This window comes from Sphingomonas sp. BK069 (assembly GCF_014193405.1).
In the GTDB taxonomy this organism is placed as follows: Bacteria; Pseudomonadota; Alphaproteobacteria; order Sphingomonadales; family Sphingomonadaceae; genus Sphingomonas.
Genome location: NZ_JACHZH010000001.1, coordinates 893,435 through 1,118,342, shown reverse-complemented (window position 1 = coordinate 1,118,342; position 224,908 = coordinate 893,435). Strand labels below are relative to the sequence as shown.

The 224,908-nt window shown below is 70.7% G+C and carries 204 protein-coding genes, 2 tRNA genes, 1 pseudogene, 2 riboswitches and 1 other annotated feature (2 of these 210 cut by a window edge); of the genes and pseudogenes, 104 read left to right on the top strand and 103 right to left on the bottom strand.

What is annotated here, in order from left to right:
• Positions 1–176 carry the 3' end of a DNA repair protein RecO gene (recO, locus tag FHY02_RS05540; protein ID WP_183920845.1) on the top strand. 556 nt of this gene lie to the left of the window's left edge, so the window shows 176 of its 732 coding nt (coding positions 557–732); the start codon falls outside the window, past its left edge; its stop codon occupies positions 174–176.
• Between the two features lie 28 nt (positions 177–204).
• Positions 205–1,257 carry a 3-isopropylmalate dehydrogenase gene (leuB, locus tag FHY02_RS05535; RefSeq protein ID WP_260172639.1) on the top strand — a complete coding sequence of 351 codons (1,053 nt, stop codon included), beginning with the start codon at positions 205–207 and terminating at the stop codon, positions 1,255–1,257.
• A gap of 86 nt (positions 1,258–1,343) precedes the next feature.
• On the opposite strand, the gene FHY02_RS05530 is transcribed toward leuB, so the two are convergent.
• On the bottom strand, positions 1,344–2,471 hold the full coding sequence (locus tag FHY02_RS05530) for an aspartyl/asparaginyl beta-hydroxylase domain-containing protein (protein WP_183920844.1): 1,128 nt from the start codon (positions 2,469–2,471) through the stop codon (positions 1,344–1,346).
• A gap of 237 nt (positions 2,472–2,708) precedes the next feature.
• On the opposite strand from FHY02_RS05530, the gene stbB reads away from it, so the two are divergent.
• Both stbB and FHY02_RS05520 read left to right on the top strand, forming a co-directional pair.
• Positions 2,709–3,482 (top strand): StbB family protein, encoded by a 774-nt coding sequence (stbB, locus tag FHY02_RS05525; protein ID WP_221198472.1) that lies wholly within the window; start codon positions 2,709–2,711, stop codon positions 3,480–3,482.
• Between the two features lie 14 nt (positions 3,483–3,496).
• A complete protein-coding gene (locus FHY02_RS05520) occupies positions 3,497–6,241 on the top strand; it encodes a [protein-PII] uridylyltransferase (protein WP_183920843.1) in 2,745 nt (914 codons plus the stop codon).
• 265 nt (positions 6,242–6,506) lie between these two features.
• Here the strand turns inward: FHY02_RS05520 and nhaA are convergent, their stop codons facing one another.
• The gene (gene nhaA, locus FHY02_RS05515) at positions 6,507–7,913 is read right to left on the bottom strand and encodes a Na+/H+ antiporter NhaA (protein WP_183920842.1); all 1,407 of its coding nucleotides are present in this window, start codon (positions 7,911–7,913) and stop codon (positions 6,507–6,509) included.
• A gap of 267 nt (positions 7,914–8,180) precedes the next feature.
• The gene (locus FHY02_RS05510) at positions 8,181–9,557 is read right to left on the bottom strand and encodes a short-chain fatty acyl-CoA regulator family protein (RefSeq protein ID WP_183920841.1); all 1,377 of its coding nucleotides are present in this window, start codon (positions 9,555–9,557) and stop codon (positions 8,181–8,183) included.
• Positions 9,558–9,664: 107 nt separating this feature from the next.
• Between FHY02_RS05510 and FHY02_RS05505 the strand changes: the two genes are divergently transcribed.
• The 13 genes from FHY02_RS05505 (at position 9,665) to FHY02_RS05445 (ending at position 24,067) form a co-directional block, all read left to right on the top strand.
• Positions 9,665–11,191 carry an acyl-CoA carboxylase subunit beta gene (locus tag FHY02_RS05505; RefSeq protein WP_183920840.1) on the top strand — a complete coding sequence of 509 codons (1,527 nt, stop codon included), beginning with the start codon at positions 9,665–9,667 and terminating at the stop codon, positions 11,189–11,191.
• A 43-nt stretch (positions 11,192–11,234) separates the two neighbouring features.
• Positions 11,235–11,522, top strand: coding sequence for a hypothetical protein (locus FHY02_RS05500; RefSeq protein ID WP_183920839.1), 288 nt, complete (start codon positions 11,235–11,237; stop codon positions 11,520–11,522).
• Positions 11,519–11,731 (top strand): hypothetical protein, encoded by a 213-nt coding sequence (locus FHY02_RS05495; RefSeq protein WP_183920838.1) that lies wholly within the window; start codon positions 11,519–11,521, stop codon positions 11,729–11,731. Before FHY02_RS05500 ends, FHY02_RS05495 begins: the two co-directional genes overlap by 4 nt.
• 8 nt (positions 11,732–11,739) lie before the next feature.
• Positions 11,740–12,165 (top strand): methylmalonyl-CoA epimerase, encoded by a 426-nt coding sequence (gene mce / locus FHY02_RS05490; protein ID WP_183921454.1) that lies wholly within the window; start codon positions 11,740–11,742, stop codon positions 12,163–12,165.
• On the top strand, positions 12,158–12,943 hold the full coding sequence (locus FHY02_RS05485; RefSeq protein WP_183920837.1) for an enoyl-CoA hydratase-related protein: 786 nt from the start codon (positions 12,158–12,160) through the stop codon (positions 12,941–12,943). Before mce ends, FHY02_RS05485 begins: the two co-directional genes overlap by 8 nt.
• A gap of 1 nt (position 12,944) precedes the next feature.
• The gene (gene scpA / locus FHY02_RS05480; protein WP_221190039.1) at positions 12,945–15,152 is read left to right on the top strand and encodes a methylmalonyl-CoA mutase; all 2,208 of its coding nucleotides are present in this window, start codon (positions 12,945–12,947) and stop codon (positions 15,150–15,152) included.
• A gap of 155 nt (positions 15,153–15,307) precedes the next feature.
• Positions 15,308–15,670: a lysozyme inhibitor LprI family protein gene (locus tag FHY02_RS05475; protein ID WP_183920836.1), complete on the top strand. Its 363-nt coding sequence runs from the start codon at positions 15,308–15,310 to the stop codon at positions 15,668–15,670.
• Positions 15,667–16,665 carry a biotin synthase BioB gene (bioB, locus tag FHY02_RS05470; RefSeq protein WP_183920835.1) on the top strand — a complete coding sequence of 333 codons (999 nt, stop codon included), beginning with the start codon at positions 15,667–15,669 and terminating at the stop codon, positions 16,663–16,665. The genes FHY02_RS05475 and bioB overlap by 4 nt, the downstream gene beginning before the upstream one ends.
• Before the next feature lie 97 nt (positions 16,666–16,762).
• On the top strand, positions 16,763–18,913 hold the full coding sequence (locus FHY02_RS05465; RefSeq protein WP_183920834.1) for an acetyl/propionyl/methylcrotonyl-CoA carboxylase subunit alpha: 2,151 nt from the start codon (positions 16,763–16,765) through the stop codon (positions 18,911–18,913).
• Positions 18,914–19,223: 310 nt separating this feature from the next.
• Positions 19,224–20,741, top strand: coding sequence for an efflux transporter outer membrane subunit (locus FHY02_RS05460; RefSeq protein WP_183920833.1), 1,518 nt, complete (start codon positions 19,224–19,226; stop codon positions 20,739–20,741).
• Positions 20,741–22,135 (top strand): efflux RND transporter periplasmic adaptor subunit, encoded by a 1,395-nt coding sequence (locus FHY02_RS05455; protein WP_183920832.1) that lies wholly within the window; start codon positions 20,741–20,743, stop codon positions 22,133–22,135. Before FHY02_RS05460 ends, FHY02_RS05455 begins: the two co-directional genes overlap by 1 nt.
• Positions 22,125–22,859, top strand: coding sequence for an ABC transporter ATP-binding protein (locus tag FHY02_RS05450; protein ID WP_183920831.1), 735 nt, complete (start codon positions 22,125–22,127; stop codon positions 22,857–22,859). The genes FHY02_RS05455 and FHY02_RS05450 overlap by 11 nt, the downstream gene beginning before the upstream one ends.
• A complete protein-coding gene (locus FHY02_RS05445; protein WP_183920830.1) occupies positions 22,859–24,067 on the top strand; it encodes an ABC transporter permease in 1,209 nt (402 codons plus the stop codon). Before FHY02_RS05450 ends, FHY02_RS05445 begins: the two co-directional genes overlap by 1 nt.
• 215 nt (positions 24,068–24,282) lie before the next feature.
• Here FHY02_RS05445 and FHY02_RS05440 read toward each other — a convergent pair whose 3' ends face one another.
• The 6 genes from FHY02_RS05440 to FHY02_RS05415 form a co-directional block, all read right to left on the bottom strand.
• On the bottom strand, positions 24,283–24,969 hold the full coding sequence (locus tag FHY02_RS05440; protein WP_183920829.1) for a nucleotidyltransferase family protein: 687 nt from the start codon (positions 24,967–24,969) through the stop codon (positions 24,283–24,285).
• Positions 24,956–25,879 carry an XdhC family protein gene (locus FHY02_RS05435; RefSeq protein WP_183920828.1) on the bottom strand — a complete coding sequence of 308 codons (924 nt, stop codon included), beginning with the start codon at positions 25,877–25,879 and terminating at the stop codon, positions 24,956–24,958. Before FHY02_RS05435 ends, FHY02_RS05440 begins: the two co-directional genes overlap by 14 nt.
• A 203-nt stretch (positions 25,880–26,082) precedes the next feature.
• Positions 26,083–28,287 carry a xanthine dehydrogenase family protein molybdopterin-binding subunit gene (locus FHY02_RS05430; RefSeq protein WP_183920827.1) on the bottom strand — a complete coding sequence of 735 codons (2,205 nt, stop codon included), beginning with the start codon at positions 28,285–28,287 and terminating at the stop codon, positions 26,083–26,085.
• A gap of 165 nt (positions 28,288–28,452) precedes the next feature.
• Positions 28,453–30,696, bottom strand: coding sequence for a xanthine dehydrogenase family protein molybdopterin-binding subunit (locus FHY02_RS05425; RefSeq protein WP_183920826.1), 2,244 nt, complete (start codon positions 30,694–30,696; stop codon positions 28,453–28,455).
• Positions 30,693–31,658 carry a xanthine dehydrogenase family protein subunit M gene (locus FHY02_RS05420; RefSeq protein WP_183920825.1) on the bottom strand — a complete coding sequence of 322 codons (966 nt, stop codon included), beginning with the start codon at positions 31,656–31,658 and terminating at the stop codon, positions 30,693–30,695. Before FHY02_RS05420 ends, FHY02_RS05425 begins: the two co-directional genes overlap by 4 nt.
• Entirely contained in the window at positions 31,655–32,164 is a 510-nt protein-coding gene (locus tag FHY02_RS05415; protein ID WP_183920824.1) for a 2Fe-2S iron-sulfur cluster-binding protein, read from the bottom strand. Before FHY02_RS05415 ends, FHY02_RS05420 begins: the two co-directional genes overlap by 4 nt.
• A 67-nt stretch (positions 32,165–32,231) precedes the next feature.
• On the opposite strand from FHY02_RS05415, the gene FHY02_RS05410 reads away from it, so the two are divergent.
• Together FHY02_RS05410 and FHY02_RS05405 are read left to right on the top strand one after the other, a co-directional pair.
• On the top strand, positions 32,232–33,275 hold the full coding sequence (locus FHY02_RS05410; RefSeq protein WP_183921452.1) for a glycerophosphodiester phosphodiesterase: 1,044 nt from the start codon (positions 32,232–32,234) through the stop codon (positions 33,273–33,275).
• Positions 33,275–33,553 carry a hypothetical protein gene (locus FHY02_RS05405; RefSeq protein WP_183920823.1) on the top strand — a complete coding sequence of 93 codons (279 nt, stop codon included), beginning with the start codon at positions 33,275–33,277 and terminating at the stop codon, positions 33,551–33,553. The genes FHY02_RS05410 and FHY02_RS05405 overlap by 1 nt, the downstream gene beginning before the upstream one ends.
• Positions 33,554–33,779: 226 nt before the next feature.
• On the opposite strand, the gene FHY02_RS05400 is transcribed toward FHY02_RS05405, so the two are convergent.
• A complete protein-coding gene (locus FHY02_RS05400) occupies positions 33,780–34,430 on the bottom strand; it encodes a Crp/Fnr family transcriptional regulator (protein ID WP_183920822.1) in 651 nt (216 codons plus the stop codon).
• Positions 34,431–34,683: 253 nt separating this feature from the next.
• On the opposite strand from FHY02_RS05400, the gene FHY02_RS05395 reads away from it, so the two are divergent.
• Both FHY02_RS05395 and FHY02_RS05390 read left to right on the top strand, forming a co-directional pair.
• Positions 34,684–38,112, top strand: coding sequence for an amidohydrolase family protein (locus tag FHY02_RS05395; protein ID WP_183920821.1), 3,429 nt, complete (start codon positions 34,684–34,686; stop codon positions 38,110–38,112).
• A 223-nt stretch (positions 38,113–38,335) separates the two neighbouring features.
• On the top strand, positions 38,336–39,499 hold the full coding sequence (locus FHY02_RS05390) for an NAD(P)/FAD-dependent oxidoreductase (RefSeq protein WP_183920820.1): 1,164 nt from the start codon (positions 38,336–38,338) through the stop codon (positions 39,497–39,499).
• Between the two features lie 254 nt (positions 39,500–39,753).
• On the opposite strand, the gene hemA is transcribed toward FHY02_RS05390, so the two are convergent.
• Positions 39,754–40,998 carry a 5-aminolevulinate synthase gene (gene hemA, locus FHY02_RS05385; protein WP_183920819.1) on the bottom strand — a complete coding sequence of 415 codons (1,245 nt, stop codon included), beginning with the start codon at positions 40,996–40,998 and terminating at the stop codon, positions 39,754–39,756.
• A 458-nt stretch (positions 40,999–41,456) separates the two neighbouring features.
• Complete coding sequence (gene murI / locus FHY02_RS05380; RefSeq protein ID WP_183920818.1) at positions 41,457–42,239, bottom strand: glutamate racemase; 783 nt, start codon at positions 42,237–42,239, stop codon at positions 41,457–41,459.
• A 146-nt stretch (positions 42,240–42,385) separates the two neighbouring features.
• Here murI and plsY point away from each other — a divergent pair, with 146 nt between their 5' ends.
• Both plsY and dprA read left to right on the top strand, forming a co-directional pair.
• Positions 42,386–42,982 (top strand): glycerol-3-phosphate 1-O-acyltransferase PlsY, encoded by a 597-nt coding sequence (gene plsY, locus FHY02_RS05375; RefSeq protein ID WP_183921451.1) that lies wholly within the window; start codon positions 42,386–42,388, stop codon positions 42,980–42,982.
• Positions 42,983–42,996: 14 nt separating this feature from the next.
• The gene (dprA, locus tag FHY02_RS05370) at positions 42,997–44,088 is read left to right on the top strand and encodes a DNA-processing protein DprA (RefSeq protein ID WP_183920817.1); all 1,092 of its coding nucleotides are present in this window, start codon (positions 42,997–42,999) and stop codon (positions 44,086–44,088) included.
• Positions 44,089–44,303: 215 nt separating this feature from the next.
• On the opposite strand, the gene FHY02_RS05365 is transcribed toward dprA, so the two are convergent.
• On the bottom strand, positions 44,304–45,548 hold the full coding sequence (locus tag FHY02_RS05365) for a polyhydroxyalkanoate depolymerase (RefSeq protein WP_183920816.1): 1,245 nt from the start codon (positions 45,546–45,548) through the stop codon (positions 44,304–44,306).
• A gap of 155 nt (positions 45,549–45,703) precedes the next feature.
• Here FHY02_RS05365 and FHY02_RS05360 point away from each other — a divergent pair, with 155 nt between their 5' ends.
• The gene (locus tag FHY02_RS05360; protein WP_183920815.1) at positions 45,704–47,497 is read left to right on the top strand and encodes an ABC transporter transmembrane domain-containing protein; all 1,794 of its coding nucleotides are present in this window, start codon (positions 45,704–45,706) and stop codon (positions 47,495–47,497) included.
• Between the two features lie 483 nt (positions 47,498–47,980).
• Here the strand turns inward: FHY02_RS05360 and FHY02_RS05355 are convergent, their stop codons facing one another.
• On the bottom strand, positions 47,981–48,433 hold the full coding sequence (locus FHY02_RS05355; RefSeq protein ID WP_183920814.1) for a universal stress protein: 453 nt from the start codon (positions 48,431–48,433) through the stop codon (positions 47,981–47,983).
• A gap of 151 nt (positions 48,434–48,584) precedes the next feature.
• On the opposite strand from FHY02_RS05355, the gene FHY02_RS05350 reads away from it, so the two are divergent.
• From FHY02_RS05350 to FHY02_RS05315, 8 genes are all read left to right on the top strand, one after another.
• Positions 48,585–49,940 (top strand): pyruvate dehydrogenase complex dihydrolipoamide acetyltransferase, encoded by a 1,356-nt coding sequence (locus FHY02_RS05350; RefSeq protein ID WP_183920813.1) that lies wholly within the window; start codon positions 48,585–48,587, stop codon positions 49,938–49,940.
• A gap of 13 nt (positions 49,941–49,953) precedes the next feature.
• Positions 49,954–50,184, top strand: coding sequence for a hypothetical protein (locus tag FHY02_RS05345; RefSeq protein ID WP_183920812.1), 231 nt, complete (start codon positions 49,954–49,956; stop codon positions 50,182–50,184).
• 47 nt (positions 50,185–50,231) lie between these two features.
• On the top strand, positions 50,232–50,570 hold the full coding sequence (locus tag FHY02_RS05340) for an acyl-CoA thioesterase (RefSeq protein WP_132910401.1): 339 nt from the start codon (positions 50,232–50,234) through the stop codon (positions 50,568–50,570).
• A gap of 78 nt (positions 50,571–50,648) precedes the next feature.
• Positions 50,649–52,043, top strand: coding sequence for a dihydrolipoyl dehydrogenase (gene lpdA, locus FHY02_RS05335; RefSeq protein ID WP_183920811.1), 1,395 nt, complete (start codon positions 50,649–50,651; stop codon positions 52,041–52,043).
• A gap of 44 nt (positions 52,044–52,087) precedes the next feature.
• The gene (locus tag FHY02_RS05330; protein WP_183920810.1) at positions 52,088–53,530 is read left to right on the top strand and encodes a hypothetical protein; all 1,443 of its coding nucleotides are present in this window, start codon (positions 52,088–52,090) and stop codon (positions 53,528–53,530) included.
• A 298-nt stretch (positions 53,531–53,828) separates the two neighbouring features.
• Complete coding sequence (locus FHY02_RS05325; protein WP_183920809.1) at positions 53,829–54,947, top strand: AI-2E family transporter; 1,119 nt, start codon at positions 53,829–53,831, stop codon at positions 54,945–54,947.
• A 97-nt stretch (positions 54,948–55,044) separates the two neighbouring features.
• Positions 55,045–55,740 carry a response regulator transcription factor CtrA gene (gene ctrA / locus FHY02_RS05320; RefSeq protein WP_183920808.1) on the top strand — a complete coding sequence of 232 codons (696 nt, stop codon included), beginning with the start codon at positions 55,045–55,047 and terminating at the stop codon, positions 55,738–55,740.
• A gap of 292 nt (positions 55,741–56,032) precedes the next feature.
• A complete protein-coding gene (locus tag FHY02_RS05315) occupies positions 56,033–58,390 on the top strand; it encodes a TonB-dependent receptor (protein WP_260172627.1) in 2,358 nt (785 codons plus the stop codon).
• Positions 58,391–58,714: 324 nt separating this feature from the next.
• Here the strand turns inward: FHY02_RS05315 and FHY02_RS05310 are convergent, their stop codons facing one another.
• Positions 58,715–59,926 (bottom strand): cyclopropane-fatty-acyl-phospholipid synthase family protein, encoded by a 1,212-nt coding sequence (locus FHY02_RS05310; protein ID WP_183920807.1) that lies wholly within the window; start codon positions 59,924–59,926, stop codon positions 58,715–58,717.
• Between the two features lie 10 nt (positions 59,927–59,936).
• Positions 59,937–61,277, bottom strand: coding sequence for a deoxyribodipyrimidine photo-lyase (locus FHY02_RS05305; RefSeq protein ID WP_183920806.1), 1,341 nt, complete (start codon positions 61,275–61,277; stop codon positions 59,937–59,939).
• A 269-nt stretch (positions 61,278–61,546) separates the two neighbouring features.
• Between FHY02_RS05305 and hisI the strand changes: the two genes are divergently transcribed.
• The 4 genes from hisI to FHY02_RS05285 are packed head-to-tail and all read left to right on the top strand — an operon-like array spanning position 61,547 to position 64,715.
• Positions 61,547–61,927, top strand: a complete 381-nt coding sequence (hisI, locus tag FHY02_RS05300) for a phosphoribosyl-AMP cyclohydrolase (RefSeq protein ID WP_183920805.1) — start codon at positions 61,547–61,549, stop codon at positions 61,925–61,927.
• Positions 61,924–62,427, top strand: coding sequence for a hypothetical protein (locus tag FHY02_RS05295; RefSeq protein ID WP_183920804.1), 504 nt, complete (start codon positions 61,924–61,926; stop codon positions 62,425–62,427). The genes hisI and FHY02_RS05295 overlap by 4 nt, the downstream gene beginning before the upstream one ends.
• A gap of 49 nt (positions 62,428–62,476) precedes the next feature.
• Positions 62,477–62,908, top strand: coding sequence for a MerR family DNA-binding transcriptional regulator (locus FHY02_RS05290; RefSeq protein ID WP_183920803.1), 432 nt, complete (start codon positions 62,477–62,479; stop codon positions 62,906–62,908).
• A 4-nt stretch (positions 62,909–62,912) separates the two neighbouring features.
• The gene (locus FHY02_RS05285) at positions 62,913–64,715 is read left to right on the top strand and encodes an acyl-CoA dehydrogenase C-terminal domain-containing protein (protein ID WP_183920802.1); all 1,803 of its coding nucleotides are present in this window, start codon (positions 62,913–62,915) and stop codon (positions 64,713–64,715) included.
• Between the two features lie 239 nt (positions 64,716–64,954).
• Here FHY02_RS05285 and FHY02_RS05280 read toward each other — a convergent pair whose 3' ends face one another.
• The 3 genes from FHY02_RS05280 to FHY02_RS05270 all read right to left on the bottom strand — a co-directional run bounded on the left by FHY02_RS05280 (position 64,955) and on the right by FHY02_RS05270 (position 68,596).
• Positions 64,955–66,250 (bottom strand): cell wall hydrolase, encoded by a 1,296-nt coding sequence (locus tag FHY02_RS05280; protein WP_183920801.1) that lies wholly within the window; start codon positions 66,248–66,250, stop codon positions 64,955–64,957.
• A gap of 61 nt (positions 66,251–66,311) precedes the next feature.
• Entirely contained in the window at positions 66,312–67,232 is a 921-nt protein-coding gene (gene cysK / locus FHY02_RS05275) for a cysteine synthase A (protein ID WP_183920800.1), read from the bottom strand.
• Positions 67,229–68,596: an MFS transporter gene (locus tag FHY02_RS05270; RefSeq protein WP_183920799.1), complete on the bottom strand. Its 1,368-nt coding sequence runs from the start codon at positions 68,594–68,596 to the stop codon at positions 67,229–67,231. The genes cysK and FHY02_RS05270 overlap by 4 nt, the downstream gene beginning before the upstream one ends.
• Before the next feature lie 174 nt (positions 68,597–68,770).
• Between FHY02_RS05270 and pdhA the strand changes: the two genes are divergently transcribed.
• Complete coding sequence (gene pdhA / locus FHY02_RS05265; RefSeq protein WP_260158750.1) at positions 68,771–69,781, top strand: pyruvate dehydrogenase (acetyl-transferring) E1 component subunit alpha; 1,011 nt, start codon at positions 68,771–68,773, stop codon at positions 69,779–69,781.
• Between the two features lies 1 nt (position 69,782).
• Entirely contained in the window at positions 69,783–71,222 is a 1,440-nt protein-coding gene (locus FHY02_RS05260; RefSeq protein WP_183920797.1) for a pyruvate dehydrogenase complex E1 component subunit beta, read from the top strand.
• Between the two features lie 99 nt (positions 71,223–71,321).
• Here the strand turns inward: FHY02_RS05260 and FHY02_RS05255 are convergent, their stop codons facing one another.
• The 3 genes from FHY02_RS05255 to FHY02_RS05245 are packed head-to-tail and all read right to left on the bottom strand — an operon-like array spanning position 71,322 to position 74,415.
• Positions 71,322–71,975 carry a pilus assembly protein gene (locus tag FHY02_RS05255; protein WP_311721326.1) on the bottom strand — a complete coding sequence of 218 codons (654 nt, stop codon included), beginning with the start codon at positions 71,973–71,975 and terminating at the stop codon, positions 71,322–71,324.
• A complete protein-coding gene (locus tag FHY02_RS05250; RefSeq protein ID WP_183920796.1) occupies positions 71,972–72,550 on the bottom strand; it encodes a TadE/TadG family type IV pilus assembly protein in 579 nt (192 codons plus the stop codon). The genes FHY02_RS05255 and FHY02_RS05250 overlap by 4 nt, the downstream gene beginning before the upstream one ends.
• Positions 72,547–74,415, bottom strand: a complete 1,869-nt coding sequence (locus FHY02_RS05245; RefSeq protein ID WP_183920795.1) for a pilus assembly protein TadG-related protein — start codon at positions 74,413–74,415, stop codon at positions 72,547–72,549. The genes FHY02_RS05250 and FHY02_RS05245 overlap by 4 nt, the downstream gene beginning before the upstream one ends.
• A 52-nt stretch (positions 74,416–74,467) precedes the next feature.
• Between FHY02_RS05245 and FHY02_RS05240 the strand changes: the two genes are divergently transcribed.
• Together FHY02_RS05240 and FHY02_RS05235 are read left to right on the top strand one after the other, a co-directional pair.
• Positions 74,468–75,148, top strand: coding sequence for a squalene/phytoene synthase family protein (locus FHY02_RS05240; protein WP_311731776.1), 681 nt, complete (start codon positions 74,468–74,470; stop codon positions 75,146–75,148).
• Positions 75,149–75,215: 67 nt separating this feature from the next.
• Positions 75,216–75,677 (top strand): EF-hand domain-containing protein, encoded by a 462-nt coding sequence (locus tag FHY02_RS05235; RefSeq protein WP_183920794.1) that lies wholly within the window; start codon positions 75,216–75,218, stop codon positions 75,675–75,677.
• Positions 75,678–75,724: 47 nt separating this feature from the next.
• Here the strand turns inward: FHY02_RS05235 and trmFO are convergent, their stop codons facing one another.
• Entirely contained in the window at positions 75,725–77,035 is a 1,311-nt protein-coding gene (gene trmFO, locus FHY02_RS05230) for a methylenetetrahydrofolate--tRNA-(uracil(54)-C(5))-methyltransferase (FADH(2)-oxidizing) TrmFO (protein ID WP_183920793.1), read from the bottom strand.
• A 59-nt stretch (positions 77,036–77,094) separates the two neighbouring features.
• Here trmFO and FHY02_RS05225 point away from each other — a divergent pair, with 59 nt between their 5' ends.
• Positions 77,095–77,526, top strand: a complete 432-nt coding sequence (locus FHY02_RS05225; RefSeq protein WP_183920792.1) for a DUF488 family protein — start codon at positions 77,095–77,097, stop codon at positions 77,524–77,526.
• Positions 77,527–77,869: 343 nt separating this feature from the next.
• Here FHY02_RS05225 and FHY02_RS05220 read toward each other — a convergent pair whose 3' ends face one another.
• From FHY02_RS05220 to yaaA, 4 genes are all read right to left on the bottom strand, one after another.
• The gene (locus FHY02_RS05220; RefSeq protein WP_183920791.1) at positions 77,870–78,226 is read right to left on the bottom strand and encodes a DUF952 domain-containing protein; all 357 of its coding nucleotides are present in this window, start codon (positions 78,224–78,226) and stop codon (positions 77,870–77,872) included.
• A complete protein-coding gene (gyrA, locus tag FHY02_RS05215) occupies positions 78,226–81,039 on the bottom strand; it encodes a DNA gyrase subunit A (protein WP_183920790.1) in 2,814 nt (937 codons plus the stop codon). The genes FHY02_RS05220 and gyrA overlap by 1 nt, the downstream gene beginning before the upstream one ends.
• Positions 81,040–81,321: 282 nt before the next feature.
• A complete protein-coding gene (locus tag FHY02_RS05210) occupies positions 81,322–81,981 on the bottom strand; it encodes an SDR family oxidoreductase (protein WP_183920789.1) in 660 nt (219 codons plus the stop codon).
• Positions 81,978–82,724 carry a peroxide stress protein YaaA gene (yaaA, locus tag FHY02_RS05205; protein WP_183920788.1) on the bottom strand — a complete coding sequence of 249 codons (747 nt, stop codon included), beginning with the start codon at positions 82,722–82,724 and terminating at the stop codon, positions 81,978–81,980. Before yaaA ends, FHY02_RS05210 begins: the two co-directional genes overlap by 4 nt.
• Positions 82,725–82,900: 176 nt before the next feature.
• Here yaaA and FHY02_RS05200 point away from each other — a divergent pair, with 176 nt between their 5' ends.
• Complete coding sequence (locus FHY02_RS05200; RefSeq protein WP_183920787.1) at positions 82,901–84,175, top strand: hypothetical protein; 1,275 nt, start codon at positions 82,901–82,903, stop codon at positions 84,173–84,175.
• Between the two features lie 196 nt (positions 84,176–84,371).
• Here FHY02_RS05200 and FHY02_RS05195 read toward each other — a convergent pair whose 3' ends face one another.
• Positions 84,372–84,833, bottom strand: a complete 462-nt coding sequence (locus FHY02_RS05195) for an Lrp/AsnC family transcriptional regulator (RefSeq protein ID WP_183920786.1) — start codon at positions 84,831–84,833, stop codon at positions 84,372–84,374.
• A 171-nt stretch (positions 84,834–85,004) separates the two neighbouring features.
• Between FHY02_RS05195 and FHY02_RS05190 the strand changes: the two genes are divergently transcribed.
• From FHY02_RS05190 to cyoD, 7 genes are all read left to right on the top strand, one after another.
• Entirely contained in the window at positions 85,005–86,690 is a 1,686-nt protein-coding gene (locus tag FHY02_RS05190; RefSeq protein ID WP_183920785.1) for a HAMP domain-containing histidine kinase, read from the top strand.
• A gap of 53 nt (positions 86,691–86,743) precedes the next feature.
• Positions 86,744–86,819 (top strand) — tRNA-Ile (locus FHY02_RS05185).
• Positions 86,820–86,886: 67 nt separating this feature from the next.
• Entirely contained in the window at positions 86,887–87,102 is a 216-nt protein-coding gene (locus tag FHY02_RS05180) for a DUF5818 domain-containing protein (RefSeq protein WP_260158751.1), read from the top strand.
• Positions 87,099–87,980: a ubiquinol oxidase subunit II gene (gene cyoA, locus FHY02_RS05175; protein WP_183920784.1), complete on the top strand. Its 882-nt coding sequence runs from the start codon at positions 87,099–87,101 to the stop codon at positions 87,978–87,980. The genes FHY02_RS05180 and cyoA overlap by 4 nt, the downstream gene beginning before the upstream one ends.
• 53 nt (positions 87,981–88,033) lie before the next feature.
• Complete coding sequence (locus FHY02_RS05170; protein ID WP_409322344.1) at positions 88,034–89,932, top strand: cbb3-type cytochrome c oxidase subunit I; 1,899 nt, start codon at positions 88,034–88,036, stop codon at positions 89,930–89,932.
• Complete coding sequence (locus FHY02_RS05165) at positions 89,929–90,576, top strand: cytochrome (ubi)quinol oxidase subunit III (protein WP_183920783.1); 648 nt, start codon at positions 89,929–89,931, stop codon at positions 90,574–90,576. Before FHY02_RS05170 ends, FHY02_RS05165 begins: the two co-directional genes overlap by 4 nt.
• A complete protein-coding gene (gene cyoD, locus FHY02_RS05160; RefSeq protein ID WP_183920782.1) occupies positions 90,573–90,947 on the top strand; it encodes a cytochrome o ubiquinol oxidase subunit IV in 375 nt (124 codons plus the stop codon). The genes FHY02_RS05165 and cyoD overlap by 4 nt, the downstream gene beginning before the upstream one ends.
• Before the next feature lie 157 nt (positions 90,948–91,104).
• On the opposite strand, the gene FHY02_RS05155 is transcribed toward cyoD, so the two are convergent.
• From FHY02_RS05155 to FHY02_RS05145, 3 genes are read right to left on the bottom strand one after another with little or no spacing between them, the layout of a single operon-like run.
• Positions 91,105–91,566 carry a cytidine deaminase gene (locus FHY02_RS05155; protein WP_183920781.1) on the bottom strand — a complete coding sequence of 154 codons (462 nt, stop codon included), beginning with the start codon at positions 91,564–91,566 and terminating at the stop codon, positions 91,105–91,107.
• Positions 91,563–92,216: a glycoside hydrolase family 25 protein gene (locus tag FHY02_RS05150; RefSeq protein WP_183920780.1), complete on the bottom strand. Its 654-nt coding sequence runs from the start codon at positions 92,214–92,216 to the stop codon at positions 91,563–91,565. The genes FHY02_RS05155 and FHY02_RS05150 overlap by 4 nt, the downstream gene beginning before the upstream one ends.
• A 32-nt stretch (positions 92,217–92,248) precedes the next feature.
• Complete coding sequence (locus tag FHY02_RS05145; protein WP_183920779.1) at positions 92,249–92,731, bottom strand: UPF0262 family protein; 483 nt, start codon at positions 92,729–92,731, stop codon at positions 92,249–92,251.
• Positions 92,732–92,837: 106 nt separating this feature from the next.
• Between FHY02_RS05145 and FHY02_RS05140 the strand changes: the two genes are divergently transcribed.
• The gene (locus tag FHY02_RS05140; RefSeq protein ID WP_183920778.1) at positions 92,838–94,325 is read left to right on the top strand and encodes a replicative DNA helicase; all 1,488 of its coding nucleotides are present in this window, start codon (positions 92,838–92,840) and stop codon (positions 94,323–94,325) included.
• Between the two features lie 198 nt (positions 94,326–94,523).
• On the opposite strand, the gene cobU is transcribed toward FHY02_RS05140, so the two are convergent.
• Entirely contained in the window at positions 94,524–95,039 is a 516-nt protein-coding gene (cobU, locus tag FHY02_RS05135) for a bifunctional adenosylcobinamide kinase/adenosylcobinamide-phosphate guanylyltransferase (protein WP_183920777.1), read from the bottom strand.
• 53 nt (positions 95,040–95,092) lie between these two features.
• Between cobU and FHY02_RS05130 the strand changes: the two genes are divergently transcribed.
• From FHY02_RS05130 to FHY02_RS05120, 4 genes and pseudogenes are all read left to right on the top strand, one after another.
• Complete coding sequence (locus tag FHY02_RS05130) at positions 95,093–96,115, top strand: threonine-phosphate decarboxylase (protein ID WP_183920776.1); 1,023 nt, start codon at positions 95,093–95,095, stop codon at positions 96,113–96,115.
• A pseudogene (locus tag FHY02_RS22860) lies at positions 96,108–96,242 on the top strand (cobalamin biosynthesis protein CobD); the annotation flags it as partial. The gene FHY02_RS05130 and the pseudogene FHY02_RS22860, both read left to right, overlap by 8 nt.
• Before the next feature lie 168 nt (positions 96,243–96,410).
• On the top strand, positions 96,411–97,394 hold the full coding sequence (locus FHY02_RS05125) for a CobD/CbiB family cobalamin biosynthesis protein (protein ID WP_183920775.1): 984 nt from the start codon (positions 96,411–96,413) through the stop codon (positions 97,392–97,394).
• Positions 97,382–98,845: a cobyric acid synthase gene (locus tag FHY02_RS05120; protein ID WP_183920774.1), complete on the top strand. Its 1,464-nt coding sequence runs from the start codon at positions 97,382–97,384 to the stop codon at positions 98,843–98,845. The genes FHY02_RS05125 and FHY02_RS05120 overlap by 13 nt, the downstream gene beginning before the upstream one ends.
• Before the next feature lie 25 nt (positions 98,846–98,870).
• Here FHY02_RS05120 and FHY02_RS05115 read toward each other — a convergent pair whose 3' ends face one another.
• The 7 genes from FHY02_RS05115 to FHY02_RS05085 are packed head-to-tail and all read right to left on the bottom strand — an operon-like array spanning position 98,871 to position 103,116.
• Positions 98,871–99,578 carry an adenosylcobinamide-GDP ribazoletransferase gene (locus FHY02_RS05115; protein ID WP_183921445.1) on the bottom strand — a complete coding sequence of 236 codons (708 nt, stop codon included), beginning with the start codon at positions 99,576–99,578 and terminating at the stop codon, positions 98,871–98,873.
• Positions 99,578–100,144, bottom strand: a complete 567-nt coding sequence (locus FHY02_RS05110; protein WP_311721329.1) for a histidine phosphatase family protein — start codon at positions 100,142–100,144, stop codon at positions 99,578–99,580. Before FHY02_RS05110 ends, FHY02_RS05115 begins: the two co-directional genes overlap by 1 nt.
• Positions 100,141–101,154 carry a nicotinate-nucleotide--dimethylbenzimidazole phosphoribosyltransferase gene (gene cobT, locus FHY02_RS05105; RefSeq protein ID WP_183920773.1) on the bottom strand — a complete coding sequence of 338 codons (1,014 nt, stop codon included), beginning with the start codon at positions 101,152–101,154 and terminating at the stop codon, positions 100,141–100,143. The genes FHY02_RS05110 and cobT (FHY02_RS05105) overlap by 4 nt, the downstream gene beginning before the upstream one ends.
• A complete protein-coding gene (locus FHY02_RS05100) occupies positions 101,151–101,564 on the bottom strand; it encodes a DUF1636 domain-containing protein (protein ID WP_183920772.1) in 414 nt (137 codons plus the stop codon). The genes cobT (FHY02_RS05105) and FHY02_RS05100 overlap by 4 nt, the downstream gene beginning before the upstream one ends.
• The gene (cobO, locus tag FHY02_RS05095) at positions 101,564–102,166 is read right to left on the bottom strand and encodes a cob(I)yrinic acid a,c-diamide adenosyltransferase (protein ID WP_183920771.1); all 603 of its coding nucleotides are present in this window, start codon (positions 102,164–102,166) and stop codon (positions 101,564–101,566) included. The genes FHY02_RS05100 and cobO overlap by 1 nt, the downstream gene beginning before the upstream one ends.
• The gene (locus FHY02_RS05090; protein WP_260158753.1) at positions 102,163–102,873 is read right to left on the bottom strand and encodes a CbtA family protein; all 711 of its coding nucleotides are present in this window, start codon (positions 102,871–102,873) and stop codon (positions 102,163–102,165) included. Before FHY02_RS05090 ends, cobO begins: the two co-directional genes overlap by 4 nt.
• 15 nt (positions 102,874–102,888) lie before the next feature.
• Entirely contained in the window at positions 102,889–103,116 is a 228-nt protein-coding gene (locus tag FHY02_RS05085; RefSeq protein WP_183920770.1) for a CbtB-domain containing protein, read from the bottom strand.
• Positions 103,117–103,174: 58 nt separating this feature from the next.
• A riboswitch (cobalamin riboswitch) is annotated at positions 103,175–103,246 on the bottom strand.
• A 67-nt stretch (positions 103,247–103,313) separates the two neighbouring features.
• Here FHY02_RS05085 and FHY02_RS05080 point away from each other — a divergent pair.
• Entirely contained in the window at positions 103,314–103,889 is a 576-nt protein-coding gene (locus FHY02_RS05080; RefSeq protein ID WP_183920769.1) for a histidine phosphatase family protein, read from the top strand.
• Here FHY02_RS05080 and cobF read toward each other — a convergent pair.
• The 5 genes from cobF to cbiE are packed head-to-tail and all read right to left on the bottom strand — an operon-like array spanning position 103,831 to position 108,227.
• On the bottom strand, positions 103,831–104,607 hold the full coding sequence (cobF, locus tag FHY02_RS05075; RefSeq protein ID WP_183920768.1) for a precorrin-6A synthase (deacetylating): 777 nt from the start codon (positions 104,605–104,607) through the stop codon (positions 103,831–103,833). The genes FHY02_RS05080 and cobF overlap by 59 nt on opposite strands.
• A complete protein-coding gene (locus FHY02_RS05070; RefSeq protein WP_183920767.1) occupies positions 104,604–105,893 on the bottom strand; it encodes a cobyrinate a,c-diamide synthase in 1,290 nt (429 codons plus the stop codon). The genes cobF and FHY02_RS05070 overlap by 4 nt, the downstream gene beginning before the upstream one ends.
• An 11-nt stretch (positions 105,894–105,904) precedes the next feature.
• Positions 105,905–106,672, bottom strand: a complete 768-nt coding sequence (cobM, locus tag FHY02_RS05065) for a precorrin-4 C(11)-methyltransferase (RefSeq protein ID WP_183920766.1) — start codon at positions 106,670–106,672, stop codon at positions 105,905–105,907.
• Entirely contained in the window at positions 106,669–107,043 is a 375-nt protein-coding gene (locus tag FHY02_RS05060; RefSeq protein ID WP_311721330.1) for a cobalamin biosynthesis protein, read from the bottom strand. Before FHY02_RS05060 ends, cobM begins: the two co-directional genes overlap by 4 nt.
• Positions 107,025–108,227 (bottom strand): precorrin-6y C5,15-methyltransferase (decarboxylating) subunit CbiE, encoded by a 1,203-nt coding sequence (gene cbiE, locus FHY02_RS05055; RefSeq protein WP_183920765.1) that lies wholly within the window; start codon positions 108,225–108,227, stop codon positions 107,025–107,027. The genes FHY02_RS05060 and cbiE overlap by 19 nt, the downstream gene beginning before the upstream one ends.
• On the opposite strand from cbiE, the gene FHY02_RS05050 reads away from it, so the two are divergent.
• Positions 108,226–108,975 (top strand): cobalt-precorrin-6A reductase, encoded by a 750-nt coding sequence (locus FHY02_RS05050; protein ID WP_183920764.1) that lies wholly within the window; start codon positions 108,226–108,228, stop codon positions 108,973–108,975. The genes cbiE and FHY02_RS05050 overlap by 2 nt on opposite strands.
• Here the strand turns inward: FHY02_RS05050 and cobJ are convergent.
• The 24 genes from cobJ to FHY02_RS04935 all read right to left on the bottom strand — a co-directional run bounded on the left by cobJ (position 108,951) and on the right by FHY02_RS04935 (position 132,840).
• Positions 108,951–109,703 (bottom strand): precorrin-3B C(17)-methyltransferase, encoded by a 753-nt coding sequence (cobJ, locus tag FHY02_RS05045; protein ID WP_183920763.1) that lies wholly within the window; start codon positions 109,701–109,703, stop codon positions 108,951–108,953. The two genes, FHY02_RS05050 and cobJ, sit on opposite strands and share 25 nt — an antisense overlap.
• A complete protein-coding gene (cobI, locus tag FHY02_RS05040) occupies positions 109,700–110,425 on the bottom strand; it encodes a precorrin-2 C(20)-methyltransferase (RefSeq protein ID WP_183920762.1) in 726 nt (241 codons plus the stop codon). The genes cobJ and cobI overlap by 4 nt, the downstream gene beginning before the upstream one ends.
• Complete coding sequence (locus tag FHY02_RS05035) at positions 110,422–111,051, bottom strand: precorrin-8X methylmutase (RefSeq protein WP_183920761.1); 630 nt, start codon at positions 111,049–111,051, stop codon at positions 110,422–110,424. Before FHY02_RS05035 ends, cobI begins: the two co-directional genes overlap by 4 nt.
• Entirely contained in the window at positions 111,052–112,338 is a 1,287-nt protein-coding gene (locus tag FHY02_RS22855; RefSeq protein WP_260172616.1) for a cobalamin biosynthesis protein CobG, read from the bottom strand. It abuts the gene before it with no gap.
• Entirely contained in the window at positions 112,335–115,766 is a 3,432-nt protein-coding gene (gene cobN, locus FHY02_RS05025) for a cobaltochelatase subunit CobN (protein WP_183920760.1), read from the bottom strand. Before cobN ends, FHY02_RS22855 begins: the two co-directional genes overlap by 4 nt.
• Positions 115,767–115,773: 7 nt before the next feature.
• Positions 115,774–116,811, bottom strand: coding sequence for a cobalamin biosynthesis protein CobW (gene cobW, locus FHY02_RS05020; protein WP_183920759.1), 1,038 nt, complete (start codon positions 116,809–116,811; stop codon positions 115,774–115,776).
• Between the two features lie 172 nt (positions 116,812–116,983).
• Positions 116,984–117,218, bottom strand: a riboswitch (cobalamin riboswitch).
• Positions 117,219–117,278: 60 nt separating this feature from the next.
• A complete protein-coding gene (locus FHY02_RS05015; protein WP_183920758.1) occupies positions 117,279–117,728 on the bottom strand; it encodes a DUF4126 family protein in 450 nt (149 codons plus the stop codon).
• A 262-nt stretch (positions 117,729–117,990) separates the two neighbouring features.
• A complete protein-coding gene (locus FHY02_RS05010; protein WP_183920757.1) occupies positions 117,991–118,284 on the bottom strand; it encodes a GCN5-related N-acetyltransferase in 294 nt (97 codons plus the stop codon).
• Between the two features lie 10 nt (positions 118,285–118,294).
• A complete protein-coding gene (locus tag FHY02_RS05005) occupies positions 118,295–118,501 on the bottom strand; it encodes a molybdopterin-binding protein (protein ID WP_183920756.1) in 207 nt (68 codons plus the stop codon).
• Between the two features lie 11 nt (positions 118,502–118,512).
• A complete protein-coding gene (gene lpdA, locus FHY02_RS05000; RefSeq protein ID WP_183920755.1) occupies positions 118,513–119,913 on the bottom strand; it encodes a dihydrolipoyl dehydrogenase in 1,401 nt (466 codons plus the stop codon).
• A 95-nt stretch (positions 119,914–120,008) separates the two neighbouring features.
• Positions 120,009–120,296 (bottom strand): GIY-YIG nuclease family protein, encoded by a 288-nt coding sequence (locus FHY02_RS04995; RefSeq protein ID WP_311731774.1) that lies wholly within the window; start codon positions 120,294–120,296, stop codon positions 120,009–120,011.
• Positions 120,297–120,397: 101 nt separating this feature from the next.
• A complete protein-coding gene (odhB, locus tag FHY02_RS04990) occupies positions 120,398–121,639 on the bottom strand; it encodes a 2-oxoglutarate dehydrogenase complex dihydrolipoyllysine-residue succinyltransferase (protein ID WP_183920754.1) in 1,242 nt (413 codons plus the stop codon).
• Positions 121,640–121,716: 77 nt separating this feature from the next.
• Positions 121,717–124,689, bottom strand: coding sequence for a 2-oxoglutarate dehydrogenase E1 component (locus FHY02_RS04985; protein ID WP_183920753.1), 2,973 nt, complete (start codon positions 124,687–124,689; stop codon positions 121,717–121,719).
• A 124-nt stretch (positions 124,690–124,813) separates the two neighbouring features.
• Positions 124,814–125,704, bottom strand: a complete 891-nt coding sequence (sucD, locus tag FHY02_RS04980; RefSeq protein ID WP_132907666.1) for a succinate--CoA ligase subunit alpha — start codon at positions 125,702–125,704, stop codon at positions 124,814–124,816.
• Positions 125,705–125,770: 66 nt separating this feature from the next.
• Positions 125,771–126,067 carry a GIY-YIG nuclease family protein gene (locus FHY02_RS04975; RefSeq protein WP_183920752.1) on the bottom strand — a complete coding sequence of 99 codons (297 nt, stop codon included), beginning with the start codon at positions 126,065–126,067 and terminating at the stop codon, positions 125,771–125,773.
• Between the two features lie 53 nt (positions 126,068–126,120).
• Positions 126,121–127,086 (bottom strand): malate dehydrogenase, encoded by a 966-nt coding sequence (mdh, locus tag FHY02_RS04970; protein WP_183920751.1) that lies wholly within the window; start codon positions 127,084–127,086, stop codon positions 126,121–126,123.
• Between the two features lie 125 nt (positions 127,087–127,211).
• On the bottom strand, positions 127,212–128,306 hold the full coding sequence (zapE, locus tag FHY02_RS04965; protein ID WP_183920750.1) for a cell division protein ZapE: 1,095 nt from the start codon (positions 128,304–128,306) through the stop codon (positions 127,212–127,214).
• A gap of 273 nt (positions 128,307–128,579) precedes the next feature.
• Positions 128,580–129,362, bottom strand: coding sequence for a succinate dehydrogenase iron-sulfur subunit (locus FHY02_RS04960; protein WP_132907670.1), 783 nt, complete (start codon positions 129,360–129,362; stop codon positions 128,580–128,582).
• 131 nt (positions 129,363–129,493) lie between these two features.
• Positions 129,494–129,964, bottom strand: coding sequence for a VOC family protein (locus tag FHY02_RS04955; RefSeq protein WP_183920749.1), 471 nt, complete (start codon positions 129,962–129,964; stop codon positions 129,494–129,496).
• Positions 129,964–130,740: a VOC family protein gene (locus FHY02_RS04950; RefSeq protein WP_183920748.1), complete on the bottom strand. Its 777-nt coding sequence runs from the start codon at positions 130,738–130,740 to the stop codon at positions 129,964–129,966. The genes FHY02_RS04955 and FHY02_RS04950 overlap by 1 nt, the downstream gene beginning before the upstream one ends.
• An 11-nt stretch (positions 130,741–130,751) precedes the next feature.
• On the bottom strand, positions 130,752–131,471 hold the full coding sequence (locus FHY02_RS04945; RefSeq protein WP_183920747.1) for a DUF1428 domain-containing protein: 720 nt from the start codon (positions 131,469–131,471) through the stop codon (positions 130,752–130,754).
• On the bottom strand, positions 131,468–132,160 hold the full coding sequence (locus FHY02_RS04940; RefSeq protein WP_183920746.1) for a glutathione S-transferase family protein: 693 nt from the start codon (positions 132,158–132,160) through the stop codon (positions 131,468–131,470). Before FHY02_RS04940 ends, FHY02_RS04945 begins: the two co-directional genes overlap by 4 nt.
• 142 nt (positions 132,161–132,302) lie before the next feature.
• Positions 132,303–132,431, bottom strand: a complete 129-nt coding sequence (locus FHY02_RS22850; protein ID WP_260172612.1) for a hypothetical protein — start codon at positions 132,429–132,431, stop codon at positions 132,303–132,305.
• Complete coding sequence (locus FHY02_RS04935) at positions 132,409–132,840, bottom strand: VOC family protein (protein ID WP_183920745.1); 432 nt, start codon at positions 132,838–132,840, stop codon at positions 132,409–132,411. The genes FHY02_RS22850 and FHY02_RS04935 overlap by 23 nt, the downstream gene beginning before the upstream one ends.
• A gap of 92 nt (positions 132,841–132,932) precedes the next feature.
• Between FHY02_RS04935 and FHY02_RS04930 the strand changes: the two genes are divergently transcribed.
• The 6 genes from FHY02_RS04930 to FHY02_RS04905 are packed head-to-tail and all read left to right on the top strand — an operon-like array spanning position 132,933 to position 137,358.
• Positions 132,933–133,598, top strand: a complete 666-nt coding sequence (locus FHY02_RS04930) for a winged helix-turn-helix transcriptional regulator (protein WP_260172611.1) — start codon at positions 132,933–132,935, stop codon at positions 133,596–133,598.
• Between the two features lie 58 nt (positions 133,599–133,656).
• Positions 133,657–134,661, top strand: a complete 1,005-nt coding sequence (gene cobS, locus FHY02_RS04925) for a cobaltochelatase subunit CobS (protein WP_183920743.1) — start codon at positions 133,657–133,659, stop codon at positions 134,659–134,661.
• A gap of 18 nt (positions 134,662–134,679) precedes the next feature.
• Positions 134,680–134,910, top strand: a complete 231-nt coding sequence (locus FHY02_RS04920) for a DUF433 domain-containing protein (RefSeq protein WP_183920742.1) — start codon at positions 134,680–134,682, stop codon at positions 134,908–134,910.
• Positions 134,907–135,275: a DUF5615 family PIN-like protein gene (locus FHY02_RS04915; RefSeq protein ID WP_183920741.1), complete on the top strand. Its 369-nt coding sequence runs from the start codon at positions 134,907–134,909 to the stop codon at positions 135,273–135,275. Before FHY02_RS04920 ends, FHY02_RS04915 begins: the two co-directional genes overlap by 4 nt.
• Positions 135,275–137,101, top strand: a complete 1,827-nt coding sequence (gene cobT / locus FHY02_RS04910; RefSeq protein WP_183920740.1) for a cobaltochelatase subunit CobT — start codon at positions 135,275–135,277, stop codon at positions 137,099–137,101. The genes FHY02_RS04915 and cobT (FHY02_RS04910) overlap by 1 nt, the downstream gene beginning before the upstream one ends.
• Entirely contained in the window at positions 137,098–137,358 is a 261-nt protein-coding gene (locus tag FHY02_RS04905; protein WP_183920739.1) for a ribbon-helix-helix domain-containing protein, read from the top strand. Before cobT (FHY02_RS04910) ends, FHY02_RS04905 begins: the two co-directional genes overlap by 4 nt.
• Positions 137,359–137,379: 21 nt before the next feature.
• On the opposite strand, the gene FHY02_RS04900 is transcribed toward FHY02_RS04905, so the two are convergent.
• Positions 137,380–137,808 carry a GNAT family acetyltransferase gene (locus FHY02_RS04900; protein ID WP_260172610.1) on the bottom strand — a complete coding sequence of 143 codons (429 nt, stop codon included), beginning with the start codon at positions 137,806–137,808 and terminating at the stop codon, positions 137,380–137,382.
• Between the two features lie 221 nt (positions 137,809–138,029).
• Positions 138,030–138,085: a sequence feature (sul1 is cis-regulatory element that is thought to sense ions involved in sulfur or methionine metabolism; They are found in Alphaproteobacteria), on the top strand.
• A 60-nt stretch (positions 138,086–138,145) separates the two neighbouring features.
• Between FHY02_RS04900 and FHY02_RS04895 the strand changes: the two genes are divergently transcribed.
• Positions 138,146–139,636 carry a SulP family inorganic anion transporter gene (locus FHY02_RS04895; protein WP_183920738.1) on the top strand — a complete coding sequence of 497 codons (1,491 nt, stop codon included), beginning with the start codon at positions 138,146–138,148 and terminating at the stop codon, positions 139,634–139,636.
• A gap of 166 nt (positions 139,637–139,802) precedes the next feature.
• Here the strand turns inward: FHY02_RS04895 and FHY02_RS04890 are convergent, their stop codons facing one another.
• Positions 139,803–144,431 (bottom strand): NAD-glutamate dehydrogenase domain-containing protein, encoded by a 4,629-nt coding sequence (locus FHY02_RS04890; RefSeq protein ID WP_183920737.1) that lies wholly within the window; start codon positions 144,429–144,431, stop codon positions 139,803–139,805.
• A 250-nt stretch (positions 144,432–144,681) separates the two neighbouring features.
• Positions 144,682–145,926, bottom strand: a complete 1,245-nt coding sequence (locus FHY02_RS04885) for a hypothetical protein (RefSeq protein ID WP_183920736.1) — start codon at positions 145,924–145,926, stop codon at positions 144,682–144,684.
• Positions 145,927–146,080: 154 nt separating this feature from the next.
• Here FHY02_RS04885 and FHY02_RS04880 point away from each other — a divergent pair.
• Positions 146,081–146,156, top strand: a tRNA-Thr gene (locus tag FHY02_RS04880).
• A 94-nt stretch (positions 146,157–146,250) separates the two neighbouring features.
• On the opposite strand, the gene FHY02_RS04875 is transcribed toward FHY02_RS04880, so the two are convergent.
• The gene (locus FHY02_RS04875) at positions 146,251–146,586 is read right to left on the bottom strand and encodes a hypothetical protein (RefSeq protein ID WP_183920735.1); all 336 of its coding nucleotides are present in this window, start codon (positions 146,584–146,586) and stop codon (positions 146,251–146,253) included.
• A 69-nt stretch (positions 146,587–146,655) separates the two neighbouring features.
• On the bottom strand, positions 146,656–147,471 hold the full coding sequence (locus FHY02_RS04870; protein ID WP_183920734.1) for an RNA methyltransferase: 816 nt from the start codon (positions 147,469–147,471) through the stop codon (positions 146,656–146,658).
• Positions 147,472–147,539: 68 nt separating this feature from the next.
• Here FHY02_RS04870 and FHY02_RS04865 point away from each other — a divergent pair, with 68 nt between their 5' ends.
• Positions 147,540–147,797, top strand: a complete 258-nt coding sequence (locus FHY02_RS04865) for a hypothetical protein (protein WP_183920733.1) — start codon at positions 147,540–147,542, stop codon at positions 147,795–147,797.
• Positions 147,798–148,051: 254 nt separating this feature from the next.
• Here FHY02_RS04865 and FHY02_RS04860 read toward each other — a convergent pair whose 3' ends face one another.
• The 7 genes from FHY02_RS04860 to FHY02_RS04830 all read right to left on the bottom strand — a co-directional run bounded on the left by FHY02_RS04860 (position 148,052) and on the right by FHY02_RS04830 (position 154,749).
• The gene (locus tag FHY02_RS04860) at positions 148,052–148,330 is read right to left on the bottom strand and encodes a UvrB/UvrC motif-containing protein (RefSeq protein WP_183920732.1); all 279 of its coding nucleotides are present in this window, start codon (positions 148,328–148,330) and stop codon (positions 148,052–148,054) included.
• Positions 148,331–148,337: 7 nt separating this feature from the next.
• Positions 148,338–149,990 (bottom strand): Na+/H+ antiporter, encoded by a 1,653-nt coding sequence (locus FHY02_RS04855; RefSeq protein WP_183920731.1) that lies wholly within the window; start codon positions 149,988–149,990, stop codon positions 148,338–148,340.
• 265 nt (positions 149,991–150,255) lie between these two features.
• Positions 150,256–150,810 carry a dCTP deaminase gene (gene dcd / locus FHY02_RS04850; RefSeq protein WP_183920730.1) on the bottom strand — a complete coding sequence of 185 codons (555 nt, stop codon included), beginning with the start codon at positions 150,808–150,810 and terminating at the stop codon, positions 150,256–150,258.
• Positions 150,811–151,017: 207 nt separating this feature from the next.
• Positions 151,018–152,331, bottom strand: coding sequence for a HAMP domain-containing sensor histidine kinase (locus FHY02_RS04845; protein ID WP_183921438.1), 1,314 nt, complete (start codon positions 152,329–152,331; stop codon positions 151,018–151,020).
• Between the two features lie 76 nt (positions 152,332–152,407).
• On the bottom strand, positions 152,408–153,127 hold the full coding sequence (locus tag FHY02_RS04840) for a response regulator (protein WP_183921437.1): 720 nt from the start codon (positions 153,125–153,127) through the stop codon (positions 152,408–152,410).
• A 48-nt stretch (positions 153,128–153,175) separates the two neighbouring features.
• Positions 153,176–153,835, bottom strand: coding sequence for a hypothetical protein (locus FHY02_RS04835; RefSeq protein WP_183920729.1), 660 nt, complete (start codon positions 153,833–153,835; stop codon positions 153,176–153,178).
• Positions 153,836–153,948: 113 nt separating this feature from the next.
• The gene (locus FHY02_RS04830) at positions 153,949–154,749 is read right to left on the bottom strand and encodes a thioesterase family protein (RefSeq protein WP_183920728.1); all 801 of its coding nucleotides are present in this window, start codon (positions 154,747–154,749) and stop codon (positions 153,949–153,951) included.
• Between the two features lie 130 nt (positions 154,750–154,879).
• Between FHY02_RS04830 and FHY02_RS04825 the strand changes: the two genes are divergently transcribed.
• Positions 154,880–155,389 (top strand): cysteine hydrolase family protein, encoded by a 510-nt coding sequence (locus FHY02_RS04825; protein WP_183920727.1) that lies wholly within the window; start codon positions 154,880–154,882, stop codon positions 155,387–155,389.
• Between the two features lie 220 nt (positions 155,390–155,609).
• Here FHY02_RS04825 and FHY02_RS04820 read toward each other — a convergent pair whose 3' ends face one another.
• Positions 155,610–156,299: a glutathione binding-like protein gene (locus FHY02_RS04820; protein ID WP_183920726.1), complete on the bottom strand. Its 690-nt coding sequence runs from the start codon at positions 156,297–156,299 to the stop codon at positions 155,610–155,612.
• On the bottom strand, positions 156,296–157,516 hold the full coding sequence (locus FHY02_RS04815; RefSeq protein ID WP_183920725.1) for an MFS transporter: 1,221 nt from the start codon (positions 157,514–157,516) through the stop codon (positions 156,296–156,298). Before FHY02_RS04815 ends, FHY02_RS04820 begins: the two co-directional genes overlap by 4 nt.
• A gap of 200 nt (positions 157,517–157,716) precedes the next feature.
• On the opposite strand from FHY02_RS04815, the gene FHY02_RS04810 reads away from it, so the two are divergent.
• A complete protein-coding gene (locus tag FHY02_RS04810) occupies positions 157,717–158,508 on the top strand; it encodes a helix-turn-helix domain-containing protein (protein ID WP_183920724.1) in 792 nt (263 codons plus the stop codon).
• A gap of 208 nt (positions 158,509–158,716) precedes the next feature.
• Here the strand turns inward: FHY02_RS04810 and FHY02_RS04805 are convergent, their stop codons facing one another.
• Positions 158,717–159,952, bottom strand: coding sequence for a TetR/AcrR family transcriptional regulator (locus FHY02_RS04805; RefSeq protein WP_183920723.1), 1,236 nt, complete (start codon positions 159,950–159,952; stop codon positions 158,717–158,719).
• Between the two features lie 143 nt (positions 159,953–160,095).
• Here FHY02_RS04805 and FHY02_RS04800 point away from each other — a divergent pair, with 143 nt between their 5' ends.
• From FHY02_RS04800 to FHY02_RS04740, 13 genes are all read left to right on the top strand, one after another.
• Positions 160,096–161,382, top strand: coding sequence for an acyl-CoA dehydrogenase family protein (locus tag FHY02_RS04800; protein WP_183920722.1), 1,287 nt, complete (start codon positions 160,096–160,098; stop codon positions 161,380–161,382).
• A 376-nt stretch (positions 161,383–161,758) separates the two neighbouring features.
• On the top strand, positions 161,759–162,844 hold the full coding sequence (locus tag FHY02_RS04795; protein WP_183920721.1) for a Zn-dependent alcohol dehydrogenase: 1,086 nt from the start codon (positions 161,759–161,761) through the stop codon (positions 162,842–162,844).
• Entirely contained in the window at positions 162,841–163,899 is a 1,059-nt protein-coding gene (locus tag FHY02_RS04790; protein WP_183920720.1) for a phosphotransferase family protein, read from the top strand. The genes FHY02_RS04795 and FHY02_RS04790 overlap by 4 nt, the downstream gene beginning before the upstream one ends.
• A gap of 17 nt (positions 163,900–163,916) precedes the next feature.
• A complete protein-coding gene (locus FHY02_RS04785; RefSeq protein ID WP_183920719.1) occupies positions 163,917–164,714 on the top strand; it encodes an SDR family NAD(P)-dependent oxidoreductase in 798 nt (265 codons plus the stop codon).
• Between the two features lie 692 nt (positions 164,715–165,406).
• Complete coding sequence (locus tag FHY02_RS04780; RefSeq protein ID WP_183920718.1) at positions 165,407–165,796, top strand: VOC family protein; 390 nt, start codon at positions 165,407–165,409, stop codon at positions 165,794–165,796.
• Complete coding sequence (locus FHY02_RS04775) at positions 165,793–166,314, top strand: DUF1697 domain-containing protein (RefSeq protein WP_183920717.1); 522 nt, start codon at positions 165,793–165,795, stop codon at positions 166,312–166,314. Before FHY02_RS04780 ends, FHY02_RS04775 begins: the two co-directional genes overlap by 4 nt.
• Positions 166,315–166,450: 136 nt before the next feature.
• Positions 166,451–168,004 carry a glutamine-hydrolyzing GMP synthase gene (gene guaA / locus FHY02_RS04770; RefSeq protein ID WP_183920716.1) on the top strand — a complete coding sequence of 518 codons (1,554 nt, stop codon included), beginning with the start codon at positions 166,451–166,453 and terminating at the stop codon, positions 168,002–168,004.
• A 269-nt stretch (positions 168,005–168,273) separates the two neighbouring features.
• Complete coding sequence (gene bla, locus FHY02_RS04765) at positions 168,274–169,098, top strand: subclass B3 metallo-beta-lactamase (protein WP_260158760.1); 825 nt, start codon at positions 168,274–168,276, stop codon at positions 169,096–169,098.
• Positions 169,099–169,195: 97 nt separating this feature from the next.
• On the top strand, positions 169,196–169,939 hold the full coding sequence (locus FHY02_RS04760; RefSeq protein WP_183920714.1) for a DUF1080 domain-containing protein: 744 nt from the start codon (positions 169,196–169,198) through the stop codon (positions 169,937–169,939).
• The gene (locus tag FHY02_RS23410; protein WP_409322222.1) at positions 169,881–170,258 is read left to right on the top strand and encodes a DUF6894 family protein; all 378 of its coding nucleotides are present in this window, start codon (positions 169,881–169,883) and stop codon (positions 170,256–170,258) included. Before FHY02_RS04760 ends, FHY02_RS23410 begins: the two co-directional genes overlap by 59 nt.
• Positions 170,259–170,455: 197 nt before the next feature.
• Positions 170,456–172,336 (top strand): TadE/TadG family type IV pilus assembly protein, encoded by a 1,881-nt coding sequence (locus FHY02_RS04750; RefSeq protein ID WP_260158761.1) that lies wholly within the window; start codon positions 170,456–170,458, stop codon positions 172,334–172,336.
• A complete protein-coding gene (locus FHY02_RS04745; protein ID WP_311731773.1) occupies positions 172,333–172,917 on the top strand; it encodes a TadE/TadG family type IV pilus assembly protein in 585 nt (194 codons plus the stop codon). Before FHY02_RS04750 ends, FHY02_RS04745 begins: the two co-directional genes overlap by 4 nt.
• Entirely contained in the window at positions 172,908–173,609 is a 702-nt protein-coding gene (locus tag FHY02_RS04740; RefSeq protein ID WP_183920710.1) for a TadE/TadG family type IV pilus assembly protein, read from the top strand. Before FHY02_RS04745 ends, FHY02_RS04740 begins: the two co-directional genes overlap by 10 nt.
• Here FHY02_RS04740 and FHY02_RS04735 read toward each other — a convergent pair.
• From FHY02_RS04735 to FHY02_RS04725, 3 genes are all read right to left on the bottom strand, one after another.
• Positions 173,594–174,307 (bottom strand): RibD family protein, encoded by a 714-nt coding sequence (locus FHY02_RS04735; RefSeq protein ID WP_183920709.1) that lies wholly within the window; start codon positions 174,305–174,307, stop codon positions 173,594–173,596. The two genes, FHY02_RS04740 and FHY02_RS04735, sit on opposite strands and share 16 nt — an antisense overlap.
• Entirely contained in the window at positions 174,304–174,705 is a 402-nt protein-coding gene (locus tag FHY02_RS04730) for a cupin domain-containing protein (RefSeq protein ID WP_183920708.1), read from the bottom strand. The genes FHY02_RS04735 and FHY02_RS04730 overlap by 4 nt, the downstream gene beginning before the upstream one ends.
• A gap of 102 nt (positions 174,706–174,807) precedes the next feature.
• Complete coding sequence (locus FHY02_RS04725; RefSeq protein ID WP_183920707.1) at positions 174,808–176,358, bottom strand: amidase; 1,551 nt, start codon at positions 176,356–176,358, stop codon at positions 174,808–174,810.
• A gap of 155 nt (positions 176,359–176,513) precedes the next feature.
• Between FHY02_RS04725 and FHY02_RS04720 the strand changes: the two genes are divergently transcribed.
• Both FHY02_RS04720 and FHY02_RS04715 read left to right on the top strand, forming a co-directional pair.
• Positions 176,514–177,044, top strand: a complete 531-nt coding sequence (locus tag FHY02_RS04720) for an adenine phosphoribosyltransferase (RefSeq protein ID WP_183920706.1) — start codon at positions 176,514–176,516, stop codon at positions 177,042–177,044.
• Positions 177,045–177,133: 89 nt separating this feature from the next.
• Complete coding sequence (locus FHY02_RS04715; RefSeq protein ID WP_183920705.1) at positions 177,134–177,742, top strand: hypothetical protein; 609 nt, start codon at positions 177,134–177,136, stop codon at positions 177,740–177,742.
• Between the two features lie 4 nt (positions 177,743–177,746).
• Here FHY02_RS04715 and FHY02_RS04710 read toward each other — a convergent pair whose 3' ends face one another.
• On the bottom strand, positions 177,747–178,379 hold the full coding sequence (locus FHY02_RS04710) for a DedA family protein (protein ID WP_183920704.1): 633 nt from the start codon (positions 178,377–178,379) through the stop codon (positions 177,747–177,749).
• A 79-nt stretch (positions 178,380–178,458) separates the two neighbouring features.
• On the opposite strand from FHY02_RS04710, the gene FHY02_RS04705 reads away from it, so the two are divergent.
• On the top strand, positions 178,459–179,253 hold the full coding sequence (locus tag FHY02_RS04705) for an aldo/keto reductase (protein WP_183920703.1): 795 nt from the start codon (positions 178,459–178,461) through the stop codon (positions 179,251–179,253).
• Between the two features lie 90 nt (positions 179,254–179,343).
• On the opposite strand, the gene FHY02_RS04700 is transcribed toward FHY02_RS04705, so the two are convergent.
• On the bottom strand, positions 179,344–180,597 hold the full coding sequence (locus tag FHY02_RS04700) for a glycosyltransferase family 39 protein (RefSeq protein WP_260172609.1): 1,254 nt from the start codon (positions 180,595–180,597) through the stop codon (positions 179,344–179,346).
• Positions 180,598–180,773: 176 nt separating this feature from the next.
• Here FHY02_RS04700 and FHY02_RS04695 point away from each other — a divergent pair, with 176 nt between their 5' ends.
• Genes FHY02_RS04695 through FHY02_RS04680 form a run of 4 tightly spaced genes read left to right on the top strand, consistent with a single transcriptional unit; the run spans position 180,774 to position 183,710 of the window.
• The gene (locus FHY02_RS04695; RefSeq protein ID WP_183920702.1) at positions 180,774–181,979 is read left to right on the top strand and encodes a PLP-dependent aspartate aminotransferase family protein; all 1,206 of its coding nucleotides are present in this window, start codon (positions 180,774–180,776) and stop codon (positions 181,977–181,979) included.
• Positions 181,980–181,990: 11 nt separating this feature from the next.
• Positions 181,991–182,389 (top strand): Co2+/Mg2+ efflux protein ApaG, encoded by a 399-nt coding sequence (gene apaG, locus FHY02_RS04690; protein ID WP_183921435.1) that lies wholly within the window; start codon positions 181,991–181,993, stop codon positions 182,387–182,389.
• Positions 182,386–183,177 (top strand): LysR family transcriptional regulator, encoded by a 792-nt coding sequence (locus FHY02_RS04685; protein ID WP_183920701.1) that lies wholly within the window; start codon positions 182,386–182,388, stop codon positions 183,175–183,177. Before apaG ends, FHY02_RS04685 begins: the two co-directional genes overlap by 4 nt.
• Positions 183,174–183,710 (top strand): GNAT family N-acetyltransferase, encoded by a 537-nt coding sequence (locus FHY02_RS04680; protein WP_183920700.1) that lies wholly within the window; start codon positions 183,174–183,176, stop codon positions 183,708–183,710. The genes FHY02_RS04685 and FHY02_RS04680 overlap by 4 nt, the downstream gene beginning before the upstream one ends.
• A 127-nt stretch (positions 183,711–183,837) precedes the next feature.
• Here the strand turns inward: FHY02_RS04680 and FHY02_RS04675 are convergent, their stop codons facing one another.
• The 3 genes from FHY02_RS04675 to FHY02_RS04665 all read right to left on the bottom strand — a co-directional run bounded on the left by FHY02_RS04675 (position 183,838) and on the right by FHY02_RS04665 (position 186,664).
• Positions 183,838–184,458, bottom strand: a complete 621-nt coding sequence (locus FHY02_RS04675) for a hypothetical protein (RefSeq protein WP_183920699.1) — start codon at positions 184,456–184,458, stop codon at positions 183,838–183,840.
• 75 nt (positions 184,459–184,533) lie between these two features.
• Positions 184,534–185,964: an AMP nucleosidase gene (locus tag FHY02_RS04670; protein WP_183920698.1), complete on the bottom strand. Its 1,431-nt coding sequence runs from the start codon at positions 185,962–185,964 to the stop codon at positions 184,534–184,536.
• A 220-nt stretch (positions 185,965–186,184) separates the two neighbouring features.
• Positions 186,185–186,664, bottom strand: coding sequence for a peroxiredoxin (locus FHY02_RS04665; RefSeq protein ID WP_183920697.1), 480 nt, complete (start codon positions 186,662–186,664; stop codon positions 186,185–186,187).
• 95 nt (positions 186,665–186,759) lie between these two features.
• Here FHY02_RS04665 and FHY02_RS04660 point away from each other — a divergent pair, with 95 nt between their 5' ends.
• From FHY02_RS04660 to FHY02_RS04610, 11 genes are all read left to right on the top strand, one after another.
• Positions 186,760–187,320 (top strand): YqgE/AlgH family protein, encoded by a 561-nt coding sequence (locus FHY02_RS04660; RefSeq protein WP_183920696.1) that lies wholly within the window; start codon positions 186,760–186,762, stop codon positions 187,318–187,320.
• Between the two features lie 72 nt (positions 187,321–187,392).
• Positions 187,393–188,877 carry an adenosylhomocysteinase gene (gene ahcY / locus FHY02_RS04655; RefSeq protein WP_221198470.1) on the top strand — a complete coding sequence of 495 codons (1,485 nt, stop codon included), beginning with the start codon at positions 187,393–187,395 and terminating at the stop codon, positions 188,875–188,877.
• A 171-nt stretch (positions 188,878–189,048) separates the two neighbouring features.
• The gene (locus FHY02_RS04650; RefSeq protein WP_183920694.1) at positions 189,049–192,051 is read left to right on the top strand and encodes a TonB-dependent siderophore receptor; all 3,003 of its coding nucleotides are present in this window, start codon (positions 189,049–189,051) and stop codon (positions 192,049–192,051) included.
• Between the two features lie 115 nt (positions 192,052–192,166).
• On the top strand, positions 192,167–194,503 hold the full coding sequence (locus tag FHY02_RS04645) for a PAS domain-containing sensor histidine kinase (protein WP_183920693.1): 2,337 nt from the start codon (positions 192,167–192,169) through the stop codon (positions 194,501–194,503).
• Complete coding sequence (gene tsaE, locus FHY02_RS04640; protein ID WP_183920692.1) at positions 194,500–194,964, top strand: tRNA (adenosine(37)-N6)-threonylcarbamoyltransferase complex ATPase subunit type 1 TsaE; 465 nt, start codon at positions 194,500–194,502, stop codon at positions 194,962–194,964. Before FHY02_RS04645 ends, tsaE begins: the two co-directional genes overlap by 4 nt.
• Entirely contained in the window at positions 194,961–195,938 is a 978-nt protein-coding gene (locus FHY02_RS04635; protein WP_183921434.1) for an aminoglycoside phosphotransferase family protein, read from the top strand. The genes tsaE and FHY02_RS04635 overlap by 4 nt, the downstream gene beginning before the upstream one ends.
• Before the next feature lie 53 nt (positions 195,939–195,991).
• Positions 195,992–196,690 (top strand): nucleotidyltransferase family protein, encoded by a 699-nt coding sequence (locus FHY02_RS04630; RefSeq protein WP_183921433.1) that lies wholly within the window; start codon positions 195,992–195,994, stop codon positions 196,688–196,690.
• On the top strand, positions 196,683–199,679 hold the full coding sequence (gene addB / locus FHY02_RS04625; RefSeq protein WP_183920691.1) for a double-strand break repair protein AddB: 2,997 nt from the start codon (positions 196,683–196,685) through the stop codon (positions 199,677–199,679). The genes FHY02_RS04630 and addB overlap by 8 nt, the downstream gene beginning before the upstream one ends.
• Positions 199,672–203,127 carry a double-strand break repair helicase AddA gene (addA, locus tag FHY02_RS04620; RefSeq protein ID WP_183920690.1) on the top strand — a complete coding sequence of 1,152 codons (3,456 nt, stop codon included), beginning with the start codon at positions 199,672–199,674 and terminating at the stop codon, positions 203,125–203,127. Before addB ends, addA begins: the two co-directional genes overlap by 8 nt.
• Before the next feature lie 48 nt (positions 203,128–203,175).
• Positions 203,176–203,499, top strand: coding sequence for a thioredoxin TrxA (trxA, locus tag FHY02_RS04615; protein WP_132910589.1), 324 nt, complete (start codon positions 203,176–203,178; stop codon positions 203,497–203,499).
• Between the two features lie 93 nt (positions 203,500–203,592).
• Positions 203,593–203,877: a virulence factor gene (locus tag FHY02_RS04610; protein ID WP_183920689.1), complete on the top strand. Its 285-nt coding sequence runs from the start codon at positions 203,593–203,595 to the stop codon at positions 203,875–203,877.
• 130 nt (positions 203,878–204,007) lie between these two features.
• Here FHY02_RS04610 and nagE read toward each other — a convergent pair whose 3' ends face one another.
• The 6 genes from nagE to FHY02_RS04580 form a co-directional block, all read right to left on the bottom strand.
• Positions 204,008–205,708, bottom strand: a complete 1,701-nt coding sequence (nagE, locus tag FHY02_RS04605; RefSeq protein WP_183920688.1) for an N-acetylglucosamine-specific PTS transporter subunit IIBC — start codon at positions 205,706–205,708, stop codon at positions 204,008–204,010.
• On the bottom strand, positions 205,705–208,185 hold the full coding sequence (ptsP, locus tag FHY02_RS04600; protein WP_183920687.1) for a phosphoenolpyruvate--protein phosphotransferase: 2,481 nt from the start codon (positions 208,183–208,185) through the stop codon (positions 205,705–205,707). The genes nagE and ptsP overlap by 4 nt, the downstream gene beginning before the upstream one ends.
• 29 nt (positions 208,186–208,214) lie before the next feature.
• On the bottom strand, positions 208,215–209,384 hold the full coding sequence (gene nagA / locus FHY02_RS04595; RefSeq protein ID WP_183920686.1) for an N-acetylglucosamine-6-phosphate deacetylase: 1,170 nt from the start codon (positions 209,382–209,384) through the stop codon (positions 208,215–208,217).
• Positions 209,381–210,439, bottom strand: a complete 1,059-nt coding sequence (locus FHY02_RS04590) for an SIS domain-containing protein (RefSeq protein WP_183920685.1) — start codon at positions 210,437–210,439, stop codon at positions 209,381–209,383. The genes nagA and FHY02_RS04590 overlap by 4 nt, the downstream gene beginning before the upstream one ends.
• Positions 210,440–210,507: 68 nt before the next feature.
• Positions 210,508–211,242, bottom strand: a complete 735-nt coding sequence (locus FHY02_RS04585) for a copper homeostasis protein CutC (protein ID WP_183920684.1) — start codon at positions 211,240–211,242, stop codon at positions 210,508–210,510.
• Complete coding sequence (locus tag FHY02_RS04580; protein WP_183920683.1) at positions 211,239–212,261, bottom strand: N(4)-(beta-N-acetylglucosaminyl)-L-asparaginase; 1,023 nt, start codon at positions 212,259–212,261, stop codon at positions 211,239–211,241. Before FHY02_RS04580 ends, FHY02_RS04585 begins: the two co-directional genes overlap by 4 nt.
• A gap of 184 nt (positions 212,262–212,445) precedes the next feature.
• On the opposite strand from FHY02_RS04580, the gene FHY02_RS04575 reads away from it, so the two are divergent.
• Positions 212,446–215,487 carry a TonB-dependent receptor domain-containing protein gene (locus FHY02_RS04575; protein ID WP_183920682.1) on the top strand — a complete coding sequence of 1,014 codons (3,042 nt, stop codon included), beginning with the start codon at positions 212,446–212,448 and terminating at the stop codon, positions 215,485–215,487.
• Positions 215,488–215,566: 79 nt separating this feature from the next.
• Here FHY02_RS04575 and FHY02_RS04570 read toward each other — a convergent pair whose 3' ends face one another.
• The 6 genes from FHY02_RS04570 to FHY02_RS04545 all read right to left on the bottom strand — a co-directional run bounded on the left by FHY02_RS04570 (position 215,567) and on the right by FHY02_RS04545 (position 220,976).
• Complete coding sequence (locus FHY02_RS04570) at positions 215,567–215,965, bottom strand: DUF6165 family protein (protein ID WP_183920681.1); 399 nt, start codon at positions 215,963–215,965, stop codon at positions 215,567–215,569.
• On the bottom strand, positions 215,922–216,851 hold the full coding sequence (locus FHY02_RS04565) for a glycosyltransferase family 9 protein (protein ID WP_260172607.1): 930 nt from the start codon (positions 216,849–216,851) through the stop codon (positions 215,922–215,924). The genes FHY02_RS04570 and FHY02_RS04565 overlap by 44 nt, the downstream gene beginning before the upstream one ends.
• A gap of 123 nt (positions 216,852–216,974) precedes the next feature.
• Positions 216,975–218,192 carry an amidohydrolase family protein gene (locus FHY02_RS04560; RefSeq protein WP_183920680.1) on the bottom strand — a complete coding sequence of 406 codons (1,218 nt, stop codon included), beginning with the start codon at positions 218,190–218,192 and terminating at the stop codon, positions 216,975–216,977.
• Entirely contained in the window at positions 218,189–219,178 is a 990-nt protein-coding gene (locus FHY02_RS04555) for an aspartate carbamoyltransferase catalytic subunit (protein WP_183920679.1), read from the bottom strand. The genes FHY02_RS04560 and FHY02_RS04555 overlap by 4 nt, the downstream gene beginning before the upstream one ends.
• A 12-nt stretch (positions 219,179–219,190) precedes the next feature.
• A complete protein-coding gene (gene ruvX, locus FHY02_RS04550) occupies positions 219,191–219,721 on the bottom strand; it encodes a Holliday junction resolvase RuvX (RefSeq protein WP_183920678.1) in 531 nt (176 codons plus the stop codon).
• A 154-nt stretch (positions 219,722–219,875) separates the two neighbouring features.
• Complete coding sequence (locus FHY02_RS04545; RefSeq protein ID WP_183920677.1) at positions 219,876–220,976, bottom strand: DUF3089 domain-containing protein; 1,101 nt, start codon at positions 220,974–220,976, stop codon at positions 219,876–219,878.
• Positions 220,977–221,115: 139 nt separating this feature from the next.
• On the opposite strand from FHY02_RS04545, the gene gatC reads away from it, so the two are divergent.
• The 5 genes from gatC to gatB form a co-directional block, all read left to right on the top strand.
• A complete protein-coding gene (gene gatC, locus FHY02_RS04540; protein WP_183920676.1) occupies positions 221,116–221,403 on the top strand; it encodes an Asp-tRNA(Asn)/Glu-tRNA(Gln) amidotransferase subunit GatC in 288 nt (95 codons plus the stop codon).
• Between the two features lie 70 nt (positions 221,404–221,473).
• Entirely contained in the window at positions 221,474–222,958 is a 1,485-nt protein-coding gene (gene gatA, locus FHY02_RS04535) for an Asp-tRNA(Asn)/Glu-tRNA(Gln) amidotransferase subunit GatA (RefSeq protein ID WP_183920675.1), read from the top strand.
• A 33-nt stretch (positions 222,959–222,991) separates the two neighbouring features.
• On the top strand, positions 222,992–223,291 hold the full coding sequence (locus FHY02_RS04530; RefSeq protein WP_183920674.1) for an AbrB/MazE/SpoVT family DNA-binding domain-containing protein: 300 nt from the start codon (positions 222,992–222,994) through the stop codon (positions 223,289–223,291).
• Positions 223,288–223,704, top strand: coding sequence for a type II toxin-antitoxin system VapC family toxin (locus FHY02_RS04525; protein ID WP_183920673.1), 417 nt, complete (start codon positions 223,288–223,290; stop codon positions 223,702–223,704). Before FHY02_RS04530 ends, FHY02_RS04525 begins: the two co-directional genes overlap by 4 nt.
• Positions 223,697–224,908, top strand: partial view of an Asp-tRNA(Asn)/Glu-tRNA(Gln) amidotransferase subunit GatB gene (gene gatB, locus FHY02_RS04520; RefSeq protein ID WP_183920672.1) — the 5' portion only. The gene runs 252 nt beyond the window's last position; only the first 1,212 of its 1,464 coding nucleotides appear in the window; the start codon lies at positions 223,697–223,699; its stop codon lies off the right edge, out of view. The genes FHY02_RS04525 and gatB overlap by 8 nt, the downstream gene beginning before the upstream one ends.

Here is a 224,908-nt window from a genome sequence, read left to right as displayed (position 1 = left end):
TGCTCGTGCTGCCACCGTTCCTGCTCTCGGGCGGCGTCGCGAGCTGGGATGAGGTGCTCGCCGCGCTGGCGCTCACCGGGCATTTCCTCGCGCGCGACGTGCTGGTCGACCGCCGCCGTGACCTGCTCGCCGCGCGCGAGCGGCTGGTGGCGCGGCTCGCGCGGGCGGTTGCGTGAGCGCGCGCGCCGCGCCATGCGGTGCGGCATGACCGACTCCACCCTGATCGCGATCCTGCCCGGCGACGGCATCGGCCCCGAAGTGACTCGCGAGGCGCGCCGCGTGCTCGAGGCGCTCGACCTCGGACTGCGGTTCGAGGAGGCGCCCGTCGGCGGCGCGGCCTATCGCGCCAGCGGCCACCCGCTGCCGCCCGAGACGCTCGCGCTGGCCGATCGCGCCGCGGCGGTGCTGTTCGGCGCGGTGGGCGACCCGGCGTTCGACTCGCTCGAGCGTGCGCTGCGCCCCGAGCAGGCGATCCTCGGCATTCGCAAGCATCTCGGCACCTTCGCTAACCTGCGCCCGGCGCGGATCTTCCCGGGCCTGGCGGACGCCTCGACGCTCAAACCCGAGGTGGCGCGCGCGATCGACCTGGTGATCGTGCGCGAGCTCAACGGCGATGTCTATTTCGGCGCCAAGGGGCGCGGCACCACGTCGGCGGGCAAGCGCGAGGGGCATGACCTGATGCGCTACGACGAGGACGAGGTGCGCCGCATCGCGCGCGTCGGCTTCGAGACCGCGGCAAAGCGGCGCGGCAAGCTCTGCTCGGTCGACAAGGCCAATGTGCTCGAGACCTCGCAGCTGTGGCGCGACGTGGTGATCGAGGTGGCGGCGGACTACCCCCAGGTCGAGCTGACCCATATGTACGTTGACAATGCCGCGATGCAGCTGGTGCGCAACCCGGGCGCGTTCGACACGATCGTGACAGGCAATCTGTTCGGCGACATCCTCTCCGACCAGGCGAGCATGTGCGTCGGCTCGATTGGCATGTTGCCCTCGGCCGCGCTCGATGGCGCGGGCAAGGGGCTGTACGAACCGATCCATGGCTCGGCACCCGACATCGCGGGGCAGGGCAAGGCCAACCCGTGCGCCGCGATCCTGTCGGCGGCGATGCTGCTGCGCCACTCGCTCGGGCAGGACGCGGCGGCGGATCGTGTCGAGGCGGCGGTCGCCGCGGCGCTGACGCGCGGGCTGCGCACGCCGGACATGGGCGGTGACGCGAGCACGACCGCGATGGGTGAGGCGGTACTGGCGGGATTGTGAGCGCGAAACCGCGCCTCCGTCCTCGGATGTGAGGGGCAGCGCGCCCGCAGCGTGCGCCCGCGAGAAGCAGCGGGCCAAGAACTCCTTTACTGCCCGCCCTCGTACAGGCCGACCGCGCCGAACAGCGTCGTCAGCCCGGCGCGCTCGGCCGCGGTCAGCTCGGGGCGCCAGATCTCGAACAGCAGCACCACGCGAGGCTCGTCGCTGTCGTTCCACGCCTCGTGCTCGATCGAGTCGTCGAAGATCATCAGCTCGCCGGCGCGCACCGCGCGCTCGTCGTTGCCGACGCGCAGGCGGCAGCGCTCGGGCACGATCAGCGGCAGGTGGACGATCAGCCGCGTGTTGAGCATCCCGTTGTGCGCCGGAATGTGGGTGTGCGGTCGCAGCAGCGAGAAGAGCGCCATCGGTGAGCGCCCCGCGATGTGCGGCAGCGGTGCGGCGGCCAGCGCGGCGAGCGTCGCCGGGCAGCGCGGCGCGTTCGTGGCATGCGGCACGCCGTTCTCGAGCAGGTGGAAGGCGCTCCAGCGCGGATCGTCGAGCAGCGCATGGCCGCGGCTGGCGCGGGTCGGGTCGGCCTGCACATAGGGTGCGGAGCCGCTGCCGCTCGCGATCAACTCCTCCAGCTCGGCGCGGATCGCCGGCGCGGCCTCGACGAGCGCGGGCGCCCAGTCGAATTCCACCGCGTCGAAGAACTGGCGGTGCGGCAGGCCGGGGAAGAAGAAGCTGGTCGGCTGCTGGAGGTAGAGCTGCTTCTCGCCCGTCACCAGGGCCACCGCCTCGGTGAAGCGTGGGCCCGCGTCCGCGCCCGCCACCTCGGCGCGCAGATGGTCGGCGAAGCGTCGTGACGCCGCCGCGAGCCGATCCTGCGCGGCGCGGAGCAGCGGCTGCGCGCGCTCGGCCTCGGGCGCCCCCGACAAGGCCAGGGCGTAGAAGGAGCACGCGGCGCGATCGTCCTCGGCATAATCGCCGCGCAGCACCAGTGCCTGGCGGTGGCGCGGCTCGGCGGCGAGCACGCGATCCAGCGCCTCGGCCACCGCGCCTCGCTCGGCCCCCGTGCCGGCGCGCGCCTGGGCAAGCAGCAGCCACAGCTGCGGCGTCGCCACCCCGGCAGCGGCGACGCGCTCGAACGCGTCGCGCGCCGCGACCGCGTCGCCGCGCTGCAACGCCTCATATCCCGCCTGCGCCGATCGCGCGTGCTCGCTCTGTGCCGCCATTCGCTCAGCGTAGATTGATAATTGTCACGATTGAAGGAGGTTGTCCGCACCGAGTGGCGCTCGGGTGGCGGAACGCTTCACGACAGCGCGCACAATCCGCGCCGACACGCCCCGCAAGCGGCGTCGGACGCTCTACAAATGGGAAGGCGAAGGCGGGAGGGACGCATCACACTGAGGTCCGCGCGCGATCGGCGGCGATCTCGGATCGCGGCCGCCGTCAGATCGGGGGGATTGCGGGTGAGAGTGGCGGTCATCAATTACACGGGCACGGTCGGCAAGACGACGGTGGCCGCTCACCTGCTCGCGCCGCGGATGGGCGATGCGACGATCTTCGCGATCGAGAGCGTCAACCAGACCACGTCCGACCTGGGCCTCGAGTCCGAGGCGATGAAGGGCGAGAAGTTCGGCGTGCTTTTTCGCAAGCTGTTGATGCTCGACTCCGCCATCATCGACGTCGGCGCCACCAACGTCGAGGACTTTCTCGACCGCATGATCAAATATGAGGGCGCGCAGGAGGAGATCGACTTCTTCGTGGTCCCGGTCGTCTCCGGTGGCAAGGAGCAGAAGGAGACGATCCAGCTGGTCGACGCGCTCGCGGGCGCCGGCGTCTCGCGCGACCGCGTACGGATCCTGTTCAACCGCGTCGACAATGACGTGCGCGACGAATTCGCGCCCATCCTGATCTACGCCAAGCAGCGGCAGACCTGCATCGCCAACCCGGCCGCGGCGCTGTACGAGACCGAATTGTTCGACCTGCTCGCGGCGAAGCGACTGTCGATCGGCGCGCTGATGGCGGACGAGACGGACTATCGCGAGCCTGCGTACGATCGACAAGGGCGATGCCAAGGCGATCGCGCACTTCTCCGACATGCACGCGCTCAAGCTGCTCGCCAGGGCAGCGGCACCGCAGTTCGATCGCGCGTTCGCGGCGCTGTTCGCCTGAACGTTCGCCGTCCTCGCGCGAGCGGCGGTATGGCACGGCAGAAGGGGGCGACGCGGCGGCTCGTTTGACCTATCTGGCGCGCATGACCGGGCGCTTCGACCATCTTCCCCACCGCCGCGCGATCGTCAGCCGTCGCGCGCTCGCCGAGGCCGCGGCGGCGTTGCCGGGCGACGATCCCGCGATGCTGCGCCGCGGGCTGAGCCAGCTGCTGCGCGAGGCGCTCGACGCCGGCCGCGCGGAGATCGCCCGCCGGCTCGCCGCGACGCCCTCGCGCGGGCTCGAGGCCGCCAACGCTCAGGCCTATCTGGTCGACCAGCTGCTGGTCGTGCTCGCCGAGGTGACGACGCAGCGCCTCTACCCCATCCACAACCCGACCGCTGGCGAGCGGCTGCTGCTGATCGCGGTCGGCGGCTACGGTCGCGGCGAGATGGCGCCCTTCTCGGACGTCGACATCGGCTTCCTCACGCCCGGCAAGCAGACCCCGTGGGCCGAGCAGGTGATCGAGTCGATGCTCTACACCTTGTGGGACTTGGGGCTGAAGATCGGCCATTCCAGCCGCTCGCTGGACGAGATGGTCCGCCAGGCGAGGGCCGATGTCACGGTACGCACCGCGTTGCTGGAGGGGCGCTATGTCTGGGGCGACGAGGCGCTCTACGCCGACGCGGCGAAGCGCTTCCACGACGACGTGCGGCACGGCACCGAGCGCCAGTTCATCGCCGACAAGCTGGCCGAGCGCAACGCACGCCACGTCCGCATGGGCGACACGCGCTACGTGGTCGAGCCCAACGTGAAGGAAGGGAAGGGCGGCCTGCGCGACCTGCACGCGCTCTTCTGGATCGGCAAATATGTCTATGACGTGCAGCGCGCCGCCGAGCTGGTCGACAATGGCCTGTTCACCCGCGCCGAATATCGCGCCTTCCACCGCGCCGACAATTTCCTCTGGGCGGTACGCTGCCACCTCCACCTGATCGCCGGACGCGCCGAGGACCGGCTGACCTTCGACTATCAGCGCGAGATCGCGGAGCGGATGCGCTACGCGGCGCGGCCGGGAAAGCCGGCGGTCGAGCGCTTCATGCAATTCTACTTCCTCCAGGCCAAGGCGGTGGGCTCGCTCACCGGGCTGTTCCTGGCGCATCTCGAGGAGCGGTTCGCGCCGAAGCGGCGCTACGGCCTGCCTCGGCTGCGCCGCGCGCCGCGCAAGCTCCACGGCTTCACCGTCGACCGCGGCCGAATCGCGCTGCCCGACGACGACTTCCTCCGCGCCGATCCGGTGCGGCTGGTCGAGCTGTTCGCGCTCGCTGCGCGCGAGGTTAAGGAGATCCACCCGCTCGCGATGCGCGCCGCCACGCGTGACGCCAAGCTGGCCGCGACGGTGCGGCGCGACCCGCGCGCCAACGCCGCGTTTCTGGAGCTGCTCGCCGGCGACGCGGACCCGGAGCTGGCGCTGCGCTGGATGAACGAGGCCGGCGTGCTCGGCCAATTTGTCCCCGATTTCGCGCGTGTGGTCGCGCAGATGCAGTTCGACATGTACCACCATTACACCGTCGACGAGCACACCATCCGCGCCCTCGGCCTGCTCAGCCGGCTGGAGCACGGTCAGCTCGCCGAGGAGCATCCGCTGCCCAGCGCCGTGATCGAGCAGATCGTGTCGCGCCGCGTCCTCTACGTCGCGGTGTTCCTCCACGACATCGCCAAGGGGCGCGGCGGCGACCACTCGATCCTCGGCGCCGAGGTGGCGGAGCGGCTCGGCCCGCGCTTCGGGCTCACCCCGGCGGAGACCGAGACAGTGGCGTGGCTGGTGCGCCACCATCTGCTGATGAGCGCCACCGCCTTTCGCCGCGACCTCACCGACTTCAAGACCATCCTCGATTTCGCCGAGGTGGTGCAGAGCCCCGAGCGGCTGCGGCTGCTGCTGGTGCTCACCGTGGTCGACATCAAGGCGGTCGGGCCGGGGACGTGGAACGGCTGGAAAGGCCAGCTGCTCGGCGACCTGTACGACCGTGCGGAGGAGGTGCTGCGGCTCGGCCACAAGCAGAAGGGACGCGGCGAGCGGCTGCTCGCCAAGCAGGATGGGCTGCGCGCGGCGATGAACTGGAGCGAGGCCGAGCTCGCCGCCTACGCCCACCGCCTGCCCGAGGCCTATTGGATCGCCGAGCCTGGCGACGTGCTCGCGCACAATGCCGCGTTCGTCGCGCGCGCGGGTGACGCGCTGCTGTCGATCGACGCGCAGGTCTATCCCGAGCGCGGGGCGACGCTGGTCACGGTCTATGCCGCCGATCATCCGGGCCTGTTCAGCCGCATCGCCGGCGCGATCCACGTCGCGGGCGGCAACATCATCGACGCGCGCATCCACACCACCCGCGACGGCATGGCGCTCGACAATTTCCTCGTGCAGGACCCGCTCGGCCGGCCGTTCGACGAGGCCGGGCAGCTCGAGCGGCTCAAGACCGCCATCGAGGACGCGCTGGCAGGGCGCGGCAAGCTGACCGACCGGCTGCGCGCCAAGCCGCTGCCGCGCGCGCGCGCCGACGCCTTCCGCATCGAGCCCAACGTGCTGGTCGACAACAAGGCCTCGAACCGGTTTACCGTGGTGGAGGTGGCGGCGCGCGACCGGCCGGCGCTGCTCAACCAGCTGGCGCACGCGCTGTTCCTGTCGAAGGTGACGATCCACTCGGCGCATGTCGCCACCTTTGGCGAGCGCGCCGTCGACGTCTTCTACCTGACCGACCTCACCGGCGACAAGCTCGCGCCCGGCGCACGGCAGCGGGCGCTGGAAAAGCGGCTGCTCGCCGCGGCGGCGGGCGTGCCGTATGACGAGGCGGCGTAGACGCTCAGTCGCGCTCGTCCTCCTCGTTGGCCGCGCCGTCCGCGCCTGCGTCCTGACCTTCTCCCGCGCCGGCGCGGCTCTGACCCGTGCCGCGCTCGGCAAGATCCTCGGTGGTGGTGCCGTCGTTCTACTGATCGATGTCGGTAGCGGGGTCGGCGCCCTCGCCGGCGTTGGCGCCTTCGTCGGACCTAAGTGAGGCTCCTGCTGCTCGCTGTCCTAACCGGCCGCGCGTACGAACGGGCGCGCAAGGACACGCCGCCCTGGATTAGCCTCCGGCTTCCACTTCGTCCGCCTGCGCGACGGACGCCGCGTGCCACAGCACGCCGTAACCGAACAGGCCCGACACCAGCGACGCCGCCAGCACCGCGAGCGCGGCCATCTCGGTCAGCTCGGCCTCGGCGAAGGCGAGTTCGGCGATGAACAGCGAGATGGTGAAACCGATCCCCGCCACCGCGCCGATCCCCAGCACCATCCGCCACGTCACGCCGTCGGGCAATCGCGCCTGGCCTAGTCGGGTCGCCAGCCAGGTCGCCGCGAAAAAACCCACCGGCTTGCCAAGCGCCAGCCCGACGACAATACCGAGTGCCAGCGGCGATTGCAGCGTGTCGCCGACCAGCACCGCCGAGAAATGGATGCGCACGTTCGACAGCGCGAACAGCGGCAGCACGATGTACGAGACCCAAGGCGTGAGGATGCGCACCAGCCGCTCCGCCGCCTCGTCGGTCGCCGCCGCCATCTCGTGGAGATAGCCGAGCCGCTGCTGCGCCTTCTCCCGATATTGCTCGGCTTCTTCATCGTCGCGCGCGCGCTCGGCCGCCGCCTGCGCGGCCTTGAGTTGGTCGACCGGCTTCTGCACGCGCTCGACGAAGCGCTTCTCCGACAGGCGCGAACTGGTCGGGAGCAGCAGCCCGATCGCGACGCCGGCGATCGTCGGATGGACGCCCGAGCCGAGCACGCCGATCCATACCACCAGACCGCAGGCGATGTAGAGGATCGGCGCGACCCAGCGCAGCCGCAGCAGCACCATCATCGCGGCATAGCCGATCGCGGCGAGCAGCAGGAACCACGGCTGCAAGGTCTCGGTATAGGCCACCGCGATGACGAGCAGCCCGAAGACGTCGTCGATCGCGGCGAACGCGAGCAGCACCGCGCGGACCGCGGGCGGCAGGCGGGTGGTGAACATCGCGACGATCGCGAGGCTGAAGGCGGTGTCCATCGCCGCCACCACGCCCCAGCCGTGCTGGGTCGGCGTGCCGTAGTTGAAGGCGAGATAGAGGCCGACCGGCACCACCAGCCCGCCGATCGCGCCCGCGACCGGGAACACCGCGGTCTGCCACGAACTCAGCGCGCCCTTGACGAACTCGCGCTTCACCTCGGTGCCGATGATCAGGAAGAACAGCGGCATCAGCGCGTCGTTCACCCATTCTGCGACCGAGCGCTCGATCGCCCAGCTGCCGTAGCTGATCCGCAGCGGCCGGTCCCATAGCCGCGCATAGTCGGCGCTCCACGGCGAGTTGATCGCCACCAGCGCGATCAGCGAGGCGAGCAGCAGCGGCCCGCCTGAGACCTGCCCGATCGCGAAGAAGGGCTCGATCTTGCGTAGGATCCTGGCGGCGGACGAGTGGTGCGCGCGCGCCGCGACCTGGCCGGACAGGCGCGGGCTGAGCGCCATGGATGCGTTCTCCCGCGGGTGAGTAGTGGAAAGGATACGGGCGAACGGGGCGAGGCGTTCCCTGCGGTGGCTACCGACTGACCCGGATCAATAAATGAGTGCTGGCTTCTCCGCCCTGACCATCATCCCGGACTGGGTCCGGGATCCACCGCGCCGCTTACGCGAACAGCGTTACTCGCGCGGGTTGGTGTATCTTGGAACAAGTCCAAGGCGACGCCAAAAGATAGCCGCTCGACCTGGCAATTCCCTTCTTGCCAATCGCACCGCTCACATCACCCGATACGGCACCGCCCGCCGCTCCGCGGGATCGATCGCGATGGCGCGATCGGTCGGCGGGAAGGCGCGCTGGTCGCAGTCGACACGCGGGCACAGGCGACAGCTGATGCCGATCGGGGTCGCCGCGCCGCGCCGGTCGACCGCGTCGGCGTAGACGAAGTCGGCGGCGTGGCGCGCCTCGCACCCGAGCAGCACCGCGTAGCGCCGCGGGCTGCGCGCGAACTGGCCCGAAGGCTTGACCAGCCCCTTCGCGAGCGAGACGTAGCGCGCGCCGTCGGGCGTCTCGGCGAGCTGGACCAGGATGCGGTCGGGGATCGCGGCGGCTTCGTGAACATGCCACAGCGGGCAGGCACCCCCGAAGCGCGCGAACTGAAGCGGCGTCGCCGAGTGGCGCTTGGTGATGTTGCCCGCCATGTCGACGCGGCAGAAATAGAATGGGATGCCCTCCTCACTGGGGCGCTGCAGCGTCGAGAGGCGATGGCAGGTCTGCTCGAAGCTGGTGGCGAAGCGACGCGCGAGCCGGTCGATGTCGTGGCGCACGCGGCGCGCCTCGGCGCGAAAGGCGCGGTACGGCATGAGGAGCGCGCCCGCGGCGTAATTGGCCAGTCCGGTGGCGAGCAGCCGCCGCGCCTCCTCCTGCGCCAGCGGCGCGGCGGCGACGATCGCGTCGATCGGCGCGGCGAAGACGAGCGCGGCGAGCCGGTGCGCGATCAGGAAACGCCGGCTCTCGGCCGGGAGCGCCGCGGCGAGTGTCAGTCGTGCGCCGTCGTAGCGCGCGAGTGCGGCGTCGTCGTGCTGGTCGGTCGCGATCGCGATCCCCTGCGAGCGTAGTGCCGCCTCGACCCACTCGACGTCGCCCGCGCCGCCCTGCTCGCCGGCGAGCGCCTCCGCGGCGCGGTCGAGCGGGTCGATGTAATTGCCCGCCTCGTGAAACCAGTCGCGCACTGCCTCCCACGGCAGCCGCGCACCCGCGCCGGCGGTCATCGCTTCCTCGGCGAGCGCGGCACGCGCGTCCGCGGCGCGCTTGGCGGCGTGGAGCGCGATCAGCCGGTCGGCGAGATCGGGATTCTGCTCGGCGAGGCGCGCCACCTCGTCGGGGGACATCGGTGTCACGGCGGGATCGGCCAGCGCCTGCGCCAGCGCGGCCAGACGGCGCGCCGGCACCTCGCCCTCGATCTGCGCCAACGCGGCCGGGAAGTGGCGCGCGAGCGCGGCGAGCACCGCGCCGGTGAGCGGACGCTCGTCGCTCTCGATCTGCGACAAATAGCTCACCGACAGCGTTAGCCGCTGCGCCATGGCGCGTTGGGTGAGCCCGGCGGCGCGGCGCAGGTCGCGCAACGCGGCGCCGGCATAGAGCCGTTGCCTCATCGCATCGGCGTAGTTCGCAAGGCCTTGCTTCGCAAGTTCGCAACTTCGCATTTGCGCGCGCGCGCCGCGACGGGCAGGACGACGCCCGCACGTCACGGGAGAGTTGCATGTCCTCGACCATCGCCGAGCTGGAACGCCGTCGCGCCGCCGCCCGTGCTGGGGGCGGCGAGAAGCGCGTCGCCGCGCAGCATGCCAAAGGCAAGCTGACCGCGCGCGAGCGGCTCGACGTGCTGCTCGACGAGGGCAGTTTCGAAGAGGTCGACATGTTCGTCGAGCACAATTGCGTCGATTTCGGCATGGCGGAGCAGGTGATCCCGGGCGACGGCGTGGTCACCGGATCGGGCACGATCAACGGCCGGCTGGTGTTCGTGTTCAGTCAGGACTTCACCGTGTTCGGCGGCTCGCTGTCTGAACGCCACGCGCAGAAGATCTGCAAGATCATGGACATGGCGATGAAGGTCGGGGCGCCGGTGATCGGCCTCAACGACAGCGGCGGCGCGCGCATCCAGGAAGGTGTCGCCAGCCTCGGCGGCTATGCCGAGGTGTTCCAGCGCAATGTGCTCGCCTCGGGCGTGGTGCCGCAGCTCAGCCTGATCATGGGGCCGTGCGCGGGCGGCGCGGTCTATTCACCGGCGATGACCGACTTCATCTTCATGGTGAAGGATTCAAGCTACATGTTCGTCACCGGTCCCGACGTGGTGAAGACCGTGACCAACGAGGTGGTCACGCAGGAGGCGCTGGGCGGCGCGGTGACGCACACCACCAAGACGAGCGTGGCCGACGTCGCATTCGAGGACGATATCGAGACGCTGCTCGCCGCGCGCGATTTCATCGACTTCCTGCCTGCGTCAAACCGCGAGGCAGCGCCCGAGCGACCCACCGCCGACGCCTGGGACCGGATCGAGCCGAGCCTCGACACGCTCGTCCCCGCCAACGCCAACCAGCCGTACGACATGCACGAGTTGATCCGGAAGGTCGTGGACGAGGGCGACTTCTTCGAGATCCAGCCGGCGCACGGCGGCAACATCCTGTGCGGCTTCGGGCGGATCGAGGGGCGCACGGTCGGCATCGTCGCCAACCAGCCGATCGTGCTGGCGGGCGTGCTCGACATCAACGCCAGCCGCAAGGCGGCGCGGTTCGTGCGCTTCTGCGACGCTTTCGAGATCCCGATCGTGACCTTCGTCGACGTGCCCGGCTTCCTGCCGGGGACGGCGCAGGAGCATAACGGCATCATCAAGCACGGCGCCAAGCTGCTCTTCGCCTATGCCGAGGCGACCGTGCCCAAGATCACGGTGATCACGCGCAAGGCTTATGGCGGCGCGTACGACGTGATGGCGTCGAAGCACCTGCGCGGTGACCTCAACTACGCCTGGCCGACCGCCGAGATCGCGGTGATGGGGGCGAAAGGCGCGGTGGAGATCATCTTCCGCGGTCGCACGCCCGAGGAGATCGCCGAGCGCACCGCCGAGTATGAGGCGCGCTTCGCCAATCCCTTCGTTGCGGCGAGCAAGGGTTTCATCGACGAGGTGATCCAGCCGCACTCGACGCGTCGCCGCATCGCGCTGGGCCTGCGCAAGCTGCGCGCCAAGTCACTGGAGAACCCCTGGAAGAAGCACGACAACATTCCTTTGTGATGCTGCTTCATGCACATTATAAGGACATGTGAAGGAGTGCGCGATGCAGACTGAGCGTGTAACGTTCCTGACCACTCCCGATCACAAGGCTGCGTTGGACGCGTTCGCGCGCGAGAACGGCATGTCGGTCGGCCGTGTCGTGCGCGAGGCTACGAGCCGTTACATCGTGGACCCGACGACGTCGTCGGACGACGAGCGCGTCGTGGACCTGCTCGTGCCGCTGGTGAACGATGCCGTCGTGGACATGCGTGAGACGATCGCGGCGATGCGCGGCGATATCGAGCGTGCTTGTGCGGTCGTCGATGCGGTACTGGCAGGGGAGCCCAAGTGAGCGCCGTCGATAAAGCGCTGAGCGCGCTCAAGACCGTGATGACCGTCAAGGATCAGCTCGATCTATTGGCGAGAGACATAACGGGACTCCACGCGCGGGTCGCTGCGCTCGCGGAAGCACACGGGGGATTGCGCGATCGGGTCAGCCGGTTGGAAGGCGTAATCCAAGGAGCCGCGATGATGAACGATCGCCCCAGGCTCGAGGAATGACGAGGCCTTTGCGCCTCGGCCGCCTCAACCACGTCGGCATCGCGACCCCCTCGATCGAGCGCTCGGTCGAGACCTACCGCACGCTGCTCGGCGCCGCGGCGGTCGGCGAACCGTTCGACCTGCCCGCGCAGGGCGTGCGCGTCTGCTTCGTCGATGCGCCCAACACGCAGGTCGAGCTGATCCAGCCGTATGACGAGTCGTCACCGATCGCCGGCTTCCTGCGCAGGAACCCGGCCGGCGGACAGCATCACGTCTGCTTCGAGGTGCCCGACATCTACGCCGCGCTGGCGCATCTCACCGCGCAGGGCGCGACCGTCCTGGGCGAGCCGCGGATCGGTGCGCACGGCACGCCGATCGTGTTCGTCCACCCCCGCGACATGGGGGGCGTGCTGGTCGAACTGATGGAGGCGCCCGGTGGAGACTCGCATGACTGAGCCGTCGTTGATCCTGACTGAGCGGCTCGGCGACGTGCTGGTACTGACGCTCAACCGGCCGGACCGGCTCAACGCCGCGCCACCCGCCATGTTCGAGGCGATCACCGTCGCGTTGCGCGACCTCGGCGACGCGCGCGCGGTCCTCCTCAAGGGGGCGGGCCGCGCCTTCTGCTCGGGCGCCGACGTCGGCGCGGGCGCGCTGACCAGCGACGATCCCGGTGCTGCGACGCACGCTGCGCTGACCGACTCGTACAATCCCGCGATCCTCGCGGTCGCCGCGGCGCGCGTGCCGGTGGTGAGCGCGGTACGCGGACCGGCGGCGGGGATCGGCTGTAGCCTCGCGCTCGCCGCCGACCTCTGCGTCGCCAGCGATACCGCTTATTTCCTTCAGGCCTTCGTCAATATCGGCCTCGTCCCGGACGGCGGCGCGAGCTGGCTGCTGCCGCGGTTGATCGGGCGCGCGCGCGCGGCGGAGATGATGCTGCTGGGCGAGCGGGTGCTCGCCGCCAAGGCGCTCGACTGGGGCATGATCCACAAGCTGGTCGCGGATGTCGACCTCGACGCCGCCGCCTTCGCGCTGGCCGAGCGGCTCGCCGCCGGGCCGACGGTGGCGCTCGGCACGATCCGGCGCGGGCTGCACGCCGCGCTGGAGAGCGACCTCGCCACCGCGCTGGCGCGCGAGGCCGACGACCAGCGGGCGATGCGCGGCACCGCTGACGCGGCGGAGGGCGGCACGGCCTTCCTCCAGAAGCGCGCGCCGGCGTTCAAAGGCGCCTGACATGACCGAGATCGAGACCAACATCGGCGAGGATGCCGGCAGCACCCGTGAGCCCGTCGCTGCGCCCGAGCCGACGCCGCAGCCGAGCCATGCCGACTGGCAGGCCGCCGCCGCCAAGGAGGTGAAGGGCCGGGACCTGACTTGGCACACGCCGGAAGGGATCGACGTCAAGCCGCTCTACACCGCGGATGATGTCGCCGGCTGGGAGCCGGGCCTGCCCGGCTTCGCGCCGTTCACGCGGGGCGTGCGCGCGTCGATGTACGCGGGTCGGCCATGGACGATCCGCCAGTACGCCGGCTTCTCCACCGCGGAGGAATCGAACGCGTTCTATCGGCGCAACCTCGCCGCGGGGCAGAAGGGTCTCTCGGTCGCCTTCGATCTCGCCACGCACCGCGGCTATGACAGCGACCACCCGCGCGTGACGGGCGATGTCGGCAAGGCCGGCGTCGCGATCGACAGCGTCGAGGACATGAAGATCCTGTTCGACGGTATTCCGCTCGACCAGATGTCGGTCAGCATGACGATGAACGGCGCGGTGATCCCGATCCTCGCCTTCTTCATCGTCGCAGGCGAGGAGCAGGGCGTCGAGCGCAAGCTGCTCGACGGGACCATCCAGAACGACATCCTCAAGGAGTTCATGGTCCGCAACACCTATATCTACCCGCCCGAGCCGAGCATGCGGATCATCTCGGACATCTTCGCCTATACGTCGCGCGAAATGCCCAAGTTCAACAGCATTTCGATCAGCGGCTATCACATGCAGGAGGCGGGGGCCACGCAGCTCCACGAGCTCGCCTTCACGATCGCCGACGGCATCGACTATGTGAAATACGGCGTCGCGAGCGGGCTCGACATCGACAAGTTCGCGGGGCGGCTGTCGTTCTTCTTCGCGATTGGCATGAACTTCTTCATGGAGGTGGCCAAGCTGCGCGCCGCGCGGGTGTTGTGGCATCGCGCGATGACGCAACTCGGCGCCAAGGACGAGCGCTCCAAGATGCTGCGCACCCATTGCCAGACCAGCGGCGTGTCGCTCACCGAGCAGGACCCGTACAACAACGTCATGCGCACGACGATCGAGGCGATGGCGGCGATGCTGGGCGGCACCCAGTCGCTCCACACCAACGCGCTCGACGAGGCGATCGCGCTGCCGACCGACTTCTCCGCGCGGATCGCGCGCAACACGCAGATCGTGCTGCAGGAAGAGACGGGAATGACCAAGGTCGTCGATCCGCTCGGCGGCAGCTATTACGTCGAGAGCCTGACCAAGAGCCTGGTCGACGGCGCCTGGGCGATCATCGAGCGGGTCGAGCGCGAGGGCGGCATGGCCAAGGCGGTCGCCGCCGGCTGGCCCAAGGCGATGATCGAGGAGGCCGCCGCTGCGCGCGCGGCGCGGGTCGACCGCGGCGAGGACGTGATCGTCGGCGTCAACAAATACCGGCTGGCGGGCGAGGCGCCGATCGACATCCTCGACGTCGACAATGTCGCGGTGCGCGAGGCGCAGGTGCGGCGCATCGCCGCGGTCAAGGCGGTGCGCGACGAGGCGGCGTGCCAGCGCGCGCTCGACGCGCTACGCGAGGGCGCGCGCGGCACCGAGAACCTCCTCGCCCTCGCGGTCGACGCCGCCCGCGCGCGTGCCACGTTGGGCGAGATCTCCGCCGCGATGGAGGACGTGTTCGGCCGCTTCGGCACCCACCCGAAGCCGGTCAAGGGCGTGTACGGCGGCGCCTATACCGATGACGAGCGCTGGGCGCGGCTGGTGCGCGGCGTCGAGGCGACCGAGCGCCGCCTCGGTCGTCGCCCGCGCATGCTGGTCGCCAAGATGGGGCAGGACGGCCATGATCGCGGCGCCAATCTGGTCAGCAGCATGTTCGGCGATCTCGGCTTCGAGGTCGTGCCCGGCCCGCTGTTCCAGACACCGAAAGAGGCCAGCGCGCTCGCGCTGGAGCAGGACGTCGACGTCGTCGGCGCCTCCAGCCTCGCCGCCGGGCACAAGACGCTGATCCCGGAGCTGATCGGCCACCTTCGCGAGGCCGGACGCGCCGACATCAAGGTGATCGCGGGCGGCGTCATCCCCGCGCAGGACTATGACGTGTTGCGTGAAGCCGGCGTGCAGGCGATCTTCGGTCCCGGCACGAACCTGATCCAGGCGGCGGAGGAGGTGCTACGCCTGCTCGGCCACAATATGCCGCCAGACGAGGAGGCCGCATGATGTTCCTCTGCCGGCGTGAAAATGCGCCACGCTGCCTCACTCCCACTCGTCATCACCGACGTGTTCCAGAACCCACCGGCCCGCGCGCCCACCGGCCGTCGCGTCGGCAAGACCGTGGAACCCCGGACATGTCCGGGGTGAAGGGAAGGGCTGTCATGCTCGCCTTCCTCGCGCTCGTCGCCACCCCCGCCGCGGCGCAGACGCAGGCGCAGATGAACCAGCAGGCGGCCGCCGTGTACAAACAGGCCGACGCGCAGATGACGCAGGCGTGGCGCGTGCTCTACGCCGACATGAAAAAGCGCGACGCCGCCGATGGCTCGCGCGGCGGTGGCTTCGGCTATGCCGCGTCGGCGCTCGCCAGCCAGCGCGCCTGGCTCCAGTTTCGCGACAAGCAATGCGTGCTAGAGAGCGGCGAATTCGCCGGCGGCTCGCTCCAGCCGATGGCGCAGGCGCAATGTCTGGCGAAGGTGACCCGCGCGCGGACGCAGCAGTTGAAGGGAATACGGTGGACGAAATGACGGGCGCGGTACGCAACGACTGGACGCGCGACGAGATCGCGTCGCTGTTCGACCTGCCGTTCGACGAGCTGATGTGGCGGGCGCAGACCGTCCACCGTGCGCATCACGCGCCGGGGCAGGTGCAGCTTTCCACGCTGCTGTCGATCAAGACCGGCGGCTGCCCGGAGGATTGCGGCTATTGCTCGCAGTCGGTCAGCGCGGAGAGCGGCGTGAAGGCGACCAAGCTGATGGACGTGCGCGCGGTGCTGCAGGCGGCGGCGCAGGCGAAGGACAATGGCTCGACCCGCTTCTGCATGGGCGCGGCGTGGCGCAATCCCAAGGACCGCGACATGGACGCGATCGTCGCGATGGTCGAGGGTGTTCGCGGCATGGGCATGGAGACGTGCATGACGCTCGGCATGCTTGAGCCGCACCAGGCCGATCGGCTCGCGGCGGCGGGGCTCGACTATTACAACCACAATATCGACACCTCGCCCGAGCGCTACGGCGAGGTGATCACGACGCGGACCTTCCAGGAGCGGCTCGACACGCTCGACGCGGTGCGCTCGGCGGGGATCAACGTCTGCTGCGGCGGCATCGTCGGCATGGGCGAGACGCGCGACGATCGCGTCGGCTTCGTTCACGCGCTGGCGACGCTGCCGGAGCATCCCGGCAGCGTGCCGGTCAACGCGCTGGTGCCGGTGAAGGGCACGGTGCTCGGCGATATGCTGGCGGACACGCCGCTCGCCAGGATCGACGAGATCGAGTTCGTCCGCACCGTTGCGGTGGCGCGGATCACGATGCCGGCGAGCATGGTGCGCCTGTCGGCCGGACGCGAGAGCATGTCCGACTCGACCCAGGCGCTGTGCTTCATGGCAGGCGCCAACTCGATCTTCACCGGCGACAAGCTTCTGACCGCGGGTAACGCGGGCGACGACAAGGACGCCGCCCTGTTCGCCAAGCTCGGCGTGACGCCGATGCCGGCCGAGTGTCGATTGGCCGAAGCGGCGGAGTGAGACACCGGGCGCGCGACGATGGTCGCCGCGCCTGTCATTGTACGCGCCCGCGGCGTCGGTCCTCGGCCAGCGCCGCGAGAGAAGCGAGGAGAGGTCGTTGTTCAACAAGATCCTGGTCGCGAACCGCGGCGAGATCGCGTGTCGCGTGTTCCGCACCGCGAAGCGAATGGGGATGAAGACCGTCGCCGTCTATTCCGACGCGGACGCGCGCGCGCCGCACGTGCTGATGGCGGACGAGGCGGTGCGGCTCGGACCCGCACCGGCCAGCGAGAGCTATCTCCAGGCCGAGCTGATCCTGCTCGCCGCGCGCGAGACCGGCGCGGACTGCATCCATCCCGGCTATGGCTTCCTCTCCGAGCGCGAGAGCTTCGCGCGCGCCTGTGCCGAGGCGGGGATCACCTTCGTGGGTCCGCCGCCGCACGCGATCGCGGCGATGGGCGACAAGATCGAGTCGAAGAAACTCGCCAAGCAGGCGGGCGTCAACGTCGTCCCCGGCTATCTCGGCGAGATCGCGGACACCGAGGAGGCGGTGCGGATCGCGGGCGAGATCGGCTATCCCGTGATGATGAAGGCCTCGGCCGGCGGCGGCGGCAAGGGCATGCGGCTAGCCTGGAGCGAGCAGGACGTACGCGAGGGCTTCGAGGCCACCAAGCGCGAGGGCCTCGCGTCCTTCGGCGACGACCGCGTCTTCATTGAGAAGTTCATCGAGAGTCCGCGCCACATCGAGATCCAGGTGCTCGGCGACCAGCACGGCAACATCGTCTACCTCAACGAGCGCGAATGTTCGGTGCAGCGCCGTCACCAGAAGGTGGTCGAGGAGGCGCCGTCACCGTTCGTCACACCCAAGATGCGCGCCGCGATGGGCGAGCAGGCGGTCGCGCTGGCGCGGGCGGTCGGCTATCACTCGGCCGGGACGGTGGAGCTGATCGTCTCCGGCGCCGACACGACCGGCGAGAGCTTCTACTTCCTCGAGATGAACACCCGGCTCCAGGTGGAGCATCCGGTGACCGAGGAGATCACCGGGCTCGATCTGGTCGAGCAGATGATCCGCGTCGCGGCCGGCGAGCCGCTGGCGTTCGGGCAGAGCGACGTCGGGATCAACGGCTGGTCGATCGAGAACCGTGTCTACGCCGAGGACCCGTACCGCGGCTTCCTGCCGAGCATCGGGCGGCTGGTGCGCTACAATCCGCCGGCGGCGAGCGAGGCCGCGACGGCGTCGTCCCCCGCCTCTCCTTCGTCATCCCCGCGCAGGCGGGGATCCATACGCGCCGACACCGATGGAGTCGCCGACGCTGCGTTTCTGGATCCCCGCCTGCGCGGTGATGACAGAGAGGGTGCAGGGCAAGCCCAACCACAAACCGACCAAGCCATCGTCCGCGTCGACGACGGCGTCGCCGAGGGTGGCGAGGTCAGCATGTTCTACGATCCGATGATCGCCAAGCTGATCACCTGGGCGCCGACGCGCGACGCGGCGATCGACGCGCAGGTCGCCGCACTGGACGCGTTCGAGATCGAGGGGCCGGGTACCAACATCGACTTCCTCTCGGCGCTGATGCAGCACCCGCGCTTCCGCGAGGGCCGGCTGACCACCGGCTTCATAGCGGAGGAATATCCCGACGGCTTCCACGGCGCCCCGGCCTCCGCCGAGCTGCTGCGCGATCTCGCCGCGATCGCCGCCTTCGCCGCGACCGCGCAGGCGGATCGCTCGCGGCGGATCGAGGGCCAGCTCGGCCACCGCCTCCAGCCACCGGCCGACTGGGTGGTGCGGATCGGCGGTGTCGATCATGCCGTCCATGTCTCGCCCGACGCGATCAGCGTCGACGGCGCGCCGCTCGAGATCGGCATCGAATATACGCCCGGCGATCGCCTGATCGAGGCGGAGCTGGCGGGCGAGGCGCGCTTGTCTGTCCGGATCGCGCCGACGCGCACCGGCTTCCGGCTGACGACACGCGGTGCCAGCCATGTCGCGCGCGTGCTGGCCGGCCGTTTCGCGCCCTATGCGCGGCATCTCCTCGAGAAGGTGCCCCCCGATCTGTCCAAGTTCCTGATCGCGCCGATGCCCGGCCTTCTCGTCCGGCTCGACGTCGCGGCGGGCGACAAGGTCGAGGCGGGCCAGCCGCTGGCGGTGGTCGAGGCGATGAAGATGGAGAACATCCTACGCGCCGAGAAGAGCGCCGTGGTGAAGACGGTGAACGCAGCGGCGGGCGACAGCCTTGCGGTGGACCAGGTCATCCTCGAGCTGGAGTGAGGGGACGCGGGCAGCGGTCAGCGCGCCACCTTCGCGCAAGGTGCCGCCGCCTCGTCCCACCCCGTCATCCTGAACTCGTTTCTGAATTCACGTCGCCGCACAGTAAAGGGTTGCGGCGCTCGCGGGCCCATGGATCCTGAAACGAGTTCAGGATGGCGGCCTTTTCGACCGCCGTGCCTCATCACGGCGAGATTGGTCACTGTCACCATGCCGCCTGCCGTTACGGCTCCCCGCCAACACCGACCCGCCACGACATCTTGCGACATATTAACGCTGGACGCGCCGAGCGGGCGTGTTCATGCATCGCAGCATGAGGCGTGCGACCCTTGCGACGACCCTGCTCGCGCTGGCGGGCTGCACCGTCGGCCCCGATTATCAGCCGCGGTCGGCGTCCGAGCTCGGCGTGCCGGTCGCCTATTCCGTTCCTGCGCCGCCGACGCGCGAGGACCTCACGCGCTGGTGGCGGCGGTTCGATGACCCCGTCCTCGGCGAGCTGGTCGACCAGGCCGCGACCGCCAACCTCGACGTCGCGCAGGCGATCGCGCGGCTGCGTCAGGCGCGCGAGTCGCTGGTGCAGAGCCGCGCCGACCTGCTGCCCTCGCTCAGCGGCAATACCGGCTACAGCCGCTCCGAGACGCTGCGCGGCGGCGGCCAGACGATCACACTTCCCGACGGCACCGTGCAGAATGTCGGCGGCGGCGGCGCGGACAATTACTCGGTCGGGCTGAGCGCCTCCTATCAGCTCGGCCTGTTCGGCGAGGTGCGCCGCACCGTCGAGGCGAGCCGCGCGCAATATCAGGCATCGGGCTTCGACTATGCGACCACCCTGCTCTCGGTGCAGCAGGAAGTCGCACGCAATTACGTGCTCGCGCGGCTTTATCAGGCGCAGCTCGCCAACGCCCGCGCCAGCCTCGCGCTGCAGGACGACAATCTCGAGATCGCGGGCTTCCGCGTCCAGGCCGGCCTCGTCTCGTCGCTTGACCAGGAGCAGGCGCGCCAGCAGCGCGCGCAGACCGCGGCGACGATCCCGTCGCTTGAGCAGCAGTACAACGCCGCGGTGTCGCGCATCGGCGTGCTCACCGCACAGGCGCCGGGCGCGCTCAAGCCGCGGCTGGCGGCGGCGCGGCCGATCCCGGTCGGCGCGGCGCCGTCGGGCATCGGCATCCCCGCCGACGTGCTGCGCCAGCGCCCCGACGTGCGCGCGGCCGAGCGCACGCTCGCCGCGGCCACCGCGCAGATCGGCGTCGCCAAGGCCGCGCTGTACCCCAATCTTGCGATCACCGGGAACATCAACACCCGCGCGGCGGCCGTCGGCAGCCTGCTCGACACCGTCACCGGGGGGCTGTTCGCGGGCATCACCCAGGCGATCTTCAACGGCGGTCGCCTCAACAGCCAGGTGCGCGGGCAGGAGGCCGCGGCCGATGCCGCGCTCGCGGCCTATAAGTCGACCGTTCTGACCGCGCTGGAGGACGTCGAGAATGCCGCGGTGGCGCTCGACACCGCGCGGCGGCGCGAGGAGCAGCTGACCATCGCCTACGAGGCAGCGAACAACGCCGCGATCCTGTCGCGCAGCCAGTATCGCACCGGCCTGACCGACTTTACCACCCTCAGCCAGCAGGAGGCGACGCTGCTCAGCACGCGCAACAGCGCGGCTCAGGCGCAGGCCGACGCGGCGACCGCGCTGGTGCAGCTGTTCGGCGCGCTCGGCGGCGGGTGGGACTCGGCCGTGGTGCCCGAGGCGCCGCCGCGCGCCGCCGCGGCGCCGACGCTCGCTCAACCCGCCCCGACGCCCGCCCCCACCACCACGCCCAGCGACGGACAGCCCTGATGCCCGAGACACAGCTCGACGACTTCCTGGGCGTCCAGCCGCAGCCGGCGTGGCGGCGCTGGGCCAAGTGGGTACTGGTGCTCGCCGGCCTCGTCGTGGTGCTGCTGCTGCTGTCGCGCTGCGTCTTCGGCGGCACCGAGCCGGTGCGCTACGCCACCGCGACCGCCAAGCGGGGTGACCTCACCGTCACCGTCTCCGCCACGGGCAAGCTCGCGCCGACCAACCAGGTGACGGTCGGCTCGCAGCTCTCCGGCCTCGTCACCAGGGTCGTGGTCGATGTCAACGACCGCGTCAGCGCGGGCCAGCCGCTCGCGCTGATCGATCCCGAGCAGATCGACGATCAGATCCGCGCCGGCCAGGCGCAGCTCGCCGCCAACGAGGCGCAGGTGGCGCAGGCACGCGCCACGGTGGCGGAGTCGCAGGCGCAGCTCGCCCGACTCAACGAGGTCTTCAAGCTATCCAAAGGCCGCGTGCCGTCGCGCACCGAGTTGCAGACCGGCCAGGCCGACGCGCAGCGCGCCACCGCGGCGCTGCGCGTCGCCGAGGCCAACGTCGCGGCCGCGCGCGCGACCCTGTCGCAGTCGCAGACGCAGCGCGCGCGCGCGATCATCCGCTCGCCCGTCAACGGCGTGGTGCTGGCGCGCCAGGTCGATCCCGGCCAGACCGTCGCCGCCTCGTTCAACACGCCGACGCTGTTCGTGATCGCGGAGGACCTCTCCAAGATGAAGCTGGAGGTGGCCATCGACGAAGCCGATGTCGGCGAGGTGCAGGTCGGGCAGAAGGCCAATTTCACGGTCGATGCCTTCCCCGGCCGCAGCTTTCCGGCGACGATCACGCGCGTCGACCTCGGCTCGAACCTGACGGTGAGCAGCGCCACGGCTTCGTCCTCCTCGTCGACCAGCTCGACGTCGAGCACGAGCGGGCAAGTGGTGTCGTATGCCGCGGATCTGACGGTGGCGAACCCGACGCTCCAGCTGCGCCCGGGCATGACCGCCACCGCCGACATCGTCACCGCCGACAAGCGCAACGTGCTGCTCGTCCCCAACGCCGCCTTCCGCTTCAAGCCCAGCGCGCAGGGCGGCGGGCGCGGCGGCATCACCGGCACGATCCTGATGGGGCCGCCGCGCCGCGCACGCGGCGAGCGCAGCGCGACCGTGGGCCGCGGCGCGTCGCAGACCGTCTACGTCAAGGGTGACGACGGCACGCCGCAGCCGATCCAGGTCACCACCGGCGACACCGACGGCACGCAGACCGAGGTGCTGTCAGGTGGTCTGAAGCCGGGCATGGAGGTGATCACCGGTCAGCTCGCCGCGGGCACCGACCAGGCCGGCGCCGCCAGCGCGAGCGGCCGCGGGCGCCGCAGCGGGGGAGGGGGCGCGGCGGGTGGCCAGTGACTCGCCCCTGATCAGCCTGCGCGGCGTCACCAAGGTCTATGGCGAGGGTGCGACGCAGTTCCAGGCGCTCAAGGGCGTCGACCTCGACATCGCCGCGGGCGATTTCGTCGCGGTGATGGGCCCGTCGGGCTCGGGCAAGTCGACGACGATGAACATCCTCGGCTGCCTCGACGTGCCGAGCGGGGGCACCTTCCTGTTCCAGGGGCATCACGTCGAGACGCTCGACCGCGATCAGCGCGCGCTGCTGCGGCGCCGGCATCTCGGCTTCGTGTTCCAGGGCTTCAACCTGCTCAGCCGAACGACCGCGCTGGAGAATGTCGAGCTGCCCTTGCTCTACCGCGGCGACGAGAAGCGCGCGCGGCGCCAGGCGGCGATGGCGGCGCTGGAGAAGGTCGGGCTCGACCAATGGTGGGACCATACCCCGGCCGAGCTCTCCGGCGGCCAGCAGCAGCGGGTGGCGATCGCGCGCGCGATCGTGACCGCGCCCGACGTGCTGCTCGCCGACGAGCCGACCGGGAACCTCGACTCGGAGCGCTCGATCGAGATCATGGAGCTGCTCACCGGGCTCAACCGCGACAGCAACATCACCGTGCTGATGGTGACGCACGAGCCCGACATGGCCGCCTTCGCGCGCACCGTAATCCACTTCAAGGACGGCCTGGTTGAGCGGATCGAGGCGCAGCACCGCCCCGGCGAGATGCCCGCAGCGATGGAGGCGCGCTGATGCTGGGCACCACCTTCCTGCTCGCGCTGCGCTCGATCCGGCGTCATATCTTGCGCTCGTTCCTGACGATCCTCGGCATCGTCATCGGCGTCGGCGCGGTCGTCACCATGGTCACGCTCGGCAAGGCGACCACCGCCGCGGTGCAGTCGCAGATCGCGGCGCTCGGCACCAACATCCTCCAGATCCGGCCCGGCCAGGGCTTCGGCCGCGGCGGCGGGGGGCCGCGCCCGCCCGACTTCAAGCCCGAGGACGTCACCGCGATCGCGGGGCAGATCGCGGGCGTCACCGCGGTGGCGCCGCAGGCGCAGGCGAGCGCCACCGCGATCTACGAGGGCGCCAACTGGTCGACCACGATCAACGGCACCACCGCCGCCTATTTCCAGGTCCAGCCCTGGCCGCTGGTGAGCGGCCGGCAGTGGACGCCGCAGGAGGAGCAGGCGGGCAAGGCAGTCTGCATCATCGGCAACACCGTGCGCCAGAACCTCTTCCGCGGCGGCGAGGCGGTGGGCGAGCGCTTTCGGCTCGGCGACGTCAGCTGCGACGTGATCGGCGTGCTGTCGACCAAGGGGCAGGCCGGGTTCGGCGGCGATCAGGACGACATCGTCATCATGCCGATCAAGACGGTGCAGCGCCGCTTCACCGGCAACCGCGACGTGCGGCTGATGCTCGTCGGGGTCGACCAGGCCTATGCCACCAGCACCGTCCAGGCGTCGATCACCCAGCTGCTGCGCGAGCGCCGCACCATCACCGACGGGCGCGAGGATGATTTCAACATCTTCGACACCAAGCAGATCAGCGACACGCTGACCGGCACCACCACCGCGCTGACCCGGATCGTCGCCGCGGTGGCGGCGATCAGCCTCGTCGTCGGCGGGATCGGCATCATGAACATCATGCTGGTGTCGGTGACCGAGCGCACGCGCGAGATCGGCATCCGGCTCGCGATCGGCGCGGTGGCGCGCGAGGTGCTGTTGCAGTTCCTGGTCGAGGCGGTGGCGCTGTCGTGCCTCGGCGGGCTGATCGGGCTGGTGCTGGCGCAGGCGGTGATCGCCGGGCTGACGCCGCTGCTCCAGGTGCCGTGGACGTTCGATCCGCGGATCAACCTGGTGGCGTTCGCGATCTCGGCGGTGATCGGCGTGGTGTTCGGCTATTTCCCGGCGCGGCGCGCGGCGGCGCTCAACCCGATCGACGCGCTGCGGCACGAATAGGGCGGGCGGCACGAGTAAGGGCGGAGCATCATCTCCCGCGAACCACCTCGTTTTCGCGGGACCTTCGCAAAACCTTCTCGTCATCCCGGACTTGTTCCGGGATCCACCGTCCCGCGAATGCATGGCGCGTAGCTTTTGCGGTGAAGTAAATTCCGCAACAAGTCCGGCATGACGAAGGAGTTCGCAGAGTCTGCCTCAAGGGGAGGGGTAACCCGTCACTCCCTTAGTTCCGCCTTCAGCTCGGCGCGCAAGGCCGCCAGCGCTTCCGCGTCACCGCCGCGCAGAAGGTGCGAGTCCGGCCGCGACAGTGCCTCGGGCGCGTGGACCAGCTCGCGCAGCGCCTCGAGCTCCTCCGGCGTGTCGACGTCGATCAGCTCGGCACCGTTGGTGACGACATGGCGACCCGACTGGATCAGGTCGCGCGCGCCCTGGTCGCCGCTGATCGCGAGCAGCTCGTCGAAGCGCGCGCGGCCGAACAGCGCGGGCGGTTTGGGCGAGCGGCCGTCGCTCGACGCGACCACTGCCTGCTCGTCCATCTCGCTGGCGTCGAATAGCCGGTAGATGTGCGCGGCGGTGACACGCGGCATGTCGGCGAGCGCGATCAGCACGGCCTTGGCGTCATGTGCCCGCGCGCAATCTACCCCGATCCGCACCGAGGACGCCATGTCGCGCTCCGGATCGTCGTTGTGCGTGACGAAGAAGCCGAACTGCGCGAAGTCGATCTTGCACCCGTCCACCACCGCGACGCGCTGGCGGAACGGCATGTCCTCCAGCGCCACCGCGACGTGCAGCCCGAGCGGGCGCGCGAGGAACGGCTGGTCGAGCTTGCTGCCGATGTCGCCGAACCGCTCGGAGCGGCCGGCGGCGAGGAGCACGAGGACGGTATCCTCAACGGCGATCATTGAAGGCTCCCACCATCGCCGCCGCGATCGACAGCGCGATCTCGGACGGGCCGATCGCGCCGATGTCGATCCCGACGGGACCGTCGATCCGGTCGAGTTGATCGGCATCAACGCCCGAGGCGCCGAGCCGCTCCCGCCGCGCCGCGTGGCTGCGTCGGCTGCCGAGCGCGCCGACATAACCGGTCTCGGCGGCAAGCGCGGCGATCAGCGCGGGATCGTCGATCTTGGTGTCGTGGCTGAGCGTCACCACCGCGGTGGACGGGCCAGGCTTCCACGCTTCCACTGCCTCGTCGGGCCAGCGATCGTCGAGCGTGACGCCGGGGAAGCGCTCCGCGGTGAGGAACCGCCCGCGCGGATCGATCACCACCGTCTCGATGCCGAGCGCCTGGGTCAGCGCGGCGAGGCTCTGCGCGATCTGCACCGCGCCGACGATCAGCAGCCGCCGCGGCGGATCGTAGCGGTTGGCGAAGATCTCGCCCGTCTCTAGCGGGCGCAGGTCGGAGTGGCCGGTGGCGAGATCGGTGGTGACGGTGAGCGAGCGACCGTCGGTGCGCGCCTCCGCGATGCGCTCGAACAATTCAGGGTCGAAGCCCTCCGCCGACACCGGCTGCACCATGACGCTGATCTCGCCGCCGCAGGGTAGCCCGACCTCCCAGGCGCTGTCATCGGCAACGCCATAGCGCTTGAGCTGGAACGGCGCGCCCGCGATCACCTGCGCCGCGGTGTCGAGGATGTCTCCCTCGACGCAGCCGCCCGAGACCGAACCCTCGAACCGCCCGTCGGCGTGGACCAGCATGTGGCTGCCGCGCGGCCGCGGCGCCGAGCCCCAGGTCGATACCACCGTGGCGAGTGCCAGGGGTGAACCCTTCCAGTTCTGCGCGGCGGCGAGGACGGTGTCGTTGTCGGCCATGGGTGATCATTCCTGTTGTTCAGCAGCGGTGGAGCCATGCTTCGAGATGAGGCTTCGACGAGCTCAGCCTCTCCTCAGCACGACCAGCTGCGCGCCATCGTTCGTGTTGAGGACGCACTGAGCTCGTCGAAGCGCGGTCTCGAAGCACCTCCGCTCAAGCAGCGATGCTTCTTCGCGCCGCCCACACGCCATACATCTTTTGCTCACACCGGCGGCAGTGCGGCGAGCAGCGTGTCGAGCGTCGCGGGGACGTCGCGCACGCGCACGCCGGTGGCGTTGTGGATCGCGTTGATCACCGCCGCGCCCGCGCCCGAGATGCCGAGCTCGCCGACCGCCTTGGCGCCGGTCTGGTTGGCGGCGTCGTCGATCTCCTCGACGAAATGGCACTCGATCCGCGGCACGTCCGCGCTCACCGCGACGTGATACTCGCCGAAGTCGGGGTTCACGAAGCGACCCGAGCGCGGGTCAACCACCGCAGCCTCGCCGAGCGCGTAGCTGATCCCCCATATCATGCCGCCGACCAGCTGGTTGGTCGCGGTGGCGCGGTTGAGCACGCGGCCAACGTCGAACACGCCCACCATCCGCCGCACGCGCACCTCGCCGGTGACCGCATCGACCGCCACCTCGGCGAAATGCGCGCCGTGGCTCGCCTGGCTGGTGCGCTGGGCCTGCTGCCCCGGCGTGCTGCGCCCGCGCGCGACGATCGGCGCATCGCGCACGAGATCGGCGAGCGGCACGGTGCGCGCGCCGGCACTCACCATGCCATCGCGCAGCACCAGCTCCTCGGGCGCGGCGTTCATCCGGCGCGCCAGCTCGGCGAGCACCTCCTCACACGCCAGCGCCGCGGCGGAGGTGGCGCTGCCCGCGCCGAATGAGCCGCCCGAGCCCGCGGTGGGTGGCAAATCGGTGTCGCCGAGCCGCACCGTCACCGCGGCGGGGGCGAGGCCGAGGATCTCGCCGACGGTCTGCGCCAGGATCGTATAGGTGCCGGTACCGATGTCGGTCATGTCGCACGACACGGTCGCGGCGCCGCCCGCGCCGAGCCGTACTTCCGCCTCGGCCGACACGGTGAAATTGCCGCGCAGCGCGGTCGCCATGCCGATGCCGATCAGCCACTCGCCGTCGCGCGTGGTGCCGGGGTCGGGCACGCGTTCAGGCCAGCCGAAGCGCCGCGCGCCCTCGGCGTAGCAGTCGAGCAGCCGGCGGGTGGAGAAGGGGCGCGACGTCGTCGGATCATAGGCCGGCTCGTTGCGGCGGCGCAGTTCGATCGGATCGAGCCCGAGCTCCTCGGCGAGCTCGTCCATCGCGCACTCGGTGGCGAACGTGCCGATCGCCTCGCCGGGCGCGCGTACCGCGCCGGTCGGCGGCAGGTTCACGCGGACGAGATCGGTCGTCATCCGCCGCGCCGCGCCGGCGTAGAGCGGGATCGTCCCGAACGGCACCGGCTCGACGAAGCCCGCATCGTCGTTCTGCTGCGCCACGCTCTCGTGCGCGATCGCGCTGATATGCCCTTCGCGATCGCAGGCGATGCGGACGCGCTGCGTCGTCGGGCTGCGATGATGCACCAGATAGGCGGTGTCGCGCCGCGGCAGCACCACCTTGACCGGGCGGCGCAACCGCTCGGCGGCGATGGCGGCGAGGATCACCTCGGGGCCGACGCCGGTCTTGCCGCCGAAGCCGCCGCCCACATAGGGCGCGAGCACGCGCACCTTGTCGGGCGCCATGCCGAGCGCGGTGGCGATGGTATTCCGCGCGGCGCCGACGATCTGGTTGCTTGAGCGGACGGTGAGCACGTCGCCCTCCCACCAGATCGTCGAGGCGTGCGGCTCAAGCGCGGCGGGGAAGTGGGCAGGCGTGGTGTAGGTGCGGTCGAACACGACGTCTGCGTCGCGCAGCGCGGCGTCGAGGTCGCCGGTGTCGACCGGGGCGAGGAAGGCAGACTTGGGCCGGCGCTCGATCGGCAGGTCGGCGGCGTCGTAGCGCCCCGACGATACTTCGGCCTCGACGCGGACCAGCGCCGCCGCCTCACGCGCGATCGCCTGCGTCGCGGCGATGACCACCGCGACCGGCTGACCGTAGTGGAAGACGCGGTCGGTGCCCTGGTGCGGCATCGCACGCGAGTTGGCGCCACCCGCTGGCAGGCGTGGGTCATCGTCGATCACCGCGAGCACGCCGGGCAGCGCGCGAGCCGCCGCGGCGTCGATGCCGGCGACACGGCCGGCGCCGACGGGCGCGCCGACGACCGCGGCATACACGACACCCTCCGGGGCGCGCTCATAGGCGTAGGTGGCCGCGCCGGTGACCTTGAGCGGCCCCTCGATGCGGGGCACGGCAGCGCCGAGCACACCCTGCACCGCGCGCGTCAGCCCGCCCGGCCGCTCCGCCGTGTCGATCGCCTGTTCGATCATCCCGCCTGTCCGAATTGTCCCGCTTCATCCTTAGTATCGGATCCACCGCCGCGGAAGCGTGCTCCGGCGGACGCCGGAGCCCAGGGTCGCGGGCGCCGTGCTCGTCGCTCTGGGCTCCTGCGTTCGCAGGAGCACGCCCGCACCTCGGACATGGTGGGTCTGATCCTAGTCCGGCAGGCCGGGCAGCAGCTTGTCGAGCGTGATCGGATAATCGCGCACGCGCACGCCGGTGGCGTTGTAGATCGCGTTGGCGATCGCCGCGCCCGCGCCCGAGATGCCGAGCTCGCCGATGCCCTTGGCGTGGATCGGGTTGGCGTGGTGGTCGCGCCCGTCGAGGAACTCGACCTCCAGCTGCGGGATGTCGGCGTTGACCGGCACGTGATACTCGGCGAGGTCGCGGTTCACCACCTTGCCGTTGCGGCGGTCGTGGACCAGCTCCTCGCTGAGCGCCGCGCCGATCCCGAAGGTCATGCCGCCGAGGCACTGCGAGCGCGCGGTCTTGCGATTGAGGATGCGGCCTGCCTCGAACACGCCGAGCATCCGCACGACGCGCACCTCGCCGGTCACCGCGTTCACCTTCACCTCGGCGAAGTGCGCGCCGTAGCTCGCCTGGCGGACCGCTTTCTCCTGGTGCCCGGGCTGGATCGTGCCGACGACCTTCATGCCGTCGCCGACCAGCTCGGTGATCTCCACCGCGCGGTTCTCGGCGATGGCGCGGCCGTCCTTCAGCGTCAGCTCGTCGGCGTCGACGCCCATCGCCTTGGCGAGCTTCTCGCGCAGCGCCTCGCAGGCGACATAGACCGACGAGCCCGACGAGCCCGCGCCCCAGGAGCCGCCCGAGCCCGCCGCGGGCGGTGCCTCGCCGTCGCCGAGATGGACGATCACGCGGTCGAGCGGCAGGCCGAGCGTCTCGGCGGCGATCTGCGCCAGGATCGTGTAGGTGCCGGTGCCGATGTCGGTCATGTCGGTCGACACGATCGCGCGGCCGTCCGCGGTCAGCTCGACCGAGGCGGACGACTTCTGCAGCATGTTCGAGCGCACCGCGGCGGCCACGCCCATGCCGTGGAGCCACTCGCCGCGGCGGTCGTCCGCGGTCTTCTTGCGCGCCGACCAGCCGAACGCCTCGGCACCGCGGTCGAGGCACGGTACCAGCTGGCGGCTGGAGAAGGGCACCTTCTTCTCGGGATCCTGCTCGGGCTCATTCCGCCGGCGCAGCTCAATCGGGTCGATCCCGATCACCTCGGCCAGCTCGTCCATTGCCGCTTCCAGCGCGAGCATGCCGACCGCCTCGCCGGGCGCGCGCATCGAGCCGGAGAGCAGCCAGTTGAGCCGCACCAATTTGTGGTCGGTCAGCCGGTTCTCCGCGGCATAAGCGAAGTGCGTGCCGATTGCGGCGGGCTCGAAATAATCCTCGCCGGGGAGGTTGCTCGCCAGCGTCTCGTGCGCGATCGCGGCGAGCTTGCCGTCATGGTCAGCGGCGAGGCGGATGCGCTGCTCGGTGTTCGAGCGACGCACAGTCGCGTCAAACACCTGCTGGCGCGCCATCGCCACCTTCACGGGCCGGTCGAGCCGCTTGGCCGCGATCGCGGCGGCGACGCTCTCCGGCGCGATGCCGAGCTTGGAGCCGAAGCCGCCGCCGACGTAGCGCGAGATGATCCGCACCTGATCGTTCTTCACGCCGAGCGCCTGGGCGAGCTGCATCTGGTCAGACGCGACCATCTGGTACGAGCCGTGCAGCATCAGCTTGCCGTCCTTCCACTCGGCGATCGAGGCGTGCGGCTCCATCGCGGCGGAGTTCTGGCTCGGCGTGGTGTAGGTCTGGTCGACGGTGTAGGCGGCGGACGCCATCGCCGCGTCGACGTCGCCCTGGCTCGACTTCGCCGGGATCTGGTCGGCGGGGGGCCGATCGGCCTCATCGCGATGCTCCTCGAAGACGAAGGCACCTTCCGCCGGCTCGTAGTCGACCTTGACCCGCGCCGCGGCGTCGCGCGCCGCCTCGAACGTCTCGGCGACGACGATCGCGACGATCTCGCCGTGATAGTCGACCTTCTCCACCCCCTGAGTCGGCGCCTTCTTCTCGCCGCCCTGCTGCGGGTTGCGGATGAAGCTGGGATAATCGGTGATGACGTCAATCACCCCCGGCAGCGCCTTGGCCTCGGCCGCGACGACGTCGGTGATCGTGCCCGAGCCGAAGGGCGCGCGCACCAGCACGCCGTAGCTGAGCCGCTCGGCTGGGTACTCCGCCGCATAGGTGGCGCGGCCGGATACCTTGAGCGGCCCCTCGATGCGGTCGATCGGCTGGCCGATCACGCCCTGCGCGCCGCGGTCGAGCAGGCTGTCGGGGAGGGGCTTGTCCATGCGGAGCGAGCGATGCTCGTCGCGGCCCAGGACGGTGTCGAGCAGGGTCATTGCGTGAGATCCCGGAGCGTGGCGATGAGGACGCGCCGCGCGAGCGGCAGCTTGAAGTCGTTGCTACCGAAGCCTTTGGCGCCGTCGAGCAGCGCGTCGGCGGCGGCCTCGAAGGCGGCGGTACCGGGCGCCTGACCGACCAGCGCGGCCTCGACCGCGGGGTTGCGCCACGGCATGTGTGCGAGGCCACCGAAAGCGAGCGCGGCGGACGCGATCCGGCCGTCCTCGACCGCGATCACCGCGGCGACCGAGACGAGCGCGAAGGCGTAGGAGGCGCGGTCGCGCACCTTGCGGTAGGTCTGCCCGCCCTGCGGCGGGGCGGGCAGCTCGACATGGGTGATCAGCTCGCCCGGCTCGAGCACGTTCTCGATATGCGGCGTGTCACCGGGCAGGCGATAGAAGTCGGCGATCGGGATGCGGCGCTTGTCGCCGTCGCCGCGCTGGGTGACGATCACCGCGTCAAGCGCGCGCATCGCCACCGGCATGTCGCCGGGGTGGGTGGCGATACACTGGTCGCTGGTGCCGAGGATGGCGTGGATGCGGTTGAAGCCGCCGATCGCCTCGCAGCCGCTACCGGGCTCGCGCTTGTTGCAGCCGGCGGCGGTGTCGTAGAAATAATAGCAGCGCGTGCGCTGGAGCAGGTTGCCGCCAGTGGTCGCCTTGTTGCGTAGCTGGCCGCTCGCGCCCGCCAGCAGCGCGCGGCTGAGCACCTCGTACTTCTCGATCACGCGCGGGTCGGCGGCGAGGTCGCTGTTGGGTACGAGCGCGCCAATGGTGAGCCCGCCGTCCTCGCGCTCCTCGATCTGGTCGAGGTCGAGGCGGCTGATGTCGACCAGCTTCTCGGGAGTCTCGACCTGGAGCTTCATCAGGTCGAGCAAATTGGTGCCGCCCGCGATGAAGCGGCCGCCCGCCTGCACCGCCTCGGCGACGCTGCCCGCGCGGGCATAGTCGAACGTCTTCATGCCGTCACCTCGCGCTGCTCGGCGGCGACCTCGCGAATCGCCTCGACGATGTTGGGATAGGCGGCGCAGCGGCAGATATTGCCGCTCATCCGCTCGCTGATCTCGCTCTCGTCGAAGGTGACGTCACTCAGGTCGGCCGAGGCGTGGCTGGGCCAGCCCTTCTTCACCTCGTCGAGCATGCCGACAGCGGAGCAGATCTGTCCCGGCGTGCAATAGCCGCACTGATAGCCGTCGTGCTTCACGAAGGCGGCCTGGAGCGGGTGGAGGTTCTCGACCGTGCCGAGACCCTCGATCGTCATGATCTCGTCATCCTGGTGCATCACGGCGAGCGTGAGGCAGGCGTTGATGCGGCGACCGTTCACCAACATGGTGCAGGCGCCGCACTGACCGTGGTCGCAGCCTTTCTTGCTGCCGGTGAGCCCGAGATGCTCACGGCACAGGTCGAGCAGCGAGGTGCGGACATCGACCTCGGCCTCGTAGGATTTTCCATTGATGGTGAAGTGCATGGACCGGCCCCTGACTAACATGTGCGAAACGTCGCGGCCGCTTCGGGGGTCCGTGCGAACGACTCTCATGGGGCTGGTGCTATTGCTGGCGCCTCATGCGGCGCTGGCGCAGAAGGCGGGCATGGTTCCTCCCGCCGCCCGCCCGCTCATCATCGCGCACCGCGGCGCCAGCGGCGAGCGCCCCGAGCACACCATCGCGAGCTACACACGCGCGATCGAGCAGGGCGCCGACGTGATCGAGCCCGACCTGGTGCCCACCAAGGACGACGTGCTGGTCGCCCGCCACGAGAATGAGATCTCGGAGACCACCGACGTCGCGCAGCATCCCGAGTTCGCCGACCGCCGCACCACCAAGACGATCGACGGTCAGTCGCTGACGGGCTGGTTCGTCGAAGATTTCACCTTGGCCGAGCTCAAGACGCTGCGCGCGAGGGAGCGGCTGCCGCAGCTGCGCCCCGCCAACACGGCGTGGGACGGGAAGGAAGCTATCCCGACCCTCGCAGAGGTGATCGCGCTGGCGCAGCAGCATCATGTCGGCATCTACCCCGAGACCAAGCACCCGACCTATTTCCGTTCGATCGGCCACCCGACCGACGCGCTGCTGGTCGCGCAGCTGCGCGCCGCCGGCTGGGACTCGCGCGCGGCACCGGTGTTCATCCAGTCGTTCGAGGTGGACAATCTCAAGCGGCTGGCGACCATGACCAAGATCCGGCTGATCCAGCTCGTCGCCGCGAAGGGCGCTCCCGCCGACGGCGCCGCGCCGAGCTACGCGGCGATGGTGACGCCCGAGGGGCTGCGCGCGGTGGCGCGCTACGCCTACGGCCTCGGGCCGGAGAAGGCGATGCTGTGGTCGGGCGCGACCGCGACGCCGCTGGTGCACGACTCGCACGCGGCGGGGCTCAGGGTGCATCCCTGGACCTATCGCGCCGAGAACGTCTTCCTCGACCCGCGCTTCCGCCGCGGCGACCAGCCCGCCGCGCACGGCGACCAGCCCGCCGCGCACGGCGACCTCCTCGGCGAGATCCGCGCCGCGCTGGGGCAGGGGATCGACGGGTTTTTCACCGATTTTCCTGCTATCGGGGCAGAGGCACGGGGGTGGGAGTCGAAGTGATGCGTGGGTTTGTGGTGATGATGGCGGCGGTGCCGTTGCTGGCGACCGGCGGGTGCGTGCGGACGGCGTGGAACGTCGCGACGCTGCCGGTAAAGGCGGTCGGCAAGGGCGCCGACGTGATGACGACCAGCCCCAAGGAGCGCGACGAGAAATACGTCCGACAGCAGCGCAAGCAGGCCGAGCGCGACGAGAAGGAGCGGCGCGAGCGCGAGAAGGCGTGCCGCAAGCACCCGGACCGGTGTGAGGCGGCGCCCGGGTATGCGGGGGCGGTGCGCTGAGCTGTTTGGCCGGCGCAAGATGACGCATCCGCACCGCTGACAGCGGCTCACGACCGCATCGACCGGGCACCCGCCCCACGGCCGAGATGAATATCGCGGTGGAACGGCGCTGCCGCCTGAACCTCGATGCCTCTGCTATACCGCTCCCGTTGCGCACCTCGCCAGCCTAGAGCGAGGTTGAATCTACCCGGGACTCATCGGCGACTCAGTGAGCAGAGATGACCCGTCACGCCTCCGCTCGTGCGCCCACCAGCCAGCTCACGTCCTGCGCTGGCACGCGCTCCTGCCGGCCCGAGACCGACTTCAGCTGCGCGCGGTCGAGCAGCGTCACGCGCTGGCGGTGGCGCGCGACCAGGCCGGTTTCGACCAACTGGCGGAAGATGCGGTTGACGTGCACCGCGGTGAGCCCGAGGTGGTCGCCGATCTGCTCCTGCGTCACCGGCAGCTCGAACTCGCTCACCTCCCCGCCGCCGAGCGCGCCGAGCCGCTCGGCGAGGTCGAGCAGCAGCGCCGCCACGCGCGCCAGCGCCGGGATTCGACCGACCGCGGCGAGCCGGTCCATCAGCGCCACCCGCTCGCGCTGGATGCTCAGCAGCATCGCCGCGGCGAAATGCGGCGAGCGCTGGAACAGGTCGCCGAAGGCGGCGAGCGGCACGCGGCTGACGCTCGCGGGGGTCAGCGCGGTCAGCGTGTCGGCGGTGCGCTCCAGGCACATGCTGGGCGTGCCGAGCAGGTCGCCGGGCAGATGGAATTTGGTGATCTGGCGGTCCCCCCCCGGCAGCAGCACCGAGGAGGCGACCCAGCCGTCGAGCAGCAGGTAGATATAACGCGGCGACTCCCCCTCGCGGCGCAGTATCGCGTGGCGGGCCAGACGCATCGGTGGCTCGCCCATGGCCTGTATCCGCTCGAGATCGCCGCTCGGCAACACGATCGACTCATTGAACCGGTGAAGGGGCAGGCTGTGAAGCACGTATTTTTCCCGCGTAGACCAATCGTTACGCTAGCCGGTTCTTGTCGGCCAAGACTCTGACGCACTTTAAAAAGTCAGTGAAATTTCGCGGACGGCCGCGCGGCTTCCCCGCTGCCGTCCCACGCTCTAACGTCCCGGCCGAAAGGGGAATCTCCGCACAATGTCCCAGCGCGCTCTCACCGCCGTCGCCCTCTGCCTCGCCGCCGCCCAGCTCTCGGCCCCGCTCGCGGCGCAGGTGAGCCCGCCGCCCAACGATCCACCGGTGGCGCAGGCCCAGGCGCCCGAGGACCAGGCGACCGCGCCGCTGCCCGACCAGGCCGGTCCGCTGCCGCTGCCCCAGCCTCGGTCGCAGCCGACCGCCGGCGCCCCCGCCACCGACAAGGGCAAGCCCGCCAAATGGGACGTCAACGCGCCGCGGGGCCTGCGCACGCGCGAGGTGCGCATCGCCACCGACGAGGGCAGCTGGATGAACCTCGACGTCTCGCCCGACGGACAGACGATCGCGTTCGACCTGCTCGGTGACATCTACACCATGCCCGTCACCGGCGGCACGCCCACCCGGATCGCCGCGGGGCTCGCGTTCGAGCACCAGCCGCGCTTCTCGCCCGACGGGCGCCGCATCGCCTTCACCTCGGACCGGGGCGGCGGCGACAATATCTGGGTGATGAACCTGGACGGCAGCGACAAGCGCCAGGTCACGAAGGAGGACTTCCGCCTGCTCAACCAGCCGACGTGGAGCCCCGACGGGCGCTTCATCGTCGCCAAGAAGCATTTCACCACCGGCCGCTCGCTCGGCACCGGCGAGGTGTGGCTCTACCATGTCTCCGGCGGCGGCGGGGTGCAGCTGGTCAAGCGCGCCAGCGAGGTGCTGCAGAAGGAGCTGGGCGAGCCGATCTACGCGCCCGACGGCAAGAGCGTCTATTACACCCGCAACGTCTCGCCCGGCCCGATCTTCGAGTATGCGCAGAACTCGCGCACCGACCTGTTCGACATCGAGCGCTACGACCTCGACAGCGGCGAGGTGACGACGGTCGTCTCGGGCGCGGGCGGCGCGGTGCGGCCGACGCCGTCGCGCGACGGCAAGCGCATTGCCTTCGTGCGGCGCGACGACAACGTCAGCAGCCTGTGGGTCAAGGACCTCGCCAGCGGCGAGGAGCGCAAGGTCTACGGCCCGCTCGACCGCGACGTGCAGGAGACCTGGGCGGTCACCGGCGTCTACCCCAACATGGCTTGGACGCCGCGCGACGAGGCGATCGTCTTCTGGGCCGGCGGCAAGCTCCGCCGCGTGCCGGCTGGCGGCGGCGCGGCGAGCGTGATCCCGTTCCGCGTCAACGACACGCGCGTGGTGGTCGACTCGGTCCACCCGCAGATCGAGGTCGCGCCGGCGCGCTTCGCCACCAAGATGCCGCGCTGGGCCGAAGTCTCGCCCGATGGCCGTCAGGTCGTGTTCGAGACGCTCGGCAAGCTCTGGGTCAAGCCGGTCGCCGGCGGCGTGGCCAAGCGGCTGACCCGCGGCGACGACGGGTTCGAGCTGTTCCCGAGCTGGTCACGCGATGGCAAGCAGGTCGTCTTCGTCGGCTGGCGCGACGATACGCTTGGGCAGATCCGCACGGTCGCCGCGGGTGGCGGCGCGGCGCGCACCGTCACCACGGCGGCGGGCACCTACCGCCGCCCGCGCTTCTCGCCCGACGGCAAGACGATCGTGTTCGAGCAGAGCCAGGGCGGCGAGCTGACCTCGCCGCGCGGCAACCCCGGCAGCGGCGTGTACCGCGTCGCGGCGAGCGGGGGCGCGCCCGAGCGCGTCGCGCGCGACGCCGCCGCCCCGCAGTTCGGCGCGGGCGGCGACCGCGTGTTCATGATCGCCAACGACGGCGGCAAGCGCCAGCTCGTCAGCACCGATCTCACCGGCGAGAACAAGCGGGTCCATGCCGCGGGCGAGCTGGTCAACGACTATCAGGTCTCGCCCGCGGGCGATTACGTCGCCTTCCGGCAGAGTTACGAGGCGTTCGTGATGCCACTGCTGCCGGGCAAGCAGGCTGTCGACGTCGACACGAAGGGCAGCGCGCTGCCGGCGACGCGGGTCAGCGCGGACGGCGCCGACTTCATCCACTGGTCCAACGGCGGCGAGCAGATCCACTGGAGCGCGGGGCCGGTGCTCTACACCGCGCAGACCGCGCAGCTGTTCCGCGCCGCGCCGGCGGACGAGGGCGCGAAGGGCGCGTCCTTCACCCCGCCGCGCACCGGCGTGTCGCTGTCGATGGAGGTGGACGCCGCCAAGCCGACCGGGATCGTCGCGCTCACCGGCGCGCGCGTCGTCACCATGGCGGCGGCGGACGGCGGCATCGTCGACGACGCGACCGTGCTGATCCGCGGCGACCGCATCGTCGCGGTCGGCCCGCGCGCGTCGGTCCAGATCCCGGCGAGTGCCAAGACGATCGACGTCAGCGGCAAGACGATCATTCCCGGGCTGGTCGACGCGCACGCGCACGGCCCGCAGGGCGACGACGAGCTGGTGCCGCAGCAGAACTGGTCGGCGATGGCCAATCTCGCGCTCGGCACGACGACGATCCACGATCCCTCGTCGCGCTCAGCCGAGATCTTCCCCGCCGCCGAAATGCAGCAGGCCGGGCTGGTGCTCGCGCCGCGTACCTTCTCGACCGGCGAGGTGATCTACGGCGCCAAGTCGCCCGACGTCTACGCGCAGATCGACGATTACGATGACGCGCTGGCGGTGGTGCGCCGGCTCAAGGCGGTGGGTGCGCACAGTGTCAAGAACTACAACCAGCCGCGTCGTGAGCAGCGCCAGATGGTCGTCGCCGCCGCCCAATCCGAGAACATGGAGGTGGTGCCTGAGGGCGGCTCGCTGTTCACGCTCGACATGACGCTGGTGCAGGACGGCAATTCGACGGTGGAGCATAATGTCCCGCTCGAGACCTTCTACGGCGACGTGGTGCAGCTCTGGTCCCAGACCAGAGTAGGCTACACGCCGACCTTGGTGGTGGCCTATGGCGGGCCGGCGGGCGACCCGTACTGGCGCGCGCACATGGACGTGTGGCGTCATCCTTTGCTGTCGCGCCACGCGCCGCCCGCGCTGCTCGCCGCGCAGAACGCGCGGCGCGTGATCGCGCCCGAGAGCGACTATGTCGACGGCGTCACCGCGCGCGAGGCCAGGAAGCTCGCGGACAAGGGCGTGCTCGTCGCGATTGGTGCGCACGGGCAGCAGCCGGGTTTGGGCGCACACTGGGAGCTGTGGAGCTTCGTGCGCGGCGGCATGACCCCGCTCGAGGCGCTGCGCGCGGGCACGATCGCCTCGGCCACCTCGCTCGGCTATGCCAAGGACGTCGGCTCGCTCGAGCCGGGCAAGCTCGCCGACCTGGTGGTGCTCGATGCCGATCCCACCGCGGACATCCGCAACAGCGACAAGGTGGCGCAGGTGATGCTCGGCGGCCGATTGTACGACGCCGCGACGCTCAACGAGGTCACCACCGGCACGCGCAAGCGCCAGCCCTATTGGTGGGAGCGCGCCGGCGATGCGAGCGGTGCAGCAGGGCGTCCGACAATCGGGCATGGCTTCGGCGACGTTGACTGAGAAGGCGGCGCGGTCGCCCCGGCGAACGCGTCGACTCGCTTCCGTCATCCCGGACTTGGTCCGGGATCCACCCGTCGGCGCACCTCACCGCTGCTTGAGCATGCGGCACGGTGGATCCCGTACCAAGTCCGGCATGACGGAAGAAGAAGGTCAGGCGTCGCACCGCTGCCGAGCGGTCCTTCCCCGACTGGCGCAACGCCCCGCGCTATGTCACGGCGCGCGCATGGAAGACTATGACGCGATCGTGCTCGGCGCGGGCGGCGCCGGGCTGATGGCGGCGGCGGTGGCGGGGCAGCGCGGGCGCCGCGTCGTCGTGCTCGACCACGCCGACGCGCCCGGCAAGAAGATCCTGATCTCGGGCGGTGGCCGCTGCAACTTCACCAACCTGCACGCCAGCGCCGACCGCTACCTCTCCGCCAACCCGCATTTCGCCAAATCGGCGCTGGGACGCTACACCGCGCAGGACTTCCTCGCGCTGGTCGAGCGCCATGGCATCACCTGGCACGAGAAGACGCTGGGCCAGCTGTTCTGCGACGGCAGCGCGCGCCAGATCGTCGAGCTGCTGCTCGGCGAGTGCGAGGTGGGGGGCGTCGCGGTGCGGCTCGGCGCCCTGCTCGGCGCGATCGAGCACGCCGACTCGCGATTCGCCGTCGCGCACGGCGGTCGGACCTATCGCGCGCCCGCGCTGGTGGTGGCGACCGGGGGCCCGTCCATTCCCAAGCTCGGCGCGACCGGTGTGGCCTATGACATCGCGCGCCGCTTCGGGCTCAAGGTGGTCGAGCCGCGACCCGCGCTGGTGCCGCTGACATTGCCCGGCAGCGAGGCGCTGTTCCGGGCGCTGTCGGGCGTCGCCACCGCGGTGGAGGCGCGCGTCGGCAAGGCGCGCTTCGCGGAGGCGGCGCTGTTCACGCACCGCGGCCTCTCGGGGCCGGCGATCCTCCAGGTATCGAGCTACTGGCGCCGCGGCGAGGCGGTGGCGATCGACTTCCGCCCCAACGCCGCGCCCGGTTGGCTGGTCGAGGCCAAGCGCGCCCGGCCGCGCGCGACGCTGGCGGGCGCGCTGGGGCTGCCGACGCGGCTCGCCGAGGCGTTGGCGGAGCGGCTCGGGCTGGGCGAGCTGGGGGCGGCGAGCGACCGTGCGCTGGCGGAGGCGGAGCGGCGGCTGGCGAACTGGCGCTTCCACCCCGACGGCAGCGAGGGCTTTGCCAAGGCCGAGGTGACCGTCGGCGGCATCTCCACCGCCGAGCTGTCGTCGAAGACGATGGAGGCTCGCAAGGTGCCGGGGCTGTACGCGATCGGCGAGGCGGTGGACGTCACCGGCTGGCTCGGCGGGTATAATTTCCAATGGGCGTGGGCGAGCGGTTACGCGGCCGGGCAGGCGGTGTGAGCGGGCGAGGGCTGACCTCTCTCTCTCTCTCCCGTCATCCCCGCGGAGGCGGGGACCCCGACACGCTGAGGCAGCGGCTCCGTCACGTACGCTGCGTCAGGCGGCCACGGTGGTGCCGCAGGCGCGACGCTTACCCGCGGACGCCAGCGCGTCTGGATCCCCGCCTCCGCGGGGATGACGGGAGAAGGGGACGCACGCGCGGGCAAGGACGGCTCTAGGCAGGGACCCGCCCGGCCTCGCCCCGCCGCCAACCCTCACGCCGCCAGGCGCAGCTCCAGCCGGTCCCAGATCTCGACCAGCGCGGCGGTCAGCTCGCGCATCATCGCCTGATCGTGCGCCGGGCCGGGGGTGAAGCGCAGCCGCTCGGTGCCGCGCGGCACCGTGGGGTAGTTGATCGGCTGCACGTACACGCCGTATTCGGCGAGCAGGATATCGCTGATCTTCTTGGCCTTGACCGGGTCGCCCACCATCACCGGCACGATATGCGTCTCGCCCAGCATCACCGGCAGACCGGCCTCGCGCAGCATCGCCTTGAGCGTCGCCGCGGCGGCCTGCTGGCCGTCGCGCTCGGCGCTCGACGCCTTGAGGTGGCGCACGCTCGCCAGCACGCCCGCGACCAGCACCGGCGACAGCGAGGTAGTGAAGATGAAGCCCGGCGCGTAGCTGCGGATCACGTCGACGATGGTGCGGTCGGCGGCAATATAGCCGCCCATCACGCCGAACGCCTTGCCCAGCGTGCCCTCGATGATGGTCAGCCGATCGGCCACGCCGTCGCGCTCGCTGATCCCGCCGCCGCGCGGACCGTACATCCCCACCGCATGGACCTCGTCGAGATAGGTCAGCGCGTTATACTTGTCCGCCAGGTCGCAGATCGCGCCCACGGGGGCGACGTCGCCTTCCATCGAGTAGACGCTCTCGAACGCGATCAGCTTGGGCGCGGCGGGATCGTCGGCAGCGAGCAGCTCTTCCAGGTGCGCCAGATCGTTGTGGCGGAACACGCGCTTCTCGCACCCGGCGTTGCGGATGCCCGCGATCATCGAGGCATGGTTGAGCTCGTCCGAGTAGATGATGCAGCCCGGCAGCACCTTGGCCAGCGTCGACAGCGTCGCCTCGTTGGAGACATAGCCGCTGGTGAACAGCAGCGCCGCCTCCTTGCCGTGCAGGTCGGCGAGCTCGTGCTCGAGATCGATATGGTAATGAGTGTTGCCGCCGATGTTGCGCGTGCCGCCCGAGCCCGCGCCCACGTCGTGCAGCGCTTCCTCCATCGCGGCGATCACCTTGGGGTGCTGGCCCATGGCGAGATAGTCGTTGGAGCACCAGACGGTGATCGGCTTCGGCCCGTTGTGCCCGGCGAAGCAGCGCGCGTTGGGGAACATGCCCTTGTTGCGCAGAATGTCGATGAAGACGCGGTAGCGCCCTTCGGCATGGAGTCGATCGATCGCCTGCGTGAACACGCGCGAGTAGTCGACGCCGCGCGCCTCTCTGCTGTCGCTGATCATGGCGCCCGCGATTACTCCCCTCCGCCCCCGATGGCCAGCGGATAAGGCCGCTTTGTCTGATCGAGCGCTTGGACAAATTGTCCCACCCCGGCCGGCGGTCAAGAGGGAAATGGCGGTAGGGAAGGGCGGCCGGGGCGGGGCGGCCGGGCGCGGGGCGGTGCGGCGGCGGACGTCGAGGCGGTCGGCGCCGCGTCTTCTCCGCGGACGCCGCGTCTCTCCGTCGCCGCCGTCCGTCTCAACGTCCTCACTCCGTCATCCCCGCGCAGGCGGGGATCCAGACACGCTGACGGAGCGGCTCAAGTACCTAGGTCCGCGCGTCTGGATTCCCGCCTTCGCGGGAATGACGGAAGGGGGCGGGGGCATGGCAGGACGGGGCAAGCGCAGGCCAGCGCACGGACATGGGCACGGGCGTGGCGTCGCGGCCGAGCTGGCTTACCGCCGCCGCCCGCAGCCCGCCGCTACAGCGCCTCCACCCGCGCGAACGCCAGGCCTGCGGCGACGCGCCGCTCGTGCTCGCCGAGCCGCGTGAACACCAGCACGTCCGGCGCCGCCGCCCAAACCTGCCCCGCGGTGAGCGACTCGATCCGCCGCGCGATACCCGGGCCGCCGTCGACGAAGCGCACGCCCGGTGGCGCCGCCGCGGCGAGCTCCTCGGCGAGCAGCGGGAAGTGCGTGCAGGCGTTGACCACCACGTCGATCCGCTCGCCGCCGGGCTGGTCCAGCAGCCCCGCCAGCGCGCTGGCGACCGCGGCGGGATCGACCGCCTCGCCCGCCAGCTTGGCCTCGGCCAGCTCGACCAACGCGGCGGAGCCGTGGCGCAGCACCCGGCAGTCGCCGGCGAAGCGGGCGGCGAGGTCGTCGACATAGGGCTGGCGCACCGTCGCCTCGGTGCCGAGCACCCCGATCACGCGCGTGGCGCTCATCGCCGCGGCCGGCTTGACCGCGGGCACGGTGCCGACCACCGGCACGTCGAGCGCGGCGCGCACCGCGGGCAGCGCGATCGTCGAGGCGGTGTTGCACGCGATCACCGCCAGCCGCGGGCGATAGCGCTCGACCAGCCGCCCCAGCAGCGCGGGCACGCGCGCGGCGATCTCGCTCTCGGCCCGCGTGCCATAGGGGAAGCCCGCCGAGTCGGCGGCGTAGACGATCGGCGCCCGCGGCAGCAGCGCGCGCGTCGGCGCCACCACCGAGAGCCCGCCCACGCCCGAGTCGAAGAACAGGATCGGCCGCGTGTCGCTCATCGCCCGCGCGCTTACGGCCTCTTGCCGGTGCCGGCAACGTCGGCCGCGCCGGGCGGTAGCGTACCCGAAATGTTTCGGTTAGAGAGGGGCGGCATGGGGGACCGGAACTGACCGACGAACTCGTCTGGACGCTGCCCGCGGCCGCGCTGCTGCTGGGCTATCTGCTGGGATCGATCCCGTTCGGGGTGCTGCTCACCCGCGCGTTCGGCGCCGGTGACCTGCGGCAGATCGGTTCGGGCAACATCGGTGCCACCAACGTGCTGCGCACCGGCCGCAAGGGCCTGGCCGCGGCGACGCTGCTGCTCGATCTCGGCAAGGGCGCGGCGGCGGTGCTGCTGGCGCGTGCGTGGCTGCCCGGCGCCGAGCCCTACGCCGCGGCGGCGGTGATGGTGGGCCATTGCTACCCCGTGTGGCTGCGCTTCCGCGGCGGCAAGGGCGTGGCGACGCTGATGGGCGTGGCGCTGGCGCTGCATTGGCCGCTCGGCGCGGTGTTCGCGGCTTTGTGGCTGGGGCTGCTCGCTTTGCTGCGGATCTCGTCGCTCGCGGGCATGGCGGCGGCGATCAGCACGCCGGTCACCGCGGCGGTGCTGGGCGAGTTCGATCTCGTGCCGCTGCTGATGGGCCTCGCCGCGCTCGTGCTGTGGAAGCATCGCGCCAATATCGCGCGGCTGATCGACGGCACCGAGCCGCGCGTCGGCCGCGCCGCCGCGCCGGCCGCGGGCGACACGGTCGAACAGGGGTAAGAGGCGCGCGGCGCATGGTGGACGAGGCGGAGCGTTCGGCGCGGCTGCGGCTGATCCGCACGCCTTCGATCGGTCCGGTCAGCTATCGCCGCCTGCTCGCGCGCTTCGGCTCCGCGGCCGGGGCGATCGAGGCGCTGCCCGAGCTGGCACGGCGCGGCGGCGGGCGCGCGCCCGTGGTGCCGCCGTCCGGCACGATCGAGCGCGAGCGGGCGCTGCTCGAGCGGCTCGGCGCGCGCCACCTGCTGCTCGGCGATGCCGACTATCCGCCGCTGCTCGCCGAGCTCGACGACTCGCCCGCGGTGCTGACGCTGCGCGGCGACCTCGCGCTGGCGTCGCGGACGACGGTGGCGATCGTCGGCGCGCGCGACGCCTCGGCCGCCGCGTGCCGCCTCGCGCGCGCGCTGGCGCGCGATCTCGCCGCGGCGGGGGTGAGCGTGGTATCGGGACTGGCGCGCGGCATCGACGGCGCGGCGCATCTCGGCGCGCTGCCCGAGACGATCGGGGTGGTGGCGGGCGGGATCGACGTCGCCTATCCGCCGCAGCACGCCGCGCTGCAGGAGCGGATCGCGCGCGAGGGGCTGCTGCTGGCCGAGATGCCGCCCGGCACCGAGCCGCGCGCGCGCCATTTCCCCTATCGCAACCGCATCGTCACCGGGCTGGCGCTCGGGACGCTGGTGGTGGAGGCGGCGCCGCGCTCGGGCTCGCTGATCAGCGCGCGGCTGGCGGGCGAGCAGGGGCGCGAGGTGATGGCGGTACCGGGCCATCCCAGCGACCCGCGCGCGCGCGGCGGCAACGCGCTGATCCGCGACGGCGCGACGCTGGTGCAGGACGCGGCGGACGTGCTCGAGCAGCTCCGCCCGCTCGACCCGCGCGCGCTGCCGCGGCCGGTCGCGCCGTGGGAGAGCGTGAGCGAGGCGGCGGCGGACTATGGCGACGCGGAGCGCGCGCGGGTCGAGTCGCTGCTCGCCGCGGCGCCGGTCGCCACCGACGAGCTGGTGCGCCAGAGCGCGCTGCCTGCGGCGCTGGTGCAGGACGTGCTGCTCGAGCTCGAACTCGCCGGGCGGCTGGAGCGCCACCCCGGCGGGCGCGTGAGCCGGGTGGTGTAGCGGCGGGGCACCGCGCCCTTCAAGGGACCCTTGCGAAGCGCCCGTCATCCCGGCCTCGAGCCGGGATCCATCGTGCCGCGAACACCTTACGCCGTAGTTTATGCGGCGCCATGGATCTCGGCTCAAGACCGGGATGACGATGCTGGGGGTGCGGTCACCATCATGCAACGATCCCCTGAAGGGGAGGGGACCACGAGCGAGTGAGCCCCCCGCGCTCACCCGTGCGCGGTGATCCACTCCTCCACCACCGGCGCGATCCGCTCCCGCCACTTCGACCCGTTGAAGATGCCGTAATGCCCGACGCCCTCGGCCATGTGGTAGCGCTTGTGCGCCGCGGGCAGCGACGTGGCGCAGGTCAGCGCCGCCTTGGTCTGGCCCAGCCCCGAGATATCGTCGCGCTCGCCCTCGATCGCGAGCAGCCCCACGTCGGTGATCGCGCCGAGATCGACCGGGCGGCCGCGATGCGTCATCTCGCCGCGCGGCAGCGCGTGCGTCTGGAACACCGTGTCGATCGTCTGGAGGTAGAACTCCGCGGTCATGTCGCAGACCGAGCGATATTCGTCGTAGAAGCGCTTGGTCGCGTCGGCGCTCTCGCCGTCGCCGGTGACAAGATGTTTGAAGAGCTCGTAATGGCTCATCATGTGGTTGCCGAGGTTCATCGTCATGAACCCGCCGAGCTGGAGGAAGCCCGGGTACACGCGCCGCCCCGCGCCGGGGTAGAGCATCGGCACGGTGGCGATCACGTTCTGCTCGAACCAGGCGAACGGCCGCTCGGTGGCGAGCGTGTTGACCGCGGTGGGCGCCTCGCGCGTGTCGATCGGGCCGCCCATCATCGTCAGCGTGCGCGGGCGGCAGGGATTGGCGTCGGCGCTCATCAGCGCGGTCGCGGCGAGGCACGGCACCGAGGGCTGGCACACCGCCAGCATGTGCGCGCCGCGCGGGCCGTTACCCTCGCCGGCGTCGGGGCCGATCGCCTCGAGGAAGGCGACGAGATAGTCGATGTAATCGTCGAGATCGAACTGGCCGTCGGTGAGCGGCACCAGCTTCGCGTCGCGCCAGTCGGTGATGTACACGTCGGCGAAGGGCAGCATCCGTTCCACCGTGCCGCGCAGCAACGTGGCAAAATGGCCCGACATCGGCGCCGCGATCAGCAGCCGTGGTCCGCCCTCGACGCCCTCGCGGCGGAAGCGCTTGAGCTGGCCGAACGGCCGCTGGAGCACGATCTCCTCGGTCACCGCCACCTCGCGCCCGTCGACGATCGTGGTGTCGAGCGCGAAGGCGGGCTTGCCGCGCGAGGCGGAGGCATGCGCGAATACCTCGAGCGCGCTCGCCATCACCGGCCCGCCGCCGAGATAGGCGAACGGGTTGGACGGGTTGTTGAGCCAGTTGGCCCCCACCGTCGCCATCGCGCTCGCCGAGGCGAGCCACGACCGCTGCCACTCATATGCGTCGTAGAGCATCCGCTTCCTTCCGCCCGTGATATGGGCAATGATCGGTCGTAATACAAAACCTACCAAGGCGTAACGCACGAACCGCGCCGCGGTGGCGATCCTGTTCCACGGTGGCCGCCGCGCCACACGTTGAGCCGCCTGCCGGGCACTGCTAGGCGCCCGACATGGCTAGCGTTCCCGACGTCGCTCCCGCCCGCCCGGCATCCTCGCGGCGCCTCGGCAATCTCACCATGGTGTGGCAGCACGCGCGCGCCTATCCGGCGCAGATCGCGGCCGCCTTCACCGCGCTGGCGATCACCTCGGCGGCGACGATCGCAATTCCGTACAGCTTCAAGCGGGTGATCGACCGCGGCTTCGCCGCCGGCGACGGCTCGTCCGCGGCGGTCGCGTCCTCGTTCCACTATATGCTGATGATCGTGCTGGTGCTCGCGCTCGGCACCGCGGTGCGCTTCTATTTCGTCGCCTGGCTGGGCGAGCGGGTCGTCGCCGACATCCGCGAGCGCGTGGTGCGCCACCTGATGACGCTCAGCCCCGCCTTCTACGAGGAGAATCGCCCGTCCGAGATCGCCTCGCGGCTGACCGCGGACACCGGGCAGATCGAGACGGTGGTGGGGATGACCATCTCGGTGGCGCTGCGCAACAGCTTCACCGCAGTGGGCGGACTGATCTATCTCTTCGCGATCTCGCCCAAGCTGGCGTCGCTGCTGCTGCTGGGCATCCCGCTGATGATCCTGCCGATCACGATATTGGGGCGGAAGGTGCGCGCCTATTCGCGCACCTCGCAGGACCGCGTCGCCGACGTCGGCACGATCGTCACCGAGGTGCTCGGCGCGATGAAGATCGTCCAGGCGTTCGGGCAGGAAGGGCGCGAGAGCGCGCGCTTCGCCGGCGCGGTGGAGGCGACGATGGACGCCGCCAAGCGCCGCATCGGGCTGCGCGCGGTGATGACCGCGATCGTGATCGGGCTCGTCTTCGGCGCGATCACGCTGGTGCTGTGGGAGGGCGCGATCGACGTCGCGGCGGGGCGGCTCTCGGGCGGCGCGATCGCGGCCTTCGTGCTGACCGGCGGGATCGTCGCGGGTGCATTCGGCGCGCTCACCGAGGTCTACGGCGACCTGCTGCGCGGCGCCGGCGCGGCGGGGCGGCTGGCCGAGTTGCTCGACGAGCGCCCTGCGATCGCGGCGCCGGCGCACCCGGTCGCGCTGCCGCTGCCCGCCGAAGGGCGGGTGGCGCTGGAGGCGGTCGAGTTCCGCTACCCGACCCGGCCCGACATGGCCGCGCTGCACGATTTCACCCTGAGCGTCGCGCCGGGCGAGACGGTGGCGGTGGTCGGCCCCTCGGGCGCGGGCAAGTCGACGCTGTTCCAGTTGGTCGAGCATTTCTACGAGCCCGCGGCCGGGCGCGTGCTGGTCGACGGGGTCGACCTGCGCCGCGCCGATCCCGCCGAGGTGCGCGCGCGCATCGCGATGGTGCCGCAGGAGACGGTGATCTTCGCCACCAGCGCGCGCGACAATCTGCGCTACGGCCGCTGGGACGCGAGCGACGAACAGGTCTGGGCCGCGGCCGAGGCGGCCAATGCGGCGGACTTCCTGCGCGCGCTGCCGGAGGGGCTCGACACCTTCCTCGGCGAGGGTGGGGCGCGGCTGTCGGGCGGGCAGCGCCAGCGCATCGCGATCGCGCGTGCCTTGTTGCGCGACTCCCCGATCCTGCTGCTCGACGAGGCGACCAGCGCGCTCGACGCCGAGAGCGAGCGGCTGGTGCAGGACGCGCTCGAGCGGCTGATGGCGACCCGCACCACGATCGTGATCGCGCACCGGCTGGCGACGGTGCGCGCGGCGTCGCGGATCGTGGTGATGGACGGTGGCCGGATCGTCGAGGAGGGCACGCACGCTACGCTGATCGCGCGCGGCGGCCTGTACGCGCGGCTGGCGAGCCTGCAGTTCGACGCGGCGGCGTAGACGCCTCTCAGATCCTCCCCGCTTGGCGGGGGGGGGGGCGCCGGCGAAGTCGGTGGTGGAGGGAGGCCTCCGCACACGAGACGTTGGCGTTTGCGGAGAGCCCCCTCCCTCAGCGCTGCGCGCTGCCACCTCCCCGCGAGCGGGGAGGACGTAGAGCGACTAGATCCTCCCCGGCACGGGGAGAGGGACCGCCGGCGAAGCCGGTGGTGGAGGGGGGCTTTCCGCAAATGCGACGTTTTGCGTTCGCGGAGAGTCCCCTCCGTCAGCGCTGGCGCGCTGCCACCTCCCCGCGAGCGGGAGGACGTAGATCGACCGGATCCTCCCCGGCACGGGGAGGGGACCGCCGGCGAAGCCGGTGGTGGAGGGTGGCTGCCGCACAGAAGGCGTCGGCGCTCGCGGAGAGCTCCCTCCGTCAGCGCTGCGCGCTGCCACCTCCTCGCGAGCGGGGAGGATTACAGCTTCCAGCGTCTGGCGACGTCCCGATCAGCTCACCCGGTCGATCGCGTCCATCGCCAGCCCGCCCGGCACGATCATCAGCGGCACCGGCAGCGTGCCCGCCTCGGCGGCGAAGTGGCTCACCAGCGCGCCCGGCGCGCCGCCCGCCGCGGCGCCGAGCACCAGAGCGGCGATCTGCGGGTTGGCCGCGATCATCTCGCGGATCACCTTGGGGCCGTCGCCGCTGCGCACCGTCAGCGACGGGCGCACGCCCGATTCCTCCAGCAGCGTGCCCGCCGCGCGCGCCACCAGCCCCTCGGCGTGCTGGCGCTGCTCCTCCTCCATCGTCGCCTGCACCCCGCCGAACGGGATGAACTCCTGCGGCGGCAGCAGCGCGAGGATCTCGACCCCGCCGTTGGTCCGCACCGCGCGGCGCGCGGCGAAGCGCAGCGCGCTCAGTGCCTCGGGGGTGTCGTCGACGACGGTGAGATAGATGCGCATCGGTGAAGGCCCCCTGATCAGGAGGGTTTACCGCCGCGTGACGCGCGGGCGCAAGCCGCGGGAGCGGGAGGCGAAAAGGGGTGGGGTTGACCCTGCGTCGCGCAACCGCGAGAGACGCGGGCAACTTTCAGGATCCGCTCGAGGACTCACGATGCCCATCGAAATCAAGATGCCTGCCCTCTCGCCCACGATGGAAGAGGGCACGCTGGCCAAGTGGCTCGTCAAGGAGGGCGACGAGGTCAAGGCGGGCGACATCATGGCCGAGATCGAGACCGACAAGGCGACGATGGAGTTCGAGGCGGTCGACGAGGGCCGCATCACCAGGATCGCGGTCGCCGAGGGCACCGACGGCGTGAAGGTCGGCACCGTGATCGCGCTGCTCGAGGGCGAGGATGACGGGGCGGGCGAGAGCACTCCCGCGCCGGCGGCGAAGGCGAGCGAGCCGCGGCCCTCGCCCGAGGACCCCAACAAGACCGGCAGCGAGGCCAAGCCCGCGCCCGAGGACGTCGAGGATCACGGCAAGCCCGCCGACTCGCAGGTCGCCGCCGCGCCCGCCGCCGCGTCCTCCGGCACGCCCGCGCCGCAGCGCGCCGCGGGCGAGCGCGTCAAGGCCAGCCCGCTGGCGCGCCGCATCGCCGCCGACCGGGGCGTCGATCTCGCGTCGGTGAGCGGCACCGGCCCGAACGGCCGCATCGTCCGCGCCGACGTCGAGGGCGCCGAGGCCGGCGCCGCCGCCCCGGCCACCGGCACCGCCGCGTCCGCGCCGGTCGCCGAGGCCGCCGCGCCCGCCGCCAAGCCGGCGACGATCCCCGACGTGCCGCACGAGCTCACCAAGCTCAGCAACATGCGCAAGACGATCGCGCGCCGCCTGACCGAGTCGAAGCAGCAGGTGCCGCACATCTACCTCACGGTCGATGTCGAGCTCGACAAGCTGCTCAAGCTGCGCGGCGAGCTCAACGCCGGGCTGGAGGCGCGCGGGGTGAAGCTGTCGGTCAACGACCTGCTGATCAAGGCGCTCGCGGTGGCGCTGATCCAGGTTCCCAAGTGCAACGTGATGTTCACCCCCGACCAGCTCGTCAGCTTCGGTCGCGCCGACATATCGGTGGCGGTGTCGACCCCCGAGGGGCTGATCACCCCGGTGATCACCGAGGCGGACACTGCCTCGCTGTCGAGCATCTCGACGCGGATGAAGGACCTCGCCGCGCGCGCGCGCGACAAGAAGCTGAAGCCCGAGGAGTTCACCGGCGGCACCGCCTCGATCAGCAACATGGGCATGTTCGGGATCAAGCAGTTCGAGGCGGTGATCAACCCGCCGCAGGGTATGATCCTGGCGATCGGTGCGGGCGAGAAGCGGCCGTGGGTGCTCAAGGACGGCACGCTCGGCGTCGCCTCGGTGATGTCGGCGACCGGCAGCTTCGACCATCGCGCGATCGACGGGGCGGACGGCGCGCAGCTGATGCAGGCGTTCAAGCAGCTCGTCGAGAACCCGCTGGCGATGCTCGCCTGAGGCGGGACGGGCGATGGCGCAGATGGAGCTGCCCGCGGTGTGGCGCGAATGGGCCTGGGGGCTGCTCGCGCTCGGCGTGACCGCGCTCGTCTTCAAGGGCGCGGCGTGGAGCTACCCGCAGGGCGCGGAGACGATCTGGCTGGTGGGCGGGGGCACGATGGTGGCGGTCGGGCTGCTCGGCGCGCGTGACGTCTGGGAGGTGCAGCAGCGCGACGAGCTACGCCGCGCGGAGACGCAGGCGTGAGCGGCGCGACACCGCCCACCGCGGCACCGACGATCCGCGTCACCGCGATGCCGGCCGACGCCAACGCCTATGGCGACATCTTCGGCGGCTGGCTGATGAGCCTGATGGACTCGGCTGCCGGGCTCACCGCGGCGCGGCGCGCGCGCGGCCGCGCGGTGACGATCGCGATGGACGGGATGCAGTTTCACGCGCCCGTCCATGTCGGCGACGAGGTCTCGGTGTACGCCACGATCGCGCGCGTCGGGCGCACCTCGATCGCGATCGACGTGGAGAGCTGGGCGCGCGACCGCCACGGCGAGGAGTCGCGCAAGGTGACCGAGGCGCGCTTCACCTTCGTCGCGATCGACGAGGACCGCCGCCCGCGCGAGGTGCCCCCGGCGGCGTGACGTGATTTTACGCGGTGCGCGCGCGATCCGCGGCACCCATCTGATGGCAAACAGGGGCTGCGGCCCGGGAGTGGCGCAATGGCTGACACCTACGATCTCATCGTGCTGGGCTCGGGCCCCGGCGGCTACGTGTCCGCGATCCGCGCGGCGCAGCTCGGGCTCAAGGTCGCGATCGTCGAGCGCGAGCGGCTCGGCGGCATCTGCCTCAACTGGGGCTGTATCCCGACCAAGGCGCTGCTGCGCACGTCCGAGGTCTATCATTACATGACCCATGCCGCCGATTATGGCCTCAAGGCGGAGAATGTCGGCTTCGATCTCACCAAGATCGTCGACCGCAGCCGCAAGGTCGCGGGCCAGCTCAACGCCGGCGTCAAAGGCTTGATGAAGAAGAACAAGGTGACGGTAGTCGAGGGCGTCGGCGCGCTCACCGGCAAGGGGAGACTGAGCGTCAAGCAGGGCGGCGGCACGGTCGAGCTCGAGGCCAAGCACATCATCGTCGCCACCGGCGCGCGCGCGCGCGACCTGCCCTTCGCCAAGGCCGATGGCAAGCGCATCTGGACCTATCGCCACGCGATGGTGCCCGAGGAGATGCCGACCAAGCTGCTGGTCATCGGCTCGGGCGCGATCGGGATCGAGTTCGCCAGCTTCTACAATGATATGGGCGCGGACGTTACGGTGGTGGAGATGCTGCCGCGCATCCTGCCGGTGGAGGACGAGGAGGTCAGCGCCTTCATGGAGAAGCGCCTCACCAAGGAGGGGATCAAGATCCTCACCGGCGCGGGCGTGGAGAAGATCGAGACCGGCGCGGCGTCGGTCAGGGCGACGATCAAGGGGAAGGACGGCAAGAGCGCGACCGAGGAATACAGCCACGTCGTCGTCGCGATCGGCATCGTTCCCAACACCGAGAACATCGGGCTGGAGACGCTCGGCGTGCAGACCGAGCGCGGCCACATCAAGGTCGACGGCTATGGCCGCACCAACGTCGAGGGAATCTACGCGATCGGCGACGTCACCGGCGCACCCTGGCTGGCGCACAAGGCGAGCCACGAGGGCGTCGTCTGCGTCGAGAAGATCGCAGGGCAGGACCCGCATCCGTTCGAGACGTGGAACATTCCGGGCTGCACCTACTCGCGCCCGCAGGTCGCCAGCGTCGGCCTCACCGAGGCCAAGGCCAAGGAGGGCGGCCGCGAGGTGAAGGTCGGCAAGTTCCCCTTCATCGGCAACGGCAAGGCGATCGCGCTCGGCGAGGCGGACGGCTTCGTGAAGACGGTGTTCGACGCCAAGACCGGCGAGCTGCTCGGCGCCCACATGGTCGGCGCCGAGGTGACCGAGCTGATCCAGGGCTATGTCGTCGCGCGCCAGCTCGAGACCACCGAGCACGAGCTGATGGAGACGGTGTTCGCCCACCCGACGCTGAGCGAGATGATGCACGAGAGCGTGCTCGGCGCCTACAACCGCGCATTGCACATCTGACCGAACGACGCGGGGTGGCGCCGGACGTCCTATAATCCGGCCATATGATCTATGCGTCACGCCCCGCCCGTTACCCGCTGATCGCCGCCGCGGCGCTGTTGCTGGCGTCGCTGGTGGTCTTCGCGCCGGGGGTGGCGGAATATGACTCGGTCGAGCAGTTCCGCCAGGTCCTGAGCGGCCGTTACGACGACTGGCACCCGCCGGTCATGGCGTGGCTGTGGCGCCGGCTGCTGCCCTTCGGCGACGGCGCCACCCCGCTGCTCGTCCTGCAGCTTACCGGTTACTGGCTCGGCCTGGGGCTGATCGCGGGCGCGCTGGCGCGGATCGGCCGGCCGACCGCGGGCTGGATGATCCTGCTGATCGGGCTTCTGCCGCCCTTCCTCGGCTGGCAGGCGGTGGTGCTCAAGGACGCGCAGCTGGTCGGCGCCGCGCTGGGGGCGTTCGGGCTGGTGGCGTGGTGGCGGCTGCGCGACCGGCCCGTCCCCGCCGCCGCGGCGCTGCTGGCCGCGCTGCTGTTCGGCTATGCGCTGCTGGTGCGCGCCAACGCCGCCTTCGCGCTGGCGCCGCTGATCGCGGGGCTGTTCCCGGTGCGGCGCGCCGGCGCGCTGATCGTCGCCTCGGGCGTGCTGCTGGCCGTGGCGCTGGCGCTGGCCGGGCCGGTCAACCACCGGCTGATCGGCGCGGTGTCGAGCGGGGTGGAGAAGACCCAGCCACTCTACGATCTCGCTGGTATCGCGGTGCGCGCGCCGGGCTCGCATTCGGTCGGCCTGTCGCGCCAGGCGGCGCGGCAGCTGCGCGCGAACGACTGCGTCACGCCTTATTTCTGGGACCCGCTCGGCGACACGCCGGGCTGTGTCGCGGCGATGTCGCCGCTCAAGGCGCAGCGCGCGAGTGATCTGTACTTACGGCTCGCCAACGCCGCGCTCCACCACCCGCTTGCCTATCTGGCGCAGCGCGTGGCGCACTGGAACATGACCGAGCGCTGGCTGGTGCCCGCCCGGCTCGCCGGCGCGGCGCCGACCGGCGGCAGCGAGCCCAACAATCTGGGGCTCGCCAGCCCCGGTCCGCAGGCGCAGCAATGGATGTGGCTCGCCGCTCAGGCGGTGCTGACCCCGCTCGCCTGGCCGTTCGCCTGGCTGCTGCTCGCGCTGCTGCTGCTGGTCGGGACGCGGCGCTGGCGCCACGCGCCGCCGCGTCAGCTGGCGATCGCGCTGCTCGCCTCGGCGGTGACGCTCGAGTTCAGCTTTCTCGCGATCTCGATCGCGACCGACCTGCGCTATCACCTGTGGCCGATGCTCGCGACCGCGCTGGCCGCGGTGTTGCTGGCGGACACCTACCCGCTGCGACGCGTGCCCGCCTGGATGGTGCTGGTCGCCGGCCTTTGCCTCGCCGCCGCGGTCGCCGAGCGCGCCACGCTGCCCGACCCGCCGCAGGAATATGAGGGCCTGCTGCACTGGACGCCGCCGCTGAGCCTGCTGCCGGCGTGACAGGAGGCGTAGCGTCGACGGCCGACCATTGTGGCGTCATCCTGAGCTTGTCTCAGGATCTACCGTGCCGCATCATCCTCGCTCCGTGAGTCTGCGGTGCTGCGGATCCTGAAACGAGTTCAGGATGAGGGAAGGGGGGCCGGGCGCGCGCGTCGCGAGCGGGACGAGCGCCACGGGGACTGGCACGTCCTTCCACCACCCGGAGCCCACGCTTTTCCCCTGCGTCCGCGCGCCTTTTCGCCGATCCGGGCGTTGTGCCGGCGATGCAACGACCCTCCCACGCCGCGCCGCCGCGCGCATGAACCGGCTCGCCCCCGACGAGCCCGACGCGCGCTTCATCCGGCGCGTGCTGTGGCTGGTGCTGATCGTCGCCGTGCTGGCCGCGCTATACTTCGCGCGGCACCTGCTGATCCTCGCCTTCGGCTCGATGCTGATCGCGATCATCATCCACGCTATCGCCGAGGTCTATGCCAACCGCACCCGGCTGAGCCCGCGCGGCGCGATGGGGGCGGCGATCGCCAGCGTGCTCGCCTTCCTGGCGCTGCTCGGCTGGCTGTTCGGCGTCGAGTTCCGCGCCCAGGTCAACACGCTGGTGGTCGCGCTGCCGGGCCTGCTCGACCAGCTCCAGGCCTATATGTCGCAGAGCCCGGTGGGCGAGAAGGTAGCGGACGCGGTGCAGGCGGCGTTCGCGGGCAGCCGCGTCGCGCAGGATATCGGCGAGATCGTGCGCGGCGCGGGCGAGCTGCTGCTCAACGCGGTGCTGGTGCTGTTCGGCGCGATCTTCTTCGCGGTCGATCCCAAGATCTACGAGCGCGGCTTCCTGCTGCTGGTGCCGCCGTCGAAGCGCGCCGCGGTGGAGGATGCGCTTGGCGATGTCGCCTCGACGCTGCTGCTGTGGCTGCGCGCGCAGCTGATCCAGATGACCGCGATGGGCGCGATGGTCGGGATCGGATTGTGGATCGCGGGCGTGCCCTCGCCGGCGCTGCTGGGGCTGCTCACCGGCCTGTCCGAGTTCATCCCTTATGTTGGCCCGGTCGCGGCGATGCTGCCCGCGCTAGGCCTGGCCGCGACCAGGGGCACCGACCAGCTCGTCTGGGCGCTCACCGTCTTCGCGGTGGTGCGCGTGGTGCAGACCAACTTCGTGACGCCGTTCGTCACCAGCCGAGTCGTTGCCATACCGCCCGCGCTCAGCCTGTTCGCGATCATAGGGACGGGCGCGGTGTTCGGGCTGTTCGGGCTGTTCTTCTCGGGCGGCATCCTCGTGGTCGGCTTCACGCTGGTGCGCAGCCTCTACCTGCGCGAAGTGCTCGGCGAGGACATACCGCGCTCACGCGAGCGCACGCTGTTCACCGCCAAGGGCACGCCGCGGCCCGTTACAGAAAATGAAGATTCGACATTAACGGAACGTCCGGATTAAGTGTGAATTAACCTTTCTGGTTCAGAAGCCATTGGGTATGAACGTAGCGAAGCGCGGACGACAGAGTCTACCGCGTTGACGAACCGGGGATTTGCCGATGCGCGTGCTGCTGATCGAGGACGAACCGACGACCGCCAAGGCCATCGAGCTGATGCTGTCGACCGAGGGGTTCAACGTCTACAATACGGATCTGGGTGAGGAAGGCCTCGATCTCGGCAAGCTGTACGATTACGACATCATCCTGCTCGATCTCAACTTGCCTGACATGCACGGCTACGACGTGCTGAAGAAATTGCGCGTCGCACGGGTGCAGACGCCGGTGCTTATCCTCTCGGGCATCAACGAGATGGATTCCAAGGTGCGCAGCTTCGGCTTCGGCGCGGACGATTACGTCACCAAGCCGTTCCACCGCGAGGAGCTGGTCGCCCGCATCCACGCCGTGGTACGCCGCTCGAAGGGCCACTCGCAGTCGGTGATCAAGACCGGCAAGCTCTCGGTCAACCTCGATGCCAAGACCGTGGAGGTCGACGGCGCACGCGTGCACCTGACGGGCAAGGAATATGCGATGCTCGAGCTGCTCTCGCTGCGCAAGGGCACCACGCTGACCAAGGAGATGTTCCTCAACCATCTCTACGGCGGGATGGACGAGCCCGAGCTCAAGATCATCGACGTGTTCATCTGCAAGCTGCGCAAGAAACTGAGCCTGGCGTGCGGCGGCGACAATTACATCGAGACCGTCTGGGGCCGCGGTTACGTGCTGCGCGAGCCCGAGGAGACCGCGCAGGTCGCGTGAGGTCTGACGTTATCGACGGAGACGACGGCCGTCGTACCGGAGGGTGCGGCGGCTGTTGTTCTGTCCGCTTCTTCTTTCTCTCGCCACCCCGGACTTGTTCCGGAGCCCACCCGTCAGCGCGCCTCACCCTTCATAGAATGCGCGGCGCGGTAAATCCCGGAACAAGTCCGGGATAACGACGAGACGGGGTGGCGTCCCTTCCAACCCACTGTCGCATAACCGCAACCGAACCGTCATCGGCCCGTCCTGGACCTAGTGCAGGCGCCCCCGTCAACGACAATGGGGGAAAACGATGACCGCCAAGTTCATGCTGCTCGCCAGCGCCTCGTACCTGCTCGCCGCCGCACCCGCGCTGGCGCAGGACGCGCCGCCGCCCGCCACCGCCGCGACGATCGACCGCGCCGCGCCCGAGCAGCCGACCGAGGGCGAGGACGTGGTGGTGCTCGGCTTCGGTCAGAGCCGCCAGGTGCAGACGGTGACATCGGCTGATCTCGAGCGGCTCACCCCGGGCACCTCGCCGCTGAAGGCGGTGGCCAAGCTGCCCGGCGTCAACTTCCAGTCGGCCGACGCCTTCGGCGCCTATGAGTGGTCGACGCGCATCTCGCTGCGCGGCTTCAACCAGAACCAGCTCGGCTTCACGCTGGACGGCGTGCCGCTCGGCGACATGAGCTACGGCAACGTCAACGGGCTCCACATCAGCCGCGCGATCCTCTCGGAGAACATCGCCAGCACTACCGTGGCGCAAGGTGCGGGTGCGCTGGGCACCGCCTCAACCAGCAACCTCGGTGGCACGCTCCAGTTCGTCAGCCGCGCGCCGTCGGACACCGCCGACCTGATTGCCTCGGCCACTTACGGCAGCGACCAGACCTATCGTGCCTTCGTTCGCGCCGAGTCGGGTGATCTCGGCGGCGGGCTCAAGGGCTATATCAGCTACGGCTTCCTCAAGACCGACAAGTGGAAGGGCTTCGGCGAGCAGCGCCAGCACCAGGCCAACGCCAAGGTGGTGAAGGAGGTGGGCGAGCACGGCAAGATCACCGCCTTCCTCAACTTCTCCGACCGACGCGAGAACGACTACCAGGACCTCAGCCTCGATATCATCCGCCGCCGCGGGCTGAACAACGACAATATCTCGAACGACTATCCGCTGGCGCTCCAGCTCGCGCAGATCGCGCAGAACCAGGCCGCGCGCACCGCCAGCGCCACCGCGGCGCTGCCCTATCCCGGCGTCGGCCTCGCCTTCCCGGCGGGAATCGGCACGCTCGACGACGTCTATTACGACGCCGCCGGCCTGCGCCGCGATTGGCTCGGCGGCGTGACGTTCGAGGCGCAGCTGCTGCCGCAGCTGTCGATCGTGTCGACCAGCTATGTCCATCGCAACAAGGGGCAGGGCTCCTGGATCACGCCCTATCAGCCCACGCCCGCTGGGGCTCCGGACGCCGACGGCACGCCGATCACGGGCGGCTCGGCGCTGTCGTTCCGCACCACCGAATATCGCATCATGCGCGCTGGCAATGTCACCAACGCCGCGTTCGAGCTCGGCGCCAATCGCTTCGAGGTCGGCGCCTGGTATGAGAGCAACGCCTTCGACCAGGCGCGCCGCTTCTACGGCATGGCCGACGGTACCGCGCCCAACCGTCGCGCGCTCGACTATCAGGAGAACCCGTTCTTCACGCAATGGGCGGGCAATTACGACACCGAGACGCTGCAATACCACGTCGCCGACACGCTCCAGCTCGGCCGGCTGACGATCAACGCCGGCTGGAAGGGCATGCGCGTCGAGAACAAGGCCAATCTGCTCACCGGCGTGCTGGTGGCGGGCAAGATCGAGTCGAAGGACTGGTTCCTGCCCCAGGCCGGCGCCGTCTTCGCGCTGGGCGGCGGCGCCGAGCTGTTCGCCAGCTACACCGAGAACATGCGCGCCTTCGTCTCGGGTACCGCGGGGCCGTTCGGCACCACCCAGGTCGGCTTCGACGCGATCCGCTCGCGCATCAAGCCCGAGACGTCGAAGACCGCCGAGGGCGGCGTGCGCCTGCGCGCCGGCGGGCTCCAGCTCTCCGCGGTGGGCTATTACATCGACTTCAACGACCGGCTGCTCACCTTCCAGAACGGCTCGGGCATCCAGGGCAACCCGCCCACGCTCAACAACGCCGGCGGCGTGGAGAGTTACGGCGGCGAGATCTCGGCCTATTACCGCGTGTTCCAGCCGCTCAGCCTGTTCGCCAGCTACAGCTACAACAAGGCGACCTACCAGGACGACGTGGTCGACGCCGCCGGCACGGTGCTGACCGCGACCGCGGGCAAGACCGTGGTCGATACGCCCGAGCATATGGCCAAGGGCGAGATCGTGTACGACGACAGCCGCTTCTTCGGCCGCATCGGCGCAGACTATATGGCGAAGCGCTACTTCACCTACCTCAACGACCAGTCGATCGGGTTGCGCGTGCTGGTCGACGCCAGCATCGGCGTGCGCTTCGGCGAGAACATGGGCTTATTCCGCGGCTTCGCGCTGGAGGGCAGCGTCACCAACCTGACCGACAAGAAGTATGTCTCGACGATCGGCAGCAACGGCTACACCGCCAGCGGCGACAACCAGACACTGCTCGCCGGCGCGCCGCGCCAGTTCTTCGTGACGCTGCGGCGCGGATTCTGAGCGGGCTCGGGCATAAGGGAGGACGCAAGACGAGATCCTCTTCCTAGAAGAGGATTTCGCGAGAGACTGAACTGGCGCGATCCGGGACCGCAACCCCGCGAGGGTCAGAATCCTGAGCCAAGCGGAGGTTGATCCCGATCTTGGGTCCGGATCTGCCAGCCCGAATCGAAAGACGTTCGCGACGCTGGCTGGAGGAGCCACAGCCGCTCCCTGCCGTTGAGTCCGGGCCCACCGTGCCGAAGATGACGCGCTCAGATGTGCATGGCATGATGGAGCCCGATCAAGTCCCCATGGCCCGCGATCTGACGCCGCATCAAGTGGCCGCTACTCCCTTACCAGCGTGACCTGCAGCACGTCGATGCCGCCACCCCGGAAGCCGCCCTCACAATACATCAGGTAATAGCGCCACAGCCGCTGGAACCGCTCGTCGAACCGCGCCGGCAGCCGACCCTCGGCCGCGGCGCGGTCGAAGCGGCGGCGCCACTCCAACAGCGTCTCGGCATAGTCGAGCCCGAAGCGTTCCTCGTCCTGCCAAGCCAGCCCGTGCGCCGCGGCGATCGCCCGGAAGCGGCTGACCGACACGAGCGACCCGCCGGGGAAGATGTAGCGCTGGATGAAGTCGACGCCGCCCGCATAGGCATCCCACACGTCGTCCGCGATCGCGATCAGCTGGAGCGCGGCGCGGCCGCCGGGGCGCAGCACGCGTGCCAGCGTCGCGCAGTAAGCCGGCCAGTAGTCCGGGCCGACCGCCTCGACCATCTCGATCGAGGCGACCCCGTCGTACACGCCGGTGACGTCGCGATAGTCGCACAGCGCCACGCTCACGCCCGGCAGCGCGCGCGCGGCGACATGGTCGCGCTGCTCGGTCGAGAGCGTCAGCGCGTGGACGCCGAGCTCCGCCGCCGCCGCGGCCGCCGCGAACGAGCCCCAGCCGCAGCCGATCTCGAGCACGCGCTGGCCCGCGGTCGCCCCCGTGCGCGCCAGGATCGCCGCCAGCTTGCGCCGCTGCGCCTCCGCGAGCGGCTCGCCGGGCGCGTCGTAGCGCGCGCTGGAATAGGTCAGCGTCTCGTCGAGCCACTCTCGGTAGAAGTCGTTGCCGAGATCGTAATGCGCCGCCACGTTGCGGCGCGCGCCGCCGCGGTCGTTGCGGCGCAGGCGGTGGAACAGTCGCGCCGCCAGCTTCGCCCCGCGTTTCGCGCGCGCGACATCGCCTAGCGCGGCGCGGTTGCGCATGAACAGGTCGAATACGGGCACGGGATCGGGGCTGGTCCAGTCGCCGGCCTCCCAACCCTCGTACCAGCCGATCGACCCCGCGCTGACCAGCCGCCACAAGGCGCGCCAGCGCACCACGCGCACCGCCGCGAACGGTCCCGACTCATTCCCGCCGAGCAGCCGCCGCGTGCCGTCGGGCAGCTCGGCCTCGATCGCGCCCGTCACCAACCCGCGATCGACGCGGTCGAGGATGCGGTGGAACAGCGGCGCCGCGATCCGGCTGCCGAGATCGGCGGAGGGAGGGCGGGTCGTCGCGGCGTCCATGCCGCGCCGCCTATCGCACCTTCTTACCCGCCGCCAGCGCGCGTTCGCGTGCCTCGCGATGGCCGATCAGCATCGCGGGATAATCGTCCGGGCGGCAGCCCGCCGCCTCGGGGTCGTGGATCGCGGCATCGGGCAGATGCTTGAGCTCAGGCACCCAGTGGCGAATATAGTCGCCGGCGGCGAACTTCTCCGACTGGCCGATCGGCGCCATGATGCGACCGAACATGTTGGCGTCGACTCCGGTGCCCGCGACCCACTGCCAGTTGACCGAGTTGTTGCCGTAATCGGCGTCCACGAGGCAGTCCCAGAACCACCGCTCGCCCTCGCGCCAATCGATCAGCAGGTGCTTCACGAGGAACGATGCGGTGATCATGCGCACGCGATTGTGCATCCAGCCGCTCTGCCAGAGCTGGCGCATCCCGGCGTCGACGATCGGATAACCGGTGCGTCCGCGCTGCCACGCCTGCAGGTCGCGCCGTGCCGCCGTGTCGCTGCGCCACGGCAGCGTATCGTAGCGGCGGCGACCGTTGACGTCGGCGTAATCGGGTAACGCGCTCACCACGCCGTCGGTGAAATCGCGCCATGCAAGTTCCTTGCGGAAGGTCGTGTCGGCGCCGGCGGTGGCGTGCCAGACGGTGCGCGCCGACACCTCGCCGAAGTGCAGGTGCGGCGAGAGCCGCGACGTGCCCTCCTCGCTCGGCAGGTTGCGTCGCTCGTCATAGCCGTCGAGCGCGAGCTGCTCGACCTTGCGCAGCGCCTCGGCCTCGCCCGGCGTCCAGTCGAACCCGCCCGACCAGTCGGGCGTGGTCGGCAGCAGGTTCCAGTCGGCGAGCGAGTCGCTCTGCGGCCAGGTGTCGGGCGCGGGGATGGTGCGCGGCGCGGCGAGCGGCTTCTCAGGCGGCAGGTGCGGCTGCAGCCCTTTCCAGAAGGACGAGTAGATCCGGTACGGCGCGCCGCTGCCGGTGGTGACGTCCTCGATTCGCGTGAGGTGATTGCCGTCATACAGGCAGAGCCGCTCGCCGAGCGCCGCCTCGGCATCGCGCCACCATGGCTCATAGTGACGGACGGCATGGACGCGCTCGGCGCCGGTCTCGTCGAGCAGCGCGTTTAAAACGTCGGCCGCCCGACCGCGCCGCAGGATCAGTCGGCTACCCTTCTTCCCAAGCAACACCGACAGCGCGGCGAGGCTGTGATGTAGCCACCAGCGCTGCGCCTCGCCGATCTTCCACGCGCCGGGCGCCTCGTCGTCGAGCACGTAGATCGGGATCACCGCGCCGCTATGCGCGGCCGCGACCAACGCGGGCTGGTCATGGAGGCGGAGATCCTGGCGCAGCCATAAAAGGTCGGTCATCGCGAGGGTTACGTTCCAGGTCGGAGGCTGGTTCCTGATCCAGGTTGTGAGAACCCGACGGCGGCATGCTCGTGCCCCGTCAAAGGCCGGGGGCCAGTTTGGAGAATCTTCGTGGTTCGCGTCCGACTCGATGAACCTTGAGCCCCAACGCCGGTCAGGCGCGCCTGAGAGTCCGCTCCTCCGCACGCCGACCTCGGCCGGGGCTCGAAACGAGCTAGGACGCACATCGCCGCTTCAAACCGGCGACGACTCGCTCTAGGCGATCTCGCATGACCGACACGCGCGAGACCGGCTTCGACTTCCTCCCCAAGTTCGATGCGGCCGGGCTGGTCACCGCCGTGGTGACCGACCGTGTCAGCGGCGAGCTGCTGATGGTAGCGCACATGAACGCGGCCGCGATCGCGGCCACGCGGGCGACCGGCGAGGCGACCTTTTTCTCGCGCAGTCGCGGGCGGCTGTGGAAGAAGGGCGAGACCTCGGGCAACGTCCTGCGCGTCGTCGAGCTGCGCGTCGACTGCGACCAGGACGCCCTGTGGCTGATCGTCGATCCGGCCGGACCTGCCTGCCACACCGGCGCGCGCAGCTGCTTCTACCGCGGGGTGGCCCTCGGCGCGGCGCACACAGAGGGCGCGCTGAGCCCAGTGGCGTGATCCGCGGCGCACTCGTGTTCGCTGCGCTGCTGCTCGCCGGCTGCGACCGCGCCGCGCCGTCGAACGCACCGCGTGAGCCCGCGGGAGTCGCCTTGGAGCGCGCCGCCGAAGCCGCTGGGCTCATCGCGGCGCCGGTGCGGGACCGACCGGTCGGCGTCTTCGCGTCGGAGACCGCGCGGCTCTGCCTCGTCCCGGAAAGCGGCGGCGCCCTGAGCGCGGGCGCGAGCGTCGATTACGGCGCCGGTCAGCGCTGCGTCGCGCGCGGCGTGGCGCGTGCCGGGGCGGTGATGACGGCGGAATGGGGCAGGGGCTGTACGGTCGAGCTCCGCTACGATGGCGATGCGCTTGTCTTCCCGGCGACCTTTCCCGCGGGCTGCGAGCCGCGTTGCTCCGGCCGCGCCTCGCTCGCGGGGCTCCGGCTGGAGCGGTTGAGCGACTCCGTCGCCGAGGCACGCCGGACGCGCGGTGCAGACGGTCGGCTGCTGTGCGGTGACGACTAGCCGATCGCGCTGGTTGACGTTCACGTAAAGGGAAGCTACCCAGCTCGTCATGAGCGACCTTCTCGACGCGTCTGCCGCTTATGCTGTCGTGCCGCCGCGCGCGGACCGCGATCATTTCACCATCACCGATCTGTCGGCCGAGTTCGGCGTCACGCCGCGTGCGTTGCGTTTCTACGAGGACGAGGGGCTGATCGCGCCTGAGCGGCGCGGGATGGTGCGGATCTACTCGCACCGCGATCGCGCGCGACTGGCCTGGATTCTGCGCGGCAAGCGCGTCGGCTTCAGCCTCGCCGACATCCGCGAGATGATCGACCTCTACGACGTCGGCGACGGCCGGCAGAAGCAGCGCGCGGTGGCGATCGAGCGCTGCCGCGAGCGCATCGCCGCGCTCGAGCAACAGAAGCACGATATCGACGCCGCGATCACCGAGCTGGCCGAGTTCCTGACGGTGGTCGAGGGTGGGAAAGCCAAGGAAAGCTGAGACGATGCCGCAATATACTCCCCCCGTCCGCGACACCCGCTTCGTGCTCGAGCAGGTGATCGGGCTCGATCGCTACGCCAACGTCCCCGGCTTCGCCGCCGCCACGCCCGACACGGTCGAGGCGGTGCTGGAGGAGGGCGGGCGCTTCGTCGCCGAGGTGCTGTTCCCGCTCAACCAGTCGGGCGATCAGGAAGGCTGCACGCGCCACGCCGACGGCAGCGTCACCACGCCGAAGGGCTTCAAGGAAGCGTACCGGCAGTTCGTCGAGTCGGGCTGGGGCACGCTGAGCGCGCCCGAGGCGTTCGGCGGGCAGGGGATGCCGCACGTCGTCTCCACCGCCTTCCAGGAATATATGATCTCGGCGAACATGGCGTTCGCGATGTACCCCGGCCTCGCGCACGGCGCGATCGCGGCGCTGGTGGTGAAGGGCAGCTCGGAGCAGCAGCAGAAGTATCTGCCCAAGATGGTGTCGGGCGAGTGGGGCGGCACGATGAACCTCACCGAGCCGCAGTGCGGCACCGACCTCGGGCTGATCCGCACCCGCGCCGAGCCGCAGGCCGACGGCAGCTATACGATCACCGGCACCAAGATCTTCATCTCGGCGGGCGAGCACGACCTGACCGACAATATCATCCACCTCGTGCTGGCGAAGACGCCGGGCGCACCCGACAGCTCCAAGGGCATCTCGCTGTTCGTGGTGCCCAAGGTGCTGGTCGAGGACGACGGCTCGCTTGGCGCGCGCAACGCGGTGACGTGCGGCTCGATCGAGCACAAGATGGGCATCCACGCCAACTCGACCTGCGTGATGAACTATGACGGCGCCACCGGCTGGCTCGTCGGCGAGGAGATGAAGGGGCTCGCCGCGATGTTCATCATGATGAACGCGGCGCGGCTCGGTGTCGGGTTGCAGGGGCTCGGCGTGGCGGAGACCGCGTACCAGAATGCGGTGCAGTACGCGAGGGACCGGCGGCAGGGCCGCGCGCTCACCGGGCCGGCCGAGCCGGGCGAGAAGGCGGACACGTTGTTCGTCCACCCCGACGTTCGCCGCATGCTGATGGAGGGCAAGGCCTGGACCGAGGGGCTGCGCGCACTGTGCCTCTGGGGCGCGCTCCAGGCCGATCTCGAGCATCACGCCACCGACGAGACCGAGCGCCAGCTCGCCGGTGACCTGCTCGGGTTGCTCACCCCGGTGATCAAGGGCGTCGGCACCGACCGCGGCTACGAGATCGCGACCAACGCGCAGCAGGTCTATGGCGGGCACGGCTACATCGCCGAGTGGGGCATGGAGCAGTATGTCCGCGACGCACGCATCGCGATGATCTACGAGGGCACCAACGGCGTCCAGGCGATGGATCTGGTCGGGCGCAAGCTCGCGCTCAACGGCGGCCGCGCGGTGCAGGCGTTCGGCAAGCTGGTCATGGACGAGATCGCGGTGGGCAAGGCCCAGCCGGCCACCGCCGACCTCGCGGCGCGGCTGGAGAAGGCCGCGGGCGAGCTGCAGGCGGCGACGATGTGGTTCCTCGCCAACGGCATGAAGGATCCGAACAACGTCGGCGCGGGAGCGGTCCCGTACATGCACCTCGTTGGCGTGGTCGCGGTCGGGCTGATGTGGCTGCGCATGGCGGGCGCGGCGTCGCGGCTCAAGGCAGAGGGGGCGGGCGACGCCGCCTTCCTCGACGCCAAGCTGGTGACGGCGCGCTTTTTCGCCGAGCGCGTGCTGCCCGAGGCGGGCGCGCTGCGTCGCAAGATCGAGGGCGGCGCCGAGGCGATCATGGCGCTGCCGCCGGAGATGTTCGCGGCGGCGTGAGGAAGCTGAAGATCCTCGCCGCTCGCGGGGAGTGCGGGTTTCGGCTTGCCTTCAGCAAGCCAAGATGGTGTCCGGGGGACACCATCTCGCCCACAGTGGCAGCGCGTTAGCGCTGACGGAGGGGGCTCTCCGCGCGCGGGCCGGTGTGTTCGGGGCGAGCCCCCTCCACCACCCGGCTGCGCCGGGCGGTCCCCCTTCCCGCGAGCGGGGAGGATCTGACGGTCTCGCACCGCTCTCCTTCAGTGGAGGGGTTGGGGCTTCGCCGCGGAAGCGGGGTTCGTGGCGCCGCCGGCATCCGGTCGGTCCGACCTCGGCAACGTGCGACGCAGTTCACCTGATGCGCTCGAAGGCGAGGGGCTTTTCCCTCCCGCTTCCTCGCGCCGCCGCACGCCGTCCAGCGGCTCCGACCCGGACGGCGCCGCTCCCGACGGCGGGGCGAGCTGCGAGACCGCCTGGCGGCGCATGCACAGGCCCGGGCCCGTGCGCGGGAACTCCTTGCAGTTCCACAGCATCCGCTCGATCCCCGCGTCCTTGTTGCGGAGATAGCTGAATGACATCGCCGCGATCTGCGGCGGCGTCATCGTCGCCGACCCCGGCAGCTGCGCGCGATCCGTCCAGCCCATGAACTTGCACCGCGCGCGCTCGCCGCACGCCGCGCGCGCGGCGTCGATATAGCGCTCGGGCGAGTCGCTACCCAGCAGCATCGCGAAGGCGTCCTCATCACCCGCCAGCGGCGTCGCCGCCGGTGCCGGCGCGCCCGCGCCCGCGAGCAATGGCGCCGCCGCGGCGGTCGCGGTCTCCGCCTCGGTCAGCGCGGCCCCGAGCTGGTGCGCGGGCGACACCGGTGCCAGCGCGGCGATCACCGGCTCGGCGCTCGACACCGTGCGGCGAAAGGCAGGGGGCGTGCCCCACCAGCCGGTCCAGCGAAAGAACAGATGGGTGTGGACCTCGGCGATCTTGTCGAGGCTGGAGCTCCAATAGGGCACCACCCAATCGGTATGGTAATGCGTGGCATAGCCGACCTTCTTCTCGACCTTGCCCGCCAGCGCGTCCGCCGCGACCCTGCGCGCGCGCTCCCACGCCGGCGCGCTGGGATGCCGCGCCAGCGCACCGTCGCAGGTGAAGGTGAACTGGCACCCGGTGTTGCGCTCCGCGCCCTGGAACACGACGCCGCATACCGTCTTCGGGAAAGCGGGATGGCGCAGACGGTTGAGCACCACCTGCACCACGGCGCGCTGGCCGGCGGGATCGTCGCCGGCCTCGTACCAGGCGGCGGCGGCGAGACAGTCGGTCGCGCGCGCCAGCGCGGCGCTGTCGCCGGCGAAGCGGAACGGCTGCGCCGCCGGCTTGGGCCCGCGCACGAAGGGGATGCCGGCGTTGTAGGCGCGCGCCTCCTCGGCGGTGAGGTCCTGCAGTTCGACCGGCTCGACCTCGGGCAGCTCGGTCGGGGGCGCGACCCGCTGCGGCGGGCGCACCTTGGCGGCGATCGCACGCGGCACTGCGGGTGCGCGCTGGATCACCACCAGCGGGCCCATGATCGCCAGCAGCGCGATGCCGCCGAGGATCGCGCCCGTCCGAGTGCCGACGCCGCCCAGCTCAATTCTCCGGCAGGAAGTCCGGCACCGAGAGATAGCGCTCGCCGGTGTCGTAGTTGAAGCCGAGCACGCGCACGTCGTCGGGCAGGTCGGGCAACTTTTGCAGGATCGCGGCGAGCGTCGCGCCCGAGGAGATGCCGACCAGCATGCCTTCCTCGCGTGCGGCGCGGCGCGCCATGTCCTTGGCCACCGCGGCGTCGACCTCGATCACGCCGTCGAGCGCCTGGGTGTGGAGGTTGGCGGGGATGAAGCCAGCGCCGATCCCCTGGATCGGGTGCGGCCCGGCCTGGCCGCCCGAGATCACCGGCGAGGCCTGAGGTTCGACCGCGAAGACCTTGAGATTAGGCCATTCCTTCTTCAGCGTCTCGGCCACGCCGGTGATGTGGCCGCCGGTGCCGACGCCGGTGATGATGACGTCGATCGGCGAGTCGCGGAAATCGTTGAGGATCTCCTGCGCGGTGGTGCGGACATGGACGTCGACGTTGGCGGGGTTCTCGAACTGCTGCGGCATCCACGCGCCCGGCGTCTGCTCGACCAGCTCGAGCGCGCGCTCGATCGCCCCCTTCATGCCCTTCTCGCGCGGGGTGAGGTCGAACTGCGCGCCATAGGCGAGCATCAGCCGGCGGCGCTCGAGGCTCATGCTCTCGGGCATGACCAGGATCAGCTTATAGCCCTTCACCGCGGCGACCATGGCGAGGCCGATCCCGGTGTTGCCGCTGGTCGGCTCGACGATCGTGCCGCCGGGCGAGAGCGCGCCCGAGGCCTCGGCCGCCTCGATCATCGCCAGCGCGATGCGGTCCTTGATCGAGCCGCCGGGATTGGATCGCTCGGACTTGATCCACACTTCCGAGCCCGGGAACAGCTTGCGGACTCGGATATGCGGCGTGTTGCCGATCGTCTCCAGGATGGTCTGGGCCTTCATGGCTGCGCTACTCCGTGCTGGGGTTCTGTCTCTAGCATCTCGGGCGGGTCAAAGGTCCGTGCGTTCTTGAGTTCCGGGAACAGCCGCGACCACAGCAGCGTGATCGCGATCGCGCCGACCCCGCCGAACACCACCGCGCCGACCGGTCCGAGCAGCGACGCCATCAGCCCGCTCTCCGCCTCGCCGAGCTCGTTGGAGGCCGAGATGGTGAGCTGCGACACCGCGCTGACGCGGCCGCGCATCGAGTCGGGCGTGTGGAGCTGGATCAGCGAGGTGCGGACATAGACCGACACCATGTCCGCCCCGCCCGCGACGATCAGTCCGACGAGGCTAAGCAGGAAGTCGGTCTGGAGCACCGGCAGCCCGGCACCGAGCGCGACATGGGTGATGCCGAGCGCATCGGTTACCTGCGTCGCCACGCCGAAGGTGAGGATGCCGAGCCCGAAGACCACCACCGAGGCGAGCATCTTCACGCCGACGTTGCGCTTCATCGGCCTGAACGAGAACCAGATCGCCGTGCTCGCCGCGCCGATCCCCATCCCTGCCGCGAGCACGCCGAGCCCGGAGGCGCCGACCTGGAGGATGTCGCGCGCGAAGATCGGCAGCAGCGCGGTCGCGCCCGCCAGCAGCACGGCGAACAGGTCGAGCGTGATCGCCGCGAGCACCAGCCGGTTGCGGCGGACATAGGCGAAGCCGTCGAGGATGCGCTGAAGCGGGCGGCGGTCCTTCTGCGCGGGCGGCTGCGGCACCTTGCCGATCAGGAACATCAGCCCGAGCGCGAGCAGCAGCAGCCCCGAGATGACCCCGTACGCCACGTCGGGGTGGATCGCGTAGAGCAGCCCGCCGACGCTCGGCCCCGCGATCGTGCCGAACTGCCAGGCGATCGAGGAGATCGCGATCGCGGTCGGCAGGCTTTCCTTGGGCACGAGATTCGGCGCCAGCGCGGAATAGGCCGGCCCCGAGAAGGCGCGGGCGACCCCGATCAGGACAGCGGACACGAAAAGATATGGAAGGCCAAGCTGACCCGACCAGGTGAGCAGCCCCAGCGTCGCGGCGTTGAGCACCAGCAGCGCGGTGGTGCCGCGCACGATCCAGCGCCGGTCCACCGTGTCCGCCACCAGTCCGACCACGGGCGTCAGCAGGAACAGGGGGATGAACTGCACCAGCCCGATCATGCCGAGGAGAAAGGCGGCGTCGCGGATGTCCAGGGTCTGGCGCGCGAGGCCATAGACCTGCCAGCCGATGATGATCGCCTGCGCGCTGATAGCGATGGTGCCCGAGAAGCGCGCCAGCCAGTAAGCGCGAAAATTGGCGATGCGCAAAGGATGGCGCGGCGCGGCCGGCGGGTCGATCGGAGCGTGCATCGGACCAGCGGCGTAGACCCGCGCTGAAACCCTTGCAACCCGGTGGGGTTTGCAGTCCGACGCGACCCGCGCCTATAGGCGCCCATCTCCCCAAGGAATGAGGTCCTGTCCATCGTGGCAAAAGCCCCAGCACGCAGCCCGGCAATGGCCGGCGATACGCCCCCCGCCGACCCGATGAAGACGAATCGCGAGCGCCCGTCGGACCCGCGTCCGTATGAGGCGAGCAAGGAAGAGCTGCTCAAATTCTACGAGGACATGCTGCTGATCCGCCGCTTCGAGGAGAAGGCCGGGCAGCTCTATGGTCTCGGCCTGATCGGCGGCTTCTGCCACCTCTATATCGGTCAGGAAGCGGTCGCGGTCGGGCTCCAGTCGGCGCTGACCGATGCCGATTCGGTGATCACCGGCTATCGCGACCACGGCCATATGCTGCTGTGCGGGATCCCGCCCAAGGACGTGATGGCGGAGCTGACCGGGCGTCAGGCCGGCATCTCCAAGGGCAAGGGCGGCTCGATGCACATGTTCAGCGTCGAGCATAAGTTCTACGGTGGCCACGGCATCGTCGGCGCACAGGTGTCGCTCGGCGCCGGTCTCGCCTTCAAGCACAAGTACAGCGAGGACGGCGGCGTCTGCCTCGCCTATTTCGGCGACGGTGCGGCCAACCAGGGCCAGGTGTACGAGGCCTTCAACATGGCCGAGCTGTGGAAGCTCCCGATCATCTTCGTGATCGAGAACAACCAGTACGCCATGGGCACCAGCGTCAACCGCGCCTCGTCCGAGGACCAGCTGTACAAGCGCGGCGAGAGCTTCCGCATTCCCGGCCTGCAGATCGACGGCATGGACGTGCTGGCGGCGCGCGGCGCGGCGGAGGAGGCGCTCGCCTGGGTACGCGCGGGCAAGGGGCCGATCATCCTCGAGATGAAGACCTATCGCTACCGCGGCCACTCGATGTCCGATCCCGCCAAATACCGCTCGCGCGACGAGGTGCAGGCGGTGCGCGACAAGTCCGACCCGATCGAGGCGGTGAAGCGGACGCTGTCGGAGCTGCACGGCGCCAAGGAAGAGGACTTCAAGGCGATCGAGCAGCGTATCCGCAAGCAGGTCAACGAGTCGGCCGATTTCGCCGAGAGCACCCCCGAGCCGGATCCGGCCGAACTGTATACCGATGTCCTGGTGGAGAAGTATTGAGATGGCGATCGACATCAAGATGCCGGCGCTGTCTCCGACGATGGAGGAGGGCACGCTCGCCAAGTGGCTCGTCAAGGAAGGCGACACGGTGAAGTCCGGCGACATCATGGCCGAGATCGAGACCGATAAGGCGACGATGGAGTTCGAGGCGGTCGACGAGGGCACCGTCACCAAGATCCTGGTGGCCGAGGGCACCGACGGGGTGAAGGTCGGCACCGTGATCCTGCAGCTCGCCGGCGAGGGCGAGGAGGCGGGGTCGGCGGACTCGGCCGGTGCCGCCGCGACCAAGGACGATTCGCCGCGCGGCGACGCGCAGGCCGACGAGAAGAAGTCGGACACGGTCGAGGACTCGGCGCACCCCGCGCAGGAGAAGGTCGATACCGGCGCGCGCCAGCTGTTCGAGGCCGCTTCGCACACGTCCGAGGTGAGCGACCCGGCGGTGCCCGCGGGTACCGAGATGGTGAAGCAGACCGTCCGCGAGGCGCTGCGCGACGCGATGGCCGAGGAGATGCGCGCCGACGCGCGCGTGTTCGTGATGGGCGAGGAGGTCGCGCAGTACCAGGGCGCCTATAAGGTGACCCAGGGCCTGCTCGACGAGTTCGGCGACAAGCGCGTGATCGATACGCCGATCACCGAATACGGCTTCGCCGGCGTCGGCACCGGCGCGGCGATGGGCGGGCTGAAGCCGATCGTCGAGTTCATGACGTTCAACTTCGCCATGCAGGCGATCGACCATATCATCAACTCGGCCGCGAAGACCAACTACATGTCGGGCGGCCAGATGCGCTGCCCGATCGTGTTCCGCGGCCCCAACGGCGCGGCGAGCCGAGTCGGCGCGCAGCACTCGCAGAACTACGGCCCGTGGTACGCCAGCGTCCCCGGCCTGATCGTGATCGCGCCCTATGACGCGGCCGACGCCAAGGGCCTGCTCAAGGCGGCGATCCGCAGCCAGGACCCGGTCGTGTTCCTCGAGAACGAGCTGCTCTACGGCCGCTCGTTCGAGGTGCCCAAGCTGGACGATTGGGTGCTGCCGATCGGCAAGGCGCGCATCATGCGCCAGGGCAAGGACGTGACGATCGTGAGCTACTCGATCGGCGTCGGGCTCGCGCTAGAGGCGGCCGAGAAGCTGGCGGGCGAGGGCGTCGAGGCCGAGGTGATCGACCTGCGCACGCTGCGCCCGCTCGACACCAAGACGGTGCTCAAGAGCCTCGCCAAGACCAACCGCCTGGTGGTGGTGGAAGAGGGCTGGCCGACCTGCTCCATCGCCTCGGAGATCGCCGCGGTGGTGATGGAGCAGGGCTTCGACGACCTCGACGCCCCGGTGCTGCGCGTCACCAACGAGGACGTGCCGCTGCCCTATGCCGCCAACCTCGAGAAGCTGGCGCTGATCTCCGCGGACAAGATCGTCGCCGCGGTGAAGAAAGTGACCTACCGCAAGTGACCGTGCCGGCGAAGCGGGTAAGTGGCGCGCGCGCCACTTACCCGCTTCCGTGGTGCGCCATTCGTTGCGCGATGATCTACACGTGACGCTCGCTGTCGCTTACAACCCGTCCGCGGTCGTGCACTTGCTCTTGGCGGGAAACTGATCGACCGAGGAGGGCGTCTGGAACTGCGTGCTGCGCGCGCGATAAGTCGCGGTGCGGGTGATCGCGGTGCCGAGATCGATCCAGCCGAAGGGTCGGCGGCTGATCAGCGGCTGGTAATCGTAGGTCACCTGCACGTGGAACAGGATCTCATCCAGCGGCAGCGCCCGGCTGGCCGGCAGGGTCGCCAGCGCGCTCGACTGTGCGCAGCCGAGCAGCGGGGTCGCCGCGACGTAATTGCCGTCGAAGCGCTGCCACAGAAAGCGCTTCTCGATCACGCCGTCGCCGTCGTTGTCGGTCCCCTTCACGCTGCTGATCACCACGCGCCCGTGGTTGCGCAGGTCGAAAGGCTGAGCGGTGATGTCGATCGCGCTGAACAGGTCGTAGATCTGCTTCTCGCTCGCGCCGACCGAGCCGACGCCGCTCTGCGCCACCAGATCCGCCGTCATCGAGGCGAGCCGCTGCGCGCGATTGTTCGCCATCACCCAGTTGGCGAACTCGAGCCCGGTGAGCACGAAACCGAGGAACAGCGGCATGACGAGCGCGAGCTCGAGCATGGCCACAGCGCGGCGCTCGCGGGCGAGCCGGGCGAGCAGAGCGCGGGCGCTCACGAGGTGCGGCTCACGGCTTCGTTGCGCACCACGGTGGTGGCCGAGAGGTTGATCAGCGACCCCATCGCCCACTGCGTGCCGAGGAAGCCGAACAGCACCTTCTTGGGGTAGCGTACGGTGATGCTCAACACGTCGCCGGCGCTGCCCATCGTCCCGGTGATCGGGGTGGCAGGGTCCCATTTACCGTTCTTGTTGCGGTCGGTGAAGGTCTCGCCCAGGTCGTACTTGCCGTTGCGGTTGGCGTCGACATAGACTTCCGGATAGGCCGTGCTGAAATCAGCGAAGACGCGCGTATCGATCGACATCTGCTGGCCGGTGGCGAGCGGGAAGCTGCTCATCGCGGTGGTGATGCTCTGGCGCATCACCGTATCGCGCGCGGCCTGGCTGTTGTCGACGCTCGCGGTGGCGACGCGCGCGGCCTCGACCACGGCGCCGTCGAGCACCATGCGCGCGACCAGCATATGGCCGAGCTCGATCGTGCCGCACACCGCGCTGAGCACCACCGGCAGGATCAGCGCGAACTCGATCACGGTGGCGCCGCGGCGATCGCGGACGAGGGCGAGCGCGCGCGTCATTGCGTCAGGTGCAGGTCGACGAGCTCGGCCGCGACGTTCTGGAACGCGGCGTTGAGCTGGGTGGCATCGCTGGTACGATACACGCGACCGGGAGCACAGGCGTTAAAGACGTTGTCGACCGCGGTGCTGTTCTTCACCAGCGTGATGATGTAAACGTCGGGGGCGTTATCTTCTCGCTGTATATTGGCGCAGGTCTTTGCGAAACGGCGCAGCATCTGTTCCTCGGCGCTGTCGCTGGTGGAAGAAATCGCTAGGTCGGACCAGCGCCCGTACCAAGTAAAGGTGCGATCGATATAGTTGTTCTGTGCTTCCGTGACTTCATTGAGGCCGTCGGTCATGAAGACGATAGCGCGGCGCGGCTTCTCGGCGGGTAGCCCGGTCGGCCGGGGGCGCGTGAAGACGTCGTCGCGGACGAGCAGGCGGTAACCCCATAGCAGGCCGGTGTGATGGATCGTGCCGTTCGCCGGCTTGATGGCGGCGTTCTTGTCGCGAATGTAGGACGTGTACTCCGCTTTCGTGCGATTGTAGAGCGGCAGCATCGCTTCCTCAGGGCACTGCCAGTTGGGGCTGTTACCTGGGGTGTTGCCACTTGTCATGACAACGGAGGTACTGGGCTTGGCAGCCCAGGAGCTGTATTTTGGCAGCCGTGTCCAGTCGACTTTCCAGTTCGCGCCGATGCGAGTGCCGTCGCCGGATGCGTAATAACTGTCGTCCAGCCTGCGGATCACGTCGTTCTGCGTATTCGCGCTGCCATCCTCGTTCAATCCCATGTAATAATCATAAAGCCAAGACCGGTAGGCCGCGCTGTTGACCAGCTTCTGAGCGCCTGCGGCACCTTCGGGGGAAGCGTCGAGGCGATACAGATTCGAATTTCCGGCGGCCTGATAATAGTCGCTATCTTGATCGATAAGCTTGTTCGTGGGCACGCCGCCCGTGGCGGGCTTCTTGAACGTAGGAACATATATAGGCGGGATGAAGTAAGGCGCGACCGTCGGATTGCTTCCCTCGCCGGGAAGGGTGCGGGTGACGTCCCAGGCGTTCGGCTCGGACACGAAGCGATCGGCGCTCAGATCGCGCACCGTCGCGTCGTTCATGACGCAACCCTTCCACGCATAGGGATTGCTCGGCCAGGCGCCCCAATCGTTGACGAACCCGGCGTTGAAGCCGACCACGGGCGTGACCGAGTTGGGCCGCGCCTTCTCGAGCAATCTGCCGACGTTCACCGTGATGTCATAGGGGATGAAGCCGAGCGCAAGGTCCTTGCGCTGCGTCCCGCCCTGAAAGAGGATGTCGACGAAGCTGTTCGACGCGTCCTTGAGCGCCTGGATGCGCGTCTTGCCGTTCGACAAGGGATCCGCCATCGAGCCGGTGTTGTCGAGCACCACCATGACCTCGAGCGTGCGCGGCTGGAGTTCGGCCTTGGCCACGGCGCGCATCGTCACGTCGCGAAAGCCGAACAGCCGCATGAACGACATGTCGAGCGTCGCCGCGGCGTTGACGGTGGTGACGTTGACGCCGTTGACGACCGCGAAGGTCGGCGTGACGATCACGTTGGTGGTGCCCATGTAGGCGGGCGAGCGCGAGAAATTGCCGTCGAAATAGGAGTCGACCTGCTTGCTGCGGCTGTTCGGGCTGTTGTCGGTGACGCCGAAGGCGCGCGCGCCGGCCAGCGCGGCGGCGTCGACCCCGGCTTGCAGCTGCGACTTGACGATATACATGCGGCCGACGTCGATTGCGCTGCCGAGCGAGCCGATGCCGACGACCAGTCCCGCTGCCATGATCCCGATCGTCGAGCCGCGCCGATCGTGCAGGAGTGGCGTCAGTCGGTAGCGGAGCGACGGGAACAAGCGGGATCGGCTGCGCATCTGATACCTTCCGGTGCGCGGGCGGCGCGAACGTGGTGGAGCGACCGTTAGCGTGATCAAGGTTGATAAATCGCCAACGCTTGCCGGTGCGGCGACCGAGCGCGCGCTCGTGCTCGGCTATGCGCCCGCCGACGCGCGCGACGGGCTCGCCGCTTTGCTCGCGCTCGACGAGCGGCTCGGCGCGATCCTGCGCACTACGCGCGAGCCGCTGGTGGGGCAGATGCGGCTGACCTGGTGGTATGAGGCGCTGGAGGCCTTGGACCATGCGCCCGCACCTGCCGAGCCGGTGCTGGCCACCCTGAGCCAGAAAGTGGTCGCGCAAGTACCGGGGACGATGCTGGCGCGGCAGATCGAGGGCTGGGAAGCGCTGCTCGACACGCCGCTGACGATCGGCGCGCTGGAGGCGCATGCGAGGGCGCGCGGCGGCGGCCTCTTCGCCGCGGCCGCGACGCTGCTCGCGACGCCGCCGAACGACACGATCGTCCGGAGCGGGGAGGGCTGGGTGCTTGCGGATCTGGCGCGACACCTGAGTGATCCTGCGCTGGCTACCGCCGCACACGCCGCCGCGCTGGAGCGCCTGTCGGGCGCGCTCGACCAGCGCTGGCCGGCGCGCGTGCGTGCGCTGGGGGCGCTCGCCTGGCTGGCGCGACTCGACCTCACGCACCCGACTCGGCCAGCGGGTCATCCGACCCGCGCGGCGCGGCTGCTTTGGCACCGCCTTTCCGGGCGATAACGGCGGGCGCTTGCACGCCCTCGCCGGCGCCCGATAGCCTCCGCCGCACGTGGTGGGGAGATGAGGCATGTGGCGGTATCTGGCGGGCGGCGTGGCCGCCCTGCTGCTGGTGGCGGGTGGCTGGCTGATCGTCGGCGGTCAGGCGCGTTCGGGCGCGCCGACCAGTGCTCCCCCGGCGGCACGGCCGAGCGACACGGCGGCGTCGTCCGCACCGGCACCCGATTTGCCCGAGGCGAGCGACGCCACGCGCACGCACCGGCGCTTCGAGCGGTTCGATCGCGACCGCGACGGCAAGGTCACGCGCGCCGAATATCTTGAGCCGCGCCGCAAGGCTTTTGCCAAACTGGACCGCGACGGCGACGGCAAGCTCAGCTTCGACGAATGGGCCGCCCGTACCGTCGACCGTTTCGCCGCGGCCGATCGCGACCGATCGGGCGCGCTCGACGAGAAGGAGTTCGCGGCGACGGCGCCGAAGCGCAAGCAGCGGCGCACGAGCCCCTGCCCGGAGTCGGCGCACGCCGACGATTGAGCGCGCGCTCTCGCCCGCGATCGACCTGCGTCGCGCCGGCTCTTACCTCAGGCCGCGATCCACGCCGCCAGCGCGGCGCGCGCGCGATCGGTGTACAGCTTCTTGCGGTCCGCCTTCTTGGTGCGTCCGGGGATCGGCGGGAACAGGCCGAAGTTGACGTTCATCGGCTGGTAGCTCTCCGCCTCGGCGCCGCCGGTGATATGGCCGAGCAGCGCGCCGAGCGCGGTCTCCACGGGCGGGGCCGCCATCGCACCGCCGCGCAGCTCGGCGGCGGCGAAGCGACCCGCCAGCAGCCCGATCGCGGCGCTCTCGACATAGCCCTCACAGCCCGTGATCTGCCCGGCGAAGCGCAGGTTCGGGCGCGAGCGCAGCCGCAGCTGGGGGTCGAGCAGCTCGGGGGAGCGGATGAAGGTGTTGCGGTGCAGCCCGCCCAGCCGCGCGAACTCGGCCTTCTCCAGCCCGGGGATGGTTCGGAACAGCCGCACCTGCTCGGCGTGCTTGAGCTTGGTCTGGAAGCCGACGATGTTCCATAAGGTGCCGTGCGCGTTGTCCTGACGCAGCTGCACTGCCGCATAGGGCCAGCGCCCGGTACGCGGATCGTCGAGCCCGACGCCCTTCATCGGCCCGAAGCGCAGCGTCTCCCGCCCGCGCTCGGCCATCACCTCGATCGGCATGCAGCCCTCGAAATAGGGCACGTTCTCCCACTCGCGATACTCGGTCTTCTCGCCGGCGAGCAGGCCGTCGACGAAGGCGTGATACTGGTCCTTGTCGAGAGGGCAGTTGATGTAGTCCGTGCCGTCACCCTTGTTCCAGCGGCTCTGGAACCAGGCGGTGTCGAGGTCGACGGAGTCGCGGTGGACGATCGGCGCGATCGCGTCGAAGAAGGCGAGCGCGTCGCGGCCGGTCTCGCCCGCGATCCGCTCCGATAGCGCCGGCGCGGTGAGCGGGCCGGTGGCGATGATCGCGGGCGTGTCGGGCAGCGTGTCGACTCGCTCGCGTACGATCGTCACGTTCGGATGCGCCTCCAGCGCGGCGGTGACGCCGGCGGAGAAACCGTCGCGGTCCATCGCCAATGCCGAGCCGGCGGGAACGCGGTGGCGGTCGCCCTCGCACAGGATCAGCGAGCCGAGCGCACGCATTTCCTGGTGGAGCAGGCCGACCGCGTTGCTCTCGGCATCGTCGGAGCGGAAGCTGTTCGAGCAGACCAGTTCGGCGAGCGAGTCGCCGTGGTGCGCCGGTGTGGTGTCGCCGCCGCCGCGCATCTCGGAGAGGCGGACGCGCCACCCTGCCTCGGCCAGCTGCCACGCCGCCTCCGAGCCGGCAAGTCCCCCGCCGATCACGTGAATGTCATGTTCCATGAAGTGCGCGATAGCGGCTCGCGCTTGCCTTGTCAGGTGCGCGCGCCCAGCGTGGCGCGATGACGATCTACACCATCGGCTATGAGGGGGTGACGGTCGACTCCTTCCTCGCCGCGCTGGCCGCGGCGGGCGTGCGGCGCGTGATCGACGTGCGCGCGCTGCCGCTGTCGCGTAGGCCGGGCTTCTCCAAATCGTCGCTTGCCGCGGCGCTGAGCGCGGTCGGGATCGACTATGTCCACCTGAAACCGCTCGGTACGCCCAAGCCGGGTCGGGACGCCGCCAAGAAGGGCGACGTGGCGACGCTCACCGCGGTATACGAGGCGCAGCTCGCGTTGCCCGAGGCGCAGGTCGCCGCGGCGCGCATGCTCGAGCTGGCCGACGAGCGGCCGAGCGCGCTGTTGTGCTTCGAGCGCGACCCATGCCACTGCCACCGTACGTTGCTCCTCGCTGCGGTGGGCGATGGGCGCGAGGTGATCGACCTGTACGCGTAGGGTGAGGTGGCACGGTGCTCCTGCGGCGGCAGGAGCCTAGGCGTGATGGGCGCGACACTGCTGGCCTTAGGCTCCCCCGTTCGCGGGAGCACGGTTTGGTGCGACGCAGCAGGCAGCTCGCTTCTCGTCATCCCGGACTTGGTCCGGGCTCCACGATGTCGCGTTCTCAGCGGCCCGTGAGTACGCGGAAGAGGTAGGCTCCCGAACGAGTCCGGGGTGATGGTGGCGCGAGTGGTGACCGAGGCGACCGCAGAAAGAGCCGCCACCGGTGGCGGCATAGATGCCGGGTCAAGTCCGGCATGACGGAAGGCGGTCGGCCATCTAGCCGCCCACCCCGCCAAACTCACCCGGAGACGGGCAGCTTAACCGTGCCGTCGTCGCCCCGCTCGAGCGGTCCATAGGCGACCACCGTCTCGAGCAGCAGCGGCTCGTAGAGGTGCGGGAAGAGCTGGCCCTCGCGCGCCGCCTCCCATTTCACGCGATCGCCTAAAGCCTCGAGATCGACCGCAGCGACGTGAAGATCGTCTTGTCCGGCGAAATGCTTGTCCACCGTCGCGGTGAGCTGCGCCGCGGTCGAGAGATGGACGAAGCCGTCGGCCAGGTCGACGGGCGCCCCGGCGAATCGCCCGTCACGCTCCAGCGCGGCGAGCTGCTCGCCGGTCATCACCTTATAGGCCAGCATCGGCCGTTCGTCCGCCATCACGCCTGCTCCCCGTCGTCGTCACTCTCGTCGACGTTTTCGCCCAGCGTGTCAGGGCCGGTGCCGTCGTCGAGCGTCAGCTGGTCGCTCGCGGCAACGGGTGCCGCCTCGTCGAGCTCGGCCGCGACCGCCGCCTCGGCGGCGTCCTCGGGCTCGGGCTCCTCGTCGATCCGCGCCGCCGAGACGACATGCTCGTCCGCCGCGACGTTGAACAGCCGCACGCCGGCCGAGCCGCGCCCGATCACGCGCAGCGAGGCGAGCGGCATGCGGATCATCTTGGCCTGGTCGGTAACCAGCATCAGCTGCTCGGCCTTACTCGCCGCAAAGCTCGCCACCACCGCGCCGTTGCGCGCGATATTGTCGATGTTGGTGATGCCCTGGCCGCCGCGCCCGGTGCGGCGATACTCATAGGCCGAGCTCAGCTTGCCATAGCCGTTGGCGCAGACCGTCAGCACGAACTGCTCCCTGGCGCGGAGATCCTCGAAGCGGATCTGGTCCATCACGCGCGGCGCGCGCTCGGCATCCTCGGCCTTCCACGGCGCGTGGCGGAGGTAATCGTCGCGCTCCTCCTGGTCGCGGATGCCGGCGCGGTGCAGCACCGAGAGCGAGATCACCTGGTCGTCGCCCTTGAGCGCGATGCCGCGCACGCCGGTCGAGTTGCGGCTCTGGAACTCGCGCACCTCGTCGGCGGCGAAGCGGATCGCCTTGCCACACTTGGTCGCGAGCAGCACGTCGTCGCCCTCGTCGAGCAGCGCCACGCCGATGAGGCGATCGTCGGCATCCTCGCCCTCGAACTTCATCGCGATCTTGCCGTTGGACGGCACGTTGGTGAAGGCGTCCATGCTGTTGCGCCGCACCGATCCCTTGGCGGTGGCGAACATCACGTGGAGCTTGCCCCATTCCGCCTCGTCCTCGGGCAGCGGCAGCACGGTGGAGATCGTCTCGCCCTGCTCGAGCGGGAGCAGGTTGATCATCGGCCGTCCGCGCGTGGCAGGGCCCCCCTCGGGTAGCTTCCACACCTTCATGCGATAGACGCGGCCCAGCGTGGAGAAGAACAGCACCGGCGTGTGCGTCGAGGTGACGAACAGCTTGGTGACGACGTCCTCATCCTTGGTCGCCATCGCGCTGCGACCCTTGCCGCCGCGCGCCTGAGCGCGGAAGGCGTCGAGCGGGGTGCGCTTGATATAGCCGGCCATGGTGACGGTGACGACCATCTCCTCGCGCTCGATCAGGTCCTCGTCGTCGATCCCGTCGGCGGCGGCGGCGATCTCGGTGCGTCGCGGCGTCGCGAACTGCTCGCGCACGTCGCGGAATTCCTCGCGCATCACCGCGTAGAGCTTCACCCGGTCCGACAGGATCGCGAGCAGCTCGGTGATCGAGTCGGCCAGCGTCTTGAGCTCGTCGCCGATCTCGTCGCGTCCCAGCGCGGTGAGGCGGTGGAGGCGCAGGTCGAGGATGGCGCGGACCTGCACCTCGCTGAGGCGATAGGTGTCGCCCGCGACGTCGGTCTCGAGCGCCTCGACCAGGCGAAGATAGGGCGCGATCTCGGCGATAGGCCAGTCGCGCGACAGCAGCTTGGCACGCGCCTCCGCCGGGCTCGACGAGCCGCGGATGATGCGGACCACCTCGTCGAGGTTGGTCACCGCGATGACCAGCCCGAGCAAGATGTGCGCGCGCTCGCGCGCCTTGTTGAGCTCGAACTTGGCGCGGCGCGTGATCACCTGCTCGCGGAAAGTGACGAAGGCCGCGATGATGTCGCGCAGGTTGAGCAGCTCGGGCCGGCCGCCGCGGATGGCCAGCATGTTCGCCGGGAAAGAGCCCTGCGCCGGCGTGTGGCGCCATAGCTGGTTGAGCACCACCTCGGGCGTGGCGTCGCGCTTGAGGTCGATGACGATCCGCACGCCCTCGCGGTTCGACTCGTCGCGGATGTCGCTGACGCCCTCGACCCGCTTCTCCTTGGCGGCGTCGGCGATCTTCTCGACCAGCGCGTTCTTGCCCTGCTGGAACGGGATCTCGGTCAGCACGATCGAGGTGCGATCGCCGCGCCCGGTCTCGATCTTATAGCGCGAACGGACGATGATCGAGCCGCGCCCGGTCTCGTAGGCGGAGCGCGCGCCCGCGCGGCCGAGGATGATCGCGCCGGTCGGGAAATCCGGGCCGGGGACGATCTCCATCAGCTCCTCGGTCGTGATCGCCCCGTTGTCGAGATAGGCGAGACAGGCGTCGACCACCTCGCCGAGATTGTGCGGCGGGATGTTGGTGGCCATGCCGACCGCGATGCCGCCGGCGCCGTTGACGAGCAGGTTGGGGAAGCGCGCGGGCAGCACCTGCGGCTCGCGCTCGCTCGCGTCGTAATTGGGCTGGAAGTCGACCGTGTCCTTGTCGAGGTCATCGAGCAGGTAATTGGCCGCCTTGGCCAGCCGCGCCTCGGTGTAGCGCATCGCCGCGGGCGGATCGGGATCCATCGAGCCGAAGTTGCCCTGGCCGTCGATCAGCGGCAGCCGCATCGACCAGTCTTGCGTCATGCGCGCCAAGGCGTCGTAGATCGCGGTGTCGCCGTGCGGGTGATATTTACCGATCACGTCACCGACGATGCGCGCGGACTTGCGATACGGCCGATTGTAGAGGAACCCGCTCTCGCTTGCGGAGAAGAGGATGCGGCGATGGACCGGCTTCAGGCCGTCGCGCACGTCGGGCAGCGCGCGCGCGACGATCACGCTCATGGCGTAATCGAGGTAGCTGGTCTTCATCTCCTCGACGATGGAGATGGGGGCGATGTCAGACGGATCGGCGAGGACGGTGTCGTCGGCCAAGATGCTTCTTTCTTTTGCGGAATCGTTGCTGGGCGGGGTGTAGGACGGCGCGGCCACAAAGTCACGCGTACGCGCGCGCACGCGTGAGGAGGGTTACCCGATGCGGGGGGTGGAGCGCGGGGACGCCCTTCCACTAAGCTCCACCCCGGCGGACGCCGGGGTCCAGGTGGGGGGCGTCAGCGAGCGCCACCGAGCTTTCCCAACTGGACCCCGGCGTCCGCCGGGGTGGTCGGTGGGGAGAGGGCAGGGGTGGTCGGTGGAAAGAGGGATGCGCCTTCCCTCCTACGGCGCGATCTCGACACCGTCCCAGGCGAAGATCTTGCCGCTGTCGGTCGGGCGCAGCCCGTCGAGCACGTCGAGCAGCTGAACCGCGGCGCGGCCGGGCTGGAACAGGTCGCGCCCGCGCTGCTGGAACGGCTGGGACAGCCGCGTGTCGACCGTACCCGGGTGCAGCGCCACCACCAGCCCGCGATCGTTGCGGCGCTTGTCCTCGATCGCGAGCGTGCGGATCAGCTGGTTGAGCGCCGCCTTGCTCGCACGATAGCCGTACCAGCCGCCGAGCCGGTTGTCCGAGATGCTGCCGACGCGCGCCGACAACGCCGCGAACACCGACCGGCCGGTGCGCGGCATGATCGGCAGGAAATGCTTGGCTACCAGCGCGGGCCCGATCGCGTTGACCGCATATTGCCGCGCCAGCCAGACCGGATCCAGGTCGCGCAGCGCTTTCTCCGGACCGTGCTCGGCGTCGTGGAGCAGCCCCGTGGCGACCACCACCAGCTCGGGCGTGCCGGCACGCGCCGCGGCAGCGGCGATGGTCGCCTCGTCGGTTACGTCGAGGTCGACGCGAGTAAGCCGCAGCACCTCACCGCCTTCCTCCTCCAGCGCCTCAGCAAGCGCGGCACCGATGCCGCCACCAGCCCCGATCACCACCGCGCGGGTCATGCCGCGCGCTCGAAGGTCCAGCGCGCGTCGTCGCTCTGGTCGGCCGCGTAGCGGTAGCCGGCAGTGTCGAAGGCTCTCATCCCTTCAAGCTCGGTGACGTGATGCTCGACAAGGAAGCGCGCCATCATCCCGCGCGCCTTCTTGGCGTGAAAGCTGACGAAGCGGCCGTCTGCCTCGCGGAAGTCGACCGCGAGCACGCGCACGTCGGCGGGCAGCCGATCGGCGACCACCTCCCAATATTCCTGGCTGGCGAGGTTGAGCACCACGCCCGACCCCTCCGCCGCGAGATCATCGGCGAGCGCCTTGGCGACGCGATCGTCCCACCAGTCGGTCAGCTTCTTCTTCCGCGGCGCCCAGCGCGTGCCCATCTCGAGGCGATAGGGCCGGATGCCGTCGAGCGGGCGCAGGATGCCGTACAGCCCCGACAGCAGGCGGACATGGTCCTGCGCGAACCGTACCGCCGCCTCGTCGAGCGTCTTGGCCTCGAACCCGGCGTAGACGTCGCCCGCGAAGGTGAAGAGCGCGGGGCGCTCCTCGGCGGCGTCGAAGTCGCGGAAGCGATCGGCGTTGAGCTTGGCCAGAGCGGGCGAGATCTTCATCAGCTCGCCCAGCTTCTTCTGCGTGAGGTGCGAGGCGGCGTGGGCCAACGTCGCGGCTTCGGCGGCGAAGCGCGCGGGGGTGGCGGGGAAGGGCGGCGGGGTCTCTAGGTCCAGCGTCTTGGCTGGGGACAGCACGGCGATCATCGCGTCGCCCTACGCTCCGTCCGAGGTGCGTTCAATCGCGGTTCAGCGGCGACACGCAATGTCACCGACGCTTCCTTGAACCGCCGCGTGACCGGCACTAGAGCGTCACCCGAGCGTTTGGCCTGAGATTTTTTCGGCGCGCGTTCTGGCGCGATTTCTTTCGGAGAGACCTGTCGATGAAGATGCTTTCGAACGCCGTCATGGCCGCGCTGCTCGCCGGGGGTGCCACGGTCGCGCTCGCGCAGCCCGCGCTCGCGCAGAAGAAAGATGAGAAGAAGGACCAGGGCTCGCAGCTGAAGCTCAGCAACGAGGTCCGCGGCCCCGCGGCGCAGGCGCAAACCGCGCTCGCCGCCAAGGACGTCAACACCGCCACGCCGCTCGTGGCGCAGGTCGAGGCCGCCGCCAAGACCGACGATGAGAAGTATATCGCGGCGGCGCTACGGCTGAACCTCGAGGCGATCAAGATGGACAGCGGCGGCGGCTCGGCCGGGCTGACCGCGCCGCTCGACGCGCTGATCGCCAGCCCGCGCACCCCGCAGGCCGACAAGGCGCGCTACGCCTATCAGCGCGGCGTGATCGCCGCCAACGCCAAGGACCCGGCCGGCGCCTCGCGCTTCTTCGAGCAGGCGCAGCAGCTCGGCTACAACGACCCGAACCTGCCGCTCCAGCTGGTCAAGCTGAAGATGGACTCGGGCGACGTCGCGGGCGGCTCGGCCGCGCTCGCCAAGATGGTCGACCAGCAGGTCGCCGCCGGCACCAAGCCGAGCGAGGACATCTACAAATACGCCATCGCCAAGAACAACCAGGCGAAGAACAACGCCGAGACGGTGGCGTGGATGCGCCGCTACCTGGCGGCCTATCCGACCAAGAAGAACTGGCGCGACATGCTGACCTTCTGGGGCATTCAGACCCAGGCGGTGGCGACGCTCGACAAGAACCAGAAGGTCGACCTGTTCCGCCTGCTGCGCACCGGCAAGGCGCTGGCCGACCAGTATGATTACGAGATCTACGCGCAGTGGACCTTCGACCAAGGCCTGCCGTGGGAGTCGAAGGCGGTGCTGACCGAGGGCAAGGCCGCGGGCAAGATCCCGGCCGACAGCGCCAACGCCAACAGCCTGCTCGCGGCGTCGAACAAATCGATCTCGAACGAAGGCTCCATGGCCGCGGTCGAGGCGCGCGCGCAGAAGGCGGCGGACGGCAAGCTCGCCGCCAGCACCGCCGACGCTTATCTGGGCACGGGTGAGTGGGCCAAGTCGGTCGCGCTGTACCGCACCGCGCTGCAGAAGGGCGGGGTGGACGCCAACACGGTCAACACGCGTCTCGGCATCGCGCTCGCCAACTCGGGCGACACCGCGGGCGCCAAGACCGCCTTCCAGGCGGTGCAGGGCAGCCCGCGCGCCGACATCGCCGCCTGGTGGATCGAGTTCCTCGATCACCCGCCGCAGGCATGAGGTGACGGCCGCGCCTCGGATGGGCGCGGCCGATCCTCCCCGTCTGCGGGGAGGGGGACCGCCGGCCGCAGGCCGGTGATGGAGGGGGCTCTCCGAGAGCGCGTCACGCCTGATGGGGACGCCATACAGGAAAGCGCCCGCGGAGAGCTCCCTCCGTCAGCGCTTCGCGCTGTCACCTCCCCGTACCGGGGAGGATCTAGGCGATCGGTACACCGACCTGCGACTTGGAGCTGCGGATCGTCAGCGACGACTTCACGCTCGCCACGTTGGGGGCCGACGTGAGCTTGGTCGTCAGGATGCGCTGGAAGCTCTCCAGATCGGCGGCGACGATCTTGAGGATGAAATCGATCTCGCCGTTGAGCATGTGGCACTCCCGTACCTCCGGGATCGCCGCGACATGGTTCTCGAAGGCGGCGAGATCCTGCTCGGCCTGGCTGCGCAGGCTCACCATCGCGAAGACGGTGATAGGGAAGCCGAGCTGCGATGGGTCGCACTCGGCGTGATAGCCGCGGATCACGCCGGCCTGCTCCAGCGCGCGAACGCGCCGGAGGCACGGCGGTGCAGTGAGCCCTACGCGCTCGGCGAGATCGACGTTGGTCATGCGCCCGTCCTCCTGCAGCAGCGCGAGGATTAGCCGGTCGATACGGTCCAGGGTCATGACGCCTCTTAGCTGCTGATCACGCAGTTTCGCGATAGCTTCGGAACGCCCCGCTACAATAAAATTGCGTGGCAGCGCAATTGTGCCAAGCTGCGACATGGCAGCTTTTTGCGCCGCAATGAGCGTTAGCGGCCGTTTCGGGCGCGCCCTATGTACGGAGCAGGCGAGCCGATGGCGCGCCGATCATCAGCAGCAGAGGGCTACCCACCGGTGCGGTTCGACGACAGTCTGAAGACCGTTCTCGCCGCCGACGTCTCGACGGCGTTCGGCGCGCGCGCGGCGTTCCGCCAGCTGGTCGACCTCATCGGGCGCGGTCGCGCCGCTGCCGAGCCCGCGCTGGTGGCCAGGTTGCGCGACCTGCGCGCGACCGTTCCGATCGAGGTGCGCGCTGCCGCGGCACGCGGGCTGGCGCTGGCCGACCCGCCGGCCGCGCTGGTTGCCTTCTTCGCCGAGGACACGCCCGAGATCGCCGCGACCATGCTCCGCGCCGCCCGGCTCGCGCCCGAGGAATGGGATCTCCTCCTGCCACAGCTCGGTCCGCACGGCCGCAGCGTCCTGCGTCGGCGCAGCGATCTCGCGCCGTCGGTGAGCCGTGCGCTCGAGGCGTTCGGGTCGACCGACTATGCGCTGCCCGAGCCCGCGGTGGCGCCCGCGACCGAAGCAATGGCGCCCGCGGCGGGCAGTCCGGGGGAGCGCTTCGAGGTGGCCGACCTGGTCCATCGCATCGAGGCGTATCAGCGCCAGCGCGGCGCCGCGCTCGGGTTGGGCGAGGAGCCGCCCGCGCCGGTCCGCTCGTTCCGCTTCGAGACGGACGCCGCCGGAATGATCCGCTGGGTCGACACCGGGCCGCGCGGCGCGTTGATCGGCCTCTCGCTCAGCCACGACACCACACCGGCGGCATCGCACCATAGCGTCGACGGTGTCGCCGCTGGAGCGTTCCGCAAGCGCGCCACCTTCGCCGACGCGCGGCTGCGCGTACCCGGCGAGTCGGCGGTTGGCGGCGACTGGCGCATCTCCGGCGTGCCGATGTTCGATCTCGCCAGCGGCAGCTTCGTCGGCTTCCGCGGCCGCGCGCGCCGGCCGCGCGCCGAGGAGAGTGCCGCCGCGGCCCGATCGGTCGTCGAAGGCGTCGGCGCCGAGGGATTGCGCCGGCTCGTGCATGAGCTGCGGACGCCGACCAACGCGATCGCCGGCTTCTCCGAGCTGATCGAGCAGGAACTGCTCGGTCCGGTGCTACCGCGCTACCGCGACCGCGCGGCGGCGATCCGGCGCCATGTCGCCGGCCTGATCGGCGCGATCGACGACCTCGACCTCGCCGCGCGACTCGAGGGCAACGCACTCGACCTGCGCGACGACGTGGTCGCGCTCGCGCCGCTGCTGGCACGCGTCGCACAGGACCTGACGCCGCTCGCCGCTTTGCGTGGCGGTGCGCTGGCGCTGCCCGAACCCGGCGCGGCGCGCTGGGCCGCCGACGCGCACGCCGCCGAGCGGCTGGTACAGCGGCTGCTCGCCACGCTGCTGGCCGCGGCGGCACGCGGCGAGCTGCTCGGCATCGCGGTCGAGGCCGCCGGCGAGTCGGTGACGCTGGCGATCGCGCTGCCCGCGGCGCTGGCCGGGCGCGATGAGGCGGCGCTGCTCGCGCTCGACGATGAGGCGGTGAGCGACGACGTCGGGGCGCCGCTGCTCGGTACCGGCTTCGCGCTGCGGCTGGCGCGCAACCTCGCGATCGAGCTGGGCGGGCGGCTCGATTTCCTGCCAGAGCGGCTGCGGCTGGCGCTGCCGAGCGCGGTGCCGACGGCCGCGCCCGGAGACGATGACGGCGACGCGCCGCGCGACCACGCCCAGGGCGGGAACTGAGCCGGCTTGCCAGCCGCCCCGGCGTGCCGCTACGTGGCGCCACCGACGCGGGCGGGCCTGTAGCTCAACGGTTAGAGCTGGCCGCTCATAACGGCTAGGTTGCGGGTTCGAGTCCTGCCGGGCCCACCACCGCTCGCGTCGGAGCCGCTGATCTGGCGCCGCTTCGCGGCGCTTGCGTCGGCTTCGGCGAGGGCGCATGGGCGCGGCCATGGCGATGCCGGGCACCCCCGTCGACGAGACCGGCACGTTGGTGCGCGAGGGCGGCGCCTTCATCCTCCAGCGCGATCGCGGCGGCACCTTCGTGCTCGAGCTTCAGCGCGTTCCGGTCGACCATATCGCCAAGCGCGTGCGCATCCGCGGCGTGCTGATCGATGCGGCGCGCGTCAGCGTCGACGGGGTGGCGGCGGCGTGAGCGCTCCGCGGCGCTGGTTCGCGGCGGCGCCGCTCGCGCTCGCCGGATGCAGCGCCGGCGTGCTCGATCCGCAGGGACCCGTAGCGCGCGCCGAGAAGCAGATCCTGTTCGACTCGCTCGGGGCGATGCTGCTCATCGTGGTGCCGGTGATGCTGGCGACGGTCGCGTTCGCCTGGTGGTTCCGCGCCGGCAACCGCCGCGCGCGCTATCGACCCGACTGGGATTATTCGGGCAAGCTCGAGCTGCTGATCTGGTCGGTGCCGGCGATGATCGTGCTGTTCCTCGGCGGTACCGGCTGGGTCGGGGCGCATCTGCTCGACCCCCGCCGGCCGATCCCGGCAAAGGTCGCGCCGCTCGAGGTGCAGGTGGTCGCGCTCGATTGGAAGTGGCTGTTCCTCTACCCCGAGCAGCGCGTCGCCACGGTCAACCGCCTCGTCGTGCCGGCGGGCACGCCGATCCATTTCCGGCTCACCTCGGCGACGGTGATGAACAGCTTCTTCGTGCCGCAGCTCGGCAGCCAGATCTACGCCATGGCGGGGATGGAGGCGCAGCTCCGCCTCGCCGCCGACCGGCCCGGGCGTTATCCCGGCATCGCCGCGCATTACAGCGGCAAGGGCTTCTCCGACATGACCTTCACCGTCGACGCGCTGCCAGCGGCGCAGTTCACCGCCTGGGTGGCGCAGGCTCGCGCGGCGCCGCCGCTCGATGAGGCGCGCTACCGCCAGCTCGCGCGGCGTGGAACCGTGGCTCAGCCGCTGATGTTCGGCACCGCGCCGCCGCGGCTGTTCGACGCGGTCGTGGTACAACGCGCGCCCGCGGCGGAGCGCCCGCGCGACGCCAGCAACCAGGGCGAAGCCGACGCCGAGGCCGGTAAGTGACGCTGCTCGGACGGCTGAGCTGGGACTCGATCCCGCTGCACGAACCGATCGTGATGGTCACCGCCGGCGTGCTGTTCGTGGTGTTGCTCGGCACCGGCGCGACGATCCTGCTCAAGGGCTGGCTGCCCTATCTCTGGCGCGAGTGGATCACCTCGGTCGACCACAAGCGCATCGGCGTGATGTATTGCCTGCTCGCGCTCGTGATGCTGATCCGCGGCTTCGCCGACGCGCTGATGATGCGCTCGCATCAGGCCATGGCGGTAGGTGCCGGCAAGGGCTTCCTGCCGCCGGATCACTATGACCAGATCTTCAGCGCGCACGGTACGATCATGATCTTCTTCGTGGCGATGCCGTTCATGATCGGGCTGATGAACTTCGCGGTGCCGCTCCAGCTCGGCGTGCGCGACGTCGCCTTCCCGACGCTCAACTCGGTGAGCTTCTGGCTCACCGCCACGGGCGTGCTGCTGATCAACACCAGCCTCGTCGTCGGCGAGTTTGCGCGGACCGGCTGGCTGGTCTATCCGCCGCTCAGCGAGCGCGCCTTCTCGCCCGGGGTCGGCGTCGATTATTACCTCTGGGCGTTGCAGATCTCGGGCGCGGGGACGCTGCTCGGCGGGATCAACCTGGTCACGACGATCCTGAAGATGCGCGCACCGGGCATGCGCTACACCCGCATGCCGATCTTCTGCTGGACCGCGCTCGCGAGCAACCTGCTGATCGTGGCGGCCTTCCCGATCCTGACCGCGACGCTGATCATGCTGACGCTGGACCGCTATCTCGGCTTTCACTTCTTCACCAACGAGGCGGGCGGCAACCAGATGCTGTTCGTCAATCTGATCTGGGCCTGGGGTCATCCCGAGGTCTATATCCTGGTGCTGCCGGCGTTCGGGATCTTCAGCGAGATCATCGCCACCTTCAGCGGCAAGCCCTTGTTCGGCTATCGCTCGATGGTGCTCGCCACGCTGGCGATCTGCGTCCTCTCCTTCATGGTATGGCTGCACCATTTCTTCACCATGGGGGCGGGGGCGGACGTCAACGGCGTGTTCGGCGTGATGACGATGATCATCGCCGTGCCCACGGGCGTGAAGGTCTTCAACTGGCTGTTCACGATGTACGGCGGACGGCTGCGCTTCGAGGTGCCGATGCTGTGGGCGGTGGCGTTCATCCCCACCTTCGTCGTCGGCGGCATGACCGGCGTGCTGCTGGCGGTGCCGCCGGCCGATTTCGTGCTCCACAATTCGGTCTTCCTGGTGGCGCATTTCCATAACGTGATCATCGGCGGCGTGCTGTTCGCCGCTTTCGCTGGCTACACCTATTGGTTTCCCAAGGCGTTCGGCTTCCGCCTGCATGACGGCTGGGGCAAGGCCGCGGTGGTGCTGTGGGTGAGCGGCTTCTACCTCGCCTTCATGCCGCTGTACGCGCTCGGGCTGATGGGCATGACGCGGCGGCTCCAGCATTACGACAATCCGGCGTGGCAGCCCTGGCTGATTGCCGCCTGGCTCGGCGCGCTGCTGATCTTGGGCGGGATCGCGAGCCTGGCGGTGCAGCTCTACGTCTCAGTGCGCGAGCGCCGCTCGCTCGCCGACGAGAGCGGCGATCCGTGGGACGGACGCACGCTTGAATGGGCGACGCGCTCGCCGCCGCCGCCGTGGAACTTCGCGCGATTGCCGCAGGTCGGGGGGCGTGACGCGCTCGCGCTGATGAAGCGCGGCGAGGCGGAGGAGACGCCCGACCCGCTCGAGCCGATCGAGATGCCGCGCAACAGCGCCTACGGCTTCGTGGGCGCCTTCTTCACCTATCTCACCGGCTTCGCGCTGGTGTGGCATATCTGGTGGCTGGTGGTGCTGGGCCTGCTCGCCGGCTTCGCGACGACCTTGTGGATCGTGTGGCACCAGCGCGGCGAGCAGGAGATCGGCGTCGACGAGCTCCGTGCGCTGGAGCCGGCGGCATGAGCGGCGAGATCGCCGACCCGCGGCACGAGGGCAGTGAGGGCGCGAGGAGTGACCCGCCCGGCCACGGCGAGGGCGGCCCCGCACCCAAGCAGGTGACGGTGGCGTTCGGATTCTGGATATTCCTCCTCAGCGACATCATCATGTTCTCGGGGTTGTTCGCGGCCTATGCGGTGCTCGCGCCCAACACCGCCGGCGGCCCGGAAGGGAGCGAGCTGTTCGAGCTGCGGCTGGTCTTCGTCGAGACCCTGTGCCTGCTCTTCTCCAGCTTCACCTGCGGCGTGATGTCGATCATGGCGGTGCGCCAGCGCGCCGGCGCGACCTACCTGTGGGGCGCGCTCACGGCCTTGCTCGGGCTCAGCTTTCTCGCGATCGAGCTGTACGAGCTGACCCAACTGGTCCTCGAGGGCGCCGCGCCGACCCGCAGCGCCTTCCTGTCGGCGCTGTTCACGCTCGTCGGTGCGCACGGGCTGCACGTCGCCGCCGGGCTGGTGTGGCTGACGGTGATGATAGGGCAGGTGGCGACCCTGGGCTTCACCGACGCGGTGGAGCGTCGGCTGCTGTGCTTCGGCCTCTACTGGCACGCGCTCGACATCATCTGGGTCGCGCTGTTCACCGTGGTCTATCTGTACGGAGTGATGGGATGAGCGAGCAGAAGGGTGATCGCCAGCTCGATCACGCCCCCGGCGGCCACAAGGAGGGCGCAGCGCGGCTCTCTACCTATCTCGCCGGGCTCGGACTGGCGCTGCTGCTGACGGTGGCGTCGTTCGCGCTGGTCGGCTCGGGCGCGGTCTGGGCGCCTGCGATCCCGATCCTGCTCGCGGTGCTGGCGGTGGCGCAGATGGGGGTGCACCTCGTCTTCTTCCTCCACATCACCAGCGGGCCGGAGAACACCAACAACACGCTGGCGCTCGCCTTCGGCGTGATGATCGTGGTGCTGACGGTGGGGGGCACGCTGTGGATCATGGCGCACCTCGACCACAACATGATGCCGATGGCGGCGGTGGCGGTGCCGTGAGATGGGCGCCCATTCGTCACTTACTCCGGTGTCATCCTGAGCTCGTGTCAGGATTCACCGTGCCGCGCACTCAGACGCGGAGGCACCTGAGGGATCGTGAATCCTGAAACAAGTTCAGGATAAGGGCGGTAGTATCGGCACCGGTCGCGCCAAGCCCTCAGCGCACGCCCAAATCGCTCGGCCCGAAGGCGTCGGGCAGCAGCTCGGACAGGCGGTAGCTCGCCACCTCCTCCCCCTCGGCGCCGGCGCAGTGGACCGCGAGGTCGCGCCCGCTCAGCTGCGCCGCCTCGTTGAGCACCTGCCGGCAGCGACCGCACGGCCGCACCGGCGCGTCACCGGTCGCGCGGCCGGACGCGTCCATCGCCCCACCGATGACGCCGACCGCCATCACGCGGCGCAGCCGGCCCGAGGCGGAGACGGTCGCGATCGCCACCGTCTCGGCGCAGAGCGACAGGCCGTAGCTGGCGTTCTCGACATTGGCGCCCGTGACCACGCTGCCGTCGTCGAGCAGCACCGCGGCGCCGACCGCGAAGCGCGAGTACGGCGCGTGCGCGTGCACCGCCGCCGCGCGCGCCGCCGCGATCAGCTGCCGCGCCTGATCCTGATCCCGCTCGCTCATCCCAGCTCCACCACGTCCCAGTTGACCGGCCCGTCGACGCCGTCGACGCGGCGCAGGTCGGTCGCGCGCCACATCCGCCACACCCGCGCGCCATAGCCGGGGCGGAGGAAGTTGCCGACCGCCCAGAGCGGCCGGTCGAACGCCTCGGTCAGCCGATAGTCGCGCTCGACGTCGCGCGCCACCTTGAGCAGCACCGGCTTGCCCGTATGTGTCTCGATCCGCGCGATCATGTCGGCCACGCCCGCCACCAGCGCGGCGCGCTCGGGGCGTTCGGCGCAATCCTCGGCGTAGCGGAAGGAAATCGCCACCGGCAGCGCGGCGGGATCGCGCGGCACCACGGTGTTGAACGAATCGGCCTGCGCGCGCGGCGGCTGGCAGAAGGAGAAGACGTGGATGGCGCCGCGTCGCAGCCCGACGCGCGCCATCTCGTCCCAGTTCGTCTGGAAGGCGCGGTCGCGCGCGGTGGCGCCGCTCGTCGCCACGGCATAGCCGAAGTCGACGCCCTCGCCCTTGAGGAGCGGCCAGACGATGTCGCCGGTCGCCTCGGACACGTCGACGCCCTGCACCGGATAGCGCTCGACCCCCGGGCGCCAGTGCAGCGCGATCTGCCACGCGGCCACACCCGCGAGCGCGATCGCACCCAGAATCAAGAAGATCCTTCCCAAACCCCACATGATAAAACTTATGCCTTGATATGAAGGACGCAGATCAGCGTGAAGAGACGTCGCGCGGTGTCGAAGTCGATCGTCACCTTGCCGTCGAGCCGCTCGCGCAGCAGATCGGCCGCCTCATTGTGGATCGCGCGCCGCGCCATGTCCACCGTCTCGATCTGCTGCGGCGTCGATTGGCGGATTGCCTGATAGTAACTGCCGCAGATGGCGAAATAATCTTTGATCGGTCGGCGGAAGCGCGCGAGCCCGAGCACCAAGGTCTCCAGCGGCGTGTCGTCAGCGCGGCGGATCGCCAGTGCCAGCCGACCCTCCTCGACCGAGAGCCGAACCTTATAGGGGCCGGCATAGCCGTCGGGCTGCACCCGCTGCGGCGCGAAGTGATTGTCCTCGATCAGGTCGAAGATCGCGATCCGGCGCTCCTGCTCGATGTCGGCCGAGCGCCACAAGATGGTGCGTTCGTCCAGCTCGATGTCGATGATCCGCGGATCGGCCATGCGCCCGCTCGATAGAGGCGATGCGGCGCCGTCACAATCGAGTCATCCACAGGTTCCACCGCCCGTGCCGTTCCGCTCGCCGCGTCGGGCGCGTATAGGCCGGCGGATGGCCACCTTAGCATTCGCACCGCCGGCATCGCCCGAGCCCGTCCACCTGCCGCGCAACGTCGAGGCCGAGGCGGCGATGCTGGGCGCGATGATGATCGACAACCGCCTGGCCGACGACATCGTCGACCGGCTCGAGCCGCAACATTTCTACGAACCGGTCCACGGCCGCATCTTCGCCGCGATCAAGTCGCTGCGCGCCACCGACATGCTGGCCACCCCGGTGACGCTGCGCCCGATGTTCGAGGCGGACGAGGGGATCAAGGAGCTCGGCGGCGTCGGCTATCTCGCCGGGCTGACCGGCTCGGGCGCCGGGCTGATCGGCGCGCGTCAGTTCGCGCAGCAGATCTACGATCTCGCGCTGTTGCGCGCGCTGGTCTCGGTCGGCCACACGATGGTCGACCGCGCGATGGACACCAGCGAGGAGGTCAACCCGCGCGCCCAGATCGAGGCCGCGGAGGAGGAGCTGTTTCGCGTCGCCGCTGACGGCGGTACCGAGAATGCGGTGAAGAGCTTCGCCCAGGCGAGCACCGCGGCGGTGAAGATGGCGGAGCGCGCGCTCAACTGGGGCGGCAACCTGTCGGGCGTCACGACCGGGCTCGACTCGGTCAACGCCAAGATCGGCGGCATGCACCATTCCGACCTCATGATCCTCGCCGGCCGCCCCGGCATGGGCAAGACCTCGCTCGCCACCAACATCGCGTTCAACGCGGCGCAGCGCTGGATGCGCGACATGCGCGACGGCATCCCCCCGTCCAAGTCGGTCGGCGCCAAGGTGGCCTTCTTCAGCCTCGAGATGAGCGCGGACCAGCTCGCCACGCGTATCCTCGCGGAGCAGTCGCGGATCAGCTCCGAGGCGCTGCGCATGGGCAAGATCAGCAAGACCGAGTTCGAGCAGCTCGCCGCCGCCGCGGCCGAGCTGGAGAATCTGCCCTTCTTCATCGATGACACCGGCGGCCTCTCAATCGGCGCGCTCCACACCCGCGTGCGCCGGCTTCAGCGCCGTCATAACAACGAGATCGGGCTGGTGGTGGTGGACTATCTCCAGCTGCTCTCGGGCTCGGGCAAGGGCGACGGCAACCGCGTGCAGGAAATTTCCGAGATCAGCCGCGGGCTCAAGACGCTGGCCAAGGACATGAACGTGCCGGTGCTGGCGCTCTCGCAGCTGAGCCGCGCGGTGGAGCAGCGCGAGGACAAGCGCCCGATGCTGTCCGACCTGCGCGAATCGGGCTCGATCGAGCAGGACGCCGACATGGTGTGGTTCGTCTATCGCGAGGATTATTACACCGCGCAGCGCGAGCCCAAGCGGCCGATGGAGGGCGATTCCGCCAACGTCTTCGAGGATCACGCGCGCTGGGCGGCTGACATGGAACGAGTCTATGGCCTCGCCGAGCTGATCGTCGCCAAGCAGCGCCACGGCGCCACCGGAAAGGTGGTGCTCAAGTTCGACCCGACGATCACGCGCTTCTCGGACTACGCCGGTTATTGATCGGCCGGGTGCTCCTTCTAAAGCGGGAGCACAGGGTCATGAAGTTCGAGGCGTGCGGCTCTGCGCTCCTGCGTGCGCAGGAGCACGGGCGCGTGGCGCGGAGGTAGCGCCCGCCTGCCGTCATGCCGAGCTCGGGCGCGGCATGACATAGGGGCGAGCATCGGCGGAGGTGGAGGGAGGAGGCGATCCTTCCCCCGGTTACCTGAGCACCAGCGGCAGCCCGGCGGCGACGAACACCACGCGGTCCGCGCGCGCGGCGACGCGCTGGTTGATCGTCCCCGCCAGGTCGCGGAAGCGTCGCGCCAGCGCGTTGTCGGGGACGATGCCGAGCCCGACCTCGTTCGCCACCAGCACGACTCGCGCCGCGGTGTCGCGCAGCGCCGCGTCGAGCGCCTCCAGTGCCATCGCGGCATCTTCCTCGCCGAGCAGCAGGTTCGAGGCCCAGAGGGTCAGGCAGTCGACCAGCAGCACCGACCCCGGTCGCCCCTCGGCGACGATCGTCTCGGCCAGCGCGAGCGGCGCCTCCACCGTGCGCCAGCGCGAGTCGCGCTCGGCGCGATGCTGCGCCACGCGCGCGCGCATCTCGTCGTCGAGTGCCTGCGCCGTCGCGACGAACACGAGCGCGCCGCCGGTCGCCTCGGCGAGCGCCTGGGCGTGGCGGCTCTTGCCCGAGCGTGCGCCGCCCAGCACCAGTGTCACGCGTGGCTCGGTCATCGTCACTCCCGCCTTGTGTTCGCTCGCGCGGCTGGTGAAAGACGAGGCCGCCGATGCTGCTGACCGATCCTCCTCCCGCACCCGCGGCCGCGCTGACCTATCACGGCGGTCGCGCCGACGCCGCCGCGCGTCTCTACCCCGACGCGCCCGCGCCATGGCTCGATCTCTCCACCGGGATCAACCCCTTCGCCTGGGACGGCGTGGATGTGCCGCTGGCCGCGCTGCGCGCGTTGCCGTCCCCGGCCGAGCTCGACGCGCTCCACCATGCCGCCGCCAACGCGTTCGGCGCGTCGGACACGGCGATCACGGCTTTGCCCGGCAGCGAGATCGGTTTGCGCGCGCTTGCCGGTCTGGCGCTGCCGCGGCCCTGGCACGTCGTCGCGCCGAGCTACCGTACGCATGAAGCGGCGCTTCCCGGCGCGATCACGATCGATGCCACCGCGGTCGAGGCAGTCGTCCCCGGCGGCGGCACGTTGCTGCTCGCCAATCCCAACAATCCCGACGGTCGCTGCTGGCCTGCGGCGCGTCTGCACGAATTGGCGCAGGCGCTCGCCGAGCGGGGCGGGGTGCTGGTGGTCGACGAGGCCTTCGCCGACGCGGTGCCCGGCGCCAGCGTGCTGCCGCTGCTCGCGCGCGACGACCGCGTGCTGGTGTTCCGCTCCTTCGGCAAGTTCTTCGGGCTGGCCGGCGTGCGGCTCGGCTTCGCCGCGGGCGGGGCGGCGCTGGTCGGCGAGCTGGCGACGCGGCTCGGGAGCTGGCCGGTGTCCACCGCGGCGTTGCGCATCGGCATCGCGGCCTATCGCGACATCGCGTGGATCGCTGCGACGCGGGAGCGGCTGGCCGCGGCGGTGGCGGAGCTGGATGGCGTGCTGGCCGTGCACGATCTCGCGCCGATCGGCGCCTGCCCCTTGTTCCGCTTGGTGGAGCGCGATGACGCGCCACTGCTGTTCGAGCGGCTCGCCCGCGCGGGCGTGCTGGTGCGACCGTTCAACGAGGCGCCCGAGCGGCTGCGTATCGGCCTTCCCGGCGACGCCGGGGCGCTCGCCCGACTCGGTGCGGCGCTCGACGATCGCTGAGCCCGTCGCCTTGGTGGCGCTCGCGCTCGACGCGGCGCTGGGCTGGCCGGCATGGCTCTACGCGCGCATGGGGCATCCGGTGGGCGCGATCGCGCGCGTGATCGCGGCGGGAGAGCGGCGTTGGAACGCGGTGGTGGATCCTCCTATCGTCGAGGAAAAGAGGGGGGCACAGCCATCGCCGCTCCCTCCTCCGTCATCCCGGACTTGGTCCGGGATCCACCCGTCCGCGAGTTTATCGCTCGACAAGGATGCGCGGAGCGCCGCCACTCCACCGGCGACGGCAGCAGGCAAGAGCATGTCGTATGCCACCTCGATCGAGGTAACTGCGATTCCGTATGAGCCGCGGACGTTCACCCAACTCGGCCCCGGCCTGCGCCGGTGCAACGCGGGGAGGGAGGGACGCGATCAAGTCACGCCAGTCGTCGACCGCCGAACCGAAGCGAAGTCGTATTACCCCACCGAGGAGCCCGACCATCTCACCTCCGCGCAACGGCGACGGCGTCGCCTGCTCGGCGCGGTCACCCTTGTCGCCGGAGTTGCCCTCGCCGCCGGCACCGCCTGGCTGGCCGAGCGCGGCCTGCGCGCGACGTTCGGCGCGCCGGCATGGCTCGCCGTGGCGCTGCTCGCCTGGCCCGGGCTCGCGCAGCGCAGCCTCGACGATCACGTCCGCCCCGTCGCCGCCGCGCTCGAAAGAGGCGATCTCGCCGCCGCTCGCGCGGCGGTCGGTCGCATCGTCGGGCGCGACACCGCCGCGCTCGACCGCGCCGGCGTGGCGCGCGCCGCGGTGGAGAGCTTGGCCGAGAGCTTCTGCGACGCCGTCGCCGCGCCGCTGTTCTGGCTGCTGCTGCTCGGACCCGCCGGCCTATGGGGCTATAAGGCGATCAACACCGCGGACAGCCTGATCGGCCATCGCGAGCCGCGCTGGCGCGCCTTCGGCTGGGCGGCGGCGCGCACGGACGATCTCGCCAACTGGCTGCCCGCGCGGTGGGGCGGCGCGCTGCTGTGCGTCGCCGGCGCGGGAGGCTGGCGCGTGCTGTGGCGCGATTCGCGCCGCCACGCCTCGCCCAACGCCGGCTGGACCGAGGCGGCGATGGCGGGCGTGCTCGGCGTGCGGCTCGCTGGCCCGGTGGCGTACGACGGCGCCGTCGCGGACAAGCCGTGGATCGGAGACGGTCGTGCCGATCTCGATGCGCGCGACCTTCGGCGCGCGCTGGTCGTCTACCGCCGCGGCTGCCTGCTGCTGTGGTGCCTGGCGGGGGCCGTCGCATGGGCGCGCTGATGCTGCAGGGCACCGGGTCCGACGTCGGCAAGTCGGTGCTCGTCGCGGGACTGTGCCGCGCCTTCGCTAACCGCGGCCTGTCGGTACGTCCGTTCAAGCCGCAGAACATGTCGACCAACGCCGCGGTCACCGTCGACGGCGGCGAGATCGGGCGCGCGCAGGCGACGCAGGCGCTCGCCGCGCGCTTGGCGCCGCACAGCGACATGAACCCGGTGCTGCTCAAGCCGCAGGGCGACCGCACCTCGCAGCTGATCGTGGGCGGGCGCGTCCGCGGGGTGCTGCGCGCGAGCGAGTGGCGGCAGGGCCGCGAGGGACTGCTCGACGACGTGCTGGCGAGCTACCGCCGGCTCGCGCGTGGCTCCGACCTCGTGATGGTGGAGGGCGCCGGCTCGCCCGCGGAGATCAACCTGCGCGCGGGCGACATCGCCAACATGGGTTTCGCGCGCGCCGCCGACGTGCCCGTTGTGCTCGTCGGCGACATCGACCGCGGCGGCGTGATCGCCGCGCTGGTCGGTACCCGCGCGGTGATCGATCCCGCCGACGCCGCGATGGTGCGCGGTTTTCTCGTCAACAAGTTTCGCGGCGATCCCGCCCTGTTCGAGGACGGCTATCGCGCGATCGAGCAGCGCAGCGGCTGGCGCGGCTACGGCGTCGTGCCTTGGCTCGCCGAGGCGCGGCGGCTGCCGAGCGAGGACGCAGTGGTGCTTCAGCGTGCGCCTGCCGCGGCAGGCGGGCGGATCGTGGTGGCGTGCCCGATCACGCCCCACATCGCCAATTTCGACGATCTCGACCCGTTGCGGCTCGAGCCTGAAGTCGAGCTGGTGATGGTGCCGCCCCGTACGCCGATCCCCGCCGAGGCGGCGCTGATCGTGCTGGCCGGCTCGAAGGCGACGATCGCCGACCTGCGCGCGCTCCGGCGCGAGGGCTGGGACATCGACGTGCGCGCGCATGTCCGCCGTGGCCGACCGGTACTCGGGCTGTGCGGCGGCTATCAGATGCTCGGCCGCAGCGTGGCCGACCCCGGCGGCGTCGAGGGACCCGCGGAGACGGTCGAGGGGCTCGCTCTGCTCGACGTCACCACGGTGCTGAGTGGCGACAAGCGGCTGGTCGCGGTCGCGGGTGCGGCGCGCGGCGCTCGCTTCGAGGGCTATGAAATGCACCTTGGTCTCACCGCAGGCGCCGACACCGCGCGCGCGCCGGTGCGGTTCGACGACGGACGTGAGGATGGCGCCGCGTCCGCCAATGGGCTCGTGGCAGGCACCTATGTCCACGGGCTGTTCGCGCTCGCCGAGCAGCGCCGCGCCTGGCTCGCCCCGCTCGGCGTCGCGGGCGGCGGAGTCGACCATCGTGCCGACATCGACGCCGCACTCGACTCGATCGCGGCGACCCTGGAGCGACATATCGACCTGGACGCGCTGCTGGCGCTGGCGAGCGAGGCGGGGGCGGTGTGAGGGGCTCCTGCGCGAGCACCGGCGCTCAGCCCAGCGCGACGACCATCACGAGCAGCCCGGTCTCGATCAGTTCCACGCCTGCGCCGTGCGCGTCGCCGTTGATCCCGCCGAGCCGCCGCTTCAGCCACCAGCCGTAGAGCCCCATCAGCGGCAGAGCGGTGAGCAGCGCCTGCTGGAGTGCGCCCGCGGCGATCAGCAGCGCACCCCAGCCGGCGAGGTCACGGACGCGCACCGCGCCGGCCAGCGTCGCGCCGAGCCCGGGCTTGAGCGGCGGCAGCCAGCGCGCCCAGGCGAGCGGCCCCGCCCGCGCCGCCGCGGCGACCAGCGGCAGCGTCCACCAGCCGCCGGCCGGCAGCGCGTGGAGCAGCACCAATTTGGCGAGCAGCTGGAGCGTGATCGCGACCACGCCGAAGCTTCCCACCTGCGGCTCGGCGAGGACGCGCAGCAGCCGTCCGCGGTCGCCGTGCGCGGCCCCGAGCGCGTCGGCGAGGTCGCTCAGGCCGTCGAGGTGGAGCGCGCCCGTGAGCGCGACCCAGCTGACCAGCGCGGCCAGCGCGCCGAGCCATGGGTCGCGCGTGCCCGCGAGCGCGCCCGCGATCGCGACGATCGCCCCGACGATCAGGCCGGCGAGCGGGTAGCAGCGGATCGACGCGGTCCAGTCGCGCTCGGTCGCTGCCACTCGCGGCAGCGGCAAACGCGTGAGGAAGCCGAGCGCGACGACGAGCGCGCGGATCATCGCAGCGCGGTGATCTGGGTCACCGGCGTCGCGCCCGGCCAGCGTCGCAGCGTCACGGTCGCGGCATAAGGCAGGTCGAACATCCACACCTGGCGCGAGTCGAGCCCGCACGCGACCGCCAGCGCGGCGCGGATCGCGCCGGCATGCGTGAGGACCAGGGTGCCGGGGGGCAGCGAGTCCAGCGCCGCCGAGACGCGCGCGGTGAGCGTCGACCAGCGCTCGCCGCCGGGCGGGGCGGCACCTTCCGGGTCGGCCCAGAAAGCGGCGAGCTGTTCCGGGTCGAGCGCGTCCGGGTGGCAGGCGTCCCACTCGCCGAAGTCGAGTTCGCGCCAGCGTGCGTCCGTGCTGACCGGCACCTTGGCCGTGCGTGCGACCGCGACGGCGCAGTCGTGCGCGCGCGCCAGGTCCGAGCTCATCACGCGCTCGAAGCGGAGCGTGGTGGCCGCGGCGACGCAGCTCGCCAGCCCGGCAGGGGTAACGGGCACGTCGCTGCGACCGTTGAGATGCCCGGCGAAAGCTGTGGCGCCGTGGCGCATCAGGTGGACCGTGAACGGGGCGGTCACCCCGCGCTCACCCCCGCGTCGGCGAAGGTCGCCATGCGCTCGTGCGCGGCGAGCGCGGCACGGACCACCGCCGCCGCGACCGCGGCGCCGCTCGCCTCGCCCAGCCGCAGGTCGAGCGCGAGCAGCGGAGCCAGACCGAGACCGGCGAGCAGCCGCGCGTGCCCCGGCTCGGCCGAGCGATGGCCGGCGAGGCAATGGTCGATGATCGTCGGCGCCGCGGCCGCGAGCGGGGCGAGCGGGGCGGTGGCGATGAAGCCGTCGAGCAGCACCGGCACGCGGGCGTGGCGGGCCGCGATCACCGCGCCGGCCATGGCGGCGATCTCGCGCCCGCCGAGCCGGCGCAGCGCCTCGAACGGCGTGTTGGCGCGGGCGCGGTGACGCGTCAGCGCGCGCGCGACTGCGTCGCGCTTGGCCGTCGCCGCCGCGCCGCTCACCCCGCTGCCGGGGCCGACCCAGTCGGCAGCATCGCCGCCCAGCGCGGCGGCGCAGAGCGCGGCGGCGACGGTGGAGTTGGCGATGCCCATCTCGCCGGGTACGAGCAGGTCGAGCCCGGGCTCGACCGTGGCGGCGCCCGCCATCAGCGCTTCGCCGCACTCGGCCTCGCTCATCGCGTCGGTCTCGGCGATGTCGCCGGTCGGGCGGTCGAGCTCGAGCGCGGTGACGGTCAGCTCCAGCCCGGCGGACCCGGCGAGCGCGTTGATCGCGGCACCTCCTGCGGCGAAGTTCGCCACCATCTGCGCGGTGACCTCGGGTGGGAAAGCGCTCACACCGCGCGCCGCGACGCCGTGGTTGCCCGCGAAGAGCGCGACCCGTCCGCGCTCCAGCTTCGGGATCGCGCGCCCCTGCCAGGCTGCCATGAATAGCGCGATCTCCTCGAGCCGGCCGAGCGAGCCGCGCGGCTTGGTCAGCTCCGCCTGCCGCGCCGCCGCGGCGGCGCGCGCGCTCGCGTCGGGGGCGGGAAGGGTGCGCAGCGCGAGATCGAGCGCGGCGGGCGTGTCGAGCCGGATCATGCGACGACAAATCCCTCTGGCGGGGTGCGAGTGAGAAAATGCCCCTTCACGCCGGCCGGCCACTCCTTGAACGGCACCTGGCCGGTCTCGGTGGCGGCGTAGCGCGCGGCATAGTCGAGGATGGCGCGCGCGGCGTCGTCCCCGGGGGCGAAGCGGCCGAGTACATAGCCCACCTTGCCCGGCGCGCGCAGGTGGACGGTGCAGAAGTCGGCGCACGCGAACAGGCACGGCATTTCCTCGACTGACACCGCGGCATAGGCCGGGTCGCTCGCCTGCAGCGCGTGCAGCGCGGCTGCAAGCCGCGCACCGCCGCGCGCGCCGTCGCCGTCCTCGCGCGCCTCGGCGCTGTGGCGACAGGTGTTGCACGCGACGACCGACGTGCCGGGCGCGGCGGCGCGAAGCGTGACCATCAGAACTCCACTCCCGGTTGCGCCTTCACCCCGCCGCGGAACGGGTGTTTGACCTGGGTCATCTCGGTGACGAGGTCCGCGGCCTCGATCAGCGCGGCGGGCGCGTTGCGCCCGGTGACGACGAGATGCGTCATCGCCGGTCGGGCTGCGGCGACTGCGAGCACGTCGGCGACCGGCAGATAATCGTAGCGCAGGACGATGTTGAGCTCGTCCGCGATCACCATCGCGTACGACGGGTCGGCGACCATCCGCGCCACCTCGTCCCACGCGGCGCGCGCCACCGCCATGTCGCGGGCGCGGTCCTGCGTGTCCCAGGTGAAGCCCTCGCCCATCACACGGAAGGTGACGAGATCGGGGAAGGCGTCGAACACCGCGCGCTCGCCGGTGGTCATCGCGCCCTTGACGAACTGGACGATGCCGACGCGCATGCCGTGGCCGATCGTGCGCACCGCCATGCCGAAGGCGGCGGTGGTCTTGCCCTTGCCCGCGCCGGTGTGGACGATCAGCAGGCCCTTCTCCTGCGTCTTGGTCGCCATCATCGCGCGCCGGCTCGCCTGCACCCGGCGCATCTTCTCGGTGTGGCGCTGCTCGGTGGCGGTCATCGCGCCACCCGCGGCGCGAGCAGCGGCTGCGCGAGCCGGCCGAACAGCTCGGCGGTGATGAGCCAGAAGATCATCTGCCCGGCGATCGCGGCGACGCGATACTGCCACAGCAGCGAGGCGGGAAAGTCCGCGGGCACCTCGTCGACGTGTGGCAGCAGCGCGGCAAGCAGCGCGACGGCGGCGAGATAGACCAGCCCGCCCGCGAGCCAGCGGTCGAGCCGCGTCAGCACCGCGCCGAGCCGCTGCGCCGTCCACGCGCCGGCGAGAGCGGCGAGCAGCGATCCCGCCAGCATCGCGAGGAAGGCACCGGTGCGCAGCCGCACCGTCTCGTGCAGCCCCACCGCGGGCGGTGTCGGCGGGTATTTCAGCGCGGGCGCGAGCACCAGCACGACGCAGGCGAGCGCGGCGAGCAGCAGCGCGAGCGCGCGCGGCGGGATCGCGCCGACGCGGCCGTGGCACGCCGCCACCACGATGGCGAGCAGCCCGCCCAGCGCGGTGCCGTAGAGCATCATCGCGGTGTACAGCCCGAGCGTCTTCTGCGTCGCACGCGACACCAGCTCGACTCCGCCCCCGTGCGCGGCGTGACGTGCCTCGAAGGCGATCGCGGCGTCGACGTGCGGCTCGGCGACGATCAGCGCGAAGGTGGCGGCGACGAACGCGCCGGCGAGCCCGGCAAGCATCCCCCGCCAGAGCAGCAGCCCTGTCATGATGTGACCTTGCGCTTAGTGGCAGGGGAAGCCGAGCAGGTGCCGCCCGTCATGGACGAACTCGTGGACGTACATGCCCTTGAACAGCGCGAAGGCGCCCTGCTCGGTGCTGACGAAGTAGAGCAGGATCAGCGCGACGATCGCGGCGAAGACAGCCCAGGGTGCGATCTCGGCGAGCGGGATCGCGCCAGCGGAAGCAGGTGCGGGGGCGGCGAGCGGGCGCGCGGCGACGCGGCTGGTCATCGGTTCGGCTCCAGTCCGGGGAGGCGCGCCCGGAATAGCGGGTTGATGCGCCGGGCGGGGTCTGACTCTCGACAGCGCAATGGCCATCGATCACAGTGGCGCGACCGCGCCGGAGTCTCACCGGCTTCCCGCCCGGTGCTGAGGCACGCAGCTGTGGCGGCTGCGCGGCACCGCGTCAACCGAGCAGGAGCCCCATCGTGACCGTTCGCCTGCTGCTGCTCTGCGCCGGCGCCACCGAGGCGACGCGCGCCGCACGCTTCGCGGCGCCCGACGACGCGCTCGATGCCGCTGGCCTAGCCAAGGTACAGGCGCTGCGGCTCGGCGCGGCGGCGTCGTGGCGTTGCGTCGTCGCGCCGGAGCGCTCCGCGCGCGAGACGGCCGCGGCACTTGCCCTGTCCGCGGCGGACGAGCCGGCGCTGGCCGACCAGGACGCCGGCACGTGGCGTGGCCGCGCGTTGATGACGCTGCCGGAGGCAGCGCTCGCGGCGTGGATCGCGGCCCCGGAGCGCGGCGCACCCGGCGGTGAGTCGCTCGACGCAGTGCGCGAGCGGGTGGGCGCGTGGCTCGACACGCTCGCCGCGACCGGCGAGGGACGGTGGCTTGCGGTGAGCCATGCCGCGGTGATCCGCGCCGCGCTGGCGCACGCGCTGGCGCTGCCGGTCGCGGCGACGCTGGCGATCGACGTCGCGCCGCTCGCCACCGTGGCGCTGTCGTTCACCGATCGCTGGCGACTGCGCGAGCTGCGTCGCGGCGGAGCAGATAGCAGTCCATGATCCAGCCGTGCCGCGCGCGCAGCAATGTGCGCTCGTCGCGGATCGCTGGCGCCGTCGCGGCGAGCGGACCCGCGAGCAAGGACTGCTGCGGCATGCCCAGATAGGCGCCCCACCAGATCGTCGTGCCCGCCGGATCCAGCCGCTCGAACGCGCAGCCCGAGTCGAGCATCACCGCCACCATCTCGATCCCTACGGGCCATCCCTCCGTGGTAAGCCGGCGTCCGGTGGTGACGAGCAGGGGCGCTCCGAGCCCGGTGAGCGGGACGGCGTGCGCCGCGGCGAGCGCCTGCAGGCTGGTGATGCCGGGCACGACCTCAACGGCCACTGGCATGGCGCCGGCACCGAGCCGCGCGGCGATTCGCAGGCTGCTGTCGTAGAGCGAGGGGTCCCCCCAGACGAGCAGCGCCACGCGACCGCCGTCGGGCAGGTGGCGCGTGATCGCCGCGCACCACGCCGCCGCGATCGCATCGTGCCAGGCCGCGACGCCGTCGAGATAGGGCAGCGCCGGGTCGCGCCCGGGTACGTCGAAGGTCGCGGTCTGCGCCGTCTCGCCGACCACCGCGGCGCAGATCGTCGCGCGCAGGTCGAGCAGCTCGGCGGTCTCGGCGCGCTTGCGCGGCAGCAGGATCAGGTCGGCCGCGCGCATCGCCGCCTCGGCCGCGCGGGTGAGATGGTCGGGGTTGCCGGTGCCGATCCCGATGAGGCTCAGCGCGATCATCCCGCCGCCGCGATCAGGTGGAAGAAGCTGCCGCTGACGTGCCCGCGCGCCGAGCCGGTTTCCGCCACCGCGACTCCGTCGGCGTCGGTGACCGCCGCGAGCGCCGGGTCGGGCTGGGCGACGATCGAAGAATAGTGGAACTCGTGCCCGAACAGCGTCGTGTCGGGCGCGAGGGCGCCGAGCCGCCGCGCCAGCGTCGCGCGACGATAGCCGAGGTGCAGCCGCCGCGTCGCATAGCTCGTCACCAGTCCAAGCAGCCCGGCCATGCGGTGGGGCGTGCCGTCCGCGTCGACCAGCGCCTCGCCGAGCACCATATAGCCGCCGCACTCGCCGTGGACGGGGCGCGTCTCGGCATGCGCGCGCAGCCCCGCGAGGAAACGCTCGTTGGCGGCGATGCGGCCGGCGTGGAGCTCGGGATAGCCGCCGGGCAGCCAGACGAGGTCGGCGTCCGAGTCGGGTGGCTCGTCGGCGAGCGGTGAGAAGGGCAGCAGCGTCGCTCCCGCCGCGCGCCAGCCGCCCAGCAGGTGTGGGTAGGTGAAGGAGAAGGCGGCATCCTGCGCGAGCGCGATCCGCTGCGCCGGCGGGTCGATCCGAGGCGACGCTGCATTGGCGTGCCCACCCGCGGCGAGGACACGCAGAGCTGTCAGGTCAAGATGAGCGCGGACGAAGGCGGAGTGTGCGGCGATCCGCTTCTCCAAATCGGCGTGCTCGTCCGCCTGGACAAGGCCGAGGTGGCGCTCGGGAAGGCGCAACGCCGGTGCGCGGGGCAGCGCGCCGAGCACCGTGATCCCCGCGGCCGCCATGCCCGCGCGCGCGAGCCGCTCGTGCCGTGCGCTCGCCACGTGGTTGAGGATCACGCCGGCGATACGTACCTCGGGGTCGAGCGTCGCGAAGCCGAGCGCGGTCGCGGCGGCGGACTGCGCCTGGCCGCTGACGTCGAGCACCAGCACGACGGGCCAGCCGAACCGCCGGGCGATCTCCGCCCCCGCGCCGGTACCGCTCTGCCCCGGTGACGCCACGCCGTCGAACAACCCCATGGAGGCCTCGGCCAGCGCCAGCTCGGCGTCGGCCGCGCGCGCGGCGAGCGAGTCGAGCAGCGCGCCCGGCATCGCCCAGCCGTCGAGATTGTACGAGTCGCGTCCGCACGCGGCGCGGTGGAAGGCGGGATCGATATAGTCGGGACCGCTTTTGAAAGGCTGGACGGTCACGCCCTCCTCGGCGAGCGCGCGGAGCAGACCGAGCATCACCGTGGTCTTGCCGCTGCCGGAGGCGGGGGCGGCGATCATCAGACCCGGCGTCACGCCGCCGGCCCCGCGGCGGGGCGGAAGCGTCGGTCATAGTCGGGCGCATAGAGCCGGCTCTCGTCGAAGCACTCGGCGCCGAGCGCGCGACCGACGAGGATCAGCGCGGTGCGCTCGGGTCCGCCCGCCGCGGCGTCGGCGAGCGTCGCCAGCGTCGCGCGCACCACGCGCTCGTCGGGCCAGCTCGCGCGCCACACCACCGCGGCGGGGCAGTCGCCACCGTGGGTCGGCAGCAGCGTCTCCACCACCTCGGCGAGCCGATGAATCGAGAGGTGGATCGCCAGCGTCGCGCCGGTCGCGGCGAAGGCGGCGAGCGTCTCCGTCGGTGGCATCGCGCTGGCGCGGCCGGGCGTGCGCGTGAGTACCACCGACTGCGCGATGCCAGGCAGCGTCAGCTCGCTCTCCAGCGCGGCCGCCGCGGCCGCGAAGGCGGGGACGCCCGGCGTCACGGTGACCGGTATCCCGAGCGCGCGCAGCCGACGCAGCTGCTCGCCCATCGCCGACCAGACCGACAGGTCGCCCGAGTGAAGTCGCGCCACGTCCTGCCCCGCGGCGTGCGCGGCAACGATCTCGGCGACGATCGCGTCGAGCGACAGCGGAGCGGTGTCGACGATCCGAGCGCCGGGCGGACAGTGGCGCAGCACTGCGGCCGGAACGAGCGAGCCGGCGTAGAGGCAAACCGGCGCGGCGGCGATAAGGTCGCGGCCGCGCAGCGTCAGCAGGTCGGGCGCGCCGGGGCCGGCACCGATGAAATGAACGGTCATGAAGTTCCTATGGCGAGCGCGCAGGTGGCGCGTCGATCGGGGGAGACGAGTCGCGTCGTGAGCAGGCGGGCACCCGGACCGGCGGCGTGGAGCGCGGTCGCTTCGGCGACGCTGCCGGTACCGCGGGCGGTGACGCTAGCAGGCGAGCGGGTCGGCGTGACAGTCGCTGCGAGCGCCGCATCAGTGATCGGAACGACGGGTACGCCGAGCGCGCGCGCGAGCGGCGCCAGCAGTGCGACGCGGTCGGCCGGGGCGGCGAGGCGGTCGACCGATCGCCCCTGCGCCGCGGCGGCGAAAGCGGCGGCGAGCGACTCGGCGGTGGCGCTGGCACGGCAGCCGAAGCCGGCGACGATCACAGCGTCACGCTCCACTGCACGATCGGGAAGCTGGCGCGCCAGCCCCGCCGCGTGCCAAGCGCGGCCGCCTCGGCCAGCTCCACCCGCAGCAGCGCGCCGCCCTGCTGCACGTGCCGGGCGGCGAGTAGCGCCTCCGACTCGAGCGTCACCGCGTGCGCCACCAGGCGGGTGCCACCAGGCAGCGAGTGGAACAGATAGTCGAGCAGCGCATCGCAGAGTCCCCCGCCGACGAACACCGCGTCGGGCGGCGGCAGCCCGGCCAGCGCGTCGGGTGCTGCTCCCACGACCAGCCGCAGTCGATCGACCCCGAGCGAGTCGGCGTTGGCGCGGGCGCGGGCGGCGCGGACCGGGTCGCGCTCGATCGCCACCGCCGCGGTGCGTGGGTGGGCGAGCAGCCATTCGATCGCGATCGAGCCCGAGCCCGCGCCGATGTCCCACAGCAGCTCGCCCGCGCGCGGCGCGAGTGCGGAGAGCGCCAGCGCCCGCTGCGGGCGCTTGGTGAGTTGGCCGTCGTGCGCGAACCAGTCGTCGGCGAGCCCGCTCGCGCGCGGCATCACGCGGCCCTCGCCCGCCACCGCGATGGCGAGTGCGACCGGGTGCGCGACGTCGTCGAGGCCCCATGCCGCGGCGGCGGTCGTGCGCACCCGCTCGCGCGCGCCGCCGAGCGCTTCCAGCACCGTCACCGCGCTCGCGCCGAAGCCCTGCGCGGCGAGATAGCGTGCCATCTCCGCCGCGGCATCACCGTCGCGCACCAGCACGATCGCGCGCTCGCCCGGCGCGAGCAGCGGGCGCATCCGACCGGGCCGCGCGGCGTGCAGCCCGAGGCAGGCGGTCTCCTCCAGCCGCCAGCCGAGCCGTGCCGCCGCCAGCGCGAAGGTCGAGCGCGCGGGATGAGCGACCCACTCGTCGCGCGCGAGCAGCGCGGTGACGGTGCCGCCGGCGCCGAACCAGAACGGGTCGCCCGAGGCGAGCATCACCGTCGGTCGGCCGCGCCGCGCCAGCAGCCGCTCGACTCCGTGAGCGAAAGGAACGGGCCATGGCTCCCTCGTCGCCGTCAGCTCGGGCAGCAACGCGAGCTGGCGCGGCGCGCCGATCACATGCGCGGCGGCTTCCAGCGCGGCGCGGCTTGCGGCGCACAGCCCGCCCGGTCCATCCTCGCCGATCCCGACGATCGTCAGCCACGGATCCCGCTCAGCCATGCCGTACCTCCTCATCCTCGGCGGCACCACCGAGGCGAGCGCGCTCGCCGCCGCGGTCGCCGCGCGAGGGGTTCGCGCGACGCTGAGCTACGCCGGCCGCACCGCCCACCCGCGCGCGCAGCCGGTGCCGGTGCGCGTCGGCGGATTCGGCGGCGTCGCAGGACTCGCCGCCTGGTTGTTCGCCGAGCAGGTCACTCATGTCGTCGACGCGACCCATCCCTTCGCCGCGCAGATCAGCGCCAACGCGGTCGCCGCCGCGGCGCAGGCGAGCGTGCCAATCATCGCACTGACCCGGCCGCCGTGGCACGCCGGCGCGGGCGATCGCTGGACGCACGTCGCCGACCTCGACGCCGCGGTCGCCGCGCTGGACGGACCGCCGCGCCGGGTGATGCTGGCGCTCGGGCGAATGCACGTCGAACGCTTCACCGCGCGGCCGCAGCACCATTATCTGCTCCGCTTCGTCGACGCGCCGGAGCGCGCGCCCGCGCTGCCGCACCACCGGCTGGTGATCGACCGCGGTCCGTTCACCGCGGCGGCCGACCAACGGCTGCTGCAAGCGCATGGCACCGAGCTGATCGTGTGCAAGAACGCGGGCGGCGACGGCGCCGCGGCCAAGCTCGTCGCGGCCCGCGCGCTCGGCCTGGCGGTGCTGATGATCGACCGCCCCGCGCTGCCGCCGCGGCGGACGTGCGAGAGCGTCCCCGCGGTGCTCGACTGGCTCGATCACGCCACCGACCGCGGCGTGTAGAGCCAGGGCGCGCCGGCGCGTTCGATCAGCCGCGTCCGGCTCGAGCCGACGATCACCAGCGTCCGCATGTCCGCCATGTCGCCGCGCGCCTCCGGCAGCGGCACGACCCGCAGCGATTCCGCGGGCGTGGTCACCGCGCGCGCGAACAGCACCGGACGTGAGTCAGCACAGGCCGCGCGCAGTACCGCGAGCGCGCGATCGAGCCCATCCGGACGCGCGGCGGAGCGCGGGTTGTAGAGCGCGATCGCGAAGTCGGCCTCCGCCGCCAGTCGGAGGCGCTGCTCGATCAACGCGGCGGGCTTGAGATTGTCCGACAGGTTGATCGCGCAGAAGTCATGGCCGAGCGGTGCACCGGCGCGCGCGCTGGCGGCGAGCATCGCGGTGATCCCGGGCAGCACGCGCACGTCGAGCGCGCGCCAGCTCGGCTCGCCCGCCTCGATCGCCTCGAACACTGCCGCCGCCATCGCGAACACACCGGGATCGCCCGACGACACCACCACGACCCGCGCGCCGCCCGCGGCGAGCGACAAAGCGTGGTGCGCGCGATCCAGCTCGACACGGTTGTCCGTTTCGTGGCGGGTCAGCCCGGGTCGCGGTGTGACGCGGCGGACATAGGGAATGTAGCCGATCACGTCGGTCGCCGCGGCGAGCGCAGTGCTCACCTCGGGCGTGACGAGCGCCTCGTCGCCCGGCCCCAGCCCCGCGATGGCGAGCCAGCCCGCGCTCACGGGCGCCGCCCCTGGCCATGGACGAGCACGATCGCGAAATAAGGCGCGGTCTCGCCCGCCTCGGCGAGCGGCACGACGCGCTGCTCGGGCATGGCGGCGTGCTCGACCAGCCAAGCCGCATCCTCGCGCCCGGCGGCGGCGAGCGCGCGGCGTAGCTTCGGCAGGTGGCGGCCGACCTTCATCACCACCAGCGCGTCGGTGTCGCGCACGCGGCGGGTCAGCTCGGCCTCGGGCAGGGTCGCGGTGGCGACGGTGAGCACGTCATCGCCCCAGGTGATCGGCGCGCCGCTGGCCGTCCAGGCGCCCGACATGCCAGTGACGCCCGGCACCACCGCCACCGGCACAACGCCGGCGAGCCGCGCGTGGAGATGCATGAACGAGCCGTAGAAGAACGGGTCACCCTCGCACAACACCACCACCTCCTCGCCGGCGCGGGCGAGCGCGGCGAGATGGGCGGCGCTCTCGGCGTAGAAGGCGGCGAGCTGCGCGTTATAGGCCGGATCGCTCACCGACAGCTCGGTCGTGACCGGATATTCCATCGCATATTCGACGACATCGGCGCGCAGCATGCCCTCCACCAACCGGCGCGCGTGGCCAGGCCGCCCGCGCTTGCGGAAGAAGGCGAGGTGGCGCGCGCCGCGCACCAGCCGGTCGGCGCGGACGCTCATCAGGTCCGCCGCGCCCGGTCCGAGCCCGACGCCGTGGATCGTGCCCGCGCTCATTCGGCCGCGCTCGCCAGCGCGTTGACCGCCGCGACCGTGATCGCGCTGCCGCCGAGCCGGCCCGTCAGGGTCGCGCAGGGCACGGGCGCCTCGCACCACAGCGCCTCCTTCGACTCGGCAGCGCCGACGAAGCCGACCGGGCAGCCGATAATCGCGGCGGGGCGCGGGCAGGCGGGGTGGTCGAGCATCGCGAGCAGGTGGAACAGCGCGGTCGGTGCGTTGCCGATCGCGATCAGTGCACCGCCGAGGTGCGGGCGCCACAGCTCCAGCGCCGCGGCGGAGCGCGTGGTGTTCAGCGCCGCGGCGAGCGGCGGCACCGCGGGATCGTGCAGCGTGCAGATCACCGCATTGTCGGCGGGCAGCCGCGCGCGCGTGACCCCCTCGCTGACCATGCGCGCGTCGCACAGGATCGGTGCGCCCGCCGCCAGCGCCGTCCGGGCGGCGGTGGCGAAGCCGGGCGAGAAGCGGATGTCGCCGGCGAGGGCAACGAGACCCGCGGCGTGGATCATCCGCACGGCCACGGGCTCCTCCTCGGCGGAGAAGCGTGCGAGCTCGGCCTCGGCGCGGATGATCGCGAACGACTGGCGGTAGATCGTCGCGCCGTCGGTCTCATAGGCGGGTCGCATTCAATCGGCTCCGAGATGGGTGAGCAGCGCCGCGGGGGTCAGGCCGCGAAGGAGGGGAAGCGAGTCAGCGCGCCCGTCGCGAACGAGGTCGTAGCGACCGCCGCGCCCCACGATCGTGAGCGCCGCGGGTGCGCTCCGGGCGCAGCCCTTGGGGCAGCCGGAGACGTGGATCGGTCCGGCCACCGACGCCGCGGCGAGCCGGTCCGCGAGCGCGCGGGTGACGACGCTCGCCTGCGGGCACGCGGGTGCACCGACGCAGGCGGTGACGGTGGAAGGGGCAGGCGCTGAAGCTTGCAGCCATCGCGCGTCTACTGGTGCCGAGCCGCTGACGCGAACCTCATCCTCGCCTGCAAGGGGAGGGGGACCAGCCGAAGGCTGGTGGAGGGGTGTCGCCTCTGGTGAGCCGAGCGACATACCCACGCCGCGACACCCCTCAGTCACGCCTTCGCCCTGCCACCTCCGCTTGCCGGGGAAGATGTCAGAAGAGCTTGGCGGCGCCGGCGGCCGCGCCGCTTCACACTCCAGCAGCAGCGAGCGCCACGGCGTGATCCGTAGCGCCTCGACTCCAACGGCGAGCGATGCCAACTCAGCGCCCGTGAGGCGACCGTAGCGCGGCGTCACCTGCTCGCTCTCCACCTCGCCCGCGAGCGGCCCCACGCCCAAAGCAGCCCAGTTCGGCAGCACCGCCGCATGCCGCGCCATTCGCCCCGCTGCCGCGCCTCCGCTCGCGACGAACCAGTCCGCCAGTGTTGCGATCGCCTCGACCTCCTGCCCATGCTTCAGGCGCACGCCGGTCGCTCGCCCGTCAGCGCGCAGGATCAGCCCGCCGCCGTCGCCGCGTTCCAACCGCAGGTCCGCTGGCGTGCCGCCCAGCACCGCGCGTTGACCCGCGTCGACCGCGATCCCGAACTTGGCCGGAAGCGATGGCAGTTCAGCCCGCCGCGCCATCAGCGCGCGCGCTACCCGATGCGTGTCGTCGCCCTCCCGCCAGTCCGGCGCCACCGTGAGCGCGACCGCCTCGATCGCGGGGTCGGGGTCGACCAGCCCGGCCGACACCAGGCGATCCACCGCCGCGCGCCAGCCGGCCTCGTCGAAGCCGCGCAGCTGAAGCGCCGCGCGACGCGTGAGGTCGATCGCGCCGTTGCCGTAGCCCGTCGCCAGTTCGGCGACGAGCAGCGCCTGCGCGCGTGTCAGCCGCGCCAGCGGTGGCCGGACGCGGAGCAGCAACCCGTCGCCCGCGAGCATCGGCCGCCACGCGCTCGGGCACCAGCCGCGCACCTTGCTCATGCCCTATCCCCGAGCGCGGCCACGATCGCGTTGCGTCGGGTCGGCCATAGCCCCGAGCGGTGCAGCGCCAGGAAACGGGCTTCCATCGCGGCCAGCGCCGCCGGATTGGCAGCGGCGAGAAAGTCACGCACCGCCGCGTCGCCGAGCGTGGCATCGTGGTAGAGGTCGAGCAGCGCGGGCGGGACGATGCGCGCGAGATGCGCGAAGGCGGCGAGATGGTCGAGCGTCGCCGCGATCTCGGCCGCGCCGCGATAGCCGTGGCGCCTCATACCGGCGAGCCAGCGCGGGTTGCCGGCGCGCGCGCGCATCACTCGCGCGATCTCCTCGCCGATCGGCCGCGCGCGCGGGCGCGTCGGGTCGCGGCTGTCGAGGTGGAGCAACCGCGCCTCACCGCCCAGACTGGCCTTGGCCGCGGCGAAGCCGCCGACATGCGCGGCGACCTCCGCTGCGGTGAGCAGGTCGCTCTCGGGCAGATCGTGCGGGTGGATCAGCGCCGTCGCGGCGACCACGCGGCGGCGCAGGCCGGGGGCGTCGTCGAGACCCGCCGGCGTCGCGACGGCGTCGTCATAGGCGTGCGACGAGGCGGCAAGCCACCGCTCGCCAGCGGCGGCGCGCCCCGGTTCTCCGTAGCGCTCGGCGCTGTCGCCGAGCGCGACGCCATAGTCACCGGGCGCCGGGCCGTAGACCCGCGGCTCGGCCGCCGCGCCGACGAAGGGGTTGCGGTCGCGCGGCTCGTCGCGGGCGTGGAGCGCGCGCACGGCCTGGCCGAACAAGGCGCAGAGCGGCGCGAACGTGTCGCGGAACAGGCCCGATATCCTCAGCGTCACGTCGATCCGCGGCCGGTCGAGCAGCGCCAGCGGCAGGATCTCGATCCCGGTCACGCGATCCGAGCCATGATCCCATAGCGGCGCGGCGCCGAGGAGGTGAAGCGCCATCGCGAACTCCTCGCCAGCGGTGCGCATCGTGGCCGAGCCCCACAGGTCGACCACCAGCGCCCGCGGGTAATCGCCCTCGTCCTGCAAGTGGCGGCGCAGCAGCTCCTCGGCGAGAGCGACGCCCTGACGGTGCGCCGCGCGCGATGGGGTGGCACGCGGGTCGACGCCATAGAGGTTGCGCCCGGTCGGCAGCACCGCGGCGCCCCGCGCGGGCGAGCCCGCCGGCCCCGGGGCAACGCGCCGGCCGTCCAGTGCCGCGAGCAGTCCGTCGCGCTCGTTGGCGCCGCTCTCGCCACGGCCGTAGACGTGGAGCCCGTCGCCGAAGCGCGCGTCCTTCACGTCGCAGACGAAGGCGTCGATGCGGGTGACCCGCTCGGCGTCGCCGGCGCAGGCGGTGAGATCGAGCTCGGCGGCGAGCCCGGTCGCCGCTGCCTCGTCGGCGATGTCGCCGATCAGCCGCGCGCGTCGCGCCGGATCGAGCCCGTCGGCGGCGGAGAATTCGTCGAGCAGCAGCTCCAGGCGCCCGAGCCCCACGCCCGTCTCGGCGCGTACCAGCGGCGGGGGCAGGTGCCCGAGCGTCACTGCGGCGGCGCGGCGCTTGGCCTGTGCGGCCTCGCCGGGATCGTTGACGATGAAGGGATAGATCAGGGGGGTCGGGCCGATCAGCGCCTCCGGCCAGCATTCGTCCGAGAGTGCCACCGCCTTGCCCGGCAGCCACTCGAGCGTGCCATGCGCGCCGACATGGACGATCGCGTCGCTGCCGCGCGCGCGCAGCCAGAGATAGAAGGCGACATAGGCATGGCGCGGGACGCGGGTGACGTCGTGATAGTCGCCGCCGCGCGCGCGCGGGTCGCCGCGCTCCGGCTGGAGCGCGACGAGCGCGTTGCCGCGCTGAAGGGCGGCGAAGTGGAAGTGGCCATCCGCGACGGCGGAATCGTCGTCGGGCGCACCCCAGGTGGCGGTCAGTGAGTCCTGGAGAGCGCGGGGGAGGGTAGCGAGGGCGCGCTCATAGTCGGCGAGCGGCCAGGCGAGGGAAGCTTCCTTGCCCACGAAGTGGAGAGGGCGATCGTCACCACCTGCCGAAACCACCCCGGCAGACGCCGGAGTCCAGGTGGGGAACGTCGCGGTGCTATCACGGGAGCCTCCCCGCCTGGACCCCGGCGTTCGCCGGGATGGCCTAGCGATGAGCCCGCCCGGGTGCACCCCATACAGCGGCTCGATCCCGCCAATCTCAACATCATAGCCCGCTTCGGCCAGGTCGCGCAGCAGCGCCTCGGCGGAGGCGAGCGGGTCGAGCCCGACCGCGTGCGCCAGCTGGTAGCCCTTGCCTGGGTAGGTGGAGAGCACCAGCGCGATCCGCCGCTCGCCGCGCGGCCTGCGCCCGAGCGCGACCCAGCCCGCGACGCGGTCCGCGATGGCGGCGACCCGCGCCGGCTCGGCCCGATGCACGCGCCGGGCGAACTCCAGCACCGGATCGCGCGCGCTCGCATCCTTGAAGCTCGCCACCCCGGCGAAGACCCGTCCATCCACCTCGGGCAGCACCACGTGCATCGCGAGGTCAGCCGGCGAGAGCCCCCGCACCGCCGCGGCCCAGTCGGACCGATCGGACGTCGCCAGCGCCACCTGGAAGACCGGCGCACCCGCGGCGTCGAGCGGGGACGCATCCTCGGCGTCACCCGCGGCGAAGGCGGTGGCGCTGACGATCGCCTCGGGCGCGAGCGCGGCGACCCAGCGCCGCAGCCAGCCGCGTGCCTCTGGCGCCTTGAGCGAGGGGACGAAGAGCGCCGCCGCAGGCAGCTCGCGCGCGGCGAGCGCCTGGCTCAGCGCCGCGATGGGCGCGACATCACCGGCGAGCAGATACGAACGGTAGAAGACGATCAGCGCACGCGGCCGCTCCACTGCGAAAGCGAGCGCGGCGGGGCAGGTGGGCGCGGCACCCTCCGCCCAGGCACCCACCGCGGCGAGCGGCGATGTCTCCGCCGGCAGCGCGGCGTCGAGCCCGGCGGCACGCGCGAGCAGCCCCAGCGCGGCGCGCGCCGCCTCGGCGCCGCCCGCGTCGCAGTGCCGCGCCAGCGCGCGCAGCTCGGCGGGCGGCAACGTCGAGGCGGCGTCGAGCGCGGCGTCCTCGCGCCCGTCCGCGGCGAGCACCGCCAGCGCGATGCCGCGCTCCTGCGCCAAGCGCGTGAGCTGCTGCAGCCCGTAGCTCCAGTAGGAGCGTCCACCGATCAGCCGAACCAGGATCGCGCGCGCGTGGGCCAGGGTCGTCTCGACATAGGTGTCGACCGAGAGCGGGTGCGTCAGCTCGGCGAGGTTGGCGAGCCGCAGCGACGGCAGCGCCGCCCCGCTCGCCGAGGCGGCGTGCCAGCCGACGGCAAACGCCTGCAGGTCGCTGTCCGAGAAGGACAGGACGACGAGATCGGCGGGCGACTGCGCGAGGTCGCGCGGCGCGGCCGCCGCGTCGAGCCCGTGCGTCTCGCGGAAGAGGACGTGCATGGCTGGCTCAGCCGGCGAGCGCCGCCCCGACGATCGCGGCGTCGACCCGCCCGCGCTCGGCGATCACCACCAGCCGTGTGCGGCGCGGCTCGTCGGCGCGCCACGGCCGGTCGTAGCTGGTGCGCACGCGCGCGCCGACCGCCTGCACCAGCAGCCGCATCGGCTTGCCGCGCACCGCCGCATAGCCTTTCACGCGCAACACGTCGTGGTCGCGCGCGAACGTCGCCATCCTCGCGGACAGGGCGGCCGGGTCGTCGATCTCGCCCAGCTCGTGGACGAGGCTGTCGAAATCGTCGTGCTCATGGTCGTCGAAGCCGTCGTGGTGCGACGGGCGCGCGGCGAGGTCGTCCTCCGCCGCCGCGCCGAGCCCGAGGATCACACCGGGATCGATCGCGCCGTCGACCAGTGCGACGACAGGCACCGGTCGCGGCGCCTCGGCCACCACGACCGCGCGCGCCGTCGCCACCGCGTCCGGGCCGGCGAGATCGGCCTTGGTGAGCAGTACCACGTCGGCGCAGGCGAGCTGATCCTCGAACACCTCGGCCAGCGGCGTGTCATGCTCGACCTCGACGTCCGCGGCGCGCTGTGCGGCGACCGCGGCGGGATCGGGCGCGAAGCGGCCGGCGGCGACCGCCTCGGCGTCGGCCAGCGCGATCACGCCGTCCACCGTCACGCGCGAGCGGATCGCGGGCCAGTCGAATGCCTTGAGCAGCGGTTTGGGCAGCGCCAGCCCCGAGGTCTCGATCAGAATATGGTCCGGGCGAGGCTCGAGCGCGAGTAGCCGCTCGATCGTCGGGATGAAATCATCCGCTACGGTGCAGCAGATGCATCCGTTGGCAAGCTCGACGATGTTCTCCGCCGGACAGTCGGGAATGGCGCATTGCTCGAGGATGGCGCCGTCGACCCCGAGCGTGCCGAACTCGTTGACGACGACGGCGAGCCGCCGCCCGCCGGCGTGGCGGATGAGATGGCTGATCAGCGTGGTCTTGCCCGCGCCGAGGAAGCCGGTGACGACGGTGACGGGAACCTTGGACAGGTCGCGCAATGATGTTCCTTCGGGGCGCCGCGACGAGTGCGTGGACCGGGGCCGAAGGTCGGCCGGCGCGCACCACGGACGGGCGCCCGCCGTCGCCCGTGCCACGCGCCGCTGCGGCCCCGGCCGCATGGCTTCGTCGCTCAGACGGAACACCGTGCCCGGCCATCCCCTGGACCAAAGGCAAGAGCGACCCTGCGCCGGCAGGTATCCTGGCTCGCGGGTCGTCGCTCCCGGCACGGCCTTCCCGGGGCGGGGCGAACCCCGCACTCCAGTGACCGCCTCCGGCCTTCGCAGGAGGCATGTGCCGCTCGCTCGCCGCTCACAGTTGCAGGGACAGCCGCGGATTTGGGGAGTAATCCCGTCACCGCATTCCCATTTGAGCCCCTCGTCGGGGCACCGGCGCGATCGTGGGACCGGATACCGGCCCCGCCGCGCGGCGTAGCCGATCGCCGCGTCGCTGCCAATATGTCGCGGCGTCAGCGCGCGACACGTACCGCCACTGCGGCGGTGCCGAGTGCGATCGCGTCTTCCACGACGCCTGTGGCGGTCTGGCCGTAACGGCGCATCGCCGCTGCCCGCGCGCGGAAGGTGAGGTAGGAGGCTCCGGCCGCGACCCCGGCGCCGAGCACGGCCGCGAGCGTGCGCTGCCTTCTTGGCGCGAGGCTCGCCGCCGCGAAGGCCCCGGTCGCGACGCGCGCGACCATGCCGGGCAGGATGATCCGGTCGGGCGCGGTCTTCATCTTGTCGCCGGCGAGCTCACCCGCGGCGAGCGCCAGCGTGCCCGCGGAAACGAGCGGGTGCGCGAGCAACGCGGGCGCGCCACCGCCGCGCGGCAGTTCACCGCGACGCGCGGCGTTGGCGACGGTGGCGAGCGGAGTCATCGCGCGCATGCCCGAGACGGCGGCGATCAACAGCGAGGCGAGCATGGCGGGTATTCTCCGTGGCAATGCGGCGACAACCGGCAAGGCGGGGGAGAGTTCAACGCGGTCTGGGCTCCTCCGTGCGTACAATGGTCCGGGAGCTGTTCGGAGCGGGACAGTGTAGAACGGGGACGGTGTGGCTGCGCGGCTGTGGCTGCCCGCGATCAACGACCGGCGGTAGATGTCTATTCCTACCGGTGCGTCAGACGAGCCGGGGTGTTACGCGAACTCGGCGACGGCGACGCAGAGATGGCGTGCGCGCGGGACGCTACACCTTCCTCCGCCACACCAGCGACTGGCGGTTCAACGCCGCAAGATCCGCGTCGCCCGCCACGACCGCCTCACCCAGTGCGACGGCCGCGTCGAGCTGGGCGTCGGTCGCGTGGCGATAGGCCGGGCGTGCCGCTATCGCGTCATACCAGCGTTCCCCGCAGGCGTGGTCGAGCAGGATGCGCTGGAAGCAATGATCCGCGTGAACGGGCCAGCCGCGCGCGCGCGCCAGCCCCGGCATCACCTCGCGGGTGAGCGCGAGCCAGCGGCGCTCGCGCTCCTCGCGCGTCACGCCGGCCGGCTCACTTGCCGATCAGGACGTCGCTGGCCTTCACCACGACGGTAACGGCATCGCCCACCGCGAGCGCGAGCTCGGCGATCGCCTCCTCGGTGATCGCGGCAGTGACGGTGTTGCCCCCGCCGATGTCGACCTTGACCGTGCCGTTGACCGCACCCGGCGTGATCGCGGTGATCGTGCCGCTGATCTGGTTGCGCGCGCTGAGCTTCATGCTGCCCGACCTCAGATATGGATCGGCTTGCCGGTGACCGCCATCGCGGCTTCCTTGATCGCCTCAGAATGCGTCGGGTGCGCGTGGCAGGTGTAGGCGATGTCCTCGCTGGTGGCGCCGAACTCCATCGCCTGCGCCGCCTGCGCGATCATCGTGCCGCCGACGGTGGCGATGCACCACACGCCGAGCACGCGATCGGTCTTGGCGTCGGCGATCACCTTCACGAAGCCGTCGGGCTCGTGGTTGGTCTTCGCGCGGCTGTTGGCCATCATCGGGAACTTGCCGACCTTCACCTCGCCGCGCTCGCGCGCGACCTCCTCGGTGAGGCCGACGCCCGCGATCTCGGGCCAGGTATAGACCACCGAGGGGATCACGTCGTGGTTCACGATGCCATGCTGCCCGGCGATGTTCTCGGCCACCGCGATGCCCTCGTCTTCGGCCTTGTGCGCGAGCATCGGGCCGGGGACGACGTCGCCGATCGCCCAGATGCCGTCGACCTTGGTGCGGAAGTCGTGGTCGATCTCGACCTGGCCGCGCTGGTTGGTGGCGAGCCCGGCGGCCTCGAGGTTGAGCCCGTCGGTGTTGGGGCGGCGCCCGATCGACACCAGCACGCAATCGGCCTCGAGCGTGGTCGCCTCGCCGCCCTGCGCGGGCTCGAGTGTCAGCACCGCCTTGCCGCCCTCGACCGCGACGTTGGTCACCTTGGTCGAGAGCCTGAACTCGATCCCCTGCTTCTTGAAGATCTTGTTCGACTCCTTGCGGATGTCGCCGTCGAAGCCGGGCAGGATCTGGTCGAGGAACTCGACGCAGGTCACCTTGGCGCCGAGCCGGCGCCACACCGAGCCGAGCTCGAGCCCGATCACGCCGCCGCCGATCACCACCATATGCTCGGGTACGCGCGGCAGCTCGAGCGCGCCGGTCGAGTCGACCACCACCTGCTGGTCGATCGTCACGCCGGGCAGCGCGGTGACCGATGAGCCGGTCGCGATCACGATGTTCCTGGCGGTGACGCGCTGGTCGCCGACCGAGACGCTATGCGCGTCCTGGAAGGCGGCGCGGCCCTTGAGCCAGGTCACCTTGTTCTTCTTGAACAGATATTCGATGCCGCCGGTGAGCTGCTTCACCGCGTCGCGGCGCTGCCCATGCATCGTCTCGAGGTCGAGCTCGACCTGGGTCTTGATGCCCAGCTTGGCCATCGCGCCGTTGGCGGCATGGTCGTACAGCTCGGAGGCGTGGAGCATCGCCTTGGAAGGGATGCAGCCGACGTTGAGGCAGGTGCCGCCCAGCGTCTCGCGGCTCTCGGCGCAGGCGGTGCGGAGCCCGAGCTGCGCGGCGCGGATCGCGGCGACATAGCCGCCCGGCCCGGCGCCGATCACGAGAACGTCATAGTCGTACTGCTGTTCGTCAGCCATCACTCTGCTCCATCGTGCTCCTGCGTACGCAGGAGCCCAGGGTTATCGCGAGGCGCCCTCTGTGGCTCTGGGCTCCTACTTGCGCAGGAACACGATCAGAACAGCGTCTCGTACAAATCCTTCCAGCCTGGATTGGACCGCTCGATGAGGTCGAGCTTCCAGGCTCGCTTCCACTTCTTCAGCTGCAGCTCGCGTTGCCGCGCATCCTGTATGTCGTCGTGCGCCTCGTACCAGACAAGCAGCGTGCAGGCATATCGTTTGGAGAAGCCGTCAATGAGACCGTTACGGTGTTGATACGCTCGGGCCGGGAGGCCGCTGGTCACTCCGACGTACAAGGTGCCGTTGCGGCGACTTGCCATCAGGTAGACGTAACCGGGCTTCACCCCTTCATTCTAGACCGTGTTCCTGCGCACGCAGGAACCCAGGAATAACGAACGTCACGCTTGTAACCCTGGGCTCCTGCGTGCGCAGGAGCACGGGGAACTTACAGGTCGATCAGAATCCGCGTCGGGTCCTCGATCGCGTTCTTGAGCGCGACCAGGAAGGTCACCGCCTCGCGGCCGTCAATCAGGCGGTGGTCGTAGCTCAGCGCGAGATACATCATCGGGCGCACCACCACCTGGCCGTCGCGGACCACCGGGCGCTCCTCGATGCGGTGGAGGCCGAGCACCGCCGACTGCGGCGGGTTGATGATCGGGGTCGACATCAGTGAGCCGAACACGCCGCCGTTCGAGATGGTGAAGGTGCCCCCCTTCATCTCGTCCATCTTGAGCGTGCCGTCCTTGGCGCGCTTGCCGAAGTCGCCGATCGTCTTCTCGATGCCCGCGACCGACAGCGCCTGCGCGTCGCGGATCACCGGGACGACGAGGCCATTGGGCGCCGACACCGCGACCGAGATGTCGGCATAGTCGTGGTAGACGATCTCGTCGCCCTCGATCGAGGCGTTGACCGACGGGATGTCCTTCAGCGCCATCGTCGCGGCCTTCACGAAGAAGCCCATGAAGCCGAGCCGGACGCCGTGCTTCTTCTCGAACAGGTCCTTGTACTTGGCGCGCGCCTCGATCACCGCGGTCATGTCGACGTCGTTGAACGTCGTCAGCATCGCGGCGCTGTTCTGCGCCTCCTTGAGGCGCTTGGCGATGGTCTGGCGCAGGCGCGTCATCTTGACGCGCTCTTCCTTGCGACCGCCCGAGGTCGCCGCGCCCTGCGGCGCCGGCGCGGCACTCGTCTCGGCGGGCTTGGTCGAGGCCGCGGCGGCGACGTCCTCCTTGGTGAGGCGGCCGTCCTTGCCGGTGCCCTTCACGGTAGAGGGATCGACGCCGTGCTCGAGCACGGCGCGGCGCACCGAGGGCGACAACGCGGCGGGCGCGTTGGTGGTTACCGGCGTCTCGCCATGGTTGCCGTAGCCGCCAGCGACCGGCGCCGCCGCTTGGGGGGCGCTCGCTGCCGGGGCGGGAGCGGGGCTGGCCGACGCAGCAGCGGCGCCGTCGCCGCTCTCGATCGTCGCGATCAGCGCGCCGACTTCGACCGTGTCACCCACCTTCACCGCGTGCTGGCCCATCACGCCCGCGACGGGGGAGGGAACCTCGACCGAAACCTTGTCGGTCTCGAGGCTGGCGATGGGCTCGTCGGCGGCGACCGCCTCGCCCGGCTGCTTCAGCCACTCGCCGACGGTGGCCTCGGTGATCGACTCGCCCAGCGTGGGGACCAGAACTTCGGTTGCCATTGTGTACCTCGTCATCCCGAGCGCGGGGTCTAGCATCAAACGGGGCGTCCCGGCGCGGCGCCGGGACGCTGGATCGATCAGGCGGTCGGCTGCGCCGCCTTCTTGGTGGTGTCGAGCTCGCGCGTGCGGCGGATCTCGTCGCGCACGTTATGCCCGAGCGCGTCGGCGATCAGCGCGCCCTGCTCGGCCTGGTGGCGCTTCATCAGGCCGGTCGCGGGCGAGGCCGCGGCGGCGCGGCCGGCGTAGCGCGGGCGCGCCACGCGCGACCTGGCCATGCCCAGCGCTTCCTCGATCAGTGGCTCGACGAAGAACCAATAACCGTTGTTGCGCGGCTCCTCCTGCGCCCAGATCACTTCCTCCAGCGCGGTCAGGCGCGACAGCCGCTCGGCCAGCGCGTCGGACGGGAAGGGGTAGAGCTGTTCGATGCGGACGATCTGCGTCTCGGTGTCACCCGCGGCGTCGCGCGCCTCGATCAGGTCGTATGCCACCTTGCCGGTGCACAGCACCAGCCGCTTGGTCTGCGCGTCGGGCGCGCCGTTGGTGTCCGACAGGATGCGGCGGAAGTGCGTATCGCCGACGAAGTCCGCCGCACTGCTGACCGCCAGCTTGTGGCGCAGCAGCGACTTGGGGGTGAACACCACCAGCGGCTTGCGGAAGTTGCGGTGCATCTGCCGGCGCAGCAGATGGTAATAGTTCGCCGGCGTGGTGCAGTTGGCGACCTGGATGTTGTCGCCCGCGCACAGCTGGAGGAAGCGCTCCGGTCGCGCCGAGCTGTGCTCCGGGCCCTGGCCCTCGTAGCCGTGCGGCAGCAGCATCACCAAGCCATTGGCGCGCAGCCACTTGGCCTCGCCCGCCGCGATGAACTGGTCGATCATGATCTGCGCGCCGTTGACGAAGTCGCCGAACTGCGCCTCCCACAGCACCAGGGTCTTCGGGTCGGCGAGCGCGTAGCCGTACTCGAAGCCGAGCACGCCATATTCGGACAGCGGGCTGTCGAGCACCTCGAAGCTGCCGTGCGGCACCGTCCACAGCGGCACGTATTTGTGCTCGTCGTTCTGGTCGACCCAGACGGCATGGCGCTGCGAGAAGGTGCCGCGGCCTGAGTCCTGGCCCGACAGGCGCACGCCATAGCCCTCGTGGAGCAGCGAGCCGAACGCCAGCGCCTCGCCCGTCGCCCAGTCAAAATTCTCACCGGTCGTGAACATCTGGCGCTTGGCGTCGAGCACGCGAGCGAGCGTCTTGTGGATCGTGATGCTGTCGGGGACGGTCGTCAGCGTGCGGCCGATCGAGTCGAACAGTTTCTGCTCGATCCCGGTGTCGACGCTACGGCGCGAACTCTCCGCGTCGGCCGGCGCGTGCAGCCCCGACCAGCGGCCCGCGAACCAGTCCGCCTTGTTGGGCTTGTAGCTCGCGCCCGCCTCGAACTCACCCTCGAGCAGGGTGGTGAACTGGCCGACATTGTCGTCGATGAACGCCTGGTCGACGACGCCTTCGGCGATCAGCCGCTTGCCGTAGATCTCGCTGACCGGCGGATGGCTGCGGATCGCCTTGTACATCAGCGGCTGGGTGAAGCCGGGCTCATCGCCCTCGTTGTGGCCGAAACGGCGATAGCACCACATGTCGATCACGACGTCGCGGTGAAACTTCTGGCGATACTCGATCGCGATCTTGGTCGCGAAGGTGACCGCCTCGGGATCGTCGCCGTTGACGTGGAAGATCGGCGCCTGGACGCCCTTGGCCACGTCCGACGGGTAGGGCGACGAGCGCGCGAACTGCGGGCTGGTGGTGAAGCCGATCTGGTTGTTGATGACGAAGTGGACGCAGCCGCCGGTGTTGTAGCCGCGGATCCCGGAAAAACCGAAACACTCCCAGACGATGCCCTGGCCCGCGAAGGCAGCGTCGCCGTGGATCAGCACCGGCAGCGAGCGCGCATGCGTGTCGAGGTCCTTGGCGATCGTCTGGATCGCGCGGATCTTGCCGAGCACCACCGGGTCCGCCGCCTCGAGGTGCGACGGATTCGCCACCAGCGACATATGGACGTGATGGCCGTCGAACTCGCGGTCGGTCGAGGTGCCGAGGTGATACTTCACGTCACCCGAGCCGCCGATGTCGTCGGGGTGCGCCGAGCCGCCGGCGAACTCGTGGAAGATCACGCGCAGCGGCTTGGCCATGACGTTGGCAAGCACGTTGAGCCGGCCGCGGTGCGCCATGCCGAACACGATCTCGTTGACGCCCGCGGCGCCGCCGTACTTGATCACGCTCTCGAGCGCGGGGATCATGCTCTCGCCGCCGTCGAGCCCGAAGCGCTTCGTCCCGACATACTTGCGGCCGAGGAACTTCTCCCACTGCTCGGCCTCGATCACCTTGGTAAGGATCGCCTTCTTGCCGGCGGTGGTGAACTCGACGCCCTTGTCCTTGCCCTCCATCCGCTCCTGGAGGAACTTGCGCTCCTCGACGTCGGCGATGTGCATATATTCGAGGCCGACGTTGCCGCAGTAATTGGCGCGGAGCGTGTCGACGACCTCGCGGATCGTCGCCCATTGCAGCCCGAGCGAGCCGCCGAGATAGACCGGGCGGTCGATGTCGGCGTCGGAGAAGCCGTGATAATCGGTCTTGAGGTCGGCGGGCAGCTCGCGCGCCGAGGACAGGCCGAGCGGGTCGAGATTGGCGGCGAGATGGCCGCGCACCCGATAGGTGCGGATCAGCAGCTGCGCGCGGATCGAGTCCGCCGCGGCCTTGACGATCGCGTCCTGCGACGGGGCAGGGGCCGCGGGCGCGGCGGGCGCGGGCTTGCCACCCTTGGCGGGCTTGGGCGCGGGCTCCATCTGCGTCGGGTCGAGCCCGGCGGTGAGGTCGTCGGTGGTGGTGAGCGGCCAGCGCTTGCTCTGCCACGACGGCGCGTTCATCGACCCCTCCAGCCCCTCGAAGAAGCCGCGCCAGCCGGTCTCGACCGAGTCGGGCGATTCCTTGAAGCGGGCGTAGAGCGCGTCGATGAACGCCGGGCTGACGTTACCCGCGATGTCGCTGAAATCCTGGCCTTCGTAGCCCATGTCACGCATCCTCGACCGCTCGACTATTGGGGTCGCCACCCCGGCGCGAGGCCGGGGTCCAGGGCCGCGAACGGCCCGCTGGCCGCCCTGGATCCCGACCCGCGTCGGGATGACGTCAGTTCAATTACTTATTGAGCACGCTCAGCAGCGTCGAGCCCAGCTCGCTGGGGCTCGCCGCGACCTTGATGCCGGCCGCTTCCATCGCCGCGATCTTGTCCTCGGCGCCGCCCTGGCCGCCCGAGACAATCGCGCCGGCGTGGCCCATGCGGCGCCCCGGGGGGGCGGTGCGGCCCGCGATGAAGCCCGCCATCGGCTTGCTGCGGCCGCGCTTTGCCTCGTCGCGGAGGAACTGCGCTGCCTCTTCCTCGGCCGAGCCGCCGATCTCGCCGATCATGATGATCGACTGGGTCGCCTCGTCGGCGAGGAACAGCTCGAGCACGTCGATGAAGTTGGTGCCGTTGACCGGGTCGCCGCCGATGCCCACCGCGGTGGTCTGGCCGAGCCCGGCGTTGGAGGTCTGGAACACCGCCTCATAGGTCAGCGTGCCCGAGCGCGACACGACGCCGACCGAGCCCTTCTTGAAGATATTGCCCGGCATGATGCCGATCTTGCACTCGCCCGGCGTCAGCACGCCCGGGCAGTTCGGGCCGATCAGTCGCGACTTGCTGCCCGACAGCGCGCGCTTGACGCGGACCATGTCGAGCACGGGGATGCCCTCGGTGATCGCGACGATCAGCGGCACCTCGGCGTCGATCGCCTCGAGGATCGAGTCCGCGGCGAAGGGCGGCGGCACGTAGATCACCGACGCGGTGGCGCCGGTCTTGGCGACCGCCTCGGCGACGGTGTCGAAGTTCGGCAGGCCGAGCTCCTCGTGCGTGGTGCCGCCCTTGCCGGGCGTCACGCCGCCGACCATCTGCGTGCCATAGTCCAGCGCCGCCTTGGTGTGGAAGGTGCCGGTCTTGCCGGTCATCCCCTGGGTGATGACCTTGGTGTTCTTGTCGACGAGGATGCTCAAGTCCGTCTCCCTAGATCGGGCGATGTGCGTGCCCCGGCGAAGGCCGGGGCCCAGTTGCAATGGCGGTCATGACGACGCGATACGATCGTACAGGTCGTCCCACTCGGGATTGAACCCTTCGATCTCGCGCAGCTTCCATGCCCGCTTCCACTCCTTCAACTGCAGCTCGCGATGTCGGGCTGCCTCGATGCTCTCATGCGCCTCATACCAGACGAGGCGATGACAGTGATGCTTCTTGGTGAAGCCGCCGATGACGCCGCTGCGATGCTCCCAGATACGTTTGGGCAGGTCGCTGGTGACGCCGATGTAGATCGTGCCGTTGCGTCCGCTCGCCATGATGTAGACGAGGCCGGCCTTCTCCACCTCGGGACTTCTCCCAACTGGGCCCCGGCCTTCGCCGGGGCACAGCTATTCGTTCAAGCCCCCAGCGAGCCGTCGATGCCCTTGCACGCCACAAGCAGTTCCTTGACCGCGTCGACCGAGACCTGGAGGTTGGCCTTCGCCTCGTCCGAGAGCGAGACCTCGACGATCTTCTCGACGCCACCCGCACCGATCACCACCGGCACGCCGACGTACAGGTCGTCGATGCCGTACTGGCCGGAGAGATGCGCCGCCGCCGGCAGGATACGCTTCTGGTCGTAGAGATAGGCCTCGGCCATCGCGATGCCGCTGGTCGCCGGCGCGTAATAGGCCGAGCCGGTCTTGAGCAGCGCGACGATCTCGCCGCCGCCGCCGCGCGTCCGCTTGATGATCTCGTCGACCTTCTCCCTGGTGGAGAAGCCCATCGCGATCAGGTCGCTGACCGGGATACCGCTGACGGTCGAATATTCCAGCACCGGCACCATCGTGTCGCCGTGACCGCCGAGGACGAACGTGTTCACGTCCTTGACCGACACGCCGAACTCCTCGGCGAGGAAGTGGCTGAAGCGCGCGGAATCGAGCACGCCCGCCATGCCGACCACCTTCTGGTGCGGCAGGCCGGAGAACTCACGCAGCGCCCACACCATCGCGTCGAGCGGATTGGTGATGCAGATCACGAAGGCGTCGGGCGCGTTGTCGCGGATGCCCTCGCCGACCGCCTTCATCACCTTGAGGTTGATACCGAGCAGGTCGTCGCGGCTCATGCCGGGCTTGCGCGCGACACCGGCGGTGACGATGATCACGTCGGCGCCAGCAATGTCGGCATAGTCGTTTGACCCCTTGATCGAGGCGTCGAAGCCCTCGACCGGACCGCACTGGCTGAGGTCGAGCGCCTTGCCCTGGGGCACGCCCTCGACCACGTCGAACAGGACGATGTCGCCCAGGCCCTTGAGTGCTGCGAGGTGCGCGAGCGTGCCGCCGATATTACCGGCGCCGATCAGCGCGATCTTTTTCCGGGCCATCCCATCCCTCTCTGATGCCGAGCCGTGAATGGAACAGCCGCCTACGCCCTTCGGCCGCATCCGGCAACCCGCTAAAACCGCCCAGGCCAAGTTAAGTTGCACATCGTTCGCAGGAGCAATAGGGCTTAGCCGGTGCCATGGCCCTCGCTCAAGTAGCTCTCGGAGCGCATCTCCTCAAGGCGGCTGGCGGTGCGGCGGAACTCGAAGGCGCCGTCGCCGCGCGGGTAGAGCTGGTCCGGCTCGGCGTCGGCGGCGGCGAGCAGCTTGACCTTGTGCTCGTACAGCGCGTCGATCAGCGCGACGAAGCGCGCGGCCTCGTTGCGGTTGTCCGGGCCGAGGATCGGGATGCCGACGAGGATGACGGTGTGATAGCGCCGCGCGACCGCGAGATAGTCGGCCGCCCCACGCGCCTCGCCGCACAATTTCTTGAAGGCGAACACCGCCACGCCCTTGAGCGTCTTGGGAACGCGCAACGTGCGGCCCTGCACCACCAGCTCCTCGCTGGGGACGTGATCGCGGTCCTCAGGCGGATAGTCGGTGAGGCGGTAGAAAGCGGCGGAGAGCTCCGCCGTGGCCTGCTCACCGTTGGGGACGAGCCAGGTCTTGTGTGCACCCAGCCGGTGGCGGCGGTAATCGACCGGGCCGTTGAGCGCGAGCACGTCGAGCCGCTCCTGGATCAGCGCGATGAAGCCGAGGAAATGCTCTCGGTTGAGGCCGTTCTTGTAGAGGTCGGCGGGGGCGCGGTTGGAGGTGGTGACGACGGTCACGCCGGCCTCGATCAGCGCGGTGAACAGCCGCGACAGGATCATCGCGTCGGGCGAGTTGGTCACCATCATCTCGTCGAAGGCGAGCAGCTGCGCCTCGTCGGCGAGCGCCTCCGCGACGGGGAGGATCGGGTCGCCTTCCTCCTTGCGCCGCTCGACCGCGATGCGCGCGTGCACCTCGAGCATGAACTCGGCGAAATGGACGCGGCGCTTTTTCGCCACCGCGACGTTGGCGAAGAACAGGTCCATCAACATCGACTTGCCGCGGCCGACGTCGCCCCACAGATACACGCCCTTGGCGGGAACGCGCCGGCGGCGGAACAGGCCGATCGTGCGGGGCTTCTCCAGCTCCTGCGCGAGCATGTCGAGCCGCAACGCGGCGGCTTCCTGCTCGGGATCGGGGCGGAGCTCGTCGTCGGCGATCAGGCGCCGGTATGCGTCACTTACTTTTCCCATCGTCACCCTTCGCGGCGCTGCACCGCAGCATGGTGACGTCTGTGGGGTCAGCGGGCGAGGGGATCAAGCCTCGCGACGGTGACGTTGTGTGGCGCGGGCGGAGCAGAGCTGACCTGTTGTGGCGGTGGGTGCTCGCCCACGTCGTGCTCCGGCGGAGGCCGGGGCCCAGGTGGGATAGCCGCTGTGAGACACACCACCGTCGCCCAACTGGGCCCCGGCTTTCGCCGGGGCACGATGGGAAGCGACGCGAAGGTCAGCGATCGCTACCGCCGATCAGACGATCCGTTCGACTTCCATCTTCTTGATCTCGGCGATCGCCTTGGCGGGCGACAGACCCTTGGGACAGACGTTGGCGCAGTTCATGATCGTGTGGCAGCGATACAGGCGGAACGGATCCTCCAGCGCATCCAGCCGCTCGCCGGTCATCTCGTCGCGGCTGTCGGCGAGCCAGCGATAGGCCTGGAGCAGGATCGCCGGGCCGAGGAACTTGTCCGAATTCCACCAATAGCTCGGGCAAGAGGTCGAGCAGCAGGCGCAGAGGATGCACTCGTACAGGCCGTCGAGCTTGGCGCGCTCCTCAGGCGACTGGAGCCGCTCCTTGCCCGCGGGCGGCGGCGTCACCGTCTGCAGCCACGGGGTGATCGACGCGTATTGCGCGTAGAAGCGCGTGAAGTCGGGCACGAGGTCCTTGATCACGTCCATCGCAGGCAGCGGCGTGATCTTGATCTCGCCCTTCACGTCCTCGATCGCGGTGGTGCAGGCCAGGCCGTTGCGGCCGTCGATGTTCATCGAGCACGAGCCGCAGATGCCCTCGCGGCACGAACGCCGGAAGGTCAGCGAGCTGTCCTGCTCCGACTTGATCTTGATCAGCGCGTCGAGGACCATCGGGCCGCATTCGTCGAGATTGACCTCGAACGTGTCGTAGCGCGGGTTCTCGCCCGAGTCGGGATCGTAGCGATAGACCTTGAAGTTGCGCATCGTCCCGCCCGGCTGCGGCGAGGCGACCTTGCGGCCGCCCTTGATCTTGCTGTTCTTGGGGAGCGTGAACTCGGCCATGCGGGTCTCTACTTCGTTGGGCCGTCGGCGCACAGGAGGCGCACCGGCGCCGTTCGTGGGGCGGGTACACGATCGCGGGGCTGGGCGCAAACGTGACCAATGCCGCCTACCTAGAGATTATGGCTGCGCGCTCAAGAGGCGATCGCGCGCTCCAGCGCCGCGACATCGATCCGGGTCATGGTCATCATCGCCTGCATCGCCTTGGACCCATGCACCGGATCCTGCATCAGCTCGGTGAGGCGACGCGGCACGATCTGCCACGCCACGCTCCATCGGTCCTTGATCCAGCCGCACGCCACCTCGGTGCCGCCGTTCGCCAGGATCGCGTCCCAGCAGCGGTCGACCTCGGTCTGGTCGATGCAGTCGACCTGGAGCGACATCGCCTCGCTGTGCGTCGGACCGGCACCGCCGTTGAGCATCGCGAACGATCGCCCCGCGAGCGTGAAGGTGACGGTGAGCACGTCACCTGCCTTGCCCGCCGGATAGTCCGCCGGCGCCCGCGACACCGCCGTAATCGCGCTGCCGGGAACCAGCCCGGTGTAGAAGGCGGCCTGCTCCTCCGCGGTGCCGTCGCACCACAGCCATACCGACACCTTGTCCATCACGCCCGCCGCTCGCCGACGAAGCCGAACGCCGCGCCCTCCGGGTCGGCCGCGACCACCGAGAAGCTGCCGCCAGGGATCTCGTCCGGCCCCTGGATCACGCGCCCGCCCGCGCCGGTCAGCCGCTCTGCCGCGGCGTCGACGTCGTCGACCATGAAGTAGAACTGCCAGCCCGGGCGCTTGCCGGCGAAGCTGTTCATCGTCGCGCCGAGGCAGATCGTGCCTGAGTGGACGAACTTATAGTCGCCGAGCTCGCCCATCGGCATCGCGCCCTCGTGCCGCCAGCCGAACAGCCCGGCGTAGAAGGCGAGCGCGGCGTCCTGGTCCGGCGCGGTCAGCTCGTTCCACACCGCGTGGCCTGCGGTGGCGGTATCGGCGCTGCGGAAGGCGCGCGATCCTTCGTCGTCGCCGCGCATGACGTAGAAGGGCGTGCCGTCCGGGTCCGCCACCAGCGCGATCCGCCCGACGTCGGGAATGTCGGTCGCCGGCATCGTCACCGCACCGCCCGCGGCGGTGACCCGCTCTACCGTCGCGTCGACCTCGTCGACGGCGAGGTAGACCAGCCAGCCCGGCGCCATCGGCGCTCCCGACGGCACCGCCATCAGCCCCGCGACACCGTCGCCGTCGGGCGCGGCGAGCACGCGATAGTCGGGCGCGGCGGCGAGCTGCGGTCGCTCCACCGACCAGCCCAGCACGTGCGTGTAGAAACGCTCCGCCGCGTCGGGATCGCGGGCGAGCAGCTCGTACCAGATCGGCAGTCCTTCCCGGTCGGTCATCCTCTTCCTCCTCAATGCTCGTTGAGCACGGCGAAACCGCCGTAGATCATGCGCTTGCCGTCGAAGGGGAGTGGCGTGAGCAGCAGCTTCGCCATCCGCTCGTCCGCCATCACCAGCGGGGTCGCGCGATCGCGGGTGGCGCGGTCGGGCCATTCGACCCAGGAGAAGACGACGCTCTCCTCCTTCTCCGCGAGTGCGGCGCGGCGAAAGTCGACCGTCTCGCCGGCGGGGAGGTCGTCGCCCCACGCCTCGACGTGACGGATCGCGCCATGGTCGAGGAACACCGGCGACGCCGCCTCCGCCAGCGCCACATAGTCGGCGCGGCGCGTCGGCGGCACCGGCAGGACATAGCCGTCGACGAAGCCTGGTGCGGCGCCGCGCCCGGTGTCGACGATCACCTCGAAGCCGCCGAGGATCATGTGCGAGACATCGAATGGCGGCAGGCCGAGCGCGGCGAGCCGCTCGTCGGTGACGATCGCCTCGCCGAAGGCGTCCCGCGCGGCGCGGTCGGTGAACTCGATCCAGCCGAAGCTGGCCGTCTCACCGGCGCCGAGCCGTACCGCGCCCGCAATGTCGTTGCGCTCGCCCGCGGGCACGTCCTCGCCCCAGGTGTCGACCACGCGGCGGGCGCCATGCTCGCGCACGATCGCCGCGGCGACGCGCGCGTGCTCGGCGAAGCGCTCGCGCGCCGCGATGGCGACCGGCGTGATGAAGCCGTCGATATAGCTCATGCGAGCTGCTCCGCGCGCTTAGCGATCCACTCGGCGAAGCCCGGGGGCGGGCATCCGGTGAAGCCCGCCAGCTGGTCGGCGAGCGCGCGGCGGAACGCGGGCCGCGCCTCGCCGCGCGCGACATAAGCGGCGAGCGTCGGCCGCGCGGCGAGCAATGGGTGGTCGCGCAGGATGCGCAGCACCGCCACCATCAGCAGGTCGCCCGCGGAGAAGGCGCCATCATACCATTCGCGCTCACCCAGTCGCGCCGCCACCTCGCCGAGCCGCTCGGCGATGCGCGCCTCTACCGCTGGCAGGCGCGGCCTAGACCAGGGCTGGTCCGCCTCGAACAAAGTGGCGATCGCATGGTCCATGATCGGCGGCTCGACCGTATTGAGCGCGGCGAAGGCCCATTCGGTGGCGCGTGCGCGCCCGAGGCGATCGTCGGGCAGCAGCCCGTCGCGGCTGTCGGCGAGGTGCAGCACGATCGCGCCCGACTCGTAGAGCACGAGCTCGCCCTCCTCATAGGTCGGCACTTGGCCGAACGGCTGGCGCGCGCGGTGCGGCGCCGCCTTCTGCTCGCCCTGCGCGAGATAGCGCACGCGATAGGGCTGACCGACCTCCTCCAAGGCCCAGCGCACGCGCAGATCGCGCACCTGGCCGCGCGCGAAATCGGGGACCCAGTCGAACGCGGTGATCACGGGTTGCATGGGAGCCTCTCCTCTGGCTTCCCCGTCATGCCGGGCTCGACCCGGCAGCCATCGCGCCGCGCACGCTACGACCGTCTCGTCCGCGGGACCATGGATCCCGGCTCGAAGCCGGGATGACGGTCTTCTACTATCCATTGTCTCGTCAGCCGCCGATGGCGGCTGCCTGCCAGAGCAGCGCGGCGGTCAGCGCGAAGGCGGCCAGCCCGAGCGGCAGCGGCCGGTCGAGCGCGCGCCGCGCGGCGCCCGGCTCAGGCCGGCACCGCGGCGTCATGCTGCTCGGCCGGCTTGGCGTTCGCGTCCATGTGCATCACTTCCCAGCCGTGGCCGTCGAGATCGTCGAAGGCGCGGCCGTACATGAAGCCGCGGTCATCAGCGCCGTGCAGCTCGCGCCCGCCCGCCGCCAGCGCCGCCGCGCCGAGCTGGTCGACCTCGTCGCGCGATGCGCAGGAGAGGCAGAGCAGCGCAGCGCTGGTGCTGCGCGTGTCCGCGATCGTCTTGGGCGTGAAGGTGCGGTAGAAATCGTGCCCGAGCAGCATCACCCAGATCGAGTCCGACCAGACCATCCCGGACGCCTGGTCATTCGAGAAGTCCGGATTTCGTACGAAGCCCAGCGCCTCGTAGAAGCGGGTCGACGCGGCCACGTCGGCCACCGGCAGGTTCACGAAAATCACCCTCTCCATGGTGCGATCTCCCTCGCTCTTCCCTTGTGCGATCCTGCTTCGCGTGGTTAGTTAAAGCAACCATGAAGTTAGAAAATGTAACAAAAAGGCCGATGGCGCGCGAGCGCTGGTACGACGACGCCTGCGGTACCGCGCTGGCGATGGAGCTGCTCGGCGAGCGCTGGGCGCTGCTGATCGTGCGCGAGCTCATGTTCGGCCCGCGCCGCTTCACCGAACTGCGCGTCGGCCTGCCCGGGATCAGCGCCAACGTGCTGACGCAGCGGCTCGAGCGGCTCGCGGCGACAGCGGTGGTGGCGAAGGTCGAGCTGCCTGGCCGTGCTGCCGGCTACGCGCTCACCGAATGGGGCTATGAGGCCGAGCCAGCGATCATGACGCTGGGGCGCTGGGCGGCGCGCTCGCCCGACCACGACCCGACGCTGCCCTTGTCCGCCGCCTCGATGATGATGTCGCTGCGCACGATGGTCGATCCCGCGCGCGCATCGGGGCCAATGACGATCGGCTTCCTGTTCGGACGCGACTCGTTCGTGGCGCGACTCGCCGACGGCGCGCTGCCGATCGAGCGCGCGCCCGCCTTCGGCGACGCGGTGTTCGACACCGACCCGCAGACCATGGCCGCGATCGTCTACGGCAAGCTGCCGATCGCCGCGGCCGAGGCGGCGGGCAGCCTGCGCTTCGGCGGCGATCGCGCCGCGGCCGAGGCGTTCATCGACCTGTTCCACCTGCCGGCCAAGGCAACCGCGGCGCCCGCGGCGGGTTGACGCGAGTGCGTTCCGTTCCCACTGGAACGGCATCCTCCAGCGAACGGCGTGCCCGCGAATGACCGATCTGCCCAATACCCAGCCCGACAGCCGCGACACGACCATCCTCGACGCGCCCGACAAGATGGTCAGCGTGCGCGACCTGTTCGGCATCGACAGCGACATGCAGGTGCCGGCGTTCAGCGAGGCCGACGAGCGCGTCCCCGACCTCGACCCAGCCTATGTGTTCGATTCCGACACCACGCTCGCGATCGCCGCTGGCTTCGCGCACAATCGCCGCGTGATGGTGCAGGGCTATCACGGCACCGGCAAGTCGAGCCATATTGAGCAGGTGGCGGCGCGGCTGAAATGGCCGTGTATCCGCATCAACCTGGACGCGCACATCAGCCGCATCGACCTGGTCGGCCGCGACGCGATCGTGCTGCGCGACGGCCAGCAGGTCACCGAGTTCCGCGAGGGCCTGCTACCCTGGGCGCTGCAGACGCCGACCGCGCTGGTGTTCGACGAATATGACGCCGGCCGGCCCGACGTGATGTTCGTGATCCAGCGCGTGCTCGAGACCGAGGGCAAGCTGACGCTGCTCGACCAGAACCGCGTGATCCGGCCGAACCCGTGGTTCCGGCTGTTCGCGACCGCGAACACGGTCGGGCTGGGCGATACCAGCGGGCTCTATCACGGCACGCAGCAGATCAACCAGGGCCAGATGGATCGCTGGAACGTGGTCATCACGCTCAACTATCTGCCCGCCGCGACCGAGGCCAATATCGTGCTCGCCAAGTCGGGCGAGTATGACAAGCCCGAGGGCAAGAAGCTGGTCGAGAACATGGTGCGGGTCGCCGACCTGACGCGGCGCGGTTTCGTCAACGGCGACATCTCGACCGTGATGAGCCCGCGCACGGTGATCAGCTGGGCGCAGAACGCGCTGATCTTCGGCGACGTCGGCTTTGCGTTCCGGCTGTCGTTCCTCAACAAGTGCGACGAGGCCGAGCGTGCCCTGGTCGCCGAATATTACCAGCGCGTGTTCGGCAAGGACCTGCCGGAGAGCGTCGCGGCGAAGGCGTGAGGTGAGGCGATGCGAGCGATGACCGATTTCGACCGGATCACGTTCGACGAGCGTGTGATGGGCGGCAAGCCGTGCATTCGCGGCATGCGCGTGACGGTAGGGATGGTTGTCGGCCAGATCGGGTCGGGTCGGTCCATCGAGGCATTGCTCGACGACTATCCTTATCTCGAGCGCGAGGACGTGCTCCAGGCGTTGCGCTATGCCGCGTGGCGCGCGGAGGAGCACGACGTCGCGCTACGTCATGCATGAGGGTGATCGTTGACATGAACCTCTCTCCCCGCCGGATCGGAGCGCTCTCCCGTCACGGCATTGCGGCGGCGCATTGGTCTGCGCTCGGCGCGCCGGACGCGAGTGACTCCACGATCATGCAACACGCGCTGTCCGAAGGCGCGCTGGTTCTCACGCACGATCTCGATTTCGGCGCGATCCTGGCCGCGACTGGCGCGCGAGGGCCGAGCGTGATCCAATTGCGCGGCGACGCGGTTTTGCCCGAGCAGGCGAGCGGCGCCGTCATCGACGCCTTCGACCAGTTCGGATCTGGGATTGCCGCGGGGGCGCTCCTTACCTTGGACGTACGCCGCGCGCGCGTCTCTCTCCTGCCGCTGCGTCGCTGATGGCCACCGATACCCCGCTCGACCGCTTCAAGTCCGTGCTCGGCGGCACCGCCCGCGCGCTGTCCGACGAGGCTGAGGTGGAGCTCGCCTTCACTGCCGACGCGCCGGCGCAGTCGGGCAAGCACCTGCGCGTGCCGATGCCGGCGCGCACCTTGCCCGCCGACCAGGTCGCCGAGGCGCGCGGCTTCGCCGACTCGTTCGCGTTGCGCCTCCGCCACCACGACATGGCGCTGCACGCCCGCGGCGCGCCCGACGACGCTACCGCGCGCGGCGTCTATGACGCGATCGAGGACGCGCGCGTCGAGGCGCTCGGCAGCCGCGGTTACCAGGGCATCACGGCAAACCTAGCCACCGCGCTGGACGTGCGACTGCGCGCCGATCCGATCCTGCGCGCGCGCAACCGCAGCGAGGTGCCGCTCGCCACCGCGCTCGGGCTGATGGTGCGCGAGGCGCTCACCGGCGAGCGTCCGCCGGTCGCGACCGAGCCCGGGCTGGCGCTGGTGCGCGAGTGGGTGGAGGAGCGCGCCGACCTCGCCGCGCTGGCGCTCGCGCTCGACGACCAGCGCGCCTTCCAGGGGCTCGCGCGCAAGCTGCTCGAGGACCTTGAGCTGGTCGAGGGCGATCGCACCCCCGAGCAGAGCGACGAAGGTGGCGACGAGGAAGAGGGCGAGGAGGGGCAGGACACCGACCAGCCCGACGAGGGCGACGCCGAGGGCAGCGAGGGCGAGTCCGAGGTGGAGGCGCGCGGCCAGCAGCGCGACGACGAGTCGAGCGAGGGCGAGAGCGAGCAGCTTGAGGGCGACGACCTCGACGACGACGCCGAGGGCGAGCCCGGCGACGACGGCGAGGAGGGGATGCAGCCGGTCCGCCCCAACCGTCCCAGCGCCGATCTCGGCCCCGACTTCGACTATCGCGTGTGGACGACCCAGTTCGACGAGGTGATCGCCGCGACCGACCTGTGCGACAGCGACGAGCTGGCGCGGCTGCGCGGCTATCTCGACCAGCAGCTGGTGCACCTCCAGTCGGCGGTGTCGCGGCTCGCCAATCGCTTGCAGCGCCGTTTGATGGCGCAGCAGTCGCGCTCCTGGGACTTCGACCAGGACGAGGGGCTGCTCGATGCCGCGCGCCTGGCGCGCGTGGTGGTCAACCCGACCCAGTCGCTCAGCTACAAGGTGGAGCGCGACACCGAGTTCCGCGACACGGTGGTGACGCTGCTGATCGACAACTCGGGCTCGATGCGCGGCCGTCCGATCTCGATCGCGGCGATCAGCGCCGACATCCTGGCGCGCACGCTTGAGCGCTGCGGCGTGAAGACCGAGATCCTCGGCTTCACCACGCGCGCCTGGAAGGGCGGGCAGAGCCGCGAGACCTGGCTCGCCGCGGGGCGCCCGCCGCAGCCCGGCCGGCTCAACGACGTGCGCCACATCGTCTACAAGAAGGCGGACGAGCCGTGGCGGCGCGCGCGCAACGCGCTCGGGCTGATGATGCGCGAGGGGCTGCTCAAGGAGAACATCGACGGCGAGGCGTTGCTATGGGCGCACGCGCGCATGCTCGCCCGGCCCGAGGAGCGCCGCATCCTGATGGTGATCTCAGACGGTGCGCCGGTCGACGACTCCACGCTGAGCGTCAACACCGGTTCCTATCTGGAGCGCCACCTGCGCCAGGTGATCGGCTGGATCGAGAAGAAGTCGTCGGTCGAGCTGGTCGCGATCGGCATCGGCCACGACGTCACCCGCTATTACAGCCGCGCGGTGACGATCATGGACGCGGAGCAGCTCGGCGGCACGATCATCGAGCAGCTCGCCGCGCTGTTCGACGCCGAGTGATCGCTGGGCCGCCGGGCGGCTTCGTCGGTCCGGTCAAGCGCTCGATCACGATCGCGGGCCACCAGACCTCGATCAGCCTCGAGCCGGTGTTCTGGTCGGCACTCGAGCGCGCCGCAGCGGTGCGGGGGCTGCCGCTCTCCGCGCTGGTGGCGGAGTTGGACGCGTTACGAGTGCAAGAGCCAGAGCCGGCCAATCTCGCGAGCGCGCTGCGGACATGGCTGATGGTGGAGGCGGGCGGCGTCGAGCGAGCCGAGTGAGCATGGCGGCGGCGCGATGTCTCAGGTGCCCAGCCATTTGCTCATCAGAACGCGCGGCATGTCCTCGTAGCCGAGCTGCTCGTAGAAGGGCACGACCGCGGCGTTGGTCTGGCGTACCATCAGCTGCACCTTGGCGACGCCTCGGGCGCAAAGCCACTTTTCGCCGGCCGCGACGACGCTGCTGCCCAGTCCCTCACGGCGACGCCCGGGCGCGCACGCGACATAATAGAGCCAGCCGCGATGACCGTCATGGCCGACCATCGCGCTGGCGACGATCAGGTCGTCAGCGAGCGCGACCAGCACCGTGGAGGCAGGCCCGGCGACGGCGAAGCGGAAGTCCGCGAAGGGGTCGTTGTGGAGTGCGACCAGCCCGCAGATGCGCCAGAGCGCGATGACCTGGTCTTCGTCCTCTGCCGTGGCGTCGCGAATGTGGAAGGGCATCGGCATCATCTAGGGTCTGATCCATTGAAGCTGAAGCGTGCTCTGGCGAACGCCGGAGTCCAGGGCCGCGAGAATAGCGATCGTGACACTGGGCTCCTGCTTTTGCAGGGGCACGCTCGTGTTCCGCAAGCCGCGGATCGGACTCAGCGCGCCTGTCCTCGAGCGACCGGGGGCCACCGAGCACCCCGGCTTGCCAGCACGACCGTCACGGCCTAAGGGGCGCGCATTCGCAAGGACCCGGTGAGAATCCGGGTGGCTCTTCCGGCCGCCGATCCGCCGGACAACACAACGCACCGAACCTCTCGCGCCCGCGCTGGCGCCCGCGTGCCCTGTTGTGGATTCTTGAATGACGTTCTCGCTTTCTACCTACCGCCGCGAGTGGTTCACTGACAGCGCCGCCGCCCGCCGAGACGTGCTCGCAGGCATCGTCGTCGCGCTCGCGCTCATCCCCGAGGCGATCGGCTTCTCGATCATCGCCGGGGTCGACCCGCGCGTCGGGCTCTACGCCTCGGTCGCGATCGCGATGACGATCGCGCTGATCGGCGGCCGCCCCGGCATGGTCTCCGCCGCTACCGCCGCGGTGGCAGTGGTGGTCGGCCCGCTCGTTCGCGCACACGGCGTCGACTATCTGTTCGCCGCGACGATCCTGATGGGGCTGATCCAGATCGCCGCCGGCCTGCTAAGGCTCGATCTGGTTATGCAGTTCGTCTCGCGCTCGGTCATCACCGGGTTCGTCAACGCGCTCGCCATCCTGATCTTCCTCGCGCAGCTGCCGCAGCTCACCGGCGTCGGGTGGGAGAGCTACGCGCTCGTCGCGGGCGGTCTCGCGATCATCTACGGGCTGCCGCGGCTGACGCGTGCGGTGCCGTCGCCGCTGGTCGCGATCCTGGTGCTCAGCGTCATCAGCGTGGCACTGGGGTTGCACGTCAACACGGTCGGCGACATGGGCCGGCTGCCCGAGGGGCTGCCCAGCCTCGCGCTGCCGCAGGTGCCGCTCACGCTCGAGACGCTGCGGATCATCCTGCCCTACTCGCTGACGATGGCGGCGGTGGGCCTGCTCGAGTCGCTGCTCACCGCGCAGATCGTCGACGACATGACCGACACCGAGAGCGACAAGCGCCGCGAGTGCGCGGGGCAGGGCGGCGCCAACATCGTCGCCGCGCTGTTCGGCGGCATGGGCGGTTGCGCGATGATCGGCCAGTCGGTGATCAACGTCACCTCGGGTGGGCGAGGCCGATTGTCGACCTTCGTCGCGGGCGCCTTTCTCTTGTTCCTGCTCGCGGTGCTGGGGCCCTGGGTCGGGCGCGTGCCGATGCCGGCCCTGGTCGCGGTGATGATCATGGTGTCGATCGGCACGTTCAGCTGGAACTCGATCCCCAACCTGCGCCGCCATCCGCCGACCTCGTCGGTGGTGATGCTGGTGACGGTCGCGGTGGTGGTGGCCACGCGCGACCTCTCGCTCGGCGTCCTGGCCGGCGTGCTGCTCTCGGGCGTCTTCTTCGCGGGCAAGGTGCAGCGGCTGTTCTCGGTCGAGCGCCTCGGAACGGGCGAGCACGCGACCTATCGCGTGACGGGTGAGATCTTCTTCGCCTCGGTCGATCGCTTCACCCGCGCCTTCCAGGCGGAGGACAGCGCGCACCACGTCACGATCGATGTCGGCGGCGCGCATTTCTGGGACATTTCCGGCGTGGCGGCACTCGACAAGGTGGTGGCGCGGCTGCGGCGCGACGGGCGCGTCGTCGAAGTGACCGGCTATAACCGCGCCAGCGCCGACCTCGTCGACCGCTTCGCCTTGCATGACAAGACCGGGGTGGAGCTGGGCGTGGTGCCGCACTGAAGGGGCTGGACATCCTTCCCCAGAAGGGGAGGCGGCAGGCCGCAGGCCTGACCGAGGGGTGACCCCGGCGATGAGTATCGGCGGACTCACCAGCGGCGACACCCCTCGGTCGCGCTTCGCCCGCACTCCCCTTACCGGGAGGAATCTCGGGCGACCTCGCGCTTTCCTACCGCCCCAGCAGCACCCGCGCCTGGCTCGCGATCTGCGCCAGCATGGCGGCGTTCGGCGCCTGCGCGTTGCGCGCGCGGTCGATCACCGCGCGGAACTGCGCCACGCGCGCGCCGTTACGCCCGAGCCAGTCGGCGACAAGCGCCTCCGGATCGCTCGCCCCGCCGCGGCCGAGGAAATCGAGCCGCAGCTGCTGGAAGTCGCGCGCCAGTCCGGCGATCAGCAGCCGCTCCCATGGGTCGCTCGGCGAGATGCGCGTCGCGGTCGACTGTGCCCAGTCGAGCCCCAGCGCCTGACCGAGCCGCGTGAAGGCGCGTGCCAGCCGCGTCTCCTCGATCCCGGCACGCTCGCCCAGGTCGGCGAGCCCGACCGCGCCGTCCAGCTCGAACAACCGCACCACGCGGGTGGCGAGATCATGCGGCGCGCCGGCCTGCTCGAGCGTGTCGGCGATGCGGCGGGAGTGCGCGCGTGCCTCGTCGAGCAGCAGCTCGCCCGCGGCGACATCGAGCCGCTCGATCCCCGCCGACAGCCGTGCCAGCACCGCGGAGGGGGGCGTGGCGGGGGCGGTGGTGCGCAGCAGGTCGGCGACCTGCGAGCGCACCGCCACCGCGGTCTCGTCGAACAGCGCGATTCGGCCGCTCTCGGGCATCGGTTCCGTCTCGATCGCGTGCCACAGCGCGGCGAGCCCGAATTGGCGCTCCACCACCACGAACATCGCCGCGATGTCGGCGAGCGTCGCGCCCTCCTCCTCGGCCAGCTCGAACGGGTGGAGGATGCCGATGCGATTGATGACGCGGTTGGCCAGCTTGGTGGCGACGATCTGCGGGCGAAGCCGGTGCGCGTCGATCGCGGCGGCGAAGCGCTCGCGCATCGCGGGCGGGAAGGCGGCGTGAAGGTCCTCGGCGAGCGCCGGATCCGCGCCCAGCGCCGAATGCTCGATCGCGTCCTGCAGCGCGAGCTTGGCGGTGGCGAGCAGCACCGCCAGCTCGGGGCGGGTGAGCCCGCGCGCGTCGCTGCCGCGGCGGAGCAGGTCGGTGTTGCTGCCGAGCCCCTCGACGCGGCGGTCGAGCCGGCCACTCTCCTCGAACACCTCGATCAGTCGAACGTAGCTGGGCAGCGCCTGCACCCCGCCGCCTTCGGCGATCGACAGCGCCAGCGTCTGGAGCCGATTGTCTTCCAGCACCAGTCGCGCGACGTCGTCGGTCATCGTGCCGAGCAGCGCGTTGCGGTCGTCGAACGCGAGCCGGCCCTCGATCATCTCGCGGTTGAGCGCGATCTTGATGTTGACCTCATTGTCCGAGCAGTCGACGCCCGCCGAATTGTCGATGAAGTCGGTGTTGATCCGGCCGCCTCTCGCCGCGAAGGCGATCCGCGCGGCCTGGGTGACGCCGAGGTTCGCGCCCTCGCCGATCGCGGTGGCGCGCAGCTCCTCGGCGTCGACGCGGAGCCGGTCGTTGGCGGGATCGCCGACGGTGGCGTTGTTCTCGGACGCGGCCTTCACATAGGTGCCGATGCCCCCGAACCAGATCAGGTCGACCGGGCTCTTGAGGATCGCCGAGATCAGCGCGGTCGGCTCGAGCCGCTCCGCCTCGACGCCCAGCGCGGCGCGCACCGCGGGCGAGAGCGGGATCGACTTCATGTCGCGCGCGAACACGCCGCCGCCTGGCGAGATCAAAGCAGTGTCGTAGTCGGCCCAGCTCGACCGCGGCAGCGCGAACAGGCGGTCGCGCTCGGCCCAGCTCGCCGCGGCGTCCGGATCGGGGTCGAGGAAGATGTGGCGGTGGTCGAAGGCGGCGACCAACCGGATCGCCTTGGACAGCAGCATGCCGTTGCCGAACACGTCGCCCGACATGTCGCCGCAGCCGACGACGCGGATCGGCTGCGTCTGCACGTCCAGCCCGCGCTCGGCGAAATGGCGCTGTACCGAGACCCACGCGCCCTTGGCGGTGATGCCCATCGCCTTGTGGTCGTAACCCTGCGACCCGCCGCTGGCGAAGGCGTCGCCGAGCCAAAAGCCGCGCTCCAGCGCGATGGCGTTGGCGACGTCGCTGAAGGTCGCGGTGCCCTTGTCGGCGGCGACGACGAAATAGGGGTCGTCGCCGTCGTGGACGACGACGCCGTCGGGATGCACCACCTCGCCGCCGACGATATTGTCGGTGATCGACAGCAGGGTGCGGATGAAGATCCGATAGGCCTCGGTGCCCTCCGCCAGCCACGCGTCACGGTTGCCCGGTGCGGGCAGCTGCTTGGCGTAGAAGCCGCCTTTGGCGCCGGTCGGCACGATCACCGCGTTCTTGACGCGCTGCGCCTTCATCAGGCCGAGGATCTCGGTGCGGAAATCGTCGCGCCGGTCGGACCAGCGCAGGCCGCCGCGCGCGACCGGGCCGGCGCGCAGGTGGATGCCCTCGACCCGCGGCGAATAGACCCAGACCTCGCGCCACGGCAGCGGCGCGGGCAGGCCGGGGATCCGGGCGCTGTCGAGCTTGAACGCCAGCCCCTCGGTCGCGGCCTCGGTATAGGCGTTGGTGCGCAGCGTCGCGTCGATCACGGCGCGGAAGGCACGCAGAATGCGGTCGTCGTCGATGCCGGTGACCGCGTCGAGCCCGGCGTCGATCGCGGCGACTGCGGCCTCGGCATCGCGCCCGCCGGCGGGATCGTGGCGCGCCGCGAACAGCTCGACCAGCGCCTTGGTGACATGATGCGCGCGCGTCAGCGTCTCCACCACCGTGGCCATGCCATAGCTCATCCCGGCCTGGCGCAGGTAGCGGAACCAGGCGCGGAACAGCACGACCGCCGACGGGGAGAGCCCCGCCTCCAGCATGAGGCGATTAAACCCATCATCCTCGGCCCGGCCTTCAAGCACCTGCGCGAGCGCTTCCTGCAGCGTGTCCGCCGCGGCGAGCACCGCGGGCACGTCGGCCGCGGTCTCGAGCGTGAAGTCGTGGATCGAGGAGCGTTCCTCGTCGGTAAGCCCAGTCGGCATCTCCTCGATCACGCGGAAGCCGAAATGCTCCAGCGCGGGCACCGCGTCGGACAGCGCCAGCGGCCCGCCTTGGCGATACACCTTGAGGTGGAGCATGCCGTCGCCGCCCGCGGTGAAGCGCACCTCGCGGTCGGCGGTGTCGACCAAGTTGGCGATCGCGACGATGTCGCGCGCCGCCTCGTCGGGGGTGGCGCCGGTGCGATAGCGCGGCGGGAAGGCGGCGGCGTGACGCAGCGCCAGCCGCGCGGCGCGCGCGGGCCCGACCTCGTCGGCGAGCGCCGCTTCGATCGAGGGCGCCCAGCCGCGCACCATCTTCTCCAGCCGCGCGTCGAGCAGCGAGGCATCGGGCAGGCGGCCGGCGCCGCGCAGGTCGATGGTGTAGCGCAGCAGCGCGGTGCGGCTGTCCTCGACGCTGGTGGTCCAGTTGAGGATCTGGCCATTGGCCTCTTCCGCCAGCATGTCGCCGATCGCGACGCGGCGCGCGGTCGTCATCTCGTCGCGCGGCAGCCAGACGAAGGCGTAGAGATGGCGGCCGAGCGGCGAGCGCGCGAGCACCAGCTTGGGGCGGGGCCGGTCCGCGAGGCTCATCGCGGTGAGCGCCAGCTCCTCCATCCCCGCGGCGTCAACCGCGATCATCAGGTCGTGCGGCAGCGTCGCGATCGCGTGGGTCAGCGCCTTGCCGGTGTGGCCGGCGGGATCGAAGCCGAACTTGGCCTCGCTCGCCGCCAGTCGCTGGCGCAGCACGGGCACGCTGCGTGGCGGCGCATTGAGCGCTGCCGACGTCCACAGGCCGGCGTGGATCGACAGCCCTGTCACCGTGCCGCCGGTGACGAGCGGCACCACCAGCAGGTCGAGCGGGACGCGCCGGTGCACGGGAGAGATCAGGCTCGACTTGAGCAGCAGCGGCGCGGCGTTGCCGGCGGTAAAATATTCCACCGCGAGCCGGCGCGAGCGCTCGGCGAGCAGCGGCACCTCATGCTCGTTGCGTGCGATGCCGAGCGGTTCGGCCGCGTCGGCGCAGCCGTCGACGTGCCAGCGCTCATGGCCCAGCAGCGTGAAATGGCGGTCGAGGAACCAGCGCAGCAGGTTGGCGCCCTCGGGATCGTGCCCGGTGTCGTCGAGCATGCCCGCGTCGGCGGCGAGGGCGGCCTGCATCTGGCGCCAGTCGCCCACCGCCACGCGCACGTCGCGCAGCAGCCGCTCGATCTCGTCGGTCAGCGCGCGCCGGTCCTTGGCGTCGACGCGCTCGAGCTCGACGTAGATCATCGACTCGGCATGTCCACCGGCCTCCTCGATCGCGGTCAGCGTGCCGTCGACGTCGCGCGACACGCGGATGACGGGGTGGATCACGCGATCGACCGCGATGTCGCGGTCGCCGATCGCGGCGGCGACCGAGTCGACCAGGAAGGGCATGTCGTCGTTGACGATGGCGAGCCGCATGCGGCGCCGCGCGCCGTCGCCGGGCAGCTGCTCCAGCGCGAGCGCGGCGGTGCCGGGCGCGCGCTGCGCCGCGGTCTCGGCCAGGAAGGCGGCCGCCTCGGCCTGCTTGTCCTCGCCGAAGCCGGCGATCTCCCCGGGAAGCGCGCGATGGGTGAGCCGCGCCGCGAGCGCGGCAGACAGTTTCTGCAGAGACTTCTCGACCATGACCCGCGCTATGCGCCGGCCGGCGACGCGGCTCAACCCCGAGTCAAGCCGATGAGAAGCGGGCGGGCCGTCGCAAATTTCCGGCGTCATCCTGAGCTTGTCTCAGGATTCGCCGATCCGCGAGCGCAGCTGCCGGCGCGTATGCCGTATCGTGGATCCCGAAACGAGTTCGGGACGACGGTGAATGATGTGGTGATGCCTGAAGCCGCTTAGCCGCAAGGGCGGCCTCGCAGGCCGGGGACCACCGCCCTCAGTCGAGCCGCCGCAGCACCTGCTTCGCGAGCCTGGCATCGTCCCCGACGGTGCCGATCACCACGATACCGCCCGCGACGGCGCGACCGAGCAGCACCACCGGCTCGCCCTCGGCCAAGCCACTGTCGAGCGCGAGCTCGGCCAGCGGCGCGCGCGCCGCGATCGCCGGCGCCAGCCGCGGCGTGGCTCGTGTCACCGGCCGGCGCGCGGCGCGCTCGTCGGCGACGAGGCGCTTGATTCCCCCCTCGACCGAGTCGAGCAGGCCGGCCAGCTCGCCCTCGGCGACGCCGGTGCGCGCCGCCCAGGCGAGCACGGTTGCCAGCTCGGTCACTCGCGTCTTGTCGTGATCGGTGCCGAAGATCAGCTTGGCAATCGCGGTCATCGGCGCGCGCGCCTGCACCTTGATCGCCGCCTCGTCGAGGATCGCGGCGAGGCGTTCGGGCGCGTCCGCCGCAGCTAGCGCGAAATCGTGCGCGCGGCCGAGCGCGCGGTACAGCGCGGCGTGGCTGCGCGTCGCGGCGGTGCGCGCCGAGGCCGCGCTCTCGCGCGCGGCGGCGAGCCGGTCGTCGAGCGAGGCGACGGGCGCGGCCTCGGGCCAGGGCAGCGCGTCGAACTCGGCGTCGGCGTGCGGCCCGTCGGCCCAGGCGGCGGCGGGAACGGGATCATGCCGCGGCACGCGCGCCACCGACAGCTCACGGTCGAGCGCGGCCTGATGATCGGCGGTGACCAGCTCCTTCCAGTTGATCACGCCGTAGATGAAGTCGATCGCCGCCCCGTCGGACGAGAAGGGCATCAGGATGCCGCGGTACAATGTGGCATGGCCGCGCGTGCCGACGAACTCGGCCTCGAAGCCGATGGGCGCCTGATTGGCGATGATCTGCAGATAATGGTCCGTCAGTCGCGACAGCAGCGAGCGCGCGGGCACGTCGCTGATCCGCGCGATCGTCTGCTCGGCGCCGCACTCGTCGCGCAGCGCGCGGCCGATGAACTGGACCGAGGGGTCGTCCACGCCCGCGGAGAAGTCGAGCAGCACGCTGTTGGCGCCGAAGTCGGCGATGCTGGCGGGCTCCAGGTCGGCGATGGCGGGATAGGGGCGATCGCCGAGCAGCGAGACCCAGTGATTGTAGGCGCGCACGTGCATGCGCCGCTCGTCGCCGCCGATCGCGAGCACCGCTTCGCCAACGCCGCCCTCGGTGGGATCGAGGTCGTGGCGGAGGTCGTCGTAACCGCGCGGCGTGTCCATGCTCATCGTCCCAGTGAGGCCTGCGGAGTCGGCCTGTCACGCCCGATCTGCACCATGGATGGTAAACTCCGCGTAAAGTCCGGAAGCGCTTGCCACGTCCGGGAGCCACTGCTAAGCGCGCGCTCCACGATGCGGTGCCCCCGGGCGCGATCGGGCCGCTTTAGCTCAGTTGGTAGAGCACATCATTCGTAATGATGGGGTCACAGGTTCGAGTCCTGTAAGCGGCACCACCTAACATACTCGTCTCGTTGGCGCTTCGCCTTCGCTCGGTGTTCAGCGCCGCGATCCACCAGCAGACCGCGGCGCCGGACACCCCCACGCGCCTCAGTCCTTGCCCTCGACGTAGCTGCCGCGGTCGCCCTCGATCCGATGCACCGCGTTGCGCCCGTGCGACGCCGCGGTCGCCACCTTCCGCGCCGAGGTCGAGGCGGTGTGGAGCACGCGCGTGCGGCCGTGCACCAGCAGGTTGTAGCCGACGAACCACATTCCCGCCGAGACGAGCAGCGCAACGCCGAAGAAGATCCGCTTGCGCCGTCGCTGCCGGCCGCCGTGGGTCAGCGCGCGCGTGCCGCACCAGGCGCAGCGATGGACGGTGGTGCCCGGGCGCAGGGTCGGGTGGCTCTGCCAGCGGTGCAGGCCGAGGGTACACAGGATACTCATGGCGACGAGACTTATGCCGCGCCGGCCCGGCACGGCAACGCCGCGCCAGCGCCTTGTCGCCCCATAACGCTACGCCCCGCCGGAGCGCGCGGTGGCGAGATGGTGGAGCACGATCCCCGAGGTGGTCGCGACGTTGAGCGAGTCGAACCCCGCCGCCATCGCGATCCGCAGCGTACGCGCCCGCGCCATCAGCGCCGGTGCCAGCCCGGGTCCCTCCGCGCCGAGCAGCACCGCACTGCGCGGCGCCGGCCGCCACGCCGGCAGCGCGGTGGCGCCCGCTGGGCTGAGCGCGACCGCCTCGAGCCCGTGGTGTGCCAGCAGCGCGAGCGCGTCCTCGTCGCGCCCGAGCCGGGCGAACGGCACGGTCAGCGCGGCGCCGACCGAGACGCGAATGGCCTTGCGGTAGAGCGGGTCGCAGCAGTCGGCGTCGAGCAGCACCGCGCCCACGCCGAAGGCCGCGGTGTTGCGGAAGATGCCTCCCATGTTGTCATGGTTGGCGATGCCGCTCAGCAGCAGCACGTCGCGCGGTGGAGTCGTGCCGCCGAGCAACGCCTCGGCGGACAGGTCCGCGCCGCGTTGCCCGATCGCGAGCACGCCGCGGTGGAGCGGGAAGCCCGCGATCGCGTCGAGCACGCGCGGAGCGGCGAGGTACACCGGCGTGTCCGCTGGCAGTCGCGCCAGCAGCGGAGCCAGCGCCGCCGCGCGCTTGTCGGCGATCAGCAGCGAGGTCGCACGATGCGTCGCGCTCTCCATCAGCTTCTCGAGCACGACCACGCCTTCGGCGACGAACAGGCCACGCCGGCCGACCAGGTCGCGTTCGCGGATGTCGCGATAGGACTCGACGCGTGGGTCGGCGGGGTCGACGATCGGGATCAACTGGGGCACGGCACTGCCCGTAGAGCATCGGGCGCGCCGTGCCACCCTCGGCCGGCGCCATGGCGGAGCGACGGCGAATGAGTGACGATCACGCGCGCGGCCAGCGCGACGGCCTTCGGCTCGCGCTCGCCATCCTCGCGGCGGAGGAGGAGAAATGGGCCGCGCTGCTGGGCGAGAGCCGCTCGGGGCGGACCAACCAGGTGCGCGCGGTGCGCCACAAGACCCTCCAAGTGGCGCAGCGCCGCGTCCAGACCGCGCTCAACCGGCTGTCGCCGCGGCAAGGCGAGACGATCGACGCCGAGCTCGCCGCCGCGCTCGACACGATCGGGTTGTGAAAGCGCCGCAGAAGGCGAGCGCCGGCTGAGCATACCGTCATGAGTCTGGCGCGCACCTCTCGTATGGCGTGATCCTGAACCCGTTTCAGGATCCACCGCGCCGCAGGCATCGACGCCGCTGGGTGCGCGGCGACGTGGATCCTGAAACGCGTTCAGGATCACGGCGGTGAGCGTTACGGCGCTGAGGGTGACGGCGGTGCGCTGACAGGCTCCACCCTCGTTGCCTCTACGCTCCAGCTCACCTCCCACCCCGCTCAGCGGCGGCGCGTGCCGCGGCCGCGCGTCATCGGGTCGGGGCGGGGCGGGGGAGTCCAGCCGGGCGGCGGCGTGACCCGCTGCTGGCTCGTGCCCAGACCCATCGCGCCGGGGCGCTGGCGCTCCAGTCCGCTGAGATCGGCGGCGGCCGCGTCTTCCATGCTCGCGCCGCCGCGCAGCAGGGTGATACGGTCGCGTAGCCGGCGCGCCTCCTCGAAGTCGAGCGCGGCGGCGGCGGCCTCCATCGCGGCGTGCAGCTCGGCGATCGTCTCGCTCATATCCGTTTCACAATCCCTTCCGCGTCAGTCGCGCGTCGGCGAGGTCGAGCTCGCGGCCGAGCTGCTCCGCCAGCGTCAGCCCGATCTCGCGGCGGCGGCCCAGCGCGAACAGCGCCCGGCGCTCGGCGCGCACCGCGGCGAGGCGGAGCTCGCGCTCGATCTCGGCGTCCTGCGAGCGCTCGTCGCGCGCGCCGCTGTCCTCGTCGAGGTGGGCGATGCGGTCGCGATACTGCGCCATCAGCCGCGCCGCCACGTCGGTGTAGCGATCGGCGTCGCCGCGGTCCTGCGCCATGGCGTGCTGAACCCGCTCGATCTCGGCGATCGCGGCCTCGGCGGTGACCACGCGCGCGCGGTCGCGCTCGCCCGCGGCGCCGTCCTCGGCGGGGAAGGTCAGCCCGCGCAGCAGCAGCGGCAGCCCGCCCGCGGCGATCGCGAGCGAGGTCAGGATCACGCCCGAGGCGAGCAGGATGACGAGGTCGCGCGCGGGGAAGTCGGCGCCGCTCGGCAGCGCCAGCGGCAGCGTCAGCGCACCCGCCAGCGTGATCGCGCCGCGCGCGCCGGCCACTGACATGGCCGCGATCACCCGTCGCGGCGGGCTGCCCTTCGTACCGTCGCCGCGCTGCTTGGCGCGATAGAGCGTCAGTTGCAGCGCGACCCACACCCAGCCGAAGCGCAGTGCGGCGAGTACCGCGACGATCGCGGCGACATAGCCGAGCAGCCACCAGGCGCTGTCGTGCCCCGCGCCCGCGACCGCGGCCCGCGCGCCGGCGAACAGCGCGGGCAATTGCTCGCCGAGCAGCACGAAGATCACGCCGTTGAGCGTGAACTGCAGCATGTCCCACACGGCGCGGCGGCGGATCCGCGTCGCGGCGCTCACCGCGACGCCGCTGCCGACGAAGGTCATGGCGATGCCGGCGGCGGCGGCGGCGAGCACGCCCGAGGCGTGGACATGCTCGGCGGCGAGATAGGCGCCGAACGGGATCAGCAGGCTGACGAGGATGTTCGACCCCGCGTCGTCGCCGCCGGTGCGGCGCGCCACCAGCGACTTGCCGCCGATCGCCAGCCAGGTGACGCCGGCGCCGATCGCGACTCCGGCGAGCGCCATCCAGGCGAACGTACCAAGCGCCTCGCTCAGCGAGAAGGTGCCGCTGAGCGCGGCGGCGATGGCGAAGCGCAGGCACACCAGTCCCGAGGCGTCGTTGAGCAGCGACTCGCCTTCCAGGATGTGCATCATGCGCTTGGGGATCGGCACCTTCTGCGCGATGGCGCCGACCGCGATCGGGTCGGTCGGCGATACCACGGCGGCGAGCGCGAAGGCGACCGCCAGCGGCATCGCCGGGATCAGCCAATGGACGAAGAAGCCGAGCCCCACCACGGTGAGGAACACCAGCCCCAGCGCGAGCCCGAGCACCGCACCGCGGTCGCGCAGCAGCTCATCCTTGGGGATGCGCCAGCCGTCGAGGAAGAGCAGGGGCGGTACCAGCAGCAGGAAGAACAGCTCGGGATCGAGCTCCACCCGGATGCCGGCGAAGGCGCCGATCAGCGCGCCGAGCGCGATCTGGACCAGCGGGCGGGGGAGAGCGGAGGGAAGGAGTCGCGAGACGGTGCCGCTGACGACCACCGCCAGCAACAGGAACAGGCACAGGGTAACGACATCCAACTTCGGGCTCTCCTGCTGAGATCTTTTCTAAGACGCGCGCGGCGATGGGGGTTCCCTCCTCGTTGGCGAAGGTGAGGGCAGCGGCGACTCAACCGATCTGCTCGGCGGCAGGATCACGGTACCGACGCTCCACACACGCAACCTGTTCCCCGGCGGAAGCCGGGGTCAAGGTGGGAGACGCGGGTGAGTCTCACGACAGCTTTCCCACCCTGTTCACCGGCTTCCCGCCCGGGAACAGCAGAGGCAAAGGGCGACTCGCCTCCTCTCACAATCGCGGCAGCGTCACCCCGCGCTGGCCCATATATTTGCCGGCCCGGTCGGCGTAGCTGATCTCGCACGGCTCGTTGCCCTGCAGGAACAGGAACTGGCACGCGCCCTCGTTGGCGTAGATCTTGGCAGGCAGCGGCGTGGTGTTCGAGAATTCCAGCGTGACGTGCCCCTCCCAGCCGGGCTCGAGCGGAGTGACGTTCACGATAATGCCACAGCGCGCGTAGGTGGACTTGCCGAGGCAGATCACCAGCACGTCGCGCGGCACGCGGAAATATTCCACGGTGCGGGCGAGCGCGAAGCTGTTGGGCGGGATGATGCACACGTCGGTCTTGCGATCGACGAAGCTGTTCGAGGCGAAGTCCTTCGGGTCGACGATCGCGTTGTCGACGTTGGTGAAGATCTTGAACTCGTCGGCCACGCGCGCGTCATAGCCGTAGCTCGACAGGCCGTAGCTGATGCAGCCGTCGCGCCGCTGCGCCTCGACGAAGGGCTCGATCATGCCCTCGCCCTGCGCGCGCTCGCGGATCCAGCGGTCCGACAGGATCGACATACAGGCTCCCCCAGGTGAGCGGACGCTTTCGACGCTGCGCCGGGCGAGCGCAAGGGGGGCGGCGGCGCTTCGAGACGAGGCTTCGGCAGGCTCAGCCTCTCCTCAGCGCGAACGGGGGTATCATCCTGTCCACCGCCGTTCGTGCTGAGGAGGCGCTGAGCTTGCCGACGTGCCGGCTCGACGCACGGCCACACGCCCGCTGCCCGCTCACCCCCGCGGCAGCGTGATTGTCGCGACCAGGCCGCCGCCGTCGCGCGCGGCGAGCACGATCGCGCCGCCCGCCTCCTCGACGATCGCGCGGGCCAGGGCCAAACCGAGGCCGATCCCGCCGGTCTCGCGGTTGCGCGACGTCTCGAGGCGGATGAAGGCGCCGAACACGTCATCCAGCCGGTCCGCCGGGATGCCGGGTCCGCGGTCGGCGACCACGATCGCGGCGCTCGCCGCCTCGGCGCGCAGCGAGACCTCGGCGGCGCCGGCATATTTCACCGCATTCTCGATCAGGTTGCGCACCGCGCGGCGGATCAGCGACGGGCGTAGCCGCATCCGCAGACGCTCGGCCTCCTCGAAGGCGACATCGTCGCCCAGATCGCGGAAGTCCTCCACCACCGCGTCGACCAACGCGGCGAGATCGACCTCGGTCTCGGGCTCGCTCGGCCGGCCGAGCCGCGCCAGCGAAAGGATGTCCTCCAGCGTGCGGTTCATCTCGGCGATCGTGTCGGCCATGCGCGCGCGGTCCTGCTCGTCCTCGACCGACTCGATCCGCACGCGCAGCGCGGCCAGCGGCGTGCGCAGGTCGTGGCCGATCGCGCCGAGCATGCGGTCCTTCTCGTCGAGCATGGCGGTGACGCGCAGGCTCAGTGCGTTGAAGGCGGCGATCACCGCGACGACATCGGGCGGTCCCTCTTCCTCCAGCGGTCGCGGCGGCGTGCGTGGCGAATAGGCGCGCGCCGCGGCGGCGAGCTCGCGAAGCGGGCGCGAGATGCGCCGCGCCACCCACAGCACGGGCAGCAGCACCATGCCGTACAGGATCAGCGTCTGCGCGAGCAGCCGCCAGAACAGCCGCGTATCGCCGCGCGGCAGCCCGCCCGCCAGCACCAGCCAGCGCCCGCGGGGCTGCTGCGCGGCGACCACGATCGTCTCCGGCGGCGGCTCGGGGCCGTGGCGCGCGGCCATGCGGCGCTCGAACCGGCTGAGCGGCACCTGGTAAGTGCCCGGCGGTGCGATCGCCACCTCCACCCGGCGCATCCGTACGCCGAACTCGTCGAGCTGGGCGCGCACCTCGCGCGCCATCTCCGGCTGCGGTGCCATCTCGGCGGTGATCGGGCTGCGCGCGGCGACGCGAACGCGGCCGCGATCGGGCGCGATGCGGCGACCGCTCGCTTCCTGGTCGATCGCGTCGGCGAGGCGGAAGGCGGCGGGGCGCGACGCCTGCGCGACGCGGAAGCTGCTCCGCTCGCGCAACAGCAGCGCGAGGTTGATCGCCTGCGCCACGAACAGCGCGAGCGCGACCAGCAATGCCATCTGCCCGGCAAGGCTGCGCGGCCAGGGCAGGCGGCGCCAGGTCACGCCGTGCTCACGGAGGCGCTCACAGTCGCGCTCACAGCCGCGTCACGTCGGTGGAGAGCGCATAGCCGCCGCCCCACACCGTCTTGATGATCTCGGGTGCCTTGGGATCGGCCTCGATCTTGCGCCGCAGCCGGCTGACCTGATTGTCGATCGCGCGGTCGAACGCCGCCGCCTCACGCCCCTGCGTCAGGTCGAGCAGCTGGTCGCGCGTCAGCACCTGGCGCGGGCGCTGCGCCAGCGCGAGGAGCAGGTTGTACTCGCCGGTCGACAGCGGTACCGAGACGCCCTCGCGGTCGACCAAGGCGCGCTCGCCGGTCTTGAGCAGCCAGCCCGCGAAGGCGTAGGCGCCGCTCTCGGGCGCGTGCTGACGCACGGCGCCGCCGGCGGTGCGGCGCAGGACGACCTTGATCCGCGCCGCCAGCTCGCGTGGGGAGAAGGGCTTCACGACATAGTCGTCCGCGCCCATCTCGAGCCCGACGATGCGGTCGGTTTCCTCGCTCTTGGCGGTGAGCAGGATCACCGGCGTCTCGCCGGTGGCGCGGATGTGGCGGCACAGCGACAGCCCGTCCTCGCCCGGCATCATGATGTCGAGCACGACCAGATCGATCGCATAGGCGGCCATGCGCGTCCGCGCGCTCTCCGCGTCGCCCGCCTGGGTGACGCGGAAGCCCTGCTTGGTCAGGTAGACGGCGAGCGGCTCGCGGATCGAGCGCTCGTCGTCGACCAGCAGCAGATGCGGGATGTCGGCCATGTCGTCGGGGCCTGCCATAGCTGATGCCTCGATGGGAAGGGCCGGGTGTCAGTCGCGCTCGGGCGCGGCGTCGTCGCGATCGCCCCCACGCTCGCCGCCGCGCGGCCCGGGGCGGCGCAGGTCGCCGTCGGGGCCGATGCGGCGAGCGCGCATCATCAGCCGCATCGCCTCGCGCTCCTGCTGGTCGACGCGGCCGTCATGGTTGGTGTCGGCGCGATCGAACATTCGCAGCGCGCGCTCGCGGAACTGGGCGCGCGTCACCTCGCGCGGCTCGCGCCGGTGATGGCGGTCGCCGCGCTCGCCCCGTTCGCGTCGGCCGCCGTCGCGCTCGGCGCCGGGGGGCGGGGGAGGCGGCGGCGAGTCCGCACCCGGCGGCGGGGGCGGCGGCGGACCGTCCTCGCCGGGGGGCGGCGCCATGTCGCCGCGTGGGCGGTGCGGTGGGCGGAAGGCGCGGCGCTCGTCGCGGTCGATCTTGCCGTCGCCGTTGGTGTCCAAAGCGGCGAAGCGCCGGTCGGCCTCGGCCGCGGCCTCCTCGCGCGTCACCACGCCGTCGCGGTCGGCGTCGGCGGCGGCGAGTGGGTCGCGCGGTCCCATCGGTCCCGGCGTCGGCGCGTCGGCGCGGGCGGCAGGCAGGTCCTGCGCGAGCAGCGGCGCGGCATGGGCGAGCGCGGCGGCGCCGAGCACCGCGGCGGAGAGCAAGATCTTCATCGGATACACCCCTCGACACGTTCGACGGGGCTCGGGCCCCGTCCGTGTCGCGGCACTAGGCCGCGCATGTCGCGCCGGAATGTCGAAGCGCCGGAATATTGTCGCGATTTGTATCAGCCGAAGATCGCGACCGACTGGAGCTGCTCGGCGACGGCGCGGCGGTCCGCGTCCCAGATCGCCATCTGCTGCGACGAGGCGCCGTCGCGCGCGTGATCGGTGGCGGAGCGCAGCAGCCACCAGCCGCCGCGCGTCGTCGGGGCGGGGGCGAGCAGGTTGAGCTGCCAGGTCATCGAGCTCACCGGCGCGCCGATGCCGAGCAGCCGCAGCGCGGCGGGCGGCAGGCAGTCGCCGATCGCCAGCAGCTCGACCTCGGGATGGAGCCCGTCGCGCTCGGCCAGGCGCGCCCAGCGCAGCCACGCCGCCGGATCGCCCTGGCCGGGCGGGTCGACGAACTCGAAGTGGCGCGTGAACGCCACCTGCGGGTGGCCGCCGCGCAGCACGGGGTCATCGGGCGCGGGCGGCGTCGCGGGCGGCGCAGCGCCGCGGGTGTGCGCCAGCGCGTCGGGCAGCGCGCGCATGAAGACGAAGGTGCAGCGGACGCCGAGCCCGGCCTCGCCGCTCACCTCGGCGGCGACGAAGGCGGCGTTGCGCCCGCGACGCAGCAGCGTCGCGGAGACCGTCACCGCACCGGCGAGCGGCCCGACGAACGCTACCTGCGCCGAGCGTAGCGGCGGCAGTTCGGGCTCGAGCTGACGTGCCGCGTGTAACGCCAGCGCCGCCGAGAGGCCGCCGAACGCGGTCCGGCCCTGCTGCCAGTCGGGCGGGATCGAGCCGTGCCAGCGCGCCGCGCCATCGTCGCGGACGAGCGCGGCGAGCAGCTGGGCGAGCGGGGTGGCGGAGACTGGGTCGGTCATCGCGCCACGCTAGCCGCGGATCGCGGCGGATCAATGCCGCGCGCCACCGCGGGGCGAGAAGAGTCGGCCGCGCGGCACGTCGGCCTCGTGGGATGCGCTATGAAGGAGGCTGCGACGACGAGGAGATGACATGAGGCGTACGCTGCTGGTGATCGACGTCCAGAACGCCTATTTCGCGCGCGGCGCGCTGCCGCTGTGGCGCGCCGAGGCGGTGGAGGAGCGGATCGTCGCCGCGATCGCCGCGGCGCAGGCGGCGGGCGATCAGGTCGTGCTGGTGCGCCACGTCGCCGCCGGCGGTCCCTTCGCCGAGGACGAGCCCGGCAGCGTGATCCGCCCCGCGATCATGGACGCGGCGGAGGGCGCCGCGGTGATCACCAAGAGCTATCCCGACGCCTTCCAGGAGACCGATCTCGGCGCGCATCTGCTCGACACGGGTGAGCTCTTCATCTGCGGCATGATGACGCAGAATTGCGTTACCTACACCGCGCTCGCGCCCGAGGCGACGGTGCTCGACCGCCGCGTGGTCGGCGACCTGTGCACCGCACCGACCGACTTCGTCCACCAGGTCGCGCTCGCCGCGCTGGGCTCGAAGATCCCGGTCGTCACCGCGGCGGAGGTATGGCCGACGCGGCAGGGGTGAGGCGAGCGAACCTCGCTCTGCCCACCGTCATCCCCGGCCCTGAGCCGGTATCCACGTCGCCGCATGTAAAGGAGGTTGGCGTGTTCGGCGGCCTGGATCCCCGGCCAGGCCCGAATGACGGGACGGCGCGATGACGGATCGTTGACGAGAGCGGGCGCCGGCGTCGGCGTGCTGCCCTTCTCTCACCGGCGCTCGCCACGTGACCTCTGGTCAACCTACCCTATCGCTCGGTCTGGCCGAACAGCACGCGCCGCTGCTCCTCGCTCATCTCCGCCGGCTGCGCCTGCACCCGCGCGCCCTGCTCATAGGCGCGCACCACCGCAGGGCGCGCTTTGATCCGCGCGTGCCATGCCGCGATATTGGGGAAGTCGTTGATGTTCTGCTGCTGCGGCTCGGGCAGGATCCAAGGGAAGCAGGCCATGTCGGCGACGCTGTACTCGCCGCCGGCGACATAGTCGCGCCCTTCCAGCCGCCGCTCGAGCACGCCGTACAGCCGCTCGGTCTCCTTGAGATAGCGTTCGATCGCATAGGGTACGCGCTCGGGCGCGTAGCGGGTGAAATGGTGGTTCTGCCCCAGCATCGGGCCGAGCCCGCCGACCTGCCACATCAGCCACTCGAGCACCTCGACATGCGCGCGCGGCGTCACCCCGCCGAACTGCCCGGTCTTGTGCGCGAGATAGAGCAGGATCGCGCCGCTCTCGAACACGCTGACCGGCGCGCCGCCGTCGGTCGGCGCATGGTCGACGATCGCGGGCATGCGGTTGTTGGGCGAAATCGCCAGGAACTCGGGGCGGAACTGCTCGCCCTTGCCGATATTGACCGGGTGGACGGTGTAGTCGACCCCGGCCTCCTCCAGGAAGATCGTGATCTTGTGGCCGTTCGGCGTGGGCCAGTAATGCAGGTCGATCATCGCGCGTCTCCGTCGTGTGCGCGAAGGGTGGGGACGCCGAGCGCCACGATCAATGCCGCCGCGCCGATCAGCGTGCCCGCCACGACGAAGGCGAGCCCGTCGAAACCGCGTCGCGCACCCCAGGCGAGGCTCTGCGTCGCGATCAGCGGCCCGATCACCGCGGCGACCGAGTTCATGCTGCCGAGCCCGCCCTGCAGCGCGCCCTGCCGCGTCGCATCGACCAGCCGGCTGAGCAGGCCGTTCAGCGCCGGCCACGCCAGCGCTCCCAGCGCGCCGACCAGGAAGAAGGCGTAGACCTGCCAGCCCTGCGTCACGAACGCATAGGCGAGCAGGGTCGCCGCGCCGGCCATCAGCCCGATTAGCGCGGCGCGGCGCTCGCCCAGCCGCGCCACCGCGCGACGCGTGAGGATGAGCTGGACCAGCAGCTGGAGGAAGCCGACCCAGGCGAGGCTCCAGCCGATCGCGGCGGGGCTCCAGCCGAAGCGCAGCGTCGCCCAGAAGCTCCACACCGCCGGGTAGACGATACCGCCGAGCTGCCACAGGAACCAGGCGACCAGCAGCGGCGCGGCGTTGCCCGCGGCGAACAGCGGGCGGAAGGCGCCGATCACGTGCGCGTCGCGCAGGCGGAACGGCCGGCGCCGCTCGCGCCCCAGCGTCTCGGGCAGGAAGAGCAGCATCGCCACCGCGTTGAGCGCGGCCAGCGCGGCGGCCAGCGCGAACGGCGCGCGCGGTCCCCAATGCGCCACCAGCCCGCCGAGCGCGGGGCCGACGATGAAGCCGAGCCCGAACGCGGCACCGAGCAGGCCATAGCCCGCGGCGCGCTGCTCGGGCGGGGTCACGTCCGCGATCACTGCGCCGGCGGGTCCGTAGCTCGCCCCCGCCGCGCCGGCGATGACCCGGCCGAGAAAAAGCCAGGCGAGCGAGGGCGCCCCGGCCATCAGCGCATAGTCGAGCGAGAAGGCGATCATCGCCGCCACCAGCACCGGCCGCCGGCCGTAGCGGTCACCGAGGTTGCCGAGGATCGGCCCGGCGACGAACTGCGCCAGCGCGAAGGCGGCGAGCATCCACCCGCCGATCAGTGTGGCGTGCGCCAGGTCGGTGTGGCCGAGCGAGACGATTAGCCCGGGCAGCACGGGCATGACGATGCCGAAGCCGATCACGTCGACCGTGACGGCAGCGAGGACGATCGGCACGGCGCGATGCGGAAGGCGGGGCATGAGGGTATCATAGCGCGGCGTACGCGCGCTGTCGGCCCGGCCAACAAGCTGATCCATGTGAGAAGAATATGGCGCGAACCGGTACCAAGGCTTGCCCTGTGCGCCCGTCGCGGTAATGAGATGTAAATAAGGGTTGCTGGGGGGCGCCGGTGGGGGATCAGGAGAGCGTCGCGGTCGCGTATCACCGCCCGAGCGACGCCTTGACGCATCATGTCACGGGCTATCACCGCTTCGCCGCGCCGATGGTGCCGGGGCACGTCTTCCACGATGCTTTCTTTCCCAGCGTCGCGACGATCCGGGTGACGCTGTCGGGCAGCCCGCCATGGGCGCTGCGAATCGGCAGCCGCACCTATGATCCAATGCCGACGGTCGCGCTGACCGGGCCGACTAGCTATGCGGGCTATGTCACCAGCTCGGGCGGCACGCTGGTCGGCGCCGGCCTGCTACCTTTTGGCTGGGCACAGATGTTCGGCGGCGACGTGTCGCGGCTGTCGAACCGGGTCGTGCCGCTCGACGAGCTCGATCCCGGCGCCGAGATGTTGCGCGCCGCGCTCGAGTCGGGCGAGCCGTTCCAGCAGGTATTCGACAGCTGGCTCGAGGCGCGGTTGCAGCGCCGCCCGCCGGCCGACCCACGGATCGACCGTCTGTGCACGATGCTGCGCGATCCCGCGACGACGCGGATCGAGGCGGTGGCCGACGCGCTCGACATGACGCCGCGCGCGCTCGCCGCGCTGACCCGCTTCAACTTCGGCTTCACTCCCAAACTGCTGCTGCGCCGCACGCGCTTCCTGCGCGCGCTGAGCCTGGTGCTGACCCAACCCGACGCCGCGCCGATGGCGCTGGAGGACGCGGGCTATTGGGACCGCTCGCATTTTCTGCGCGACAGCCACCTGTTCCTGGGCTGCTCGGTGCGCGAGTTCTCGCGCCGGCGCGGCCCGCATAACCAGCTCGCCATCCGCGCGCGGACGGAGGCGTTGGGCGAACCGGTGTAGCGGGGCGGGGCGTGGAGTGCCCCACCCTCAAGGCCTTCCCATCCCGTTTTCCCGTTCGCGCTGAGGAGGCCCTGAGCTTGTCGAAGTGCCGTCTCGAAGCATATGGCTCGACGCGTGCGAACGCGCTTCGAGACGAGGCTTCGACAAGCTCAGCCTCTCCTCAGCCCGAGCGGTTCGAATACCGGCATCAGATCCGTAAGGAGTCGCCTCACTCCCCCAGCAGACGATCGTCGAACATGCCGAACAGCAAGGTCGAGGCGTAGAGCCCCACGGCGTGCTCCTGCGCCATGGTCGAGGCCCATTTCCGCATGTCGAAGGCGGCGTTGAGCAGCGCCATCAGCGCCTGGCTCGCGATCAAGCTGTCGACCGCGCGGATTGCCCCTTCGGCGGCACCGTCCATCAGCGTGCCGGCGAAGCGACGCGCGATCCGGGTGGAGCGGTCGACCATCTGCTGGCGCTCGCCCGGCGGCAGACCGCTCAGCGCGGTGGTGCGCAGCAGCGAGCCGCTGTCGGAGAACTGCACCCCCACCAGCGTCGCCACCGCGTCGCACAGCCGCTGCCAGTGCGTGCCGCCGCGCGCGTCGGCGCTGCGCTGCGCCGCCGCGATCGTGTCGAAGCTGCGACGGTAGCAGGCCGCGACCAGATCGTCCTTGGCGTCGAGATGGTGGTAGAAGCTGCCCTTGGTCACGTTGAGCTCGGAGGCGATCCGCTGCACCGAGGCGCCGCGATAACCCAGCTCGTTGATCAGCCGCGTCGCCGCCAGCAGGAAGGCGTCGCGCCCCGGCATCCCATCGTCCTGCTCGAGCGCCAGCGGGCGCGGCGCCCAGCGCGCGTCCGCGCCGGCCAAGCCATGGCGGAACAGGTCCATCAGCCGCTCGGCAGCGCGCGGGTATTGATCGGCGTCGTAGCGCGGCAGCCACGCCGGCAGCCAGAACATATTCTCCAGCAGCACGTGCGCGCGCGCGCCGGCGAGGTCGACCGCGCCGCGGGCGCGCTGCTCGCCCCACAGCGCGCGGGTGCGGCGGAACACCTCGCGCCAGCGCGCCATCAGCCGGGCACGCACCGGCTCGTCCATCGCACGCAAGTCGGACAGCACCGCGAAGGCGCGTTCCTCGCCGCGCTCGATCCGGGCGAGCCGCGCGAGGTTCAGCGTGACCAGCCGTTCGACCCGCTCGGGCGGCGTCGGCTCGGCCGCGGCTGCGTCGAGCATCGCCAGCAGATAGTCGAGCGTGTGCTCGAACGCGGCGGCGGCGAGGTCTTCCTTGCGCTTGAAATAATACGTGACGCTGGTGGTGTTGAGCCCGACGCGGCGCGCCACGTCGGCGAAGGTCATGCCCTTGGCGCTCTGTTCGTTGATCGCGTCCGCCGCGGCGGCCAGGATCGCCTCGCGCTTCTCGCGGAAGCGCCGCGTGGCGGTGGCGTCGTCGGTCCTCAGATCCCCCATGACGCGATGGGTAGCACGTCGCTTTCGAAGATACAGTCCCTTTTCCATCGACATGCATCGAAGCTGGTGGCACCACGAAGCGTGCTTTACCGAATACGCGGTATGGCCTAAGCCCGGTCGCGACCAACGAGGAGAGGGTGGCGATGGACTTCACGCTGAGCGAGCGCGAGACCTATTTCCGCGACCGTGTCCGCGCCTTCATCGCGCGCCATATCGCACCGCGCGACCACGAGTATGAGCAGCAGCTGGCGAGTGGCGAGCGCTGGAAGGTCATCCCCGTGATCGAGGAGGTCAAGCGCGCGGCGCGCGCCGAGGGGCTGTGGAACTTCTTCATGCCGCCCCACTCGGGGCAGCAGCACGTCGACGACACCTTCGCGTTCGCGGGCACCCAGCTGACCAACCTCGAATATGCGCTGTGCGCCGAGGACATGGGGCGGATCGGCTGGGCCAGCGAATGTTTCAACTGCTCCGCGCCCGACACCGGCAACATGGAGGTGCTTCACCGCTACGGCACGCGCGCACAGAAGGAGGCGTGGCTGCGCCCGCTGATGGAGGGCGAGATCCGCTCGGTCTTCCTGATGACCGAGCCCGCGGTCGCCTCCTCCGACGCAACCAACATCGAGACGCGGATCGAGCGCGACGGCGATCACTACGTCATCAACGGGCGCAAATGGTGGTCCTCGGGCGTGGGCGACCCGCGCTGCACGATCGGCATCCTGATGGGCAAGACCAGCTTCGAGGGCTCGCGCCACCAGCAGCAGAGCCAGGTGCTGGTGCCGCTCGACACGCCGGGCGTGAAGGTCGAGCGGCTTCTCTCGGTCTACGGCTATGACCATGCGCCGCACGGGCACGGCGAGGTGAGCTTCACCGACGTGCGTGTGCCGGTGGAGAATGTGTTGCTGGGCGAGGGGCGCGGTTTCGAGATTGCACAAGGGCGGCTCGGGCCGGGGCGGATCCACCATTGCATGCGCACGATCGGCGTCGCCGAGGTGGCGATCGAGAAGATGGCGCGGCGGCTGCTCGCCCGCGTCGCCTTCGGCAAGCGCATCGCCGATCACAGCGTGTGGGAGCAGCGGATCGCGCGCGCGCGGATCGACATCGAGATGACCCGGCTGCTCTGCCTCAAGGCCGCGGACATGATGGACAAGGCAGGGAACAAGGCGGCGCAGCAGGAGATCGCGATGATCAAGGTGCAGGCGCCGACGATGGCGCTGCAGATCCTCGACGACGCGATCCAGGCGTTCGGCGGCGCTGGCGTGGCGGAGGACGCCGGGCTGGCGCACGCCTGGGCCTCGGTGCGGACGCTGCGCTTCGCCGATGGGCCAGACGAGGTGCACTGCCGCGCGATCGCACGGCACGAGTTCGGGAAGTACGGTGAGGTCGGCGGCCGCGGCGCGCCGTCGAGCGGCGACGTGGGGGTGACCCGGTGAGGAGAGTGGGCGCGCTCTCTCGCCGTCTGTTCCGGCGTCATCCTGAGCTCGTTTCAGGATCCACCGTCGCGCGAGAGCCGCAGCGTCTGAGTGACTCGCACCGTGGTGTTCGCGCGGGATCGTTTCGCCCGCACGCGATCTTTGCTCGCCGGAGGCGAGCCAAAGCGCGAACACGTAACGAGCTCGAGATGACGCTGAAAGAGTCGGGAGGTGCTGCTTCGCTCTCGCTCGTTCGTGCTGAGGAGAGGCTGAGCTTGCCGAAGCCTCGTCTCGAAGCGCGGCCGCGAGCGTCCGGCCGGTGCTTCGAGACGGCGCTTCGACTTCGCTCAGCGCCTCCTCAGCACGAACGGTCGGCATCCCCGCGGCACGTCTCTCGATGAAAGCCGCCGTCCTCACCGCACCGCGCGCGCCGCTCACGATCGCCGAGGTCACCGTCAGCAACCCGCTCGCGCACGAGGTGCTGATTCGCACCGCCGCGGTCGGCGTGTGCCGCTCCGACCTGCATTTCGTCGACGGTCTCTACCCGCACGCGCTCCCCGCCATCCCCGGCCATGAGGCGGCGGGCGTGGTCGAGGCGGTCGGCAGCGAGGTGCGCACCGTGAGGCCCGGCGACCATGTCGTCACCTGCCTCTCCGCTTTCTGCGGCCATTGCGAATTCTGCCTGAGCGGGCGGATGTCGCTATGCGTCAGCGGCGAGACACGACGGCCTCGTGGCGCCGAGCCGCGGCTGCGCCTCGCCGGCGGCGGCGCGGTGGCGCAGATGCTTAACCTCTCGGCTTACGCCGAGCAGATGCTGGTGCACGAACATGCCTGCGTCGCGATCGACCGCGACATGCCGCTCGACCGCGCCGCGCTGATCGGCTGCGCGGTGACGACCGGCGCCGGCGCGGTGTTCAACACCGCCGACGTCGCGCCGGGCGAGACGGTGTGCGTGGTCGGCTGCGGCGGGATCGGGCTCGCCGCGGTCAACGCCGCGCGGATCGCGGGGGCGGGGCGGATCGTCGCGCTCGACCCCATACCCGAGAAGCGCGCCATCGCCGAGCGGCTCGGCGCGACCGACACGTTCGACAGCGCCGCCGAGGGGGTCGCCGCGGCGGTGATCGAGGCGACCCGCGGCGGCGTCCACCACGCGATCGAGGCGGTCGGCCGGCCGCAGTCGGCCGCGACCGCGGTGGCGGTGCTGCGGCGCGGCGGCACCGCGACGATCCTCGGCATGTTGCCGCCGGCCGAGTCGGTCGGCCTGTCCGCGATCGACCTGCTCTCGGGCAAGAGATTGCAGGGCGGGCTGATGGGCTCCAATCGTTTCCCGATCGACGTGCCACGGCTGGTCGACTTCTACCAGCGCGGGCTGCTCGACCTCGACACGTTGATCGCCGAGCGGCTGCCGCTCGAACGGATCAATCACGCCTTCGACGCGCTGCGCCGCGGCGACTCGACGCGCAGCGTGATCGTCTTCGCATGAGCGACGACCCCTCGCTCCAACGCGACCTCGCCGAGCGCGACCGGCTCGACACCGCGCGGCTGGGCGCGTGGCTGGCGCAGCATGTGCCCGGCTTCGCCGGCCCGCTCGACTATGCCAAGTTCGCGGGCGGCCAGTCGAACCCGACCTATCGGCTGGACACGCCTGCGCGGCGCTATGTGCTGCGGCGCAAGCCGATGGGGGAGCTGCTTCCCTCGGCGCATCAGGTCGAACGCGAGTATCGCGTCATCGCCGCGCTCCACCCCACCGGCTTCCCGGTGCCACGGCCTTATGCCTTGTGCGAGGACGCGGCCGTGATCGGCTCGGCCTTCTACGTCATGGAGATGGTGGAGGGGCGGACGATCTGGGACGGCACCATGCCCGAGCTCACCCCCCCGGCGCGCCGGGCACATTATCACGCGATGATCGACACGCTGGCCGATCTCCACAACCTCGATCCGGGCGCGATCGGGCTCGCGGACTATGGCCGCCCGGGCAACTACTTCGAACGCCAGGTCGCGCGCTGGACCAAGCAGTATCGCGGCGCCGAGACCGAGACCTTGCCCGAGATGGAGCGGCTGATCGAGTGGCTGCCGCGCACCGTGCCGTCGCAGACCCGCACCGCGATCGTCCACGGCGACTATCGCGTCGACAACATGCGCTTCGCGCCGGGCGAGGCGCCGCGCGTTGCCGCGGTGCTCGACTGGGAGCTGTCGACGCTGGGAGACCCGGTCGCCGACCTGACCTACTACCTGATGAGCTGGGTCACCGAGCCCGAGGGCCGCTCCGGCGTCATGGGGCTGACCGGCGACGCCACGGGCATCCCGCCGCTGGACGAGATGCTGGCGCGCTATGCGGCGCGGACCGGTCGCGACGAGCCGGTCGCGACCGACTGGTACTTCGCCTTCAACCTGTTCCGGCTCGCCAGCATCGTCCAAGGCATCCGCAAGCGCGTGCTGGTCGGCACCGCCGCCAACGCGCGCGCGCAGGAGACTGCGGCGCGGCTGCCGATGCTGGTGAGCGCGGCCTGGCACTTCGCCGGGCGCGCCGGGGCATGAGCTTGGAGGGAGAGCGAATGCGGTTCGCGGGCAAGTCGGTCGTCGTCACCGGCGCGGGCTCGGGCATCGGCCGCGCCGCCGCGCTGCTGTTCGCGCGCGAGGGCGGCCGCGTCGTCGCCGCCGACCTCAGCGAGGGCGCCGAGGCGACCGCCGCCGCGATCGCCGACGCGGGCGGCACTGCGCTGGCGTTCCGCGGCGACGCGGGCGACGAGGGCGACGTCGCGCGACTGGTCGCGCTGGCGGCGGAGCGGCACGGCGGGCTCGACGTGATGTTCGCCAACGCCGGGATCTCGGGCGGGCTCGCCAACCTGTTCGACACCGATGTCGCGCTGATCACCGAGGTGCTGCGCGTCAACCTGATCGGCCCGTTCCTCGCGATCCAGCACGCCGCGCCGCTGATCGCCGCGCGCGGGGGCGGCGCGATCGTGCTCACCGCCAGCGTCGCCGGGCTGCGCTCGGGCGCGGGATCGCCGGCCTATTCGGCCAGCAAGGCGGGGGTGATCAACCTCGCGCAGGTGGCGGCGCAGCAGCTCAGCGGCAGCAACGTGCGGGTCAACGCGATCTGCCCCGGGCTGACCGAGACGGGGATGACGCGGCCGACCTTCGATTACGCGCGCGAGGCGGGCAAACTCGACCGGCTCGGCCGGCTCAACCCGCTGCGGCGCGGCGGGCAGGCCGAGGAACTGGCGCGCGTCGCGCTGTTCCTCGCCAGCGAGGACGCCAGCTACGTCAACGGCCAGGCGATCGTCGTGGACGGCGGACTGTCGTCGAGCCATCCGGTGACCCGGCAGGATTATGGCAAGACCGCGGTGTGAGGCGCCCGGCGAGCGCCGGGCGTGACGCGCGCCACACCGCCGGTACGCCACGACACGCGGGCCAGCGCCGCGCGCACCTCCGCCGCGCCGTCGCTGCGGAGATGGCGCGTCAGCCGCTCCCATGCCGCATAGGCCTAATCCCGAGGCGCTCGCGCAGCGGGTGGGTGGTGATCCCCTGGGTGAGATAAGCGAAGAGGCTGCTCCGCGCGGGATAGCCCAACACCGCCGCGACCTCGCGCCGCACCAGCACCCTCGGCGCGAGCAGCAGCCCGGCGACGACCCCGTCCGCGATCAGCGCGTGCGAGTCGCGCGTCCCGGTCGAGCGCGGTCACCAGCGTGGTGACGAGGATCACGGTGCAGCGCTGCGCCATCGCTCCCCGCGGGCGCTATGTAGCGGGACGGGGGCGACGAACGGCGCGCCACACGGACTTCTTTGCTCGAGCGATCGTCCGGCCAGCGCGGGCGACGGGCTGTCCTACGCCGGCGCGATCTGTCAGGCGAGGTGCTCCCCGTTGGGAGCATTGTGCGAGCCTCTTCCGTCATACCGGACTTGGTCCGGGATCCACCTTGCCGCACAATCCTAAGTCGTTGCGTTTGAGGGGGAGTGGATCCCGGACCAATGCCGGGATGACGGAAGGGTGAGGAGCGTTGCCAGATTGTCACGAGCGCTCCGGGAGAGAAGGAGAACGATCTTGTTGAACCATGTCATGGTCGGGTCGAACGACCTCGCGCGGTCGGCGCGCTTCTACGACGCGGTGCTCGGCGTGCTGGGCGCTCCGCCGGCGCGCAGCGACACCGCGCCAAGCGGACACGAGCGCCTGTTCTATCGTCACAACGGCACGATGTTCGGGGTGAGCGAGCCGATCGACGGCGCGGCGGCGAGCGTCGGCAACGGCAGCACGGTCGCCTTCCGCTGCGACTCGGCCGAGCAGGTGCAGCGCTTCCACGACGTCGCGGTGGCGAACGGCGGCACCTCGATCGAGGACGCGCCCGGCCCGCGTGAGACCAGCCTCGGCCGCGCGGTGCTGGCCTATGTTCGCGATCCCGACGGCAACAAGCTGTGCGCGGTGAGCCGCGGGTGACGGCCTATGTGGCGCTGCTCCGCGCGGTCAACGTCGGCGGCACGGGCGCGCTGGCGATGGCCGAGTTGCGACGGTTGTGCGAGGCGGCGGGGTTCGCGGCGGTGCGCACCTATATCGCGAGCGGCAACGTGGTCTTCACGAGCCCGCTCGACGCGGCGGCAGTGAGACGGCGCCTTGAGGAAGCCTTGCAGGTGTCGACCGGGCGGCAGGTGCGCGTCGCGGTGCGCACCGCGACCGAGCTGGCCACGGCGCTCGCTGCGAATCCCTTCGCCGACGCGGCGCCGTCTACCACCGTGATCATCTTCCTCGACACGCCGCCCGAGACCGACACGCTCGAGCGCGCGGTGGCGCCGGGAGGGGAGCAGCTGGCCCTCGGCGCGCGCGAGATCTATGTCGCGTACGGCGCGGGCATGGGGCGGTCGCGGCTCAAGCTGCCGGGTGCGGCAGAGGGGACCGCGCGCAACGTCAACACCGTGGCGAAGCTGGTCGCGATCGCGGCGGAGGTCGCCGCGGCGTGACTCGAGACGGTCGGGCCGCGGCGCGGGTTGCGCGCTGCCACGACTCAACATTCGCCGACGCGCACGCCGCCCGGACTCAACATTCGCAACATTCGCGCCCCTTCCAAGCCCGGGGCACAGCCGCTACAGGCCCGCCATGGAGCATCCCGACAGCATCCTCATCGTCGATTTCGGCAGCCAGGTGACCCAGTTGATCGCGCGCCGCGTGCGCGAGGCGGGAGTCTATAGCGAGATCGCGCCCTTCCAGTCCGCCGCCGACGCCTTCGAACGGATGCGCCCGAAAGGCGTGATCCTCTCCGGCGGCCCTGCCTCGGTCGTGGACGAGGGCAGCCCGCGCGCGCCCCAGGCGGTGTTCGACTCGGGCGTGCCGGTGCTCGGCATCTGCTACGGCCAGCAGGTGATGAACGAGCAGCTCGGCGGCAAGGTCGAGAAGGGCAATGCCGGCGAGTTCGGCGAGGCCTATGTCGAGGTCGACGCCGCCTGCGGGCTGTTCGACGGGCTGTGGCAGTCGGGCGAGCGCCACCAGGTGTGGATGAGCCACGGCGACCATGTCGCCGCGCTCGCGCCCGGGTTCGCCCCGGTCGCCTCGTCCAAGGGAGCGCCCTTCGCGCTCACCGCCGACGAGTCACGCCGCTATTACGGCATGCAGTTCCATCCCGAGGTGGTCCACACGCCGGACGGGGGCAAGCTGATCGCCAATTTCGCGCGCCACGTCTGCGGGCTAGCGGGCGACTGGACGATGGCCGAGTTCCGCGCCACCAAGATCGCCGAGATCCGCGAACAGGTCGGTGATGGCCGCGTGATCTGCGGCCTGTCGGGCGGGGTCGACTCCGCCGTGGCGGCGGTGCTGATCCACGAGGCGATCGGCGACCAGCTCACCTGCGTCTTCGTCGATCACGGGCTGCTTCGCGCGGGCGAGGCCGACCAGGTCGTCGGCCTGTTCCGCAACCATTACAACATCCCGCTGGTGCACGTGAACGCCGAGACGCTGTTCCTCGGCGGCCTGGCCGGGGTCACCGACCCCGAGGCCAAGCGCAAGTTCATCGGCAAGACCTTCATCGACGTGTTCGAGGACGAGGCGCGCAAGATCGGCGGCGCCGAGTTCCTCGCGCAGGGCACGCTCTACCCCGACGTGATCGAGAGCGTGAGCTTCACCGGCGGCCCCTCGGTGACGATCAAGAGCCACCACAATGTCGGCGGCCTGCCCGAGCGCATGAACATGAAGCTGGTCGAGCCGCTGCGCGAGCTGTTCAAGGACGAGGTGCGTGAACTCGGCCGCGAGCTGGGGCTGCCCGTCGCCTTCGTCGGCCGCCACCCGTTCCCCGGGCCGGGGCTCGCGATCCGCATCCCGGGCGAGGTCAGCAAGGAGCGCTGCGACATCCTCCGCAAGGCCGACGCGATCTACCTCGAGGAGATTCGCGCAGCGGGGCTGTACGACACGATCTGGCAGGCGTTCGCGGTGCTGCTGCCGGTGCGCTCGGTCGGCGTGATGGGCGACGGGCGGACGTATGATTCGGTGCTGGCGCTGCGCGCGGTGACCTCGACCGACGGGATGACGGCGCAGGCGTTCCAGTTCCCGGGCGATTTCCTGCCGCGGGTCGCGACGCGGATCATCAACGAGGTGAAGGGCATCAACCGGGTGACCTACGATTACACCTCCAAGCCGCCGGGCACGATCGAGTGGGAATGACGCGGGAAGAGCGAGCAGCCGGGGGCTGCTCGCCCGCGTCATTCGGCGGCGCGAGCCGCCGCGGCGCGCGGGAAGAGCGAGCATCCGGGGGCTGCTCGCCCGCGTCATTCGGCGGCGCGAGCCGTGGCGGCGCGCGGGAAGAGCGAGCAGCCGGGGGCTGCTCGCCCGCGTCATTCAGCGGCGCGCGCCGCCGGGCGCGGCGTGACACTGCGATCCAGAGCGCGTTACCGGCGCGGGCTTGCTCGAGCGCTCGCCGCCTTCTCGGTGTCTTGCTGCCCATCGCAACCGCGCTCGCGCTCCCCGCTGCGCCTGCCACGGCGGCGAGCGGTGACCCGCCCGAGTGGACACAGCCGCGCCCGCCGCTGCACCTGCTCGGCCCGATCACCTATGTCGGCACGCGCGGGCTCGGCGCCTATCTGATCCGCACCAGCGCCGGCGCGATCCTGGTGGACGCGACGATGGCCGAGAATGTCCCCGCGATCGAGCGCAACATCCGCTCGCTCGGGCTGAAGCTCAGCGACGTCAAGCTCATCCTCGTCAGCCACGCGCATTTCGACCATGTCGGTGGGCTCGAGCGCATGCGGCGCGACACCGGCGCGCGCGTGCTCGCCGGCAGCGGCGACGTCGCCGCGCTGCGGAGCGGGACGCCGCCGGGTGAGACCAGCTACGGCGTCCACCGCTTTCCCGCGGTGTCGCGCGTGTCGCCGGTGGCGGACGGCGAGCGAGTCAGGCTCGGCGAGGTCACGCTGCGCGCCGTGGCGACCGCGGGACACACGCCCGGCTGTACCAGTTGGGTCATGCGCGTGGACGATCACGGTCGTCCGCGCGAGGTGCTGTTCGCGGGTAGCATGACGGTCGCGGGAAATCGCCTGATCGGCAATCGCCGCTACCCCGAGATCGTGCGTGACTATCGGGCCACCTTCGACCGGATCGAGCGGCTGCGCGCCGACGTGGTGTTGCCGATGCACCCCGAGGCGGCCGACGTGTTCTCCCGCGAGCGTACGGGCACGCTCGTCGCGCCGCGATTGCTCGGCGACATGGCGCGTGCGGCACGAGCCGATTTCGAGCGCACGCTGCGCGAGGAGAAACGCTGAGCGGCGTTGCGCGGGACGGGCGCATGCGCTTGAGTGCTCATGGATTGCATCGGCGTCGCCCGACGATGGGATGACGCCGACGAGAAGGAGAGACATGATGCGAAATCTGACCAAGGCGGGCCTGGCCGCGCTCGCCCTGGCGCTGTCGTCGGCACCGAGCGTGGCGCAGCGCGGTGCGTCGGCGCCCAACACGCTCAGCGCCCGGGAACGCGCCGCGGGCTGGACCCTGCTGTTCAACGGCCGCGATCTCACCGGCTGGCGCTCGTTCGAGGGCGGTGCGCCGACACCGTCCTGGGTGGTGCGCGACGGCGCGCTCGAGCTCACCGCCTCGGGCGGTCACATGAGCGGCGCCGATCTCGCGACCGCCGAGAGCTACGGCCCGTTCGAGCTCACGCTCGACTGGAAGGTGGAGACGGGCGGCAACAGCGGCGTGATCTATCTCGCGCGCAACGTGCCGGAGACGACGCAGAGCTATGAGACCGGGCTCGAGATGCAGGTGCTCGACGATCAGGGTCATCCCGACGGCAAGATCCCGTCGCATCGCGCCGGCTCGCTCTACGACATCACCGTGCCGCCCGCGGGCGTGTCGCGCCCGGCGGGCAGCTGGAACCACGCGCGGCTGCTGGTCGAGCCCGGTCGCATCCGCCAGTGGCTCAACGGCGTGCCGACCGCGGACGTCTCCTACGGCGACGCGGCGTGGAAGGCGCGCGTGGCCAAGTCCAAGTTCGCCAAGATGCCGCTGTACGGCACCTTCACCAGCGGCGTGATCGCGCTGCAGGACCATGGCGAGCCGGTCGCGTTCCGCAACATCAAGCTGCGGAAGATCGGCGCGACGCGGTGATTCGGTCCAGGGCAGCGGCCGCCGAGCCGCTGCCCTGGATCAGTCTTTGGAACGATCGACCTTCTCCGCGTTTCTGAGAACGATGCCTCTGTTTTACTTTCAATTTGCCGGTCGCGAACGGGACGTGATCGGGGTCAACTGCACTGACGTGGCGGAAGCGCGTAACGAGGGGGTGAGGCAGCTGGGCAGCTATCTTTCCGACCATCCCGGTTATGCCGAGGAGGGCCATTGGCGCGTGACGGTGGAAGACTCGAGCCGTCGCCCGCTGCTCAACGTGATCGTCGCCACCGTCAACGTCCGCGGCGCTCCCGACGAGTGACACGTTGTGCGTCGTATACCGCGGCGCGAACTAATCTTTAAGTACGAATGACATAGAGGAAGGCGACGAGGTCGTAGACCCGCGTCGCTCTCGGCTCCGCGCAACGGGGAGGGCGGCTGTTTTCCCTCGCTCGACGCGTGCGCCGGTGACGCGTCGGGCCCCGATGCGGTCGCATGCGCATGATGAGCTTCTCCTGGTTGACCCGCCTGGCCCGCGATCGCGGCGCGAATGTCGCGGCGATGATGGCGGTGGCGATGATCCCGCTCGCCGCGCTCGCCGGCTCGGCGCTCGACGTGTCGCGCATGTACGTGGTCAAGTCGCGGCTTCAGCAGGCGTGCGACGCGGGCGTGCTGGCAGGCCGGCGCTTCATGGCGACCGACGGCGGCACGACGCTCGACGCCACCGCCACCGCGCAGGCCAAAACCTTCTTCACCAATAATTTCGGCGCGGGCTATTTCGGCGCCGCCAATGCCCGCTTCACCCCGAGCAAGACCAGCGACCAGCAGGTGGCGGGCACCGCGACGGTGCAGGTGCCGATGACGGTGATGAAGATGTTCTCCATGGCCACCGCCGATCTGACGGTGACGTGCAAGGCGCGCTTCGACATCGCCGACACCGACATCGTGTTCGTGCTCGACACCACGGGCTCGATGGCGTGCCGTCCGGAAGATACCGACACGCAGTGCAACAATTACGTCAGTGCCAACTCGGCGCGCGCCTACACGCGCCCGGGTAGCGACCCTGATGCGATGCCGGGCTACCTCAACTCGACCGGCTATGCCGTTCCCGAGACCACCGCTGGCAACGGCTCGCGCATCAAGGCGCTGCGCCAGGCGGTGAAGGACTTCGCCGCGGTGATCGCCTCCTCGGTCGATAGCAGCACGCGCGTCCGCTACGGCTTCGTCACCTACACGTCGACGATCAACGCGGGCAAGGCGATCTACCAGGTGGCGCCGAGCTACCTGGTCGGCGGCGCGGCCAACGACAAATGGGATTATCAGACACGCTGGATCACCGACGAATATGTCGCCAGCTGGAGCGGCACGGCCAATGGCAAGAGCTCTGCCAACTGCGGCACCGTCATGGGCAATCGCGCGCCGCTCACCGCGCCGGCTTTCGCCAGCGACGGTACCGCGAGCTACACGGGCGGGCAGCTGTGGAACTCCAAGGACAACACCTGCTACGGCAACGTCACGCGCAACATGGGGCCGGTCTATACCTACGGGCAGCGCAAGCTTGATGTCACCGGTTTCGTGGCGGGCAAGACTGTCGGCGATCCGACCAAGGTGGCCGCGACGAACACGGCATGGGACGGTTGCATCGAGGAGCGCGCCACGCAATCCGGCACGACCAACTTCACGTCCGCTTCGTACGACCTCGATCCGGAACTGATCCCGAGCAACGGCACCGACACGCGCTGGCGGCCGATGTGGGCCGACGTCGAGTATAATCGTCTGCTGACGGGCGTCAGCCCCGATACCACCAACGGGGACGACAACAACAAGCACCAGAATTTTGGCGGTGTGGATCGGCGTCAGCTTGGCTATTACTCGTGCGGCAAGCCTGTTCACCGTCTCTCGGCGATGAGTAATGCTGATATTGCCGCCTACGTCGACGCGTCCGATTTCCGGCCGCTGGGCGGTACGTATCACGACACCGGCATGATCTGGGGGACGCGGCTGCTCAGCGGCAGCGGCATCTTCGCCGCGGACAACGCCGGACGCGCCGGCCAGCCCGTGCCGCGCAAGGTGATCGTCTTTCTCACGGACGGTGACATGTCGCCGAACGCGGCATTGTACGGCCTATATGGGGTGGAGAATTTCGATAAGCGCGTCAGCAACGGCGACACCGGCAACCTCACCAACTACCACAATGCGCGCTTTCTCTACGAGTGCGGCCGCGCGCGACAGCTCGGCATCGACGTGTGGACGGTGGCGATTGACACCAGCTCCAGCGACCAGCTGACGCAATGCGCGCGCAACAGCTCGCAGGCGCTGTACACCACCACCGGCAGCGGGCTGTCCGCGATCTTCCAGAAGATCGCCAAGCAGGTCGCCATGCTGCGGATCGACCAGTGAGCGCGCGCGCCGCGCTCGTCCGCGACCGCCGCGGCGTCAGCACGATCGAGTTCGCGCTGCTCGCACCGGTGCTGTTCCTCGTCGTGCTCGGGCTCTTCGATCTGATGTACGGCGTGTATGTCCGCTCGGTGCTGGAAGGCGCGGTAGTCAAGGCGGGACGCGACAGCGCGCTGGAGAACAACGCCGCCGACCAGGATGCGATCGACGGCAAGGTCCGCTCCATGCTCGCCTCGCTCGGCGGCGGGATGACGATCACCACGTCGCGCAAGAGCTACGCCAGCTTCTCGCTGGTCAAGCCCGAGTCCTTCGACGACCGGAACGGGAATGGCGTGCGCGACAGCGGCGAATGTTTCGACGACGTCAACGGCAACGGCGTGTGGGACGCCGACCCGGGAGTCGGCGGGCAGGGCGGCGCCAACGACGTTACCAATTATACCGTCACGGTGACCTACAACCGCATCTTCCCGATGGCGGCGCTGGCCGGCTGGCCCAGGGTGCAGTCGCTGTCCGCCAGCACGTTGCTCAAGAACCAGCCGTACAAGACGCAGACCAGCAACGTGGTGAAGTCGATATGCACCTGAGCCTCGCCCCGCTCGCCGCACGGCTGCGGCGTGACCGCTCAGGCGTGTCGATGATCGAGTTCGCGCTCACCTTGCCCGTGGTGCTGACGCTCGGCTGCTACGGCATCGAGACCAGCAACCTGGCGCTCACCTCGCTTCAGGTGAGCCAGCTCGCGCTCAACCTCGCCGACAATGCCTCGCGCGTCGGCAGCATGCAGAGCGACAACTCGACCCAGCTGCGCGAGGTGGACATCAACGACGTGCTCACCGCGGCGCGGCTGCAGGGCGGCAAGCTGGGGCTCACGACCAGAGGCCGCATCATCGTCTCCTCGCTCGAAGAGAGCGGCGGGAAGCAATATATCCACTGGCAGCGTTGCCTCGGCACGCAGAGCGGCGCCGACTATGACTCGCATTATGGCACGACGCCGGTCACGGCCGGCACGCAGACCGGCAGCGGCTACGCCGGGACGGTGGTGACCGGCATGGGCAAGCCCGGCGCGCAGGTTACCGCGCCGCCGGGCACCGGAGTGATGTTCGTCGAGGTCAACTACCTCTACAACCCGATTATCAGCAGCCGCTGGCTGAGCGCGGGCGTGCAGCAGATGCGCTACACCGCGTCGTTCATCGTGCGCGACCGGCGCACCTTCGATATGGTCTACAATCCCGCGCCGACTGCGCAGCGCTACACCTGCGACCGCTACACCGCGTCCTGAGCGGCGGTGACGGCGTAGCGCAGATGGAGTGCGCCGTGAGCGAGCGGGTCGACGCCGATCAGCTGAAGCCGGATCTTGCCCTTCAACCCCGTTTCCCCGGCCTCGACGATCGCGCGGCTGTCCCCGCCGTCCAGCGCGGGCGCGAGCACGAGGTCGAACTGCTCGACCAGCCCGGCGGCGAGGAAGCTGCCGTTCGTCCCGCCGCCGCCCTCGAGCAGCAGATGGCGCGCACCGAACCGCTCGCCCAGTATGTCGAGCGCGGCGGCGAGGTCGAGCCCGCCGCCGCGCCCCTCACAGACGATGTAGGAGACGCCAACGCCGACCAGCTCGGCGAGATGCGAGTCGGTGATGTCCGGCCCGAGCAGCACGACGACATGGTCGCCGTGAATGTCCGCCGCGGTGAAGTGAAGTCGGCCTGCGCGGTCGAGCGCGATCGCATAGGGGCCGTGGTCGCGCGCGACGTGGAACGGGCGGGGCGGCGCCCCGCTGGGGGAAGGCGGATGCGGTTCGCCTTTGGCCATCTCCGCCATCGTGACGCGGCCGACGATCCAGCCATCCGCGGCATAGCGGTCGTGGATCGCCTCATAGGCGCCAGTCCAGTCCGCCGCAGAGCCGTCGGGGCTCTCGGTCCAGCGGCTCGGGTGCAGTCGACCGTCGAGCGAACCCGCCATCAGGCAAGTCAGACGCGGCCGGGTCATGCCGTACCCTCACCGCTATACTCTTCGTCACTGACCGGCGCGAGCCAGGTGACCGCGCTGCCATCCTTCTTCTCGGCGATGGCGATGTGCGTCAAAGCGGTATCGGGTGCGGCGCCGTGCCAGTGGCGCTCATCGGGCGCGAAATAGACGATGTCGCCCGGCGCGATCTCCTCGATCGCGCCGCCCTCGCGCTGCACCCGCCCGCGTCCGAAGGTGACGAGCAGTGTCTGGCCGAGCGGGTGCGTGTGCCAGTTGGTGCGCGCGCCCGGCTCGAAGGTGACGGTGGCGCCGGCGAGCGCGCCGCTGCCAGCGAAAGGCATGTCGAGCCGCACGGTACCGGTGAAATAATCCGCCGGGCCGCGCGAGGACGCGATGGCGCCGCTGCGCGTGATCTTCATGGGTACGTCTCCGCGAGGATGATGCCCGCTCAACGCGGCGGGCGTACACCGTCTCCATCGTGGACGATGAGCAAGTCGCGACGCCGCGATGAACCGCCTTCGTCAGCGTGCCACGCCGGCGTCCGCCGCGGCGTTCACCCAAGCCGTGGCAAGGTAACGCGGCGCCACCCGCGCCCGCGCGCGCTGTTCATAGGCATAGCCTGCGCCGAGCACCGCCTGATCGCCGCCGCGCGTGGCGATGAAGGAGAGGCCGACCGGCAGGCCGTCGGCCAGCCCCATCGGTACGGTGAGATGCGGGTAGCCCGCGATCGCGGGCAGCTGCGACGCCGAGGGGCCGCCATATTGGTCGCCATAGACGCGGTCGCTGAGCCAGGCGGCGTCGTAGCTCGGCTCGACCAGCAGCGTCGCGCGCGCCTGGCGCAGCATCGCGTCGATCCCCTGCGCGCCGGCGAGCCGCAGCGAGGTCGCGCGCGCGGCGCGATAGGCCGGGTCATCGAGCCCCTTGGTCTCCTCCGCGGCCTCGAACAGCTCCTGGCCGAAATAGGGCATCTCGGCCGCGGCATGGGCGCGATCGAAGGCGATCACGTCGGCGAGCGTGCGCGTCGTGACACTCGCCGGCGTCGTGGCCAGATAGGCGTTGAGATCGGCCTTGAGCTCGGTCTTGAGCACCAGCAGCTCGGCCTCGCCGAGCCCCTCCAGTTTGGGCGGGGTGACCTCGACCAGCTCGGCGCCGGCGGCGCGCAGCACCGCCAGTGCGGCGTCGTAGCGCGCGGCGAGTGCGGGGCGCAGCTCGGGTGGGCGAATCACCGCCACGCGCGCGCCGCTCAGCGCGCTGGTGGACAGCGCGGCGGCATAGTCGGTCGTGCCGCCGGCCATGGCGCCGAGCAGCAGCGCAGCGTCGCGCACGCTGCGCGCCATCGGACCGGGCGTGTCCTGGCTGTGGCTGATCGGCACGACGCGATCGGCGCTGACCAGCCCCAGCGTCGGCTTGAGCCCGACGAGCCCGTTGATCGAGGAGGGGCAGGTGACCGAGCCGTCCGTCTCGGTGCCCACCGCCGCGGCGGCGAGGCTGGCGGCGACCGCGGCGCCCGAGCCCGCGGAGGAGCCGCAGGCGGTGCGATCGAGCGCATAGGGGTTGCGCACCAGCCCGCCGACGGCGCTCCAGCCGCTCATCGAGCGCGTCGATCGAATGTTGGCCCATTCAGACAGGTTGGTCTTGCCGAGGATCACCGCGCCCGCCGCGCGCAATCGCGCCACCAGCGGCGCGTCGCGGTGCGTGATGTTGCCGGCGAGCGCGAGGCTGCCGGCGGTGGTGGCGATCGGGTCGGCGGTCTCGATATTGTCCTTGAGCAGGATCGGCACGCCGTGGAGTGGTCCGCGGACGCGGCCAGCGGCGCGCTCGGCGTCGAGCGCGCGCGCCTGAGCGAGCGCGTCCGGGTTGAGCGCGATGACGCTGCGCAGCGTCGGGCCGCTGCGATCAACCTTGGCGATGCGCGCGAGATAGGCGCGGGTGAGCGCCGCGCTGCTGGTTTTCCCGGCGGCGAGCTGCGCGCTTAGCTGTTCGAGCGATACTTCCTCCACCTGCGGCGCGGCGGCCGCGGGCAGCGCCAGCAGACTCCCGGTGAGAACCACTGCCGTTATCGTCGCGCGCATCGATCGCTCCTCATCATTCGCGCCTATCCTCGCGCGTTCGCAGGCGCTTGGGCAAGCGCGCGGCGCGCCGGCGATGGACTTCCGGCCCGCACCGGCTAGGAACCCGCGACGATCGCGCCTCGGCGCCTTCTTCTCCCGCCGCCGCGGAGCCGCGCATGAACGACGATCTTCGAGCCCTGATCCGGACCATTCCCGACTTCCCCAAACCCGGCATCCAGTTCCGCGATATTACCACCCTATTGCTCGATCCTGCCGGCGTGGCCGCCTGTGTCGAGCGGATGGTGGCGGCGACTGAAGGCCCAGTCGATCTGGTGGCAGGGATCGAGGCGCGCGGTTTCCTCTTCGCCGCGGCGCTGGCGGTGCCGCTCCGCGCCGGCGTGCTGCTGATCCGCAAGGACGGCAAGCTGCCCGGGGCGACCATCGCCGAGGATTATGCGCTCGAGTACGGCAGCGACCGGATCGCGATCCACGCCGACGCCTGCGCGCCGGGCGCGCGCGTGCTGCTCGTCGACGACCTCATCGCCACCGGCGGCACGGCGCGCGCCGCGGTGCGGCTACTGCGCAAGGCCGGTGCCGAGGTGCGCCAGGCGCAGTTCGTCGTCGACCTGCCCGACCTGGGCGGCGCCGAGCGACTGCGCGACGAGGACATCGCGGTCAGCGCGCTGGTGGCCTTCGAGGGTCACTGAGCGTCGCCGGAACCGCCACCGGCCCAGCGCCGTTGGCTCCATACTGGCGGCGCGTACCAGCCGCTTCCTCCGTGGTATGGAGAGTTCCGATGAGATGGACCCACATCGTCGCCGCTGGCCTGCTCGGCGGGCTGGCGCTCATGACCTCTGCCTGCTCGACCGGCTATGGCTATAGCGGGGTCGGCCTCGGCGTCGGCAGCGGCGGCTATTACGACGACCCGTACGGCGGGTACGGCTACGGCGGCTATGGCTATGCGCCGAGCTACTACGGCTGGAACGACGGCTTCTACTACCCGGGCACCGGCGTCTACGTCTACGATCGCTATCGTCGTCCCTATCGCTGGAACGACAACCAGCAGCGCTACTGGCAGCAGCGCCGCGGCAGCTATGCCGGCCGCGACGTGCGCGACAATTGGCGCGACTTTCGCCGCGATGTCGGGCGCGAGCGGCGCGACTATCGCGGTGACCTTCGCGCCAATCGCGACGCCTATCGCAGCGGCACGATCACGCGCGACCAGTTCCGTCAGGGGCGGCGCGACGCGCGCCAGGAATATCGCGGGGACGTGCGGCGCGACTACCGCGAGCTGCGCCGGGAGAACCGCGCGGAAGGCTATCGCACGCCCCGCCTTGATCGCGGGCCGAACCGTGGAAGCGGGGATCGCGGGCCGGCGCCGCGGCGCGGGGAGCGCCCGCGCTGACGGCTCAGCCGTGCTTCTTCAGGCCGCGCACCCGGTGCCAGACGTAGAAGGCGATCGCCGCGACCAGCACCACGCCGATCGCCGCGTCGGCGCGGTGGAAGAAGGCTTTGAGCCGCGGGTCACTGTTCCACTTGTCGCCCAGCGTCATGCCGATCCAGGCGAGCAGCAGGCAGAACGGCCAGGAGCCTACGAAGGTATAGACGTGGAACGGGATCAGCTTCATCCGCGCCACCCCGGCGGGGAAGGCGACGAAGGTGCGGATCACGGGCAGCATGCGCCCGATCAGGATCGCCCAGGCGCCCCAGCGGTTGAAGAAACGATCGGCGAGGTCGAGCTCGCCCGGGCCGATCAGCACGTAGCGGCCGAACTTTTCCGCCATCGGCCGCCCGCCGCGGCGCCCGATTTCATAGGCGATGACAGAGCCGATGTTGCAGCCGATCGCGCCCGCGGTCGCGGCGAGGAACAGGTTGAGCTCGCCGGTGGAGACGAGATAGCCCGCGAACGGCATGATGATCTCGGACGGCAGCGGGATGCACGCGCTCTCGATCGCCATCAGCAGCGCGATACCGAGATAGCCGCCGCGGGAGATCACGGCGATGGCGAAGCCGGCGAGCGCGGCAAGGATCTTCTCGACCATGATGCTGCGCTTGCGTCACGCGGATGCAGAATGGAAGCCGCAAAGTGGAACTGTGCCGTCCAGCAACGGTTCGACGCGGATGACCGATCTCACGCTCAACGACGGCCGCCCGATGCCCCAGCTCGGGCTCGGCACCTACCAGATCCCCGATTCGCAGGTGGCCGCGGTTGTCCGCGCCGGGCTCGACCTCGGCTTTCGCCTCGTCGATACCGCGGCGCTGTATCATAATGAGCGCGGCGTCGGCGAAGGGCTGGGCCACGACGAGGTATGGCTCACCACCAAATTGTGGCACGACCAGCACGGCGACGCTGAGGCGGCGCTCGACGCCAGCCTGGCGCTGCTCGGGCGCGACCACGTCGACCTGTACCTGATCCACTGGCCGCACCCCGCGGGAGAGCGCTATGTCCAGGCGTGGCAGACGCTGGTGCAGTTGCGCGACGCGGGGAAGGCACGCTCGATCGGCGTGTCCAACTTCCTGCCCGAGCATCTCGACGCGATCATCGACGCGACCGGCGTGGTGCCCGCGGTCAACCAGATCGAACTCCACCCGACTTTCCAGCAGCGCGAGGTGCAGGCCTACAACCGCGAGCGCGGGATCGTCACCCAGAGCTGGTCGCCGCTGGGGCAGGGTGAGACGCTGCGCGACGAGCGCGTGGTCGCAATCGCCGAGCGGCTCGATGCCACGCCGGCGCAGGTGCTGATCGCTTGGCACCTCGCCAAGGGGCTGGCGGTCATTCCCAAGGCGGGCAATCCCGAGCATCTCGCGAGCAACTGGCAGGCGACCGAGCTGCGTCTGAGCGAGGAGGACGTCGCCGCGATCGACGCGATGGACGATCCCGATGGCCGGATGGGACCCGATCCGCGCGAGCTGTAGGCGAAGGACACGCAGCGCTGGCGGTCGGAGACGAAAGTCTGCACGCGTCTAAACAAGTCTTATGTGAAGGAGCACGTGCTTGCCTGGCGTTCACACCCAGCTCGGGAACCACGTCCAGCGGTGGAACGCCGCGGCATGCGCCAGCGGGGCGGCGGTAAGCACCGGCAGGAAGTAGAGCGTCAGTGCGAACGCCAGCAGCAGGTACACCTCGTTCCACCACTCCAGTCGCGCGCGCCAATGGTCCAGCGCCACGGCCAGCGCGACACTCAGGAAGACGCTCGCCGGGTAGTAATAATAATAGAACCCAAGCGACTTGGGGATCACCGCGAAGATCCCGACCGCGAAGGTCCACAGCACCGCGGGCGCGAGCAGCCGTGCCGACCCGCGCTTCACCCAGCCCCAATAGCAGGCCGCCACCGCCGCCAGACCGCCCCACATTACCGCGGGGTTGCCGAGCAGGATGATGCCGCGCTGCGCGCCGTCGACGGGCTCGTACAAGTACCAGATCGGACGGATCAGCAGCGGCCAGGTCCACCAGTCCGACTGATAGGTATGGTGCGGCAGCTTCTGCGTCTGGCGCAGGTACATGTCCCACTGGAACGGCAGCAAACGCGCGACCGTCATCCGCTCATTGGCGTAGAAGAAGGCGGGGACGAAGGTGAGGAAATACACCGCCACCGACACGCCGCCCAGCAGCGCCAGCGCGCGCCTCGCGCCGAGCCCCGGCCAGCGCGCGGGCCGCTCGCGCTTCATCAGCACGAACGTCACCCCCGCCGCGGCCACGTACGGCGCCGCGACCCATTTGCACGCGGTGGCGAGCCCCAGCAGCGTCGCGCCGGCGGTCCAGCGCGCGACGCTGCCGTCGCGCATCGTGGCGGTGAGCAGCACGATCCCCCACAGCAGGAAGGCGAGCAGGAAGGTGTCCAGCATCGCAATCCGCGCTTGGACGTAGACGGTGAAGCTTAGCACCGCGAGCAGCGCGCCGGTCAGCGCGGCGCGGGTGCGCCCGGTCAGCAGCCAGGTCAGCGCGAACACCCCCGCGACCGTCGCGCTTCCCGCCACGGTCGACATCGCGCGCCAGCCCAGCGGCCCGTCGCCGAACAGCCGCAGCCCCAGCGCGATCAGTTCCTTGGCGAGCAGCGGGTGCTCCATGTTGGCGGGGCCGCTGAGATCGCGCAGCGCGCGCGCGGCGGGCAGATAATGAACCTCGTCGAACACTGGCTTGTCGGGAACGGTCACGCGGAACAGGAACAGCAGCTCGGCGGCGAGCGCGATCGCCATCCCGAGTAACCAGGGGCGGGGCGTGGTCACCGTCTCGTCGCGCGCGGCCATCAACTTCCCCATGCGTGCTCCCGCACACGCAGGAGCCCAGGGCCGCGAGCGTGGCGGGTCATAACCCCGGGGTTCCTGCCTGCGCAGGAACACTCCGCTTCCTTGCGTCAGCCTCGCTGCGGCGACAAGCCCGCCAGCGCCGCGCTGCCCCTTGTCTCCGCGCGCCGCCCGGGGCTAAGCGTGCCCGCATGAAGCGGCGTAGCGGACAGGACCGGTCGGTCACCCAGCATTGGCGCCCCGCCACCCTCGCGGTGCGCGGCGGCACCGCCCGATCCGAGTTCGGCGAGACCTCGGAGGCGATCTTCCTCACCTCGGGCTACAGCTATGACTGTGCCGAGGACGCCGCGGCGCGCTTCGCCGGCGAGCAGGAGGGGATGACCTATTCCCGCCTGCAGAACCCGACCGTCGAGATGCTGGAGCACCGCATCGCGCTGCTCGAGGGCGCCGAGGCGTGCCGCACCATGGCGACGGGCATGGCGGCGATGACCGCGGCGCTGCTATGCCAGCTGCAACAGGGCGACCATGTCGTCGCCGGGCGCGCCGCCTTCGGTTCGTGCCGCTGGCTGGTCGACACCCTGCTGCCGCGCTTCGGCATCCAGTCGACCACGGTCGACGCGCGCGACCCCGGCGCGTTCGAGGCGGCGGTGCGGCCCAACACCAAGGTCTTCTTCTTCGAGACCCCCGCCAATCCGACGATGGACGTGGTCGACCTCAAGGCGGTGTGCGGCATCGCGCGCGAACGCGGGATCGTCAGCGTGGTCGACAATGCCTTCGCCACGCCCGCGCTCCAGCGCCCGCTCGAGTTCGGCGCCGACGTGGTCGCCTATTCCGCCACCAAGATGATGGACGGGCAGGGCCGCGTGCTCGCCGGCGCGGTGTGCGGGAGCGAGGATTTCGTCACCAACACGTTGCTGCCCTTCACCCGCAACACCGGGCCGACGCTCAGCGCCTTCAACGCTTGGGTCGTGCTCAAGGGGCTGGAGACGCTCGACCTCCGCATCCGACGCCAGTCGGAGAACGCGGTCGCGGTAGGGCAATTTCTCGAGGGGCGGGTGCCGCGGATCCTGCATCCCGGCCTGGCCAGCCACCCGCAGCACGCGCTGGCGATGGCGCAGATGGTCGCGACGGGGCCGATCTTCGCCTTCGAGGTGGCCGATCGCGCGCAGGCGCACGCTCTCCTCAACGCGCTGCAACTCATCGACATCTCGAACAATATCGGTGATTCTCGCTCGCTGATGACGCATCCCGCCTCCACCACGCATTACGGCGTCAGCGCCGAGGCGCGCGCCGAGATGGGCGTGAGCGAGGGGCTGTTGCGGCTCAACGTCGGGCTCGAGGACCCGCAGGACCTGATCGACGATCTCGACCAGGCACTCCGGCAGGTCGGCTTATGACCGCGATCGGCATGGAGGCGCTGTTCCCGCTCGCGACGACGACCGGGACGGTCACCGTGCGGGTCTCGGTCAGCTATCTGCCCGAACAGTCCGAGCCGGCGCGCGGGCGCTGGTTCTGGGCCTATCACATTCGGCTGGAGAATGACGGTGAGGGTGCGGTGCAGCTGCTCACGCGCCACTGGGTCATCACCGATGGCAATGGCGCGCGGCACACCGTGGAGGGCGAGGGCGTCGTCGGCGAGCAGCCGCTGATCGCGCCGGGCGCGAGCTACGATTATGTCTCGGGCTGCCCGCTCGCCACGCCCAGCGGCGCGATGCAGGGCAGCTATCGCATGATCGCCGAGGACGGGCAGCTCTTCGACGTCGCCATTCCGCGCTTCGCGCTGACCGCGCCGGCGGTGGCGGAGTGAAGCGCACCCATCTGCCGCTCAACGGTCTGCGCGTGCTCGATGCGGCGGCGCGCCACCTTTCTTTCACCCGCGCCGCCGACGAATTGGCAGTGACCCCCGCCGCGGTCGGCCAGCAGATCCGCGCGCTGGAGGACACGCTGGGCGTCGTCCTGTTCCGCCGCACCACCAAGGGGCTGGAGCTGACTCCCGAGGGCGAGGCGGGGCTCGGGCCGCTGCGCCAGGGTTTCCTCGAGTTCGAGGAAGCGGTGCGCGCGATGCAGGCGGGCCAGTCGTCCAAGTCGCTGACGATCGCGGCACCGCGCGACGTCACGGAAAAATGGTTGCTGCCGCGGCTCGCCGAGATCGCCGCGGCCGATGCCGAGCTGCGCTTCGCGCTGGTCGCGGCCGACGACACCGTCGATTTCACCGAGGCCAACCTCGACCTCGCCATCCGCTGGGGCGAGGGACCGGGCGCGCTGGAAGGCGAGGCGATCGAGAGCGAGGGGCTGGTGACGGTCGAGCGCGCGGGCGGCGGCGCCTCGGCGGTGATCCACTGGCCGGGCGCTCCGGCGGGCGAGGGCGGGGCGCAGGTGCGCGTCGGCGACGCCGGTCTGGCGATCGACGCCGCCGCGGCCGGCCTGGGCCGCGCCACCGTGCCCGAACTGCTCGTGACGCGCGACGTCGAGGCGGGGCGGCTGGTGGTGGTCGGCGAGGCGGTGCCGTCGCGGCTCGGCTATTGGCTGATCGCGCCGACTCCGCAATGGCGCCAGCGCAAGGTGCAGGCGCTGGTGGAAGCGCTGGGCGGATGACGCCGCGGCTCGCGACCGCGCGTCTGGCGCTGCGCGCGCGCGTGCCCGACGATGCCGAGGCGCTCTTCGCCGCGATGGGTGACGCGGCGGCAATGACCTGGTGGTCGCACGCGCCGGCCGAATCGGTCGCAGCCTTGCGTGAGCGCTTCATCGCCCGCGACGATGGCAGTTGGCGCACCTGGGCGGTCACGCACGCGGACGACGACATCGCGATCGGCTTTGTCGCCGCGGGCGAGAAGCGCGCCGGCGTGATCGAGATCGGCTACCTGCTGGTACCCGAGGCGCAGCGGCGGGGTTACGGGCGCGAGGCGGTCGGCGCCGTCATCGAGCAGCTGTTCGGAGAGGGTTATCGGCGCGTGTTCGCCGATACGGATCCGGAGAACGTCGGCTCCAACCGCCTGCTCGAGGCGCTCGGTTTCCGCCGAGAAGGGCTGTTGCGCGCCGAATGGGAGACTCACATCGGCGTGCGCGATACATTGCTGTGGGGGCTGCTGCGCGACGAGTGGCGCGGGGCGGCGGGCGCTCCGACTTGATGAGTTGGGCGATGGAGGCCACCCCGGCGGCACCAGCGGTCCAGTCGAACGAGCTTTTGCGATCACCAGGGCTACCCTTCCTGCGCCACCGCTTTCGCCGGGGCGCAGGAAGGCGATCGTGGGTCCCTCACTCCGGAACGGTGTTCTCGTCGGCGATCTTCGCCTCGAAGGATTTGCTCGAATCGGTGCCGTCCGGCTGGTGCGCGCCACCGTGCTTGGCGCCGGCCTTGCCCTCCGGCTTCGTACCGCCCTTGCCGTCGGGCTTGGGTGCCGGCAGCGAGGGCTGCTTCGGCGTCGAGCTGCGCAGCGACAGGAGCGCCGCGGTCGCGGCCGCACCGATCGCCGCCACGCCGCCGGCGATCGCCGCCGCACCCCATTTGCCGCCGACCTTGTCGGTTGCGCGCGAGGCCGCCTTGCCGGCGCTGCGCGCCCCGCGCGTGGCGCTCTTGCGCGTGTCGGTGGCGGCGCGGGTCGCGCGCTTCCGTGCGGCGCCGGCCGAGCGCGACACGCTCTTGGTCGCCGCGGTCACCGCCTCGCCGGCCTGCTCCAGAGTAGATGGCTCAGCCGCCGCGGAGCGCTTGGTGGCGGCGCGGCGCTTCGGCGTGGGCGTGTCGTTCGTGGTCTTGCGCTTCGTCGCCGGCTTGCTCGCCGCGCTTGTGCTGGCCTTGCGCGGCGCGCGGCGGCGCGGCGTCGCCGGCTTGGACGAGGTCGGCGCCGGGGTCGGCGTATCGCTGCTGTCGTCGGCCATCATCTGCTCCCTGGCGAAATGGTACGGCCGCGTAACGCGCGGCCGCCGCTTCGTTTCCAAGGCAGTCGCCGACACTTAGCGGAAGGGCGGCTCGTTGAAGGCGCGCAGCTTGCGACTGTGCAGCTTGGCGCCCTCGCGTCGGAGCTCCTCGCACGTCTCGATCCCGATCCGCATGTGCTCGCTGATCGCACGCTCGTAGAAGCGGTTGGCCTGGCCCGGCAGCTTGAGCTCGCCGTGCAGCGGCTTGTCCGAGACGCACAGCAGGGTGCCGTAGGGCACGCGAAAGCGATAGCCCTGCGCCGCGATCGTCGCCGACTCCATGTCGATCGCCACCGCGCGACTGAGCGAGAAGCGCAGCGCCGAGCGGGCGTAGCGCAGCTCCCAGTTGCGATCGTCGGTGGTGACGATCGTGCCGGTGCGCAGCCGCCGCTTGAGCGCGTCGCCCGACTGGCCGCTGACGGTCTCGGCGGCGCGTGCCAGCGCCTGCTGCACCTCCGCGATGGCGGGTACCGGTATCTCGGGCGGCAGCATGTCGTCGAGCACGTGGTCGTCGCGCAGATAGGCGTGCGCGAGCACATAGTCGCCGATCCGCTGCGACGGACGGAGCCCGCCGCAATGGCCGATCATCACCCAGGCCTCGGGTCGCATCACCGCGAGATGGTCGCAGATCGTCTTGGCGTTCGACGGACCGACGCCGATGTTGACGAGCGTGATTCCGGTGCGATCGTCCGCCATCAGGTGATAGGCGGGCATCTGCAGCCGCCGCCACGCGCTGTCGTCGAGCATGGCGGGATCGTCGCCCGCCTGGAACAGCACGCCGCCCGGCCCCGACAGCGCGGTGAAGCGGCTGTCGCCGCCGACCTGGCTCGCACCCCAGCGGACGAACTCGTCGACGTAGCGGTGATAATTGGTGAACAGCACGTAGCGCTGGACGTGCTCGGGCGGCGTGCCGGTGTAGTGGCGCAGCCGCGCGAGGCTGAAGTCGGTGCGCAGCCCGTCGAACAGCGCGAGCGGGCGCGTGCCGTCGATCGAGGCCCACAGGCCGTCGGCGATCTCGTCGCCGATATAGGCGAGCTCGGTGGTCGGGAACCAGCGCGCCAACTCGGCGGCGGAGACGGTGTCGAGGCTCAGCGCGTGGCCGGCGTCAATCACGTAAGGAAAGGGGATTTCCTGCGTCCCCGCCGCGGCGCTGACGGTGACGTCATAATCCTCGATCAGCAGGGTCAGCTGCTCGATCAGGTAATCGGCGAACACCGCGGGCTTGGTGACGCTGATGCGATATTCGCCGGGGCTCACCAGCCGGCCGAAGGAGCGCAGTGGCGTCGGGCGATCGTCGCCGCCGGCGAAGCGGAGCCGGATCTCGGGATAGGCGAAGGAGCCGTCGCGTCGCGTCTCGGGGGCGGGGGGCGTGCCCTCGGCGATGTAGAGGGAGATCGCTGCCTTCAGCCGGTCGACCGACGCGCTGTAGAGCCGGTTCAGTTCCTGTACGATGTCGTTCGCTGTCATTCCCGACGGTTACATTCGACGTGTGACTGCGGCAAGTCGGGGCTTGCCACGGAGCTGGTGGCGATGATCAGCAATCCTCCCCGCTCGCGGGGAGGGGGACCGCGCCCGCAGGGCGCGGTGGAGGGGGGCTTCCGCATGCGCTGCGCTGCGTGGAGAGCCCCATCCACCATCACGCTCACGCGCGGCGGTCGCCCTCTCCGTACCGGCAGGCATCAAAGGGTTACAGCAGCGTCAGCAGGTGTTCCGCCGAGCTCACCCGGAACTCGCCCGGCGCCTCGACCTCCAGCGACTCGACCACGCCGTCGTTCACCACCATGGCATAGCGCTGGCTGCGCTTGCCCATGCCATATTTGCTGCCGTCCATGTCGAGCCCGAGCGCGCTCGCGAACTCGCCGTTGCCGTCGGCCAGCATCGTCACGCTGTCGGCGCTATTCTGCTTGGCCCAGGCGCCGAGCACGAAGGCGTCGTTCACCGCGGTGCAGGCGATCTCGTCGACTCCCTTGGCGCGCAGCTCCCCGGCCTTGTCGAGATAGCCCGGCAGATGTCGCGCCGAGCAGGTCGGCGTGAAGGCACCCGGCACCGCGAAGAGCGCAATGCGGCGGCCCTTGAAATATTCGGCCGAGTCGACCGGCTCCGGCCCCTCGGCGGTGACCTTGGTGAGGCGGACGGAAGGCAGAGCGTCGCCGACGCTGATCGTCATAGGGGTCTCCGGTTCGAGTGGCGCGACGGTGTCGCAGCCGCCCCGGGTGATTTCAAGCTTTGGCAAGCGCCGCCGCACGCACTAGGTTCGGCGCGATGGAGCAAGCCAATTATCTCACCGGTCAGTTCCTGCTCGCCATGCCAGGGATCGGTGACCCGCGCTTCGAGCATTCGGTGATCGCGATCTGCAGCCACGACGAGAGCGGCGCGCTCGGCGTCGGGATCGGCGCGGTGGTCAACGGGCTCGGCCTGCACGACGTGCTCGAGCAGCTCGAGATCGCGCCGGGCGAGGCGCCCGACGCGCCGGTTCACTTCGGCGGACCGGTGGAGACGCGGCGCGGTTTCGTGCTCCACTCAAGCGACTGGGGCGGGCATGACACGCTGGACGTCGCCGGGCGTTGGGCCTTGTCCGGCACGCTCGACGTGCTGCGCGCGATCGCGGCCGGTAACGGCCCGTCGCGCTGGCTGGTCGCGCTCGGCTACGCGGGCTGGGCGCCGGGGCAGCTCGACGCGGAGATGACGCGTCACGGCTGGCTCAACGTCGCCGACTCGCCCGAGATGCTGTTCGACACGCCGGTGGAGCGGCGCTGGACGCGCGGTTTTGCCGCCGCGGGGGTCGACCCGCGGCTGCTATCGAGCGAGAGCGGACACAGCTGAGCCGCTCTCCCACAACCATATAAAGATATCTTTATATTTGATCGGCGGCGTTTGGCGGGCTAAGGCGCGCGGATGCCGACCGGTGCGTGGCGCCTTGGTCGGCCCTATCAGTCTGGAGACAACGCCGTGGCAACCGCCCCAGTGTCTGACCGCACGCTCAACACCAACGATTACGTCATCAAGGACATCGGCCTGGCCGATTTCGGCCGCGCCGAGATCAATATCGCCGAGACCGAGATGCCCGGCCTGATGGCGCTGCGCGCCGAGTACGGCGCCGCGCAGCCGCTCAAGGGCGCGCGCATCACCGGCTCGCTGCACATGACGATCCAGACCGCGGTGCTGATCGAGACGCTGACCGCGCTCGGCGCCGACGTGCGCTGGGCGACCTGCAACATCTTCTCGACCCAGGACCACGCTGCCGCGGCTATCGCCGCCGCCGGCATCCCGGTGTTCGCGGTGAAGGGCGAGACACTCGCCGATTATTGGGACTATGTCGGCTCGATCTTCGACTGGGACGACGGTACCGGCCGCACCGCCAACATCATCCTCGACGACGGCGGCGATGCGACGATGTTCGCGCTGTGGGGCGCCAAGCTCGAGGCCGGTCAGAGCTTCGGCGAGCCGGAGAATGAGGAAGAGGTCGAGTTCCAGCGTTCGGTCAAGGCGTTCATCGCCAAGAAGCCGGGCTATCTGACCGAAACCGTCAAGAACCTGAAGGGCGTCTCGGAAGAGACGACAACGGGCGTCCACCGGCTGTACGAGATCGCCAAGAAGGGCGAGCTGCCGTTCCCGGCGATCAACGTCAACGACTCGGTGACCAAGTCGAAGTTCGACAATCTCTACGGCTGCAAGGAGTCGCTGGTCGACGCGATCCGCCGCGCCACCGACGTGATGCTGGCCGGCAAGGTCGCGACCGTCGCCGGCTTCGGTGACGTCGGCAAGGGCTCGGCCGCGTCGCTGCGCAACGGCGGCGCGCGCGTGCTCGTTACCGAGATCGACCCGATCTGCGCGCTGCAGGCGGCGATGGAGGGCTATGAGGTCGTGACGATGGAGGAAGCGGTGAAGCGCTCCGACATCTTCGTCACCGCGACCGGCAACGCCGACGTCATCACCGCCGATCACATGAAGGCGATGAAGCCGATGGCGATCGTCTGCAACATCGGCCACTTCGACTCGGAGATCCAGATCGCCGCGCTCTCCAACTACAAGTGGACCGAGGTGAAGCCGGGCACCGACCTGGTCGAGTTCCCCGACGGCAAGCAGATCATCGTGCTCGCCAAGGGCCGGCTGGTGAACCTGGGCTGCGCGACCGGCCACCCGTCGTTCGTGATGTCGGCGTCGTTCACCAACCAGACGCTCGCGCAGATCGAGCTCTGGACCAAGGGCGAGACCTATAAGAACGAGGTCTATGTCCTGCCCAAGCACCTCGACGAGAAGGTCGCGGCGCTCCACCTCGAGAAGCTCGGCGTCCAGCTGTCGCAGCTGAGCGAAAAGCAGGCCAAGTATATCGGCGTGCCGGTCGCTGGCCCGTTCAAGCCGGACCATTATCGCTACTGATCGCCCCGCGCGATCGCGAGAAAGACGGGGGCGGTGCCGCGAGGTGCCGCCCTTCTCGTATGTTGCTGCGGCGCAACAGCGTGGCTGAATGTCACATTAACCCTTGCGACAAAGATGCCGAGATGTCCCTAATGGGACAGTAACATCACGGCCTCGAAGCAGGGGAAGACGATGACGATCTCGCATTGGCGGAGCGGGTGCGCGCTGGTCGCGCTGGTGGCGGGCGGCCTCGGCCAGCCGGCGCACGCGCAGCAGCAACCGCTCGAGACGGCGACCCAGCAGGACGCACCTGCCGCGGCCCCGACTGCGGCGGATACGGCGCAGGCCGATGATCCCGTCGATATCGTCGTCACCGGCTCGCGCATCGCCCGGCCCGAGATCGACTCGCCGACTCCGGTAACTAGTTACTCGTCGGCGTCGTTGCAGCAGTCGGGTCGTGTCAACGTGACGGACTTCCTGACGCAGAACCCCGCGCTGATCGGTTCCTCGACCAGCGCGAGCCAGTCCGGTTCCACCGCCGACAACGGCGCTGCCGGCGTGAATCTGCTCAACCTTCGCAATCTCGGCGCGGACCGGACGCTCGTGCTGGTTGATGGACGCCGCCACGTCGCCGGTCTACCCGGGACCGCAGCGGTCGACATCAACACGATACCCGCCGATCTGATCGAGCGTATCGACGTGACGACGGGCGGGGCTTCGGCGATCTACGGCGCCGACGGCGTGTCAGGTGTCGTCAATTTCGTCCTCAAGCGCGATTTCGAGGGGCTGGTCGCACGCGCGCAGACCGGCGTCTCGGAATATGGCGACGCCGGCAGCCGCTTCTTCTCCCTTACCGGCGGCAAGAACTTCGCCGACGGTCGCGGCAACATCGCCCTGAACTATGAGTTCCGCGACGATGATCGTGTCAGTTCGTTCGCGCGCGAGCGTGCCGGCAACCCGCTGCGCACTTATGGCATCGTTCGCGACCCGGCCGACATCCCCGACGATCCCACACGATTTGACCGCATCCGCACCAACAATCTGCGCTACGCCGACAGCTCGCGGGGAGGCGCCGTCGACCTTGATCTGGACGGCATACCCGATTTCAACGGGGACGGCCGGGTCTACGACCGCGGGGTCAGCCTGCCGGGCACCGGCCTGGTCCAGGGCGGCGACAGCACACCGCAGGCGGGTTACCAGGGCGACCTCCAACCGAAAAACCGAATCCACAACGTCAATCTGCTGAGCAGCTTCGAGGTGTCCCCCGCGCTGCGGCTGTTCGCGCAGGGCAAATATACCAACACGCACAGCTACACGGTGTCGCAGCCGAGCTTCGACTTCTTCTCCTATCTCGCACCCGACAACGCCTTCCTGATCGATCGCTTCGGCGCCGACGCGGCGGCCAATGGCGCTCTCGTCTCGCGCGACAATTTCGACTTCGGCGTCCGCGGCGAATCGTCCAAGCGCGAGACGTACCGATCCGTCATCGGGGCGGACGGGCAGATCAGCGATCACGCACGTTACGAAATCTCCTACACTTATGGCCGCACGGACAGCCGCTTCCTGTCCACCAACTATCGCATAAGCGACCGCTATTTTGCTGCGCTTGACGCAGTACGCGATCCCGCGACCGGGCAGATCGTCTGTCGCTCCGACCTTGATCCCACGGCCAACATCGACCCGAACAACTTCGATGCGCCGGCGACGACCTTCACGCCCGGCGCGAGCAGCGGGTGCCAGCCGCTCAACATCCTGGGCGAGGGCTCGCCCAGCGCCGCGGCGCTCGGCTTCGTGCAGGCCGACATGATCAACTTCTACCGGGTGCAGCAGCACGTGGTGTCTGGTTCGATCAGCGGTGATTTCGGCCAGTTCTTCGAGCTTCCCGGCGGCCCGATCGGCTTCGCCCTGGGCGCCGAATATCGCAAGGAGAGCAGCCGCTTCGATCCCGACCCCCGGGTGGAGCAGGGCGAGTTACTCGATTTCTCCCAGGTCGGGCCGCAGAGCGGCAGCTTCGACGTCAAGGAAGCCTTCGGCGAGCTCCGCGCGCCGTTGCTCAAGGACCTGCCTTTCGCCAACACGCTCGAGTTCAACGCTGCGCTGCGTGTCTCCGATTATTCCACCGTCGGCAACACCACGACGTGGCAGGTGAGCGGCATCTGGGCGCCGATACGCGATATCCGCTTCCGCGGCGGCTATTCCGAGGCGGTTCGCGCGCCCAATATCAGCGAGCTTTATGCGCCGGTCAGCGGCGCCTTCTCGTTCATCGACGATCCCTGCGATCCGGAGAACCTGCCGGAGGGCACGCAGTACCGCGCTGCCAACTGCCAGGCCGCGCTCACCGCGGCGGGGCTGTCGCCGGCGCAGATCACCGCGTTCAATCCGGTGAATGACCCCGTCGCGACCGCCAGCCTACCGGGTCGGACGGGCGGCAACAGGGAATTGCGCGAGGAGACCGCCAAAACTTGGACCGCGGGGGTTGTGCTATTACCGCGCTTCCTGCCGGGTCTGTCGATCACGGCGGACTGGTACAATATCAACCTGACCAACGCAGTGAACTCGCCTACCGCGCAGCAGCTCGTCGACCTGTGCGTCGATCAGCCGACACTCGACAATCCCTACTGCTCGAACGTCTCGCGCAGCGGTGTAACTGGCTACGTGAACGATTATCTGCTACAGCCGGAGAACGTTGCTGCGTTCCGCACACAGGGCCTGGATCTTCAGGTCGCGTATAGTCTCAATGCCGGCGATCTCGGGCGCTTCAACCTGAAGCTGGTGGGCAACTATCTCGACCGGCTCGATTTCGTACCGACACCAGGCGCCGAACGCGAGGACCAGCTCGAGCTGCCGACGCTGCCCGCGCCCAAATACGCGGGCACGTTCGACCTGACGTGGACGAAGGGAGCGGTGACGCTCAACTACGGCATCAACTATTCCAGCAAGGTACGGCGCTTCACCCGCGATCAGGTCAGCGCCAATCCGGATATCGCTGCGCCGGAGTATCTCTACTATCGCGAGCGCTGGGAGCACGACATCCAAGCCTCGATCGCGGTCGAGAAGAATTTCAGCTTCTACTTTGGCGCCAACAACCTGACGGGCGCTGGCGTGGAGCCGACCGGCTATGGCCCGTATTCATATTCTTTCCTCGGCCGTTATTACTACGCGGGGGCGCGGATCGCGCTTGATCGGCTATTCTGATCGGGGAACGGGCGGCCCCGCAACGCTCGTTTTTCCCCGTCCAGGCGCTTTTCCCGCGCGAAGGGCTTGCTAAATCACGGGACATGCCGTCCCTGCGTGCCATGGTGCAGCGTCCATGATCACGATCGCGCCCGCTACCGCGGTGATCGTCGGTACCGTCGTGGCGCTGCTGCTGGTCGCCGGTGCGGTGCTGCTCGCGCTCGGGCTGCGCGCGCGTGCCGCCGCGGCGGGGGCGATCCGCGGGCGTGACGCGCTCGAGTCGTTGCTGGCGGTGGCGCCGATGCAGCCGGTGGTGGTCCATCCCGACGGGCGCGTCGAGATGGCGCGCCGCGTCGCCGACTGGCTCGGCCTCTCGGGCGTGCCGTCCTACCTCCAGGAGCTTGAGGCGGCGGGGTGGGGCATGGACTCGTCCGACGCGGAGGCGATGGCGCGCGAGCTGTCGGCGTGCCAGCGTTCGGCACGCGGCTTCTCGCGCAGCCTGCACGCGCGCGACGGACAGCGCACGCTGACGGTGCAGGGCGAGCGGCGCGGCAGCGCGGTGCTGCTGTGGTTCTACGACTCGACCGTCAGTGAGGGCGAGCGGCGCCGGCTCCGTGCCGAATATGCCGAGCTGTCCGACGCTTTCGATGCGCTCACCGGGCTCGTCGAGGCGGCACCGCTGCCGATGTGGTATCGCGACACCGATCTGCACATCGCGATCGTCAACTCGGCCTATGTCAGCGCGGTCGAGGGCAGCGACGCCGCCGACGTGGTCGGGCGCGGGCTCGAATTGGTCGACGGCTCGGGGCAGGGTGGACCCAGCGCCGGCGCGGAGGTGGCGCTCGCGGAGGGCCGACCGCAGCAGCGCGTCCTGCCTGCCACGATCGGCGGGGCGCGGCGCTCGCTGCGGATCCACGACGTGCCGCTGCCGGTCGGCGGAGTCGCCGGCTACGCGATCGACATCGAGGAGCTGGAGCAGAGCCACGCGCGCGAACGCCGCTTCGCCGACGCGCAGCGCGCGATGCTGGACCGCCTCTCCGCCGGCGTGGCGCAGTTCGGGCGCGACCGCAGTCTGGTCTTCTGCAACCAGCCGTTCCGCCGCATGTTCGCGATGCGGCTGGAGTGGCTCGCCGACCGGCCCGAGTTCGATCGCGTGCTGGAGCGGATGCGCGAGGCCAATCGCGTGCCCGAGGTGCGCGACTTCCCCGGCTGGAAGGCGGAACGGCGCGGCTGGTTCGTCGACGCCGAGGGCGCGATCGAGGAGAATTGGCACCTGCCCGGCGGCACGCACCTGCGCGTCGTGGCGCAGCCTTTGCCCGACGGTGGGCTGCTGCTGATCTTCGAGGATCGCACCGAACAGGTCCAGCTCGCCAGCGCGCGCGACACCCTGCTGCGCGTCCGCACCGCCACCTTCGACAACCTGTTCGAGGCGCTGGGCGTCTTCGCCGCCGATGGACGGTTGCAGCTGTGGAACAATCGCTTCCGCGCGCTGTGGGATCTCGACGAGGAGTTCCTCACCGGCCACCCCCGCGTCGACGTCATCGCCGAGAAGGTCGCGGCCAAGCTCTCCAACCCGCGCCGCGCGCGCTCGATCGCCGAGCTGGTGCGCGTCGCCACCGTCGAGCGGCAGCAGCGCGCGGGGCATATTGCGCTGGCGGACGGGCGTAACTTCGAGTTCGCAGCGGTGCCGCTGCCCGATGGCAACGCGCTGTTCACGATGCTCGACGTCACCGACAGCCGCGCGATGGAGCAGGCGCTGCGCGATCGCAACGACGCGTTGGAGGCGGCCGACCGCGTCAAGACCGCCTTCGTCGCCAACATGAGCTACGAGCTGCGCACGCCGCTCACCTCGATCAGCGGCTTCGCGGAGATGCTGCACGGCGGCTATGCCGGTGAACTGTCTGCCGACGCGACCGCTTATCTCGACGCCATCCTCGACTCGGTCGATCGCCTCGGCCTCCTGATCGACGACGTGCTCGACCTGACCTCCACCGATACCGGCGCGCGCCCGCTCGAGCGCAGCGACGTTGATCTCGGCGCGGTCGCGCGTGCCGCGGCGGACGCGCTGCGCGCGGCGGCCAAGCGCCACCACGTCGAGCTGGCGATCGAGGTGCAGCGGTCGGCGGGCCGGCTCACCGGCGACGCGCGGCGCATACGCGAGGCGATCGAGCACCTGCTGCGTCACGCGGTCGGCTCTGCGCGCAGCGGAGGCCGCGTGCTGCTCCACGTCGACGGCAACGCCAAGACTGCGCGCATCATCGTTTCCGACGACGGCGAGGGCCTGTCGCCCGAGGTCGCCGCGCGCGCCTTCGACCGCTTCGCGCAGAGCGGCGTCTCGGCCGGCAGCGAGCGCGCGCTCGGGCTGGGGCTGCCGCTCGCCAAGCAGTTCGTCGAGGCGCACGGCGGGACGATCACGCTGGTGAGCGAGCCTGGCGAGGGCACGCTGATCACGGTGGAGCTGCCGCGGCGATGAGTGTCGCGCACGGCTCGCTGCGGCTGGCCGACGCCCCCGCCACGCTGGCGCTCGGCGCCTCGCTCGCGCCGCTGCTGCGCGCCGGTGATGTGGTGACGCTGTCGGGCGGACTGGGCGCGGGCAAGACCAGCCTGGCGCGCGGCGTGCTGGCGGCGCTCGGGCTCGCCGACGAAGCACCGAGCCCGACCTTCGCGATCGTCCAGCCCTATGCGCCGCCCGAGGTGTCGCTGCCGCTGCTCCACGTCGACCTCTACCGGCTCGACGATCCGATCGAGGTGGAGGAACTCGGCCTCGACGAGGCGCGGCTCGATTCGGCGCTGCTGATCGAATGGCCCGAACGCGCCGGGATGGGGCGCTGGCCCGACGCGCTGGCACTCACCCTTGCCGCCGAGCCGGACGGCGCGCGGCGCTTGACTTGGAAGGCGCCGCCCGCTTGGGGAGCGCGATGGCGACCCCGATGACGCCGCCGGCGGACGCCGCGGCCTTTCTCGACACCCACGGCTGGCACCAGGCGCGGATCGACCCGCTCGCGGGCGACGCCTCGTTCCGGCGCTATTTCCGCGTCGTCGCGGGCGAGCGGCGCGGCATCCTGATGGACGCGCCGCCGCCGCAAGAGGACCCGCGCCCGTTCCTCGACGTCGCGCGCTGGCTCGCCGAGCGCGGCTTCGCGGCGCCCGCGGTTCACGCGGTCGATCTCGAGCGCGGGCTCGTGCTGCTCGAGGATTTCGGCGACGAGCGGCTGCGCGAGACCGCCGACGCCAACCCGGAGGCCGCGGTGCCGCTCTACGCCGCCGCGATCGATCTGCTCGTGGCCCTACGCGGCCATCCTGCCGCCGCGGTACGCGCCTACGACCGCGCCGAGCTGCAGCGCGAGGCGGGGCTGCTCACCGACTGGTATTGCCCCGCGATCGGCGTCACGGTCGACGTCGAGGGATATCGCGCCGCCTGGGACAAGGTGCTCGGCCACGCCGAGGCGGCGGTGCCCGTGACCGTGCTGCGCGACTATCACGCCGAGAATTTGATGCTCGTCGGTGCCGGGCGCTCGCTCGGCCTGCTCGACTTCCAGGACGCGCTCGCGGGGCACCCGGCGTATGACCTCGTCTCGCTGCTGCAGGACGCGCGTCGCGACGTCGACCCATCGCTCGAGGAGCGGATGCTGGCACGCTACCGAGCCGCGACGGGCGAGGGGGACGCCTTCCTGCGCGCCTATCACGTGCTCGGCGCGCAGCGGAACGCCAAGATCATCGGCATCTTCACCCGACTGTGGCAGCGCGACGGCAAGCCGCGCTACCCGGCGCTGTGCCCGCGCGTGTGGGGTTATCTTGAGCGCGACCTCGGCCAGCCGGTGCTTGCCCCGGTGGCGCGCTGGTTCGCGGACAACCTGCCTCCCGAGCTGCGTGGCGACCCGATGCTGATCGCCGGCGCGCGCGCGTGACCCGCCCGCACTACATCCGCCCCGATCCCGGCGCACGCGTGCCGCGCACCGCGATGGTGATGGCGGCGGGGATCGGTAAGCGCATGCGACCGCTCACCGCGACGCGGCCCAAGCCGCTGGTCGAGGTGGCGGGACGCGCGCTGCTCGACCATGTCTTCGACCGGTTGCGCGCGGCCGGGGTGGAGCGCGCGGTAGTCAACGTTCACTATCTCGCCGACGCGTTGGAAGCGCATCTGCGCCACCGCGTGCGCGGCATCGAGGTGATCGTGTCGGACGAGCGCGAGCGGCTGATGGAGACCGGCGGCGGACTGGTGAAGGCGCGCGCGCTGCTCGGGGATAAGCCGTTCCTCGTCGTCAACAGCGACAATTTCTGGCTCGACGGGCCGACCGACGCGATCCGCCAGCTCGCCGCGCGCTGGGACGGCGCGACGATGGACGCGCTGATGCTGATGGTGCCGTGCGCGCGTGCCCACAACCACGGCGGGCAGGGCGACTTCCACCTCGCTCCCGACGGCCGCGTGACCGGACGGCGCAAGCCCGGCCGCGTCGCGCCCTTCGTCTATACCGGCGTGCAGATCATGGCGCCGTCGCTGATCCGCGACTGGCCGGAGGGGCCGTTCTCCACCAACCTCTTCTGGAACCGCGCGATCGAGGCCGGGCGCGCCTATGGCTTCGTCCATCAGGGCCTGTGGTCCGAGGTCAACGTGCCGGGCGCGATCGCGCGTACCGAGGCCTTGCTCGCCGATGTCTGACTCGCCCGGCCGCCGGCGCGGCCTGCGGCTCTATTCCATCCCGGCGCACCGTTCCTTCGCCGACGCGCTCGTCGCCGGACTGCTGCGCCGCTACGGCGCGGACCGCATGGCGCTCGCGCGCGGCGTCGTGCTGGTACCCAACAATCGCGCCGGACTCGCGATCAGCGACGCCTTCGTGCGCGCCAGCGGCGGCGCGCTGCTGCTGCCGCGGATCGTGGCACTCGGGGGCGACGATCTGGAGGCGGCGGTCGGGGCTGCGCTCGATCCGGCCGACGCGGTGCCGCCGCTGCCGCCCGCGATCGACCCGCTCGAGCGTCGCATGATCCTCGCCCGGCTAGTCAGCGAGGAGCGCGCCGCGAGCGGGCGCGCGGTCGACGCGGCCGAGGCGGTGCGGCTCGCGGGCGAGCTGGCGCGCACGCTCGACCAGCTGATCGTCGAGGAGGTGCCGCCCGAGACACTCGCCGCGATCGATCCCGGCGAGGGGTTGTCCGACCATTGGGAAGCGTCGCTCCGGCTGTTCCGGCTGCTGCTCGATCGCTGGCCGCAGGAGCGCGAGCGGCTCGGCCGCATCGACGCGGCGTGGCGGCGGGTGCAGCTGCTCGACCGTCAGGCGGCGCGGTGGCGGGCCGAACCGCCCGCGCGTTTCGTCTGCGCCGCCGGCATCACCGATCCCGCGCCCGCGGTGGCGCGGCTGCTCCGCGTCGTCGCTGGCCTGCCTGAGGGATCGGTGGTGTTCGCCGACCTCGACCTGAACCTTCCCGAGGAGGAGTGGGAAGCGCTCGGCCCGCATCGGCCCGATGCGATCACGGGGCTGCGCCGCCGCGCGATCGAGGTTCACCCGCAGTTCCACCTCAAGCTGTTGCTGGAGCGGATCGGCGCTGCGCGCGGCGAGGTCACCCGCTGGGGCGCGGCCAGCGAGCAGGACGCGGGCGCCGCGCGCGGCCGTGCCATCGCCAACGCGCTCGCTCCCGCCGCCTTCACCGCCAAATGGACCGGGCTCGACGCTGCCGACCGCCGGCTCGCGGGAGTGGAGGCGGTCGAACTCGCCACGCCGGCGGAGGAGGCGCAGGCGATCGCGCTCAAGCTGCGCGAGGCGGTGGAGGAGCCAGGCCGCACCGCCGCGCTCGTCACCCCCGATCGCGCGCTGGCGCGTCGCGTCGCCGCGCACTGTCGTCGCTGGAACATCCAGGTGGACGACAGTGCGGGGCGACCGCTGACGATCCTGCCGCCGGGCACCTTGCTCGCCGCGATCGTCGAGGCGGCGGCGCAGGGCTTCGCGCCGATGGCGCTGCTGACCCTGCTCAAGCACCCGCTGATCCGCGCGGGTGCCGAGCGTGGGGCGTGGCTCGACGGCGTGCGCAGGCTCGACCGCGCGCTCCGCGGGCCGCGGCCAGGGCCGGGGCTCGACGGCATCGACCGCCATCTCGCGGGTGGCAACGAGCGCGAGCGCGCGATCCGCTCGCGCGCGGCCGAGTGGTGGGGCGAGACGCGTGTCCTGCTCGATCCGATCGCGCGCGTGTTCGGCGACGGCGAGACGGGCCTGGCGGCGCTCGTCGCGGGGCTGCGCGAGGCCGCGCAGCGGCTCGCCGGCGACGAAGCGTGGCGCGGCCCCGCTGGGCGTGCCGCGGCCGACCTGATCGCCGCGCTGGAGGAGCAGGCGCCGCGTGGTCCGGCGCTGGTGACCCCGGCCGGCTTCGCGACGATGCTGCGCCAGTTGATGGATGAGTCGGCGATCCGGCTGTTGCCACGCGAGCGCCACCCGCGACTGGCCATCTATGGGCTGATGGAGGCGCGCCTTCAGTCCGCCGACCTGATGATCCTGTCGGGGCTCAACGAAGGCGTGTGGCCCGGCCTACCAGCGCCCGACCCGTGGCTCGCGCCGCGCGTCCGTGCCGAGCTGGGTCTGCCCGGGCTGGAGCGCGGCATCGGCACCGCCGCGCATGATTTCGCGCAGGCGCTCGGCGCCCCCCGCGCCCTGCTCACGCGCGCGCGGCGGGACCAGCGCTCGCCGGCGCTCGCCTCACGCTTCTGGTTGCGGCTGGAGGCCATGGCGGGCGAGCGCTTCCCGCGCACGACGGCGCTGGCCGACTGGGCGCGCGCGCTCGACCATGGCGGCGCGCCGCATCCCGCCGCGCGGCCCGCGCCGCTGCCGCCTGCGGCGCTACGCCCGCGGGCGATCTCGGTGACGGAGGTCGACCGGCTGAAGGCCGATCCCTACGCTTTCTACGCGCGCCGCATCCTCAAGCTGCTGCCGCTCGACCCGGTCGACGCCGACCCGAGCGCGGCGTGGCGTGGCACCGCGGTCCATGCCGTGCTCGAGGCCTGGGCGCGCGACGATCGCTGCGATCCGGCCGCGCTGCTGCCGCGCGCGCGGCTCCTGCTCCAGGATCCCGCGGCGCACCCGCTGCTGCGCGCGCTCTGGCAGCCGCGGCTGGTCGCGGCGTTCGAGTGGATCGCGGCGCGCACGCTGGCCGATCGTGCGGAGGGGCGCGAGGTGCTCGCCGTGGAGGGGCGCGGCCGCGCCGAGCTCTCCGGCATCGCGCTCGACGGTCGCTTCGACCGGATCGATCGTATGCCCGACGGCGGGCTGGGGATCATCGACTACAAGACCGGCAAGGCGCCCTCGGTCGCGGCGGTGCGCGGCGGGTTCAACCTCCAGCTCGGGCTGCTCGGTGCCATCGCCGAACAGGGTGGCTTCGCCGACGTCAAAGGCGCCGCGACCGCCTTCGAATACTGGTCTCTCGCCAAGAAAGGCGAGGGCTTCGGCTCGGTCAGCTCCCCTGCCGATCCCGCCGGCAGGGGCGGTCGCATCCCGACCGGCGAGTTCGTCGCCGCCGCGCGCGAGAGCTTCGCTCAGGCGGCGGCGCGCTGGCTCACCGGCGAGGAGGCGTTCACCGCCAAGCTCCACCCCGAGTTCGCACCCTACGCCGAGTACGACCAGCTGATGCGCCGCGACGAATGGTACGGCCGCGAGCAGGCGCGTGGCTGAGCGCGCGGTCGGCCCGCTACCTACCTTGCGTGGCGAGCAGCTCCGCGCCAGCCGTCCCGAGGCGCATGTGTGGCTCTCGGCCTCGGCGGGGACAGGCAAGACCCAGGTGCTCGCCGCCCGCGTGTTCCGGCTGCTGCTGCGCGACGTCGAGCCCGGCGCGATCCTGTGCCTTACCTTCACCAAGGCGGGCGCGGCCGAGATGGCGGGGCGGATCAATCGGCAGCTCGCCGCGTGGGTGCGGATGGACGAGACCGAGCTCGCCGCCGACCTGCTCGCGCTCGGCGAGCGCACCACGCCCGCGCTGATCGCGCGCGCGCGGACGCTGTTCGCCAAGGTGCTCGACGCGCCGGGCGGCGGGCTGCGGATCCAGACCATCCATGGTTTCTGCCAGGGGCTGCTGGCGGCGTTCCCGATCGAGGCCGGGCTGGTGCCGGGCTTCCGCCCGCTCGAGCCGCGCGAGGAGGCGCTGCTGCGGCGCCAGGCGCTGTCGGATCTGCTGGTCGACGCCGAGCGCGAGGGACGTGCGGCGCCGGTCGAGACGATCGGCCGGCTCAGCCTGCGGCTCGGCGAGCAGGGCGCGGAACAGTTCCTGGTCGCCTGCGCGCGCGCCGGCGCCGCGCTGGAGGCGCTGCCGAGCGGCATCGCGCCGTTCGTCCGCGGCCAGCTCGGCGTGCCGCTCGGCGACCTCGACTCGCACGTCCATGACGCGTGCGGCGACGACCGCGTCGACCGCGCCGCGCTCGACACGCTCGCCGCGCTCAATCGCGGCTGGGGCACCAAGAGTGGCGTGGAGCGCGCCGAGGCGATCGGCGCATGGCTGGCCGCCGCGCCGGCCGAGCGCGCCGCCACGCTCGACGCGCTCCACCTCGTCTGGGCGCGCAAGGACGGCGAGCCGCAGTCGTTCGGCAAGGGGCGCGCCCCCGCCGATCCCGATTACGCCGACCACGCGCTGCGCCTCCACGGCTGGTGCGGCGAGCTGCTGCTGCTGCGCAGCCGCGCCGCCTACGCCGACCTGCTCGGCGCCGCACTCGAGGTCGGCCGCGAGTATGCGCGCGGCTATGCCGCCGCCAAGCGCCGCGCCGGCGCGGTCGACTTCGACGACCTGATCGGCGCCGCGGTCGCGCTGCTCCAGCAGGACGGCATCGGCGAGTGGATCCGCTACAAGCTCGACCAGCAGAGCGAGCACGTGCTGGTCGACGAGGCGCAGGACACCAACGTGGCGCAATGGACGATCGTGCGCGCGCTGGTGGACGAATATTTCGTCGGGCGCGGCGTCTTCGCGCCCTCGGTGCGGACGCTGTTCACGGTGGGTGACCTGAAGCAGGCGATCTTCGGCTTCCAGGGCACCGACCCGTTCACCTTCCTCGCCGCGGAGCGCCATTTCCAGCGCAAGGCAGGTGAGGTGGCGGGCAGCGACGACATGCCCGACGACGAGCGCGGCCTGCCGTTCGACCGTTTGTCGCTGACCGAGTCCTTCCGCTCGACCGCGCCGGTGCTCGAGTTCGTCGACGCCGCGATCGGCCAGCTCGGCGCCGACGCGCTCGGTTCGCTCGAAACAATTCCGGTCCATGCCAGCCGCGTCGCTGGTCCGGGGGCGGTGACCTTGTGGCCGGCGATCGCCGCAGGCACGAGCGAGGCGGAGGAGGACGGCGAGGAGGGCTGGGCCGACGACGCCGTGCGCCGCAACGCCTCGAACATCGCGCGCCAGGTGCGCGACTGGCTGCGCCCGGTAGAGGACGGCGGGCTGCTGCTCGGCAGCAAGGGACGCGGACTGCGACCCGAGGACGTGATGATCCTGGTCAAGCGCCGCGGCGAGCTCGCCCAGCTGCTGGTCGCGCGGCTCTACGCCGAGGGCGTGCCGGTGGCGGGCGTCGACAGGCTGCGCCTGTCCGCGCCGCTCGCGGTGCAGGACCTACTCGCCGCGATCCGCTTCGTGCTCCAGCCCGAGGACGATCTCAGCCTCGCCAGCCTGCTCGTCTCGCCGTTGATCGGCTGGAGCCAGGACGAGCTGATGGCGCGCGCGGTGCCGCGCGAAGGCGGGCTGTGGCGGCATCTCCAGCGGACCTGCGGCGACGCGGTCGCACCGGTCGCTGCGCTGCTGGCCAGCGCCGACTATGACACGCCCTATCGCTTCCTCGAGCAGCTGCTGTCGGGCCCGCTTGATGGGCGGCGCAAGCTGCTGGGGCGGCTTGGCGAGGAGGCGCGCGATCCGATCGAGGAACTGCTCAACGCCGCCCTCGACTTCGAGCTCGACTCGACGCCTTCGCTGCAGCGCTTCCTCGACTGGTTCGAGCGCGACGAGGTCGAGATCGTGCGCGACGCTGCCGCGCCGCTCGATGCGGTCCGCGTGATGACCGCACACGGGGCAAAGGGGCTGCAGGCGCCGCTGGTGATCCTCGCCGACGCCACGGCGGACCCGAATGCGACGCCGCGGTCCGTGCTGGCTTGGACGCCGGAGGGCCTGGAAGCAGCGATCCCCGTGTTCCGCCCGCGCGCGACCGAGCGCGCCGGCGCGATCGACGCCGCGCTCGCCGCGGCCGAGCAGCGCGAGCGCGAGGAACACTGGCGCTTGTTCTACGTCGCCGCGACGCGGGCGGAAGAGCGGCTGGTGATCGCCGGCTCGCTCAGCGCCAAGTGGCAGGGTGTGCCGCCCGAGGCGAGCTGGTACGCCGCGACGGCGCGCACGCTCGATACGCTCGGCGTTCCGGCGACGGAGGAGGGGAGCGAGCGGACGTTCCTCGGCCACGCGCCGGCTGCCCCTGTCGTTGCCCGGCGCGCCACGGCGGCGAGCGCGCCCGCCGCGGCGCTGCCGGACTGGGCACGCCGCGCCGCACCCGAGGATGCTAAGCCGCCACGCCCGCTCACGCCCTCGTCGATCGGCGACGATTCGGTCGCCGACCCGCCGCCGACACCCGCCACCAGCGCAGCAGCAGAGCGTGGGCGGCTGCTCCACGCCCTGTTCGAGCGGTTGCCCCCGCTCGCGCCCCAGCGTCGCGCCGCGGCCGCGGCCGCGTGGCTCGCCCAGCGCGGCGTCGCCGAGCCGGCATCGATGGTAGCGGCGGTGCTCGCGGTGCTCGACGACCCGGCGCTCGCCCCCCTGTTCGGACCGGACTCGCTCGCCGAGGCGCCGATCAGCGCGACGCTGCCGTCGGGGCGCGTGATCTCGGGCACGGTGGACCGGCTGCTGCTCGGCGATGGCGTGGTGCGCGTGATCGATTACAAATCGTCGCGCGTCGTCCCGGAGAGCGCCGCCGTCGTGCCCGACTATCACCTGCGCCAGATGGCCGCCTATGCCGCCGCGCTGGAGGTGATCGTGCCCGGCGCGCGCGTCGAGGCGGCGCTGCTCTACACCGCAGCGGCGCGGCTGATCGTGTTGCCCGAGGACCAGCTCGCCCCGGTCAAGCGCCGCTTGGCGGGGCCGGAGCAAAGCTTGGGGCTGGACGGTTGAGCCCGGGCACGCCGCGCCCTAGCTAAGGCGCTACGAAGGAGAAACATCATGGCCACCAAGACGATCACCGACGCCAGCTTCCAGAGCGACGTGCTCCAGGCGGACAAGCCGGTGCTGGTCGACTTCTGGGCGGAATGGTGCGGGCCGTGCAAGATGATCGGGCCATCGCTCGAGGAGATCAGCGAGGAGTTGGGCGAGCAGGTCACCATCGCCAAGCTCAACATCGACGACAATCCCGACGCACCGGGCCGCTACGGCGTGCGCGGTATCCCGACCATGATCCTGTTCAAGGGCGGTGCGCCGGCCGCCACCAAGATCGGCGCCGAGCCCAAGGGCCGGATCAAGTCGTGGCTCGAGGGGGAACTCGCCTGAGCCGCTGATCGCCGGACCGGGTCAGCCCGGTCTCCCGGCAGCCGTTGCCCGCGCCTAGGGATAGGCGCGGGCTTCGTTGTTTCAGGGGGATGCATGTACGCGATCGTGTTCGACCTCGACGCGACCATCCTCGAGCGACGCTATCCCAGTCCCTCTCTGCGCGACGCCTATCGCGAGGTGAGTGACATCCTGCGCCATCACGGCTTCGCGCAGCGAGACGGCGCCAGCCTCTATGTCAGCGAGGCCGCCAAGGCCGTCGACTGCGTGCTCGCGGTGCAGGACCTCAGCCGGCTGTGCGCCTGGTTCGCGCCGTCGTTGCTCGACATCCGCATGCTCCGCATCGACGAGGAGAGCGACCTATCCGCCGCGTTGCGGTAAGAGCAGGGCCGGTTGAGCCGCGGTCGAGGCGATCCTCCCCTGGCAGCGGAGTGCGGGCCCGTTGGCAAGCCAAAGCCGGCACTTCCCTTGCACGGGAGGATGAACAATCTTCCTCCGCGATCCGAGAGGATTAACTCAGTAGCGTTGCCGGCTCGCGAGCGAGCAGGTGGATCACGCCCTCGCTTGGCCGCGCCACCTGCCGCACGCCGGCGCCTCGTAGCGCCGCCTCGTTGACCGCACCGCCGCCCAGTTCGACCCGTATCCGGCCGGCGTGGACGCTCGCTTCCCGCACGTTGCCGGCGCCACCGAGAGCAGCGAGCAGCGCCGGCGCCAGTATCACCGTAGTGGTGGCGGCCGCCGGCTCCTCGACCGCCGCGACGGCAACGCTGCCGCCCGCCGCCAGCGCGTCGCGGATCTCCACCGCGACGCTGTCGGCGATCGGGCCGAGCACCACCTGAAGCGCGGTCGGGGAGGGGCGGATCACGCCGCGCGCGCCGAGCGCCTTGAGCGCGGTCTCGTCCACCGCCGCCTGGTCGCGCACGCCGAGCCGCAGCCGGGTGGTGCAGGCGCCGACGTTGGTGAGGTTGGCGCCCCCGCCGAGCGCGCGCGCGAACGCCGCGCCGCGCTCTCCCGCCGCGACCGGTGCCGCGGTCGCGGCGGGCGCGTCGTCGCGCCCCGGCGTCTTGAGGTTGAGCCTGGCGATGAAGAAGCGGAACAGCCCGTAATAGAGCACGGCATAGACCGCGCCGACCGGCAGCAGCAGCAAGGGCCGCGTCGCCTTGGAGAAGTTGAGCACGTAGTCGAGCAGCCCGGCAGAGAAACCGAAACCGAGCTTCACGCCCAATCCCGCCATCAGCGACATCGACAGGCCGGTCAGCACCGCGTGCACCGCGTACAGGACGGGCGCGAGGAACATGAAGCTGAACTCGATTGGCTCGGTCACGCCCGTCAGCGCCGAGGTCAGCGCGAGGCTGAACAGCATGCCGCCCACTTCCTTGCGCCGGCCGCGCGGTGCGGCGTGGTACATCGCAAGGCAGGCGGCGGGCAGGCCGAACATCATGATCGGGAAGAAGCCCGCCATGAACGCCCCGGCGCTCGGGTCGCCCGCGAAGAAGCGCCGCAGGTCACCGTTGGCGCCGTGATAGTCGCCCATGACGAACCAGGCGATGTTGTTGATCAGATGGTGCAGACCCGTGACGAGCAGCAATCGGTTGAGCAGCCCGAACAGGAACAGCCCGACGCTGCCCGCGCCCGTGATCGCGTAGCTCAGCTGGTCGATCCCGCTGCTAATCCCCGCAAAGCCGAGCCCGACCGCGACCGCCAGCACCAGCCCGGCCACCCCGCTGACGATCGGCACGAATCGGCGCCCACCGAAGAAGGCGAGATACTCGGGCAGCTTCACGGTCGAGAAGCGATTGTAGAAGCCGCCCCCGACGAGGCCGGAGATGATCCCGATCGGCACGTCGAGCCGCGCGATCGCCTTGGCCTTCCACGCCGCGACCGCGAGGTCGACGCTCGCGCCCGTCAGCCCGGCCGTGGCTTCGGGCGGCACGGTCAGCAGCACCTTGCTCGCCTCCGTGGCGACGAGGAAGCACACCATGCCGGCGAGGCAGGCGGCGCCGTTGCCGTCGCGCGCGAAGCCGGTGGAGACGCCGATCGCGAACAGCAGCCCGAGGTGGTTGAAGATCGCGTCGCCCGCCGCGCTGACGAACGCGATGTTCAGCAGGTCGGGCTGGCCGAGCCGCAGCAGCAGGCCGGCGATCGGCAGCACCGCGATCGGCAGCATCAGCGCGCGGCCGAGCGGCTGGAGCGTTCCCAGGATCGACTTCATCGTGCGAACTCCCGTGCGAGCTGGCGGACCTCGGCGGCCCCCGCGCAGTCGAGCGCGGCGCGGGCGTGGTCGCGCGCGCGGATCATGTCGAGGTCGCGCACCAGCGCCTTGATGTCGGCGACCGCGGCGGGCGCGACCGACAGCTCGGTGACGCCGAGCCCGACCAGGATCGGTACCGCGAGCGGGTCGGAGGCGAGCCCGCCGCACACGCCGGTCCAGCGCGCGTGACGCGCCCCGCCCGCGACGGTCTGCTCGATCAGGCGCAGCACCGCGGGATGGAGCCCGTCGAGCGCCCCAGCGACGGCGGCGTTGCCGCGATCCATCGCCAGCGCATATTGGGTGAGATCGTTGGTGCCGATCGAGAGGAAATCGGCCTCGCGCGCGAGCTGTGCCGCGGTCACTGCGGCAGCGGGAGTCTCGACCATGATGCCGAGCTCGACCCCGTCGCCGCCGCCGACGCGGTCGAGCGCCGCGCGCACCTGGCGCAGCTCGTCGAGTCCCACCACCATCGGCACCATGACGCGGCATTGGCCGGCAGGCCGGACGGCGAGGATCGCGCGCAGCTGGTCGTCGAGGATGTCGGGATGCGCCAGCCCGACGCGGATGCCGCGCAGGCCGAGCGCCGGATTCTCCTCCGGGCCGATCGGCAGATAGGGCGCGGGCTTGTCGCCGCCGATGTCGAGCAGGCGGACGATCACCGGCCTGCCCGCCAGCGCGTCGGCGACCGCCTGATAGGCCGCGGTCTGCTCGGCGACGTCGGGGGCGGTGGCGCGGTCGAGGAACAGCAACTCGGTGCGCAGCAGGCCGCAGCCCTCGGCACCGTTGGCGGCGGCGACGCGCGCGTCCTCGGCCGACCCGCAATTGGCGACCACCTCGATTCGCGTGCCGTCGGCGGTGCGGCACTCCTCGGCGGCGCGTGCGCGCGCGGCGGCGCGGCGCTGTGCGACCACGGCAAGGCGTGCCTCGGCCGCGGCGACCAACTCGGGCGACGGCGTGGGGTGGAACCAACCGGCGCCCGCGTCGAGCACCACCTGCACGCCGTCGCGCACCGCGTTTAGCCCCGTCCCCAGCGCGACCAGCGCGGGCAGCCCGCGCGAGGCGGCAAGGATCGAGACGTGCGACGTCGGTCCACCCCGTTCGATCGCCAGTCCGGCGACCCGATCGAGGTCGAGCGCCATGAACTGCGACGGCAACAGGTCCTCGGCGAGCAGGATCGCACCCTCGGGCAGCGCGATCGTCTCCTCCTCGGCGCCTATCAGCCGCGTGATGAGCTGGCGTTCGAGGTCGAGCATGTCGGCGGCGCGCTCGGCGAGCCGCGCGTCGCCGCCTGCCTGCAGCGCCTCCACCTGCGGGCGGATCGCGCCGCGCCACGCATGCGCCGCGCTGCTGCCGCGCGTGATCGCCATCAGCGTCATCGCGATCAGCTTGGGATCGTCGAGGATCGCGGCGTGCGCTTCGAGGATCGCGCGCGCGCTGCCCGCAGCGGCCTCCGCACGGTCGGTGAGGTCGGCAAGCAGCGCGCCGCGAGCGGACTCGAACGCCTCCTGTTCGGCGCTGACACCCTGTCCGGCCGCGACCACCGCCAGATCGGCCAGCCGCCAGCGCATCGCGGTGCCGATCGCCAGCCCCGGCGCGGCGGTCACTCCGGGAAGCGCGCCCGCCGGTACGTCGATCGGCGCGACCGGGCGCGCGACCTGCGCCGCCGCGGCGGGTTCCTCTTCGATCCCGTGGAGGATCAGCGCCGCCACCGCGCTCACCGCCGCCTCGGCCTCGGCTTCGGCGCCGGTCGCGGCGATCGTCACCGTATCGCCATGCGCCACGGTCAGTGCGAGCAGGTCCACCGGGCTCGCCGCATTGGCGGTGACCGCACCGCGCGACAGCGTCACTGCGGCACGGTGGCGACGCGCCTCGGCGGCGATCCGTGCAGCGGGGCGCGCGTGGATGCCGTGCGGCAGCGGAACGACGATCGTCTGCGACGCGCGCGCGCCGTCAGCCGCTTCCTCCGCGGCGACCGCCTCGCGCGCCACGAGCGTCAGCAGCGGCGCGCCGATCGCTACCGCCCCGGCCTCGGCACGCCCAACGATGGTGAAGCGCTCGCCGTTGGTGACGATCACCGGTGTGATCGCCGCCTGCGCCTCGCGCACGATCAGGTCGAGATCGAAGCGGATCAACGGCTGGCCGCGTGTCACCGTCGCGCCCGCCGCGACCAGAGGCTCGAACCCGCGACCGTCGAGCGCAACCGTATCGATCCCCAGATGGATCAGCAATTGCGCGCCCTCGGGCGTCTCCAGCGTGATCGCATGGCCGCTCGGCTGCACTACCAGCACGCGCGCGTCGCACGGCGCGACGAGCACGTTCCCGGTGGGGTCGATCGCCAGCCCGTCTCCCAGCATCCGCTCCGCGAAGACCGCGTCGACGACCTCGTCGAGCGGGCTGACCCAGCCCTCCAATGGTGCGGTCAGCGAGATGGTGGCCATGGATGCTCCGGACGGGGGAAGGGGAGAAATCAGGTGACGGGCTCGCCGTGCGCCTGCTGCGGCAGCACGACCCGCTCCTCGCCGCCGACCCAGGTGCCGAGCGGCTGAAGATCGGCGTCGAGCCGCACCCAGTCAGCGCGCAGCCCAACGGCGAGCGCGCCGCGCTCCGCCTCCAGGCCGAGGAAGGCGGCGGGGCTGGTCGCCGCCAGCGCTGCCGCAACCTCGGGCGCGAGGCCGAGCCGTCGCACCGCGTTGCGCACTGCGCCCGCCATGTCGAGGTCCGAGCCGGCCAATGTGCCGTCGGCGCCGACGCAGCGCCCGTCCTCGACGTGGATCGGCTTGCCCTGGAGCACGAAGTCCTTCCGCACCGCTCCCACGCAGGGCATCGCGTCGGACACCAGCATGAAGCGGTCGACCGGACGCGCGCGCAGCGCAATGCGCAGCGCCGCGTCGTCGACGTGGAAGCCGTCGACGATGATCCCGCACCACGCATGCTGGTCGTCGAGCGAGGCGCCGACCACGCCGGGGGCGCGGTGCACCAGCGGCGACATCGCGTTGAACAGATGGGTCACGCCGGTCGCGCCCGCGGCGAAGGCGGCGGTGGCAGTGGCGTAGTCGGCGTCGGTGTGGCCGAGGCAGACGCGCACGCCGGCGCGCGCCAGCGTCGCGATCTGCTCGGCGGTCACGCGCTCCGGCGCCAGCGTCACCATCACCACGCCGCGGCGGGGTTGAAGCAGCAGCGCCATCAATTCGTCGTCGAGCGGCTGGAAGCGCGCGGGATCGTGGATGCCTTTGCGCGCGAGGCTGAGCACCGGCCCCTCGACGTGCGTGCCGAGCACGCCCGGGACACCCGCCGCGATCGCCGCGTCGGTGGCGTCGAGCCCGCGCGCGATCACCGCGGGGCGGTCGCTGATCAGCGTCGGCATGAAGCCGGTGGTGCCGTACGGCGCATGCGCCGCGCCGATCGCCGCGATGCCCTCGACCGTCGGCGTGTCGTTGAAGAGCACGCCGCCGCCGCCGTTGACCTGCGTGTCGATGAAGCCGGGCATGACCCAGCCGCCGCCGAGGTCGACCGCCTCGCGCTCGGCACCGGCGCGCAACGCCGCGATCGTGCCGTCGGCGGCGACCTCGATCGTCGCCGCGTCGAGCACGCCGTCGCGCGTCGCGACCTGCCCGTTGCGGAAGCTGTGCGTCGTCATAGCGTCTTGGTGACCTTGCTGAGATGGCGCGGCGAGTCGGGATCGAGCCCGCGCGCGACCGAGAGCGCGTTCGCCATGCGGTAGAAGCTCTGGATCATCAGCACCGGCTCGAGCGCGGGATGGTCGCGCAGCGCCGCGGGGCTGCCCGCACCGTCCTGCGCGGCGTCGGCGAGCGCGACCCGCGCGTCGCGCTGCGCGAACTCGGCCGCGGCCTCGCGCACGCCGTCGCCGGCCTGGTCCGAGGTGGCGAAGGCGATCAGCGGGAAGCCGGCGCCGACGATCGCCATCGGGCCGTGGCGCACCTCGGCGCTGCTGAACGCCTCGGCGTGGAGCGCGCAGGTCTCCTTCAGCTTCAAGGCCGCCTCCTGCGCGATGCCGAAGCCGAGGCCGCGTCCGATGACGAACAGGTTGCTGGCGTCGCGCAGTAGGTCCACCACGCCGCTCCAGTCGAGCGCCCAAGCGGCGCCGAGCCGCTCCGGCAACCGATCGAGGGCATCGGTCAGCGCCGCGTCCTGGCTCCACTCGGCGGTGAGCAGCGCCAGCGCAGCGAGCGCCGCGATGTACGACTTGGTCGCGGCGACCGAGCGCTCCGGTCCGGCCATCAGCGGCACCAGCGTGTCGGCGGTTTCGGCGAGCGGCGATGTGGTGTCGTTGACCAAAGCGACGACGTGTGCGCCGGCTGCCTTCTGCGCGGCGACGCTGGCGAGCAGGTCGGGGCTGCGCCCGCTCTGCGAGATGGCGATGCAGAGCCCGCCCGAGGGAGCGACGTCGGCGGCATAGACCGAGGCGACCGAGGGGGCGGCGGAGGCAACGGGGACGCCGACGAACGTTTCGATTAGATATTTGCCGTAGGTCGCGGCGTGATCCGACGAGCCGCGCGCGCAGGTGACGACCACCGCAGGCGGGGCGGCGCGGAGCCGCTCGCCGAGCGCGGCGAGCGTCGCGCGATTGGCCTCGAGCAGCCGCGCCACCGCGGCGCCCGCCTCGGCCGCCTCGGCGTGCATCAGCGTGGCGGTCGCGTCCTTGGCCGGTGGCTGGTCGGTCGTCGCGATCATGCTGGGCTCCCCTGCCGTGCGGGACCGCAACGGCGTTTCCAGAGGGTTAAGTTATAAATTGGTATTGTTCAAGCGGCCTCGTCGCGCAGCATCGCGGCGAGGCCAGCCACGGTGACCTGATCGGTCGCGTAGCTCGTCGCGGCGACGAAGCCGAAGCGGCGCAGCGTGGCGTCGCCGGTGCCCGCGCGTGCGACACGGCACGAGGCGTGAACCTCGCGCGCGCCGGTGGCGAGCAGGGCCGGTAGCGTCGCGGGCGAGACGCCGCTGCCGACGAGCACGGTGATGCGGTCGTCGGCCGCGGCGACCAGCGCTGTCAGCGTGTCAGTCGCGTCGATCGCGCGCGGTGCGCCCCCCGAGGTGAGGATCCGGTCGAAGCCGAGCGCCACCGCCTGCTCGAGCGCTTCGAGCGGGTCGGGGGTGAGGTCGAAAGCACGGTGCAACGTCAACGAAAGGGTGCGGTCGCGCGCCACCTCCACCCAGCGCGCGAGGCAGTCGGTGTCGAGCCTGCCGTCGCGCGCGTTGGCACCGATCACCACGCCGGCGAGTCCCGCGTCCGCTGCGGCCCCAATGTCCTCCTCCACCAGCCGCCGCTCGCCCGCGTCATAGACGAAGTCGCCCGCGCGCGGCCGCACGAGCAGATGGACCGGGATCGGTGCGCTCGCGGCGGCGCGGATCAGCGAGGGCGAGGGGGTCAGGCCGCCGACGTCGAGCGCGGCGCACAGCTCGATCCGATCCGCGCCACCGTTCACCGCCGCGGCGATGCCGTGGGTGTCCTCGACGCAGACCTCGAGCAATCGCCTCATGCGCGGTACAGCGAGGGGGCGGGGTGGACGGTGGTCGTCCCGCGCGCGTCAGTCACCGCATAGGTGAAGCCGGGCAGCAGGCAGAAGGCGCCGACCGCGCCCTTCGTGTCGAGCGCGAGGAAGCCGACCTGCATGCCCTTGATCGCGTCGCCGCGGAGCGCGGCGATGTGGCGCACCACCTCCTCGCACGCCGCCTGCGCTGAGCGACCGGCGCGCATCGAGGCGACCACGCGCGCGCTGCCCGCGACGCGAGTCACTTCCTCGCCGACCCCGGTCGAGGTGGCGCCGCCGACGCCGCGCTCGACGTAGAGGCCGGCACCGACCTGGGGCGAGTCGCCGACGCGGCCGCGGATCTTGAAGGCCATGCCCGAGGTGGTGCAGGCGCCCGCCATGCGCCCGTCCGCAGTGCGCGCGAGCAGCCCAATCGTGTCATGGTCGAGCGCGCCGCCGGGCGTGCGATGCGGCGCGGCGGTGCCGTAGGTGCTGGTCTCGCTGTTGGCGACGGGCTGGTACTTCGCGGTCCTGAGCCATTCGCGCCACGCCTGCTCCGCCGGCGGCGTGAGCAAATCGACCTTCTCGAAGCCCTGCTCGCGCGCGAAGCGGGTGGCGCCCTCGCCGACCAGGAAGGTGTGCGGCGTCCTCTCCATCACCCGCCGCGCGACCGAGATGGCGTGGACCGTATCCTCCAGTGCGGCGACCGCGCCGACCGCGCCCGCGTCGTCCATGATCACGGCGTCGAGCGTGACATGACCGTCACGGTCGGGGTAGCCGCCGTAGCCGACCGAGTGGTTCTCCGGATCCGCCTCGGGCACGCGAGCGCCCGCCTCGACCGCGTCGAGCAGCGAGCCACCCGAGCGCAGCCGGGCGAAGGCTGCGTCGTTGGCGGCGGCGCCGAAGTCCCAGGTAGAGAGCACGCGCACGTCATGCGCCGGCGCCGCGGCCGCGACGGCGCCGCGGGCCAGCGGCAGCGCGCCGCCGGCCGCGGCGAGCGTCGCCAGCAAGGATCGTCTCGTCGTCATCCGCTCCCCTCCGTGTCGCCGCGACGCGGCCCGGCTTACGACAAGCACGGATCGACGCCGCCACGCAACCGCTCGCGTGATTGGTCACGTCAGTGGTCCTGTCAGGTATTGACCTTCATGGCAGATTGATGAAACAGGGGCAAAAGTTACCTTTACCAATAAAAACAAATTAGAGGGTTCGCCGATGACGTCGCAGCACCATGTCTCCCTCGCGGCGCTCGCCGCGGCCCTCCTCGCAGCGACGCCGGCGCTCGCACAGCAGGCGGACGCACCCCCCGACTCGACCCAGGCGACGGGGCAGGCGACTCCGGAGCGCGCCGAGGCGATCGCGGGCGAGCAGGGCAACCAGGCGCCCGCGGCCGCCTCGACCGGCGACGTGGTCGTCACCGGCACGCGCATCCAGCGCCCCAACGTCACCTCCGCCGCGCCGATCACCTCGGTGACCACGCAGGACATCCGCGCGCAGGCGCCGGTCAACGTCGAGGACGTGCTCAACCGTCTGCCGCAGATCGCGCCCGACAGCCAGCAGACCTACAACGACTCGGACGGCCGCCAGCGCATCAAGCTGCGCAGCCTCGGCTTCGAGCGCACCCTGGTGCTGATCGACGGCAAGCGGCTCGGCACGCAGAACGGGCAGGACGTCGGCATCATCCCGCCATCGCTGCTCGAGCGCGTCGACGTGCTGACCGGCGGCGCCTCCTCGGTGTACGGCTCCGACGCGGTCGCGGGCGTGGTCAACTTCGTCCTCAAGAAGGACTTCGAGGGGCTGCAGCTCGACGCCAACTACAATTTCTACAATCACAACAACAAGGACACGATCGTGTCGCCGCTGGCGCGCGCGGCCGGCTTCAGCAGCCCGCGCGGCTGGACCAACGACGGCGGCCGCGCCGACGTGACGCTGACCGCGGGCAAGAAGCTGTTCGACGGCGCGCTGCGGCTGAGCGGCTTCGTCAACTACCGCAAGACCGAGGAGGTCGGGCTCACCGACCGCTCGAACGCGGGCTGCTACCTGACCCAGCTCCAGGCCAATGGCCCGCTGTCGTGCGGGCTAACCCCGAGCAGCTCGACCAGCGGCCTGATCACGCCGCGTGCGGGCGCCAACGCCGGCGCGCAATATGTCAACAATCCTGACGGCACGCGCAATTTCGTCCCCTTCGCGGCGGGCGCGGGCAACGCCTCCAACTATTTTAGCGGCTATGCTTACCAGCGGCCGTCGGAGCGGGTGAACGCGGGCGGCTTCGCCAGCCTCGACCTCGGGCCCGACGCCGAGCTCTACACCTCGGGCATCTGGTTCCGCGACAAGTCCTATAACAACTATCCGACGATCGCGAGCGGCACCGTCAACGTCAGCTGCGGCAACCCGTATCTGTCCGCGGCGCAGGCCGGTGCGATCGGCTGCGCGGCGGGCGTGGCGAGCGTGCCGATCGACCTGCGCTATCGCCTCGGCGAGGGCAGCGACCGGCCCGATACGTACATCAACACCGGCGTCCGGCTGACCGGCGGCGTGCGCGGCAAGGTGGGCGATGCCTGGACCTATGACATCGGTGGCGTCTACGCGCGCAACCATCAGGACTATACACCGAGCTTCGGAATCCCCGGTCGTCTCCAGGATGCGGTCAACGTCGGCGGCACCGCGGCGTCGCCTACCTGCGCGAGCGGCGCGGCCGGCTGCGTGCCGTTCGACATCTTCAGCGCGGGCAACAGCGACCCCGCGCTGATCAACTATCTGTTCGGCACGGGCACCTCGGCGACCACGGGCACCCTGTACGACGTTCAGGCCAACATGACCGGCGACCTGGGCAAATACGGCATCACCTCGCCGTTCGCCGAGCAGGGCCTCGCGATCGCGCTCGGCACCGAGTATCGCAAGGATACGCTTAAGTCGGTTGCCGACGCGTCCTACCGCGGCGTGCTGGGCGGCAACGACACGTATCTCAGCCAGGACGTGTGGGAGTCGAACATCGAGGTCCAGGCGCCGCTGGTCGAGCACAAGCCGTTCGCCGAGCTGGTGCAGCTCAACGGCGGCTTCCGCGTCTCGAAGTACAGCAGCAACCCGAGCACTTTCACTACCTGGAAGGTGGAGGGGATCTACGCCCCGATCAGCGACCTGACCTTCCGCGCCTCGTTCAACAAGGCGCAGCGCGCGCCGACCGTGGTGGAGATCCGCCAAGCCACCAACATCGAGTTCGCCGCGGGTGGCTCGGGCACGTTCAACGACTTCTGCGCGCCGACCGTGATCAACGGCGCCAACGGCGTCAGCTATGGCGCACCCGTTGCCTCGCGCGAGGTGTGCCGCGCCACCGGCTTGTCCGACGCGCTCTACGGCAGCCAGACTCTGCTGTGCAGCAACGGCACCACGCCTAACGGCACCGCTGCCTGCTCGGTGCGCTCGGGCGGCTTCACCGCCGATCCGGAGACCGCCTACACGCAGACCTATGGCCTAGTGGTGAAGCCCCGCTTCCTGCGCGGCTTCGTCTTCTCGGTCGATCGTTATCGCATCAAGATCAACGACTCGCTCGGCTACAACGACTATAGCTATTACACTGACGGCTGCCTGCGCTCGGGCGGCGACCAGTTCTTCTGTCAGGGCATCGTTCGCAACGCCAACGGCACGCTGTTCTCGGCGGCGGGGTCGAGCACCGGTTTCATCCGCCAGGGTACGACCAACTATTACACCTCGATCGCGCGCGGCTGGGATTTCCAGGCGCAGTACACGCTCAACCTCGAGTCGGTCGGCCGCTTCGACATGTCGTTCAACGGCTCGCTGACGACGAACGCGGGTGGACAGGACTCGCCGCTCCAGCCCGAGCGCAACTGCGCCGGCTATTACGGCAACGGCTGCGGCCAGCTGATCCCGAAGTGGAGCCACGGGCTGCGCGGCACCTATACCACGCCTGACCAGAAGTTCGGCGCCTCGCTCAACTGGCGCCACGTCGGCTCGCTGACCAACGCCAACAACTCGGGTGACGAGGCGATCGGCGGCACGCCCGAGCGCGCGCTGACGAACTATTATCGCGTCGACCCGGCCGACTATTACGACCTCGCGCTCAACTTCGCGGTGTCGAAGCAGTTCTCGCTGCGGTTGATCGCGAATAACCTGCTCGACAAGGCAGCGCCAATCGTGCCGGACTCGTACAACATCAGCCTCGCGCGCAGCAACACCATCCCGCAGCGCTACGACTCGCTCGGTCGTAACATCGCGGTCGCCACGACGATCAAGTTCTGATCGGTCCGGTGACGCTTCCGAGGCGAGGACCTCGGGGGCGTCACGCCCGGCGGCTAGACCGCTGCCGTTGTGGCGGCGGTCAGTTCATCGCCGCGTAGCTCTTCTCCTCGATCAGCTCGGACTCGAGCGCCAGGTTGATCGCGCGCTTCAGCCGCGCGCGCTCGTCGTTCTTGAAATACACTGAGCGCGCGAGCTGGATGAAGTCGGTGCCGAACGACGCCGCAGCCTCCTCCTGCCGGATCGCGTCCTCGATCTCCCACAACTCGCGGTTGATCGATTTGAGTTGGCCGAACAGCGGCGCGATCGCCTGCTGCCCGATAACGCCGGCGCCGATGTCGCTCAGCGCCTCATGCTCGCGGGCGACGTTGGCCCGCGCCTCGGCGCGCGCGATCCGCTCGCGCTTGATCTCGAGGATGGTGATCTTGTCGAGCAGCTCACCCCAGGAGACGGGCACCGACGGGCTGGGCAGGCTGGCCATGGATCGTCTCTCCCTGATCGTCGAAGAAAGCGTCGAGCTCGCTAGCCACTCCGGCTAGCACCGGCGTCCAGTCACCGACGCGCGGTTGCGCGTGGAGGCGCAGCGTCGGGTACCAGTCGCTGTCGTGGCGGGTCGGGTCCCAGCGCCAGTCCGGCCGATGTTTGAGCAACAGCCAGGTCGGGCGCCCGAGCGCGCCGGCGAGATGCGCCACCATCGTGTCGACTGTTATCACCGCGGCGCAACCGGCGACCAGCGCGGCGGTGGCGGCGAGATCGAAGGGACAGCCGTCGGGATTGATCACCGGCAGCATCGAGGGCGCGGCAACGAGGGAGAGGCAGCGGTACCGTTCGGCGACGGGGGCGAGCAGCGCCTCGGGTAAGGAGCGGTCAGGGTCCCAGTCTCCCGCCTGGTGACATAGTCCGACGCTTAGCGCCGGGATCGGCGCGGGGGCGACGCGGAGGTAGGAAGCCGGAACATCGTCCGGCGCCAGCTCCAGCGCGCCGGGCAGCTCGGTGATCTCGATATCGCAGGCGCGCGGCTTGAGTGGATGCGCTGGGTCGAAGCCATGGAGGCTCACCTCGGCGATCCCCGCGAGCAAGGGGTGCAGCCGTGCCGGCGCCTCGACCGTCACGCTCCTGGCGCGGTGTGCGAGCGCGGGTAGGTAGCGCGCGAACTGGAGCGTGTCGCCGAGGCCGTGGTAGCAGCGCACCAGCACGTCGACGCCCTCGACGGGGCGGCCGTTCCACACCCAGCGCTCGTGATAGGGTAGGCTGGGGTCATCGCGCGTCGCGGGATCGCGTGCGGCGATGACCTGGCGTTCGAGCGCCCAGGCGGCGGCATAGTCGCGCGCGCGCATCGCCTCCGCCCAGCTGCTATGTAGCTCCATGCGGGACGAACCGCGCGAGAGCCATGCCGGTTCCCTCGTAGCGCCGGCGTGACAGAATTAAGCGTCTGATTTGGTGAGCTTCGTCGGGACGGAACGAACCCCTTCCGGTCGAGCGCAAGCCACTCAGACCAGTTCGCGCCCGCCTTTCCACATGCGCAGCAGCTTGCCCTGCACCGGCAGCCCGTCGAAGGGCGTGTTGCCGGCCTTGCCCGGCAGCGTGTCCGCATCGATGCGCCACGGCGCGTCGGGGTCGAGGAGGATGACGTCGCCCGGCAGGCCTGGCAGCAGCGCGCCCGTGTCGAGGCCGAGCAGCGCGGCGGGGGCGCGCGCGAGCAACGCGAACAGCCGCGGCAGCGACACGCGCCCGTCGCGTGCCAGTCCGAGCGCGAGCGCGAGCAAGGCCGCGGCGTCGGCCGCGCCGGGGCTGGCGTCGGCGAAGGGGAGGCGCTTCTCCTCGGGTCCGCGCGGATCGTGGCCCGAGCACAGCAGGTCGATCGTCCCGTCGACCAGCGCGGCGAGCGCGGCGTGGCGGTCGGTCTCGCTCCGCAGCGGAGGCGATAGATGCGCGAAGGTGCGAAAGTCGCTCATCGCATTGTCGGAGAGTAGCAGATGCGCCGGGGTGATCCCGCACGTCACGCGCACGCCGCGCGCCTTGGCCGCCCGCACCAGCGCGAACCCCGCCGCGGTGGTGACCGCGCGGAGGTGGAGCCGCGCGCCGGTCTCTTCCGCCAGCATCAGGTCGCGCGCGATCGCCAGCGCCTCTGCCACGGCGGGAGCGGCGGGCAGGCCGAGCCGCGACGCGGTCTCGCCTTCGCTCGCGACCGCGCCGCGCGTCAGCCCGCCGTCCTCGGCATGCGTGATCACAGTCACGTCGAGGTCGCGCGCGTAGCTCAGCACGCGGTGCATCACGCCGGAGTCGGCGATCCAGCCGCGGCCGGTGCCGACCGCGCGCGCGCCGGCGGAGAGGCAGATCGCCATCTCGGCCAGGTCGGCGCCGGCGAGCCCGCGCGTCGCCGCCGCGATGGGGTGGATCCACAGGTCGGGCCGGCCGATCAGTGCCAGCCGCTGCACTGCGCCGGGCTCGTCGAGCACCGGCACCTGATCGGGCATCGGCGCGACCCGGACGATCCCGCCGGCGCGCGCGGCGGCGCGGTCGATCCGCGCCACGCCGATGTCGATCAGGGCGGGAGCGAGCACCCTGCCGCGGCAGTCGACCCGCAGCGCGTCGGCGGGGGCGGGGCCGTCCGCGATCACGCCGTCGACAACCAGTAGCTCGCCCTCGCGCTCGCCGCGCTCCGGGCAGACCAGCCGCGCGTCGGTGAACAGGATCGCGCGGTTCATGCCCAGCCCTCCACGCCGCGCGCGCGCCGCGTCAGCACGTCGAGACAGGCCATGCGCACCGCGACACCCATCTGCACCTGCTCGGTAATAGCCGACTGCTCGACGTGATCGGCAACCGCCGAGTCGATCTCGACGCCGCGGTTCATCGGCCCGGGATGCATGATCAGCGCGCCGGGCGCGTGCTTGGCGAGCCGCTCGAGTGTGAGCCCGTAGCGCAGGTGATATTCGCGGCTCGACGGGACATAGCCGCCCGCCATCCGCTCGGTCTGAAGCCGCAGCATCATCACCACGTCGGCGCCCTCCATCGCGCGATCGAAATCGGTGAAGGCGGTGACGCCGAAGCGCTCGATGGCGGGGGGCATCAGCGTCGAGGGCGCGCAGACGCGCACCTCCGCGGCGAGCGCGGTAAGCGCGAGGATGTTCGAGCGGGCGACGCGGCTGTGGAGCAGGTCGCCGCAGATCACCACGCGCTTGTGCGCGATGCCGCCGAGGCGGCGACGGATCGTCAGCGCGTCGAGCAGCGCCTGGGTCGGGTGTTCGTGGCGGCCGTCGCCGGCGTTGAGCACGGGACAGTCGACCTTGCCCGCGATCAGCCGCACCGCGCCCGAAGACATGTGGCGGATCACGATCACGTCGGCGCGCATCGCGTTGAGCGTCTGCGCGGTGTCGATCAGCGTCTCGCCCTTCTTCACGCTCGACTGGGCGGCGTGCATGTTGACGACATCGGCACCGAGCCTCTTGCCCGCGATCTCGAAGCTCAGCAGCGTGCGGGTCGAATTCTCGAAGAAGGCGTTGATCTGGGTGAAGCCAGAGAGGCGGCGGTCGGGCGCGGCGCGGGTGCAGTTGGCTTCCACCCAGGTCTCGGCCTCGTCGAGCAGGAAGGTGATCTCGTGCGGCTCGAGCCCCTCGATGCCGGTGAGATGGCGATGCGGGAATACCGCGCCGCCGGGGATCAGGGTGCCGGGGCGGTGGTCCGATTGGGTCATCGAGCGCGGTGCCTAGTCCGCGCTCCCCGGCGGCGCAAGCGGTTCGCCCTGCTCCGCCGGCGCCAGCACCAGCGCGTCGATCGCGGCCTGAAGGATCGTGGCGGCCGCGTGATTGTCGATCCGCTCGGCACGCTTGGCACGGCTCATGTCCTGCGCGATCAGCGCGCGCTCGGCGCTGACGGTGGACCAGCGCTCGTCCCACAGCAGCAGGGGCAAACCAAGGTCGGCGCAGTTGCGCGCGAAAGCCCGGGTCGACTGGGTGCGTGGGCTCTCGCTGCCGTCGAGGCTGAGCGGCAGGCCGATTACCCAGCCGACGACCTGCTGCTGGGTCGAGAGCGCCAGCAGCGCGGCCTTGTCGGCGCTGAACTTGGTGCGGCGGATCAGCTGCGCGGGGCTGGCGAAGCTCCAGCCGGCGTCGCACAGCGCGGTGCCGATCGTCTTGGTGCCGACGTCGAGCCCGAGCAGCCGGCCGCCGTGCGGGAGCGAGGCACGGAAGGCGGCAGCGGTGGTGGCGATCGCCACGCGCGGGCTGGGCGCGTTCATCGGTGGTGGCCTTTTCGCGCCGTCCTTGTCGTCACCCCGGACGTGTTCCGGGGTCTATCGGGCCGCGTACCGAGCGGCCGGCGAGCGCGCGGACGGGTGGATCCCGTGACAGGTCCGGGATGACTTAACAGGTTAGAGCGATTGCTTCCCACGCTCACTCCGCCGCCAGGCGCCGCGCGGCGTCGGCGCGGACGTTGGCCCAGAACAGGCTGTAATCGTAGACGTGGTAATTGTTGCCGGGCAGCGTGTACGGCCCGAGGTCGGGCGGGCTGCCGATCAGCAGCAGCCCGCGCCCGGCACAGCGGGCGCCGATCGTGCCGGCGCGGATCGTCGCGCTCGACAGGTCGGCGTTGGGGTAGAGCGTCCCCAGATTGGCGCTTGCGGGCGCGCTGCCGCCATTCGCTCCCAAGAGCGGGTTGGTGCACAGCAGCGGCGTGCCGCGCCGCGCGCGGCCGTCGAAGCCGGTGGTGCGATCGAACGTGTCGAGGATCAGCGACGGATCGGCGGGCTCGGCGAAGCTCTGCCATGCCAGCACGCAGCCGCGCTGGTCGGGCGACGCGCAGGCGGGCAGGCCGAGTGCGGGAAGGTCGGTGGTGGTCGAGATCGGCCAGCCGATCGCGTAAGCGGCGACGATCCGTTTCGCCAGCGGCTTGCCCGCGACACGGTCCTTCAGCAGGTGAGTCAGGTGGAGCGCACCCTGGCTGTGCCCGGCGAGGATGATCGGCCGGTCGGGGGCGATCTCGGCGAGGAAGACGTCGAAGGCGGCGAGCAGGTCGCGATAGGCGAGCGCCAGCGCCTGGTCCGCCGCGGCCTTGTCGGTGAGAAAGGCGCCGAAGGTCGCCTGGCGGTAGCGCGGCGCCCAGATCTCGCCCGCCTCGTTGAAGGCGCTCGCCTGACCGCGGAGGAACAGAGCCGCGCGATCGTTGGCCTCGCGATCGTCGAGCGGGGCGTTCCAATGCGCGCGGCTGAGGTAAGAAGTGGGGTGGATGAAGAACACCGCCGCACCGCCGTGCGTCTGGCGGGGCCGATAACCGGGCGGCGTCCAGCGCGACGGGTCGTTCGCCAGCGACGGTCGCGCCAGCCACATCCGATCGTCACGATAGTCGGCGACACTCAAGCCCGGCTGCGCGCGGAACGTCTCCCCCGGCACGAGCGCGGCGCGCATCAGCGAGACGCCCCAGATGCGGTAGGCGAGCAGACCGGCGAGCGCGAGCACGATCAGGCCGGCGACGACGTAGAGGAATTTACGGACCAAGCGTATGCCACCATGCTGCGGTGCAGCAAAGTCGCTGTCGCCGCAATCGCAAAGGAGGTGCCTCAGAGTTGCGATCCGCGCAACCGCGCGCGTGCCGGCGCGGTTGCGTTGCGGCGGGGCTCGCGGTAGCGCGCCGGCTATGTCCGTTGATATCGCAACCGTGCGGCGCATCGCTGGGCTCGCCCGCATCGCCATCACCGAGGAGGAGGCCGAGCGGCTCTCCCCCGAACTGGGTAACATCCTCGACTGGATCGAGCAGCTCGGCGAGGTCGACACCGCCGGGATCGAGCCGATGACCGCGGTGATCGCCAATCGCCTGCGGCTGCGCGACGATGTCGTGACCGACGGCGGCATCCGCGAGTCGGTGCTCGCCAACGCGCCCCAGGCCGAGCACGGCTTCTTCACGGTTCCCAAGGTGATCGAGTGACGATCGCCTTCGATCGTCGCTCGATCATCCCGGCGCAGGCCGGGATCTCCTCCCGCATGGACGACCTCTCGTGACCGACCTCACCGATCTCGGCATCCGCGACATCCGCGACGGCGTGCGCGCCGGCACGTTCAGCGCGCGCGAGGTGGCCGAGGCCTTCACCGCCGCGGTCGCCGCCGCCAAGCCGCTCAATGCCTTCCTGGTCGAGACCCCCGAGCACGCGCTCGCCGCCGCGGACGCCGCCGACGCGGCGCGCGCCGCGGGTGAGGCGCCCAAGCCGCTCGCGGGCGTGCCGATCGGGATGAAGGATCTGTTCTGCACGAAGGGCGTGCCGAGCACCGCCGCGAGCCACATCCTCGAGGGCTTCACCCCCGGGTATGAGTCGACCGTGTCGCAGAAGCTGTGGAACGCGGGCGCGGGCATGCTCGGCAAGCTCAATATGGATCAGTTCGCGATGGGCTCGTCCAACGAGACGAGCCACTTCGGCAACGTCGTGAGCCCGTGGCGCCGCGCCGACGGCGGCAACGCGCCGCTCGCGCCGGGCGGCTCGTCGGGCGGCAGCTCCGCCGCGGTGGCGGCGCGGATCGCGCCGGGCGCGACCGGCACCGACACCGGCGGCTCGATCCGCCAGCCTGCGGCGTTCACCGGCATCTCGGGGATCAAGCCGACCTACGGCCGCTGCTCGCGCTGGGGTGTGATCGCCTTCGCCTCGTCGCTCGACCAGGCCGGACCGATGGCGCGCGACGTGCGCGACTGCGCGATCATGCTCGAGGCGATGGCGGGCTTCGACCCGAAGGACGCGACCTCGCTCGACCTCGAGGTGCCGCGCTGGGAGGCGGGGCTCAACGCCTCGCTCAAGGGCAAGCGCGTCGGCATCCCGATGGAATATCGCGTCGACGACATGCCGGCCGAGATCGACGCGCTGTGGCAGCGCGGCATCGACTGGCTGCGCGACGCCGGCGCCGAGATCGTCGAGGTGTCGCTGCCGCACACGCGCTACGCGCTGCCGGCCTATTACATCATCGCCCCGGCCGAGGCCTCGTCCAACCTCGCGCGCTACGACGGCGTCCGCTACGGCCTGCGCGACCTGCCCGACGGCGCCAATCTGCAGGAGATGTACGCGCGCACCCGCGCGGAGGGATTCGGCGACGAGGTCAAGCGCCGCATCCTGATCGGCACCTATGTACTGTCGGCGGGCTTCTACGACGCTTATTACTCCCAGGCGCAGAAGGTGCGCACGCTGATCGCGCGCGACTTCGAGCGCGCTTGGGCCCAGTGCGACGTGCTGCTGACGCCGACCGCGCCCTCGGCGGCCTTCGCGCTGGGCGAGAAGGCGGCTGATCCGCTGGCGATGTACCTCAACGACGTCTTCACCGTGCCGTCGTCGCTCGCTGGCCTGCCCGCGATGAGCGTGCCGGGCGGGGTCGACGCGGGCGGGCTGCCGCTCGGCCTTCAGATCATCGGCAAGCCGCTCGACGAGCAGGGCGTGCTCGACGCGGCGCTGGCGATCGAGGAGCGCGCCGGCTTCGTCGCGCGACCGGGGCGCTGGTGGTAGACGGTAATACCGCTGGCGAATAATACTTCGCGGATGGGCAAGCTGACCGATCTGACGTCGAAGGGGCAGGTGACGATCCCGAAGGACGTTCGCGATGCGCTCGGCCTTCGTCCCGGCGAGCCGGTCGAGATCGAGTTGCGCGGCGAGGGAGAGGCGGTGACCCGCCGCGGTCCTGTTCGGGTGACGGCCGACCCAGCCAGGGTCGCGGCGGCGCTCGAACGCATTCGGCGCGTCCAGCGAGATCATCATCACCTCGCTGAAGGGCTCGATCCGGACAGCTATATGGCTGGCTTGCGCGAGCCGGTTCCTTTGCCGCGCGAGATCGGTGAATGACCTTCCTCGATAGCAATATCCTGCTCGATCTTCTCGCACACGCCTCGGCCTTCGGCGACCGGAGCGCGTCTCAGCTCGCGTCGGCCACCGCGATCGGTGCGGTCGCGATCAGCGTCGTCGTGCTGGCCGAATGTGCCGGCCGCTGCGCCGATCGTGAGTCACAGCGCGGTTACCTGGATCGGCTCGGTATAGCGGTGCAATCGCTCGATGCCGCAGCGGCGTTCTGCGCCGGTGTCGCGCATCGCGCCTACCGTCAGGCCGGCGGCCCTCGCATCGCGGTGCTCGCCGACTTTCTCATCGGGGCTCATGCAGCGACGAGCCCGCAGCCTTCGCTGATTACCCGCGACCGCCAACGTTTCGCTGCTTATTTCCCCGACCTCACCCTCATCACACCCGAGACCGATCATGGCTGACGCATCCACCCCCTATCGTATCAAGGGCGACACCGGCGACTGGGAGGTCGTGATCGGCCTTGAGGTCCACGCCCAGGTGACCAGCCAGGCCAAGCTCTTCTCGGGCGCGGCGACGGCCTTCGGCGCCGAGCCCAACACCCAGGTCTCGCTGGTCGACGCGGCGATGCCCGGCATGCTGCCCGTGCCCAACCGCGAGTGCATCCGCCAGGCGGTGCGCACCGGCATGGCGATCGACGCGCAGATCAACCGCTGGTCGCGCTTCGACCGCAAGAATTACTTCTACGCCGATCTCCCGCAGGGGTATCAGATTTCTCAGCTTTATCATCCTCTTGTCGGCGCAGGCTCGGTCGAGATCGAGGACGGCGAGACGGTCAAGACGATCGGGGTCGAGCGCATCCACGTCGAGCAGGATGCGGGCAAGCTGATGCACGATCAGCACCCGACGCGTTCTTACGTCGACCTTAATCGATCGGGGGTGGCGCTGATGGAGATCGTCAGCCGCCCCGACATGCGTTCTCCTTCGGAAGCAGGGGCTTACCTGCGCAAGTTGCGGGCGATCCTGCGCTACGTCGGCTCATGCGACGGCAATATGGAGGAGGGTTCGATGCGCGCCGACGTCAATGTCAGCGTGCGGCGCCCCGGCGCCGAGTTCGGGACGCGCACCGAGACCAAGAACGTCAACTCGGTTCGCTTCGTGATGGCGGCGATCGAGCATGAGGCCAAGCGCCAGGTCGAGCTGATCGAGGGCGGCGGCACGGTTGTGCAGGAGACGCGGCTGTTCAATCCCGACAGCGGCACGACGCGGTCGATGCGCTCCAAGGAGGACGCGCACGATTACCGCTATTTTCCCGATCCCGATCTGCTGCCGTTGGAACTGGACGAGGCCTTCCTCGAGGCCTGCCGCGCGAGCCTGCCCGAGCTGCCCGACGCCAAGCGCCAGCGCTACGAGTCGCTCGGCATCACGCCGTACAATGCCGAGGTGCTCACCGCGGAGGTGGAGAGCGCGCGCTGGTTCGACGCGCTGCTGGAGCAGGGCGCGGCGCCGGTCCCGGCGGCGAACTGGGTGACGAGCGAGCTGTTCGGCGCGCTCAATCGACTGGGCAAGTCGATCGGTGACAGCCCCGTGCAGCCGGGCCAGGCGGCCGAGCTGCTCGCGCTGGTGGCGGACGGCACGCTCTCGGGCAGCCTCGCCAAGCAGGTGTTC

What these genes read in the sequence shown, in the direction of transcription:
- leuB (WP_260172639.1), top strand. Translation starts at nt 205, where the DNA reads ATGACCGACTCCACCCTGATCGCGATCCTGCCCGGCGACGGCATCGGC.
- FHY02_RS05530 (WP_183920844.1), bottom strand. Translation starts at nt 2,471, where the DNA reads ATGGCGGCACAGAGCGAGCACGCGCGATCGGCGCAGGCGGGATATGAG.
- FHY02_RS05520 (WP_183920843.1), top strand. Translation starts at nt 3,497, where the DNA reads ATGACCGGGCGCTTCGACCATCTTCCCCACCGCCGCGCGATCGTCAGC.
- nhaA (WP_183920842.1), bottom strand. Translation starts at nt 7,913, where the DNA reads ATGGCGCTCAGCCCGCGCCTGTCCGGCCAGGTCGCGGCGCGCGCGCAC.
- FHY02_RS05510 (WP_183920841.1), bottom strand. Translation starts at nt 9,557, where the DNA reads ATGAGGCAACGGCTCTATGCCGGCGCCGCGTTGCGCGACCTGCGCCGC.
- FHY02_RS05505 (WP_183920840.1), top strand. Translation starts at nt 9,665, where the DNA reads ATGTCCTCGACCATCGCCGAGCTGGAACGCCGTCGCGCCGCCGCCCGT.
- FHY02_RS05500 (WP_183920839.1), top strand. Translation starts at nt 11,235, where the DNA reads ATGCAGACTGAGCGTGTAACGTTCCTGACCACTCCCGATCACAAGGCT.
- FHY02_RS05485 (WP_183920837.1), top strand. Translation starts at nt 12,158, where the DNA reads ATGACTGAGCCGTCGTTGATCCTGACTGAGCGGCTCGGCGACGTGCTG.
- scpA (WP_221190039.1), top strand. Translation starts at nt 12,945, where the DNA reads ATGACCGAGATCGAGACCAACATCGGCGAGGATGCCGGCAGCACCCGT.
- FHY02_RS05475 (WP_183920836.1), top strand. Translation starts at nt 15,308, where the DNA reads ATGCTCGCCTTCCTCGCGCTCGTCGCCACCCCCGCCGCGGCGCAGACG.
- bioB (WP_183920835.1), top strand. Translation starts at nt 15,667, where the DNA reads ATGACGGGCGCGGTACGCAACGACTGGACGCGCGACGAGATCGCGTCG.
- FHY02_RS05460 (WP_183920833.1), top strand. Translation starts at nt 19,224, where the DNA reads ATGAGGCGTGCGACCCTTGCGACGACCCTGCTCGCGCTGGCGGGCTGC.
- FHY02_RS05455 (WP_183920832.1), top strand. Translation starts at nt 20,741, where the DNA reads ATGCCCGAGACACAGCTCGACGACTTCCTGGGCGTCCAGCCGCAGCCG.
- FHY02_RS05445 (WP_183920830.1), top strand. Translation starts at nt 22,859, where the DNA reads ATGCTGGGCACCACCTTCCTGCTCGCGCTGCGCTCGATCCGGCGTCAT.
- FHY02_RS05440 (WP_183920829.1), bottom strand. Translation starts at nt 24,969, where the DNA reads ATGATCGCCGTTGAGGATACCGTCCTCGTGCTCCTCGCCGCCGGCCGC.
- FHY02_RS05435 (WP_183920828.1), bottom strand. Translation starts at nt 25,879, where the DNA reads ATGGCCGACAACGACACCGTCCTCGCCGCCGCGCAGAACTGGAAGGGT.
- FHY02_RS05430 (WP_183920827.1), bottom strand. Translation starts at nt 28,287, where the DNA reads ATGATCGAACAGGCGATCGACACGGCGGAGCGGCCGGGCGGGCTGACG.
- FHY02_RS05425 (WP_183920826.1), bottom strand. Translation starts at nt 30,696, where the DNA reads ATGACCCTGCTCGACACCGTCCTGGGCCGCGACGAGCATCGCTCGCTC.
- FHY02_RS05420 (WP_183920825.1), bottom strand. Translation starts at nt 31,658, where the DNA reads ATGAAGACGTTCGACTATGCCCGCGCGGGCAGCGTCGCCGAGGCGGTG.
- FHY02_RS05415 (WP_183920824.1), bottom strand. Translation starts at nt 32,164, where the DNA reads ATGCACTTCACCATCAATGGAAAATCCTACGAGGCCGAGGTCGATGTC.
- FHY02_RS05410 (WP_183921452.1), top strand. Translation starts at nt 32,232, where the DNA reads ATGGGGCTGGTGCTATTGCTGGCGCCTCATGCGGCGCTGGCGCAGAAG.
- FHY02_RS05405 (WP_183920823.1), top strand. Translation starts at nt 33,275, where the DNA reads ATGCGTGGGTTTGTGGTGATGATGGCGGCGGTGCCGTTGCTGGCGACC.
- FHY02_RS05400 (WP_183920822.1), bottom strand. Translation starts at nt 34,430, where the DNA reads ATGCGTCTGGCCCGCCACGCGATACTGCGCCGCGAGGGGGAGTCGCCG.
- FHY02_RS05395 (WP_183920821.1), top strand. Translation starts at nt 34,684, where the DNA reads ATGTCCCAGCGCGCTCTCACCGCCGTCGCCCTCTGCCTCGCCGCCGCC.
- FHY02_RS05390 (WP_183920820.1), top strand. Translation starts at nt 38,336, where the DNA reads ATGGAAGACTATGACGCGATCGTGCTCGGCGCGGGCGGCGCCGGGCTG.
- hemA (WP_183920819.1), bottom strand. Translation starts at nt 40,998, where the DNA reads ATGATCAGCGACAGCAGAGAGGCGCGCGGCGTCGACTACTCGCGCGTG.
- murI (WP_183920818.1), bottom strand. Translation starts at nt 42,239, where the DNA reads ATGAGCGACACGCGGCCGATCCTGTTCTTCGACTCGGGCGTGGGCGGG.
- dprA (WP_183920817.1), top strand. Translation starts at nt 42,997, where the DNA reads ATGGTGGACGAGGCGGAGCGTTCGGCGCGGCTGCGGCTGATCCGCACG.
- FHY02_RS05365 (WP_183920816.1), bottom strand. Translation starts at nt 45,548, where the DNA reads ATGCTCTACGACGCATATGAGTGGCAGCGGTCGTGGCTCGCCTCGGCG.
- FHY02_RS05360 (WP_183920815.1), top strand. Translation starts at nt 45,704, where the DNA reads ATGGCTAGCGTTCCCGACGTCGCTCCCGCCCGCCCGGCATCCTCGCGG.
- FHY02_RS05355 (WP_183920814.1), bottom strand. Translation starts at nt 48,433, where the DNA reads ATGCGCATCTATCTCACCGTCGTCGACGACACCCCCGAGGCACTGAGC.
- FHY02_RS05350 (WP_183920813.1), top strand. Translation starts at nt 48,585, where the DNA reads ATGCCCATCGAAATCAAGATGCCTGCCCTCTCGCCCACGATGGAAGAG.
- FHY02_RS05345 (WP_183920812.1), top strand. Translation starts at nt 49,954, where the DNA reads ATGGCGCAGATGGAGCTGCCCGCGGTGTGGCGCGAATGGGCCTGGGGG.
- FHY02_RS05340 (WP_132910401.1), top strand. Translation starts at nt 50,232, where the DNA reads ATGCCGGCCGACGCCAACGCCTATGGCGACATCTTCGGCGGCTGGCTG.
- lpdA (WP_183920811.1), top strand. Translation starts at nt 50,649, where the DNA reads ATGGCTGACACCTACGATCTCATCGTGCTGGGCTCGGGCCCCGGCGGC.
- FHY02_RS05330 (WP_183920810.1), top strand. Translation starts at nt 52,088, where the DNA reads ATGATCTATGCGTCACGCCCCGCCCGTTACCCGCTGATCGCCGCCGCG.
- FHY02_RS05325 (WP_183920809.1), top strand. Translation starts at nt 53,829, where the DNA reads ATGAACCGGCTCGCCCCCGACGAGCCCGACGCGCGCTTCATCCGGCGC.
- ctrA (WP_183920808.1), top strand. Translation starts at nt 55,045, where the DNA reads ATGCGCGTGCTGCTGATCGAGGACGAACCGACGACCGCCAAGGCCATC.
- FHY02_RS05315 (WP_260172627.1), top strand. Translation starts at nt 56,033, where the DNA reads ATGACCGCCAAGTTCATGCTGCTCGCCAGCGCCTCGTACCTGCTCGCC.
- FHY02_RS05310 (WP_183920807.1), bottom strand. Translation starts at nt 59,926, where the DNA reads ATGGACGCCGCGACGACCCGCCCTCCCTCCGCCGATCTCGGCAGCCGG.
- FHY02_RS05305 (WP_183920806.1), bottom strand. Translation starts at nt 61,277, where the DNA reads ATGACCGACCTTTTATGGCTGCGCCAGGATCTCCGCCTCCATGACCAG.
- hisI (WP_183920805.1), top strand. Translation starts at nt 61,547, where the DNA reads ATGACCGACACGCGCGAGACCGGCTTCGACTTCCTCCCCAAGTTCGAT.
- FHY02_RS05290 (WP_183920803.1), top strand. Translation starts at nt 62,477, where the DNA reads ATGAGCGACCTTCTCGACGCGTCTGCCGCTTATGCTGTCGTGCCGCCG.
- FHY02_RS05285 (WP_183920802.1), top strand. Translation starts at nt 62,913, where the DNA reads ATGCCGCAATATACTCCCCCCGTCCGCGACACCCGCTTCGTGCTCGAG.
- FHY02_RS05280 (WP_183920801.1), bottom strand. Translation starts at nt 66,250, where the DNA reads ATGGGCCCGCTGGTGGTGATCCAGCGCGCACCCGCAGTGCCGCGTGCG.
- cysK (WP_183920800.1), bottom strand. Translation starts at nt 67,232, where the DNA reads ATGAAGGCCCAGACCATCCTGGAGACGATCGGCAACACGCCGCATATC.
- FHY02_RS05270 (WP_183920799.1), bottom strand. Translation starts at nt 68,596, where the DNA reads ATGCACGCTCCGATCGACCCGCCGGCCGCGCCGCGCCATCCTTTGCGC.
- pdhA (WP_260158750.1), top strand. Translation starts at nt 68,771, where the DNA reads ATGAAGACGAATCGCGAGCGCCCGTCGGACCCGCGTCCGTATGAGGCG.
- FHY02_RS05260 (WP_183920797.1), top strand. Translation starts at nt 69,783, where the DNA reads ATGGCGATCGACATCAAGATGCCGGCGCTGTCTCCGACGATGGAGGAG.
- FHY02_RS05250 (WP_183920796.1), bottom strand. Translation starts at nt 72,550, where the DNA reads ATGACGCGCGCGCTCGCCCTCGTCCGCGATCGCCGCGGCGCCACCGTG.
- FHY02_RS05245 (WP_183920795.1), bottom strand. Translation starts at nt 74,415, where the DNA reads ATGCGCAGCCGATCCCGCTTGTTCCCGTCGCTCCGCTACCGACTGACG.
- FHY02_RS05235 (WP_183920794.1), top strand. Translation starts at nt 75,216, where the DNA reads ATGTGGCGGTATCTGGCGGGCGGCGTGGCCGCCCTGCTGCTGGTGGCG.
- trmFO (WP_183920793.1), bottom strand. Translation starts at nt 77,035, where the DNA reads ATGGAACATGACATTCACGTGATCGGCGGGGGACTTGCCGGCTCGGAG.
- FHY02_RS05225 (WP_183920792.1), top strand. Translation starts at nt 77,095, where the DNA reads ATGACGATCTACACCATCGGCTATGAGGGGGTGACGGTCGACTCCTTC.
- FHY02_RS05220 (WP_183920791.1), bottom strand. Translation starts at nt 78,226, where the DNA reads ATGGCGGACGAACGGCCGATGCTGGCCTATAAGGTGATGACCGGCGAG.
- FHY02_RS05210 (WP_183920789.1), bottom strand. Translation starts at nt 81,981, where the DNA reads ATGACCCGCGCGGTGGTGATCGGGGCTGGTGGCGGCATCGGTGCCGCG.
- yaaA (WP_183920788.1), bottom strand. Translation starts at nt 82,724, where the DNA reads ATGATCGCCGTGCTGTCCCCAGCCAAGACGCTGGACCTAGAGACCCCG.
- FHY02_RS05200 (WP_183920787.1), top strand. Translation starts at nt 82,901, where the DNA reads ATGAAGATGCTTTCGAACGCCGTCATGGCCGCGCTGCTCGCCGGGGGT.
- FHY02_RS05195 (WP_183920786.1), bottom strand. Translation starts at nt 84,833, where the DNA reads ATGACCCTGGACCGTATCGACCGGCTAATCCTCGCGCTGCTGCAGGAG.
- FHY02_RS05190 (WP_183920785.1), top strand. Translation starts at nt 85,005, where the DNA reads ATGGCGCGCCGATCATCAGCAGCAGAGGGCTACCCACCGGTGCGGTTC.
- FHY02_RS05180 (WP_260158751.1), top strand. Translation starts at nt 86,887, where the DNA reads ATGGGCGCGGCCATGGCGATGCCGGGCACCCCCGTCGACGAGACCGGC.
- FHY02_RS05170 (WP_409322344.1), top strand. Translation starts at nt 88,034, where the DNA reads ATGGTCACCGCCGGCGTGCTGTTCGTGGTGTTGCTCGGCACCGGCGCG.
- FHY02_RS05165 (WP_183920783.1), top strand. Translation starts at nt 89,929, where the DNA reads ATGAGCGGCGAGATCGCCGACCCGCGGCACGAGGGCAGTGAGGGCGCG.
- cyoD (WP_183920782.1), top strand. Translation starts at nt 90,573, where the DNA reads ATGAGCGAGCAGAAGGGTGATCGCCAGCTCGATCACGCCCCCGGCGGC.
- FHY02_RS05155 (WP_183920781.1), bottom strand. Translation starts at nt 91,566, where the DNA reads ATGAGCGAGCGGGATCAGGATCAGGCGCGGCAGCTGATCGCGGCGGCG.
- FHY02_RS05145 (WP_183920779.1), bottom strand. Translation starts at nt 92,731, where the DNA reads ATGGCCGATCCGCGGATCATCGACATCGAGCTGGACGAACGCACCATC.
- FHY02_RS05140 (WP_183920778.1), top strand. Translation starts at nt 92,838, where the DNA reads ATGGCCACCTTAGCATTCGCACCGCCGGCATCGCCCGAGCCCGTCCAC.
- cobU (WP_183920777.1), bottom strand. Translation starts at nt 95,039, where the DNA reads ATGACCGAGCCACGCGTGACACTGGTGCTGGGCGGCGCACGCTCGGGC.
- FHY02_RS05130 (WP_183920776.1), top strand. Translation starts at nt 95,093, where the DNA reads ATGCTGCTGACCGATCCTCCTCCCGCACCCGCGGCCGCGCTGACCTAT.
- FHY02_RS05125 (WP_183920775.1), top strand. Translation starts at nt 96,411, where the DNA reads ATGTCGTATGCCACCTCGATCGAGGTAACTGCGATTCCGTATGAGCCG.
- FHY02_RS05120 (WP_183920774.1), top strand. Translation starts at nt 97,382, where the DNA reads ATGGGCGCGCTGATGCTGCAGGGCACCGGGTCCGACGTCGGCAAGTCG.
- cobT (WP_183920773.1), bottom strand. Translation starts at nt 101,154, where the DNA reads ATGATCCGGCTCGACACGCCCGCCGCGCTCGATCTCGCGCTGCGCACC.
- FHY02_RS05100 (WP_183920772.1), bottom strand. Translation starts at nt 101,564, where the DNA reads ATGGTCACGCTTCGCGCCGCCGCGCCCGGCACGTCGGTCGTCGCGTGC.
- cobO (WP_183920771.1), bottom strand. Translation starts at nt 102,166, where the DNA reads ATGACCGCCACCGAGCAGCGCCACACCGAGAAGATGCGCCGGGTGCAG.
- FHY02_RS05090 (WP_260158753.1), bottom strand. Translation starts at nt 102,873, where the DNA reads ATGACAGGGCTGCTGCTCTGGCGGGGGATGCTTGCCGGGCTCGCCGGC.
- FHY02_RS05085 (WP_183920770.1), bottom strand. Translation starts at nt 103,116, where the DNA reads ATGACCAGCCGCGTCGCCGCGCGCCCGCTCGCCGCCCCCGCACCTGCT.
- cobF (WP_183920768.1), bottom strand. Translation starts at nt 104,607, where the DNA reads ATGATCGCGCTGAGCCTCATCGGGATCGGCACCGGCAACCCCGACCAT.
- FHY02_RS05070 (WP_183920767.1), bottom strand. Translation starts at nt 105,893, where the DNA reads ATGATCGCCGCCCCCGCCTCCGGCAGCGGCAAGACCACGGTGATGCTC.
- cobM (WP_183920766.1), bottom strand. Translation starts at nt 106,672, where the DNA reads ATGACCGTTCATTTCATCGGTGCCGGCCCCGGCGCGCCCGACCTGCTG.
- FHY02_RS05050 (WP_183920764.1), top strand. Translation starts at nt 108,226, where the DNA reads ATGCCGTACCTCCTCATCCTCGGCGGCACCACCGAGGCGAGCGCGCTC.
- cbiE (WP_183920765.1), bottom strand. Translation starts at nt 108,227, where the DNA reads ATGGCTGAGCGGGATCCGTGGCTGACGATCGTCGGGATCGGCGAGGAT.
- cobI (WP_183920762.1), bottom strand. Translation starts at nt 110,425, where the DNA reads ATGAGCGCGGGCACGATCCACGGCGTCGGGCTCGGACCGGGCGCGGCG.
- FHY02_RS05035 (WP_183920761.1), bottom strand. Translation starts at nt 111,051, where the DNA reads ATGCGACCCGCCTATGAGACCGACGGCGCGACGATCTACCGCCAGTCG.
- FHY02_RS22855 (WP_260172616.1), bottom strand. Translation starts at nt 112,338, where the DNA reads ATGAGCAAGGTGCGCGGCTGGTGCCCGAGCGCGTGGCGGCCGATGCTC.
- cobN (WP_183920760.1), bottom strand. Translation starts at nt 115,766, where the DNA reads ATGCACGTCCTCTTCCGCGAGACGCACGGGCTCGACGCGGCGGCCGCG.
- FHY02_RS05015 (WP_183920758.1), bottom strand. Translation starts at nt 117,728, where the DNA reads ATGCTCGCCTCGCTGTTGATCGCCGCCGTCTCGGGCATGCGCGCGATG.
- FHY02_RS05005 (WP_183920756.1), bottom strand. Translation starts at nt 118,501, where the DNA reads ATGAAGCTCAGCGCGCGCAACCAGATCAGCGGCACGATCACCGCGATC.
- lpdA (WP_183920755.1), bottom strand. Translation starts at nt 119,913, where the DNA reads ATGGCTGACGAACAGCAGTACGACTATGACGTTCTCGTGATCGGCGCC.
- odhB (WP_183920754.1), bottom strand. Translation starts at nt 121,639, where the DNA reads ATGGCAACCGAAGTTCTGGTCCCCACGCTGGGCGAGTCGATCACCGAG.
- FHY02_RS04985 (WP_183920753.1), bottom strand. Translation starts at nt 124,689, where the DNA reads ATGGGCTACGAAGGCCAGGATTTCAGCGACATCGCGGGTAACGTCAGC.
- mdh (WP_183920751.1), bottom strand. Translation starts at nt 127,086, where the DNA reads ATGGCCCGGAAAAAGATCGCGCTGATCGGCGCCGGTAATATCGGCGGC.
- zapE (WP_183920750.1), bottom strand. Translation starts at nt 128,306, where the DNA reads ATGGGAAAAGTAAGTGACGCATACCGGCGCCTGATCGCCGACGACGAG.
- FHY02_RS04960 (WP_132907670.1), bottom strand. Translation starts at nt 129,362, where the DNA reads ATGGCCGAGTTCACGCTCCCCAAGAACAGCAAGATCAAGGGCGGCCGC.
- FHY02_RS04955 (WP_183920749.1), bottom strand. Translation starts at nt 129,964, where the DNA reads ATGGACAAGGTGTCGGTATGGCTGTGGTGCGACGGCACCGCGGAGGAG.
- FHY02_RS04950 (WP_183920748.1), bottom strand. Translation starts at nt 130,740, where the DNA reads ATGACCGACCGGGAAGGACTGCCGATCTGGTACGAGCTGCTCGCCCGC.
- FHY02_RS04945 (WP_183920747.1), bottom strand. Translation starts at nt 131,471, where the DNA reads ATGAGCTATATCGACGGCTTCATCACGCCGGTCGCCATCGCGGCGCGC.
- FHY02_RS04940 (WP_183920746.1), bottom strand. Translation starts at nt 132,160, where the DNA reads ATGCAACCCGTGATCACCGCGTTCGACTGGGTCCCCGATTTCGCGCGC.
- FHY02_RS22850 (WP_260172612.1), bottom strand. Translation starts at nt 132,431, where the DNA reads ATGACGCCGCGGTGCCGGCCTGAGCCGGGCGCCGCGCGGCGCGCGCTC.
- FHY02_RS04935 (WP_183920745.1), bottom strand. Translation starts at nt 132,840, where the DNA reads ATGGAGAGGGTGATTTTCGTGAACCTGCCGGTGGCCGACGTGGCCGCG.
- FHY02_RS04930 (WP_260172611.1), top strand. Translation starts at nt 132,933, where the DNA reads ATGGCGCGCGAGCGCTGGTACGACGACGCCTGCGGTACCGCGCTGGCG.
- cobS (WP_183920743.1), top strand. Translation starts at nt 133,657, where the DNA reads ATGACCGATCTGCCCAATACCCAGCCCGACAGCCGCGACACGACCATC.
- FHY02_RS04920 (WP_183920742.1), top strand. Translation starts at nt 134,680, where the DNA reads ATGACCGATTTCGACCGGATCACGTTCGACGAGCGTGTGATGGGCGGC.
- FHY02_RS04915 (WP_183920741.1), top strand. Translation starts at nt 134,907, where the DNA reads ATGAGGGTGATCGTTGACATGAACCTCTCTCCCCGCCGGATCGGAGCG.
- cobT (WP_183920740.1), top strand. Translation starts at nt 135,275, where the DNA reads ATGGCCACCGATACCCCGCTCGACCGCTTCAAGTCCGTGCTCGGCGGC.
- FHY02_RS04900 (WP_260172610.1), bottom strand. Translation starts at nt 137,808, where the DNA reads ATGATGCCGATGCCCTTCCACATTCGCGACGCCACGGCAGAGGACGAA.
- FHY02_RS04895 (WP_183920738.1), top strand. Translation starts at nt 138,146, where the DNA reads ATGACGTTCTCGCTTTCTACCTACCGCCGCGAGTGGTTCACTGACAGC.
- FHY02_RS04890 (WP_183920737.1), bottom strand. Translation starts at nt 144,431, where the DNA reads ATGGTCGAGAAGTCTCTGCAGAAACTGTCTGCCGCGCTCGCGGCGCGG.
- FHY02_RS04885 (WP_183920736.1), bottom strand. Translation starts at nt 145,926, where the DNA reads ATGGACACGCCGCGCGGTTACGACGACCTCCGCCACGACCTCGATCCC.
- FHY02_RS04875 (WP_183920735.1), bottom strand. Translation starts at nt 146,586, where the DNA reads ATGAGTATCCTGTGTACCCTCGGCCTGCACCGCTGGCAGAGCCACCCG.
- FHY02_RS04865 (WP_183920733.1), top strand. Translation starts at nt 147,540, where the DNA reads ATGAGTGACGATCACGCGCGCGGCCAGCGCGACGGCCTTCGGCTCGCG.
- FHY02_RS04860 (WP_183920732.1), bottom strand. Translation starts at nt 148,330, where the DNA reads ATGAGCGAGACGATCGCCGAGCTGCACGCCGCGATGGAGGCCGCCGCC.
- dcd (WP_183920730.1), bottom strand. Translation starts at nt 150,810, where the DNA reads ATGTCGATCCTGTCGGACCGCTGGATCCGCGAGCGCGCGCAGGGCGAG.
- FHY02_RS04845 (WP_183921438.1), bottom strand. Translation starts at nt 152,331, where the DNA reads ATGGCATTGCTGGTCGCGCTCGCGCTGTTCGTGGCGCAGGCGATCAAC.
- FHY02_RS04840 (WP_183921437.1), bottom strand. Translation starts at nt 153,127, where the DNA reads ATGGCCGACATCCCGCATCTGCTGCTGGTCGACGACGAGCGCTCGATC.
- FHY02_RS04835 (WP_183920729.1), bottom strand. Translation starts at nt 153,835, where the DNA reads ATGAAGATCTTGCTCTCCGCCGCGGTGCTCGGCGCCGCCGCGCTCGCC.
- FHY02_RS04830 (WP_183920728.1), bottom strand. Translation starts at nt 154,749, where the DNA reads ATGACCGACCCAGTCTCCGCCACCCCGCTCGCCCAGCTGCTCGCCGCG.
- FHY02_RS04825 (WP_183920727.1), top strand. Translation starts at nt 154,880, where the DNA reads ATGAGGCGTACGCTGCTGGTGATCGACGTCCAGAACGCCTATTTCGCG.
- FHY02_RS04820 (WP_183920726.1), bottom strand. Translation starts at nt 156,299, where the DNA reads ATGATCGACCTGCATTACTGGCCCACGCCGAACGGCCACAAGATCACG.
- FHY02_RS04815 (WP_183920725.1), bottom strand. Translation starts at nt 157,516, where the DNA reads ATGCCCCGCCTTCCGCATCGCGCCGTGCCGATCGTCCTCGCTGCCGTC.
- FHY02_RS04805 (WP_183920723.1), bottom strand. Translation starts at nt 159,952, where the DNA reads ATGGGGGATCTGAGGACCGACGACGCCACCGCCACGCGGCGCTTCCGC.
- FHY02_RS04800 (WP_183920722.1), top strand. Translation starts at nt 160,096, where the DNA reads ATGGACTTCACGCTGAGCGAGCGCGAGACCTATTTCCGCGACCGTGTC.
- FHY02_RS04795 (WP_183920721.1), top strand. Translation starts at nt 161,759, where the DNA reads ATGAAAGCCGCCGTCCTCACCGCACCGCGCGCGCCGCTCACGATCGCC.
- FHY02_RS04790 (WP_183920720.1), top strand. Translation starts at nt 162,841, where the DNA reads ATGAGCGACGACCCCTCGCTCCAACGCGACCTCGCCGAGCGCGACCGG.
- FHY02_RS04785 (WP_183920719.1), top strand. Translation starts at nt 163,917, where the DNA reads ATGCGGTTCGCGGGCAAGTCGGTCGTCGTCACCGGCGCGGGCTCGGGC.
- guaA (WP_183920716.1), top strand. Translation starts at nt 166,451, where the DNA reads ATGGAGCATCCCGACAGCATCCTCATCGTCGATTTCGGCAGCCAGGTG.
- FHY02_RS04760 (WP_183920714.1), top strand. Translation starts at nt 169,196, where the DNA reads ATGCGAAATCTGACCAAGGCGGGCCTGGCCGCGCTCGCCCTGGCGCTG.
- FHY02_RS23410 (WP_409322222.1), top strand. Translation starts at nt 169,881, where the DNA reads ATGGCGAGCCGGTCGCGTTCCGCAACATCAAGCTGCGGAAGATCGGCG.
- FHY02_RS04740 (WP_183920710.1), top strand. Translation starts at nt 172,908, where the DNA reads ATGCACCTGAGCCTCGCCCCGCTCGCCGCACGGCTGCGGCGTGACCGC.
- FHY02_RS04735 (WP_183920709.1), bottom strand. Translation starts at nt 174,307, where the DNA reads ATGACCCGGCCGCGTCTGACTTGCCTGATGGCGGGTTCGCTCGACGGT.
- FHY02_RS04730 (WP_183920708.1), bottom strand. Translation starts at nt 174,705, where the DNA reads ATGAAGATCACGCGCAGCGGCGCCATCGCGTCCTCGCGCGGCCCGGCG.
- FHY02_RS04725 (WP_183920707.1), bottom strand. Translation starts at nt 176,358, where the DNA reads ATGCGCGCGACGATAACGGCAGTGGTTCTCACCGGGAGTCTGCTGGCG.
- FHY02_RS04720 (WP_183920706.1), top strand. Translation starts at nt 176,514, where the DNA reads ATGAACGACGATCTTCGAGCCCTGATCCGGACCATTCCCGACTTCCCC.
- FHY02_RS04715 (WP_183920705.1), top strand. Translation starts at nt 177,134, where the DNA reads ATGAGATGGACCCACATCGTCGCCGCTGGCCTGCTCGGCGGGCTGGCG.
- FHY02_RS04710 (WP_183920704.1), bottom strand. Translation starts at nt 178,379, where the DNA reads ATGGTCGAGAAGATCCTTGCCGCGCTCGCCGGCTTCGCCATCGCCGTG.
- FHY02_RS04705 (WP_183920703.1), top strand. Translation starts at nt 178,459, where the DNA reads ATGACCGATCTCACGCTCAACGACGGCCGCCCGATGCCCCAGCTCGGG.
- FHY02_RS04700 (WP_260172609.1), bottom strand. Translation starts at nt 180,597, where the DNA reads ATGGGGAAGTTGATGGCCGCGCGCGACGAGACGGTGACCACGCCCCGC.
- FHY02_RS04695 (WP_183920702.1), top strand. Translation starts at nt 180,774, where the DNA reads ATGAAGCGGCGTAGCGGACAGGACCGGTCGGTCACCCAGCATTGGCGC.
- apaG (WP_183921435.1), top strand. Translation starts at nt 181,991, where the DNA reads ATGGAGGCGCTGTTCCCGCTCGCGACGACGACCGGGACGGTCACCGTG.
- FHY02_RS04680 (WP_183920700.1), top strand. Translation starts at nt 183,174, where the DNA reads ATGACGCCGCGGCTCGCGACCGCGCGTCTGGCGCTGCGCGCGCGCGTG.
- FHY02_RS04675 (WP_183920699.1), bottom strand. Translation starts at nt 184,458, where the DNA reads ATGGCCGACGACAGCAGCGATACGCCGACCCCGGCGCCGACCTCGTCC.
- FHY02_RS04670 (WP_183920698.1), bottom strand. Translation starts at nt 185,964, where the DNA reads ATGACAGCGAACGACATCGTACAGGAACTGAACCGGCTCTACAGCGCG.
- FHY02_RS04665 (WP_183920697.1), bottom strand. Translation starts at nt 186,664, where the DNA reads ATGACGATCAGCGTCGGCGACGCTCTGCCTTCCGTCCGCCTCACCAAG.
- FHY02_RS04660 (WP_183920696.1), top strand. Translation starts at nt 186,760, where the DNA reads ATGGAGCAAGCCAATTATCTCACCGGTCAGTTCCTGCTCGCCATGCCA.
- ahcY (WP_221198470.1), top strand. Translation starts at nt 187,393, where the DNA reads ATGCCGACCGGTGCGTGGCGCCTTGGTCGGCCCTATCAGTCTGGAGAC.
- FHY02_RS04650 (WP_183920694.1), top strand. Translation starts at nt 189,049, where the DNA reads ATGACGATCTCGCATTGGCGGAGCGGGTGCGCGCTGGTCGCGCTGGTG.
- FHY02_RS04645 (WP_183920693.1), top strand. Translation starts at nt 192,167, where the DNA reads ATGATCACGATCGCGCCCGCTACCGCGGTGATCGTCGGTACCGTCGTG.
- tsaE (WP_183920692.1), top strand. Translation starts at nt 194,500, where the DNA reads ATGAGTGTCGCGCACGGCTCGCTGCGGCTGGCCGACGCCCCCGCCACG.
- FHY02_RS04635 (WP_183921434.1), top strand. Translation starts at nt 194,961, where the DNA reads ATGACGCCGCCGGCGGACGCCGCGGCCTTTCTCGACACCCACGGCTGG.
- FHY02_RS04630 (WP_183921433.1), top strand. Translation starts at nt 195,992, where the DNA reads ATGGTGATGGCGGCGGGGATCGGTAAGCGCATGCGACCGCTCACCGCG.
- addB (WP_183920691.1), top strand. Translation starts at nt 196,683, where the DNA reads ATGTCTGACTCGCCCGGCCGCCGGCGCGGCCTGCGGCTCTATTCCATC.
- trxA (WP_132910589.1), top strand. Translation starts at nt 203,176, where the DNA reads ATGGCCACCAAGACGATCACCGACGCCAGCTTCCAGAGCGACGTGCTC.
- FHY02_RS04610 (WP_183920689.1), top strand. Translation starts at nt 203,593, where the DNA reads ATGTACGCGATCGTGTTCGACCTCGACGCGACCATCCTCGAGCGACGC.
- nagE (WP_183920688.1), bottom strand. Translation starts at nt 205,708, where the DNA reads ATGAAGTCGATCCTGGGAACGCTCCAGCCGCTCGGCCGCGCGCTGATG.
- ptsP (WP_183920687.1), bottom strand. Translation starts at nt 208,185, where the DNA reads ATGGCCACCATCTCGCTGACCGCACCATTGGAGGGCTGGGTCAGCCCG.
- nagA (WP_183920686.1), bottom strand. Translation starts at nt 209,384, where the DNA reads ATGACGACGCACAGCTTCCGCAACGGGCAGGTCGCGACGCGCGACGGC.
- FHY02_RS04590 (WP_183920685.1), bottom strand. Translation starts at nt 210,439, where the DNA reads ATGATCGCGACGACCGACCAGCCACCGGCCAAGGACGCGACCGCCACG.
- FHY02_RS04585 (WP_183920684.1), bottom strand. Translation starts at nt 211,242, where the DNA reads ATGAGGCGATTGCTCGAGGTCTGCGTCGAGGACACCCACGGCATCGCC.
- FHY02_RS04580 (WP_183920683.1), bottom strand. Translation starts at nt 212,261, where the DNA reads ATGACGACGAGACGATCCTTGCTGGCGACGCTCGCCGCGGCCGGCGGC.
- FHY02_RS04575 (WP_183920682.1), top strand. Translation starts at nt 212,446, where the DNA reads ATGACGTCGCAGCACCATGTCTCCCTCGCGGCGCTCGCCGCGGCCCTC.
- FHY02_RS04570 (WP_183920681.1), bottom strand. Translation starts at nt 215,965, where the DNA reads ATGGCCAGCCTGCCCAGCCCGTCGGTGCCCGTCTCCTGGGGTGAGCTG.
- FHY02_RS04565 (WP_260172607.1), bottom strand. Translation starts at nt 216,851, where the DNA reads ATGGAGCTACATAGCAGCTGGGCGGAGGCGATGCGCGCGCGCGACTAT.
- FHY02_RS04560 (WP_183920680.1), bottom strand. Translation starts at nt 218,192, where the DNA reads ATGAACCGCGCGATCCTGTTCACCGACGCGCGGCTGGTCTGCCCGGAG.
- FHY02_RS04555 (WP_183920679.1), bottom strand. Translation starts at nt 219,178, where the DNA reads ATGACCCAATCGGACCACCGCCCCGGCACCCTGATCCCCGGCGGCGCG.
- ruvX (WP_183920678.1), bottom strand. Translation starts at nt 219,721, where the DNA reads ATGAACGCGCCCAGCCCGCGCGTGGCGATCGCCACCACCGCTGCCGCC.
- gatC (WP_183920676.1), top strand. Translation starts at nt 221,116, where the DNA reads ATGTCCGTTGATATCGCAACCGTGCGGCGCATCGCTGGGCTCGCCCGC.
- FHY02_RS04530 (WP_183920674.1), top strand. Translation starts at nt 222,992, where the DNA reads ATGGGCAAGCTGACCGATCTGACGTCGAAGGGGCAGGTGACGATCCCG.
- FHY02_RS04525 (WP_183920673.1), top strand. Translation starts at nt 223,288, where the DNA reads ATGACCTTCCTCGATAGCAATATCCTGCTCGATCTTCTCGCACACGCC.